This is a genomic window from Mucilaginibacter sp. dw_454, from assembly GCF_018449775.1.
Lineage (GTDB): Bacteria > Bacteroidota > Bacteroidia > Sphingobacteriales > Sphingobacteriaceae > Mucilaginibacter.
The window spans coordinates 1-230,686 of the sequence record NZ_JAAVVB010000001.1 but is presented as its reverse complement, the minus strand read 5'-3'; the positions used below and the strand labels follow the sequence as shown (position 1 = coordinate 230,686).

The 230,686-nt window shown below is 44.8% G+C and carries 215 protein-coding genes and 1 tRNA gene; 139 read left to right on the top strand and 77 right to left on the bottom strand.

Features of this window, described 5'->3' with window-relative positions; translation table 11 throughout:
- Nucleotides 1-52: 52 nt before the first annotated feature.
- Both HB679_RS01090 and HB679_RS01085 read right to left on the bottom strand, forming a co-directional pair.
- Nucleotides 53-1,093 carry a PLP-dependent cysteine synthase family protein gene (locus HB679_RS01090; RefSeq protein WP_255547510.1) on the bottom strand — a complete coding sequence of 347 codons (1,041 nt, stop codon included), beginning with the start codon at nucleotides 1,091-1,093 and terminating at the stop codon, nucleotides 53-55.
- Complete coding sequence (locus tag HB679_RS01085; protein WP_214070093.1) at nucleotides 1,090-2,115, bottom strand: NAD-dependent epimerase/dehydratase family protein; 1,026 nt, start codon at nucleotides 2,113-2,115, stop codon at nucleotides 1,090-1,092. Before HB679_RS01085 ends, HB679_RS01090 begins: the two co-directional genes overlap by 4 nt.
- Nucleotides 2,116-2,284: 169 nt before the next feature.
- On the opposite strand from HB679_RS01085, the gene HB679_RS01080 reads away from it, so the two are divergent.
- Nucleotides 2,285-3,223 carry a D-2-hydroxyacid dehydrogenase family protein gene (locus tag HB679_RS01080; RefSeq protein ID WP_214070092.1) on the top strand — a complete coding sequence of 313 codons (939 nt, stop codon included), beginning with the start codon at nucleotides 2,285-2,287 and terminating at the stop codon, nucleotides 3,221-3,223.
- A 35-nt stretch (nucleotides 3,224-3,258) separates the two neighbouring features.
- On the opposite strand, the gene HB679_RS01075 is transcribed toward HB679_RS01080, so the two are convergent.
- The 6 genes from HB679_RS01075 to HB679_RS01050 all read right to left on the bottom strand — a co-directional run bounded on the left by HB679_RS01075 (nucleotide 3,259) and on the right by HB679_RS01050 (nucleotide 7,192).
- Nucleotides 3,259-5,283 carry a CHASE3 domain-containing protein gene (locus HB679_RS01075; RefSeq protein WP_214070091.1) on the bottom strand — a complete coding sequence of 675 codons (2,025 nt, stop codon included), beginning with the start codon at nucleotides 5,281-5,283 and terminating at the stop codon, nucleotides 3,259-3,261.
- A gap of 64 nt (nucleotides 5,284-5,347) precedes the next feature.
- Nucleotides 5,348-5,758, bottom strand: coding sequence for a DUF1810 domain-containing protein (locus HB679_RS01070; RefSeq protein ID WP_214070090.1), 411 nt, complete (start codon nucleotides 5,756-5,758; stop codon nucleotides 5,348-5,350).
- Nucleotides 5,759-5,763: 5 nt separating this feature from the next.
- Complete coding sequence (locus HB679_RS01065) at nucleotides 5,764-5,967, bottom strand: hypothetical protein (protein ID WP_214070089.1); 204 nt, start codon at nucleotides 5,965-5,967, stop codon at nucleotides 5,764-5,766.
- A 25-nt stretch (nucleotides 5,968-5,992) separates the two neighbouring features.
- Nucleotides 5,993-6,247: a helix-turn-helix transcriptional regulator gene (locus HB679_RS01060; RefSeq protein WP_214070088.1), complete on the bottom strand. Its 255-nt coding sequence runs from the start codon at nucleotides 6,245-6,247 to the stop codon at nucleotides 5,993-5,995.
- Entirely contained in the window at nucleotides 6,248-6,895 is a 648-nt protein-coding gene (locus HB679_RS01055) for an HXXEE domain-containing protein (protein ID WP_214070087.1), read from the bottom strand. It abuts the gene before it with no gap.
- A gap of 87 nt (nucleotides 6,896-6,982) precedes the next feature.
- Entirely contained in the window at nucleotides 6,983-7,192 is a 210-nt protein-coding gene (locus tag HB679_RS01050) for a hypothetical protein (protein ID WP_214070086.1), read from the bottom strand.
- A 95-nt stretch (nucleotides 7,193-7,287) separates the two neighbouring features.
- Here HB679_RS01050 and HB679_RS01045 point away from each other — a divergent pair, with 95 nt between their 5' ends.
- A complete protein-coding gene (locus HB679_RS01045; RefSeq protein WP_214070085.1) occupies nucleotides 7,288-7,815 on the top strand; it encodes a response regulator in 528 nt (175 codons plus the stop codon).
- A gap of 212 nt (nucleotides 7,816-8,027) precedes the next feature.
- Here HB679_RS01045 and HB679_RS01040 read toward each other — a convergent pair whose 3' ends face one another.
- The 10 genes from HB679_RS01040 to HB679_RS00995 all read right to left on the bottom strand — a co-directional run bounded on the left by HB679_RS01040 (nucleotide 8,028) and on the right by HB679_RS00995 (nucleotide 20,995).
- Entirely contained in the window at nucleotides 8,028-8,720 is a 693-nt protein-coding gene (locus HB679_RS01040) for a siderophore-interacting protein (protein WP_214070084.1), read from the bottom strand.
- A gap of 76 nt (nucleotides 8,721-8,796) precedes the next feature.
- Complete coding sequence (locus HB679_RS01035) at nucleotides 8,797-9,648, bottom strand: helix-turn-helix transcriptional regulator (RefSeq protein WP_214070083.1); 852 nt, start codon at nucleotides 9,646-9,648, stop codon at nucleotides 8,797-8,799.
- Nucleotides 9,649-9,656: 8 nt separating this feature from the next.
- Entirely contained in the window at nucleotides 9,657-9,974 is a 318-nt protein-coding gene (locus tag HB679_RS01030; protein ID WP_214070082.1) for a DUF6686 family protein, read from the bottom strand.
- Nucleotides 9,975-10,037: 63 nt separating this feature from the next.
- Nucleotides 10,038-10,202, bottom strand: coding sequence for a hypothetical protein (locus HB679_RS01025; RefSeq protein WP_214070081.1), 165 nt, complete (start codon nucleotides 10,200-10,202; stop codon nucleotides 10,038-10,040).
- The gene (locus tag HB679_RS01020; RefSeq protein WP_214070080.1) at nucleotides 10,199-11,350 is read right to left on the bottom strand and encodes a PepSY-associated TM helix domain-containing protein; all 1,152 of its coding nucleotides are present in this window, start codon (nucleotides 11,348-11,350) and stop codon (nucleotides 10,199-10,201) included. Before HB679_RS01020 ends, HB679_RS01025 begins: the two co-directional genes overlap by 4 nt.
- A complete protein-coding gene (locus HB679_RS01015) occupies nucleotides 11,350-13,698 on the bottom strand; it encodes a TonB-dependent receptor (RefSeq protein ID WP_214070079.1) in 2,349 nt (782 codons plus the stop codon). Before HB679_RS01015 ends, HB679_RS01020 begins: the two co-directional genes overlap by 1 nt.
- Nucleotides 13,699-13,702: 4 nt before the next feature.
- The gene (locus tag HB679_RS01010; protein WP_214070078.1) at nucleotides 13,703-16,165 is read right to left on the bottom strand and encodes a TonB-dependent receptor; all 2,463 of its coding nucleotides are present in this window, start codon (nucleotides 16,163-16,165) and stop codon (nucleotides 13,703-13,705) included.
- Between the two features lie 247 nt (nucleotides 16,166-16,412).
- Nucleotides 16,413-17,333: a DUF6607 family protein gene (locus HB679_RS01005; protein ID WP_214070077.1), complete on the bottom strand. Its 921-nt coding sequence runs from the start codon at nucleotides 17,331-17,333 to the stop codon at nucleotides 16,413-16,415.
- 11 nt (nucleotides 17,334-17,344) lie between these two features.
- A complete protein-coding gene (locus tag HB679_RS01000) occupies nucleotides 17,345-18,718 on the bottom strand; it encodes an HmuY family protein (protein WP_214070076.1) in 1,374 nt (457 codons plus the stop codon).
- Nucleotides 18,719-18,748: 30 nt separating this feature from the next.
- Entirely contained in the window at nucleotides 18,749-20,995 is a 2,247-nt protein-coding gene (locus HB679_RS00995; protein WP_214070075.1) for a TonB-dependent receptor, read from the bottom strand.
- Nucleotides 20,996-21,090: 95 nt separating this feature from the next.
- Between HB679_RS00995 and HB679_RS00990 the strand changes: the two genes are divergently transcribed.
- The gene (locus HB679_RS00990; RefSeq protein ID WP_214070074.1) at nucleotides 21,091-22,056 is read left to right on the top strand and encodes an AraC family transcriptional regulator; all 966 of its coding nucleotides are present in this window, start codon (nucleotides 21,091-21,093) and stop codon (nucleotides 22,054-22,056) included.
- A gap of 31 nt (nucleotides 22,057-22,087) precedes the next feature.
- On the opposite strand, the gene HB679_RS00985 is transcribed toward HB679_RS00990, so the two are convergent.
- A complete protein-coding gene (locus HB679_RS00985; protein ID WP_214070073.1) occupies nucleotides 22,088-22,831 on the bottom strand; it encodes an SDR family oxidoreductase in 744 nt (247 codons plus the stop codon).
- 60 nt (nucleotides 22,832-22,891) lie between these two features.
- On the opposite strand from HB679_RS00985, the gene HB679_RS00980 reads away from it, so the two are divergent.
- Nucleotides 22,892-23,260: a helix-turn-helix domain-containing protein gene (locus HB679_RS00980; RefSeq protein WP_214070072.1), complete on the top strand. Its 369-nt coding sequence runs from the start codon at nucleotides 22,892-22,894 to the stop codon at nucleotides 23,258-23,260.
- On the opposite strand, the gene HB679_RS00975 is transcribed toward HB679_RS00980, so the two are convergent.
- The 6 genes from HB679_RS00975 to HB679_RS00950 all read right to left on the bottom strand — a co-directional run bounded on the left by HB679_RS00975 (nucleotide 23,247) and on the right by HB679_RS00950 (nucleotide 26,650).
- Nucleotides 23,247-24,062, bottom strand: a complete 816-nt coding sequence (locus HB679_RS00975) for an AraC family transcriptional regulator (RefSeq protein WP_214070071.1) — start codon at nucleotides 24,060-24,062, stop codon at nucleotides 23,247-23,249. The genes HB679_RS00980 and HB679_RS00975 overlap by 14 nt on opposite strands.
- A 13-nt stretch (nucleotides 24,063-24,075) precedes the next feature.
- On the bottom strand, nucleotides 24,076-25,041 hold the full coding sequence (locus HB679_RS00970) for an SDR family NAD(P)-dependent oxidoreductase (protein WP_255547509.1): 966 nt from the start codon (nucleotides 25,039-25,041) through the stop codon (nucleotides 24,076-24,078).
- A gap of 168 nt (nucleotides 25,042-25,209) precedes the next feature.
- Nucleotides 25,210-25,452, bottom strand: coding sequence for a hypothetical protein (locus tag HB679_RS00965; protein WP_214070069.1), 243 nt, complete (start codon nucleotides 25,450-25,452; stop codon nucleotides 25,210-25,212).
- Nucleotides 25,453-25,494: 42 nt separating this feature from the next.
- Nucleotides 25,495-25,779 carry a circadian clock KaiB family protein gene (locus HB679_RS00960; protein ID WP_214070068.1) on the bottom strand — a complete coding sequence of 95 codons (285 nt, stop codon included), beginning with the start codon at nucleotides 25,777-25,779 and terminating at the stop codon, nucleotides 25,495-25,497.
- Nucleotides 25,780-25,855: 76 nt separating this feature from the next.
- Nucleotides 25,856-26,146 carry a hypothetical protein gene (locus HB679_RS00955; protein WP_214070067.1) on the bottom strand — a complete coding sequence of 97 codons (291 nt, stop codon included), beginning with the start codon at nucleotides 26,144-26,146 and terminating at the stop codon, nucleotides 25,856-25,858.
- Nucleotides 26,147-26,209: 63 nt separating this feature from the next.
- Complete coding sequence (locus tag HB679_RS00950; protein WP_214071228.1) at nucleotides 26,210-26,650, bottom strand: Hsp20/alpha crystallin family protein; 441 nt, start codon at nucleotides 26,648-26,650, stop codon at nucleotides 26,210-26,212.
- A gap of 351 nt (nucleotides 26,651-27,001) precedes the next feature.
- Here HB679_RS00950 and HB679_RS00945 point away from each other — a divergent pair, with 351 nt between their 5' ends.
- The 3 genes from HB679_RS00945 to HB679_RS00935 all read left to right on the top strand — a co-directional run bounded on the left by HB679_RS00945 (nucleotide 27,002) and on the right by HB679_RS00935 (nucleotide 31,080).
- Complete coding sequence (locus HB679_RS00945) at nucleotides 27,002-28,777, top strand: ABC transporter ATP-binding protein (RefSeq protein ID WP_214070066.1); 1,776 nt, start codon at nucleotides 27,002-27,004, stop codon at nucleotides 28,775-28,777.
- A gap of 103 nt (nucleotides 28,778-28,880) precedes the next feature.
- Nucleotides 28,881-30,146 carry a divalent metal cation transporter gene (locus HB679_RS00940; RefSeq protein WP_214070065.1) on the top strand — a complete coding sequence of 422 codons (1,266 nt, stop codon included), beginning with the start codon at nucleotides 28,881-28,883 and terminating at the stop codon, nucleotides 30,144-30,146.
- A gap of 76 nt (nucleotides 30,147-30,222) precedes the next feature.
- Nucleotides 30,223-31,080, top strand: a complete 858-nt coding sequence (locus tag HB679_RS00935) for a universal stress protein (protein ID WP_214070064.1) — start codon at nucleotides 30,223-30,225, stop codon at nucleotides 31,078-31,080.
- Between the two features lie 55 nt (nucleotides 31,081-31,135).
- Here the strand turns inward: HB679_RS00935 and HB679_RS00930 are convergent, their stop codons facing one another.
- Nucleotides 31,136-31,735, bottom strand: coding sequence for an NAD(P)H-dependent oxidoreductase (locus tag HB679_RS00930; protein ID WP_214070063.1), 600 nt, complete (start codon nucleotides 31,733-31,735; stop codon nucleotides 31,136-31,138).
- Between the two features lie 111 nt (nucleotides 31,736-31,846).
- Between HB679_RS00930 and HB679_RS00925 the strand changes: the two genes are divergently transcribed.
- Nucleotides 31,847-32,233 carry a helix-turn-helix domain-containing protein gene (locus HB679_RS00925; protein WP_214070062.1) on the top strand — a complete coding sequence of 129 codons (387 nt, stop codon included), beginning with the start codon at nucleotides 31,847-31,849 and terminating at the stop codon, nucleotides 32,231-32,233.
- 8 nt (nucleotides 32,234-32,241) lie between these two features.
- Here HB679_RS00925 and HB679_RS00920 read toward each other — a convergent pair whose 3' ends face one another.
- From HB679_RS00920 to HB679_RS00905, 4 genes are read right to left on the bottom strand one after another with little or no spacing between them, the layout of a single operon-like run.
- Nucleotides 32,242-32,580, bottom strand: a complete 339-nt coding sequence (locus HB679_RS00920; protein WP_214070061.1) for a zinc ribbon domain-containing protein YjdM — start codon at nucleotides 32,578-32,580, stop codon at nucleotides 32,242-32,244.
- A gap of 52 nt (nucleotides 32,581-32,632) precedes the next feature.
- A complete protein-coding gene (locus HB679_RS00915; RefSeq protein WP_214070060.1) occupies nucleotides 32,633-33,808 on the bottom strand; it encodes a macrolide family glycosyltransferase in 1,176 nt (391 codons plus the stop codon).
- A 54-nt stretch (nucleotides 33,809-33,862) separates the two neighbouring features.
- On the bottom strand, nucleotides 33,863-34,039 hold the full coding sequence (locus tag HB679_RS00910) for a DUF3606 domain-containing protein (RefSeq protein ID WP_214070059.1): 177 nt from the start codon (nucleotides 34,037-34,039) through the stop codon (nucleotides 33,863-33,865).
- Nucleotides 34,029-34,232: a hypothetical protein gene (locus tag HB679_RS00905; RefSeq protein ID WP_214070058.1), complete on the bottom strand. Its 204-nt coding sequence runs from the start codon at nucleotides 34,230-34,232 to the stop codon at nucleotides 34,029-34,031. The genes HB679_RS00910 and HB679_RS00905 overlap by 11 nt, the downstream gene beginning before the upstream one ends.
- A gap of 502 nt (nucleotides 34,233-34,734) precedes the next feature.
- On the opposite strand from HB679_RS00905, the gene HB679_RS00900 reads away from it, so the two are divergent.
- The 22 genes from HB679_RS00900 (at nucleotide 34,735) to HB679_RS00795 (ending at nucleotide 50,557) form a co-directional block, all read left to right on the top strand.
- On the top strand, nucleotides 34,735-35,694 hold the full coding sequence (locus tag HB679_RS00900; RefSeq protein ID WP_214070057.1) for a toprim domain-containing protein: 960 nt from the start codon (nucleotides 34,735-34,737) through the stop codon (nucleotides 35,692-35,694).
- A 162-nt stretch (nucleotides 35,695-35,856) separates the two neighbouring features.
- The gene (mobC, locus tag HB679_RS00895; RefSeq protein ID WP_214070056.1) at nucleotides 35,857-36,255 is read left to right on the top strand and encodes a plasmid mobilization relaxosome protein MobC; all 399 of its coding nucleotides are present in this window, start codon (nucleotides 35,857-35,859) and stop codon (nucleotides 36,253-36,255) included.
- Between the two features lie 197 nt (nucleotides 36,256-36,452).
- A complete protein-coding gene (locus HB679_RS00890; protein WP_214070055.1) occupies nucleotides 36,453-37,547 on the top strand; it encodes a relaxase/mobilization nuclease domain-containing protein in 1,095 nt (364 codons plus the stop codon).
- A 26-nt stretch (nucleotides 37,548-37,573) separates the two neighbouring features.
- Nucleotides 37,574-38,233 carry a ParA family protein gene (locus HB679_RS00885; RefSeq protein ID WP_214070054.1) on the top strand — a complete coding sequence of 220 codons (660 nt, stop codon included), beginning with the start codon at nucleotides 37,574-37,576 and terminating at the stop codon, nucleotides 38,231-38,233.
- Nucleotides 38,205-38,528: a hypothetical protein gene (locus HB679_RS00880; protein WP_214070053.1), complete on the top strand. Its 324-nt coding sequence runs from the start codon at nucleotides 38,205-38,207 to the stop codon at nucleotides 38,526-38,528. The genes HB679_RS00885 and HB679_RS00880 overlap by 29 nt, the downstream gene beginning before the upstream one ends.
- Nucleotides 38,525-38,815, top strand: a complete 291-nt coding sequence (locus HB679_RS00875) for a hypothetical protein (RefSeq protein WP_214070052.1) — start codon at nucleotides 38,525-38,527, stop codon at nucleotides 38,813-38,815. Before HB679_RS00880 ends, HB679_RS00875 begins: the two co-directional genes overlap by 4 nt.
- Nucleotide 38,816: 1 nt before the next feature.
- Complete coding sequence (locus HB679_RS00870) at nucleotides 38,817-39,083, top strand: DUF4134 family protein (RefSeq protein ID WP_214070051.1); 267 nt, start codon at nucleotides 38,817-38,819, stop codon at nucleotides 39,081-39,083.
- A 91-nt stretch (nucleotides 39,084-39,174) separates the two neighbouring features.
- Entirely contained in the window at nucleotides 39,175-39,735 is a 561-nt protein-coding gene (locus HB679_RS00865) for a Panacea domain-containing protein (protein WP_214070050.1), read from the top strand.
- Nucleotides 39,732-40,190, top strand: coding sequence for a hypothetical protein (locus tag HB679_RS00860; protein WP_214070049.1), 459 nt, complete (start codon nucleotides 39,732-39,734; stop codon nucleotides 40,188-40,190). Before HB679_RS00865 ends, HB679_RS00860 begins: the two co-directional genes overlap by 4 nt.
- Nucleotides 40,191-40,273: 83 nt before the next feature.
- Complete coding sequence (locus HB679_RS00855; protein WP_214070048.1) at nucleotides 40,274-40,582, top strand: DUF4134 domain-containing protein; 309 nt, start codon at nucleotides 40,274-40,276, stop codon at nucleotides 40,580-40,582.
- Between the two features lies 1 nt (nucleotide 40,583).
- On the top strand, nucleotides 40,584-40,889 hold the full coding sequence (locus HB679_RS00850) for a DUF4133 domain-containing protein (protein WP_214070047.1): 306 nt from the start codon (nucleotides 40,584-40,586) through the stop codon (nucleotides 40,887-40,889).
- A complete protein-coding gene (locus tag HB679_RS00845; RefSeq protein ID WP_214070046.1) occupies nucleotides 40,867-43,314 on the top strand; it encodes a TraG family conjugative transposon ATPase in 2,448 nt (815 codons plus the stop codon). Before HB679_RS00850 ends, HB679_RS00845 begins: the two co-directional genes overlap by 23 nt.
- A 5-nt stretch (nucleotides 43,315-43,319) precedes the next feature.
- Nucleotides 43,320-43,985 (top strand): hypothetical protein, encoded by a 666-nt coding sequence (locus tag HB679_RS00840; protein WP_214070045.1) that lies wholly within the window; start codon nucleotides 43,320-43,322, stop codon nucleotides 43,983-43,985.
- Complete coding sequence (locus tag HB679_RS00835) at nucleotides 43,982-44,647, top strand: hypothetical protein (RefSeq protein ID WP_214070044.1); 666 nt, start codon at nucleotides 43,982-43,984, stop codon at nucleotides 44,645-44,647. The genes HB679_RS00840 and HB679_RS00835 overlap by 4 nt, the downstream gene beginning before the upstream one ends.
- Nucleotides 44,644-45,315 (top strand): hypothetical protein, encoded by a 672-nt coding sequence (locus HB679_RS00830; protein ID WP_255547508.1) that lies wholly within the window; start codon nucleotides 44,644-44,646, stop codon nucleotides 45,313-45,315. The genes HB679_RS00835 and HB679_RS00830 overlap by 4 nt, the downstream gene beginning before the upstream one ends.
- Nucleotides 45,312-46,091, top strand: coding sequence for a hypothetical protein (locus tag HB679_RS00825; protein WP_214070043.1), 780 nt, complete (start codon nucleotides 45,312-45,314; stop codon nucleotides 46,089-46,091). Before HB679_RS00830 ends, HB679_RS00825 begins: the two co-directional genes overlap by 4 nt.
- A 1-nt stretch (nucleotide 46,092) precedes the next feature.
- Nucleotides 46,093-47,256: a plasmid transfer protein gene (locus HB679_RS00820; protein WP_214070042.1), complete on the top strand. Its 1,164-nt coding sequence runs from the start codon at nucleotides 46,093-46,095 to the stop codon at nucleotides 47,254-47,256.
- Nucleotides 47,257-47,271: 15 nt separating this feature from the next.
- A complete protein-coding gene (gene traK, locus HB679_RS00815; protein ID WP_214070041.1) occupies nucleotides 47,272-47,886 on the top strand; it encodes a conjugative transposon protein TraK in 615 nt (204 codons plus the stop codon).
- Entirely contained in the window at nucleotides 47,864-48,295 is a 432-nt protein-coding gene (locus tag HB679_RS00810; RefSeq protein WP_214070040.1) for a hypothetical protein, read from the top strand. The genes traK and HB679_RS00810 overlap by 23 nt, the downstream gene beginning before the upstream one ends.
- Before the next feature lie 2 nt (nucleotides 48,296-48,297).
- A complete protein-coding gene (traM, locus tag HB679_RS00805; protein WP_214070039.1) occupies nucleotides 48,298-49,452 on the top strand; it encodes a conjugative transposon protein TraM in 1,155 nt (384 codons plus the stop codon).
- 12 nt (nucleotides 49,453-49,464) lie between these two features.
- Entirely contained in the window at nucleotides 49,465-50,367 is a 903-nt protein-coding gene (traN, locus tag HB679_RS00800; RefSeq protein ID WP_214070038.1) for a conjugative transposon protein TraN, read from the top strand.
- A 118-nt stretch (nucleotides 50,368-50,485) separates the two neighbouring features.
- Nucleotides 50,486-50,557: transfer RNA gene (locus HB679_RS00795), tRNA-Arg, on the top strand.
- Between the two features lie 9 nt (nucleotides 50,558-50,566).
- Here HB679_RS00795 and HB679_RS00790 read toward each other — a convergent pair.
- Complete coding sequence (locus HB679_RS00790) at nucleotides 50,567-51,913, bottom strand: phage integrase SAM-like domain-containing protein (protein ID WP_214070037.1); 1,347 nt, start codon at nucleotides 51,911-51,913, stop codon at nucleotides 50,567-50,569.
- A 570-nt stretch (nucleotides 51,914-52,483) separates the two neighbouring features.
- On the opposite strand from HB679_RS00790, the gene HB679_RS00785 reads away from it, so the two are divergent.
- On the top strand, nucleotides 52,484-53,035 hold the full coding sequence (locus HB679_RS00785) for an ankyrin repeat domain-containing protein (protein WP_214070036.1): 552 nt from the start codon (nucleotides 52,484-52,486) through the stop codon (nucleotides 53,033-53,035).
- A gap of 92 nt (nucleotides 53,036-53,127) precedes the next feature.
- On the opposite strand, the gene HB679_RS00780 is transcribed toward HB679_RS00785, so the two are convergent.
- Genes HB679_RS00780 through HB679_RS00770 form a run of 3 tightly spaced genes read right to left on the bottom strand, consistent with a single transcriptional unit; the run spans nucleotide 53,128 to nucleotide 63,977 of the window.
- Nucleotides 53,128-55,089, bottom strand: a complete 1,962-nt coding sequence (locus tag HB679_RS00780; protein WP_214070035.1) for an OmpA family protein — start codon at nucleotides 55,087-55,089, stop codon at nucleotides 53,128-53,130.
- A gap of 9 nt (nucleotides 55,090-55,098) precedes the next feature.
- The gene (locus HB679_RS00775; RefSeq protein WP_214070034.1) at nucleotides 55,099-56,094 is read right to left on the bottom strand and encodes a PorP/SprF family type IX secretion system membrane protein; all 996 of its coding nucleotides are present in this window, start codon (nucleotides 56,092-56,094) and stop codon (nucleotides 55,099-55,101) included.
- Nucleotides 56,091-63,977: a gliding motility-associated C-terminal domain-containing protein gene (locus HB679_RS00770; RefSeq protein WP_214070033.1), complete on the bottom strand. Its 7,887-nt coding sequence runs from the start codon at nucleotides 63,975-63,977 to the stop codon at nucleotides 56,091-56,093. Before HB679_RS00770 ends, HB679_RS00775 begins: the two co-directional genes overlap by 4 nt.
- A 672-nt stretch (nucleotides 63,978-64,649) precedes the next feature.
- On the opposite strand from HB679_RS00770, the gene HB679_RS00765 reads away from it, so the two are divergent.
- A complete protein-coding gene (locus tag HB679_RS00765; protein ID WP_214070032.1) occupies nucleotides 64,650-67,169 on the top strand; it encodes a hypothetical protein in 2,520 nt (839 codons plus the stop codon).
- On the opposite strand, the gene HB679_RS00760 is transcribed toward HB679_RS00765, so the two are convergent.
- The gene (locus tag HB679_RS00760) at nucleotides 67,166-69,169 is read right to left on the bottom strand and encodes a response regulator (protein WP_214070031.1); all 2,004 of its coding nucleotides are present in this window, start codon (nucleotides 69,167-69,169) and stop codon (nucleotides 67,166-67,168) included. The two genes, HB679_RS00765 and HB679_RS00760, sit on opposite strands and share 4 nt — an antisense overlap.
- A gap of 443 nt (nucleotides 69,170-69,612) precedes the next feature.
- On the opposite strand from HB679_RS00760, the gene HB679_RS00755 reads away from it, so the two are divergent.
- The 7 genes from HB679_RS00755 to HB679_RS00725 all read left to right on the top strand — a co-directional run bounded on the left by HB679_RS00755 (nucleotide 69,613) and on the right by HB679_RS00725 (nucleotide 76,769).
- On the top strand, nucleotides 69,613-71,211 hold the full coding sequence (locus HB679_RS00755) for a hypothetical protein (RefSeq protein WP_214070030.1): 1,599 nt from the start codon (nucleotides 69,613-69,615) through the stop codon (nucleotides 71,209-71,211).
- A 28-nt stretch (nucleotides 71,212-71,239) separates the two neighbouring features.
- The gene (locus tag HB679_RS00750; protein WP_214070029.1) at nucleotides 71,240-71,932 is read left to right on the top strand and encodes a hypothetical protein; all 693 of its coding nucleotides are present in this window, start codon (nucleotides 71,240-71,242) and stop codon (nucleotides 71,930-71,932) included.
- Between the two features lie 37 nt (nucleotides 71,933-71,969).
- On the top strand, nucleotides 71,970-72,938 hold the full coding sequence (locus HB679_RS00745) for a gliding motility-associated C-terminal domain-containing protein (protein WP_214070028.1): 969 nt from the start codon (nucleotides 71,970-71,972) through the stop codon (nucleotides 72,936-72,938).
- A gap of 2 nt (nucleotides 72,939-72,940) precedes the next feature.
- Nucleotides 72,941-73,927 (top strand): type IX secretion system membrane protein PorP/SprF, encoded by a 987-nt coding sequence (locus tag HB679_RS00740; RefSeq protein ID WP_214070027.1) that lies wholly within the window; start codon nucleotides 72,941-72,943, stop codon nucleotides 73,925-73,927.
- Between the two features lie 101 nt (nucleotides 73,928-74,028).
- A complete protein-coding gene (locus HB679_RS00735) occupies nucleotides 74,029-74,193 on the top strand; it encodes a DUF3606 domain-containing protein (RefSeq protein WP_214070026.1) in 165 nt (54 codons plus the stop codon).
- Nucleotides 74,194-74,513: 320 nt separating this feature from the next.
- A complete protein-coding gene (locus tag HB679_RS00730; protein ID WP_214070025.1) occupies nucleotides 74,514-75,923 on the top strand; it encodes an inorganic phosphate transporter in 1,410 nt (469 codons plus the stop codon).
- A gap of 24 nt (nucleotides 75,924-75,947) precedes the next feature.
- On the top strand, nucleotides 75,948-76,769 hold the full coding sequence (locus HB679_RS00725; protein ID WP_214070024.1) for a universal stress protein: 822 nt from the start codon (nucleotides 75,948-75,950) through the stop codon (nucleotides 76,767-76,769).
- A 72-nt stretch (nucleotides 76,770-76,841) separates the two neighbouring features.
- On the opposite strand, the gene HB679_RS00720 is transcribed toward HB679_RS00725, so the two are convergent.
- Nucleotides 76,842-77,228, bottom strand: a complete 387-nt coding sequence (locus tag HB679_RS00720; RefSeq protein WP_214070023.1) for a VOC family protein — start codon at nucleotides 77,226-77,228, stop codon at nucleotides 76,842-76,844.
- A 201-nt stretch (nucleotides 77,229-77,429) separates the two neighbouring features.
- Between HB679_RS00720 and HB679_RS00715 the strand changes: the two genes are divergently transcribed.
- From HB679_RS00715 to HB679_RS00700, 4 genes are all read left to right on the top strand, one after another.
- A complete protein-coding gene (locus HB679_RS00715; protein WP_214070022.1) occupies nucleotides 77,430-78,095 on the top strand; it encodes a hypothetical protein in 666 nt (221 codons plus the stop codon).
- Nucleotides 78,096-79,014: 919 nt separating this feature from the next.
- Complete coding sequence (locus HB679_RS00710) at nucleotides 79,015-80,124, top strand: DUF6515 family protein (RefSeq protein ID WP_214070021.1); 1,110 nt, start codon at nucleotides 79,015-79,017, stop codon at nucleotides 80,122-80,124.
- 207 nt (nucleotides 80,125-80,331) lie between these two features.
- A complete protein-coding gene (locus HB679_RS00705; RefSeq protein ID WP_255547507.1) occupies nucleotides 80,332-81,171 on the top strand; it encodes an oxidoreductase in 840 nt (279 codons plus the stop codon).
- Nucleotides 81,172-81,175: 4 nt separating this feature from the next.
- On the top strand, nucleotides 81,176-81,970 hold the full coding sequence (locus HB679_RS00700) for an SDR family oxidoreductase (protein ID WP_214070019.1): 795 nt from the start codon (nucleotides 81,176-81,178) through the stop codon (nucleotides 81,968-81,970).
- 116 nt (nucleotides 81,971-82,086) lie between these two features.
- On the opposite strand, the gene HB679_RS00695 is transcribed toward HB679_RS00700, so the two are convergent.
- From HB679_RS00695 to HB679_RS00680, 4 genes are read right to left on the bottom strand one after another with little or no spacing between them, the layout of a single operon-like run.
- Nucleotides 82,087-82,353 (bottom strand): UBP-type zinc finger domain-containing protein, encoded by a 267-nt coding sequence (locus tag HB679_RS00695; protein ID WP_214070018.1) that lies wholly within the window; start codon nucleotides 82,351-82,353, stop codon nucleotides 82,087-82,089.
- A gap of 2 nt (nucleotides 82,354-82,355) precedes the next feature.
- Complete coding sequence (locus HB679_RS00690) at nucleotides 82,356-82,742, bottom strand: group III truncated hemoglobin (RefSeq protein ID WP_214070017.1); 387 nt, start codon at nucleotides 82,740-82,742, stop codon at nucleotides 82,356-82,358.
- Between the two features lies 1 nt (nucleotide 82,743).
- On the bottom strand, nucleotides 82,744-84,108 hold the full coding sequence (locus HB679_RS00685; RefSeq protein WP_214070016.1) for a HAMP domain-containing sensor histidine kinase: 1,365 nt from the start codon (nucleotides 84,106-84,108) through the stop codon (nucleotides 82,744-82,746).
- A 58-nt stretch (nucleotides 84,109-84,166) separates the two neighbouring features.
- A complete protein-coding gene (locus tag HB679_RS00680; protein WP_214070015.1) occupies nucleotides 84,167-85,426 on the bottom strand; it encodes a hypothetical protein in 1,260 nt (419 codons plus the stop codon).
- Nucleotides 85,427-85,585: 159 nt separating this feature from the next.
- Between HB679_RS00680 and HB679_RS00675 the strand changes: the two genes are divergently transcribed.
- A complete protein-coding gene (locus HB679_RS00675) occupies nucleotides 85,586-86,305 on the top strand; it encodes a peptidase (protein ID WP_214070014.1) in 720 nt (239 codons plus the stop codon).
- 12 nt (nucleotides 86,306-86,317) lie between these two features.
- The gene (locus HB679_RS00670) at nucleotides 86,318-87,163 is read left to right on the top strand and encodes a transglutaminase family protein (RefSeq protein ID WP_214070013.1); all 846 of its coding nucleotides are present in this window, start codon (nucleotides 86,318-86,320) and stop codon (nucleotides 87,161-87,163) included.
- Nucleotides 87,164-87,354: 191 nt separating this feature from the next.
- Here HB679_RS00670 and HB679_RS00665 read toward each other — a convergent pair whose 3' ends face one another.
- Nucleotides 87,355-91,284: a Pls/PosA family non-ribosomal peptide synthetase gene (locus HB679_RS00665; protein ID WP_214070012.1), complete on the bottom strand. Its 3,930-nt coding sequence runs from the start codon at nucleotides 91,282-91,284 to the stop codon at nucleotides 87,355-87,357.
- A gap of 146 nt (nucleotides 91,285-91,430) precedes the next feature.
- Here HB679_RS00665 and HB679_RS00660 point away from each other — a divergent pair, with 146 nt between their 5' ends.
- Nucleotides 91,431-92,057 (top strand): 4'-phosphopantetheinyl transferase superfamily protein, encoded by a 627-nt coding sequence (locus tag HB679_RS00660; protein ID WP_214070011.1) that lies wholly within the window; start codon nucleotides 91,431-91,433, stop codon nucleotides 92,055-92,057.
- A gap of 39 nt (nucleotides 92,058-92,096) precedes the next feature.
- On the opposite strand, the gene HB679_RS00655 is transcribed toward HB679_RS00660, so the two are convergent.
- Complete coding sequence (locus HB679_RS00655) at nucleotides 92,097-93,056, bottom strand: energy transducer TonB (protein WP_214070010.1); 960 nt, start codon at nucleotides 93,054-93,056, stop codon at nucleotides 92,097-92,099.
- Between the two features lie 67 nt (nucleotides 93,057-93,123).
- Nucleotides 93,124-94,092 (bottom strand): energy transducer TonB, encoded by a 969-nt coding sequence (locus HB679_RS00650; RefSeq protein ID WP_214070009.1) that lies wholly within the window; start codon nucleotides 94,090-94,092, stop codon nucleotides 93,124-93,126.
- A 193-nt stretch (nucleotides 94,093-94,285) separates the two neighbouring features.
- Between HB679_RS00650 and HB679_RS00645 the strand changes: the two genes are divergently transcribed.
- Complete coding sequence (locus HB679_RS00645) at nucleotides 94,286-95,020, top strand: DNA-formamidopyrimidine glycosylase family protein (protein WP_214070008.1); 735 nt, start codon at nucleotides 94,286-94,288, stop codon at nucleotides 95,018-95,020.
- A gap of 229 nt (nucleotides 95,021-95,249) precedes the next feature.
- Here HB679_RS00645 and HB679_RS00640 read toward each other — a convergent pair whose 3' ends face one another.
- Together HB679_RS00640 and HB679_RS00635 are read right to left on the bottom strand one after the other, a co-directional pair.
- Entirely contained in the window at nucleotides 95,250-96,269 is a 1,020-nt protein-coding gene (locus HB679_RS00640) for a TonB family protein (RefSeq protein WP_214070007.1), read from the bottom strand.
- 724 nt (nucleotides 96,270-96,993) lie between these two features.
- The gene (locus tag HB679_RS00635) at nucleotides 96,994-98,862 is read right to left on the bottom strand and encodes a CocE/NonD family hydrolase (RefSeq protein WP_214070006.1); all 1,869 of its coding nucleotides are present in this window, start codon (nucleotides 98,860-98,862) and stop codon (nucleotides 96,994-96,996) included.
- A gap of 404 nt (nucleotides 98,863-99,266) precedes the next feature.
- On the opposite strand from HB679_RS00635, the gene HB679_RS00630 reads away from it, so the two are divergent.
- A complete protein-coding gene (locus tag HB679_RS00630; RefSeq protein ID WP_214070005.1) occupies nucleotides 99,267-99,809 on the top strand; it encodes a hypothetical protein in 543 nt (180 codons plus the stop codon).
- Between the two features lie 226 nt (nucleotides 99,810-100,035).
- Here the strand turns inward: HB679_RS00630 and HB679_RS00625 are convergent, their stop codons facing one another.
- Nucleotides 100,036-100,683, bottom strand: a complete 648-nt coding sequence (locus tag HB679_RS00625) for an ankyrin repeat domain-containing protein (protein WP_214070004.1) — start codon at nucleotides 100,681-100,683, stop codon at nucleotides 100,036-100,038.
- Nucleotides 100,684-100,776: 93 nt separating this feature from the next.
- On the opposite strand from HB679_RS00625, the gene HB679_RS00620 reads away from it, so the two are divergent.
- The 8 genes from HB679_RS00620 to HB679_RS00585 all read left to right on the top strand — a co-directional run bounded on the left by HB679_RS00620 (nucleotide 100,777) and on the right by HB679_RS00585 (nucleotide 108,932).
- Nucleotides 100,777-103,332: a DNA translocase FtsK gene (locus HB679_RS00620; protein ID WP_214070003.1), complete on the top strand. Its 2,556-nt coding sequence runs from the start codon at nucleotides 100,777-100,779 to the stop codon at nucleotides 103,330-103,332.
- Between the two features lie 151 nt (nucleotides 103,333-103,483).
- The gene (locus HB679_RS00615) at nucleotides 103,484-104,161 is read left to right on the top strand and encodes an outer membrane lipoprotein carrier protein LolA (RefSeq protein WP_214070002.1); all 678 of its coding nucleotides are present in this window, start codon (nucleotides 103,484-103,486) and stop codon (nucleotides 104,159-104,161) included.
- Between the two features lie 68 nt (nucleotides 104,162-104,229).
- Nucleotides 104,230-105,201 (top strand): DUF6438 domain-containing protein, encoded by a 972-nt coding sequence (locus HB679_RS00610; RefSeq protein WP_214070001.1) that lies wholly within the window; start codon nucleotides 104,230-104,232, stop codon nucleotides 105,199-105,201.
- Nucleotide 105,202: 1 nt separating this feature from the next.
- On the top strand, nucleotides 105,203-106,195 hold the full coding sequence (locus HB679_RS00605; RefSeq protein ID WP_214070000.1) for a DUF6438 domain-containing protein: 993 nt from the start codon (nucleotides 105,203-105,205) through the stop codon (nucleotides 106,193-106,195).
- A gap of 100 nt (nucleotides 106,196-106,295) precedes the next feature.
- Entirely contained in the window at nucleotides 106,296-107,054 is a 759-nt protein-coding gene (locus HB679_RS00600) for a hypothetical protein (RefSeq protein ID WP_214069999.1), read from the top strand.
- Nucleotides 107,055-107,058: 4 nt separating this feature from the next.
- Nucleotides 107,059-107,835 carry a hypothetical protein gene (locus tag HB679_RS00595; RefSeq protein WP_214069998.1) on the top strand — a complete coding sequence of 259 codons (777 nt, stop codon included), beginning with the start codon at nucleotides 107,059-107,061 and terminating at the stop codon, nucleotides 107,833-107,835.
- Nucleotides 107,836-107,901: 66 nt separating this feature from the next.
- Nucleotides 107,902-108,174 (top strand): hypothetical protein, encoded by a 273-nt coding sequence (locus HB679_RS00590; RefSeq protein ID WP_214069997.1) that lies wholly within the window; start codon nucleotides 107,902-107,904, stop codon nucleotides 108,172-108,174.
- Nucleotides 108,171-108,932: an MBL fold metallo-hydrolase gene (locus HB679_RS00585; RefSeq protein WP_214069996.1), complete on the top strand. Its 762-nt coding sequence runs from the start codon at nucleotides 108,171-108,173 to the stop codon at nucleotides 108,930-108,932. Before HB679_RS00590 ends, HB679_RS00585 begins: the two co-directional genes overlap by 4 nt.
- 28 nt (nucleotides 108,933-108,960) lie before the next feature.
- On the opposite strand, the gene HB679_RS00580 is transcribed toward HB679_RS00585, so the two are convergent.
- Complete coding sequence (locus HB679_RS00580) at nucleotides 108,961-109,377, bottom strand: hypothetical protein (protein ID WP_214069995.1); 417 nt, start codon at nucleotides 109,375-109,377, stop codon at nucleotides 108,961-108,963.
- Between the two features lie 228 nt (nucleotides 109,378-109,605).
- Between HB679_RS00580 and HB679_RS00575 the strand changes: the two genes are divergently transcribed.
- From HB679_RS00575 to HB679_RS00550, 6 genes are all read left to right on the top strand, one after another.
- The gene (locus tag HB679_RS00575; RefSeq protein ID WP_214069994.1) at nucleotides 109,606-110,523 is read left to right on the top strand and encodes a DUF72 domain-containing protein; all 918 of its coding nucleotides are present in this window, start codon (nucleotides 109,606-109,608) and stop codon (nucleotides 110,521-110,523) included.
- 114 nt (nucleotides 110,524-110,637) lie between these two features.
- Nucleotides 110,638-111,705: a M20 family metallo-hydrolase gene (locus tag HB679_RS00570; protein ID WP_214069993.1), complete on the top strand. Its 1,068-nt coding sequence runs from the start codon at nucleotides 110,638-110,640 to the stop codon at nucleotides 111,703-111,705.
- Between the two features lie 272 nt (nucleotides 111,706-111,977).
- Complete coding sequence (locus tag HB679_RS00565; RefSeq protein WP_214069992.1) at nucleotides 111,978-114,107, top strand: hypothetical protein; 2,130 nt, start codon at nucleotides 111,978-111,980, stop codon at nucleotides 114,105-114,107.
- A 57-nt stretch (nucleotides 114,108-114,164) separates the two neighbouring features.
- Nucleotides 114,165-115,499: an argininosuccinate lyase gene (argH, locus tag HB679_RS00560; protein WP_214069991.1), complete on the top strand. Its 1,335-nt coding sequence runs from the start codon at nucleotides 114,165-114,167 to the stop codon at nucleotides 115,497-115,499.
- A 109-nt stretch (nucleotides 115,500-115,608) separates the two neighbouring features.
- Nucleotides 115,609-115,809 carry a YwbE family protein gene (locus HB679_RS00555; protein WP_214069990.1) on the top strand — a complete coding sequence of 67 codons (201 nt, stop codon included), beginning with the start codon at nucleotides 115,609-115,611 and terminating at the stop codon, nucleotides 115,807-115,809.
- Between the two features lie 29 nt (nucleotides 115,810-115,838).
- The gene (locus HB679_RS00550) at nucleotides 115,839-116,534 is read left to right on the top strand and encodes a DUF1345 domain-containing protein (RefSeq protein ID WP_214069989.1); all 696 of its coding nucleotides are present in this window, start codon (nucleotides 115,839-115,841) and stop codon (nucleotides 116,532-116,534) included.
- On the opposite strand, the gene HB679_RS00545 is transcribed toward HB679_RS00550, so the two are convergent.
- Nucleotides 116,509-117,843 carry an MFS transporter gene (locus tag HB679_RS00545; RefSeq protein WP_214069988.1) on the bottom strand — a complete coding sequence of 445 codons (1,335 nt, stop codon included), beginning with the start codon at nucleotides 117,841-117,843 and terminating at the stop codon, nucleotides 116,509-116,511. The two genes, HB679_RS00550 and HB679_RS00545, sit on opposite strands and share 26 nt — an antisense overlap.
- A 199-nt stretch (nucleotides 117,844-118,042) precedes the next feature.
- Here HB679_RS00545 and HB679_RS00540 point away from each other — a divergent pair, with 199 nt between their 5' ends.
- The 8 genes from HB679_RS00540 to HB679_RS00505 all read left to right on the top strand — a co-directional run bounded on the left by HB679_RS00540 (nucleotide 118,043) and on the right by HB679_RS00505 (nucleotide 123,335).
- Nucleotides 118,043-119,332 (top strand): DUF2851 family protein, encoded by a 1,290-nt coding sequence (locus HB679_RS00540; protein WP_214069987.1) that lies wholly within the window; start codon nucleotides 118,043-118,045, stop codon nucleotides 119,330-119,332.
- Between the two features lie 13 nt (nucleotides 119,333-119,345).
- Nucleotides 119,346-119,570, top strand: a complete 225-nt coding sequence (locus HB679_RS00535; protein WP_214069986.1) for a PspC domain-containing protein — start codon at nucleotides 119,346-119,348, stop codon at nucleotides 119,568-119,570.
- 176 nt (nucleotides 119,571-119,746) lie between these two features.
- The gene (locus HB679_RS00530) at nucleotides 119,747-120,664 is read left to right on the top strand and encodes a J domain-containing protein (protein WP_214069985.1); all 918 of its coding nucleotides are present in this window, start codon (nucleotides 119,747-119,749) and stop codon (nucleotides 120,662-120,664) included.
- A gap of 11 nt (nucleotides 120,665-120,675) precedes the next feature.
- Complete coding sequence (locus HB679_RS00525; protein WP_214069984.1) at nucleotides 120,676-120,966, top strand: chaperone modulator CbpM; 291 nt, start codon at nucleotides 120,676-120,678, stop codon at nucleotides 120,964-120,966.
- Nucleotides 120,967-121,143: 177 nt separating this feature from the next.
- Complete coding sequence (locus tag HB679_RS00520) at nucleotides 121,144-121,983, top strand: endonuclease/exonuclease/phosphatase family protein (protein WP_214069983.1); 840 nt, start codon at nucleotides 121,144-121,146, stop codon at nucleotides 121,981-121,983.
- A gap of 221 nt (nucleotides 121,984-122,204) precedes the next feature.
- Nucleotides 122,205-122,390 (top strand): hypothetical protein, encoded by a 186-nt coding sequence (locus tag HB679_RS00515; protein ID WP_214069982.1) that lies wholly within the window; start codon nucleotides 122,205-122,207, stop codon nucleotides 122,388-122,390.
- A gap of 228 nt (nucleotides 122,391-122,618) precedes the next feature.
- Complete coding sequence (locus HB679_RS00510; RefSeq protein WP_214069981.1) at nucleotides 122,619-122,888, top strand: hypothetical protein; 270 nt, start codon at nucleotides 122,619-122,621, stop codon at nucleotides 122,886-122,888.
- 210 nt (nucleotides 122,889-123,098) lie between these two features.
- A complete protein-coding gene (locus HB679_RS00505) occupies nucleotides 123,099-123,335 on the top strand; it encodes a hypothetical protein (RefSeq protein ID WP_214069980.1) in 237 nt (78 codons plus the stop codon).
- Nucleotides 123,336-123,373: 38 nt separating this feature from the next.
- On the opposite strand, the gene HB679_RS00500 is transcribed toward HB679_RS00505, so the two are convergent.
- Nucleotides 123,374-124,147 (bottom strand): enoyl-CoA hydratase/isomerase family protein, encoded by a 774-nt coding sequence (locus HB679_RS00500; RefSeq protein ID WP_214069979.1) that lies wholly within the window; start codon nucleotides 124,145-124,147, stop codon nucleotides 123,374-123,376.
- Nucleotides 124,148-124,264: 117 nt separating this feature from the next.
- Between HB679_RS00500 and HB679_RS00495 the strand changes: the two genes are divergently transcribed.
- From HB679_RS00495 to HB679_RS00470, 6 genes are all read left to right on the top strand, one after another.
- Nucleotides 124,265-124,612 (top strand): MmcQ/YjbR family DNA-binding protein, encoded by a 348-nt coding sequence (locus tag HB679_RS00495; RefSeq protein WP_214069978.1) that lies wholly within the window; start codon nucleotides 124,265-124,267, stop codon nucleotides 124,610-124,612.
- Nucleotides 124,609-125,244: a Pr6Pr family membrane protein gene (locus HB679_RS00490; RefSeq protein ID WP_214069977.1), complete on the top strand. Its 636-nt coding sequence runs from the start codon at nucleotides 124,609-124,611 to the stop codon at nucleotides 125,242-125,244. The genes HB679_RS00495 and HB679_RS00490 overlap by 4 nt, the downstream gene beginning before the upstream one ends.
- Before the next feature lie 54 nt (nucleotides 125,245-125,298).
- Nucleotides 125,299-125,469 (top strand): hypothetical protein, encoded by a 171-nt coding sequence (locus HB679_RS00485; RefSeq protein WP_214069976.1) that lies wholly within the window; start codon nucleotides 125,299-125,301, stop codon nucleotides 125,467-125,469.
- 165 nt (nucleotides 125,470-125,634) lie between these two features.
- Nucleotides 125,635-126,900: a metallophosphoesterase gene (locus tag HB679_RS00480; RefSeq protein WP_214069975.1), complete on the top strand. Its 1,266-nt coding sequence runs from the start codon at nucleotides 125,635-125,637 to the stop codon at nucleotides 126,898-126,900.
- A gap of 351 nt (nucleotides 126,901-127,251) precedes the next feature.
- Nucleotides 127,252-127,461, top strand: coding sequence for a hypothetical protein (locus HB679_RS00475; protein WP_214069974.1), 210 nt, complete (start codon nucleotides 127,252-127,254; stop codon nucleotides 127,459-127,461).
- A gap of 482 nt (nucleotides 127,462-127,943) precedes the next feature.
- A complete protein-coding gene (locus tag HB679_RS00470) occupies nucleotides 127,944-131,006 on the top strand; it encodes a DUF2723 domain-containing protein (protein WP_214069973.1) in 3,063 nt (1,020 codons plus the stop codon).
- Between the two features lie 173 nt (nucleotides 131,007-131,179).
- On the opposite strand, the gene HB679_RS00465 is transcribed toward HB679_RS00470, so the two are convergent.
- Nucleotides 131,180-133,327, bottom strand: coding sequence for a formylglycine-generating enzyme family protein (locus HB679_RS00465; protein ID WP_214069972.1), 2,148 nt, complete (start codon nucleotides 133,325-133,327; stop codon nucleotides 131,180-131,182).
- 424 nt (nucleotides 133,328-133,751) lie between these two features.
- Here HB679_RS00465 and HB679_RS00460 point away from each other — a divergent pair, with 424 nt between their 5' ends.
- The 3 genes from HB679_RS00460 to HB679_RS00450 all read left to right on the top strand — a co-directional run bounded on the left by HB679_RS00460 (nucleotide 133,752) and on the right by HB679_RS00450 (nucleotide 135,225).
- Entirely contained in the window at nucleotides 133,752-134,114 is a 363-nt protein-coding gene (locus HB679_RS00460) for a response regulator (RefSeq protein ID WP_214069971.1), read from the top strand.
- Nucleotides 134,115-134,492: 378 nt separating this feature from the next.
- Nucleotides 134,493-134,789: a thioredoxin gene (trxA, locus tag HB679_RS00455; RefSeq protein WP_214069970.1), complete on the top strand. Its 297-nt coding sequence runs from the start codon at nucleotides 134,493-134,495 to the stop codon at nucleotides 134,787-134,789.
- Nucleotides 134,790-134,973: 184 nt separating this feature from the next.
- On the top strand, nucleotides 134,974-135,225 hold the full coding sequence (locus HB679_RS00450; RefSeq protein ID WP_214069969.1) for a hypothetical protein: 252 nt from the start codon (nucleotides 134,974-134,976) through the stop codon (nucleotides 135,223-135,225).
- Nucleotides 135,226-135,228: 3 nt separating this feature from the next.
- Here HB679_RS00450 and HB679_RS00445 read toward each other — a convergent pair whose 3' ends face one another.
- The 3 genes from HB679_RS00445 to HB679_RS00435 all read right to left on the bottom strand — a co-directional run bounded on the left by HB679_RS00445 (nucleotide 135,229) and on the right by HB679_RS00435 (nucleotide 137,611).
- Nucleotides 135,229-135,717, bottom strand: coding sequence for a hypothetical protein (locus tag HB679_RS00445; RefSeq protein WP_214069968.1), 489 nt, complete (start codon nucleotides 135,715-135,717; stop codon nucleotides 135,229-135,231).
- Nucleotides 135,718-135,772: 55 nt separating this feature from the next.
- On the bottom strand, nucleotides 135,773-136,849 hold the full coding sequence (locus HB679_RS00440; protein WP_214069967.1) for a DUF3810 domain-containing protein: 1,077 nt from the start codon (nucleotides 136,847-136,849) through the stop codon (nucleotides 135,773-135,775).
- Nucleotides 136,850-137,080: 231 nt separating this feature from the next.
- Nucleotides 137,081-137,611, bottom strand: a complete 531-nt coding sequence (locus HB679_RS00435) for a DUF2911 domain-containing protein (protein ID WP_214069966.1) — start codon at nucleotides 137,609-137,611, stop codon at nucleotides 137,081-137,083.
- 270 nt (nucleotides 137,612-137,881) lie between these two features.
- On the opposite strand from HB679_RS00435, the gene HB679_RS00430 reads away from it, so the two are divergent.
- Entirely contained in the window at nucleotides 137,882-139,525 is a 1,644-nt protein-coding gene (locus HB679_RS00430) for a glycosyltransferase family 39 protein (RefSeq protein WP_214069965.1), read from the top strand.
- A 191-nt stretch (nucleotides 139,526-139,716) separates the two neighbouring features.
- On the opposite strand, the gene HB679_RS00425 is transcribed toward HB679_RS00430, so the two are convergent.
- Complete coding sequence (locus tag HB679_RS00425) at nucleotides 139,717-139,911, bottom strand: hypothetical protein (RefSeq protein WP_214069964.1); 195 nt, start codon at nucleotides 139,909-139,911, stop codon at nucleotides 139,717-139,719.
- Between the two features lie 53 nt (nucleotides 139,912-139,964).
- The gene (locus tag HB679_RS00420) at nucleotides 139,965-141,128 is read right to left on the bottom strand and encodes an MFS transporter (RefSeq protein WP_214069963.1); all 1,164 of its coding nucleotides are present in this window, start codon (nucleotides 141,126-141,128) and stop codon (nucleotides 139,965-139,967) included.
- Nucleotides 141,129-141,182: 54 nt separating this feature from the next.
- Here HB679_RS00420 and HB679_RS00415 point away from each other — a divergent pair, with 54 nt between their 5' ends.
- Nucleotides 141,183-141,881, top strand: coding sequence for a type II CAAX endopeptidase family protein (locus tag HB679_RS00415; RefSeq protein ID WP_214069962.1), 699 nt, complete (start codon nucleotides 141,183-141,185; stop codon nucleotides 141,879-141,881).
- A 5-nt stretch (nucleotides 141,882-141,886) separates the two neighbouring features.
- On the opposite strand, the gene HB679_RS00410 is transcribed toward HB679_RS00415, so the two are convergent.
- Nucleotides 141,887-142,300 (bottom strand): EamA family transporter, encoded by a 414-nt coding sequence (locus tag HB679_RS00410; RefSeq protein ID WP_214069961.1) that lies wholly within the window; start codon nucleotides 142,298-142,300, stop codon nucleotides 141,887-141,889.
- A gap of 113 nt (nucleotides 142,301-142,413) precedes the next feature.
- Between HB679_RS00410 and HB679_RS00405 the strand changes: the two genes are divergently transcribed.
- The 14 genes from HB679_RS00405 (at nucleotide 142,414) to HB679_RS00340 (ending at nucleotide 158,306) form a co-directional block, all read left to right on the top strand.
- The gene (locus tag HB679_RS00405) at nucleotides 142,414-143,097 is read left to right on the top strand and encodes a type II CAAX endopeptidase family protein (protein ID WP_214069960.1); all 684 of its coding nucleotides are present in this window, start codon (nucleotides 142,414-142,416) and stop codon (nucleotides 143,095-143,097) included.
- Between the two features lie 290 nt (nucleotides 143,098-143,387).
- Nucleotides 143,388-144,623: a TolC family protein gene (locus HB679_RS00400; RefSeq protein WP_214069959.1), complete on the top strand. Its 1,236-nt coding sequence runs from the start codon at nucleotides 143,388-143,390 to the stop codon at nucleotides 144,621-144,623.
- 3 nt (nucleotides 144,624-144,626) lie between these two features.
- On the top strand, nucleotides 144,627-145,565 hold the full coding sequence (locus HB679_RS00395; protein ID WP_214069958.1) for an efflux RND transporter periplasmic adaptor subunit: 939 nt from the start codon (nucleotides 144,627-144,629) through the stop codon (nucleotides 145,563-145,565).
- Nucleotides 145,565-148,645, top strand: coding sequence for an efflux RND transporter permease subunit (locus tag HB679_RS00390; protein ID WP_214069957.1), 3,081 nt, complete (start codon nucleotides 145,565-145,567; stop codon nucleotides 148,643-148,645). The genes HB679_RS00395 and HB679_RS00390 overlap by 1 nt, the downstream gene beginning before the upstream one ends.
- Before the next feature lie 58 nt (nucleotides 148,646-148,703).
- The gene (locus tag HB679_RS00385) at nucleotides 148,704-149,696 is read left to right on the top strand and encodes a YncE family protein (RefSeq protein WP_214069956.1); all 993 of its coding nucleotides are present in this window, start codon (nucleotides 148,704-148,706) and stop codon (nucleotides 149,694-149,696) included.
- Nucleotides 149,697-149,799: 103 nt separating this feature from the next.
- A complete protein-coding gene (locus tag HB679_RS00380; RefSeq protein ID WP_214069955.1) occupies nucleotides 149,800-150,801 on the top strand; it encodes a fatty acid desaturase in 1,002 nt (333 codons plus the stop codon).
- A gap of 116 nt (nucleotides 150,802-150,917) precedes the next feature.
- The gene (locus HB679_RS00375; protein ID WP_214069954.1) at nucleotides 150,918-151,820 is read left to right on the top strand and encodes a hypothetical protein; all 903 of its coding nucleotides are present in this window, start codon (nucleotides 150,918-150,920) and stop codon (nucleotides 151,818-151,820) included.
- 54 nt (nucleotides 151,821-151,874) lie between these two features.
- Nucleotides 151,875-152,243: a hypothetical protein gene (locus tag HB679_RS00370; RefSeq protein ID WP_214069953.1), complete on the top strand. Its 369-nt coding sequence runs from the start codon at nucleotides 151,875-151,877 to the stop codon at nucleotides 152,241-152,243.
- A gap of 127 nt (nucleotides 152,244-152,370) precedes the next feature.
- Nucleotides 152,371-152,733: a hypothetical protein gene (locus HB679_RS00365; protein WP_214069952.1), complete on the top strand. Its 363-nt coding sequence runs from the start codon at nucleotides 152,371-152,373 to the stop codon at nucleotides 152,731-152,733.
- Nucleotides 152,734-152,869: 136 nt separating this feature from the next.
- On the top strand, nucleotides 152,870-153,241 hold the full coding sequence (locus HB679_RS00360) for a hypothetical protein (RefSeq protein ID WP_214069951.1): 372 nt from the start codon (nucleotides 152,870-152,872) through the stop codon (nucleotides 153,239-153,241).
- Between the two features lie 138 nt (nucleotides 153,242-153,379).
- Nucleotides 153,380-155,698 (top strand): TonB-dependent receptor, encoded by a 2,319-nt coding sequence (locus HB679_RS00355; RefSeq protein WP_214069950.1) that lies wholly within the window; start codon nucleotides 153,380-153,382, stop codon nucleotides 155,696-155,698.
- 1 nt (nucleotide 155,699) lies between these two features.
- Entirely contained in the window at nucleotides 155,700-157,154 is a 1,455-nt protein-coding gene (locus HB679_RS00350; protein ID WP_214069949.1) for a PepSY domain-containing protein, read from the top strand.
- Nucleotides 157,155-157,158: 4 nt separating this feature from the next.
- Nucleotides 157,159-157,353: a heavy metal-binding domain-containing protein gene (locus HB679_RS00345; RefSeq protein ID WP_214069948.1), complete on the top strand. Its 195-nt coding sequence runs from the start codon at nucleotides 157,159-157,161 to the stop codon at nucleotides 157,351-157,353.
- Between the two features lie 251 nt (nucleotides 157,354-157,604).
- Complete coding sequence (locus HB679_RS00340) at nucleotides 157,605-158,306, top strand: DsbA family oxidoreductase (RefSeq protein WP_214069947.1); 702 nt, start codon at nucleotides 157,605-157,607, stop codon at nucleotides 158,304-158,306.
- 127 nt (nucleotides 158,307-158,433) lie between these two features.
- Here HB679_RS00340 and HB679_RS00335 read toward each other — a convergent pair whose 3' ends face one another.
- Entirely contained in the window at nucleotides 158,434-158,703 is a 270-nt protein-coding gene (locus tag HB679_RS00335; RefSeq protein ID WP_214069946.1) for a hypothetical protein, read from the bottom strand.
- A gap of 314 nt (nucleotides 158,704-159,017) precedes the next feature.
- On the opposite strand from HB679_RS00335, the gene HB679_RS00330 reads away from it, so the two are divergent.
- The 8 genes from HB679_RS00330 (at nucleotide 159,018) to HB679_RS00295 (ending at nucleotide 163,984) form a co-directional block, all read left to right on the top strand.
- Entirely contained in the window at nucleotides 159,018-159,824 is an 807-nt protein-coding gene (locus HB679_RS00330) for an ABC transporter permease (RefSeq protein WP_214069945.1), read from the top strand.
- A gap of 8 nt (nucleotides 159,825-159,832) precedes the next feature.
- Complete coding sequence (locus HB679_RS00325; RefSeq protein ID WP_214069944.1) at nucleotides 159,833-160,606, top strand: ATP-binding cassette domain-containing protein; 774 nt, start codon at nucleotides 159,833-159,835, stop codon at nucleotides 160,604-160,606.
- 20 nt (nucleotides 160,607-160,626) lie between these two features.
- Nucleotides 160,627-161,622, top strand: a complete 996-nt coding sequence (locus HB679_RS00320; protein WP_214069943.1) for an MlaD family protein — start codon at nucleotides 160,627-160,629, stop codon at nucleotides 161,620-161,622.
- Nucleotides 161,623-161,817: 195 nt separating this feature from the next.
- A complete protein-coding gene (locus HB679_RS00315) occupies nucleotides 161,818-161,970 on the top strand; it encodes a hypothetical protein (RefSeq protein WP_214069942.1) in 153 nt (50 codons plus the stop codon).
- 79 nt (nucleotides 161,971-162,049) lie between these two features.
- Nucleotides 162,050-162,442, top strand: a complete 393-nt coding sequence (locus HB679_RS00310) for a hypothetical protein (protein ID WP_214069941.1) — start codon at nucleotides 162,050-162,052, stop codon at nucleotides 162,440-162,442.
- Nucleotides 162,443-162,505: 63 nt separating this feature from the next.
- A complete protein-coding gene (locus HB679_RS00305; RefSeq protein WP_214069940.1) occupies nucleotides 162,506-163,036 on the top strand; it encodes a sigma-70 family RNA polymerase sigma factor in 531 nt (176 codons plus the stop codon).
- Complete coding sequence (locus HB679_RS00300; protein ID WP_214069939.1) at nucleotides 163,017-163,289, top strand: hypothetical protein; 273 nt, start codon at nucleotides 163,017-163,019, stop codon at nucleotides 163,287-163,289. Before HB679_RS00305 ends, HB679_RS00300 begins: the two co-directional genes overlap by 20 nt.
- 11 nt (nucleotides 163,290-163,300) lie before the next feature.
- Nucleotides 163,301-163,984 (top strand): ATP-dependent Clp protease proteolytic subunit, encoded by a 684-nt coding sequence (locus HB679_RS00295; protein ID WP_214069938.1) that lies wholly within the window; start codon nucleotides 163,301-163,303, stop codon nucleotides 163,982-163,984.
- Nucleotides 163,985-164,080: 96 nt separating this feature from the next.
- Here HB679_RS00295 and HB679_RS00290 read toward each other — a convergent pair whose 3' ends face one another.
- Nucleotides 164,081-165,328: a multidrug effflux MFS transporter gene (locus HB679_RS00290; protein WP_255547506.1), complete on the bottom strand. Its 1,248-nt coding sequence runs from the start codon at nucleotides 165,326-165,328 to the stop codon at nucleotides 164,081-164,083.
- 168 nt (nucleotides 165,329-165,496) lie between these two features.
- On the opposite strand from HB679_RS00290, the gene HB679_RS00285 reads away from it, so the two are divergent.
- The 4 genes from HB679_RS00285 (at nucleotide 165,497) to HB679_RS00270 (ending at nucleotide 168,354) form a co-directional block, all read left to right on the top strand.
- The gene (locus HB679_RS00285; protein ID WP_214069937.1) at nucleotides 165,497-165,826 is read left to right on the top strand and encodes a hypothetical protein; all 330 of its coding nucleotides are present in this window, start codon (nucleotides 165,497-165,499) and stop codon (nucleotides 165,824-165,826) included.
- An 87-nt stretch (nucleotides 165,827-165,913) separates the two neighbouring features.
- The gene (locus HB679_RS00280) at nucleotides 165,914-167,134 is read left to right on the top strand and encodes a BamA/TamA family outer membrane protein (protein WP_214069936.1); all 1,221 of its coding nucleotides are present in this window, start codon (nucleotides 165,914-165,916) and stop codon (nucleotides 167,132-167,134) included.
- A gap of 212 nt (nucleotides 167,135-167,346) precedes the next feature.
- Nucleotides 167,347-167,706: a response regulator gene (locus tag HB679_RS00275; RefSeq protein ID WP_214069935.1), complete on the top strand. Its 360-nt coding sequence runs from the start codon at nucleotides 167,347-167,349 to the stop codon at nucleotides 167,704-167,706.
- 159 nt (nucleotides 167,707-167,865) lie between these two features.
- Entirely contained in the window at nucleotides 167,866-168,354 is a 489-nt protein-coding gene (locus HB679_RS00270) for an RNA-binding protein (protein WP_214069934.1), read from the top strand.
- Between the two features lie 91 nt (nucleotides 168,355-168,445).
- On the opposite strand, the gene HB679_RS00265 is transcribed toward HB679_RS00270, so the two are convergent.
- Nucleotides 168,446-169,114 (bottom strand): porin family protein, encoded by a 669-nt coding sequence (locus HB679_RS00265; RefSeq protein WP_214069933.1) that lies wholly within the window; start codon nucleotides 169,112-169,114, stop codon nucleotides 168,446-168,448.
- A 231-nt stretch (nucleotides 169,115-169,345) separates the two neighbouring features.
- Here HB679_RS00265 and HB679_RS00260 point away from each other — a divergent pair, with 231 nt between their 5' ends.
- The 10 genes from HB679_RS00260 (at nucleotide 169,346) to HB679_RS00215 (ending at nucleotide 183,285) form a co-directional block, all read left to right on the top strand.
- Nucleotides 169,346-172,279 (top strand): M16 family metallopeptidase, encoded by a 2,934-nt coding sequence (locus tag HB679_RS00260; protein WP_214069932.1) that lies wholly within the window; start codon nucleotides 169,346-169,348, stop codon nucleotides 172,277-172,279.
- Between the two features lie 183 nt (nucleotides 172,280-172,462).
- The gene (locus HB679_RS00255) at nucleotides 172,463-172,828 is read left to right on the top strand and encodes a response regulator (protein WP_214069931.1); all 366 of its coding nucleotides are present in this window, start codon (nucleotides 172,463-172,465) and stop codon (nucleotides 172,826-172,828) included.
- A 221-nt stretch (nucleotides 172,829-173,049) separates the two neighbouring features.
- Nucleotides 173,050-176,169, top strand: a complete 3,120-nt coding sequence (locus tag HB679_RS00250; protein ID WP_214069930.1) for a tetratricopeptide repeat protein — start codon at nucleotides 173,050-173,052, stop codon at nucleotides 176,167-176,169.
- 13 nt (nucleotides 176,170-176,182) lie between these two features.
- Nucleotides 176,183-178,060, top strand: a complete 1,878-nt coding sequence (locus HB679_RS00245; RefSeq protein WP_214069929.1) for a hypothetical protein — start codon at nucleotides 176,183-176,185, stop codon at nucleotides 178,058-178,060.
- 116 nt (nucleotides 178,061-178,176) lie between these two features.
- The gene (locus tag HB679_RS00240) at nucleotides 178,177-179,631 is read left to right on the top strand and encodes an SPOR domain-containing protein (protein ID WP_214069928.1); all 1,455 of its coding nucleotides are present in this window, start codon (nucleotides 178,177-178,179) and stop codon (nucleotides 179,629-179,631) included.
- A gap of 10 nt (nucleotides 179,632-179,641) precedes the next feature.
- On the top strand, nucleotides 179,642-180,346 hold the full coding sequence (locus HB679_RS00235; RefSeq protein WP_214069927.1) for a MotA/TolQ/ExbB proton channel family protein: 705 nt from the start codon (nucleotides 179,642-179,644) through the stop codon (nucleotides 180,344-180,346).
- Entirely contained in the window at nucleotides 180,346-180,747 is a 402-nt protein-coding gene (locus HB679_RS00230) for a biopolymer transporter ExbD (RefSeq protein WP_214069926.1), read from the top strand. Before HB679_RS00235 ends, HB679_RS00230 begins: the two co-directional genes overlap by 1 nt.
- A gap of 113 nt (nucleotides 180,748-180,860) precedes the next feature.
- A complete protein-coding gene (locus HB679_RS00225) occupies nucleotides 180,861-181,676 on the top strand; it encodes an energy transducer TonB (RefSeq protein ID WP_214069925.1) in 816 nt (271 codons plus the stop codon).
- An 11-nt stretch (nucleotides 181,677-181,687) separates the two neighbouring features.
- The gene (locus HB679_RS00220; protein ID WP_214069924.1) at nucleotides 181,688-182,206 is read left to right on the top strand and encodes a hypothetical protein; all 519 of its coding nucleotides are present in this window, start codon (nucleotides 181,688-181,690) and stop codon (nucleotides 182,204-182,206) included.
- A gap of 92 nt (nucleotides 182,207-182,298) precedes the next feature.
- On the top strand, nucleotides 182,299-183,285 hold the full coding sequence (locus HB679_RS00215; RefSeq protein ID WP_214069923.1) for an amidohydrolase family protein: 987 nt from the start codon (nucleotides 182,299-182,301) through the stop codon (nucleotides 183,283-183,285).
- An 11-nt stretch (nucleotides 183,286-183,296) separates the two neighbouring features.
- Here the strand turns inward: HB679_RS00215 and HB679_RS00210 are convergent, their stop codons facing one another.
- Nucleotides 183,297-183,659, bottom strand: coding sequence for a response regulator (locus HB679_RS00210; RefSeq protein ID WP_214069922.1), 363 nt, complete (start codon nucleotides 183,657-183,659; stop codon nucleotides 183,297-183,299).
- A 189-nt stretch (nucleotides 183,660-183,848) separates the two neighbouring features.
- Here HB679_RS00210 and HB679_RS00205 point away from each other — a divergent pair, with 189 nt between their 5' ends.
- Nucleotides 183,849-185,132, top strand: coding sequence for a folylpolyglutamate synthase/dihydrofolate synthase family protein (locus HB679_RS00205; RefSeq protein WP_214069921.1), 1,284 nt, complete (start codon nucleotides 183,849-183,851; stop codon nucleotides 185,130-185,132).
- Between the two features lie 29 nt (nucleotides 185,133-185,161).
- Entirely contained in the window at nucleotides 185,162-186,139 is a 978-nt protein-coding gene (locus HB679_RS00200; RefSeq protein WP_214069920.1) for a Gfo/Idh/MocA family oxidoreductase, read from the top strand.
- A gap of 68 nt (nucleotides 186,140-186,207) precedes the next feature.
- Here the strand turns inward: HB679_RS00200 and HB679_RS00195 are convergent, their stop codons facing one another.
- Entirely contained in the window at nucleotides 186,208-186,381 is a 174-nt protein-coding gene (locus HB679_RS00195; RefSeq protein ID WP_214069919.1) for a DUF6496 domain-containing protein, read from the bottom strand.
- Between the two features lie 60 nt (nucleotides 186,382-186,441).
- On the opposite strand from HB679_RS00195, the gene HB679_RS00190 reads away from it, so the two are divergent.
- The 6 genes from HB679_RS00190 to HB679_RS00165 all read left to right on the top strand — a co-directional run bounded on the left by HB679_RS00190 (nucleotide 186,442) and on the right by HB679_RS00165 (nucleotide 193,648).
- Nucleotides 186,442-187,311, top strand: coding sequence for a nucleoside phosphorylase (locus HB679_RS00190; RefSeq protein WP_214069918.1), 870 nt, complete (start codon nucleotides 186,442-186,444; stop codon nucleotides 187,309-187,311).
- Nucleotides 187,312-187,495: 184 nt separating this feature from the next.
- Nucleotides 187,496-188,590: an AI-2E family transporter gene (locus HB679_RS00185; RefSeq protein WP_214069917.1), complete on the top strand. Its 1,095-nt coding sequence runs from the start codon at nucleotides 187,496-187,498 to the stop codon at nucleotides 188,588-188,590.
- 7 nt (nucleotides 188,591-188,597) lie between these two features.
- Nucleotides 188,598-189,542, top strand: coding sequence for a 3',5'-cyclic-nucleotide phosphodiesterase (locus tag HB679_RS00180; RefSeq protein WP_214069916.1), 945 nt, complete (start codon nucleotides 188,598-188,600; stop codon nucleotides 189,540-189,542).
- Between the two features lie 132 nt (nucleotides 189,543-189,674).
- The gene (lpxK, locus tag HB679_RS00175) at nucleotides 189,675-190,721 is read left to right on the top strand and encodes a tetraacyldisaccharide 4'-kinase (RefSeq protein ID WP_214069915.1); all 1,047 of its coding nucleotides are present in this window, start codon (nucleotides 189,675-189,677) and stop codon (nucleotides 190,719-190,721) included.
- On the top strand, nucleotides 190,702-191,523 hold the full coding sequence (locus HB679_RS00170; protein WP_214069914.1) for a purine-nucleoside phosphorylase: 822 nt from the start codon (nucleotides 190,702-190,704) through the stop codon (nucleotides 191,521-191,523). Before lpxK ends, HB679_RS00170 begins: the two co-directional genes overlap by 20 nt.
- Nucleotides 191,516-193,648 carry a putative porin gene (locus HB679_RS00165; RefSeq protein ID WP_214069913.1) on the top strand — a complete coding sequence of 711 codons (2,133 nt, stop codon included), beginning with the start codon at nucleotides 191,516-191,518 and terminating at the stop codon, nucleotides 193,646-193,648. Before HB679_RS00170 ends, HB679_RS00165 begins: the two co-directional genes overlap by 8 nt.
- Before the next feature lie 123 nt (nucleotides 193,649-193,771).
- Here the strand turns inward: HB679_RS00165 and HB679_RS00160 are convergent, their stop codons facing one another.
- Nucleotides 193,772-195,052 carry an asparagine synthetase B gene (locus HB679_RS00160; protein WP_214069912.1) on the bottom strand — a complete coding sequence of 427 codons (1,281 nt, stop codon included), beginning with the start codon at nucleotides 195,050-195,052 and terminating at the stop codon, nucleotides 193,772-193,774.
- Nucleotides 195,053-195,239: 187 nt separating this feature from the next.
- Entirely contained in the window at nucleotides 195,240-196,505 is a 1,266-nt protein-coding gene (locus HB679_RS00155) for an asparagine synthetase B (RefSeq protein ID WP_255547505.1), read from the bottom strand.
- A gap of 313 nt (nucleotides 196,506-196,818) precedes the next feature.
- Between HB679_RS00155 and HB679_RS00150 the strand changes: the two genes are divergently transcribed.
- Nucleotides 196,819-197,280 (top strand): peptidylprolyl isomerase, encoded by a 462-nt coding sequence (locus HB679_RS00150; protein WP_214069911.1) that lies wholly within the window; start codon nucleotides 196,819-196,821, stop codon nucleotides 197,278-197,280.
- 55 nt (nucleotides 197,281-197,335) lie between these two features.
- Nucleotides 197,336-197,866 (top strand): DUF5606 domain-containing protein, encoded by a 531-nt coding sequence (locus HB679_RS00145; RefSeq protein WP_214069910.1) that lies wholly within the window; start codon nucleotides 197,336-197,338, stop codon nucleotides 197,864-197,866.
- 238 nt (nucleotides 197,867-198,104) lie between these two features.
- Here HB679_RS00145 and HB679_RS00140 read toward each other — a convergent pair whose 3' ends face one another.
- Nucleotides 198,105-199,055 (bottom strand): cation diffusion facilitator family transporter, encoded by a 951-nt coding sequence (locus tag HB679_RS00140; RefSeq protein ID WP_214069909.1) that lies wholly within the window; start codon nucleotides 199,053-199,055, stop codon nucleotides 198,105-198,107.
- Nucleotides 199,056-199,186: 131 nt separating this feature from the next.
- Between HB679_RS00140 and HB679_RS00135 the strand changes: the two genes are divergently transcribed.
- Nucleotides 199,187-199,585 carry an OsmC family protein gene (locus HB679_RS00135; protein WP_214069908.1) on the top strand — a complete coding sequence of 133 codons (399 nt, stop codon included), beginning with the start codon at nucleotides 199,187-199,189 and terminating at the stop codon, nucleotides 199,583-199,585.
- A 196-nt stretch (nucleotides 199,586-199,781) separates the two neighbouring features.
- On the opposite strand, the gene rlmH is transcribed toward HB679_RS00135, so the two are convergent.
- Nucleotides 199,782-200,255, bottom strand: a complete 474-nt coding sequence (rlmH, locus tag HB679_RS00130) for a 23S rRNA (pseudouridine(1915)-N(3))-methyltransferase RlmH (RefSeq protein ID WP_214069907.1) — start codon at nucleotides 200,253-200,255, stop codon at nucleotides 199,782-199,784.
- Between the two features lie 65 nt (nucleotides 200,256-200,320).
- Here rlmH and HB679_RS00125 point away from each other — a divergent pair, with 65 nt between their 5' ends.
- From HB679_RS00125 to HB679_RS00110, 4 genes are all read left to right on the top strand, one after another.
- On the top strand, nucleotides 200,321-202,129 hold the full coding sequence (locus HB679_RS00125; protein ID WP_214069906.1) for a DNA mismatch repair protein MutS: 1,809 nt from the start codon (nucleotides 200,321-200,323) through the stop codon (nucleotides 202,127-202,129).
- A 103-nt stretch (nucleotides 202,130-202,232) separates the two neighbouring features.
- Entirely contained in the window at nucleotides 202,233-202,568 is a 336-nt protein-coding gene (locus tag HB679_RS00120) for a metalloregulator ArsR/SmtB family transcription factor (RefSeq protein WP_214069905.1), read from the top strand.
- Complete coding sequence (locus HB679_RS00115) at nucleotides 202,558-203,010, top strand: SRPBCC family protein (protein WP_214069904.1); 453 nt, start codon at nucleotides 202,558-202,560, stop codon at nucleotides 203,008-203,010. Before HB679_RS00120 ends, HB679_RS00115 begins: the two co-directional genes overlap by 11 nt.
- Before the next feature lie 2 nt (nucleotides 203,011-203,012).
- A complete protein-coding gene (locus HB679_RS00110) occupies nucleotides 203,013-203,795 on the top strand; it encodes an alpha/beta hydrolase (protein ID WP_214069903.1) in 783 nt (260 codons plus the stop codon).
- 172 nt (nucleotides 203,796-203,967) lie between these two features.
- Here the strand turns inward: HB679_RS00110 and HB679_RS00105 are convergent, their stop codons facing one another.
- Together HB679_RS00105 and HB679_RS20545 are read right to left on the bottom strand one after the other, a co-directional pair.
- A complete protein-coding gene (locus tag HB679_RS00105; RefSeq protein ID WP_214069902.1) occupies nucleotides 203,968-206,469 on the bottom strand; it encodes an outer membrane beta-barrel family protein in 2,502 nt (833 codons plus the stop codon).
- Nucleotides 206,470-206,588: 119 nt separating this feature from the next.
- Nucleotides 206,589-210,113, bottom strand: a complete 3,525-nt coding sequence (locus HB679_RS20545) for a DUF559 domain-containing protein (RefSeq protein ID WP_255547504.1) — start codon at nucleotides 210,111-210,113, stop codon at nucleotides 206,589-206,591.
- Nucleotides 210,114-210,412: 299 nt separating this feature from the next.
- On the opposite strand from HB679_RS20545, the gene HB679_RS00085 reads away from it, so the two are divergent.
- The gene (locus HB679_RS00085; RefSeq protein WP_214069901.1) at nucleotides 210,413-211,042 is read left to right on the top strand and encodes a porin family protein; all 630 of its coding nucleotides are present in this window, start codon (nucleotides 210,413-210,415) and stop codon (nucleotides 211,040-211,042) included.
- A gap of 52 nt (nucleotides 211,043-211,094) precedes the next feature.
- On the opposite strand, the gene HB679_RS00080 is transcribed toward HB679_RS00085, so the two are convergent.
- Entirely contained in the window at nucleotides 211,095-211,679 is a 585-nt protein-coding gene (locus HB679_RS00080; RefSeq protein WP_214069900.1) for a hypothetical protein, read from the bottom strand.
- 94 nt (nucleotides 211,680-211,773) lie between these two features.
- Between HB679_RS00080 and HB679_RS00075 the strand changes: the two genes are divergently transcribed.
- Nucleotides 211,774-212,388 carry a porin family protein gene (locus tag HB679_RS00075; protein WP_214069899.1) on the top strand — a complete coding sequence of 205 codons (615 nt, stop codon included), beginning with the start codon at nucleotides 211,774-211,776 and terminating at the stop codon, nucleotides 212,386-212,388.
- Between the two features lie 53 nt (nucleotides 212,389-212,441).
- Here HB679_RS00075 and HB679_RS00070 read toward each other — a convergent pair whose 3' ends face one another.
- Both HB679_RS00070 and HB679_RS00065 read right to left on the bottom strand, forming a co-directional pair.
- Entirely contained in the window at nucleotides 212,442-212,780 is a 339-nt protein-coding gene (locus HB679_RS00070; RefSeq protein WP_214069898.1) for a nucleotidyltransferase domain-containing protein, read from the bottom strand.
- Nucleotides 212,781-213,209 (bottom strand): nucleotidyltransferase substrate binding protein, encoded by a 429-nt coding sequence (locus HB679_RS00065; RefSeq protein ID WP_214069897.1) that lies wholly within the window; start codon nucleotides 213,207-213,209, stop codon nucleotides 212,781-212,783.
- Nucleotides 213,210-213,279: 70 nt separating this feature from the next.
- Here HB679_RS00065 and guaA point away from each other — a divergent pair, with 70 nt between their 5' ends.
- From guaA to HB679_RS00050, 3 genes are read left to right on the top strand one after another with little or no spacing between them, the layout of a single operon-like run.
- Entirely contained in the window at nucleotides 213,280-214,809 is a 1,530-nt protein-coding gene (gene guaA, locus HB679_RS00060; protein ID WP_214069896.1) for a glutamine-hydrolyzing GMP synthase, read from the top strand.
- On the top strand, nucleotides 214,766-216,013 hold the full coding sequence (locus HB679_RS00055; protein ID WP_214069895.1) for a hypothetical protein: 1,248 nt from the start codon (nucleotides 214,766-214,768) through the stop codon (nucleotides 216,011-216,013). The genes guaA and HB679_RS00055 overlap by 44 nt, the downstream gene beginning before the upstream one ends.
- Nucleotides 216,010-217,182, top strand: coding sequence for an RsmB/NOP family class I SAM-dependent RNA methyltransferase (locus tag HB679_RS00050; protein WP_214069894.1), 1,173 nt, complete (start codon nucleotides 216,010-216,012; stop codon nucleotides 217,180-217,182). Before HB679_RS00055 ends, HB679_RS00050 begins: the two co-directional genes overlap by 4 nt.
- Before the next feature lie 141 nt (nucleotides 217,183-217,323).
- Here the strand turns inward: HB679_RS00050 and HB679_RS00045 are convergent, their stop codons facing one another.
- The 4 genes from HB679_RS00045 to HB679_RS00030 form a co-directional block, all read right to left on the bottom strand.
- A complete protein-coding gene (locus tag HB679_RS00045; protein ID WP_214069893.1) occupies nucleotides 217,324-217,902 on the bottom strand; it encodes a MarC family protein in 579 nt (192 codons plus the stop codon).
- Between the two features lie 4 nt (nucleotides 217,903-217,906).
- A complete protein-coding gene (locus HB679_RS00040; protein WP_214069892.1) occupies nucleotides 217,907-219,070 on the bottom strand; it encodes an MFS transporter in 1,164 nt (387 codons plus the stop codon).
- 85 nt (nucleotides 219,071-219,155) lie between these two features.
- Nucleotides 219,156-220,712 carry an amino acid permease gene (locus HB679_RS00035; protein WP_214069891.1) on the bottom strand — a complete coding sequence of 519 codons (1,557 nt, stop codon included), beginning with the start codon at nucleotides 220,710-220,712 and terminating at the stop codon, nucleotides 219,156-219,158.
- A 430-nt stretch (nucleotides 220,713-221,142) separates the two neighbouring features.
- Nucleotides 221,143-223,383, bottom strand: a complete 2,241-nt coding sequence (locus HB679_RS00030) for a sodium-translocating pyrophosphatase (protein ID WP_214069890.1) — start codon at nucleotides 223,381-223,383, stop codon at nucleotides 221,143-221,145.
- A 151-nt stretch (nucleotides 223,384-223,534) separates the two neighbouring features.
- Between HB679_RS00030 and HB679_RS00025 the strand changes: the two genes are divergently transcribed.
- Together HB679_RS00025 and dacB are read left to right on the top strand one after the other, a co-directional pair.
- Nucleotides 223,535-224,974 (top strand): amino acid permease, encoded by a 1,440-nt coding sequence (locus tag HB679_RS00025; RefSeq protein WP_255547502.1) that lies wholly within the window; start codon nucleotides 223,535-223,537, stop codon nucleotides 224,972-224,974.
- A complete protein-coding gene (gene dacB / locus HB679_RS00020) occupies nucleotides 224,946-226,364 on the top strand; it encodes a D-alanyl-D-alanine carboxypeptidase/D-alanyl-D-alanine-endopeptidase (RefSeq protein WP_214069888.1) in 1,419 nt (472 codons plus the stop codon). The genes HB679_RS00025 and dacB overlap by 29 nt, the downstream gene beginning before the upstream one ends.
- A 319-nt stretch (nucleotides 226,365-226,683) precedes the next feature.
- Here dacB and HB679_RS00015 read toward each other — a convergent pair whose 3' ends face one another.
- The 3 genes from HB679_RS00015 to HB679_RS00005 all read right to left on the bottom strand — a co-directional run bounded on the left by HB679_RS00015 (nucleotide 226,684) and on the right by HB679_RS00005 (nucleotide 230,406).
- Nucleotides 226,684-227,784, bottom strand: a complete 1,101-nt coding sequence (locus HB679_RS00015) for an AAA family ATPase (RefSeq protein WP_214069887.1) — start codon at nucleotides 227,782-227,784, stop codon at nucleotides 226,684-226,686.
- Nucleotides 227,785-228,187: 403 nt separating this feature from the next.
- Nucleotides 228,188-228,994, bottom strand: coding sequence for a hypothetical protein (locus tag HB679_RS00010; protein WP_214069886.1), 807 nt, complete (start codon nucleotides 228,992-228,994; stop codon nucleotides 228,188-228,190).
- 134 nt (nucleotides 228,995-229,128) lie between these two features.
- Nucleotides 229,129-230,406 (bottom strand): hypothetical protein, encoded by a 1,278-nt coding sequence (locus HB679_RS00005; RefSeq protein WP_214069885.1) that lies wholly within the window; start codon nucleotides 230,404-230,406, stop codon nucleotides 229,129-229,131.
- Nucleotides 230,407-230,686 lie beyond the last annotated feature (280 nt).

Sequence of the window (230,686 nt, the reverse complement as noted above, 5' to 3'; positions counted from 1 at the left end):
GCAAACGAAAGAACAAAGAGACTCTCTAAAAAAACTATTTACCCGGCTAATCTTATTTTACCCGGTTACCCCTGTCCGTCAGCTGACAGCCGGTCAGCTCGATATCCGGGCTGAGGTAACCGTTTCTGACCGGCTCTTTCCCGAAGAGTCCGGTACTTAAATATCTTTTATCATTGTCGGGGAACACGGTGACCACGACACTGTTAGGCCCCAATTCCTGCTGCAGTTTGATCGCGCCAAGCAGGTTCGCCCCTGAAGAGATCCCCACCGGCAGTTGCAATGCTGAAAAAAGGCGCTGCGCCATCAGGATCGCATCGCCGTCGCTCACCCTGACGACTTGATCCAGCTTGGGGAGGTCAACAATAGCCGGGATAAATTCGTCACTGATCCCTTGTATCCGGTGGCTGCCCACCTGGTAGCCGGTCGATAAGGTCGGGCTTTCCGCAGGCTCTAAAGGGTGGACGGAAATATTCGGGAACAGTATGCGCAGGTATTTTCCGACGCCCATTACCGTCCCGCCCGTGCCGACGCCGGCCACAAACGCGTCGGGCCTGATCTTTTGCAACAGCAAATAATAACCGATCTCCCTCCCGGTCGTCTGTTCGTGCGCATCTACATTATACTGGTTTTCAAACTGCCGGGTCAAAAACACCCGGTCATGAAAACTCATCGCTTCGGCCATTTGGATACTGCCTACAAAACCACCCTGTTCTTTGGAAACCAGCTGGATCTCCGCGCCAAAACCCCTGATCATTTCGCGCCTTTCCAGGCTCATCCAGTCCGGCATCAGGATCCTGACCCGGTGCCCGAGCGCGCGGCCGATAGCCGCCAGCGCGATGCCCGTATTTCCGGAGGTCGCTTCCACGATGATATCACCGGGCCGGAGCTTTCCCTGCGCATGCGCTTTTTCCAGGATATACAAGGCCATCCGGTCCTTGATGCTCCCGGTCATATTGAAATACTCGCATTTAGCCAGGATACTTTGCTCAGGTCCGCCGCGGTACCGGTAGCGTATGCTGGCGACGGGCGTATTGCCGATCAGCCGCCAAAGCTTTTTGGCGGTCGCGCTAAAATCCGGTCTGATCGTGTTCATAGCCATTGTTCCTGTCCTGCCGGCTGCGGTGCGCCAGCCAGCCCGGCGCGGGCCGCTGTTACCCGTTTTTTTAATTGTTCGTCACCCAGGTGCCAAAGCATTTCGGCCGCCATCTCCGCTAAGCCAAACTCGTATTTCCAGTGCCAGTCCTTACTGCTTTGGTGCCCATTGATACTGGCCGGCCAGGAATCGGCGATCCTCTGGCGGAAATCAGGTGTATAGCTGATGTTAAAACCGGGCAGGTACTGTTTGATCTGACCGGCCAGTTCCTTCGGGCTGAAGGTGAGGCCCCAGATATTATAGCTGGTCCGCACGCTCAGGTCAGCGGCCGGGGCATCCATCAGCTCCAGCGCCGCGCGAACAGCGTCCGGCATATACAGCATCGGCAACAAGGTATTATCGGCTAAAAAACATTGGTAATGGCCGGACGCAATGGCCTGGTGAAAAATATCGACCGCATAATCGGTCGTGCCGCCGCCCGCTTTCGCGCTGTGGCTGATCAATCCCGGATAGCGGATGCTCCGCACATCGAGCCCGTACTGGTCATAATAATACTGGCACCAGAGTTCGCCGGCCGCTTTACTGATGCCATAAACGGTGGCGGGCTGGTTGGGAACATGCTGCGCGCAGAATGCCGGGAGGCAATGCTTGCCAAAAACGGCAATACTGCTCGGCCAGAATACCCGGCAGTGCTTTCTTTTGCGCGCGGCCTCCAGCACATGCAGCAAGCTCTGCATATTCAGGTCCCAGGACTGCCGGGGATTTTGTTCGCCATTGGCGGAAAGGACAGCGGCCAAATGATAGATCTGCGTAATCGCGCTATGATTAACCACCCGTTCCAGCATCACCGGGTTCATGACATCTGCCTTCACGTAAAGGCCATCTTTGACCAGGTCCGCGGTCACCAGGTGCCGGTCGGAGGCAATGACATTTTCCGGGCCGTATTTAGCGCGCAGGGCCGGTACCAGTTCGGTACCGATCTGCCCGCAGGCACCCGTAACTAAGATCTTTTCGGTTCTCATAATTGATTCCTTAAAAATCCATTAATCCTCCGGCGTGGCGAACTTTTATTAACCTTTGGTTCATCGGCCTTTATTGACCGGTCAGCTTGGACATTTCGCCTAGGCTATTTTTTTGCCTGAACAGCACAAAAGAGCGGAAGACTATTAATTTTGCAGGCAAATACTTGCTATGGATACTTTAATCAAGATCGCCGTCCTGGATGATTATCAACAGATCGCTTTAAAGCTGGCTGATTGGCGGGCGCTGGAAAGCCGCGCCGAAATCACTGTTTTCACCGATCATTTAAGCGATGAGGCGGAACTGGTGAGCCGGCTGCTGCCTTTCGCCGTGGTTTGCGTCATGCGGGAGCGCACGCCCCTGAACCGGGAGATCTTATCTAAACTGCCCAATTTAAAACTGATTGTATCAACCGGTAAGCGCAATGCCTCCCTGGATATGGATGCCTGCAAAGAGCTGGGGATCGAAGTGGCGATGACGGATTACGTGGACAGCGGTGCGCCGGAACTGACCTGGGCGCTGCTGATGGCGCTGGCCAGGAATATCGTTCAGGAAAGCGGCAATGTACGCTCGGGCGGCTGGCAGACCACCGTCGGCGCGGATCTCCGGGGAAAGACCCTGGGCATTGTCGGGCTGGGCCGGATCGGCAGCCAGATCGCGGCTTATGCCAAGGTATTCGGGATGAAGGTGATCGCCTGGAGCGAGAACCTGACCGAAGAACGGGCGCACCGCGCGGGCGCGGAAATCGTAAGTAAAGAAAGGCTGTTCCGTGATTCGGATTTTATTTCCCTGCACCTGGTGCTGAGCGACCGTTCGCGTGGGATCGTCGGGCAAAAGGAGCTGGAACTGATGAAGCCTTCCGCCTTCCTGGTCAATACCTCCCGCGGGCCGCTCGTTGACGAGGCAGCGCTGCTTACCATCCTGAAGACCCGGAGGATCGCCGGCGCGGCACTGGATGTCTTTGATACGGAGCCTTTACCTGCCGGTCATGAACTGCGGAAGCTGGACAATGTGCTCTGCACACCGCATATCGGTTATGTAACGGAACACACCTACCGGGTATTTTACGGGGATACGGTTAAGGCGATCGAAAACTGGTTAGCCAAATAAAAAACGGACGCTTAGCCAGGACCTGCAAGTTGAGGTTACCGGAGCGGCAAGGTAAAAAAGAAAGTCGAGCCCACCCCTTTTTCACTTTCGGCCCATATCCTGCCGTCGTGCCGCTGAATGATCTCCGCGCTGAGGTAAAGGCCAACACCAAAACCCGATATATGAAGGGTATGCTCCGAACCGGCCCGGTAGTAGCGGTCAAAGATCCGCGGCAGGTCCTGCGGACGAACACCCATCCCCTCGTCCCGGATGCTGACCTGGACCTCATCCCCATTGATGGCGCAGGCAATTTCGACCAGTCTGCCTTTTGGAGAGTATTTAACCGCGTTGGATAAAAGGTTGGAAATAACGGCGCCGATCTTCTCGCGGTCGGCATGGAGTTCGATAGCGGGCTGTTTTTCAAAATGAAAAATATGGCTGCTGACGGTCAGGCTGATCTCCCCGATCTGTTCCGTGATCAGCGCGGTCAGGTCAAAGTACTGCCGGATGATCTCCAGTTTACCCGATTCCAGGCGGGAGACATTCAAAAAGCCGTTGATCAGGCTGCTCATCTTTTTGGTCTGCAGCCGGGCCCTGCCCAGGGCCTGCGGCACGAAAGGGTCACTATGTGTTTTGAGTTTGTGTTCGAGCACCTGCACCAGGGCCGTCAGCGAAGTTAAGGGGGTTTTCAGCTCATGGCTGGCCATGCCGATAAAGTCATTTTTGCGCTGCTCGTCCCGTTTCTGCTCGGTAATATCGCGGGCGATCTTGGAAACACCGATCACCTTGCCTGCTTTATCGCGGATCGGCGATATGGTCAGCGAAACCTGGATCAGCCGGCCGTCCGCGGTGCGGCGGGTCGTTTCGTGATGGTCGAGCTTTTCGCCGTTGCGCAGGCGCGCGAGTATCTGTGGTTCCTCATGCTGCAATTCGTCGGGGATCAGGGTCAGTATCGACCGGCCTACGATATCGGCCTCGGCGTAACCGAAAATCTGCTCCGCACCGCGGTTCCAGCTGGTGACCACCCCGTCCAGGTTCTTGCCAATAATGGCGTCGTCTGAGGATTCGACGATAGCGGCCAGGTTCGCGCTGCGCTCATCGGCTTGCCGGAGTTCCTCGATCAGGCCCATTAAACGCCTTTCACTTTCGGCGAGGTCCTCATTGGTCGCCAGCAATTCTTCGTTAGTGGCGGCCATTTCTTCATTCATGGCGGTGAGCTCTTCATTCAAGGCCTGTGTTTCCTGCTCGCTATCCTGCAGCGCTTTGGTTCGCTCGACTACCTTTTGTTCCAATGATTCATTATGAGCCGCCAGTTCTTCGCGGGCCTCGGTCAGTTCCTGATTGATCGCGGTCATTTCCTCATTAGCCGCCGTGATCTCTTCGTTGGCGGCCGTCAGTTCTTCATTCAGCGCCTGGGTTTCTTCTTCATTGGATTCCAGTTCCCGGCGCAGGCGTTCCTTCTCCCGGTAATCGGCTATTACTTTACGGTAGGAATACATGGTGATCCCTACGGCTAGCAAGGCGGCCAGGATAATAAAGCCCGGCACCAGGGCAATGTAATGGTTCAGTTTGGCGGAGCGCTCCCGCAGCAGCACCTGTTCATCGTTTTCCGCTTTGCCGACTGCCTGGCGGAGATCGTCCATGGCGGCTTTCCCGGCATCCAGCTCCGCCGGCGCAATGGGTTCGGCCCGGTGTTTTTTATCGACCAGTTGCTGCAGGATCGCCAGGCGCTGCGCCAATATCCGGCGGATGTCCTGCATATTGATTTGCTGCCGCTGGTCATCGGAGGTCAGTTTAGTTAGCTGACCGGTCAGCTGCAAAGCTTCCTGGTAAGCGCCGTTATAAGGCTGGAGATAGTCTTTCCGCCCGCTGAGCAGGTAGCCCCGCTGCCCGGTTTCGGCGTCTTTCATCACGGAAAGTACTTTTTCCAGCTTTTGCATGACTTCACTGCTATGTTCGACCGCCCGGTTGCTTTCCAGCAAATTTTGCAGGGTAAGATAACTGACCAGGCTGACCAGCAAAAGGATCACTATAGAAATACCATAACCCAGCCGGAGGCTGCGGTCAAACCGGGTTGCCATAAACAGATTGAATAGACCGTAAATATAAAAAAATCTCAGAAAAATTGGCTAAGCCGGGACTTGTCTAAAGCAACTGCAAAGTCGCCTGGTCTTTTGTCCCGTCAAAGTATTTTTTAAGCACCGCTTCAAAAACCGGGTCCGAACCTGGCACCGAGGCAAACAGGGTCATCGAAGAGCGCAGCTTGAGATCGTCGGGATCGCCCATTACTTGGGTCGCATTAGCGGACGGGAGTGCCAATAAAGCCCTGCTCATTTCAATTAAACGGGAACTTAAAACGGGGTGATCCAAATAGGCAGTCGCTTCAGACAGATCTTTGATGGCAAAACGTTTGGCCATTTCGCTATACCCGAGCCCGTCGATTTGCGGAAAAATATACCACATCCAGTGGCTGCGTTTGCGACCGGCCGTGATCTCCGACAAGGCGGTAGCGTAGTCCCGCTGCTGGGCATCGAGAAATCGTTTTAAATTGCTCATTTAGTTTACCTTTTATTCTTTTCATCAGCGGGTATTTCGTCCGGATGCGCTTCATAATGTAAGTGCGCCTGTTTTAAGCCGGTAGCAATGGCTTCGCCTTCATTGCCGGTAGATTTCAATACTTCGTTCGCGATCTCCACCGCTTTTTCCCGCAAATATGGGGGCTGGTTTTTATAAGATGGCGGGTAATCTCCGTTATACCAGGGCATAGTTTCTCCTTTTAGCAATAAACCCTTATGCTCCGAAGTTGTTTGGATGGAATGCCGCGGGATCGATCAGGATCTGCCGGAAATCGACATTCAGGGTTGCCGCCAGCGCATACACGGTACTGATATAATAATCAAAATTTCCGTCTTCCATTGCTGCAATTATTTCCGCATCCACGCCGGACAATACGGCCAGGGTTTCGACGGAATAGCCTTTTTGCAGTCTTATAGCGCTCAGGTTTTCGCCCGAGCGGCGCAAAGCTTCTTTAGCGTCGGTACTCATTTAGCCGGAGCGTCTTTCCGCTAAGCGGTCAACCGGCCGGAGTTGCCGGTTCTCAAAAACATACGTGGTGTTCCTGTCCGCCATCCAGTCGATCAGTTTGACAATACCCAGGTAATTTAACACGACACCCAAAGGGATACCAATGAGCCAGTCGCTTAGACGGGTGGCCGGGTCTGCGATCAGGGTGGAGTAATACCAAATGGCGACTGGTAAAAATAAGACGATGCCAGTGAGTATCCCCGGATTATAGAAGGTCTTGCCTTTGATATTAAAAAACAGGGTGTGCGCGAAAAAATTACCCAGGGAGATGAGCACCGTGCCAATGCCCAGCCATTTGAACTGGTCGCCGAAAAGCGCTGCCAGCAGGTAAGCAGCCCAGCCCATGACCACATTGACGATCAAAGAGGTTTGCGTATTCAGCGGGTAACGATCCGGCTGGTTGCTCCCGTAAACGGCGGCATTGACCATCCCCGGAAAATAGCCAGGGTAGCGATACTCTTCTAACTGGTGGATAAACAGGGAGATCAGGCTCAGCCATAAAATCTTTTGCTGCGTGGTCATCGTGTTAAAACGGGTTACCAGGTATACAGCAGCAACCAGTGCCAGGAGGCCGCCAAGGTCAAACCAGTGTTTTCGTAACAGGGTCATTAGGTGATCTTTTAAACCGCCAAATTAAAACAAATGGCGCAAATAAAAAAGATCAGGATAGCCGCATGTAACCCGCCATTAATCGTGTTATATTGCCAGGTTGTGGTCGGATTTTAAGCCGACATCTTTCAATTTGGTAATGATCGCCCGTCCACCGTATTTAACCCAGATATTCGACCAGTTTTTTTTATCAAACTTTAAAAACGTAACAAAGGGGTTTTCTTCCTGAAACCCTGCGAAAGCCTTACCGGTATAGAATAATTCGAGGCCTGCTAATAATTCTTTTTTCTTCATCATAGCCGAAAAATTTAATCTATTAGGAATAACGATGCCGCAGGCGAACTGTTTTAAGAAAGAAATACTAACGGTCATGCGCTTCGATAGGATCACCAATGCTTTCGAACAGTTTTTTACGGATGAGTTACCCGGATAATGGTATCCATTGCCCGGGTGCGCATCTTGGGAGACCCGGTGATGATGTTCCGCCGATGGTGGCGTACTATCGCTTTTGCCTGAAATATTTTATCTTTGCAAAAAAACAGGGCGTGGGAAAGAAAGTATTGATCATTGAGAACGACCAGGATATCAGGCATATCGTTGAGTTTATTTTAGGTGAACAAGGGTTTACAACCTTGAGCATGCCTGAACCGGAAAGCTTGGCGGCCATCGTACCTTTCGCCCCTGACGTGATCCTGCTGGATGAATTCATCAATGCCAGGCCGGGCCACCGGCTTTGCCGGAAAATCAAACAAGTGCCGGGATTAGCTGCTGTACCGGTTATCATTCTTTCCACCGCGAATGATATTGAACTCCTTGCTACGGAATGCGATGCCAATGACTATATCCGCAAACCCTTTGATGTGGAAGATATGGTAAGCGTTGTCGTTCGGACGGTGAATCATCAGCCGCTGCTAAGCTGAAATCAATTCCCGCTAAATTTCATCGTTAATCAAATACGCTTTTGCTTGCTTTGAGGATTTTCACCAGATCAATTCCCTCCCTTAAAAACGCCGTAGAACAGGTCGCCGGTTTCTTTGAGCCGGTCAGCTTATTGTGGATTTGAAAGCCGGGATGCATTTTGCCTTTACGATGCTGCTTCCGAGGCTGGATCATCCGGTATTGCTTGCTTTCACTATGACCAGAAGCCCTTCACCTTGAAATTTGAATGGCCCAGGTTTTTCAGTGAGCGGCGCATCACGGCGACCAAACCATTATGGCCCGTCAGGTAAAAGCGGGTATGCGTGGTACAATAACCCTGCGCCGCCAGCCAGCCGGTAAGTTCATCCGGGCTGGAAAGTATGGTAAGCGCAGAGCGGAAATAGTCTTGGAATAAATGGCCCGCGTGAGGGTTGTCCAGCACGACCGCGCCGTCAAAACGGTTTTTGGGCAAAGTCAATTGCTGCAAAGCCAGCAAGTGGGCCAAACTGCTGGCGTCGCCAAGGCCTACGACCAGATCGGTCGGGTGTGGTGACTGCCTGGTATTTTCAATGGCGAGATAGTGTATCGTTTCGCCGGCCTGTAAGTTCCTCGCCCAGCGGCTGCCCGGCCCTTCGTGCGCCGTATCGATCAGCAGGGAACAAGTATGCGTTTCAGCATCCCAGCCAAAGGGAGTATAATCCCGGTAAGTAAAGCTGGCGGCCTTAAATTTGATCGAAGGCACTTCGTGCCAATCGGCCATCGGCGCTTCGGGTAAATGCAGGTCAATTTCCACCATGGCGGCGTTTTCCCAGTGGCGGACATCCAGCACCCGCCCGCTCTTTAGCAAAGGTGCTTCCAATAGCTGAGCCGTCCGGTTTTTTAATTTTTGTATAATGGATGTTTCCATGTCTTTGAATGTTGTTAAGACAAAGGAACGCGCTTATTGAAGTTAAAACAATGCAGGCAGCGGGGCAATGACTGGATTATTCGCGGTATTGGGCGCGAAAGGCCATCGGCGTCAGCCCACTGTGCTGGCGGAACAGGCGAAAGAAATAATTGGGATCATCGTAGCCTAATTCCAGCGCGATCTCTTTTACGCTTAGGCGGGTATAATACAGCATCCGTTTGGCCTCCAGCATCACCTCCTGGCTGATCCAGTAACTGACGGACATCCCCGTCACCTGTTTCAGCGCTTCGTTCAGATAGGCAGAAGACACATGCAGTTTGTCCGCATAAGCCGAAGGGCTTTTCATCGTTTTATAAGTGGCGCTCAATTCCTGTTTAAAAGCCTGCGCCAGTTCCATTTTACGCGAACGGGAGCCTTCAGATTTTTCGGCGCTTTTATATTCCGCCGCGACCATGCCGGTAAAGGCCTGTAAAAGCGAATATAAGACCTGCCGGTAAAAAGGACTGGCCGGATCGCTCCCATACTGCTGCAGCAAAGACTGCAGCACCTGCTGATAGCGCTGGCGGCCGGCCTCATCCAGGCGGACCAACTGCTGCAATACCAGGCGCTGCTCGAAAACCTGCCGTTGTTCGGCGGTCAGCAGCCCCGTATCCACCGCCAGGAACCAGCCGTAGGCCATTTCATTACTGATGCGGTGGTGCACCTGGCCCGGCAGTACGAAATATAAGCTACCCGGCACGAACTCCACCCGCTGAAAATCGATCATCAGGCCCGCCGAACCCGATTCCACCAAAAAGAAAATATAATGATCATCCCGGTGCGCCCCCAGGGTTTCGGCTTCGTCCTTCCGGTCGCCCGGCTGGAAATAGTCGATCTGCAGCCCGATCTCGGACCGGTCGACCAATTGGTGCATGGGGATAACGGGCATAGACAAAATTAACGAATCAGCTCATAAACCGATGACATATATTCCCCTTCTTCCATGGCCGCCTGGAAATTTGCCCATTCCTCCGTGCTAAAGGTCAGGCAGATATCACTGTTCGGGGTACGCAGGACAAAACGTTCTTCACCGCCGGGAAAGGGAAACAAGGCCTCCGCTGCGTCCAAGCCGGCCGTGAAATGCTTAAAACTCCGGAATTGCTGCGCTGAAAAATTCAATAATAAGTTATGCTGCCAGATACTGAGCGTTCTGCACTCCGGGCATTGGCTGATTACGGTCTGGCCCTTTTGGCTAAGGATGGTATGCTGGCACATAAGCGGCGAATTAGCGCCTGCCGCGCCCGCGCCGGTATAACACACGGTACGGGCGGCAGGACTTTAGGTTTTCTGAAAAAATGTCTTGCGGATAATAACAGCTAAAGGCAAGGTCAGGGCTGCCCAGGCCAGCCAATACCAGATGCCGGTGCCCAATAAAGCCGCCAGCAAACCAAACAAGGTGATGCATCCTAATAACAAGGGAATTGGCCATGTTTTTTTGTTCATGCTGTCGCCTCCGCTTCGATCCGTTTAAAATATTCCTCGTAGAACTTCCTGCGCACGATCCAAAGATAAACGCCGGAGATCAGCACCACGATCGCCACCAGGTCAAACAGCGCCCAAAGCAATTTGAGCGGGGTGCCGCCGTAATTGCCAAAGTGCAGCGGCCGCGATAGTTCCAACGCCCGCAGGTAGACCGGCATTTTGACCACGGCCGTCAGTTGGCCGCTTTTGGCATCTACCAGCACGGGACTGAAGAGTTGCGAGGTGAGCGGCGTATTGCCTTTGGCCCATAACAAATAATGAAAAGGGCTGCCAAAAGCATTACCGGGATAAACCAAACTGGTTACGGTCATCCCCGGCAATGCTTGCTGCGCGGTTTTTAAGGCGTTTTGCAGGGAACTCAATTGCTGCTGGTCTTTAACGGGCTGCCCGTGGTATTTATCCAGCATGGCTTTCACATCGGTGATCTGCCAAAGACCGAACAATGGGGTAGACAACTCGTTCATCACTCCGGTTGCACCGACGACCAATAACCAAATGGCGGTGGCGATACCCAGCAGGTTATGCAGGTCCAGCCATTTCAGGCGTTTGGCCCGGTCCGATCGCACCGTACCGAAATCCAGTTTTTTCATAAAAGGCCCATAGAGTACGATCCCCGAAAGAATGGAGATCACGAACAGCACGCCCATCAAACCCAGGAGCAACTCGCCGGGCAGGTCGAGAAAAAGGTCGGCATGCAGCGACAGCATGAACCCGATAAAGGTTTTCGGTTGCTGATCAAACGGCGGATTGTCTTTAAGTAATTTCCCGGTACGCTGATCGAATTGCAACGAATGCAGCAGTTTGTCGTCCGGCTTTAAGGTCGGTGCCATAAAGACCAATACCTGCGGCTCGTCATCGTCCACGAAAACAGAGCTCAGCAACTGCCCGGGATAACGCGCTTTAGCCTGTGCGATCATCAGGTCCAGGTTAGCCGCCGGCGTATCCTTGGGTAATTGCTCGTAATGTGTCGGGTTCAGCCAGCCGTCGATCTCGTCACCGAAGATGAGCGGCAAGCCCGTCAGGCAGAGCATGAGCAGGAAGAGCGTGCAGATCAGGCTCGTCCAACGGTGCCACCAGAACCATTTTTTGATACTTTTTAAGGTGCTCATTATCTAAATTTAAAAGCTACAGTTGCGCTGAACCTGCGCGGCATCATCTGGCTGACGTAGCTGCCAAAATATACTTCGTTGGTCAGGTTATCCATTTTCAGGCTCACCCGGTAAACCGGCTGGTCATAGGTAATTGCCGCGTTCAATACTTTGTATGATGGCAAATAGAATTCACCCTGTGAGCGGGATTGCTGAATATAGGCTTTACCGTTATAGTTACCGCCAATGCCCAGCCCAAAGCCTTTTAACGAGGAACTCAAAAAGTGGTAGCTTAACCAAAGGTTGGCCATATCCGCCGGGCCAGTCCATTGGTGCAGACCATCAGCATCGGGGTCGGTATTGATCGTATAAATATCATTATGGGCATAACCCGCAATCAGGTTAAAACCCGGAAAGGGATTGGCGATCACTTCAGCCTCGAAACCCTTGCTTAGTTGTCCGCCGTCCTGTACCTGGAAACCTGCCTGGCTTGGATCAAAACTGTTGTGGATCACATCACTTACTTTGATGTGGTAATAGCTGATGGTACTGTTCAGTTTGCCATCAAACAAATCCAGTTTGACACCACCTTCCCATTGATTGGCTTCGCTTGGTTTAAAGGAAGTAAAAGTGCCGTCCGGCTGGCGGGTCGGCCCGTTATTACTGAAACCGTTCATGTAGTTGCCAAACAACGAAACCTGTTTGGGAACGATCTGGTAAACCAGGCCCAGCTTAGGCGATAAAGCGGTCTGGTTAAATTTACCGGTGGTGGTATCGTTGTTAATATCATAGGTACCGCCGTTGGCAAAATGATCTATCCGCAGGCTGGCCATGATGTCAAGGTTATCGGTCAGGTTCAATACATCGGAGGCATAAACACTGTAAGTGCTCTGGCTGCTGCGGCTTTTGTCATAGGGCAGCAAGGCCAATGCCGCGTCCAATGCCGGCCTGGTCAGTTTATTGTATTCGGGGTCATTGCCTTTGATCGCTACTTTATCAAAACCGTACACCGTAGCAGATGAGCTATTCGTGACATTGGCAAAATAATCCAGCCCGATCACCACGCGGTTACGCATTTTGCCGATCTTGAAATCGCCGTTAAAATTTTGCTGTAATTCGGTATAGTTGTAATTGTAATGCTCATAACCCGGGTTACGCGAAACGCTGTCGCCTACCACGCTGTTATAGCTCCAGTAGCCTTCTACTTCGGAGTTGGTATGAGAAAATGCGGTGGTCGATTTCCAGTGATCCGATAATTTATAGTTTACCTGGCCATAAACGCTCACTGAAGGATCGGTTTCATACAGGTCATTGCTACTGTAGGATTTCAGCCAGTTGAGACCCAGGGATTGCGGCGTAGTTTGCGTGAATGAGGCCGACGGGAACATACGGTTAAAATCATTTGACTTCTGGTTATAGATCTCCGCGTCGAGTGAAATGGATAAACGGTCGTTCACTTTATACAATAAAGACGGCGCTATAAATAAACGTTTAGTGAAGCCGGCATCCTGGTAGCTGCCCTCGTCATCATAGGCCACATTGGTACGCAGGTACAAACCCTTTTCGGTGTTTAACGGTGTGTTAAAATCAGCGGTTATCCGGCTCAGGCCAAATCCGCCCACCGTGTAGGAAGCTTCACCGCCAAAGGTTTCATAGGGCTGTTTGGTCACCCGGTTCAGCAAACCGCCAAATGAAGTAAGGCTGCTGCCGAATAAAGTGGCTGACGGGCCTTTCAACACCTCGATACGTTCGATATTGGCGACCTCGATACTGTTCTCTTTGGAATCCTGTAAGCCGTTCCGCAGATAACTGCTGGTAAAAAAGCCACGCAGGTTAAAAGAATTGGAACCGTTTACCAAAGCCTGGCTGACGCCGGTAACGTTCTTCAGTACATCATTATAGCTGACAATGACCTGATCCTGCAAAAGCTCTTTCGGTACAACATTATAGACCTGAGGATTCTCCAGGTTCAGGAGCGGCATACGGGCCACGCTTTCGGTTTCCTTTTTGGCGAATTTATTGTAACCGGAAGTAACGCTGACTTCTTTCAGCGCGCGGCTATCTTCGGCCAGGGTCAGTTCCAGCATTGCTGTTTCGCCGGCTTTGACTTCCACCTGCTGATTTTGGGCGACATAGCCAACCAGTTTAGCCGTTAGGGTATAGGTTCCCGGCGTGATCTTATTGATCTGGTAAAAGCCGTTGTCATTTGTGCTGGTGCCTTTTGTCGTCCCGCTCAGGGTAACGCTGACCATCGCGGCGGGCAGGCCATCGGCAGTTTTTATCGTTCCTTTAATAGAACCGGTTTGTGCCAAAACAGCTAATGAAAAGAATAAGGATAAAAAAGTAAGGTAACTATATTTAAGGATCATGATTTTAAAATTTATAGGCGATGCTGGCGGTATAGTTCACTGGTAGCTGCGGGTTAACCGACCAGTAGCCGATATAATACTTTTTGTCCGTCAAATTGTTCCCATTCAGAGTGATCCGCACATGCCCTGAATTATAAAATACGCTGGCGTTGACTACGGCATAGCCCGGCAGGTCGAAATTCCCGGTCACGTAGTTATCAATGACGTGGTACACGCCGGCATAATTACCGCCCAGGCCAAAACCAAAATCTTTCAGGCTGCCATGCTGAAACTTATAGGTCAGCCAGAGATTGGCCAGGTCCTGCGGACCCTGGCCTCCCGGTGCGCGGCCTGGTGTGGTGTAGAAGTCACCTGCCGTGCCTACGATATTGTAAACATGGTTATGGCTGTAACCGGCGATCAGGTTCAGGCCGGTAACCGGGTTAGCGTCCAGGCTCAATTCGAAGCCTTTGCTTCTTACGGCGCCACGCTGATCATAATCGTTGATATTATCAGTCAGCGGCGTAACGCGGTTCGCCAGTTTGATATTGTAATAAGACGCCGTTAACGACAGCTTATCCGAGAACAGATCGGTCTTCACGCCGAACTCATACTGGTCGGCATGCTCCGGTTTAAAGGATTTGATCTTCGGATTGTTGCCGCTCGCATCGGTCACTTCCATGGGCGCTACGTTGGTAAAGGCGTTCATATAGTTCGCGAACAGGGAAAGCTGATCCGGGATCGGCTGGTAAACGATACCGAATTTGGGCGACAGGGCGAACTGGTGAAAATCATCCGAAGGGTCGCCATGCTCGCCTTTAGAATTGAAATAGTCGCCGCGCAGGCTCAGCATCGCCGAAAAGTTAGGAGTAAAGTTGATTACATCCGACACATAGACCGCCGCCGTACTGTAGCTGCTGTTGCTATGGCTGGCACCAGAATGGGCCAGTAAGCTGTCCACCGAGTTCTGCGTGGCATACACCGGGTGTAAAGGATCTACCTGTTCGATCCCGCCCTGCGGGGTCACATAGCGCATGGCCGCGTAGCCGGTACCGTTATCAATGATATTGCTGTTAAAATAATCCAGGCCGACCAATACGCGGTTGCGCACGCTGCCGATTTTAAAGTCACCGTTAAAGTTTTGCTGGATATCAAAAGTATTGGTGGTATAATCTTCCTTATGGATATCCTGCTCGAACAGGTTTTCATCATATGTCAACGGATTACCCGAAGCATCATAGGTCAGTGGCTTGTTCCCGAAGATATAGCCGTAATAGCCTTTAGCTTGCGAACTGCTGCGGGACAGCACGGTCTGCGAGTTCCAGCCGGGAGATATTTTATAGTTCATCTGCGCCTGCATATTAAAGCGCGGGTTTTTGATCGGCAGGTCATTGCTGGTGAAGGACTGGAAATTATCTAAACCTAATGATGCGATACTTTTATAAAACAAGGGCCGGCTGCGGTCCGAATTAAAGAATACCGGGGCTACCGCGCGTTCTTCCTGCATGGCTTCCACCAGCACATCAAAAGAAAGCTTATCATTCACCTGGTAGGTCAGCGCAGGCGCAAAAAAGAAAGTCTTTTTATAACCGGCATCCTGGAAACTGTTCTGGGTGCCATAAGCGGTATTGATGCGCAGGGCGATCTTTTCGGTGGTGCTCAGCGGGGTATTATAGTCGGCTGAAACCCGGTTCATACCAAAGCTGCCCATATTGTAGGTGATCTCGCCGCCGGTGGTAAAGTAGGGCTTCTTGGTCACCACATTGATGATACCGCCGTATTGGTACACCGCGCCGCCGAATAAGGTTCCCGACGGGCCTTTCAGCACATCGATCTGCTCGATATCGGCCGGGTCCAGATCGCCGTTGGTAAAGCTGGGCAGCCCGTTGACCAAAGAAGGCTGCGCTTCAAATCCCCGCAGGGCAAAATAGGCCGTACCATCACCGCTGCGGCCGGTCGATTCCCAGGTGCGGGCGATACCCGGCACATTCTTTAGCGCATCGTCAAAATTCACGATCCCCTGCTGTTTGATCAGGTCGGCGGACACCGAATTATAAACCTGCGGATTCTCCAGGTTCTTCAGTGGCATCTTGGCCACCTGCTGATTCACTTTGTTACTATTGCGGGAGGAAATGACCACTTCATTTAACTGTGCGGCATTTTCTTTCAGGACAAAGTCAATCGCTCTTTTGTCACCTGATCCAAATTCAACATTTTGTTGCTGCTTTTCCAGCCCGATCAGCGAAGCGACCAATACAAAGCTGCCGGGTTTGATATTTCGGAGTTGATAATGGCCGTTTTGGTCGGTGGTGGTGCCTTTTGAGGTACCCTGGATGGCCACGCTTACCGCTTCGGCCGGGCTGCCATCGGATGTTTTGACGGTACCGCTGATACTGCCGTTTTGGGCAGAGGCAACCATCGAGATGGTCATTAACGTAATAAAGGTGATAAAGAGCGTAAATCTTTTACTACATAGTAAAGAATTCATAGTTTTGAAGGAATAATTAATGGGTTGAACAATCTGTTGATTCGCCCGGTGTGAAGTTTGGAGACAGATCACCGGGTTTTTTTGTGGCGTATCGGCTGGTTACATAGGCATCGGCATTTTAATTATTGAGCAAAGTAAATAGTTATTTAGAATAAATCCAAATAAAAACAATGACGATCATGTTGTAAAGAATGAATTGCAAAGCCCCGCCGGGTCAGACAGGGCTTTGTAATTGGTATAATTTATTTTAGGTCAGGTAACTGTCGATCACCTTGCGGACAGCGGCTTTGGTCCGGGCGGCATCCCACTTTTCCTTGACTGCCTGATCGGACTGGGCAAATAAAGTTTCATAGAGTAATTTACCATCGACTTTACTTTTTAAGCTGATGTCGGGGTGTGCAGCATAAGCCTCGTCCCAAACCTGGCGCACGGTGGTCCAGTAGCCGCGCTGTTGCTGCCACCAGCCTTCGGCGAATTTGAATTTGCTTTCATCGGCGCGGGTAAATTCCTCGTAGCCTTTTTCGCGGGCCAAGAGCTGGTCGCCTTTATCAGAGCGGACGATCTTTTGGTTGTCCTGCTCAAACATCCAGCCGTTAGTGGTCAGGTAAATGCGGTTACCGCGACGCAGGATATTATAATCGCTGCGTTTGGTAAATTCGCGGCGCGGCAGCGGCGAATCCGTTTCACTGTGCCATTCATGCCGGCCGTCGACATGCACCCAGGTCCCTATGCTTTCATAGCGCGGACCATCATCCACCTGGAACACCTTTTGTACCCAGCGACCCTTGACTTCGGCTACCGTTAGATTGGTTTTTTTCCAAGTATTGTCCTTTTCGAATGTTAGCAACTGCGGTTCTTCATATACCCAGTCCTCGCGCCAGTGTTTGATGACCGAACTGTCACCGGTCACCAGCAGGTGCTGGATCACGATCTTTTTAGGTGATTCTTCTTCTACCACCGCCCATTCATAGCCCGAGGCATGATAAGCCGGGTGGAATTTATAAGCCGTGTCCGGCGCGAAGGTTTCGGTATAGTCAAAGTTGACTTTATAAAAGCCACCCAGGGCTTTGATCGCCTGGCGGTCTTGTTCCAGTTTGGATTGTGCCGTTGCGGGCAGGGCCAGCACAGCCAGGCCAAGCCATAGGTAAAATTGTTGTTTTCTTTTCATGATTTTTTGAATTAAGCGCCTTTTTTAACTAAAGCGTACTGAATTTTCGGATAGCCGCGGGTACCGCCATCCTGGGTAATAAAGCTGATAAATTTGAGTTTGTAGATATTGCCGGCGGCATCTTTGATGATATAAAAACGATCTGTTTTTACACCGATGGTGCCGGTAGTCGCCCGCCAGTTGGAGCTGATGGTGTTACGGCCGGGCAACAAAGTAATGGCGGTTAAGTTAGCTTCGGCGAAGGCATCATAAGTTACACTGCTGGTCAGCACTTCGGCGGTCTGCACATTGCCCAGGTAGTTGGAAAACACCAGGTCTGAGAATGCGTAAGGTGTCGTGCCGGTGTAGTAAATACTGTAGGTCCACTCGATATCCCAATGGTCCTTGGCGGGTTCCACATTAACCGCGGCGCCTGTATCAAAGGAAATAAAGTTGAAGTTATAGGCCGGGTTCTTGGTGATCGTTACCGTTTTAAACGTAGTTTCATTCAGCCTGGCATATTGCAAGGTGTAGGCGCCGGCAGTGGTGCGCAGAACGCGGATCTTGATCAGATCGGCCGCTGCCGCGGTGGTACCCGAACCACCGGCACGATTGATTACATAAACTTTATTGCTGGCATCCGTTGCTGAAATTTGCGGGATAGCGGTTTTGGTCAGGTCGCCGTTCACATCATCATAGATAGTAAAGGTGCCTTTACCAAAGCCCAGTTCCAGGTCGGCCAGATTGATGTCACTGGCAGAGACGGTATTGATATCGGTTTTATTGACCGCCACGACCGAGGCTGCGGCGGAATTGTTCAGGATCACACGAAAGTCGTCACCGTTATAGAATCCCAGGTCCCAGCTGGAACGCAGCACCGAGGTTTGGCTATTGGCACTCAGGTCGACAAAAACCGAGTTCACCGCGGCGGCACCGCCGTCGCCACCGTTCAGGGTCAGGGACGAGCCGGTAGAGGTGATCGCGGCAAAGCTTAATTTCAGCGCATTGGTCGTACCCAGTACAATAGAGCTGCCAGCCGATTTCAACGTAAGGTTCAGGTATTCATTACCGTTCAGAAATACGCCGGCAGCTTTATTGACCTTAAAAGATGCAGAAGTGCCCCCGGCAGGTATGGTTAAAGTGATCGTGCCGTTGGTTGCTGCCGGATCGGTTGTAAATTCGGTGCCGTAGGTAACGCCGCTGGTGGCCAGGCTAATGCTAACCGGGATGGCGACGTTTGTAGCGCGGCTCAGGTTAAGCGTGACGGTTGCCGAGGTGGATGCGGCATCAAAGCCCTGTGCCGAGGCCGAGAAATTCAGTGTATTATCCGGTAAAGGAGGGTCGCTTTTTTTACAAGCCCCTAAGCTTAGCACAGTTCCCAATACGAGGTAAAGTAGTTTTTTCATTTGATGGATTTTTTTATGATTTGGATTTGATTAATATTTGCGGAATTGAAAGCTCAGGCCCAGGAAATAAGACCGGCCATAACCAAGCGGTACCGGCCCTCCGGTGCTGTGCGCACCTCCGACATTGAGCGAGGTGTTGTTGACATTGGTGACGTTAAAAAGGTTCCTGACGCCGCAGGAAAAGGTCAGCTGGCGGAATTGTTTGTTCAGGCTCAGGTCGGCCAGGCTGTAAGCCGAGCGTTTGGCCAGGTGGATGACACCGGCATTATTCGGGTCCAGCTCATAGACCGGCAAGGTGCCGTTATATTTATAGAACAGGCTCACATCGCCTTTTAACTTTTTGAGATGGTACATTATCGTACTGCTGACCTCGGGATACCAGCTATAACGGACATCCGCTACCGGGGCATCATCCAAGGGACTGTAAAGGCCGGTATAGGCGAAGCCGATACGTGCTTCCAGCTCTTTATAGGTGAAGGTGTTATCCAGGTTCGCGCCGGCAGTTTTGGCTTTATCAATATTGATATAGGTCAGGTTCTGATTCCCGGTGGAGAGATAACCGTTGGTGATGAGGTTATCAAATGCATTAAAGAACCCGCTGAGCGATGACCGCCATTTTACCGGGCCAATGCCGGTTGGTTGAAAACTCAGGGAACTGGTAAAACTGTTGGAATACTCCGCTTTGAGGTTGGGATTGCCGTCAATATTGTGGCTGGCGTCGTGAAAATCAAAATAAAGTTCGCTCAGCGATGGCGCCCGGAAACCACGGGCGTAGCCCAGGCGCAGGTCAACTGTTTTAGTAAGGCTGATCTTTGCATTGAAAGATGGAATGGCCGGCGGCGCGTCATAAACCGAATTTTTATTGAAGCGGACACCAGGCCTCAGGCTCAGAAAAGTGGTTGGTTTCCATTCGCCGGAAATGAAGAAGGCGTAGTCATTGACCGTGGGTGACCCCAGCATCCGGGCACCGCTGCTGCCGGTCAGGTTGACCTCCACACCCGGCTGCAGCAACAGTTGGCCGGCGGCGCGGTATTGCGCCGTTGTCTTAAAAAACTTGGTATCAAAAATCGATTCGTCTTGTTCGCCTGTACCAGTCGTCAGCCGGCGGTCGCCGGTGAGCGTATTGAGCGTTGTTGTCTGTGTCCGGCGGCTGTAATCGGTGTAGGAAGCTGCACTATTGAAACTTAAACGGTCGGATGCCGTCCAGTCTCCCTGCAATTGATGCATCCAGCGATAGGTGATATAATGGGCATCGGTTTCGATAGCGGTATTGGGGTTAGGCGTACCATCGCTGCGCAGGATATCATTTTCCCCATCGAGTCGATACCAAATGTGCAGCTTGTTGGTCCGGTAGCCCAATACCGCATTGCCCAGGTACTGGTCTTTGGGCAGCCAGCCCTGTACTGCACCGTCAAAGAAGTTCCGGGTGAAATTGCCGCCCAGTTGCCAGCTCCCGTGCCCCCAGTTCAGGCCCAGGTTCTCCAGGTGGTTACCGCTGCCTTTAAAGCCCTTGTAATTCTTGCCGGCAGTTTCTTCCAGCACTTTTCCGCTGATGTCCAATCGGTCCCCTGAAGGTTTCTTGGTGATCAGGTTGATCACGCCGCCCAGGGCGTCGCTGCCGTAGCTGACCGACATCGGACCGTCCACGATCTCTATATGGTCAATATTGTTGATATCGATCTGGTTCAGGCTTTCACGCGTTTCCAGCCGGTCCAGCAAGGGAACGCCGTCGATCAGGATCTTCACCCGCTGGCCGGCTACGCCATTCATCACCACATTAGCCGTGCCCAAGGTCATGTCATTACTGAAACGAAAGCCTAATTGCTGCTGCAATACATCCTCCACCTTGGTCGGGTTCTGCAATCGGATTTGCTCATTGGTGATCGTCCGTACCATATAAACTGAATTTTTGAGCGACTGCGCGGCATATTGCCCGGTAACCACTACATCTTTGAGCTGGAAGGAACTGAGTTCAATGATTATATCAGGCAGTTGGATCGTTTTGCCGGCAGTTATGTTAATGCTTTGCTTTTGGGTTAGTATGTCCAGGGCAGTCAGCCGCATTTGGTAAGTCCCGGCTTTAGCTTTTAAAAGAAATGAACCACGCTCATCTGTCGCCGCCCCGTAAGTCGTATTGACTAAAAAGACGCTAACACCAACAGCGGGCTGGCCATCTTTGGTGAGCACTTTACCCTGCAGGGTGCCCATATTTTGTGCCGGGAGCGTCGATACCGTAATTAACAGCAGAAATATAGCCAGCGTAAATTGTTTTATCATTATTTAGACTAATTAAAAATAATGTCGCAAATTTGCGGTAGATTTAAACGTCAGCCTAACGCTGACCGGATTGATTTCAACGCTGAACGGATTTTATGCACATCACCTTTACCTCCCTGCCGGACCATCTATCTTACCTCGATCTCTCCTATCCCAAAGAGTTCGGCAGCGCCGCCGGACTGCAAAAACGGGAATCGACGGTCAATGCCGGGGGTGGCCAGATCCGGCTCAAGGAAGTGTGGTTTGAGGGGGCCTGTCTGCTGAGCACGGATTTTAAAATGAACGGCCCCTGCCAGATGAAACTGCAGTGCGACAGCTTTTGCTGGTTAATGAGCTTTGTACTTTCAGGAGAGATCAGCACTTCCTTCGGGCCGGAGCGGGAAAAGATCCAGATGAAGAAAAAGGAATATCAGATGCTGTACAGCGATGCGCTAGTAGCAGAACTCCTGGTTGCGAAACCTTCGACGGCGTTTACCATCTGCCTGACGCGGCGTTTTGTGCGGAAATTATTAGGCAAGGACCTCCTCCCCGACCGGTTTGAAGGCGGCGGGGAGGAAAACCTGACCCTGCTGACCATGAACGAGCCAACGGGTAGCCGACTGGGTATCCTGGTTAAAGAAATGATGCAGGCCGGGCAGCCGGAGTATATCCGCCGGATCTTCCTGGAAAGTAAAATATTGGAAATGCTGTCGCTGCAATTGGAAAGGATTGAAAACAAACAGGCGGCCGTAACCAGTTTCAGCCAGGCAGATATTGATAAACTCCACGAGGCGCGGGATATCGTTGAAGCCAATATACAGACCCCCTGCTCGCTGATCGAACTGGCCCGGAAAACCGGTCTCAATGATTTCAAACTCAAAAAAGGTTTCAAGTCATTGTTTAATCAGACCGTATTCGGTTACCTCGCTCAGGTGCGGATGGACCGGGCTTACCTATTATTACAACAGGGCAGGACAGTGAATGAGGTTTCGGAAGCCGTGGGTTATAAAAACCCGCATCATTTCTCAGCAGCGTTCAAAAAAAGATTTGACCTGCTCCCCCGCCAGATCGGCCGGGAATAATGGACCTGCTTTTTTCTTTTTTTGATTACATTTAAGCCAGCGACATCCCGCCATCCATGACCACCTCAGCGCCGGTAATAAAACTGGCTGCGTCACCGCAAAAATAAGCGACCATTTTGGCGACATCTTCCGCCGTCCCGATCTTTTTCAAAGGGATACGTTCGATCAACCAATCATCCAGGCCTTTGCGGGCCGCCTCATCGAGCCCAAGTTTATTCAGGATCTCCGTATGGGTGGGTCCCGGGCTTACCGCGTTCACCCGGATACGGCGCTGCGCGAGCTCCACCGCGGCGATGCGCATAACGGAATTGAGCGCGGCTTTCCCGGATGAATAAATGGAGGAATGCGCGCCGTTCATGCTGGCCGTATTGGAGGAAAGGAAGACCACCGAAGCCCCGTCGTTTAATAAAGGGATAAATTTGCTGAGGGTAAAATAAGCGCCCCTGAAATTGATATTAAAAATGTTGTCAAAAAGTACTTCGGTAGCTTCCGCAATGGGCGCGGTACCGACGATGCCGGCATTGATAAACAAAATATCGATCCGGCCGAATTGTGCGCTGACTTTATTCACTAATTCCGTGGTTTGTGAGATACTGGACTGATCGGCTACCAAGCCGGTTACGCCAAGTTCAGCGGCCGCTTTGTCCAGCGCATCCTGACGGCGGCCGGTGATGATGACTATAGCACCACGTGCTTTTAATTCTTTGGCGGTGGCATAGCCTATCCCGCTGTTGCCGCCGGTGATCACGGCGATTTTACCTGTTAAATTTTCCATGCTGCAAAAATACCGGGTAAATGGTATAACTTTGTTACCAGTATCACAGAGTATACCAACATGACCAAACAGGAAAAGGCGGCGGCGATCCTATCGAACCCCCGCAATCAACAGGAAGAAGTACAAGCCTTGCAGGACACGATCTACGTCCTGGGCGGTAAGTGGAAGCTGCCGATCATCAATTCCCTTTGTAACGGCAACAAACGTTTCCGGGATATCGAACGCAGCATTCCCGGCATTACCACGCGAATGCTTTCGCGCGAGCTCAAGGAAATGGAGGCCAATCAATTGCTGAAGCGTACGGTAACGCCCGATACGCCGGTGCTGGTGGAATACACCGTTACCGAATATTGCCGGAGCTTTGGCGATATTATCCTGGAAATGATCAAATGGGGCAAGCAGCACCGCGAAAAGATCAGGGGCATTTAGACAGCAATTGATGGGGTGACAGGCCGTATTTCTTCTTGAAGATAAAGGAGAAATGGGACAGGTCCTCGAAACCTACCTCCAGGTAAACCTCGGTCGGTTTTTTCTTCTTTTCGGTCAAATGATAATAAGCGAGTTCCAGTCTTTTATCCGTCAGCCATTTCTGCGGGGTTGTATGGAACAGTTTTCTGAAATCCCGGTTGAACGTGGACAAACTGCGGCCGGTGAGGTAGCCTAATTTTTCCAGCGGCCTGTTGAACATAAAATTGCGCTGCATAAAACTGACAAGGTCAATTTTACCCGGTGCGTCAAAGTTGGCCAGTACGCTGTCTACGCCCGGATCGATCAGCCGCAAAATACGGATCGCTTCGGTGATCTTTAAATCGGCCAGTTCTTCGGGGAAAGCTCCTTCCACATCGAAATACGGTATGAGCGAAGCCAGGCAACTCGCTAAAAGCGGATGGTTACGGAAGCTGTATATTTTCTGTTCAGGCAGCAGGTGCTTCCCGATGTCGATCTTTTCATAGAATTTCTTCAGCCTTTCGGCCGATAAATGCATGACCACGGTTTTATGCGGCAAACCATCTTTGGGATAATTGATGATCGTCGCCAGTTCATTCCTGGGAATCAGGAAAATATCACCCGTTTTAAAATTGAACGTCGACTCTGCCTGTATGATCCTGGTTTCGCCTGAAATGAACCAAACCAGCATATGATCATCAAACAGCAGGTCGGACTTGAACAGTTTGTCCTCGTAGCTGGAAAGTTTGATGTCCCTGGTTAAGTATTTGGATAGGTGTTCCATTGGGTTAAAGTTATTAAATAACCGGGAAAAGGATACCGGTCATTTCCTCTGTCAAGTCCCAAAGCCTTTTGGCGTTGTTTTCATCCAGGGCATAGGGTCGTACGCCGCTGGTAGCGGAGTCCTGGTCTAATTCAGCGATATCGCCGTCCTCGCAGTAAACGCCTCCGACGTTGTTGAGTAATGGGCTGGCCGCGCACCATACGGTCGTAGCGGCACCCTGCGGGACGGTTTTCAGGCCCGCCAGCACTTCCGGGCGGATGTTACCCTGCTCATCAAAGAAACCCATCTGTTTGAAGAGTTCGATATCTGCGTTCCGGGCCAGTTCGGTACCGGCGATAGAACCCGGGTGCAGGGAGTAAGCCCGGACATTAAAGGCTTTGGCACGGATATCCAGTTCCAGCGCGAACAGGTTGCTGGCTGTTTTTGACTGCCCGTAAGCCTGCAAGGTATTATAATCCCGATGGGTAAAGTTGGTATCCTCAAAATTGAAAGGTGCGAAATGATGCCCCTGCGAAGAAACATTGACCACGCGTGCACCGTTGGCTTCTTTAAGCGCGGGCCACAGCCTGGCCACCAACTGAAACTGTCCCAAATAGTTGGTGACTAATTGTGATTCGAACCCGCGGCTATCCCTTTGCAAGGGCACCCACATGATACCGGCATTGTTGATGAGCAAGTGCAGCGGCCTGCCTGAAGCCAGGAATTTTTCGGCAAAGGCATCGATCGTGTCCGGCTGAAAGAGATCCATGGCCTCCATTTCTACGTTTGGGATACCTTCCAGGTTTTTCCTTGCTTTTTCCAGATCCCTGGCCGGAACGATCACTGTTGCGCCTGCCGCGGCCAGCACTTTGGTGGTCTCCAGACCGATACCGGCGTTCCCACCGGTAACGATCGCGATCTTCCCGGCCAGGTCAATACCTTTAATAACTTCGCTTGCGGTCGAGGCCGCGTTAAAACCGGAGCCCAGGGGATGTTGCAACGCGCCTTGATAATTGTTCTTTTCCATTTTGATTTTTGTTAAATGTTATAGGACAAAAGTAGGCGGATGCGGGTGCGGGGATTTTGTTGAGCCTGTCAATTTACTTTGCTGAGCGTGTCAAGCATAACCTAAACGCAGGTTAGATTAAGCCGGCCCGGTCATTCAGGATCAATGCAAATTAAACCGGATATGTGCCAGGTAAGGCACCAGCTGGCTGGTCGTATCAAATGCTTTTAACCGGAGTATCTTATTGGTATGGGCATCATAAAATACCTCGCCATAGAAGGTTCCCAAACTATACAAGCGCACGACCAGGCCATTCTCTTCCCGGTCGGCCAGGAAAGTTCCGTTCCAGATGGCTTCCGCCTGGTCATGTTCATTAAGTGCATTAAATTTCTCCAGCGACAGCATAACCAAATTTAAAAAATATAGCCCACAATTACGGTGTGTATTTTATTCAGCGGGTACAATGTTCAGGCCCACCAGCACCCTGGCCTTATCCGAAAGGTCGCCGACCAGCACGCGCAGCGGCGCCGGTAGTTTTTTGATGAGGGTCGGCACCGCGATGATCTGTTCGCCTTCCGCCAGGTGCGGATGCTCCAGCAGATCGACGATCTCGACTGTGTACTCGTCAGCCAATTCTTCTTCACAGATCTTTTTCAGGTTGGTCATCGCCCTTTCGGCTTTTTGCGTTTTACCGGCGATATAAAGGCATAGTTTGTATTTCTCTTTCTTCATGCTCATGGATTAAAAGTCAAACAAAGTACAAGCCAATACCGGCACAAAAATTATTCCACAACAGCGTCCGCTGCTTTTACATTTCCTCCAGGTTTTTTAAGCGGAAAATCTCCCGCGCGATCAATTTACAATTAGCGCCCAGCTCTTCGAGCGTGCAGCAAAGGCTATTGATCTTCACCGGCAGTTCATTTACCGTTTCCACCAGGTCGATATGCAATGGGCAACCCTCATGTATTTGTTTATCCCCCTTTAATTGCCGGAATAATTCATAAGCGGCGTCCCGGTCATCACCAAAGAAATACTGCCCGTAATCGACGAAGCCTCCCGGCGTTTTCAGACTCAGCAAAATATAAAACTGTGTTTCCATAGCGATTAAATTAAAGAGCCCCTGCAAGCAGGGGCCCTTTGGAATTAAAATACGATTCAACACTTATTTGATCTCGATCTGCCTGCGCGCCGCTTTGGCTTCTTCGCGTTTGGCGATGTCAATGCGCAATACGCCATCGGTATAAGTCGCATCGATCTGGCTGTCATCGGCGCTTTCAGGCAAAGTGAATGAGCGCACAAAAGAACTATAGCTGTATTCGCGTTTGCTGTAGCTCTTTTGATTATCCTCGTGTTCGGAGGATCGCTCTACCGAAATGGTCAGGTTGTTGCGTTCCAGGCTGAGTTTGAAATCCTCCTTCTTCAAACCGGGCGCTGCCAGCTCCACCTGGTAATTATGCTCCGTCTCGCTGATGTTCACGGCGGGCACACGGGCCACCATGCGGTCGTTAAAAAAAGTGTCGTTAAAAACAGCGTCGAAAACGTCACTAAAGCCTGGCAATAAGGAGCTGTTTCTTTTTTCCGGATTAAATTTAACCAATGTCATCATTTTTTCTTTTAAAGGATAAAACCATTAATTCATTAAACTTAAAGAACGATTGTTCGCAGCAAATACTACAAGGGACATGCCAACGCGGATATGCTGGTTTTAACTGCAAAATTTTCAGCGGGCCACTGCAATTTTTACATCGTGGCTGTCAGATTTTCAGCACTCTGTTACGATTAAGGTGTTCGTGGAAAAAAATGTAGGAAGATGGAAACCATAAAACCTTTTTTACGCGCAAAGGTTGTATCATCATTCCAACCGATTGTTCGTCAAACTTTCGATAAATAGCCGGTCCGCCCATACGGCCGGCTATTTTTATGAACAATCCGCCCTGAAAATTGCTTAAATAACATGAAGTTACTTTGGCAATATCTAAAACCGTACCGCGGGCTGATCGGCTTAGCCTTGTTCCTGGCAGCGGCGGCGCAGCTGCTGGCGCTGATCGACCCGGTGATCTTCGGGCATATCATTGACCAGTATGCGACCAACAAGCAGCATTTGGGGCAACCCGCGCTGATCAGCGGTATTTTGTACTGGCTGCTGATCGCCCTTGGCCTGGCGCTGTTTTCTAAATTATTTAAATCGGCACAGGACTATGTGACGCGGAAGACCGTGGCGAAATTTGGTATGCAGGTCTTTAACGACGGCCTGAAACAAACCCTCCGGCTGTCGTTCCAGGAGTACGAGGAAAACCGCAGCGGTACGACGCTTTCGGTATTGCAAAAGGTAAAGACGGATGCGGAGCGGTTCATCAATGCTTTTGTCACCGTCCTGTTCTCCTCGCTGGTGGGCGTCGCTTTCCTGCTGTATTACAGCCTGAGCAAGAACTGGCTGCTGGTACCGGTATTCTTTGTAGGTATCATTATACTGGGTTCGCTGACCGGCCTGCTGTCCAAACGCATCAAAACGATCCAGCGTTCCATCAACCGGCAGACCGATGCCCAGGCAGGTATCATCACCGAAAGCCTGCGCAATATCGAACTGGTCAAAAGCCTGGGCCTGACCTTTGCCGAGATCCGGCGGCTGAACGCGCAGACCAAAACCATCTTCGACCTGGAGCTGTATAAAGCGCGTAAAGTGGCTTTCCTATCTTTCCTGCAGGGCAATATGCTTAACCTGCTGAAACAATCCATCCTGTTTATTTTGTTGTGGCTGATCTTCCGCAAGGTGCTGAGCACCGGCGAACTGATCGCCATGCAGTTCATTTCGACCGCTATTTTTACGCCTTTGCAGGACCTGGGCAATCTCATTTTGCTCTACCGCGAAGCGGATGCCTCGTTCAAGAGCTTTGATGTGCTGATGCACAAACCCATCGAGCGCCGGCCGGAGGAGCCGGTGGAGATCGGTGAGCTGGAAGAACTGCGTTTTGAAAACGTCATCTTCCGGCACCGGACCGCCAATTATAATGCCATCGATGATATTTCTTTTGATATCCGCCTGGGACGCACCATCGCCTTTGTCGGTCCTTCCGGTTCGGGTAAATCCACGCTGGTCAAGCTGCTGGTCGGCCTGTATATTCCTGTTACCGGGAATATCTGTTTTAACGGCGTTAGCTCAGCTGCTATCCGTTATAACCCGCTGCGCCGGCAGATCGGTTTTGTAACCCAGGACACGCAGCTGTATGCCGGCACTATCCGTGACAATTTATTACTGGTGCAGCCAACGGCTACGGATGAAGAACTGATGGAAGCGCTGCGCAAAGCCTCAGCAGTTAAGCTCATCGCCAAAGCAGGCAATGGATTAAACACCATGCTGGGCGAGAACGGTATGAAGCTTTCCGGCGGCGAGAAGCAGCGCATCTCGATCGCCCGGGCCTTACTGCGGCGGCCCCGGCTGCTGATCTTTGACGAGGCCACCTCGGCGCTCGACTCGCTGACCGAAGAAGAGATCACGCAGACCATACGCGATGTATCATTCAGCCGCGACCAGATGACGATCCTGATCGCGCACCGGCTGTCGACGATCATGCATGCCGATACGATTTATGTGCTGGAAAAAGGCCGGATAGCCGAATCAGGAAGCCATGAGGAACTCCTTTCCAATAAAGGTTTGTACTATGCCTTATGGCGCCAGCAGATTGGCGAGCGGCGTCCCGAACCGCAGGTAACGGCGAGTAAAGGAGAGTGATACATTTGCAGGCTATTTTATCGCAGCATTTAATGCAAATTAAAATATACATTTACGGAGCAGGATAAGGATAAATACTCCTTTATCCGATTAATCAGCGGATATGAAAAGCAAAGGGCCATTTAAAAAAGTATTGTCAGCGTTAAAAGTGCTGGGGCCAGGCCTGGTCACCGGCTCCAGCGATGACGATCCTTCAGGAATCGCCACCTACTCGCAGGTCGGCGCGCAGTTCGGTCTGACTACCCTTTGGACCGCACTCCTTACCTTTCCGCTGATGGCGGCCATCCAGGAAATGTGCGCGCGTATCGGCCTGGTCACCAGCAAGGGCCTGACCACCACCCTGAAAGACCACTATCCTAAATGGATCCTTTGGGTCATGATCCTTTTTTCTTTTCCGGCGGTGATCCTGAATATCGGCGCCGATATTGCCGGTATGGGGGCGGCGGCTAACCTGATCATTCCGGTTGTACCCGCTTTTGCTTTTAGTATCGTGTTCACCATCATGATCCTGCTGGCCATTATCTTTTATTCTTACCAGAAGCTGGCCGGGATCCTGAAATGGTTCTGCATTACGCTGCTGATCTACCTCATCGTTCCTTTTTTTACCACGGTAAACTGGCTGCAGGTACTCCGATCGACCTTTATCCCGCATATTCAGTTCAATAAAGATTATATCAGCGCCCTGGTGGCCATCCTGGGCACGACCATTTCCCCTTATCTTTTTTTCTGGCAGGCGACCATGGAAGCCGAAGACGTGAGTAAAGGCGGGGCTACGATCATGGTCGATAAGCGTATGCTGAGCACCATGCGCAAGGATGTCGATGTGGGCATGCTGTTCTCCAACCTGGTCATGTTTTTTATCATCCTGACCTGCGGCAGCGTGCTTTACCCGCACGGGATCCGCAAGATCGATACCGTTGAACAGGCGGCGACGGCCTTGAAGCCGATCGCGGGCAACCTGGCTTATGCCTTATTTGCGATCGGCATCATCGGCACCGGCTTTTTAGCCATTCCGGTATTAAGCGGCTCGCTGTCCTATATGGCGGCGGAAAGCTTTAACTGGAAAGCTGGGCTGGATCAGAAGTTCTACCAGGCCAAGCCCTTTTACGGGGTGATCATTGTTTCGCTGGTCGTGGGCGTGCTGCTCAATTTTATTGGTATCACCCCGATACAGGGACTGATCTATTCGGCGATCCTGTACGGGCTGACGGCACCGGTGATCATCCTGGTCGTGCTGCATATCAGCAACAATAAAGAGATCATGGGCAGGAACGTGAACGGCCGCTGGTCCAATATCTTCGGGTGGCTGACCTTTGTGCTGATGACCGCCGCGGCATTCGCCATGCTTTATTTTCAATTCAAGGGCTGATATGTATGGCTCAGGTGACGAAGATCATTTAACGCGGCTTAGGAAAGCGATATCTTTACAAAACAACATACCCCACATGAAAAACTTACTGATCGCTACCGATTTTTCCCCTAATGCCACCCATGCGGCGAAATATGGTTATCACCTGGCCCGGCAAATGCATACCGGCGTATTCCTCTGCCATGCCATGACCATTCCGGCGGAGATGCCCCAGGCGGGTTTTGTAAGCTTGACCGATACCGAACTCGACGGACTGATGCAGGACAGCCGGGCAGCCTTGCTGGAATTACAGCAGGAACTGGCGCACCAGGGCGGGGGCGCAGGCTTTCAGCCGAAAGTCACGCAGGTGATGAGCGCCGGCACGGTCACCGCAGTGATCCAGGCCCAGCTCCTGAAGCATCCGGCGGAGCTGGTCATTTTGGGTACCCATGCGGACAGTGCCCTGGGTACTTTTTTGCTGGGTGACCATGGTCTTCAACTGCGGGAGTGCCTGGACCAGCCCATCCTGCTGGTGCCGCCATCGGCAAAAACGGCCGCGGTAAAACGGATCGCTTTTGCGAGTGACTTCAGCGCGCCCGACCAGGATATCAAGGCGATCAGCAGCCTGATCGTCATCGCCGAAAAAACGGGCGCAGCGCTGCTGCTGACGCATATCTATAACGATCAAAACCATTCGGCTGATTTCCTGCAATGGACCAAACACTTATTGCTGGAGCTGATCGAACGCAGTGATTACGACCAGATCGATTATATGGTGGTCGAGGACCGCGAGGTCGAACGCGGGCTGGAAGTGCTGATCAGGCGCGAAAAGATCGACCTGCTGGCCATGGTGCATCATGAGCATGCTTTCATTTACGAACTGCTGCATAAAAGCCACAGCCAGGAAATGTCCGGACAGACTCCGGTTCCCTTGCTGATCTTCAAAGCCGGTTAATGGGTACAGCTGTCCGGTACCAAGGCGGATCGTGTTGAACGACCCGCCTTGCCTTTTATAAAGAAATGCTCTCGATCCCTTTTTGTAAAGCTGCTTCCGCCTGGCCCGGATAGGCCGAGCCCTCCACCCGGAAAACGGTCAGGTCCGTGATCCCCAGGAAATTTAACAGGGTTTTTAAATACGTGGAGACGAAGTCGTAGGACTGGTAGGGCCCGCTGGAAAAAACGGCACCGGAGGCCATGGCGATATAAGCCACCTTGTTTTTGATCAGTCCCTCGGCACCGGCCTCGCTGTATTTGAAGGTAACGCCAGCGCGCGCGATATGGTCTACCCAGGCTTTCAATACCGAGGGTATCCCGAAGTTCCAGGTCGGCGCACCGATAACGATCACGTCTGCCGCCTGGATGGCCGCAATTGCGGCGTCTGAATTTTTCAGCGCCTGCTTATTTTCGGGGCTTTGATCTTCCGCAGGTGTATAAAAGGCCGCCAGTGTAGCCTCTTCCAAATGCGGGAAAGGATGTTCGGTCAGGTCATTGACGACCACGGTACTGCCGGGGTTCGCTGCCTGGATCCTGGCTACGATGGCGTTGCCCAGCTTAATACTGAAAGAGTTTTCGCCCTTGGGGCTGGAGATGATATGCAATATCTTTTTCATGGTGTAACGTTTAATTGTACACCGGCAAACCTAAACACCCTGACTTTCAAAAAGATATTACTATCCCAAAGGATACCGGTATCCTTTGGGATACTCTTTACCTTTGCGCTTATGGAAACAGCTATCAAAGAAATTTCGGAAAATCACCCCTGCGCTGAAAACGCCTGTGCCGCGGGCGTAGCCGGGATACGGGACGCCTTGTATGTACTGAACGGTAAATGGAAGCTGCCGCTGATCTTCGCGCTGACCGAAGGGCCAAAACGTTTTAAGGATATCCAGCGCTCGCTGGGGGAGATCACGCCTAAGATCCTATCTAAGGAATTGAAGGAACTGGAGCTCAATGAATTCGTGGTACGCACCGTTTATTCCACCACACCGGTTACGGTCATTTATGAATTAACGCCCTACAGCAAGTCATTAAAGCCGGTCTTAAACGAACTTAAAGATTGGGGTATCCAGCACCGCCAGCGTATCGTCGCCAGCAGAAAAAGTATTTGATCCCGCTATCAGGCTTTTTTTACGAATTCTGATTTGAGCGCCATCGCGCCGAAGCCATCGATCTTGCAGTCGATATTGTGATCGCTGTCCACCAAACGGATATTTTTGACCTTGGTGCCGGCTTTGATCGTTTGAGAGCTGCCTTTTACGGGAAGATTTTTGATCGTGATGACCGTATCGCCATTCTGTAGGATATTGCCATTGCTATCTTTTACGACAAAGCCTTCCTCACTTGCGGATTCTTCTGCCAGCTTCCATTCATGCCCGCATTCCGGGCAAACCAATAAGCTTTCCAATGCATAGGTATAGGGGGATTGGCAGATGGGACAAGGTGCAAGTTCAGTCATGGTTATTCAATTGATGGAAAGCGCAAAGATAACAATTGTTTGTCTTCCGGGCTTAGGCTATATCATGCTCCGTTTTGAAGCTAAAGATCTCGTCCACAGCCTTTGGATAGCCCCCGGCCGATTTGAAGGAATCATTGATCTTCCGGATAGCGGCCCGGTAAGCGGGATCACGGAGCACCTGCTGCACAGCATTGTTCAGGCTTCCGGGCGTTAGTTGTTTCCAGTCCAGGCTGATCGTTGCACCCAATTCCGCGGCGCGGGCTGCCAATAAGGGCTGATCGGCTCCAAGCGGCAAACTCACAAAAGGGATTTCCTTACTGATGAGGTCGCTCATACTGTTCATGCCTGCATGCGTGACCGCCACATCCGTATAGTTCAGCAGGGCATTCTGCGGCACATAATCCCGCACGATAAAATTCTTCGGGAACTGCTTGCCGCTAAGATTGACCCCATGCGCGGCCATGACGACGATACCGTCCCAGTCCGCAAATGCCTCCGCAAACAGGTCATACAGTTTCGTATCAAAAACACCGAAAACCGTCCCCAGCGAGATATACAGCACCCGCTTATTTTCCAGCCGCTCAAAAGGAAAGTCTAAATCCTCTTGCCGTTCAAAGACCGGCGGCCCGACGAAGCGGCAGGTCTCGTCCAGGTAGGCCGAGGGCGGGGCAAAATAGCGCGAGGTATAGACCAGTTTTAACACACTGGGATAGAGCATCATTTCCATGGGGGTGGCCGGCATGGTAATCCCATAAGTCGTCTTTAACTGATTGGCCACCAGCTCATAATTTACTTTGACCTCATCCGGCAGTTTAAAACCGGCCATGTCCTTAAAGCGGTCCAGCCCGGCGAAAACGGCCAGTGAAGACACCGATGGGATGCCTAAGAGCTGGACCATCGCGCCGGTAAAAGGAAAGGCGGCGGAATGGATGAGGTAATCGAATTTCATCCCGGCGGTTTGCGCCAGGATATCCGCGATCACCGAGGGTGCTTTAGCCGTTACGCTCAGCAATCCGCCACCTTGTCCGGGTTTGCCGCCGGCTTTAAAAATATCCAGGTCTTCGCTGTAAGCGAAAAACACGGCACCAGCCGCTTCGATCTTTGCCCGGAAAGTTTCCCCGGCAAAATAACTCACTTGCTCACCGCGCCGTGTCAGTTCGTCCACCAACCCTAAAGTTGGATTTACATGCCCATGCGAGGGCATCCCTAAAAATAATACATTCGACATAGGAGTATAGACGAATGAGCGCGGAAAATACTTTAAACTAGTTAAAAAAAACCATCAGGCTTTCTTCAATTGCCTTTTGACCGCTTCAAAAGCATCGCCTGCTTCGACGACCGCAGCGAGCAGTTTGGTTTTGGTGGTTTTCAATTCCTGTACCCAATAGTCTACGGCATATTCATCGCTGATGTCTATCGTGCGGGTATCGGCCGCTACACTTTTTCTTTTAGTTTCCATTAAATCTTATGCGGATCGCCTGAAGGGTTTCGGCTTGTTTGAATAAGGCTGCTTCGCTTTCAGACAGGATGTTCGTTGCTATTTTGCCGGGCACCGGCGTATTCGTACCGTCATTCGGCGGCACCTTGACCAAGCGTTTTCTTTTAGGTTTCTTTTCCATATCAACAGGCGAATGTTTTTTTGCTGTTTTCAAAGGTAAGCGTTCGTTGGTAGAAGCAAATAAGCGAAGTATTGTTTCACCTATTGCTATCTAAAACTTCCGATTGGCCGAAGTGCTGCCGGTCATTCCCGGTACATTTTTATACCAGTAGCCCTATCGCCTGTTTAATAGCGATTATCCGACTACCTATATTGATGTACTTGACCAACTGGCCTAATTTCATGAACTTGATATCTAAGCATTTAAACATAAATCGCCCCTGCTCCTGTAGTGCCTTTGGGAATAAAGATTTCGCGTCTCCCAACCTTTGTGTCATTAACAACGAACGTTATTTGACATCGGGGGACGAGGCATTATCCAATTAGCACCTGGAAATTTTGCGAAGCAGGAATGAATTCTTGTGAAAGCGCATTGGCAGACGAGGGTCCGTATCGTAGGATACGACGCAGGTAGTCCCGAAACAAAAGATATTAAGGGGGAGTCCGTTTCGGGCTCCCTTTTTTTGTGTCCTGACTAATAGTAAACACTATTTGTTATGACCACGATCAATCCGACAATCATCAAAGAACAGGTGACCGTCGCCGGCCTGCTGGCACGGCTCGGTTACCAGCCCGCCAAAGGAGGCGGACAGGAAAAGGTTTACCACAGCATGTTAAGGGAGGGCGATAGAACGCCGTCATTCTCGGTCAATGACGCACTTGGCGTATGGTATGACCATGGTACCGGCAAGGGCGGCAATGTCATCGACTTTGGGCTGGCCTACTGGCCCGACCTGACTTTTAAGGACGTCATGCAGAAGATTTGGGAGGTGGCGCAGCAGGCTGTGCCGGACACCCCTTTTTCTTTTCAGCCAGCCGGGCGCCGGCGCAGGGCGCTGAAGCTGCCGCATTACCAGGTGGAAGAAATAAAGCCGAATTGCAACAATCCGCAAATCAAACATTACCTGGAGAACCGGGGTGTGCTGCATTTGGCCAAAGGCCGTTTGCAAGAAGTTTATTATTGCGTCGAGGATGAAAAGCACCAGCGTAAGCATTTCTTTGCGGCAGGCCACCAGAATGAACTCGGCGGTTGGGAAGTCCGCAATAAGTATTTCAAGGGCTGCCTTGGTAAAAAGGCGCTCACCATCATCGAGGGCGATACCAGGCATGTGATTTTGTTCGAGGGTTATTTTGATTACCTGAGCTGGCTGCATGAGCACCCGGACGATAAAACAAGTATCATCGTTTTGAACAGCCTGAGTTTACTGGAAGCAGCCATAAAAGTAGCGATGCGCTACCCACAGATCGATTGTTTTTTTGATCATGATAAACCGGGCCGGCAGGCCACGCGTTCTTTGCTGAAGGCTCTCCCCTATGCCAGTGACCGATCGATGATTTATACTGATTATCATGATTACAATGACAAACGCAAAAGCCAGTCGCGCGAGGAACGGCTTGCCGCCAATCCGCCGCGTAAAGACCTGTTTGCCCGTGTCAACGTGCCCTTCGAGCGGTAAAGCGTACTCTTATTAATAAATAAAGGGCGTTCCGTTTTTTTATAGGCAAGATGTCTTTTTGTCCGACAAAAATTGGCTTCGCATCAATTTCCGCCGTTCTAAAAAGCCACTTGCCCATCCGGGGGTTTTTCGGCTAACCGAAAATTCGCAACGTATTTCCTGATGAGAAAATTAAGTGGCAGACCGCCTTTGACCGAGGGAAAACGTATCAAAAAGATTGATGCGCGTTTTACGGAAGCAGAATATCTGGAGATCGAGAAGATGGAACTCGCATTAGGTCTGAAGAAAACCGATTTGGTTCGTTTGCGGCTGTTGGGTACTTCAGCCGCGATTTTGGTAAATTCAAAGGAGCTGATCAAGATTTTGGATGCAGCGGGTACTGAACTTGGGCGGGCAGGGAACAATATTAACCAACTGGCGCGTTATGCAAATATTTTGTTGCTCAAGGGTATTCTTGACCCATCGGTGGTTTTGCAATTTAACTTCCTCATGGAAAAATATAATAGTAACCAGAAAGCATTGGAAACTGCGATGCGGAAAATTATGAAAAAAGGCAGGTAAGTGATACACTGCTCTACCACTACAATGTTATACGGCTATACGGTTACATTGTTATATCGCTACTTGGTTATATAGTTACGTAGATAGATTGATATGCCGCTATCTTGATATTCAGATAGTAAGTTATGTTGATATAAAGCCATATCGTTAGGTCGGTATAGCGATATATAGATCGGCTGTTACCTTGTTATATTGATATGGTCATTAAAATCTTGGAATCAGTCAAAGGTTTTGGGGGTGTGGCCTACAGCCTGCGTAAGATTGACCGGGGCAAGGCCGAAATGATGACGGCCGCCAATTTTGGTATGCTGGGCGGATTCAGTGTGGCACGGGCGCAGGACTACGAAGATTATTTTGAGCAATTGGCGAGTCTTAACAAAAAAACCATATATCCACAGCTCCATGCGGTGGTTTCCTGTGCCGGCAGAACATCGACAAATAAAGAGTTGACCGTGGTGGCAGAGAAATGGCTGAAGGAAATGGGCTATGGCGATCAGCCTTATTTGATTTTTTTTCATACGGACACCGATCATAATCATGTGCACATCGTGAGTTGCCGTATCGACAGGAATGGGAAGAAAATCGACAGCAGCTACGAACATGACCGTTCTCAGAAAGTGCTAAACAAGATAACCGGCCGGGACGAAAACCTGGAAACAAAGAAAGATTTGGAAGATGCTTTGAATTATAAGTTCAGTACAAAGGCGCAGTTCGCGATGATTCTCGAATCAAAGGGGTATGTCGTCAGGGGTGGGAATTTGATCAAATACGGCAGGAAATTATTACCTATACCGGAAAAAAAGATAAAGTATCATGCGGCCGATAAACAGCGTACCAACCAGTTGAAAGCGATTTTTGAAAAGTACCGGCACCGGTATTCGGCAGCATTGTCGCCTGCAACGGTCACCTTGCCCAGTGGGTATGAGAAGCCGCTTCATAAATTCAGGTCCGACCTGGCCGATTTTTTAAAGGTCAAGTTTGGTCTTGAACTGGTTTTTCACGCGTCCGAAGACAAGCCAGCCTACGGTTATACAGTCATTGACCATGCGCAGAAGCGTGTTTTTAAGGGCAGCGAGATTATGGTTATGGCGGCGCTTTTGGAACCGGTCGAACTTAACTTAAAACGGGAAGAGCCAGCAGGCGAAGAAACGACTTTTGAGCCAGCTGCCGCTGAAACCTCGCCGGCCTATGAGGTACCAATCCGCATTTCCATCGCCGAGGATGTCGACGATCAGCAGATCCACGGGATGCGGCGCCGGCGGCAGAAGAAGGCGCGCACCAATACGCGCTGAGTTTTTTAATCTTTTAATTTTCTTTTATGATCATTCTTATCGGCAACCAGAAGGGCGGCTGCGGGAAAAGTACGCTCACGCTTTTGCTGGCGAATTACCTGACGCAGGCCAAAAAAATCAAGGTCCATGTCATCGATATGGACTACCAGCAAAGTATCGCGCAGAAATATGAGAAGGCCAAAGTACTGGAGAACGAGGCCGCTTACGAGGTCATCCCGGCTGGGCTGGAACATTTCCCGGTGATCAAGGAATTGCTGAGGGATACGCAAAATGAAGTGGTGCTGATCGATCTGCCGGGCAAGTTGGATGACGATGGCTTGATACCGGTGTTTAATGCGGCCGATTTGGTGATCTGTCCTTTTGCCTATGACGAGTTCAGCTTTACGTCGACCATTTTATTCTCGGTCGTGCTCAAGAAAATCAATGAGCGAGTCGGGATCGTGTATGTGCCCAACCGGATGAAAGCTAATGTCAGGTATGAAACCCAATTGGAGGTGAATGACCAGTTGTTGAAAATAGGGAGCTTAATGGTTCCTATTCCTGACCGGATCGATTTTCAAAGGGTCAATACGTTTATGACGCCGCTAACCGTGGTGCCGCTCATTATTCCTGTCTTTGAACCGGTCTATGAAAAAATACAAGAAATTATTAAAGCTTATGGCCAAGATCACGTCACTGGCGGATGAGATCCGCAATAAGATCGCTTCTGAGAAAACCGCGCCTAAGAAAACCGTGGCGGCGCGGAAAATTAATACTGACGTTGCCATCATAGCAGCTATTGAGGCTTATGACAATTCGGGGCATAAAAGCATGGTGCATGTGCGCTTTGACGAGCAGACCGTCAAGACCTTGAACCATTTTAAGATGGCGACGGGTATAGATACGACCAAGCTCGTCGCTTTTTCGGTGCAGCAACTCTTCGCGGAGCACCCGGAACTCAAATCTATTATCAAACAATTTATTCAAAACGTTTCCTTATGACCTGGATCAAATTTATCTGCTGGTTATCCGGCCTGTATGCCTTTTACTATATGGGCAATATCTTGTGGGACCTTTCCCGCAGCCGCAAAGCAAGCGGCGAAATAATACCTGAACTGGTGTTTGAAGAACAAGCGCCGCAGAAGGTCGCTATCGAAGCAAAGGCGGCACCGAAGATGCCCGAGAAGGCGAAGCCGCCGGTGACCGATTCGGGTGGTGTGCGGCTCAAGCAGCTTTTCCAGCTGGCCAAGGCCGAGTCCATTGTTTATACCGGGGCGGTCAGTTACTGATATGAAAGCTCCACTCCTATTATTGCTTTTTCAACCGGGTATCGATGAGATGCAGCAGGCGAAGCAGGATTTATCACAATCTTTTTTTTCGGCGCGGGATGCTTCACTGATTTTAGCTGCCATTTTGGGTATCATCGGCGCGGTGCGCATCTATCATAACTGGCAGATGGGTAAAGAGCGCATCACGGGTGATGTGGCGGCCTGGTTTTTTTCGGCCTTGTTTATGGTTTTACTGGGCGCGTTCTGCCATGCGTTGTTCGGGATATAATTGATAATTAAGCGTTTACTAACCATAGTTTGACTAAAACTTTTAGCATCGCTTGCTTATTATTAAAAAAATGCTATATTTGCGTATCCCAATGTTAAATTTCATCACCGATAAAGACAAGGCTATCCACGCCGCACTGTATGTTTTACAGCGGACTGGGCCGGCTGATTTTCATAAGGTTTTTAAGACGCTGTATTTCGCTGAGCAATATCATCTCAAGAATTTTGGACGTCCGCTAACCGGAGATTCTTATCATGCTATGAAGTATGGCCCGGTACCATCGTTTTTATATGATGTATTTAAGGCGGCAGAAAAGCAAGAATCCCCATTCCAGGAAGCATTATCAAGAAGTGTCGTTTTCAACGTCGTTCGCGATGGCAATAAACCAATCGTTACAGGTTTGCTTGCACCGGACATGGATGAGTTATCCGAATCGGACATTGAGGTGCTAAACCTTTCGATTGAAGAAAACAGTGCACTTGATTTCGTCGCTTTAGTAGACAAATCACATGATTCTGCCTGGAATAAAGCAGAAAACAAAGAAGATGGTGAAATGTCTTATTTTGATATCGCAGAAGCCGCGGGTACGTCTAAAGATATGCTTTCCTACATTTGCCTTCAGGCAGAAAACTCCTCTTCAAGAATGATATGAGTTCGTTGGCTGATGCGTTTCCGGAAGAAGAGCGGCAGCGTTTTGCCGCCGAAAACCTGGTCATTGGAACTGTCATTAAAACCTTTGTTGCCGATACTAATCCTCCTAAAGAAAAACGGCTGGTCATTATGGGCGAATCATTTGATCATATTTCGCTGGCAACCATTTATATCAATACCGATTTAAATCTTAAAGTATTTCCTACCCAGGAATTACAAGACTTGAACCCTGAGTTTTTAGCTGCCGGTCGCGATTATTTGGAGCACGACTCCCATGTAGATTGTACCGCTTTGCATATCATGCCTAAACAGCAATTAAATAACATTATCGGTACCGATCCTGGCAGGGTATTGGGTAATTTATCTGCAGATGATCTAAAACAACTGCGTGACCTGATCAAGTCCGCCAAAACCATCAAGCCAAGCTTGAAAAAAACCTACGGGTTGTTCCTTTAAGCGTGAATCGCTTGTTATTTCTTTCTATGTCAGCCGCAGGATCTCTTTAAGACGGCTTCAATAATTTCCTTGCTGTATGTTTTATGTTAAAAAATGCCAAAAAGAAATTGGCCTGGCTCTTCATTGCTTTGATCAGCCCCTCTTTATTATTTGCCCAAAGCGGCGTTAACGGTTTGAATGCCGCGACGACTAATTTAAAAACCTATATCGATCCGGTAACGGATATCACGCTGGTGATCGGCGGGATTGTGGGCATTGTCGGCGGTATCCGGGTGTATTCCAAGTGGAACTCGGGGGATCAAGATATCAATAAGGAATTGATGGGCTGGGGTGGCAGTTGTTTGTTCCTGGTTCTGTCTTCGCTGATTATCAAAGCCTTTTTCGGGTTATAAGATGGCGGCCAGGTATGCAGTTTATAAGGGGCTCCAAAGGCCCCTTACTTTTAAGGGCTTCAAGGGCAAGTATATCTACTGGGGCCTGGGTTCGGTGCTGGCCGGCCTGGTATTGGGTTCGGTCACGATGGCGATGGTCAATATGTGGTTGGGCGCTATCGTGCTGGTCGGCTTTATTGTGGGCGGGCTGGTCTTTATCGCTTCCAAACAGAAGGGCGGGCTGCATGCCAAGGCCCGGCATACGGGGATTTATGTTTACCCGTCGAATCTTAAAAACTTGAGGTATGGCCGCCAAAAAAGTATTTGAATTGCCTTATATCGGGGTTGACCGGCTGCGGGACTTTGATATCCTGTACGGCAACGGCGGGGAGTTTTCGGTCATTATTGAATTGCTAAACCCGGTGGTGCAGTTTTCGGCCTCGCCGGAGGCTTACGAGGAATTTCATGGTTTGCTGACGGGTGTCATCAAGATTTTGGGGGATGGGTATATTTTGCAGAAGCAGGATATCTTGTATCGTTCGCCTTATCCGGAGAAGGAGGCGGGTGAGTATTTGCAGCGGCAGTATAACGCCCATTTCGCCGGCAGGGATGCTTTAAAAATAAAAAGCTTTTTAACGCTTACGCGGCAGGTGAAGCGCGGGCGGTTTTATGTGTATGACCCCAAGCATTTGCGGGATTTCAGCACGGCGGTGCATAAGGTGATGGATGTGTTGCGAACCGGTAAATGTGAACCTAAACTGTTGATGGAGCATCAGATCAATAGGCTGCTGCGGCAGGTGCTGAACATGAATTTTTCTGGTGAGAAGCTGTCGCTGAATAATATGATGCCTTCCGATACAGGTATCGGCATGGGAGATATTTCGGTGCGTTGTATTCCACTGGTCGATACGGATAAGGTGGATTTGCCTTTGGAGATCGGGCCTTATACCGAATTGAATGATAACGGGAATTTGCGGGGTTTCCCGGTGGACCTGTTTTCGTTCTTGTATAAAGTGCCGGATTTTGAAACGATTTTGTTTAACCAGGTGATCGAGATTCCATCGCAGCAGGGAACGCTGACGAAACTGGAGGTCAAAAAGAAGCGGCATTCGGGTATTCCTGATCCGGCCAATACGCTATGTGTTGAGGATATCGAGGTATTGCTGAAGGATGTGGCACGGAATAACCAATTATTGGTCAATGCACATTTCAATATTGTATTGGCGGCCAAAAAGGAAAGTTTGCAGAAGGCTGTCAATTACATAGAAAGCTCATTGTTTGGATTGGGTATTATTCCGAATCAGAACGCCTACAATCAATTGGAACTGTTCCGAACGGCTTTGCCGGGCAATGGTGTGGAGCTGCAGGTGTACGATTGGTTCCTGACCACTTCGGATGCGGCACTCTGCTTTTTTTTTAAAGAGGCCCTGCCGGTGGATGAGCCTTCGGATTTCCTGATCCGCTTTACCGACCGGCAGGGCATTCCCATCGCTATCGATCCCTGCGACCTGCCGATGCGCACCAACCGGATTTCCAATCGGAATAAGTTTGTCTGCGGCAGTTCGGGTACCGGCAAGTCTTTTTTAGTGAACGCCATCGTGGAGCAGTATTTACTGTACAATATGGATGTGGTGATCGTGGATGTGGGTCACTCCTATTCGGGGCTTTGCGATTACTACGGCGGAAAGTATATTACTTATTCGGAGCAGAGGCCGATCACGATGAACCCTTTCGCTATTTCTGAGGAAGAGTACAATCTGGAGAAGAAAGAGAATTTGGTGACCTTGATCGCTTTGTTGTGGAAGGGTGCCAATGGTTGGATTTCGACGGTAGAACGGGACGTGATTACGCAGCTGATCAGTGGTTATTATGGGGCGTTTTTCCAGGGGGAGCTGGACGCCAACTTATCATTTAATTCTTTTTATGATTTCGCAGTGGCCAAGATTCCGATTATCAAAACGGAGGAACGGGTTCCCTTCGATTTAGATGAGTTCCGGTACGTGTTGAAGAAGTTTTACAAAGGCGGAGAATACGGAACGATTTTGAATGAACCGGCGGATGCTTCGTTGTTCAACGAGAAGTTTATTGTCTACGAAATTGACAATGTACAGGACAACAAGACTCTGTTTCCTATCGTGACTTTAATCATTATGGATGTTTTCCTGCAGAAGATGCGGCACAGGCAGGGCCAGCGCAAGGCACTCATTTTAGAGGAGGCCTGGAAGGCTTTGACCTCACCGATGATGGCAGGTTTTATGCTCTATTTGAACAAGACGGTTCGAAAGTTCTGGGGGGAGATCATGGAGGTGACGCAATCGCTGGAGGATGTCTTGGGTAACCCTATTTTAAAGGATGCGATCATCAGCGAGTCGGATACGATTATTTTGCTGGACCAGCGGAAATTCCGGGATAATTATGAGGGGATCGCCAAGTTGTTGTCGCTGAATGAGACGGAGCAGCGGAAGATCTTTACGATCAATCAACTGGATAATAAGGATGGGCGGTCGCGTTTTAAGGAGTTTTATATGCGGCGGGGCGCGGTTGGTGAGGTGTATGGACTAGAGACTTCGCTGGCGCAGTACCTGACGTATACGACGGAGAAGCCGGAGAAACGGGCGATACAAACGTATGTAAAAGCTTATGGCTCCTATCCTGCCGGCATTGATGCCTTCATCCAAACTTTACACACCACTAAGCTCTCTATGAGCGAACTCGTTTCACGAGTAAACGAAGTGGGAAACATTCTAAATTAAATTTTATGAGAAAGCTATTGCTATTTTTTTGGCTGCTTGCCTTGAGGGGCAGCTTGTTCGCCCAGGAGCTGGTGGTGGATCCGACAACTTCGGGTGCGATGCTGGCCAGTAGCGCCGTGATCAACGGTCAGCTCAATACCACCAATAATAATCTGAGCGCCATTAACCGCGGGCAATTGGCGGTGAGTAGCCAATTGGTAATCGTGAATGATTTGCAGAACAAGATCTATACGGGTTTGAGCCAGGTGGCATCCGTTATTAATAACTTGTATAGCATTAAGGAAATCGCGGAGACCGGGACGGATATTGTCAGGGATGTCGAGAAGTCGGTGACGATTGCGAAGAGCGATCCGGTGTTGTTATTGTTTGCGGAGCAGGGTGCGCGTGATTTTGAGCAGCGGGCCGCTACATTGGCGGCGGACGTCGGGACCTATGTTTTGAAGGGTGGGAACGACAATTTGATGGATGCGGGGGAACGGGGGAAGTTGCTGAATCATATCGCGGGTGAACTAAGGATTTTAAGGGGTATTGCTTACGGGATGCAGCGGGCGATGTATTGGGCGCAAATGCGTGGGATTTGGAAGTCTTTGAATCCCTGGCAGAATTGGGAGAACCAGGATGTGCGGATCGCTAATTCGGTGATTTCGGAGGCTAAATATTTAAAGAGATGAGAGCTTTATTTTTTATGGTGGTCTTTGGCCTGATGGCGTCGGCCTGTGTGGCACAGACGAAGGCTTTAGATATTCCTGGTTTGTTGCAGTTGGTGAGTTATTCCAAATCGGAAAACAGTTTGCAGAATACGGCGCGGAATGACCAGGCGGTGGTTACGGCGAATGAAACGGCGAACAGGACGTTGCTGGTGAAGATGAAAACAATGTACCGGACGTTGCAGAACCGGTACTCTTTATTGGGGACGGCGATCAGTGCGGCGCAGGTGGGCTTGCAGGCGGAGCCGATGGTGAGCAGTATCATCAGTAGCCAGTCGCAGCTTTATGGTTTGGCGCAGCGGAATCCGGCGATTGTGCCGTTGGCTTTGCAGACGGAGATCGAATTTGCGGAGCATTCGGAACTGCTCATTAACTATATGACGGGGTTGATTTTGTCGATTGGCGATGTCAATCAAATGAAATCGTCGGACCGAAAGCTTTTGTTTGATTATGTCCTATCGGAACTGAGCAATATCCAGGATATGTCCAACAATTTAGTACGGTCGGTGCAATACGCGAACCTGTCTGCCTTACTTAAATCGCTCAACCCATTCCAGAGCTTCGTTAGTCAGGACACGCACCTCGTCAATGATATTATTACTAACGCGAAATATTTACGAAAATGAGACTTTTTGTTTTTGTTTTTGCCTTTGGCCTGATGGCGTCGGCTGGGGGTGCGTATGCGCAAATGATCGCGTTTGATCCCTGGCATTTTACTTCGGTAGTAGAGAATGAAGCCGCCCGTAGCGCTGCGGAAAGTACGCATAACCAGTATTTAGGCAAGATTGATAACAATATCGAGCAGGTCAATACCAATGTGGGGTCCGTCATTTTGGCGCAGGCGATGATCTATAATGCGCTGTCCAATGTCAATTCGGCTTTGAAGGACGGGCTGGCCGTGAAAAACATCGGTTTGATCACAAGCGATATCATTTACTATTTGGGACAAGCCATGGAACTGGCCAAGGACGACCCCGCATTGTTGTTAACGACTTCCAAACTGCAGAACGAGATGGGCCCGAAAGCGGTGACGTTGGTCAGTGATGTGTCCGGTTATGTATTGAAAGAAGGCAACAATGTGTTGGCGGATTATAACGGGCGCGACCAGTTATTGCGCAAAGTGATCCAGCAATTGCAGATCCTCGACAGTATGGCTTACGGGACCTGGAAGACGATGTACTGGGCAAAAGAGCGCGGCCTTTTAAAGACGCTCAATCCATGGCAGAATTTTGTCAACCAGGACAAAATATTTGCGGCACAAATTATTCAGCAAGCTAAATATTTAAACAAATGAAGATTTTGATATTAATGGTTTTAGGACCGTTGTTGATTTGCCGGGCTTTTGCACAGCAAATTATTAATGATGAGGCGGTACGTTATCAGGAAGAACGCATGGTGTTCAAGCAATGGGATCAAGACAAGTTTTTACCCAAAAAAGGGTTTTTGAGTTTGAATCCCTATTACTGGCTGACCTGGGGTTTGTTTGAGCCGAACTACCATAAGACGGACCTGCGGCCGCTTTCGGCAACGGGTCCCCAAACGCAGCGGCTGGCTTTGGTAGGCACCATGAACTCGGTGGACAATGATTATAAGCTGCATTCGGATACGGTGCGGAATACGGCTTTGACTTCCATGGCGGAACAGAGTGGTTTGGTGGCGGGTGCCGATCCTTTGTGGTTATTGTATTACAGTAAGGTGCTGGCTCCGGTAACCAATTTTAATGACGCGACAACCCTTGCATCATTGCCGAACAATGTGCGCTCAGCGGTGGTCAGCGAAGGTATCTATGATTGGTACCGTCAGGAGATGGCGATGTTGAAAGAGCGGGTCAATGGGGCAAGGACGGCGGATATGGACCGGGGGTCAAGGATCATGGCTTATTACCGGTATTTGAAGGAGTACAGGACGCTTTTGGCGACTTGGGCGAACCGGGTGGCGACTGCGTCGAAGAATTTGGCGATGGTGAAGCGGCAGCAGCAGGGTAAGAATAATCCGGCGGGTGGTTTGGTTTGGACACCGCAGACGGATGTGCAGATCGCACAGAAAGTTTTAACAGACAGAAAGTATTGATATGAAGCGATTTTTTTGTTGGTTGATTCTTTTTTTGGGGTGCGCTGCTGAGGCGCTGGCGCAGACTGGTAGTGCGGCCAATCCACAATACGAGAAATCCCTGGAGTTTTTGCAGGGGGACGGCGTTTACGAGACGGGGGTCATGACTTTTCTGGCGGGGCTCAAAGACTCGATCTGGTCGAATTTTGATCTGTTTATTACCGATGCCAAAGCTTTGTCTGCCATTTTTATGATCATCTTTTTCGCGATCAAGAGTTATGAGATGATGGCCGGTGATAAGCGGATGGAGATCATGCCGCTGCTACGACCCTTCGGTTTGGCAATGGTGATTTTATGGTGGGGCACTTTTGTGAAAGTGGTGGCCTTCCCTACTGACCAGGTGGCGGTCAAGACCGAGGAGATGTTCGAGAGCGAGCAGAATAATGTCAATGACTTACGTTTCCAGCGGGCGGATTTGATGAAGCAAGTGGCCGATACCTTGTATAACTTCCAGGCGCAAATCGAGGTGGCGGCAAAAGAGTCAGATACCTGGTATGGTCAGGCCTGGGATGCGGTGACGAGTACGGTCAAGGAGGGTATTAGTACTGTTGTGGCGCCTTTATTGGAACTGAAGGCGCGACTGACGATCAGTATCCAGTTATTGATGACGCAGTTGCTGGAGCTGGCGGGAATCTGGATTTTGCGGATCGCGGTTTACATCATCTTTATGATCCAGATCATTTATTCGAGTATCCTGGTCATTTTGGGGCCGTTCGCGGTTGCGGCGAGTATCCTGCCGGCGTTCCGGGATAGTTTTTCGACGTGGGTCGCGCGCTTCGTGTCGGTTAACCTGTATTCGGGTATCGCTTATTTGGTGATGTATCTCTGCGCTTTGATGCAGAAGTATGCTTTGTCTTCAGAGATCAGTAAGTACCAGGAGTTGTTAAGGGTGGATGATGCTAACGCGACGATGGCCAAGATGGCGGTGTTCGCGGGTAACGGGGTGCTGTCTTTCGGGACGGTGATCATCGTGTTCTTTATCGGGGCGATCTGTATGTTTACGGTGCCCAGTATTTCGACCTGGATCATTTCGACTTCAGGGATCAGTTCGGCTTCGTCGAGCTTTGGCCGTGGTGCTTCCACTATGGCTGCGGTTGCCCGCCGCGCTTCGGGCAGCATTTTATAGCAATCCATTTTTTTCATGCTCATTAAAAATATTGAGGCCAAAGTCCGGCTGGCAACTTTCGTTGCGCTTGGGAGTTTGTTTATTGCCTTGCTGATGGATGTAGTTGGCTGGGCCTACGCGTACAAATTAGTGTCGGGCTCGCAGCGAAGTATCTATATTCTGGACAATAACGTACCCATCCTTGCCCGGCAGACAGATATGCAGCTAAACCGGCCTGCGGAGTACCGGGCGCACGTCGATTTGTTCCATTCGATCTTTTTTTCGCTGACGCCGGATGATAAGTATATCGAGTACCAGATGAAAAAGGCGATGTACCTGATTGATGAATCGGGGGTGCAACAATACAACGATTTGAAGGAGAAGGGCTTTTTTACCTCGATCCTGAGTTCCAGTTCGGTGCTGACCTTGCAGACGGATTCTATCCAGGTGGATATGCCGAAGCATTATTTCCGGTTCTATGGGAAGCTGAAGATCGACCGGCGTTCCTCGACGGTGATCCGTTCGCTGGTCACGGAGGGGAACTTGCAGGATATTCCGCGAAGTGATAATAATCCGCATGGGGTGCTGATCACGAACTGGAAGACTTTGGAGAATAAAGATTTGCAAAATGTTCAGAAAAATACATTCTAACCGCGACCCGAAAGCCACGCTTTATTCGGAATTAAAACGGGAGTTCTCTCCTTATTTTGAATCAGCAGGCGCCAAAACTCAATTGGCTTTGCAAAAAAATCCTAAGCCCTTTTTCTGGGGCATGCTCGCGCTTTTACTGCTTTCCGCCGTGTTGAGTTTCACGATTTTTAGAAAGCCTGCAACTCCGCAGCGTAAAGTTGGGGTGGTAAAGCCAGTTAGCAGAAAGAAGGTTCTTGATGATGGGTTTGAGCGCATTTTGGCTACTGGCGCGGCCCTGAAACGGACCTTGCAAATAAAATCCGAAGTAACCGGGCTTTTGGCAAAGGGCAAATTGAATCATGCGGATAGTTTAGCGCTGGAAGGGGCATTAGACTCTTTGGGGCAAATACAACATCAAATTAATCATTAATTATGGCTATAAATTTTAAGCAGCCGCGTTACATCCTGCCGCTGATACTCCTCCCCTTTCTTTGTTTGTTCTTTTATGTTTTTCATGCCAAAGCAGAAAAGCAGACGGGGAACGTAGCGAAAAAGGGCGGGATCCAGGATAATGTGGGCGAGGTCTCGTCCGATGTCCGCAAGAAGTCCTTGACGGATAAGCTGGACGCTTTCCGGAATACCTATAAAGAAACCGATGGCAATACAGCGGTTTCGCCGATCACCGATGATAATTCCAAAGGGCCGGTGTTTACGAGCCGGTATTCGGCACTGGAGAAGGCTCGTTTGGATTCGATCGATAACGCGATGAAAGCCAAATTTAATGTAAGGACCGCCGCGCCGAAAGATCAGGCATTTGCACAGGCATTAAACAATTGGAAAGCTAAAAATTCTTCGGCCCCAGTCAGGGAAAAGGCCGTGGAAAAAAGCGCTGATCCGATGCAATTATTTAAAACGCAGATGGCCTATATGGATAGTATGTCCAAAGTGGCTGATCCGGAATATAAGGCTGAACAAGCTAAAAAGAAAGAGGTTTCAAGGATTGCCGATCTCAAAGCTAAGGAAGTCAGTTTGCCCGTCAGCAAATCGGATGTGGCAACCGAAGATTTCAACACGGTCATGCCTCGAAACGAGAGCAGTTTTATTTCGGCAATGATCGACGAGAATGTCACCGGCTATGCAGGATCAAGGATTAGGCTGCGTTTACTGGAAGAGATCAAGGCGGGGAAGTTTGTGGTGCCAAAGGGTACTTACTTATATGCGGAGATCAACGGATTCAGCGGACAGCGGGTGACGCTGCTGGTGAGATCGATCTTACTGGCTAACCAGATCCTGCCGGTAAAGCTGGAGGTGTACGATATGGATGGGTTGCCCGGCTTGTTCGTTCCTAACTCGGCGTTCCGGGATTTTACCAAGGATTTGGGCGGGAATTCGATGCAGGGGGTCAATATTACGAATGGCTCCGAGACGGGGAGCCAACTCTTGATGAGTTCGGTGGATAAGGTTTTCCAATCGACTTCATCGGCGATTGCTTCGGCGATCCGGAAGAATAAGGCGAAGATCAAGTATAATTCTTATATCTATCTGATCGACCCACAGGCGCTGCAAAATTCACAGAAATCTTATTAGAACACATTTTTTATGAAGAAAGCATTTTTATTGTTCGGCCTCCTGATGTTGGCCTTGGGTTCGTATGCCCAATCAAATTTAGCTTCGGGTGTACATATGGCCGATCTTCCGATTGTCTATTTGCCGGCGAATAGTACGATACATTTTATTTCACCGGAAAATATCCAGTATGTAGACATCTCCGCTAAAAACCTTGTCGGCGATCTGCCTGTCAAGAATATCGTCCGGCTGAAATATAAAACGGATACACTGCAAAGTTCCAGTGATGCGGTGGTTACGATCGCGGGCGAAAAGTTCCTGGCGCAGTACCGGGTAGTTTATTCGCCGCCAAACGGCGGCGCAATTGAGAGTAATATTGAGATTGTACCCGCAGATATGCGGCTGTTGGATTTCCCCGGAATTAGCTTATCGCAAAAAGAATTGAGAGGCTACGCGGTCGATGTTTTTGCTCAAAAGCCAGAGCGCCATCTGGAACAAAGCAAAGCCTATGGGATCAAAGCGCAGCTTTATCACATCTACACCTTGGGTGACTATGTGTTTTTGGATTTGGGTTATGAGAATGGGTCGAAGCTGGCCTATGATATTGATGAGTTGCGGTTCAAGGTAGACGATAAGAAGATAACGAAGGCCTCGACGGTGCAGTCGCTGGAGATCAAGCCTGAATTGGCCTTATTTGATGTTGCGGGTTTTAAAAAGCGTTACCGGAATGTGTTTGTGTTTAAAAAGTTCACCTTTCCCGGCAATAAGTTATTGCATATCGAGCTCAGCGAAAAGCAGTTGTCGGGACGTATTATAACCCTGTCTATCCCTTATAAAGATGTACTGGATGCGGATGTGATTGAACCAACATCAACCATTAATCGGTTATGCCATTGGCGTAGGTTCATGGGCATGGTTCTTTTGGTGCTGGCATAAACGGCAAAATCGCCGCCGCCGCTTTTAGATGTAGAATTTTCACAGCGAAAATAGTGTTATAAACGCACTGCTAAATTTTCAAAGACTGGGAAATAAACTATATTTGCGGCAACAAGGAGTTCCCGTAGTTCAATGGATAGAATTGCTGATTCCGGTTCAGCTGATATGAGTTCGAATCTCGTCGGGAACACGAAAGCCTTTAGCAGATTGCTAAAGGCTTTTCTTTTTCCCGGCTTAGCGGCATCAAATTGATACTACTCATGAAACTAACCGCTGGATTTAGTCGCTCCTGTTTATCTTTTTTCTTGAGGTGACGAATGATTAAAGTCACCGCTTCCTGAACTTCATCAATTATCGACCAGTCTTTCTCGATATAAATATCCGTGGTCTTCCTGCCTTCGTCAACATGGTTCAGCATCATCGCGATATCGTCTTTGCTTTTGCGGCACTTATTCCTGGCCCAAGTAGCTACAATACTTCGCGCCCAATAAAAAGTCACCTTTGGTAACCCCTCATCCTCCCTTATTTTTCTCATCCCATTACTTAATGCGGTAGATAAGCCAACGCTTGTGGCAAATCGATGTTGCAATTTTCCAATATACTTCTCTACCAGAGGCTTGGCTTCGTCTATAATCTTAATACTTATAAATGCCCGGTCAATTCGCTTACCTTCAGTCTTTGAACGCATATATTCGAGCCTGCCGTTTCTGATATTAGTCTCGTCCATCTGGTAAAAATCGACCGAATTAGTGCCGCAGGTGTAAAAAGAAAGCATAAAAAGTTCACTCGCAAGCTCTTTCATCGAGCCTGGTGCACACTCATGATCCCGGATGGTTAAAACCTGATCGACATCCAAATTCTTTTTTGGCGTCTCAGGACGTTTGACGATTTTATACTTTTTAAATGGATAATGAACGATCCTGATGATTCCCAAATCTTCATCATTGAAAGTATCTCTGGCGACATTGAAAAGACTTCGCAAATCTCGCATATGATTATGTAAGCCGCTTGATGATAAGCCGGGGCTAATCTTTATGGACAGCTTCTCTCCCCTGCTTTGTCGCACCAGTTTACGCGGCTTCAGCAAATATTGCTCATACTGGCGGAGCATATTGGTGGTGATTTCTGAAATGTAAATCCTTTCCCTGCCAAAATAGTCAACCAGGCTATTAATCACCGCCCTGAAATTTGATGTCCCTTTGTTCTTTTCTAGTTTCAAGCGATTAACGTGTGCACGGCTGAACTCAATAAAATCAATCTCCTTTTTATTGTTCTTTACAAAATCGACAATTTGATCGCATGTCATCTGATCAATCCTCCCGTCAAGTTCGCCAATGCTCCTGCGATGTTTGTTGACAGTTTTGTCGACCTGTAAAATGATGATATTATCCTTGATCGCATTTTTCTTATTTAGCTGTTTTTGCGATACAAAATGATCCGTGTCCAAGTACCTTGATACCCGTTTATGAGTTATACGAATCTTGACGTTAAAAGTACCGTCAGATTTTTCATTATGTTTTAAAACCAACGCCTTTACTGTTGCCATTGCCTCTCCCCTTTTAGTAAAACATTTGTAAAACATTTTCGTAAAATTCGACAATTTTGCCTGTCGAATTTTACGTTTTTTAAACCGTCTTACAATACAAAAATATGCGTTTTTTGGCTAAAAACGCACTTTTTTAGAAAATTTTATATTTTTTTAGAGTCGGATAAAAATCCTGTGTTACGTGGTTTCCGGTACCATCGATATGAGTTCGAATCTCGTCGGGAGCACTTTTAATAATCCATCAACCTCCTCAAGGCTAAAATAAGGGTCTGACATTATCTTACTTTGTCATTTTAATGTCATAAACATCAATTTACCAAGTAGAAATCCGTGGTTTTTCATTTCCTCCATAGCGTATTTTATCGATCAATTTTTTATGACTTTTTCATTAAGAATAGCTATTCGTTGTTAAAATATCTTCCTTTTTTATTTTGTAGAATTTAATTTGGATACCAAAATATTCAGCACTTTAATTTTTCATACTCCTTTTGGTTGTGGTTTTATTCGCAACACGGAAATCACTTTTTCCGTAATTGCAGGAAATAATTAACCCCCTAACTCAAATTAAAAATGAAAAAAATCATTCTTTCAAGCGCATTGGCAGTCACGTGCCTCTCCCTCAAAGCGCAAAACGTGTTTACAGCAATCGATTCGCATGACGCGTTGGCTGTAAAATTCTTACTAAAAAACAGTAATGTTGATGTTAACCTCAAAGATGCAAATGGTAGCACTCCTTTAATCAATGCTGTAAAAACCGGACAGGACAGAATTGTTAAGCTACTATTGGAAAAAGATGCCAATATCGACATTAAAGACAAAAGCGGCCAGACTGCATTAATGTATGCATGCAGCAGCAAAAACACCGAAGAACTTTATTACATCGTTAGTCATTACCCAAATTTTGACGTTCAAAACAACGAAGGCCAAACAGCCCTGATCACAGCTGCCGCTATCGGCGATGCTACTGCGGTTAAAGTATTATTGGCTTACGGTGCTAAAGCAAATTTTAAAGATAATCAAGACAAATCAGCTTTAGATTACGCTAGACAAACCCAAAATGCCGATGCTATTAATTTGTTAGATGGTACTGTACCTGCAAATCAGAAAGAAACTGGTAAATAATACCGGGTTTTAAAATAAGTAAAGCGGATAGTACTAGCCTACCCGCTCACATGAACAAAAAAAACTCTAACCTCCTCTTTGTTCAATACTTATTATTCCAACTTTAACACCGTAAACTCTGTACGACGGTTTAGTTGTCTACCATCCGGATTATCTTTTCCGTTAGGTAATGAATTTGGCGCTATCGGTTTTGTTTTTCCGTAACCTTTGGCAAAAATCCTATCTGTTATTATCCCATTTTGAGTGATATAATCAACACACGCCTGTGCCCTATCTTGCGATAGTTTGTTATTATAGGCATCGCTACCAATAGAGTCTGTATGCGCTGCCAGCTCAATCTTGATCTTGGGGTTATCTTTCAATATTTTAATGATATCGTTCAATACTGTTTTTGATTCGTCGCGTAGATTAGCACTATTAAAATCATACAATATATTTTTGATGACCATAGGCTTATTAACCTTGAATGGCTGCAGGCAAACGTCGGCATTAACCAGTGTGTCGGCCACCATTCTTCCCGATGACGGGATGGACAGCACTTTGGTAAAATAGCCTTTATGCTCTAATTTTATATTATAAGGCCTGGTTGTTTTAACGCTGAATGAGTATTTGCCGTCGGCACTTACTATCTCCTCTTTCAACACTTTTTGCGTTAAAGAGTCGATAAAGCTAACTCTTGCGCTATCCAGAGGTTTATTGGTTTCACAGTCAATAACAATGCCTCCAAGTTCATGACGCTTATCGTGCATTTCGAACAAATCAAGGCAGCAGTCAGATTCGCGATCGGAGCTGACGTAAAATTTCTTCGCATCGTTTTTATCAGGATAATAATAGATATCATCTTTAGCCGAGTTCATGGGATAGCCCATATTTTTAGCTTCAGACCAACTGGTTATATTATCGGTACTTTCAAAAAAGTCAAATCCACCTAAACCGGTAAACCCTTTCGAACTATAAATTAACCGCTTTGTCGATTGTTCAAAGTATGGCGCTTCTTCGTCATAAGGCGTATTAATTGTACGCCCTAAATTGCTCGAATTGGTAGGCATACCATTGTCGTCTAAATTGCTCACCCAGATATCATCGCCACCCTGGCCGCCCGGTTTATTAGATACAAAGAACATGCGCTTACCATCGGCTGTAATAAATGGCTGGATAGATTTAAACCCATCAACATTGATATTACTATTTAACTTAACGGGCGTTCCCCACTCGCCGTTTTTAAGCTCACTCAAATATATTCCGTAAATAGTTTTTGCCCCGTCTTTGTACCAACGGCTCAAATACATCCGTTTTCCTGTAGGGTCCATAGCCGAGGTACCGTACTCCAGCTCATTCTTTTTCTCATCTTTTTTAAAGGTTACCATTTCTGGTATAACCTGGTTGTCGCCACTTATTTTATAGATTCTGTTAAGATGCCTTTTATCATCCTTAATCATTCTTGAAGAGGTAAAAACGTAACTACCATCTCTTTTAGTAAGCGCATAGTTAGATCCATCAGCATTCCAGACACCTTTCATTTTAACCGGCTCAATCAACGCAGGATACTCGTATTCTGCTTTTGCAAACTCGCAAGTATGGATCTCTTTTTTTGCCAGGCTAATGTATTGAGCATCGCCATTATAACCGTCTAAAAACTGCTTTAATTGTTTGATTGATTCATCAAAATGCTGATCGGCCCTTAAGCACACGCCATACCACAAACGAGCAAGTGGATATTTGGATTCGAGTTTTTCTGTTACAACCTTGTAGTACCACGGCTCTGCGTCCAGGTAATTATCGTACATGCGGTACGACTCGGCCAGCATAAAATACAGTTCGGTAGTATTAACATCTTTTGGTTTTACCTTGTCTCTTAGTTGCGACCGGTAAGGCAGCGCTTTTTCGGGCGCAGCATGTATATTGTCTGCGGCCTTTTTGTAAAAATAAGCAGCTGCATAGTAGTCCTTCTTTTTAAAGGAGTTATCGCCCAATATTTTATTTGAAACGTCCAGTTGCGCGTATGCAGTGATAACAAGGAAAGATATTAGAGTTGTTAGTAGGAGCTTTTTCATAGATGTGAATTAAAGTCTTGGACAGATAGGATCTGGTTGATTAACACGTTTGCGGAACACGTAGCTGATAGATAGCTCAGCGCCCCCAAGTGAGTTGGTTGCTCTGTTAAGCGACGAGGTATTAAAATCATAACTCGCGCCGATAATAAAATTCTTGACATCATAACCAACGTTAGCAATTGCGGCATCCTGGAAACGGTACATTGCGCCTATAATTAATCCGTTATTATTAGGCAACTTAATTTCAGAGTAAGCGCCTAATGCTTTCTCCTGCGCATTTTGCTGCCTGATATAAATGGCGTGCGGTGTGATGTCAAACATATCGCTTGCTTTGATGCGTAAACCGGCCTGGAAAGTATAGCGTATTGGTATCCGGCTGTCTGTTCCTTGCGCAGCAAACGGGTCCTTGGGTCTGGAAAGGTGGCCAACGCTTAGGCCACCAAACAAGTTTGCGGTAGTTGTAGGATCGCCATCATAATAAAAAACACCCGCGCCCGCGTCAAAAACAGTCGCCGCGTTGCTAGAAAATGTTTCGCCAGATGCCATACCAGGGTTAAAACCTGTTATAGGGTCGTATTGGTTGCCTAACTGCAATTTACTTTGATCAAAGCTGCGGTTAATTATACCGGCCTGTAAACCAAAACTTACCCGCTGGTTTTCATCATTTGATACTGCTACACTGTAGGCAAAGTTGGCGTAGGCCGTAAAATAATTAAAGCCTACGTCGCCCGCCGCCTGATTAAGTATGTTTAATCCTAAACCTACACCTCTGTCAGTACGCATATCGGCAGATACAGCGGTGGTTTTATAAGCGTTATTGATATCTGCATATTGATTCTTATAATTCGCAGTTACCCTTGCATCTCCATTTATTACCCCTGTAAGAGCAGGGTTTAGCCACATGGGATAGGCGTAGTACTGTGAAAAATGCGGATCTATCTGCGCTTTTAGCGAACCGGCTATAACTACCTGTAGTATGGCCGCTATTAATATTATTCTTCTCATCGTATTAGTGTAACTGTTCCTTTTTTAGTGATTAATTGACCATCATTCATGGTGGCTTCGACGTAGTAAACGTAGACGCCTACCGGCTGGGCTGTGCCTTTATAGGTACCATCCCATCCGCTGCCTTGTGTGGCCGACTTAAATTGTAACTCGCCCCATTGATCGTAGATCCAAAGGCTTACACTCTTAATGTTAGTACCATATACATATAGAATATCATTCTTACCATCGCCATTTGGTGTAAAGGCATTCGGCACAAAAATTCCATCGCCAAACGGATTGCTTGATTTGCCTGTAACCGCCTGCGAGTTAACACCAGGCTGGCATAGGCTTACCGCCCGCACTATAATGGTCACGCTTTGGTTTGGCTGAAGGCCCGATGCTGTGTAGCTTGATGCCGTGCCGACGCTTGTAAACGTGGCTCCTTTATCAAGGCTTACCTGGTATTCAACTGCATCTGTAATGGCGTTCCATTGGAAGGTTACGCTCGATGCCGTAGTTGTACCCACAGTTACTATCGGCGCCACAAGTGGCTGTGTTATGGTTACGGTTGCCGTAGTTACTGCTGATATACAACCGGTGCTATTTGTTGCCTGTGCATAATAAGTAGCATCGGCATTTAAGGCTGGAGTTGTAAAACTGTTGCCTGCAACTAACAAGTTTGTAGCAGCCGCATCACTATACCATTTAATGCTGATGTTAGGATCATTATTAGTTACCGATAAGGTAGCGGCAGTACCCGGACATACGCTGACATTATTTGCAGCCAACTGTGGTGCGCCCGGCGGAGGTACAACTGTAACACTTACTGATGCACGTGTTGAATTGCTACAGCCGGTTGCGTTAACAGCCTCGGCATAGTAAATAATACTTGAGTTGACGTTATTAACCGTGAAGCTGTTACCTGTACCCAAAGCAGTACCACCAGCCGATACACTGTACCAGTTATAGGTATAACCAGGTTGCGGGTTACCAATAGTCAATGTTACAGTTGAACCTGTACAAGTTGACACCGAAGCGCCATTGGCGATAATTGGCGTTTGCGGCAGATCCTCCGTAGTTACCTGTATTTGCACCAGGTTGCCACTTGTACAGCCTGCTGTATTTGCAGACGCTACATAGTAATTAGTAGTTGTTGTGATAGGATCTGTTACATAAGTTGTACCAACAAATAACAGGTTTGCACGTGCCGGCGAGTCGTACCAGTTATAAACAACGCCAGCTACAGGCGAAGTTATACTTAATGTTGCTGCCTTGCCATAGCAAACAACAGGGTTGTTACTGTTTACAGTTGGATCAGCCGGTATAGCGTTGATAGTAACGGTTACCTCGGCCAGTGTTGATGAACTACACATACCTGCGTCAGAAGCCTGAACATAATACTTAGTAGTTGTTGTTAAAGCTGGAGTAACAAACTGTGTACCCACGTATAATAATGTTCCGTTAACGGGCGCGTCAAACCATCTGTAAACCTGGTCTGCCTGAGGGTTGCTTATTGTTAGCGTAGCAGCGCTGCCTTCGCAAACACTTAAACCGCCCGAAGGGCTAGATACAGTTGGCGGCGGCGGAACAGGATTGACAGTGATGTCCGTTCTGGTACGGGTATCGCTTACGCAACCGGTACTGTTTACTGCTTCTACATAGTAAGAAACATTAGCGGTTATGTTAAGGATGTTATAAGTGGTGCCGATAAATACTGGCGCTCCGCCAGTGGCATCTGCGTACCATTTGTATTGCAAACCGGCTATCGGGTTTACAACACTTATAGCCACATTACCACCACTACAAACTGCTGTTTGCGTAGCATCTAATGTTGGCGCATTAACCTGGTTAGATATAGTAACATTTACCGCGGTACGGCCCCCGTTGTTAACACACAAAGTTGTTGTATTAACAGCTTCAACAAAGTAAGTTGTATTTTGGCTGATGTTGCCTGTGGTAACGGTAGCACCAGTGAAAGCCAGATTACCGCCTACTGCTGCATCATACCAATTATAGGTTACACCGTTTTCTGCATTAGCAACCTGTAAGGTAGCAGGGCTGCCTGCACAAGTTTGTACATTGGTAGATTGAGTCCCTGGTTTTGATGGTCGCTGATTTACCTGTACGGTTGCATGCGTACGCGCAGAACTTGTACAAGTACCGTTAGTAAACTCAACATAGTAATCTGCATTTGCAATTGGTGATACCTGGTAGTTATTACCTGTGAATAATAAGGTACCACCTGTTGGTGCATCATACCAGTTAATGGTCGCTCCTGCGCCATTTGTTACCGATAGGATAACGTTATCGCCAGAACATATTTGTAAATTATTTTGTGTTAACGTTGGATTTTGTGGGGCAGGGGTTACGTTAACTGTTGCTGCTACCCTATTTGGGTTAACGCAACCGGTTGCAGTGCGGCTACTTTCAACAAAAAAAGTAGTAGTAGCGGTTAACGGACCGGTGGTATAATCGGTACCGGTATGCACTACATTACCGCCAACAGCTGCATCGTACCAGGTGTAGGTTACATTTGCATGCGTATTAGTTAACGTAAAGGTTGCTACGTTGTTAGCGCAAATATTTACCGTACTATTTGGCAGTTGTGGTGGTGCCACTTGTTTGCTGGCATAGTAAATATTAACCGTGTTAAATAAAGATGCCAAAGTCGAACTGAATTTCAGCTCTACCCTATCAAACGTAGCCCCCGGAGCAAACTTAACCAGTGCGCTTTGACCGCCTGGCAATATTTGCAAACGTATCAGACTGCTACTTAAAGCAATTTGGTCTGCATTTGCTGTTGCACCGTTATAAGATTGAATTTGCAGCTGATCTAAAACACCAACTGATAAAAGACTTACCGGCAATTCAAGTTTTACTGTAACAGTATCGCCAACTATGCCCTGGTCTGCAAATATTAATTGCTGGGATACATTTGCGCCTAACACACTGATAGGTACGCTTAATTGACTAAAGTTAGATACATCGTTATCAATTGCATTATTAGGGTTATTTATAGTACAACCGATACATAATCCGCTAACGTTATTTAATTGAGACGAAGCAAAATCGCACGAAGTGGAGAATACAGGGTTTACTATTACAGTAATTTGAGTACGTGTAGGGCTGGTACAACCTGTTGCTGTAAGCGCGCTCTCTACATAGTAAGTTGTATTTGAAGTTAAAATTGGTGTAGTATAATTAGGCCCTACAAAGAAAGACGAACCGCCGGTTGCCGATGTGTACCAGTTAAACACCACTCCAGGCGTAGTTGAAGTTGCAGTAAGATGAGCCACCTGGCCTGAAGTTATTTGTCCGCCTGCATCGGTAACTGTAACTAGCGGGGCAACCGGTGCCGGGTTAACAACAACATCTATCTCAGCTCTTGTTGGGCTGGTACAGGTACCAGAAGCAGCCTCTACAAAGTAAGAAATATTAGCCGTTAATGTTGGTGTTGTAAACTGTGGACCTACAAATATTGGCGTGCCGCCTGTTGAGGCGGTATACCAGTTAAAGGTAACTCCTGGTTGTGGCGATGTAGCTGTTAAAACAGTTACCGAGTTTGCACACACCTGTACAGGGCCGGCTGGCACCACCGGAACGACCGGAGTAGTAGTAACGGTAGCCGTTACCTGTGTACGGGTTGAACTTCCGCATGAGCCGGTACCGCTTGCTTCGACATAATAAGAAGTTGTTGCATTTAGCGGAGCAGTTGTATAGGTAGGGCCGGTAAATATTGGTGTGCCGCCTACTGCCGCTGTATACCAGTTAAAAGTTACACCATTTACCGGTTGTGGTGTAAAGCTGGCAACCTGACTAGAACATACGGTTACGTTAGGCACGGCTACTATTGGCGCATCAGGTATTGGAGTAACGGTAACTGTTGCCGGGGTGCGTACACCCTGTACGCATCCATCAGCTGTTCTGCTGGCTTCGGCGTAATAGGTTATAGTGGTTGATAAAACTGGGGTAGTGAACGACGTTCCGGCGAATACAGGCGTTCCACCTGTGGCAGAAGTATACCATTTTACAGTTACGTAGCTTGGTACCGTAGCTGCAAGCGTTACCTGTGTTCCGGCACATGCAGTTACGGCTGGAACAGCTATAACCGGTGCAGCAACTTCCTGATAAGCGTCATATACGTTGACAGCGCTTAAAACATTTGCTACTACCGCGTTTAATCTAATTTCAACACGATCAAAATCGGCACCGGCTTTAAACACTACTCTGAAACGATTGGTTCCGTTTAATAAGTTAATTGTCAATAATGCTCCGTTTACATTGAAACGGTCGTTATTATAAGTGGCACCATTATAGGTAGCCAGGCTTATTTGTGAAAGTACTCCTGCACTTAATAGTGAGCCAGGTATACCTAGCTCAACTACAACACTGTCGCCTGCGCGGCCTGTGCCTGCAAAACGCAAAGTTTGTTCGGCATAATTACCTAACAAGCTTACCGGAACACTAATTTGTGAGAAAGTATTACGATCTGCGTCGACCGCCGCCGCGGCATTATTAACTGCGCAGCCTAAACAAAGCAGACCGGTAGTTGCCGAAGTTTGATCAATAGCAGCGTCGCAATGTACCGGATCTACCAGTGGATTGTTTACCGTAACAATCCCACTTGCGCGGGTTGCTGATATGGCGCCGGTAGCTATAACCTGAGCTTCGGCATAATAAGTTGTATTAGCAAAAAGGTTTGGCGAGTTAAAGGTTGCACCTGTAAATACGCTGGTACCTCCTGTTGGTTGGGTATACCAATTAAATTTAACGCTAGGTGTTGTTGACGATGCTGTTAAACTGGCCGAAATGCCCTGATTAATTGATTGGGTTGGCGGCGTAACTGTAACATCAGGAATTACTACTGGTGTTACCGTTACATCAACCTTAGTTCTGTCTGGCGACGGACATGTACCGGTAACCGCTTCTGCATAGTAGCTTGTGTTAGCGCTTAAAGCCGGCGTTGTAAACGTTGTGCCGGTGTGCACCAAATTGCCGCCGGTAGCTGCATCATACCAGTTTATAACTGCGTTGTTAACCGATGTGGCGGTAAACGTTGCCGTTTGGCCAGCGAATATGGCAGTAGTAGTTGGAGCCACCGCAGGCTTTACCGGCGGATCATTAACCAATACTTGTATTGGGTAACGTGTTGGGCTGACACAAGTGCCACGGCTATATTCAACATAGTAAGTTGTATTTGCATTTAAAGGGCCGGTTGTATAACTGGTGGTGCTTGATAATAATGTGCCGTTTACAGGTTGATCATACCATTTGAAAGATCCATTTGCAGGACCTGTAATGCTTAATGTTGCCGGGCTGCCTTTACAAATTTCTGGATTGGCATTAGCAAAAATCACTTTAGGATATTGCTGAACAGCATAATAGATCTGCAAAGCATTCAACAACGTAGCCACTCCCGAATTAAGCCTGATGGCCACCCTATCATAAGCCCCTGTAGCAGGAATGAATACGGCATATTTATTACCAGACCCTAATAATCGCAGGGTTAAAAGAGAATTATCAAGCGTATAAGTGGTTAGTGGTGTTGCACCGTTATATAGTGTAACAGAAATGCTGCCTAACAAACCAACATCGGCCAAATTAACCGGACTCTGAAATACCAATTTAACGGTATCGCCGGCGAAGCCTGCTTGTTGAAATTGAAGTTGCTGTTCAACATATCCACCCAATAAACCTATAGGCACATGTAAAGTTGATGCTGTTGTTGTATCGGCGTCTGTAGCCAAAGCAGGATTTTCAACACTACATCCGATACATAGGATACCGCTGGTTGTATTGGTTTGCGCGTTGGCAAATGTACAAGGCGAGTTATTATTGATATTTACGTTAATAGTTATTGCTGTACGGTTTGCCGATTGACAGCCGGTTGAATTGGTAGCACTTACATAATATGTTGTAGTAGCATACAGTGCCGGAGTTGCATAAGTTACTCCAGCAAACACAGGAGTTGCCGCTGTAGCAGATGTATACCAATTATAAACGATACCGGTTTGAGAGTTTGTTACTGATATAGTAGCACTCTGGCCCGCTGTTATGGTTAAGCTGTTGGCAGCAAGTACCGGATCGGCTGGTTTAGGCTGTACAGTCACCGTCGCTTGTGCACGTGTGGTACTATTACAACCGGTGGCATTAACTGCCTCAACAAAATAATTAGTGTTAGCATGTAAAACAGGAGTAGTAAAGTTTACACCTGTAAATATTGGCGTTCCGCCGGTTGCAGCAGTATACCAGTTATAAGTAACCCCACTTACACCGGTAACTGATAATACCGCTACGTCGCCATCGCAAATTGTAGTAGTTGGCGAGGTTAATGTAGGCACGTCTGGCAGTGCGCTTACAGTAGCCGTTACCGCCGTGCGGGTTGGGCTTACGCAAGTTCCGCCGGCAACAGCCTCGGCATAATAAGTTGCGTTAGCTGTTAATGCACCGGTTGTAAAATTATTACCTGTAAAAATTGGTGTTCCGCCAGTGGCAGCTGCATACCAATTAACAGTGACACCGGTAACAGGAGTAGCAGCAAAAGTGGCCGGTTGCCCCGGGCACACCGTTACCGCACTATTAATAACCGCAGGTGCTGCCGGTATTTGATTCACCGTTATAGTAACAGGCGTTCTGGCTGATTCTTCTGAACAACCCGCCCGGCTTGCAGATACATAATAAGTTGTGGTTGCATTTAAAGCCGGTGTTGTATAACTACCGCCTACAAAAAATGCGGTGCCGCCGGTAGCAGCGGTATACCAGTTAAATGTGGTATTTGGTACAGCAGTAGCTGTCAAGGTAGCTGCACTGCCGGCGCATAACTGTACATTACTGGTGGCTACGTTATTGTATTTAATAACAGGTTTGGGTATTATCCGCTCTATTTCATAAACATTTAATGAGGACAATACATTGGCAATCCCCCCGCCCAGCGCTACCTGTATCCGGTCGAATATTTTTGTCGGCGCATAGGTTATTGAAAACCGCTGCACATTGTTTGTGAGGTCAAGCAGTTGTAAATTAAGTAGGCCCGAACTAACCGTCTGAGCATCATTATTACTAACGTTTCCATTAAAACTTGTAACCGATACATTAGATAAAACACTCGCGGCAAGCAATGCCGATGGTACGCCCATAATTACCTTTACCGAATCGCCTATTACTGAAAGCGACTGATATATTAAGGTTTGTTGTGTAGAAGCACCTACTACACCCACTCCCGCGTTTAATGTCGCGAATGTAGTAACGTTTCCATCAAATGATTGTAGCGGATTAACTACGCCACCAATATTGACACCTAAACCTAATATCGCAGATGATGACCCATGGATCTCATCTATAGCTGTATTACATGGTACAGCGGTAGGACCAAAATAAAAGGCTTCATATAAATATATACTACTTAATGCACCTAACAGGCCGCCATTAAGTGTTACCCGCACCCTGTCGTATGCTCCTGATGGTGCAAACTTTATTTCAACCTCATTATTGTTACTGGCCACATTTACTAAGGTCGAAGCAGTTAGGGCAGCCCCAACAGCGTTACTTCCATTATATGCCTGAACCGTTATGCCGCCAAGGGCCGTCAGACTAAGTAAATGATCGCCGCTGCCAAGCTTTATTGACACCGGCGTGTTTGCTGCAACTGCACTACCTGGAAAAATAAGTTCCTGGTAAGTTGTTGCAGCTATACCTACACTTACATTTAATGTTGAAAAACTTTGGAGATTGCCGTCTGCAGCTGCCGCTGCATTACTAACTGTGCAGTTAAGACATAATAGCCCTGTTGCGCCTGTATGCTGTGTTGTAGCATAAATCTGTTGTGCACGACTAATGAACGGAGATGCACAGAAGATAAATAACAGTAAGCAGTAACGGTAAAAAGTAGAGGTTATTTTCATGTAGTAATGGTTTAAATGCGATTTAAAATTACTAACACCCTACCAAGTGCGTCTGCTACAGTTTGTTCATTTCAATTCAGTAAAATCTTTAAAATGCCATTTTAAAAAAAATGTTCACTTCCGTTCATCATCTAGTATATTCGATCAAATAAAACCCGTTCAGTAACCACTACTTTCCATTTGTAATAAAAATGATACAACTAAAGGTTGTGTAGACATGAGCAATACCGCTTATTTGCTGCTCTATAATAAAATTAGATTTTTTCATTCCTAATAGGAGTACATCTAGGTTATTAAATATCTCTATTTTATATGCGTAAAAGACTGTAAATGAGCTAATTTTAAATTAAAACGAAATTATTTTTTTATATAAATAATTTTTTTATTTTTATATAAAGTCAATTATAAACACCCTACTAAAATTTGGTATTATTGAAAACCATTCATTTAACCCCCGCATTCGAAATCAAAATGGCAGACCAATCCCCAATTAAGTGTCGTTCACTTTTGCTATAGATCGTTCATTACTGTTCAGTGGGGTTTTTTGCACCCATATAGGCTTATTTTAGATTGATGAGGAATTTCTATAATCATTGATTAATGGAAACAAATCACCAATCAATACCGCGCATTATTTATACCTAACATTGCACAACTACTTACTTAATTTTTATGCTGCCCCATCATTTTAATCTGTTGAAGAAACGTGTACTTGATACGGCGAAACTTACCAATTTTACATCGTCTGACTGCAAAACGTTAAGTGCATTAATATTTATTAAAACAAAGAAAAGGCTAAGTGAAACCACTTTGAAACGTGTTTATGGGTTTGCACACAGTAAATTCCAGTCTTCACAGTTCACTATTGACACATTAGCAGACTATTGCGGCTACAAAAACTGGATGGCATTTTTAAATGAACATACCTCTCAACCGCAATCGGGCAAAACTGCCGATTGGATTAATTTAAGCAATGATGCATCCAGAATTACCAGTCTTACTTTGCGCGCATTACAAAAACGTTCAGGAGTACCTTATAAGAAAACCATAAAGAGGAAATTTATTGATGAACATTTAGAGAGCTTTTTATCTTCAGAATATATCGCTACGGCGTTAATTGCCCCCTCTGGGCATGGCAAAAGCATAGCCCTGCTACACTGGATAGAAGAAAGACTGCTTTTAAACGCTTATAATAATATTAACGATATCATATTATTCTTTAGTACATCATCATTAATGTCGGTATTATCCAGTGGGCAGGATATACATACCTGGCTGTTGTCTTTACTGGGATATAATCGTACCGAAATATTAAACATGCTTTTGCATGGTAAGGAAAAAAGTACCGGCAAGTTTTTTCTGATCATAGACGGGTTTGATGAACACCTGTTCAACACTGATCAGTTTCAGTTGGTGCTTACTCAAGTAATGGATATATTTTCATTGTATGAAAAAAGCGACGCATTCAGAATTATATTTACGATGCGCTCAGACACATGGATAAATAATCAACATGCTTTAAATAATGATGAAAAACGTTGGTTTACTGGCTATAACACCAATTATGATACTTTTAGCAACGTACCCCTGTTTACCCATGACGAGTTGTATGATCTTTGTTATGGCCTGAACCCATTGGTACATATTAATATCGATGCAGAAACCATAAACGTATTAGCTAATCCGCTATATTTTCAGATCTACTATAAATTAAACAGAGATCATTTCTCGTTAAACAACATAGGGCAGTTATACCGGTACGAAATAGTATCATCTTTTATATTGGATAAAATTTACCTGGATAAACACTCCTCAGAAAAGATATTGTTCTTGTATGAATTGGTTGATATGATGTGTCTTAAAAAAGGTATATATCATGTCGACAAAATTAAAGCGGATGCGCTTTTCGAAAGACATAACTATGTTTATCACGAGCTGCTTGGCCTTGAATTTTTAACAGAGTTTAACAAAAGCGTCGATTTTCAGCACAACACTTACATTGAGTTTGGTAATAAAGACTTTTTAGAATATATCATTGCTCAAAAGTTACTGGCCGACAATGACAACCAATTTAATTTAAAACTGATACAAGACGCAAATCTGCTTTTAAATAACGATTTGAAACTCGATGTTATTAAATGGGTTATTGTGTACGCTATTAAAACCGATCCTAATTACAACTTAAATCACTTAGTAAGTGCAGAGCTACCACTAAATAAAAAGGCCGAACTTATTAACTTTATAGGAGAGATTTTTAACGCTCCGGCATCAGCTGCACCGGGCAGGCATCTGTTCAGATCAAACTTTGATAATGAGTTATTTAACTTCTTTTTTGGATTAGAATATATATCTGTCGAGTATGAAAAAACCTTACAGACCTTACTGAGATTTGATCTTTCAAACGAAAAACAAATATTGGTTAGGTGCTGCCTGGCTATGATATCTATAGTAAAAATGGATTTAAAGGCAATAGATGCCCAGATTATAAATCTTAAAAAGATACCTCAGATTGACTTTTTTAAATATCCTATAGATCCGTTAAGCTGTTTAGATGCTATATACCATTATCTAAAATATGGTATCATTAAAAAAGACGCACTGATAGATATTACGAAATTTTATTTTAACCCTTTAACACAGATAAATGGCTTAACTAATACTATTGCTAATGATATTATATACATTTTGGCGGCGCGTACGCTACAAATATCAGCAAGGCCACAGAAGGTGATACGCTTTATACAAGTGCTTAACAAGCACTATAAGGATTTCTCAAACTTTGCAACAGAGTATACCTTCTTTTTAAAAAATATATTAGCCGACGCTTATTTTGTGCTTAATGATAAAAAGAATTTGTTAGACACCTATAAATCTATCTTAAAGCTGGGCAATTACTACGACGATTCTTACACACCTTATATCAGTATATTTTACCATTCGTTAAATATTAAGGTAGCTCTTATTAAGCATGAATACGAATCTATAAGTGCAGAATACAAATGCTTTGCCCACATTGCCGATAAGCACGAGTTGAAATTGGAAAAATTTTACCTGATATCGTTAATGTTAAAGAAAGGGCCATTAACCGCCGAGTTGGAGTTATCACAGTTTTATAAACAATTATATTACGAACGTTCTAAATTAACTGTACAATTGGGTATAACAGAGCTCTTAGAACGACAGGAAATTTAAATTTGCGGGTTAATAACCCTTTCATTCAAAAGTTTCAGGATATTTTCATAGAGTTCATCCGGGCTAAACGGCTTGGCAATAAAGCCGTCCATGCCGTTTCTAAAGCATTTGTCACGTTCTTCTGTGCTGACATGGGCGGTCACCGCTATAATCGGGGTATTTCTTTTATCGTTTTTCCAATCTCTGATGGCTGTTGTGGTTTCGTAACCATCTAGTTCGGGCATGTCCAGGTCCATCAATATTATATCGTATTTAGCCAGTTTTAATCTTTCCAATACGCCATAGCCATCGGTTACCATATCAACATAAAAGCCACGTTGTTCCAAAATTCTACTCATCAGTAATCGGTTTAATTCATTATCATCGGCAACTAATACTCGTGTGCCGATTTTGTTATCATCAATAAGGGCAGATTTCAAGGTGTCAGGCCTGTTATTGACGCCTCCGCTTACGGTTGGTTTTTTATTAAATGGCAGCAATACCGTAAAGTCAGACCCACCTGGCGAACTGGATCTTAACCCTATCCTACCTCCTTGCAATTCGGTAAGCCGCTTAGCAATACTCAGCCCCAGGCCTATGCCGCCAAAACTTTTATTTTTATTAACCTGCTCAAAACTTTCAAATATTGTCCTTTGCTTTTCGGCCGGTACGCCTATTCCAGTGTCTTGTACGCTAAACTCTACCCATATATGCTCATCGGTTTCATCCATGTATAGCACTTCAACAAAAACAAAGCCTATAAAAGTATACTTAATGGCATTTGATACCAGGTTTATTAATATTTGATACAGACGCATTTCATCGCCATAAACCACTTTAGGTATCTTTTCGTCTACCACAAAGTTTATTATCAAAGATTTTTTGGCAGCATCAATTCTTGACATGGATATAGCGGTATGTACAGCTTCATATAAACTAATGCTTTTATGTTCCAAAAAAACTTTCCCGGCTTCTAGCCTTGAAAAATCAAGTATGTTATTTAATAAAATCTGCAAGAATTCGCTCGATTTTAAGATAGCGTCAATATATTCAGTTTGCTCATTATTCAGGTTAGAATGTTCCAGCAAGTAGGCAAAACCAATAATAGCACTCATTGGTGTGCGTATTTCATGGCTCATGTTGGTGATAAATAATTGCTTTATTTTTTCAGATTCTTCGGCCCGTTCTTTTTGCCTTATCGTACGTACCTCAGATTCTTTTAACTCGGCAATAGTTTGCTCCAGCCTATCTGTCATTTTATTAAAAGCCACGGCCAAAATACCTATCTCATCGCGCGAATAGACTTTAACACGAGTGTTAAATAATTCGTTGGATACCATTTCTGCACCTTTAATAATTTCTTTCAACCCTTTTTCTATCCCTCTGCTTATAGATATCGCAATCAATATCCCTGTTATTTCAACGGTTAGCGCCAAACCTATTAATATCCTCAAAATAAGTTGCTCGAACCAGCGAGAGCCTTCTCCCAGCGTGTAAGAAAAATTATCCTCAAGTGGCGTCAATTGCGCATTTATTTTTTCGATATAACTGAGAACCTGATTAGTTTCCGAACGTGATATATTGCCGGAAACTATATCCTTATGCAGTTGCTCACTTACCGGTATTAACCGCAGCATTGCGGCTTCGGCTTTCTCCCAATAAAAAATGGTATGTGCTATATACTTATTTTGGTTAAAACGCAGCATCAATTTAATCATGCCATCAATATCGTCCGGATGAATGCGCCCTTCTATAAAACCTTGCCTGGCCATTTCCAGGTCGGGATCTTTTTTTTCAAGCGCCTTCCTGGCTTTGCCGTCCCCTAAAGGCACTTTTAAAAACTGCTGAAAGGCTATATAATCTTTCTCATTGCGCGAATATGCATATAAACGTAAGCTTGCTACAGCATCTTTTTGAGCCTTTGACCAAAGTCCCTCGCCACCAACAAATGAACGCACGGATGATAGGGTCTGAATTGCGAAGCCAAGCGTGAACAACTCCATCACTATTAAAAATGCCATGATTCCTATGGTGAAATAGAGTTTTTTTGATATGGGAATGTTCTTAAACCATTTTTCGAGAAAGAAAGATCGCATATATTTTTTGTGCTTTTTTTGAATTTAGATTCCTAAAATAACTAAAAACCACACCGCTGTTTTGTTCATAATATGCAATGTTAATGGTTGCGGTTCACAACTAATCACTCATTAAATATTTGTTCATTATCGGTCGCTTGGAGGGTAATTAAACTGAACGTGAATGGCCTAAAATCCGGTTTAGCTATGTGATATTTTTGGGTAAAGTCAATGATTATACGTTGGCTTTTAACCTTACCCACAATTATTAACTGTTGCTAACCGTGTTCGTAGTCAGAAGAAAAAAAGCAGAATTATTGTGTCTGCTTATCATTTCGCTTTTGTTATTTATACAATCGCGGGCGCTGGGACAATGTGCAACACCCCAGATGAGGTACTACGCCTCAACGCAACAGATCAATACAGATATACTTACCTCTGTCGATAATCCTACTAACGCCGCAGACGGCGACCCAACCACTTTTTCAACCCTAAACAGGCTGGTGGGGGTAGGCAACCTGATTGACGTTACCCAATTTTTAAAGTTTACTAACCCGGTTACTCCGGGTAATTTACTGGCTGCCGGTACTAAAGTTACCGTGAAATTAAGCGTGCCGCCAGGGCTTCTTTCGTTGTTAGGCGGAGTTGAGATACAACCTTTTAAAAACCTGCATGACGGGGGTTTACTGGGTGGCGGCTGGCAGGCCGATGCTGTAGGGTCGCCAATATCGGGCGCTACTTTGCTGAGCCTGTTAAGCAGTGTCGGTGATCAGGAGATCACTATAGCGCCAACAGGTGACTTTGACGGGGTTTGGGTTCGTTTAGCGGGTGTTGCCGTGGGTCAAAGCGTAAATTTATATGATGCTTATATTATGCAGCCCGCCACCACAAATGTTGGTTGTAATACGCCTGTAGATGTATTATCGGGTGTTAAGCCGCTTACTGGCCTTGCCAATATAGGCTCGGTATTAGGCACAGTTCAAAACCCCGGAAATGCCATTGATACCGATCCTGGCTCTTACGCCGAGATTGATGCAGTGGCGAATGTACTTAATTCGGTATATCATACTACCGTTTTTAACTCTCCAACGCACCAGGGTGACATTGTTAAAATGATCATTCAAAATTCAGGAGCCGGTTTGCTGGACCTTAATCTTGGATCGGGTTTTTCTGTACAATTATATAACGGCGCAACAGCGGTAGGTTCTCCCATTATTTATAATACCACCAGTCTGGATTTGAAGCTTTTTCCGCTTGCATCCAACAAATACGAACTGGATATATCGCCACAGTCGACCGCCGTTTACGACCGCGTAGAGGTTAGCGTCGGCGGTGTAGCAACATTGGGCCTCACACAAGGATTGCGGATATATGATGTTACACGGGTTATAGCTACCCCCGTTATCAACAGCAGCCCAACCCCTACTACAGCAACTATTTGCCAGGGCGGCACCACAACCCTTACAGTTAGCAATGCCCAGGATTGTACTACCTATAAATGGTACGATGCAGCTACGGGGGGCAATTTGTTATTTACAGGTTCCAGCTATCCTCTTCCAAGCACATTAAGCACCGGTACCCACACTTATTATGTAGAAGCCTCGCGGGATGGTTGCACGGAAACTACGGCACGTGTAATGACTACGGTAAATGTTAACCCATTGCCAACGGTTACTCCCGGTACTGCCAACACTTGTGCGGGGAAAACAGCCACACCACTAAACTATACTAACGGCACTAACACGCCAACAAAATACAGCATAGTTTGGGACACATCAGCCACCAATTTCGTTAATGTGACGGATGCGGCATTGCCATCATCAACAGCAGGTACAATAACCCTTGCCTTACCTGCCGGTACCGCCGCGGGCACCTACACAGGCAACCTTACTGTAAAAAATGCTAATCAATGCAGTAGCAATAACATACCTATAAGCATACAGGTAAATGCATTGCCAACACCACCAGTAATAACCATAACCAATTAATAAACAGAAACACTTTAAACTATAGCATATGAAAACTAAGAAAGTATTACTCAGCGCATTATTAAGCTTTATTGGCTTGTTCATGATTAGCTCGGTGCAAGCGCAAACGCTGCCCGCCGGTGCAAACGCCATTTTTTGTAAGGGCGCCCCAGTCAGTATAACAGCTGCTGCCGACCCAAACGCAACAGCTTATATCTGGAAAAGATATGACGGAAAAGATCTGACAGGTACATCTACAACTCTAACAGGTACCGGTGCTACCTTATCAGATACGGCACCCACAACACCTGGTTTTTATACATATGTATCAACAGCTGTAAATGCCGGCGGTTGCGAGTCTGCACCATCTGATCCTAAAACCATTTATGTGCTTCCGGGCATTACCGCTGCTGTAACCTCTACTTATGCCAATAACAACGTTATCTGCGCCGGACAGGCAAATGCAGGTGCTTTAACGGCAGTTGCGGGTAACGTTGAAAGCGGTGCCGAAACTTTCGCTAGTACCGATTATAGCTATCAGTGGAATAAAGATGGCTCGCCTATAGCCGGTGCTACAGCGTCCACCTATACATTAAGTACAACCGATATGGCTACACCAGGCACGTTTAACTATACTGTCACCATCACCTACAAAGATAAGGGATGTACCCCTGCTACTTCGTCTAATTTAACAGTTAAAGTGGCAGCATTGGCAGGCAAACCGGTAATTACCATTAACTAACACTAACGCTTTTAACCGATTATAAGTTTAAAGTGGAATGGGTAGTATAAAAGTCATACTTATTGCTTCTGCAATTTTGTTTCTGTCTCATTTACGGGATATTGCACAAGGCAATACCCCGTCGGGTGCAGCAGGGCAAAGTGTGACCATTGTAGAGGGCCATACGGTAACTATGCATGCCGATGCTACTGATGCGGCTTCTTTTCAATGGCTAAAGGACGGTAATGCAATAAGCGGTGCAACTCAAAACAGCTATGTAGCCAGTACCAGCGGCAAATACCAGGTTTTGAGTGTCAATCTTGGCAATTGCGGTTCGATGGTATCAGACCCGGTGACGGTTAACGTGATACCAGCGTCTGCAAGTGATGACATGATGATCAGCTTAACAGCGCCCGCTACTACCATTAATTCGTCTGATCCGTTTACTTATACCATTACCATAAAAAACAATGGGGCTATTACGGCAACGGGCGTTAATGTGGCCGATATTCTTCCGGCAGGAGTTCAGTTCTTGCAATTATCAACCCCGTCAACAGGCAGCGCCAATTACAACAACACTACCAAAAATATATCATGGACAGTGGGCCAATTGGCACCCGGCGAAGAAGCTACAATAACTGTTACAGTTAAACCTACTTCACCCGGAACGATTACAAATACTGCCACGGTAAGCGCAGACCAAACCGACCCTAATCCGGCAAATAACACTGCAACAGCTATAAATACAGCAACAGGTTTAACTATACCCAATGTATTTACGCCAAATGGCGACAATGTTAATGATGCTTTTGTAATACTGGGATTAGAACTCTACCCTGAAAATGAGCTCACAATTATAAACAGATGGGGCGCCATAGTTTACCAAAAGAAAGGATATCAAAACAACTGGGATGGCAGCGGCCTGAATGAGGGCACTTACTTCTATTTTTTGAAGGTGCATACCACTGCTCAAAAATGGGAAACCTATCACGGTTACATCACATTATTGCGTACAAAAGTTAAATAGCCATGAAAAAAACAAGCCTATTTTATATCATGATATTGTTTGCAATGAAGGCTTTGGCGCAACAGGATACCCAGATGAGCCAGCATATTTTCAATGGCATTTTTATTAATCCAGCCTACACGGGATATAAAGATGATATTTATGTACAATCGTACTTCCGATCGCAATGGGTAGGCGTAGCGGGTGCACCAGAAAGTTTTTCTATAGCAGCAGACGGTGCTATACCGGATACGCATGTTGGCTTAGGCGCTATGGTAACCAGCGATCGTATAGGTGCGCAAAGTTCTTTATCGGGTTATGTTAACTATTCTTACATGATACCTGTGGGTTATGACGAAACTTCTCACCTCTCGTTTGGCCTGGCTGCCGGCATTGAGCAATTGGGTATTGATGGCACAAAACTGAACGCCATACAAACCGGCGACTCGTCTATTCCAACAACGTCACAAAGCACTACGCTTCCAGATGCCAACGTGGGCATATTTTATTCAACATCAACCAACTTTGTGGGTCTTTCGGCAACTAATTTGGTGGCCCGGTTTATTAAAAACACCAATAGCAGTAACATGCTGGTGCCGGTACCACAGCCCCATATCTACCTTACAGCTGGCACGCTGCTTGATCTGAATGAAGACACTAAGATTAAACCTGTATTTTTGATCAAAGACGATTTTAAAGGGCCCACTACCCTTGACCTGGATGCATCTATCATTTTTAGCAGCGGTCTATCGTTCGGCGGATTTTACCGTAGCTCTATTAAGCTTTATCCGAAAAAGAATCTGCAGAGCGATTATCCCCTTCAAAACGCATTTGGAGCCATCGTTGAGTTTTTTGTTACACCGTCTATGCGCATAGGTTACTCTTACGACCATGATCTTAACGCCCTCGGCACCTACAACTATGGCAGTCATGAACTATCCATAGGATTTTATCTTAACAATAACTCGTCAAGATCAAACAGGCCAGAGTTGCGGTGTTATAAGTTTTAGTTGAGCTAGATCTATTATCACAGCAAAGCCCCATCAAAAACTTAACATTTTATTAACACACAAGTAACACCTAGTTTATCCACGAGAGGTAAATTTACCCCATGGAAAATTTAACGCAACAACCTGCTCAGACCCCAGACGAAGTGGCTTATTGGTCGAATGAATTCGGAATTAGCCAGGACGAACTTAACGAGGCGTTTAAAGCCGGCGAAAGCTATGCTGAAGCGGTAGAAAAATACGTTCGTAAACTCGAACTGACGGCTTAAATAAAGCCCTATCAATCCAACATCCGGCTCAATAAAATGATGGTCTTTCTGAGATTGCGATCAAGAGTCGGATAGCTAATACTGCGCTTGCCCCTTGCAAGCGTTGCCTTGTTGGTTATTTAGTTAGCCACACGTCCCCACATAGGCGCTCTTAATGAATAGGCAACTAAATAGTGATTCATTTAAGAGTACAATTTCTTCTCATATAATCCTGGCAGTAACGTTCACAATTTGATAATCTTAAATTGTCAAAAAGTAAATGCCATACGCTTTTCTTTGGTTACAGTAAGTTTTCACAATTTATTCTTATCCAAAGCATTATGCTATTCGTATTCAATTTTATTACGCTACCTTTTTTAGGCGAAGTAACCCTGAGTGGTTCCATTTTGATCGTTTTCTTTCTTTGTTTACTAGCCGTTGTTGGCTTTGAATTTGTAAACGGGTTTCATGACACGGCAAATGCGGTTGCTACCGTTATTTACACCAAAGCATTAAAACCGGTTTACGCTATTCCGTGGTCTGGATTTTTTAATTTCATGGGTGTATTTTTAGGTGGTGTGGCTGTAGCCATGAGCATTTTAAAACTGTTGCCTATTGATAATATGATGGCGTTGCCCGTTGGCGTGGGCGCATGCTTTGTGCTTGCCGTATTGCTGTCGTCCATTATATGGAACTTGGGTACCTGGTACCTGGGTATCCCTTGTTCAAGTTCGCATACGTTATATGGCGCTTTAATAGGGGCCAGTTTAGCGTTTACCTGGTTCTATGGTGGTGTAGGTGTAAATTGGGACAAGGCAAAAGAGATCGGCTTATCGTTAATCTTGTCGCCATTATTTGGCTTTGGCGCCGCGGCTTTGTTAATGTGGCTTTTAAAAGATGTTATTAAAGCAAAGGCTTTGCTGCATATCCCAACCGGCGAAAATGATAAACCGCCGTTTTTAGTGCGTTGTTTACTAATACTTACCTGCACGCTGGTAAGCTTTTTTCACGGTAGTAATGATGGTCAAAAAGGCGTTGGCTTGCTAATGCTGATATTGATTGCCTTTTTGCCGGCAAAGTTTGCTGTTAACCACGCAATCTCTAACGACAAAATATTGTTGTCATTAAACCAGACAGAACAGGTAATGAGCCGGGTTAAATCTGATCAAAAAATTGGTCAGGCCGAGATTTTCACACTCGACTCTGCAATAACTAAAACCAAGTTACAGGTAGCCGCCCCGGAAAAAACTTATAAATTCCGTAAGCAGATAAAAACTGATATCAAAGACATCACCACTGTATTGGGCGATAAACAAATAAAACTAGCTGACGCTGACAGAGCAACCCTTACAACCGCCTCTAAAGGCTTGAACGGGCTTACTGATTTTGCACCTATCTGGGTAATAGCAACTATATCTATCTCCCTGGGTTTGGGTACAATGATTGGTTGGAAAAGAATTGTAGTAACTATTGGCGAGAAAATTGGCAACCAGCATTTAAATTATGCACAGGGCGCATCGTCAGAGATCATCGCAGCATCAACCATAGGTATCAGTACCGCATTTGGCCTGCCGGTGAGTACCACGCACGTATTGTCGAGCGGTATCGCCGGTTCGATGGTTGCTTCGGGTGGTTCGGGCAATTTAAATAGTGGCACCCTAAAAAGCATTGCCATGGCCTGGATATTAACCTTACCTGTCGCTATGATATTCGGTGTTATATTTTTTACGCTTTTCCACCTGTTTATTTAATTGTAATTTTAATCTCCGAAAGAAATGAAACAAATACTTGTTGCCACCGATTTTTCAGCCAGTGCAGGTAATGCTCTGGCCTATGCTATGGAGTTGGCTAAAATGTTAAATATGGAAGTATGCGTGCTGCATGCTATAGGCACTACAGAAGGTGTTAACAATAGCACTTACAACGCCATATTTATTGATGACTATTACAATACCAAAAGAGAAGCTTTAAAAGCATGGGTAAGTAATTACACAAGCGATGAAAAATATCAGGATATTGAAGTAAATACTATCTGTAGTGTTGGTTCTTTAAAAAACGTAATAACCCGTTATATTGACGAAAACCATGTAGAAATCCTGGTTATGGGTATTACCGGTTCTACAGGCATTGCAGGTATTGTGGGCAGCAACGCCAGTATGATGGTTTCAGCTGTGAAAATCCCTACGTTGATTGTACCGTTAGAAAGCAAACTTTCTGCTACCCCGGTAATCACTTTGGCTACTGATTATGAAACCAGGCTTTCTGCCGGAGATGTTAACGCCCTCAACGAAATGGTAGAAGCCTTTGGGTCTGAAAAAATGAACGTATTGTATGTTGCAGAAAAAACCACGACCAAACAAGTTGAAACCGGTGAAAGCAAACTACGCGCCCTGATAAAAAACACCGAGCTTGATTTTAATTATATCAATGAGAGCCGCCCTTTAAACGGCATCATGGAATTTGTGGAGAACAATGAAACCGATATCCTTTGTTTAGTAAAGCATCACCATAACATTGTTTATCGCTTGTTTAACCGCAGCACTGTTAATCAGGTTATGAACAAATCGGTAAAAGCCATATTGGTTTTACACGAATAACCAGGAATAATCTTATTTAAAACAAAAAATCCCGGGCGTTAATGCCCGGGATTTTTTGTTTGCAAACAGTACTTAATTTTGTGAGTGCAGCCCAACCTTGTTGCCTTCAGAATCAATGATGAACGCCATATAGCCAATTTCAGGACTAATCTCTGTGCGAGGCATCAATATTTCGCCGCCTAACTCTTCTACGCGATCAAGGATAACTTGCATATCAGGATTTGCGTTCAGATAAATAATCGCTCCTTCTTCAGAAGGTATGTGGTTATCACTCTCTACCAGCGCGCCTGATACTTTGCCGCTAGCCATATCAATGGGGAAACCCACCATAATCATGCCCGGCATTTCTTGCAGCGGTGCCATATCCATGTCGAATATGCCTTCATAAAAATCTTGTGCGCGTTCAATTTCTTCAACCGGTATTTCAAACCAGTTTAGTGCATTTGCTGTTGGTTCCATAACGTTTTTTATTATTTTAAGTGTTACCTAAAATTAAGATCCGTCTAATCACTTAATATTATGGGCCGGTTAAATTATCAGTTAAAAACGCCACCATGGTGTTATTCAAAGTTTACAAATCAAACTATTACGCCGCCAACAAATGCTAGTTATGAGTGTATATGGTGCAAAACCCTTATCTTAGAGTAAGTAAATCTGAACATGCGACTAAACCTAACCAAGCTTATCCTTCTTGTCTTTATTACTTTAAGCACCAGGGTCACGCTGGCGCAAAGCCATGAGAATGACCGCCCTAATCAAATTTTCATTACGCCGTTAAGGGCCATAGACCCTATAAATCCAGGGTTCGAACTGGGTTACCAGCGCGCTTACGGTAAAAACCTTGCCACTTCATTTGCTGTAGCGCGAATGACAAGTGTAATAGACCCTGAAATAGATTTTTCTAATTACAAGGGTTGGCGCCTTGACATAGAACAGAAGTACTTTTTGCCAACCAGGCGAAGAAATTTCCGCATGTATGTAGCAGCTAACGCGATGTACCTAAAAGTAAATTATAAAGCTGATGAAGCGTTTGCGGCAGATAGCGGCAGTAATACACCATCGTATCTTGACAATGTCGATATCCATAAACTGATCATTGCCGGAAATCTTAAATACGGCGTGCAATTACTTTGGAAACACATAGTATTTGATTTTTATGGCGGCTTTGGCGGCGAATTGCGAAGGGTAACACAATCAGGTATGATTGATCCGCATGCCTACCGAGTTCCTCCGCGCGAACTGAATCTCAGCTATGGGGTAAATGAGCCTTACGATGGACTCGCCCTGAGCCTGACTTTGAATGCCAGGATAGCCTATGAGTTTTAATCGCGCTAAACCTTTCGTCGGAGATTTAAGGAAGTGATCCACGCGAGAATGTGGATCAGTTGGATCACCTGAAAATTACAACCATTTAAAAATCAATTAATTACATTAAAACTATTTTAATAGTTGGATCAGTTTGGATCACTTTTTATGACTTATAAGTCTTTTTTGGATCAGTGTGTGGATGATTTTGGCGTTACCTTCGGTCCGGGCTTTCCGCTCATACGTCACAGGGCCTTAGGCGCCTGGCCGGTATCCGCTGCAATCCCTAACGCGGCGACTCACCCGGTCATCGCTTGGCTCGACCACCCTCTCTTCCGCAAGCGATAAAGAGGGTGAGACAACGACGCTGTCCGAAGTTGCAAACTTCGGACAGCACTATTAGAGAAAATTTACCACAAACAGGACGCTTGCGGCAGCCTTATACCGCGTTAGCGATAGCAGCGGATACCGGCCTTGCGGCTAAGGCCTTGAGCAGTATGAGCGGATAGCGCGGGCCGCAGGCAACGCCATAATTGGTGAACAGAAACTGGGTGGTTAGAGATTAGTTGTATGCTTCAAAGGCTTCCATAGTTTCCCTTAATCCACTCAAGCAATTATTAACACCACCACTCAATCACAAACAATTATTAAATCAATCATTTTTAAACATTTATACCACCGAAATAAAAATCAGATACGCACCATACCAATCAAATTCCTCCATCAACACATTCAAGTAAAATGTACCCACACCTGTCCCCACCGGGATACAAAAAAAAACACTCATGCACTCAAGAACCTGACAAATTAGTAGGTATTGTCAACTAATAGTAATCTTGGACTACTTTTTGAATATAAATTATAGTGCCATTAAACCTGTGGCATTTTTTTAGTCTATATCAATAACAGCCCCAGAAAAGCTGCTATAATTAAACAAATTATGAAAAGGATATCAAAATATTTAACACTAACAGGCTTAACCGGATTATTATGCTTGTTTTTAGCCATCCCTGCCGACGCTCAACGTGGCGGCGGTCATTCTGGTGGCGGTGGCGGTTCTCATGGCGGCGGCGGTGGTGGTTTCCACGGCGGCGGCGGTGGCGGCAGTCATTTTAGCGGTGGCGGTTCTCGTAGCGGCGGTAGCTTTAGCCGTCCTTCAGGTTCTTTTAGCCGTCCATCTGGAGGTGGCTTCTCAAGAGGTGCCACAACCAACAGTTTCAACAGATCACAATCTACCAGGGCTTTTGCTCCCGGCGCATCAGGTGTGCGTGGTGGCGCTCATGTAGGTGGTGCAACTGCCTATAGAGGAGGAATTTCAGGTTACCGTGGCGGTTATAGCCGTGGCGGGCGTTATTACCCGGGTGGTTACGGCCGTAGTTTTGGCTACCGTTATAGCCCATGGTATGCTCACAGAGGCTTTTATTATAATCGTGGTTTCTATGCCAGCTTGTATTATCCTCGTTTAGGTTTTAGCCTTGGTGTATTGCCTTATGGTTATTACCCATTCTGGTGGGGCGACTCACAATTTTACTACAGCGGTGGTTATTTTTATCAATATGATAACGACCAATATACTGTAGTTGAGCCACCTATAGGTGCAGCAATCAATACGCTGCCAGGCAATGCGAAGTCTATTACTATAAACGGTCAGCAATATTACGAAGCTAATGGTGTTTACTATACCCCGGTTACTAAAGACGACGGTAGCGTTGTTTACCAGGTTGCCGGTAAAGACGGCCAATTAAATACTGATGACCAGGGACAAGATCAAGGTCAGGACCAGGGCGGATACGCTCCTCAGGGACAGGATCAAGGCGGTTACCAGGATCAACCTGCGCCGGCTCCCCGTCAGCAAGGTAATCAGCCTGCCGTAGCTATGCCAGAAATTGGCGACATTTTTTACAGCTTACCATCTGATAGCCGTAAAATTAGAATCAACGGTCAGTTATACTATGTGTCTCCTGATGATTTTTACTACCAGCAAATCCAGGACGCCGAAGGTAAAAAAGCCTATAAGGTTACCGGCACACCAGATAACAGCCCAGACTAAGCAATAATTAATAATTTCAAATACCCAAGAAGGCGGACACTGTTAAAGTGCCCGCCTTTTTTGTTGTCGCCAAGGCAAAACTTACGAAGTTTCTAAAACTTCGTAAGTTTAATCCACTCTTTGTAAGTTTCCATTAAAAACAAACGCATGACAAACATTTACACCCTATACTGTTATTTTGATTAACATTTAAATCTTTTGAAAAACATGAGTAAAGTTTGGTTAATAACAGGCTGTTCAACCGGTTTCGGCAGGGAACTGGCTAAAGAAGTACTAAAGGCGGGTTACCGCGCAGGTGTAGCCTCGCGAAAGGTTGAAGACGTGCAGGATATTGTGGATGAATACCCTGACACCGCTATTGCAGTTAAATTGGATGTAACGGATCAGACCGAGATCAAATCGGCCGTAGCGCAGGTTAATGAAAAGTTTGGGCAGATAGACGTACTGGTAAACAACGCGGGTATAGGCTATTTTGGGGCGATTGAAGAGAGCGAGGAAGATGAGGTGCGCCGCATGTTTGAAATTAACTTCTGGGGACTGACACACACCACTACCGAAGTGCTGCCGCTGATGCGCGCTAAACACAGCGGACATATTGTAAATATAGCCTCTATAGGCGGTTTGGTTGGCTTTCCGGGTGTTGGCTTCTACAACGCAACAAAGTTTGCTGTTGACGGCTATAGCGAGGCTCTGGCTAAAGAAACTGCGCCCCTGGGTATCAAGGTAACTGTGATTAACCCAAGTGGTTTCCGTACCGACTGGGCGGGCAGATCGGCAAATAACAGTAAGATCGTTATTGATGATTATAAAGAAACGGCCGAGGCTAACAAACAAGCCATCCGCGGTTATAGCGGCAGCCAACCCGGCGACCCGGTACGTGCGGCTAAAGCCATTGTTAAGGCTGTTGAAGCCGAGCACCCGCCTTTGCACCTGTTACTGGGTGTTGCTGCCCTAAAAGGCGCCCGCAATAAGCTGGATGTGTTGAAGAAAGATTACGATGCCTGGGAAGACACTACGACAGGTGCAGATTTCCCAGTAAACGAATAATAAAATGGACTTACAACTCAAAGATAAAATAGCCCTGGTTACCGGATCGACCGCTGGCATAGGCTATGCCATAGCCAAGCATTTGGCCCAGGAAGGCGCAAAAGTTATTGTTAACGGACGCACCCAACAACGTGTGGATGATGCTGTAAAAAGCATTATTGAAGCCACGGGCAATAAAGACGTAACCGGGGTGATCGCCGATTTTGCTGACAAGGGCCAGATAGCCGCATTGATTGCAAAGGTGCCCGAGGTAGATATACTGATCAATAACGTAGCGATATTTGAGCCTAAAGCATTTGCTGATATCAGCGATGAGGATTGGTTTAGGTTTTATGAGATCAATGTATTGAGCGGTATCAGGTTGTCGCGCGTTTATTTTGATAAAATGCTGAAAAAGAATTGGGGCCGGATTATCTTTATTTCCAGCGAATCTGCCGTGCAGATCCCGGAAGAGATGATTCATTACGGCATGACCAAGACCGCACAAATAGCCATTGCTCGTGGTTTAGCAGAGCTGACTAAAGGCACTAATGTAACGGTAAACTCGGTACTACCGGGTCCTACCCTTTCTGAAGGCGTCGGTAGTTTCATAGAAAACCTGGCGAAGGATCAGAACAAAACCGTTGAGCAGATTGAGGTTGATTTCTTTAAAACCATGCGCCCAACGTCTATCATTCAACGCTTTTTAACTACGGATGAGGTGGCTAATATGGTTACGTATTTATCTAGTCCGCTTGCGGCGGCTACCAATGGTGCTGCTATCCGTGCAGAGGGTGGTTTATTGAAGGGGGCATTTTAGCAACTTACTTTCCGCCACGTCATCGTGAACGAGGAACGAGTGTGACGATCTCCGGTTAAGCGATTTATCCGGAGATTGCCACGCTACGCTCGCAATGACGCGGCGTTTAGAATTTCTTAATATCCCGCAAACACCTCATCCTTAAAGCACCAGATCCATTGCTCGCCGGGTTCGGCAGATATGATCACCGGGTGATCTGTGGCATGGAAATGCTTGGTCATATGCGTATTGGGTGAGCTGTCGCAGCATAGCGTTACGCCGCAGGTTTGGCAGGTACGCAGATGCACCCACTGCCCGCCATGTTTTATGCATTCTTCGCAAACATATTCCTTTGCTTGTTTAAGCTCGGTTAGTTTATCTATGTGCTTACAGGTGTCTGCCATATTTATAAAATATTAAGTGGATTATTACGGACATGGGCGATCTTGGCTTCAAACATTTGGGCCATTTTTGCGGCGCGCCATTTGGCTTCTTCGGCTTTGAGGCCGGTAAAAAGTTCGTCGACGGTTTGGTTAAATAACGCCAGCCAGGTTTCAAAATGCTTGTGTTCTACCGGCAGTTTCGCATGTGGCGGAAAAGGACTGCCCAGGTAAGTATATTCGTCCAGCAAAACAGTTTGCCAAAACCGATACATCTTTTCCAGATGCTGCGGCCAGTTGTTTTCTATGCGTTGGTTAAATATTGGGGCCAACAGATCATTATTTTGAATGCGGCCGTAAAAGGTATCCACCAACAATTTAATATCGTCTAATGTCAGTATTTCTGCCGGCATATCAGAGTGATGTTTCGGTACTGTTATTGTGCCGGACGGCAGTCATATGTATAGTAAAGGTAGTGCCTTCTTTCTCGGTACTTACAACTTCAATACTACCTCCATGTTTCTCAACAATTTGTTTAACAATGCTCAGGCCCAATCCTACCGACTCTTCACCACGAACGCCCTGGCGGCTGGCCCTCGAGAATCGGTCAAATATATAAGGGAGTAATCTTTCAGGGATACCCATCCCAAAGTCCTTAATATCGATAAATATATGTCCCTCATCATTCACCCGCAGCCTTATTTCCACATGGTCGCTATCGCCAGAGAACTTTACCGCGTTGCTGATCAGGTTATCCATTACGCGCTGCATCTTCTCTAAGTTAATATGCGTGTAGATGGGCTTGCTGGTACCGTAATATAGAATATTGGTATGGCCGGTTTTGTTCTTGGCCCACTCGTCGACAATGCGTAGCAGGTACTGATTAAGCTCAACCTCTTCAATATCGAACGAGCTATTTTTATCATTATGAGCGGTCTCGATCAGGTCATTAATTATCGCAGTGGCCTTATCGCATGACGCTTTGATCATTTGCACATTTTCCTGATTATCAGCGTTGATAGAACGGTCGTCCTCCATCATACTGGCCAGCACCCGGATGGCAGTTAAAGGGTTGCGCAGGTCATGCGCCACTATACCCAGTATTTCATTTTTTAGCCGGCTGGCGGTTTCTATCTCCTGGTTTTTTTCTTCGATGGCTTTTAATTTGAGATAATTATCGGCCCGGTAAGAGAAAGAGAATCTGGAAATGCAATAAAATACAACCAGTACTATTAATGAGCCAAGGTTATTCATCAAAATTTCGCCGGTACCCACCTGGTAATAAGGCAATAGACAATTAAAACAAATAGCTGCCGCTATAGTCAGTAAAATAGTTTCATAAAACTCGAAGGTGAAGAAAAAACCGGCCGTAACTACTCCTATTAAATACATTAACAGGGTGTTACGCGGGTTGTGCATAGCAAAAAAAGTAGCCCGCATACCCGAGAAAATGACAAACAAGGCAAACAGCAAAACAAACATCTGACTTAACACCAATTTGCTTTTACCACGTTCATACTGCTGTATCAATAAACTGCTTAACACACAAAATATTGGGTTAACAATAGACGCCACGATGTTGGCATTATTAAACTCGTCGTAATGTTTAATATTTTGTATAGGAACGTCATAAGCCATGACAATAAGCCGTAAAGAAATATTCAACAAGAGACAAATCAGACTAATGATCCTAACTGTTTTTAGGTTCTGCAGGGTACTGTAATTGCTAAAAACAGTGCGATAATCGGAGTTGATCCTGGTGAAAAAATGAACTCTCATTTTAATTATTTGGCCTAGCTAATATAGTCATTAATGTATATACATGTTCAATCATGTATTAAAATGCTTCGCCCACATCAATAAACAAACCTCTTGATCCCTGGGTGCCAAAACCATAGTCTACCGTAATGTTGGTTTTTGACACTTTATTGAGCTTTATGCGTAAACCCGGGCCAAAACCCGGTTGTATGGCCTGCAGCTTAGTACCCTGCGCTGCCGAAAAAGATTCGGCATTGGCAAACATTACCCCGCCTATCAACCCGTTGCCGGTTATCCTGAACCGATATTCGGCCTCGCCGTAAAACATCTGCGCGCCGCGAAAGCGGCCTTGGATATATCCCCTGCCGGTGGCCGAGTTCGAATCCCAGGAAACACTGGGCAAATCCAGATAACCCGGCGACCCGTTTAAGATCACCCAGTCAAAGTTCCATAACGCTAAAACGTTATCAGAATTTGCCGGAAATTTAAAGTATTTACGTACATCAACCATTAAAGATCGCCAGTTACTGCTACTACCCAGCGCCCTGGCCGCATCGCGATATTGTAGCGACGCAAAAGCACCACGCGAGGCATTGATGGCATTATCTCTCGAATCAAATAAAGTACTGAAGTTAAATCCCGACGCTATGGATCGTGATGATTTGCCATACGTCGAATAGTCGGAAACCGTATTGTTTAAATTCCCCTTGTCGGTAATGTCAAAATGATCATCGAACATGTAGCCTATTCCCGCGTAAAAATCGCCGGTGATGCGTCGGTAAGCGGTTTCATAAAACCGTATAAACTTATAGTCCATCGGGTCCTCGTTAGCCATGTTGGAGCTACTGCCCAGTCCGAACGTGCTTTGGGGGTATTTGTAAAACCTAAAATCGCCGATAAAATTGTATCTATTATCGCGGCTCCAGATGCTGGTTTGCATCGGTATGCTAAACTGTTTATTTTGTGTGTACGATGTACTTGCTACGATGGTGGATACCCGTGAATCAGACCCGGTACGGAAAGCTATATTACCTGAAAGCACGAGCGCAAGTTTCGACACCAACGTATACCCTATTGCCGGAACGACAGATACAACAGGCTTTGAAGTAACCGTATCGTCTGCGGGTTTGGCATTTTTATCAAGCAGTTTGCTTATTACGCCATAAAGATCTGTTTGGGGTTTACCCTTTTTTGAAAGTATGGTTGTATCTAGCCTGGGCTTTTTTGCTGCAGTATCGGCATGTATTTTGGCGATGGGAATTTCGCGGCCACGCTGTGCAAACACCTGTCCACTAGTTAGTAGCAACCATAAAATACAGAAGGTGGTTAATAGCCTCATTTAATTAGCGCCATCTTTAGGGCAGATGGCGTGTGTGCGGCTAAATTAAATTATTTTAGCCATACTCTACCAAAATAATAGCATAACATTTTCAGATATATTATAATGCAAACCCATTAATTTATTTACTTTGCCGATCTTAAATTATTACGATCTGAAATGACTTATTGCCTCGGAATAAAGGTTAAAGAGGGCCTGCTGGCTATTGCCGATACACGTATCACCTCAGGAACTGATACTACTGTAAAAAAGAAAATCTCTATAGAACAAAAAGACGGGTTTTCGCTTTTTATCATGACCAGCGGTTTACGCTCAACGCGCGATAAGGCTATTGTATATTTTAACGAATTACTGGAGACAACCGAATACAACAAATTGTATAAAGCCGTGAATGCCTTTGGCGAGCAGGTTAAGAGAGTAGTTGCCGAGGATAAAGCTTCTTTAGAGAAGGCAGGTTTTAACTTTGATTTACACTCCATTATTGGCGGGCAGTTAAAAGATGATGACGAACATAAGCTGTTCTTACTCTATCCCGAAGGCAACTGGGTTGAATTGGGACAGGGTGCGCCGTTCATTATCATTGGTAACTCAGGCCATGGCAAGCCTATACTGAACCGTACGCTTACCGAAGATTCGAGCCTGAGGCTGGCATTAAAGGTTGGCTTTTTATCGTTCGACTCGACGCGGGTGAGCTCAAACAATGTGGATTTCCCTATTGATGTGGCGATCTACAAAAAAGACAGTTTTAATATTGTACAACAGCGATACGAAAAGAAAGATTTAGAGAGTATATCGACCCAGTGGGCCGAAGAATTGAAAGCAGCATTAGAACACGTATCTGAAGATTGGATGGACGTGGCATTTGATAAACTAAAATAAAATATCACCCCTATGAAATTCAATGTATTCACCGAAATGGAATATCAAGTGAGGTCGGCGAGTACGTTGATTTTGAATATTAATGCTTTGCGCACACAGCACCAAACCGTGTTGAGCGAAGAATTTATTATTGATCCCTATGTAAAAACCGAAGAACTGCCGTCAATCGCGGGCGATAACCGCCTGATCAGGTTTGAGGTGCCCGACTTCAGAAAAATAAAAGTGACGTACAAAGCCACGGTTGACAATTGCTATAAGCTGGTTAACTATGAAGGCGAGTACGAAACCCCGGTAGCGCAATTTGACCATACTATTATCCCCTACTTGTACCCAAGCCGGTATTGTCAGTCGGACAAATTGTACAGACTGGCGCACAACATGTTTGGGCATATTGTAAATCCGTTTACCAAAGTGATTGCTCTTACCGACTGGATCTACCGTAATGTTGAATATTTAAGCGGATCGACCAATTCTGAAACTTCTGCTTTTGACACCGTTACAGAACAACAAGGCGTATGCCGCGATTTTGCGCATTTGGGCATCGCGTTATGCCGGGCACTGACTATTCCTGCGCGATATTTTACCGGTTATGCCTATCAACTAACTCCGCCAGATTTTCATGCCTGTTTTGAGGCCTATTTAAACGGCGAATGGATTTTGTTTGATGCCACTAAACTGATGCCCCTAAACGGCATGGTTAAAATAGCTACCGGCCGCGACGCCGCCGATACCGCCATCGCCAACATTTTCGGCGAGGCTGATTTTACCTCGATGGTTGTAAGCTGCGAATTGGCCGATGAGGGTTTTGAACCACTGTTGTATGGGCATTTGGATTATACAGGGATATCGTACCTCTGATGTGCAGATATGCAGATGCGTGGATGTGCAGATGCTGATTTTTAATTGATTGTCATTTCGAACGAGGAACGAGGGAGAAATCTATACACGTGCTTATTACCTAACTTGTGTATAGATTTCTCCCTTTGGTCGAAATGACAAATTTATTTTAATCATTTGCATATTTGCACATCCGCACATTTGCACATCTACTATGCCGGTTTCACCGGGCTGCCAATCCAATCCGTCCCTGGCGATAGCCGTTCACCCTTCATCACTAGCGATAATGATTCAACTTTTGTATCATCGCCAAGCTCACTATCATACAAAATGATAGTACCGGCACCAATGGTGCTGCGTGCGCCAATTTTTACGGTGCCTACTTTCATTACTCTATCTTCAAATAAATGGGTCTGCGGGCCGCAATCCAGGTTCAGGGCAGCATCGTCGCAAATGGTCACCATATCAAATTCGGTAATATCGGTGGTGTTCATCCATACGCGTTTGCCAATTTTAACACCCATTAAGCGTAAAACACCAGGCAACCATGGGGTGCCTTGTAATTGATCTAACAAAAACGGAATGGCCAATGCTTCATAGGTTGATGTAATAGCCTCGCTTCTCCACACGGCCCAGCTCCACATGGGTTTTTGCTGCGCTTTGTATCGGCCCACAAGCACCCACTTTAATACCAGTGGCACTAAAAATGAAGGTATCCCCATAAAAAATAGATAATAGAACGGGAACAGCAGAATGATCTTCCACAGCGGGTCATCAACCAACAGGTCATGCGCGTAGGCGATGAAAAAGATCGAGAAACAAATAATGGCGCTTTCGGGCAAAATAATGCGGATAAACTCTACAAAGCCGCGTGCCGTTCTACGGTAGATATTTGGGGTGATGGTCAGCTCATCGCCAAAAGGTGTGCTCTCCTGTCTGCGTGGCAACGGTATAGCCGGCGAACCGAACCAGTCTCGCGCGGTTGTTTCCTGTTGTTGTTTTTCGTCGGGCGGGGTTGATAGTACGCCAATTAGCATATCGCTGTTAAGATGATAGCCCTGCGGTATCAAGGCACTATTACCCACAAAGCTTTTATTGCCGATAGTGGTCATGCTCAATATCAATTGCTGTGCGCGGATATCAGATTCGCCTAATGTCACCGCATCGGCCACGAAAGCACCATCGCCTATTTCTAACAGCGGATGCGTAACACTGCTTGCTGTCGAGATCTCCGTGTTCTTACCAATCTTAGCGCCCAGCATCCTGAAATAACCGGCTACATAAACGGTAGCATAAATAGGATGCATTACAATCAGGCTTAATGACATGAGCTGATCTGAGAACCACTTGCGCACATAAAACATACTGTATACCGAATATTTGCCCGGTTTAATATCATACTGCAACAATCGCGTTAGCAATACGGTTTCCAGCATAAACAATGCTAAATACAGAATAGCCAGCATTGGCACGTGGATCATGTAATTAAAGTTGTAGTCGGGCGCATTGTTGTCCATCCGGTTAATGGTGATGATGGTTGGCAACAGCGGCGCCAGGATGATGAACGGAAAAATCATCATACACAAAATAAATATCAGCTTGTATTTGCGGCGGGTAAAGGTTGATACCGGTTCTGGGTGCGGAAGATCTGCAATCTGTTTCGTCTCCTTTAAAACTGCCGGACTTCCTTGCCATACCTCGCCCTCCTGGATAATTTTACCGGCTGATAATGAACTAAGATCCTGCAATTCGCCCCAGGCCCGGACATGTGCGTCGCCGGATATATTAGCACTGCTTCCGATGTAAGCATGATCGCCAATATGAATGCGGCGCAGTTTAAGCATCCCATTTTCTACAATAGCGTTATTCAGGTTAGTTTGCGAACTTACACTTACGTCGCTGCCTATGGTTATCAAATCTTCGGCACCAAACCTAAAATCGCTCATCTGTGCATCGGGCGCTATTTTCATACCCAGCCAACGCAGGTACAGCGGATATAAAGGCGTACCATTTAAAAACTGGGCTGGCAACAAGCGCTGCATGGCCTTGACAAACCACCATCTGAAATAATAGCTCCCCCAAAGCGGGTAATCGCCTTCTTTCATTTTGCCTATAACCAACCATTTGGCGCCGATAGATAAAAGCGTAAATATCGGTGGAATGAAAGAGAATAAAACCAATGAAGTGATGATAGAATAAGCCACATTATCCCACCGCTGGTCTACATAGTAGTAACCCAAATAAGGAATAAAAATCTGGAAGGCAAACAACCCGTAAATGAACAATAAAGCCACTGTTTGTGCCGACCAGCATGCCATATATCTTAATAACGGCGGTTTATTATAAGCCTTTTTAGGTTTAGCTTTAACCTCTGGCTGCGCTTCCCACACAGAAATTAGTTTGCTTAACGGGCGATTTAAATAAATATCTTTCAAAGAAGCGCCCGGTAAATTAGCATCCCTGCGTAATTGGGACACAAAGCCCGCTGCGAGTAAAGAATGCCCACCCAGGTCATCGAAAAAGTCCATATCCGGTGTAATATCCTTATTAGGGAAAACACCGCGCAGAACGGCCAAAATACGCTCAGAGGCCGGCGCATTTAAATCTATAGCGCTAGCGGAGCTAATGGCAGAAAACGATTCCGGCACAGGCAACGCTTTACGGTTTATCTTTCCGCTGGGCATGCGCGGCATCTCGTCAACCTTTACAATGGTGCCGGGCACCATGTAAGAGGGCAGCGTTTTAGCCAGTTCTAGCCTGAACAGGTTCTCTTCTATCTCTTTACCATCGGTAACTACGTAGCCCACCAGTTGATCTTGCCCGCTCCCATCTTTTTTCACAGCTACCACAGCAGATACAACGCCGGTTATAGCATTCAGCCGAACTTCGATCTCGCCCAATTCAATGCGAAAACCGCGCAGTTTGATCTGGTCGTCAAAGCGGCCACGCAGATCTACCGTGCCATCGGCATTAATTACTGCGGCATCACCGGTTCTATAAACCATTTTACCCGGCAAAGCATTTAGCGAAGCCGGCTTGGGTACAAATTTTTGCTGAGTCAACAATGGCAGCTTTACATAGCCAGAAGCTACGCCGGGGCCTGTGATAACCAGTTCGCCTTCTTCGCCAACAGGTACTAAATTCAAATTGTCATCAACCACAGCCAGGTTATAATTAGGTAGCGGATCGCCAATGGCAATTTTATCGCCGCTTTTTAATGCAGCGATGGTTGCGGTAACCGTTGTTTCTGTAGGACCATAGCTATTATAAAAATCAATGCCCGGTCGCGACCATTTAGCCAGTACCTGCGGTGTGCAGGCCTCGCCACCGGCATTGACCAATCGTAATGATTCCTGGCTATCCTCCATCACAGCTAATAAGCTTGGCACGGCATGCAATATGGTTATCTTTTCATGGCGGATAACGTCGCCCAGCTCATCAATAGCTTTAGACGTGGTATTGTCTGACACCCAAATTGTCGCGCCTGCGAAGTAGCTGATCCAGGTTTCCTCGCACCACATGTCAAACGACACCGAGAAGCCCTGGTATACTTTATCGCTCTCGCGGATTTTAAAGATAGATTGTTCCGACCGTACCAAATGGCAGATCTGTTTCTGGCTGATGGGGATACCCTTTGGCTTCCCTGTACTGCCCGAAGTATATAATACGTAGGCAACATCATCAGGCAGCGGGCCTTTTGATAGTTTGATGTGCTGACCCTCTGGCGGCATTGGCGGCACCAATAATCGCGGGCAGGGCGAGTTTAATTTTTGAAGGCTGAAAATCCCGTTAGCGCCAACCTCATCCAAAATCAGTTCGACACGTTCGGCAGGGATCTCCCGGTCTACCGGTACATAGGTAGCGCCGCTTTTTACGATACCCAAAATAGCTACATGCAATTCTAATCCGCGCTGCCACCAAACCCCTACTTTGCTGCCGCGCGCTATGCCTTTTTTGTTCAGATATTCGGCAACGGCATTGCTCCAGCGGTCCAATTCGGCGTAGGTAAGCGATTGGTCGTGGAATATAACGGCGGTTTTATCCGTATAGTCAACCGCCGACTGTGAAAACAGATTGGCCAAAGTTTCTTCGCGAATAAGGTCCGGTCGGTCGGCTCCGAGTATAATACTCAGTGAATTCATATAAAATATATAGTTACTTTAGAGGGGTCTGTTTATAATTTTGGTTACGCGTAATAACAGTTGTTATTGCAGGCATTGTTTGGTGAATGTGATAAAATAATTGGGCTATGGTTTAGTCTATTGTAAATGAAACAATAATATTACAAATGATAGTTTGCTACCATACGCAAATAACCAAAAACTGGACTGATGATGATCTGCATCATAAACTGGCGCTATTGCCACAGACATTGCAAGATAAGATCATAAGTAAGCGACAGCCGTTGGATGTACAATTATCGGTAACAGGTATTTTGTTATTGTTAAGGCTGATTGATCATTTTAAACTTGATTTAAAATTGGATGGTTTGCAATATGATGAATACCAGCGCCCCTATTTTAATGGCGACTTTGATTTTAATATCTCGCACTCCGGCAACAGGGTGATTTGCTGTGGCGCCACTACGGGTAAGGTTGGTATCGATATAGAACAAATAAGCACGATCAACATCAATTACGATGACTATTTCACTATTGCCGAACAACAAAACATCCGCGCAGCGAAAAATACAAATAACGAGGTTTTTAAATATTGGACACGTAAGGAAGCTGTACTAAAAGCTGCCGGCACCGGTATTTTTACACCTTTATTAGATATTGATGTATCTGTCCATAAAGTAGTTTTTCAAGATCGGGTTTATCATCTCTTGCCTATTGATATCGATGCGGATTTTGCCGGATGTATAGCTTGTTCTGTATTGCAGGAAGTTGTTTTGAAAGAGCTGGACGTTTAAACATGAAAGTTCGGCATCACCGGGCTTTCATGTTATCTTTTACATGGTAAAATTAATTGGTACCGTGTAAGATATCCTTGCTGCTTTGCCGAAAGCGTAGCCTGGCACCCACTTTGGAGATGCATTAAGCACCCGCACAGCTTCTTTAGACATCAAAACATCCGGGCTATCGGCAATCGTAATTTCCGACAAAGTACCGTCAGGCAAGATCACAAACCTGGCTATTAATCTGCCCCGCGTTCCCGTAAAACTTGATACACCCGGATAACGGATATTTGTGCCCAGGTATTTACCAAATTCGCCCAGTCCGCCGGGATATTGTGGTTGGATATTGCGCTCAGTATAGGTGTAAGTCTTATCTTCATAAAGGTGCAGCGCCTTGCCTGATTCCAGTTTGCCATTTTCGTAAACCTCTGTGAAAGTGATATGGTGATCTTTATCACCGTTGTCGCCTTTCCACTCGCCTTCTTTTAGTCCATTTTTAATACTTCCCTCGTCGTATACGTGCGAGAACTTATCCGAATAAGCGATGTAATGGCCCTCGCCGTTGGTAGCCAACATTGCGCCGGTGCTATCGCGGCAGTCTAACATCAGTTCGCTAATGCCGTTTACTCTCTCATCATCGGCCAGGTACTTTTTGTGTACATACAATTTACCATTGGGATAGTACTCATAAGAGTCGCCCAACTTGCGCGCGTTTTTATAATTAGACATTTCCTGTTTTTTACCCGACGGATAAAAGCTCTGCACCTGCCCGTCAAATTGCATTTTATCGGCCGCCCAACTTTTACCAACCAACTTTCGGGTTTTGTCTTTATAATATTCGGTGATATTAAATAGTTTAGAGCCGGAGTCGGGTGGCAGCACCACACGAACAAAGTCGGCGCTGTCAAGGCGGTTAACCTGTCGGCCGTTGTTTTTAAAGAAAAAGGTCTGATTAGCGGTTTGGGCAAACGATTGGCTCGTAATTACCAAAAAAAAACAGAACTGTAATTCCAATAGGTTTCATTAGTGATAAGGTATATAAGGCTATGTTTTTAATTGTTTAATTGAATGACATCAACTATCACAAACGGAAATTAACCGCAACTTCATTTGTTACTTTCATTGGTTTGCCGAAAGCATAACCCGGTTTCCATTTAGGCGAAGATTTTAAAACTTTTGTCGCTGCTTCAGAAAACAAATAATGCGGGCTATGAATGATGTTAAAATCTGACAGGGAGCCATCAGGCAATACTGAAAACTGAACGATCAATTGAGCCTGGGTTCTGTTTGCCCTCATTACAGCCGGGTAAACCACATTATTATCAATATACCTGTTAAATGCTGTCTCACCCCCCGGGTATTCGGCCTCCTGATAACGTGAAGTATAGTCGTAGGTTTTGCCCTCGGCAGCATATACAGCTTTGCCAGATTTTAAAACGCCATTATTGTATTGTTCGGTAAAGGTTAGATTATTTGTTTTGTCTCCATTAGTGCCTTTCCATTCGCCCTCTTTAAGCCCGGCTTTAACAGGGCCTTCTTCAAACACAAATGCAAAGTTGTTAGCATAAACCCTGTAGATACCTTCGCCGCCCGTTGCAAGAACGGTCCCCGTACTGTCACGACAATCCCAAAGTAATACGTTGTCACCGGTTCCGTTTTTCTTGTCGGCAAGATATTTTTTGTGTGCGTATAATTTACCGTTGGGATAATATTCGTAGTCGTCGCCTACTTTTTCGCCATTGACATAGGTAAGCAACTCATGTTTTTTGCCAGACGGATAAAATGTTTGCACCTGGCCCTCGTAGGCTATATCTGTTCGGTCCTTGCTTTTAGCAATCAGTTTGCGGGTTTTGTCTTTATAATATTGCTGGACATTGAATAAGTTTGAGCCTTCATCTGGAGCCGATACTACTTGTATATAGTCGGCGCTATCCATATCAAAAACCTCGCGGCCGTTAGATCTGTACAGTGTAGTTGCAGAATACTTTTGTGCGAATGAGTTAGTTGCAGCCACGCAAAGTAGCATTGCAATAAAGGTAATAGGTTTCATAATAAAGGTGGTTTATTGTGCTAATATAATAACAAAATAATATAGAATGAAATAAGGATACTGACTTATATGTCATAAAAGCATAGTATGCCATAAAGGGTTGTGACAGTATCTTCTAGCTGTAGGGTAAACAATTTGGCCTGAACGTTAAATGGCGCAGTCTTTGTATTATTGAAGAATAATAACTATTAATATGCCCGAAGGCCCTTCCATAATCATACTTAAAGACAAACTGAAGCCTTTTATAGGCAAGCGGGTAATTAATGCAAACGGCTATGCCAAAGGGTTTGACGCCGACCAACTCATTGGCAAAACGCTAAAGGATATCAGAACATGGGGCAAGCATACGCTCCTGGTATTCCCAAAGTTTACGGTGCGGATACACATGATGTTGTTTGGATCGTACAAGATCAATGAGCCGGTGAAGAAGAATGCTTCACTACACCTGGAGTTTAGCAATGGTTATGTTAACTTCTCCATTAGTGCGGTTAAACTGATTGTGCAGCCGTTGGATGAAGTTTACGATTGGTCGGCGGATATTATGAGTAAGGAGTGGGATACCGCTAAAGCTATCAAACGGCTCAAAGCTAAGCCAAAGACTATGATCTGTGATGCACTGTTAGACCAAAAGATTTTCTCAGGCTCGGGCAATATCATCAAGAATGAGTCGCTTTTTAGGGCGCGATTGCACCCTGAAAGCGTTATTGGCGAGATATCGGACAAGAAGCTGGAAGAACTCATTGTCGAAGTTATCAACTTCACCAAAGACTTCCTCAAATGGCGTAAAGCCGGCATACTCACTAAGCATCTGAACGCTTACGAGAAAGACATTTGCCCGCGTAACCATATCCCCTTTCACCGGGCCGATACCGGCAAAACTAAGCGGCACTCCTACTATTGCGAGAAATGCCAGGAACTGTTTGATTAATGGTGTTTTGTTTCAAGTAGGTGTACAACAGATGAAACAAGTGAAACAGAATTTTCGATTAAATTGTTGATTTTTAGAGTTTTATTAATTTTTAGTGAAACAGAATGAAACAGTATTCATGACTTTTAAGTCATTTTTTGTTTCACGTCTGCAACAAACCGATTATTTCTTAAAAACTTTTAAAAGGCTGTTAAAACAGTTATTTCCGTTTTATTACTATTTCATTACGCTATCTGGACATAAAAGATGGATTGTCCTGGTTTATGGTTATATATGCCTCATGTCTTTCTGAAAAACCGAAGATGACAGGCGAATATTTAACAACTTTTATGGGCCTGCCGAAAGCATAAGCAGGTGTCCATTTTTGCGCTGTTTGTAAAAGCCTTACAGCCTCATTAGAAAACGAAATATCAGGGCTGTCAGTAACCTTACATTCTGAAAGTGTACCATCGGTTAATATTGAAAACTGAACCATCAAACTGCCCGAGATATCGTTAATTCTTGAACTCGCAGGGTATCTGCCATGCTCATTAACGTACTTATCCAAAGCGTGCATGCCGCCCGGGTATTGCGCATCAACATAGCGCGCGGTATACGTGTAAGTTTTATTATCATCAGCATAAACAGAATTTCCGGACTTCAATACACCATCGCTATATTGCTCGGTGAAGCTTATGTTATGCACCTTGTCGCCATTATCGCCCTTCCATTCGCCCTCTCTTAAAGCATTTTTAACGGTGCCTTCCTCAAAAACAAACGAAAAATTATTGCCATAAACCCGCCATTTACCTTCACCAGCCGCGGCTAATACCTCGCCGGTGCTATCGCGGCAATCTAAAAGCTGCTCGCTGTTGCCTTTTTCGTCGGCTATATTTTTTTTGTGGGTATAGATTTTGCCGTTGGGATAATACTCATAACTATCCCCAACTTTAGCACCATCCATGTAAGTAATTAATTCGTGCTTCTTACCTGAGCAATAGAAGGTTCGCACCAGTCCCTCATACATAATTTCTTTGCGGCTTTTACTCTTGCCTTCCAGCTTTGGCGTTTTGTCTTTATAAAACTCTTTGACGTTGAATAGTTTTGAATCCGGATCAGGTTCATAAATAACGCTGATGAAATCGGCACTGTCTAAAGTAAATACTTCCCGGCCGTTGGCTTTTCGTAGCGTAGTGGTATAATATTTTTGCGCTATAGCATTACTAAAAAACAAGCAAAACAGCGCTGCTGTAAGGAGGGAGGGTTTCATCGAATCAATCTAAATTGTGTAAGGGTTATTAATTGCTAATATAGTATAGCGTCGATTAATTGACAACAGATGTTACATAAAAGATGTATGCGGCTAAGTGAAGCATTGTCTGCCGATTGCTGAATTGATTCGTTAGCTTGTCAATCTTTTAGCTTATCGCTTGGTATCGCTCATTCGCCGCTAGGGCTATTACTTTGTCTTGATACAAAGTAATCAAAACTAAGCGTAGCGACCTCATTCACACCTATTAAAAACAAACAATTGTGAATAAACCATAGAAATCAAAAACCTTCCACCCACAGGCCATTGCGCGCCTTTTTTGATCATACCAAATTTGCAGATTCTTCACTAGAAGCAAAACGTCAGACGCAGAGCTTCAGGTGAAAGCGGGTAAAACAATGGTGGCCCTGTGCGGCTGCAGGGGCATAATAGTTTTGCCTGAAGCGACGGCTTGCGCGACAAAAGGGGGCAAAAGTATCCGGCCCCAGGTTTTACTCGCTTTGCAGGGCGAAGGCCTTGAGCGCAAAGAAGCCTTGCGTACGACTTGATTTTTTGGTACTTTTTCATCAAGGAAAAAGGACTAGGCCCTAGCGGCCATGAGCGCTAGACGAGCGATAAGCTAACTGCTCAACAGTGTAGAGATTGCTTCGTTCCTCGCAATGACGTGATGGTGATGAGATCGTCACGCTCGTACCTCGCTCACGATGACGTATTGGGGATATAACTACTCCACCATCCTAACCTTCAAAAAGCTCGAATGCTCTTTAGAGGTATAAATCCTTTCTGTCGCTACTTTAAAATCAGCCTCATTAGCCTTCATAATATTCACAAAAGTTTGCGGGTTACGGTCTATGAGCGGAAACCAGGTGCTTTGTACCTGCACCATAATTTTGTGACCCTTTTTGAAGGTGTGCAGAATATCCTGCAGCTCGAAGTTTACCGGCGTAACTTTGCCTGGCACAAAAGGCTCGGGGTGCTCAAAGCTGTTACGGTATTTGCCGCGGATAGGCTCGCTGCGCACCATTTGCTCATAACCGCCCATCTTTACTCCCGGGCCAGTGAATTTATTGTTCGATGCAGTGTCCGGGTAAACATCCAGTACCTTCACTACAAAGTCGGCATCGGTACCGGTGGTTGATACTTTAAGGTTTGCCCAGATATTGCCTGCTAGAGTTACGTCATCGGTCAGAACGTCGGTCTGGTAACTGATCACGTCCTTTCTATCGGCAAGGAAACGCTGATCGGCAGTCATGTATTCGCGCTGCATGTCCATGGTTTTGCTGCGGTCGGCTATAAAAGGTACCGGGTTGTTGGGGTCAGACACATATTCATCATAACTGTCTTTAGCCGTCGAAGGTGCATCAAAAGACAATTTCCCACCCGGCAAGAAATATAGCTGCTTATCTACCGTATTTTTTGGCGGCCAGGTGGCCGATGTTTTCCATTTGTTATCGCCGGTCTCGAAAGTGTTAACCGGTGCAATGTTTAGCGGCGTACCTTTTAAATAATGACTGAAGAAGTTAAATTCAATATCCTCGCGATAATGCGGACCCTGCGCACCACCAAAGTCCACATCGCCTAAATGGTCGCCCGGTCCGCGCGACCAGCCGCCATGAACCCAGGGGCCCATCGCAAAATAAACAGGAGTCTGTGGGTTTTTAGCTACCAACGTTTTGTAGGTATTGATGGCTCCATATAAATCCTCGGCATCATACCAACCGCCGGTAACCAGCGTAGCAGTTTTAATATCATGCAGATGAGTGAGTACATTACGATCTTTCCAATGCTGATCATAATCCGGGTGGTTGATCATCTCGCTCCAAAGGCGGATAGTATCTTTATAGTACTTGTCGTTCGTATTCTTCATCGGCCCCATCTTCATAAAAAAGTCGTAGCCGTCGTTAGTTTTTGGGTCGAATTGTTTGCCGGGGCGCTGCGTTGGTTTGTCGTCCTGCCTGTTGGTAAAGCCGGGATAAAAACCAAAGTTAGCTACCAAAAAAAACGCGCCATTGTGCCAGCCGTCATCGCGCCATAAATCGGCAATGGGTGCCTGCGGCGATGCAGCAACCAGCGCCGGATGGCGGCTCAGTAAAGCAGTAGTTGTATAAAAGCCGGGATAAGAGATGCCCCATACGCCTACTTTACCATTATTATTGGCAATGTTCTTTAACAGCCAGTCTATAGTATCATAAGTATCGGTACCCTCATCAACGTCCTTATTAGTTTTGTGTACTTCCAGCTCGGGTGTCATCTCCTCATAAATGCCTTCACTCATCCAGCGGCCGCGTACATCCTGGTAAACAAAAATATAACCATCGTGCGTAAAATGGCCTGATGGACCCAAAGCTGCCTTGTAGCCATCGCCATACGGCGCTACGCTATAACAGGTACGATCCATCATAAATGGATAGGCTTTGGATTGGTCATTCGGGATGTAAACCGAAGTAAAGAGCTTTTTACCGTCGCGCATAGGTATCTGGTACTCGTGCTTGGTGTAATTAGCTTTGATATAAGCCGCGTCATTGGCGGGTGCTTGCGCGCAGGCGGTTTGTATGGTGATGATAGAGATGGCTAAAAGAAGGAGTTTTTTCATGTAAAATATAAAGGCCTGAAAATAACTAATTAATAGAAGAAAGTTTATCGGTATAGCTAAAAACCTCGAAATAACTCTCACCACCACGTCATTGCGAGGAACGAAGCAATCTCTACACATGCTAATCAATGGGCAAAATCTGAGTTCAAAAACGAATGGTCAATTATTATTAGGATCTATTTTACTTCTTATTGCTGTTGGCTACCGCCAAAATAAGTCTGCGCTTTTGACTGTTTGTTGTAGAGATTGCTTCGTTCCTCGCAATGACGCGGTGGAGGAGATACAGCTAAAAAATCTTAATGTCAACAAATCATTATCCCAACAAAAAATATTTTTACAAATTGTAACAACTTTGTTATAATTTATTTTTAGCTTTAGATACCAATTAGTAAGGAGGTTAAATTATGAAGAAAGCACTCATGTTATGCTTGGTGGCTTTGGGAATAAGCGTGGCTGTAAAGGCCCAATGCCCCATCAACGAAATTTTAACTACCAAAGACCCGCAGATCATTACCAACCTTATTGAGGCCAATACCGACTGCATCAGACAAGCTATAGCACAAGGCTCTGAATATCAAAACTTCAGGGTGTATGTAGATTATCTTTACAACACTTCGGCACCGTGGATATACCACACCAATTTGCCAAAAGAAAAGCTATTTGAAGATTTTTACAAAACCTGGGGCCACGCTTATCCAACCATGAGTTCAGAGATCCCCAGCGACCCTAGATTTTACGAAGCCCTAAAAAATATGGTAGCTACAGATCCGGCTTATTTTACCCAAAGAAAAGTGACTAAAATACCTGTTAAATATCAGCAATGGTTGTATGTAAAGAACCTTGTTGCCAAATACGGCGATCATGATGTTGTGGCTTTAGCCAATGCAACTGCCAAAATAGCTAACCTGGCTATGCCCGACGATTACAACGTATTTGTATCTAATTAACCCCTACGCCTATTCCAGTCACGCGGAGTAGGTGTTTTTAAATGTGTGATGAGTTCGTTAATTAGCGATGGGGGTAGTGTCCCATCGCTTTTTTTGTGCACCAGTCAGCCCCCTCTAAATCTCCCCCGGAAGGGGAGACTTTTGAATTTCCGATTGAAATAAAACGCTATAAATATTTTTGAGGCTTTTTATTAAAGCCCTCCCCCTCGGGAGGGTTGGGTGGGGTCTACCCTAATATCTCCGCTATTTCATTAAACCCTTTTTCGCGGGCCAAATCTGCGGGCAGCTTGCCACCTTCCATACGGGCGTTCACTTCGGCGCCATTTTCAAGCAGTAATATCAGCAATTCCAGGTTTCCGGTTTGCGCTGCCGAATGCAGTGGAGTAGCACCAGCCTGTTGCTTGATATTTACCTGCGCACCGTTTTCAATTAGCATACGGGCTATGTTATTATAACTCCCTGCCGCAGCCGAGTGCAGGGGGAAAACATTAAATCCGTTATTTGATGGCTGGTTAACATCGGCACCTTTTAATACTAAATATCGCGCTACTTCAAACTGCCCGAAATAACAAGCCAGGCCCAATGGTGTAAAACCATCGTCGGCATATAAATTTACCGCATCGGGGTGGCTAAAAATCACATGGGCTACAACGTCAAACTTGCCTACCGCTGCAGCCTCGAACAGGCTGATCTCGTCAACATATTTGAGCAATAAAGCGGTAACCTCCGGCTTTTTGTAATAACAGGATAACATCAACGGCGACACATTATGACTGGTCATGGCGGTAGCCAAAGCAGGCTGCTGGGCAAGCAGGCTATTTAGTTGCGGCAAATTGCCTTCGGTGATGTATTGTTCAAGCAGGTCTACACTCATGTTATGTCAATATTACCAAAAAAATTAAAAAAATCGGCACCTCATTGTTTAATCTATTAACTTTATATTTGCACATAGTCTGTATAATTAGGAATGCCGGTAAAAGGAAATCAGTTTAAATCAAATAGTTTTAAAGAGGAAAATCTACCTCGACAATCATCAGAAAAAGGATCAAAAGAGCGCGTTGCTAAGCCAAAGGTTGAGCGTATGCCTACATTTGATCTGCAAGACGGGCGCCTGATCAAAATTGTCGGCTTGTTCTGCCTGTTGCTGTCGCTTTTCTTCGCGATAGCTTTTGTATCGTACCTGTTTACCTGGCAGCAAGACCAAAGCTATGTGTCGGCAGCCAATGGTGGCTGGCATAATTTGTTTACCAGCCAGGCCGAGTTAAAGCTAAAAGGTATAGACCCGGTAGAGAACTGGCTTGGCAAATTTGGCGCGTTATTATCTAACCAGTTTATTTTTGAGTGGTTTGGTGTGGCGTCGTTCCTGTTTGTGTTTGTGTGTTTTGTTATAGGCTACCGCATGTTATTCAAAGTGCGCCTGTTCTCGGCAATCCGCACCTTAGGCTATTCATTCTTTGGGCTGATATTTGTTTCGGTAACACTGGGCTTTATCCATGCTTTTATTGACGATACACCGCATTATTTAGAAGGCGGATTTGGTTACTGGACCAACCGTTTGCTCGACATACAGATAGGCCAATCGGGCACCGGCGCTTTATTAGCGTTTGCAGCGCTTACCACATTAATTATTGCTTATAACATTGATTTTAAGCTACCCAAACGTAAAAATAAAGAAGGTATGATTTCTGAGTTTGAGCCGACCATCGGGTTTAACCACGAGCCTGTCGAACTGGTAGACGAGGAAATTTCGCACCCGGTAGAATGGCCGAAAGGCAATAACGCTATCAAACCTGAAGCATTTACAAACCAGCCACTGCCGCCTGTCAGCGCACCCATACAGCCCGAGCCTATTTTTCATGAACCTGTAGTTTTAACGCCCGACAATGAAAGCGCAGACCCTGATCTGGGCGAAGATATCCCGCTGACTTTAGAGACTGAGCGTCCTAGCCCGGTGCTGAACGTCGAAAAAACCGACGATGCCAAAGCGCAGGAACTGGTTGACCAGTTTGGCACCTACGATCATAAGCTTGACCTGGCATCGTACAAATATCCAACACTTAATTTATTAGAGGAGTACGGTACCGGCAAAATCGCCGTAAATTCAGAAGAGCTGGAAGCTAACAAGAACAAAATTGTTGAGACGCTGAACCATTATAATATTGAGATCGACAAGATCAAAGCCACCATTGGGCCAACAGTTACTTTGTACGAGATCATCCCGGCGCCGGGTGTGCGGATCTCCAAGATTAAAAATCTGGAAGATGATATCGCGCTGAGCTTAGCGGCTTTGGGCATCCGGATCATTGCCCCTATGCCGGGTAAGGGTACCATAGGTATAGAGGTGCCAAACCAAAACCCCGAGATGGTATCTATGCGCTCTATCCTGGCTACCGAAAAGTTCCAGAACACAACAATGGATCTGCCTATTGCCTTAGGTAAAACCATATCCAACGAAGTATTTATTGCCGATTTGGCCAAGATGCCTCACTTGCTGGTTGCGGGTGCTACGGGTCAGGGTAAGTCGGTTGGTATTAATGCTATCCTGGTATCGCTATTGTATAAAAAGCACCCTTCGGAGTTGAAGTTTGTGTTGGTGGACCCTAAAAAGGTGGAGTTGACGCTGTTTCGCAAAATTGAGCGCCATTTCCTGGCTAAGCTACCTGACGAGGCCGATGCTATCATCACCGATACTAAGAAGGTGGTAAATACGCTCAACTCGCTTTGTATTGAGATGGACCAGCGTTATGACCTGCTGAAAGACGCGCAGGTACGTAACCTGAAAGAATATAACGCCAAGTTTGTTAACCGCAAGATCAGTAATCCGGAGAAACACCGTTACCTGCCATTTATTGTTTTGGTGATAGACGAGTTTGCCGATTTGATGATGACAGCCGGTAAAGAGGTAGAGCAACCTATAGCCCGTATAGCGCAGCTGGCCCGTGCGGTGGGTATCCATTTGGTTATTGCTACACAGCGCCCGTCGGTAAATATTATTACGGGTACTATCAAGGCCAACTTCCCGTCGCGATTGGCGTTTAGGGTGTTATCTAAGATCGACTCACGGACCATCCTCGATGCAGGTGGCGCAGACCAATTGATTGGTCGCGGTGATATGTTGTTTAGTACGGGTAGCGATTTGATTCGTTTACAGTGCGCGTTTGTAGATACGCCTGAGGTTGAAAGGATCTCTGACTTTATAGGTAACCAGCGAGGCTACCCTACTGCCATGCTGCTACCAGAATATGTTGGCGAGGGCGAACAAAGCAGCTCTAAAGAATTTGATCCAAGCGACCGCGACCCCATGTTTGAGGAAGCAGCCCGCCTGATTGTGATGCATCAGCAAGGTTCCACCTCATTAATACAACGCAAGCTTAAACTGGGTTATAACCGCGCAGGCCGCATTATTGACCAACTGGAAGCCTCTGGCATTGTCGGCCCGTTTGAAGGCAGCAAGGCCCGCGAGGTGCTGTATCCGGATGAGTATTCTTTGATGCAGTATTTGGAGACTTTGGATAAGGAATAAAACACAGCTTGTCATTGCGAGGAGGAACGACGAAGCAATCGCACGCGTTTAAGCTTTTCTCCTTGCGATTGCCACGCTACGCTCGCAATGACAGAAATCACAAACCAAACGCTGCGCTAAACGTTTCTCACAAAAACAAGTCATACCGTTAATGAAAAAGCTACTATTCTATACCCTACTTATATTAACTACCGCTCCGGCCGTTGCTCAAAAAGACGTACAGGCTAAAGCCATTTTAAACCAGGTGAGCCAAAAATACCGTTCCTACAATATTATTAAAAGCGACTTTACGTTTACCGTTGATAACCCGGCGGCAGGCGTTAAAGAAACGCGCAACGGTACGCTAACCACACAATCAAAAGCAAATAAGTTTAAGGTTGACGTATACGCTGCGGGCAGCAGCACTGATCTGGAACAAGAGATCATCAGCGATGGTAAAAGCCAGTGGACCTACCTGAAAAAAGATAAGGAAGTGCAGCTAACCAACGCCGACAACAGCGGCGACCAAAGCTTTAACCCGGCCAAGCTATTCAGTATGTATGAGCATGGTTACAAATACGTTTACAACGGCGATCAGAAAATTGGCGGTAAAGTTTACCAGTCGATAGACCTGTCGCCGGAGAATGACGAGAAAACTCAGTTTTTTAAAGTTAGATTGCTGATTGATAAAGTAAAAAAACAGATCTACAGTGCGCTCATCTTCGATAAAAGCGGCGCTAAATATAACTACATTCTGCGTAGTTTTGTTACTACGGCCGCTGCACCGGCCAGCACTTTTACATTCGATACTAAAGCGCATCCGGGTGTTGAGGTGGTTGATTTGAAGTAAGCGTTATTATTTTGACAAGCGGTTTTTTGTAGCGAGATTAGTAATACCAATTCTAAACCGATATTGCTATGAAGAAACTGCCGCTTTTATTTTGCTTACTATTAACAGCAGCCACTTCTTTCGCCAATAAAATAGATGAGCTAAAGACAGATAGTGATGTGGTGCGATTTCTTTTACCCTTAGACAAACATTTCACAACGGGCAAATACACGCCCAAGCTAATCATCGAGCCGGTTGATACCATTTTTAAAAACGATGCATGCTTTGCATGCGATACCCTTTGCAAAACCTGGGGTGTAAAAAGCTGGCAAAAAGTGGACCTGAATAATGATGGACGTACAGACCTGGTGGCAATATGCCACTGGTATCAGTACGAAAATTTCATTGTGATGGATAACGGCGACGGCACTTTCAAACTGATGTATTTAGTTTATGATTCCTGGTTTTGCGAACTGGTGAATATTATTAGGCGAAATGATCAAAACCTGATTGTATTTCACACAATTGATAGCGATATGCTTGATCGGTTCGAGCAGCCGCGAACTGATACGTTGATTTATAAATACGACCATTTTGTTGAATTGAATGAGCATCCGCCAAAATATGCTATTGATTCATTGATCTTTTACGATGGAAGCGTTTATGGTAACCATTGCGGCAGCTGCCCCAAATTTCGGATGAAAGTTAACCGTAAAGGCAAAACCCGGTATGAAAGGTATGTATACGGCGGAACCTCTGTAAAAACTGCCGGAGGCTATTCCGTAAAAGATTTTAAAATATCAACTGAATTAAAAGCCCAGGGCAAGGTTTTATCGAGTCAGCAAAAAGAGATCCTTAATATGATTAATTATATCAATTTTAAAAAGCTAAAAGATAAATACGAGGTGCCGTGGACCGATGCATCGACCACTACCATACAGGTAAAGTTTAAGGATGGCTCATCAAAAACTATAGTAGACTATGGCGAGTATGGCACCTTTGGTTTGCGGGCGCTGTTTTCAAAATTATACGCTGTAGCTAAACCTTATAAAGCTTTTTGATATGAGAAAACTACTGCTTGCATGTTGCTTAATGCTTTCAACATTCCATCTATTTGCTAATAGAATAGACGAGCTCAAAACAGATAGTGATGTGGTACGGTTTCTTATTCCGCTTTCCACCAGTTTCACCAGTAAATATGCGCCCCAACCTATTATTCAACCAATAGACACCATCCTTAAATATCTAAAAAAAAATGATTGCTTTTCGCTCGCCAACACATGGGGAGCAAAAAGCTGGCAGAAAGTTGATCTGAACAACGATGGACTAACAGATCTGATTGTTATTTGCACGCGGTACAGCTATAGTAATTTTGTTGTGCTTGATAATGGTAATAACACATTTAAGCTGATACAATTGCAATACAGTTCTTTTTCGGATGAATTGATAAATGCTATTCAGTATAAAGGAAAAAATCTGCTCGTTTTTCATAGTATAGAAGAAGAACGGATAGATAAAAGGCCTAATTTTTATCGTATGCAGTATCCGCGAACTGATACCTTAGTTTATAAATTTGATCATTTTATTGAGTTAAATGAACATCCGGTAAAATATGATATCGACTCTGTAATTTTCCATGCCGGCGTTTGCTACGGTCCTTGCCCGATATTTTACACCAAACTAAACAGTAAAGGCAAAATACGATTTGAAAAAGACAAACCCGTTAACGTTAAATTGTATTTTGTTAAAGACCCCTGGGGCAAACCGCCTAAAACTGCTAAAGCAATAATACCGAAAACCTACGTGGTAGCTAAAGCGAAATTAACAACCGGCGAAACCAACGAAATATTTGACTTGATAAATTATATCGATTTCAAGCATCTGAAAAACAAATATGCCGTATCCTGGACCGATGACGTACATGGCTGGATCAGGGTAAAATACAAAGACGGTTCATTTAAAGAAATTGAAGATTATGGAGAAAGAGGCACATTTGGTTTGAGCACTTTATTCTCAAAGTTTTATGCTATAGCTGCGGCAAATAAGGTTAATTGATATGAAAAAAATACTAATTATAATCTGCCTGGTTTTACCAATTATAGCAAGTGCGCAAAATTTTCTAGCGCTAAAGCGCCAAGGCGACTCCCTTAGATATATGAATAACCCTAAAGATGCCTTAATTGCTTACGAGCACTGCATTGACCTGGTGCTTGCCAACAAAGAAAAAGTTTACGATAGTGATTGGTCGGCTTTGCTGCGTTCGGCAATGGATGTTAACAAATCCTATCCCTGGAAATACTCAAACCTGTTGTATGGAACACGTGCCGAAAAAATGTCGGATAAAATAGCGACTTTGAAGCAAATGGGCATCAACTATCTATTCTCATTTTATGCCAGGCAGGGTTGGACTACTACTACTCTCGGCGGATCGCCGTATGGTTGTTTAATTGGCGAGGGTAATACCTATATATTGGCATGGGCCATAAATGACGATGTTTTTATGCAGGCATTTAACGCCTGCGACACATACAAGCCTGTTAAGATGAATGACAAAAAGTTATATGACCTGATGAAAAACCATATGGAGAATATAACTAAAGAAAAGATAGGCGCCATGATCATGAAATACCGCGACATCATACCTGTTTATCACTTTGAGTTTTACTTAAAAAGTGAACCTGTACAGCAAGACCCGGTAGATATTTGGGATTTTAGAACCATGCAGCAAAACATTTCTACCGATGAATTTAAATTTGTCAAACAAATTACTGTCGACAAAGGAAATAAAATATATCAGGCAAACATCAAAACCCATTTTGCGCAGCTATTTCTGCGGGTTCGCGATGATGAAAAAAAATACTACGATACCATAAATTCAGGGACCGAACGGGCAAGGGTTGGTAAATTTGACTAGTATTATGAAGAAGCCGTTGGTATTTATTTGTTTGTTTTTGCTAACAATGGCAGCCATTGCCCAAAACGTCAAAACCCTAAAGTATCAGGCTGATTCTCTTCGAAAAAAAACCGAATACCAAAAAGCAGAACCTTTATATAACGAAGCAATAAACCAGGTACTCACCTACCAGGAAAAGCTAACCAACCAACAATGGGTTGAGCTTTCTTTGGCAGCCCAGCAAAACCACATTAAGGCCTATAATTATACTGATGATAAAACAGCAACTTATGCCAATTGGGAATATAGCCCAACCGGGCCTAAGTTGAAGGAAAAAATCAATGACCTCATCAGGCAAACAAGCAGCCTGGTTTTTACTTACGGAGCTTACGGCGGTGGCACCGTCAATACTTATATAGTCAATGATTCCATCTCGCATACTCAAACAGGATATACTCCTTCTTACCGGCAAATTTTGGTTTGGGTTACAGATGATGCTGTATTTATGCAGGCTTTTAGTGATGCCAATATTTACGAACCTATAAAAATAGGCAATAAGGCATTAATCAAGTTTTTGAGGTTACATCAAGATGAGTTACCTATACAAGCCATCGAGCGCGTCCACTCAAAAAGTTCTGAAAGTAGTTTCTACGTGTTTGAGTTTTATACCATTGACAACGTCTGGACAAAAAGAATCTATAATGCTTACGACACCACAGATTCTAAGATTAACAGCAATACGGCGCTCTATCAATTATTGCCGCTAATTCAGGAACAGGTAAAAATGTACGACGACAGATAAATTAAATAGGTGAGCTAATTTAACCTTTCCGCTTTTTCCTAACTGCTTTATGCTTATTTTTGAAAAATGCTCACGCTTACAACGCATACGCTCGAGAAGTTGGAACTGCTGTTAAAATCGGCAGGATACAAAGTGCGTTATGAAAAAGGGAACTTTAAAACCGGGGCATGTTTGTTGTTAAACAGCAAAATAATAGTGGTAAATCGTTTCTCAAACCTGGAAAGCAAGATCCTGGCCCTGGTCGAACTGTTGCGTGAACTGGAGGTTGACCATAATTTGCTTGACGATAAACAGATCGCCTTTTTACAACAACTAAAACAAACCAAACTGCAGCTGTGAAAGTAACTTTTTTAGGCACCGGCACCTCGCAGGGTGTACCTGTAATTGCTTGCGGCTGCGAAGTTTGCACATCGGCCGACACGCGGGATAAAAGACTGCGCTCATCCATATTAATTGAAGCTGAAGACAAAATCGTAGTAATTGATTCGGGACCTGATTTTAGGTATCAGATGCTGCGGGCCAATGTGCAGCGACTGGACGCCGTTGTTTATACCCATGAGCATAAAGATCATGTTGCGGGCATGGACGATATCCGCGCTTTTAATTTTAAGCAGCAGGAACCCATGAACATTTATGCCGATGCACGTGTGCAAGCGGCGTTAATGCGCGAGTTTCCGTATGTATTTGCCGAGTTTAAATATCCTGGCATCCCGCAGGTAAACATCCATCCTATTGGCTTAGATCCGTTTGATATCGGTAGCATCCATTTTATACCTATCGAGGTTTTGCATTATAAATTACCGGTGCTGGGTTTCCGCATCAATGATTTCACGTACATCACCGATGCCAAAACAGTATCGCCCGAAGAAAAAGAAAAAATCAAAGGCACCAAAATATTAGTGATTAACGCGTTGCAAATGCAGAGCCATATCTCGCATTTTACCTTGGACGAGGCTGTAGCTTTTGCACAGGAAATTGGCGCAGAAACTACTTATTTTACCCATATCAGTCATCGCCTTGGCAAACATGCCGATGTCGAACTTACCTTGCCCCCCGGAATCAAATTAGCTGTCGATGGATTGCAAATCAATATTTGACAGCGCCGGATAAATAATAAGGGGGGCCTTAAAGCTCTATAAAGCTTACGTGGTCAATACAGCCTTTATATTGCTTTTGATAGCCACGGTTGTGCAGATCAAGCCTACCCCTTATCCTGATTTTTTTATTATTGATGTGGGTATAGCCCCCATCATCATATTGAAAAAAACCAGTGTGGGTACCGGTTAGGTATAGCGGGCAGTCCTGACTAAAATTAACCCAAAGCGCTGTGTTTGGCTTTGCCATATAAAGGCTGTCGCTAAATAAAGCCGACTCTTCTTTACCTTCCTGGTACTTGCCCACAATTTCAACATATTTATTGTTGTAATAACTAAGACTATCCATGAGGTGGGTATAGGTAACCTGCTTAAAAACCATATTGGCATCGCAAGTGCTTATATATACCTTTTTGCCGCTACCACATGACATTAACAGGCCAGCCATCAGCAGTATAAAAAAACCGGAATGCTTTAAGCTCAATGCCGCCATTTACTCGATATTGGGGCTCGCCAGTGTTAGCGCGCTATTTACAGACAGTTAAACTATGTAAAAGTTTAACCTTCAAACTTTGTTAGCTAAATATAATCATTAGCTCCGTGGTTCAACGTTTATTATTTTAAATTTGTTACAATGATGCACCAGTCATCGTTAAAACCATAAAACATTTACACCATGGAATTTGGCCGAGTTACCCCCGAAGAATTAGTAAATATTGACTTTACGCTACCACCCGATACGCCACTAACTATTGCTACACTTACCGCTGCAAAGAGCAATCAGCCTATGCAAGTACATGTGGGCTGTGCCAAATGGGGCCGTAAAGAGTGGGTAGGCCAGATCTATCCGTCTAAAACCAAGGATGCCAATTTTTTGGATGAGTATGTTAAACATTTCGACAGTATAGAACTCAATGCCACGTTTTATAACGTATACCCCCCTGCCACTATAGCCAAATGGAAAGAAAAGGCTGAGAGCAACCCCGACTTTAAATTTTGCCCCAAGTTTTCGCAAAGCATTAGCCATATCAAACGCTTAAAAAACGCCGAAGAAATTACCACGACTTTTTATGAAGGCATCACCGCCTTTGGTGATAAGTTAGGCCCGCTGTTTTTGCAGTTAGGCGATAATTTCACCCCGAAAAGTTTCCCTGAGTTAAAGGCCTACCTTGAACATTTACCAACAGATGTGCCGGTTTATGTCGAAGTGCGCCATAAAGAATGGTTTGCCAATATCGAGGCGCGGAATGCACTTTTTAATTTGCTGCGCGATTTAAACCTAGGCGCGGTAATTACCGATGCATCCGGCCGTCGCGATTGTCTGCACATGGAACTACCTACGCCACATGCCTTTATACGCTATGTAGGCAACGGCCTTACACCCGGCGATTACGCCCGTGTAGACGAGTGGGTGGAGCGCATTAAGCAATGGCGCGATGCGGGCCTGCAAAGCGTTTGGTTTTTTATGCACCAGCATGATGAGCAATACTCGCCTGTACTAGCCGATTATGTGGTAAAACAATTGAACGAACATTTGGGTCTGAGCCTGCGCAGGCCTTTTTTTATCGAACAGGATAAGGGTTTATTTAGCTAATCTGTATTAACGCCGTTACAATTAAACTTCGGATACAGAAAAACGTCTTTTTGTGTATCCTACATAGCCTGATCGGTTCTACAAAAAAATTATAATTTTGCCTATCTATTTATCATGAACGACACTAACACATTATACCAGCAGGCTGTGCAGCTTTTGCAACAGCTTATCTCTATTCCATCTTTCAGTAAAGAGGAGGACCGTACCGCCGACCTGATCGCCAATTTCCTGCAGATGCACGGCATAACCCCCAATCGTAAACTGAATAATCTTTGGGCCTGGAACAAGCATTTTGACGCGGCGAAACCGACAATCCTGCTCAACTCGCACCATGATACGGTTAAACCAAACTCCGGCTACACCCGCGACCCGTTTGATGGTATGGTTGAAGACGGCAAATTATATGGCTTAGGCAGTAATGATGCTGGCGGTTGCCTGGTATCATTGATAGCTGTGTTTTTGTATTTTTATGATAAAACCGACCTTAAATATAACTTCTGCCTGGCAACCACCGCCGAGGAAGAAATATCAGGCGTTAACGGTTTGGAGCTAATTATACCAGACTTGGGTGAACTTAACTTCGGCATTGTTGGCGAACCTACTTTGATGCAGCTTGCTGTAGCCGAACGCGGACTGATGGTACTAGACTGCGTAGCACACGGTAAAGCCGGCCACGCTGCCCGCGAAGAAGGCGACAACGCCATTTATAAAGCCATGAAGGATATTGAGTGGTTCCGCAACTTTAAGTTCCCTAAAGAAAGTGACGTTTTTGGGCCTATCAAAATGTCGGTAACTATCATCAACGCCGGCTCGCAACATAACGTAGTGCCCGCTACCTGTAATTTTGTGGTTGATGTTAGGGTAACCGACGCTTACCGTAATGAGGAAGTATTAGAGATCATCCGACAGCATGTAAGCTGCGATGTGAATCCGCGTTCCATTCGCCTTAAGCCATCATCTATAGACCGCGACCATCCGATTGTACAAGCTGGTATTGCGCTGGGTAGAACAACCTATGGCTCGCCTACAACTTCAGACCAATCATTATTAGATATCCAATCTATCAAAGTAGGTCCCGGTGATTCTGCCCGTTCACACTCGGCTGATGAGTTTGTGTATGTGGACGAGATCCGTGAAGGTATTGAGTTGTATGTGAAGATGTTGGAGCAGATAGTTAATTAGTCAATAATTACCCCATACTAACCGCCACGTCATCGTGAGCGAGGTACGAGCGTGACGATCTCTGACCATGCGATTATAAATCAGCGCGCCGGAGATCGCCACGCTACGCTCGCGATGACGGGTTGGGGTTTGGGTTTCCCCTCATCCTACAGACAGTACAGGACAGCTACCTTTCATTTTATTTTTAGGTTAGCATTTGTAACCTATTATTCCAAATAGATCCAATTCCTGTAAATTTAATGAAGGCCGTGTGGTCTTTTATAATGATGTCTATGCTAATCAAACACCAAATAACATCACTTGCAAAAATAGCAGCCATATTTTTACTGGCGACGTGCTCTGTATCAATTGCAAACGCTCAATCCACAGGTAAAATAAACCGCAAGGCTTTAGTAACTCGTCACAACCTAATTATTACCGACCGTAATTTAGGCGGACCAACACAAGTAGGTAACGGCCATTTTGCTTTTGGTTTTGACATAACCGGCCTACAAACATTTGGGAAAGATAATGCCAATACCATGTCAGACTGGGGATGGCATAAATTTGCCGAACCCGACGGCCAAACACCTGCCGATTTTAAAGGCCAGCAATGGGATACGCAGGGCCATTTGGTGCGATACGATATCCAAAACCCGGAGCAGCCGGCTTTAACCGATTGGATGATCTCTAATCCGCAAAGGATAAACCTGGGTCGTTTGGGTTTGATCTTGAAGAAAAAAGATGGTTCTGTAGTTGCTTTAAATGATCTGCAAAACCCGGTGCAAAAGCTGGACATGTGGACAGGCATTGCCACCAGCACTTTTGAGGTTGATGGCAAACCCGTAAAGGTAACCACCATCGGTAACCCCAACCAGGATGGCATTGCTGTGCATATAGAAGCACCTGATTTAAACGATGGGCAAGTGGGTGTGTTTTTAGAGTTCCCTTACGCCTCGCACGGCCAGTTTGATAATGGTGCCGATTTTAATAGTCCGGATAAGCACCAAACGCAAGCGGTTATCAACGGTAACAATGCTGTTTTTCATCGCACTTTAGATGATACTAAATTTGACGTCGGCCTGAAATGGGCCAATGCTACCATAAAAAACACCAAACCGCATCGCTATGAATTAATGCCCGGCGGTAAAAACGTGGTAGATGTCGTATTAACATTTTCAAAAGATCCAATCAAAACACCGTTGCCAACTTACGCACAAGTAAAACTGGCTAGCCAAACACATTGGTCAAGTTTTTGGCAAAGCGGCGGTGCAATCGATCTCTCGGCCAGTAAAGATCCCCGTTGGATGGAGTTGGAAAGACGTATCGTGCTATCGCAGTACATTATGGCTGTTAACGAGGCTGGCTCTACCCCACCGCAAGAAAGCGGATTGGTAAATAATGGCTGGTTTGGTAAATACCATTTTGAGATGATCTGGTGGCATGACGCGCATTATGCGCTTTGGGGTCGCCTGCCGTTGATGGACAGAGCGATGCGGGTTTATGCATCCAACTTAAAAACATCAGAAGAAAGAGCTAAACGGCAAGGCTACGAAGGCGCACGCTGGCCAAAAACCGTTGGCGATAATGAGCATTGGGAATGGCCGAATGAAATTAACCCCTTACTAATCTGGCAGCAACCGCACCCGATATTTTTTGCGGAGCTGGCCTATCGTACCAATCCTACCAAAGCTACATTGGCAGAGTGGGGCAATGTGGTAGTTCAGACGGCAGATTTCATGGCATCGTACCCATATTATAATAAAGAGCAGGATCGTTATATATTAGGCTATCCGCTGCAGGTAGTATCTGAAAATGCCAACCCACGCACCTGCTATAATCCAACTTTTGAGTTGAGTTACTGGCGTACCGGCTTGAAACTTGCCCAAAAATGGAGGAAGCGTTTAAACATGCCTGCTAATCCGAAATACGCAGAGGTATTGAGTAAACTTTCAAAACTTCCGGTTAAAGATGGCATGTATGAATCATGGGAAAACATTACCGATATGTGGACCAAATTTAACTTTGAGCACCCTGCCCTAACCGGCGCTTACGGTTTATTACCGGGCGATGGTGTAGACGTACCAACCATGGAAAGAACCTTCAACAAAGTTGGCGAAACCTGGCGCTTCGACCGCACCTGGGGTTGGGACTTCCCGATGCTGGCTATGTGTGCCGCAAGGTTGGGCCATGGCGATAAAGCGATAGATTACTTATTGAACTATAAAAGTTTCGACCTGGAACAACATGGGTTAGTTGGTGGTGGCGGTCCGTTTCCCTATTTCCCGGGCAATGGCGGTTTGCTGTATGCAGTAGCCCTGATGACTGCCGGTTGGGATGGCGCACCTGCAGGCAATGCCCCGGGCTTCCCGAAAGATGGGCAATGGGTAGTAAAATGGGAAGGCTTGAAACGGGCTTTGTAACAAAGCTTCTATTCAATATCGCGGCAGCATCCTAAAAATATTTCTCATATTTGCAGCATGAGCAAACTATGGCAAAAAACCACTAATGTTAATGAGCTGGTAGAAAGTTTTACTGTTGGCCGCGATACCGAATTCGACGCGCAAATGGCTGCATTTGATGTACTGGGATCGCTGGCACATACACGCATGTTGGAGAGTATTGGTCTGATGAGCGCCGATGACTTACAACTGGTACAACACGAGCTCAAAAGCATTTATGCCGATGTTCAAGCTGGGAAATTTACCATAGAGCCTGGCGTTGAAGACGTACACTCACAAGTTGAAATGCTGCTCACTCAACGCATTGGCGATGCCGGTAAAAAAATCCATAGTGGCCGCTCACGTAACGACCAGGTTTTGGTCGATCTGAAACTTTTTTTCAGGAGCGAACTGCAACAGGTTGTTGAAGAAACGCAAGCCTTGTTTAATCAGCTTATTACCTTAAGCGAAAAATATAAAGACGTTTTACTGCCGGGATATACCCACTTGCAGGTAGCTATGCCATCGTCCTTCGGTTTATGGTTTGGCGCTTATGCCGAGAGTTTGGTGGACGACCTGGAACTGCTTTTGGCAGCTTACAAGATCACCAATAAAAACCCATTGGGTTCTGCTGCGGGTTATGGTTCATCGTTTCCATTAAACCGCACCATGACTACCCAATTATTGGGTTTTGAAAGCCTGAACTACAACGTAGTTTACGCGCAAATGGGCCGTGGTAAAACCGAGCGGATCATAGCGCAGGCTTTATCATCTATAGCAGCCACGTTAGCTAAAATGGCTATGGACCAAGCGTTATATTTAAGTCAGAATTTTGCTTTTGTAAGCTATCCGGATACGCTAACCACCGGCAGCAGTATCATGCCACATAAAAAGAACCCGGACGTTTGGGAGATCATGCGTGGTAAGTGTAATCGTTTACAAGCCCTGCCAACCGATGTTGCCATGGTAACTACCAACTTGCCATCAGGCTATCACCGCGAATTGCAGCTGTTAAAAGAGCTGTTGTTCCCGGCGTTTACAGAGTTAAAGAGCTGCCTGCATATGGCTACTTTCATGCTGCAAAACGTAAGCGTAAATACAGACATCCTGAAAGATCCTAAATATGCTTACCTGTTCAGCGTTGAGGTGGTTAACCAGATGGTGTTGGATGGAATACCATTTCGCGATGCTTACAAGCAAGTAGGACTGGCTATAGAAAAAGGCGAATTTAACCCGGCTAAAACCGTTAACCATACCCATGAGGGCAGCATTGGTAATTTGGGTAATGCGCAAATTACGGACGCTATGAATAAAGTGGTAGGGCAGTTTAAGTTTGATGCGGTAGAAAAGGCAGTGGCGGAGTTAATAAAATAACAAGCATTGTCATTGCGAGCGAAGCGTGGCAACCGCGAACTATGCTTAAACACATTGCATCCTTGCGATTGCTTCGTCGTTCCTCCTCGCAATGACAAAAAAATATTCTATGAACGGACAAAACAGAAAAGACATATACCCCGGCCTTGAGGTCGACATCATCTTAAAAAAAGATCAGCGCACGGGCACACTGACGCGCGGTATAGTGGATAAGTTGTTAACCAGCGCGGCCTACCATTCGCGTGGCATTAAAGTGCGTTTGGACGATGGCCAAATCGGTCGCGTAGCCTTTATTGTTGACGAGGAATAATTGTATATTGCCAATGCATTTAATACCCTATGGCAAAGAAAACACTCAAACAAATAACCAAATTACCCAATAACGCTTTTTTTAAGTTCGACGCGCATTTTAGACTGCTGATATCATTAGCCGTGGCAGTAATTGCTCTTTTAGTAACCCACGACCATTTTAAATGGCCGGCCGTTGTGTTAATTACCTGGGTTGCCAGCGCCATGGCCATCATTATCATGGATTGGGTTATTATCCTCAATGCCCATCCCCGCGAAATTCGTAAGATAGCCAAGCTGCAAGACGCTAGCAGAGCGTTCATATTTTTGTTTGTCATCGTCGCTTCCTTCGTTAGCTTAGGTTCTATCTTATTTCTTTTAAAATCAACCAAAGGTGGATCGGAAGCCGATGTAACCGGGCATATTTTACTGGGCATGGCTTCGGTTATGGTATCGTGGTGGCTGGTGCATACACTGTTTGCGATGCGATACGCGCATCTATATTACAGCCCCGATGAAAACAATGATAAGTTGGAGGGGCTTGAATTCCCCGGCGGTGAAAAGGATCCGGACTATCTGGACTTTGTGTATTTCGCTTTTGTGGTAGGTATGACTTTCCAGGTGTCAGACGTTGAGATCTCGTCACGCCAGATTCGCAGGCTTACTTTACTGCATGGACTAATCTCGTTTGCGTTTAATACTGCTATTGTGGCTTTGAGTATTAACGTGGTGTCGAGTTTGGTGTAGCAGGCTCCTCTTCTATCCGCGAGTGCCGCTTGGTATCTTTCATCGCCACATAAACAACCAGCGACAGGAAAATACAAAGCGTGACGTACCAATAAAACCATTCCTGGTGATTATTATTTTTAAAAACCAGCGCCAATGGCTCGGCAGTGCCACCGAATATAGATACCGCTAATCCGTAAGGGAACCCTACGCCCAAAGCCCGCACATGCGAGGGAAACAGCTCGGCCTTTACTACGGCGTTGATAGACGTGTATCCACTGGTAATAACCAACGCAGCCATGATAAGCGTAAATGCTACCCAAAAGTCTTTAGTATGCCCCAGGGCTATCAAAATAGGCACTGTAGCAATCGTCCCGCATATTCCAAAAGCAATCAACATCGGTTTGCGGCCAATTTTATCAGACAACATACCGAATAAAGGTTGCAAAAGCATAAACAAAACAAGCGTCAAGGCTGATATCAGCGTAGCGGCGCTTTTGCTAAAACCTGATGTAATGACCAGGAACTTTTGCATGTAGGTGGTGAAGGTATAAAAAGCAACCGTTCCGCCTAAAGTAAGGCCAACTACCGTAAAAACCGCTTTCGGGTGTTTGGCCAACTCCCTGATGGTACCCCGGGTTGAGATGGGCTGATGATGATCGGACAATACTACCGACTCCTGCAAACTCCTGCGCAGATACATTACAGATATAGCCAATACTGCCCCCACAGCAAATGGAATGCGCCAGCCCCAAGCGTGTAATTGTTTGTCGGTCAGGAAAACTTGTTGTAATAGCACCAGCACGCCTAACGCCGTTAACTGCCCTGCAATCAAAGTTACATACTGAAAACTCGAGTAAAATCCACGACGCTTACGGCCGGCCATTTCACTCAGGTACGTAGCACTGGTGCCGTATTCACCACCTACGCTTAAGCCCTGCACCATGCGGGCTAGTGTTAGCATTATAGGCGCCGCAATGCCTATTTGTTTGTATCCGGGGATAATGGCGATAATAAATGAACCAATGCTCATCATCATTACTGATAAAGTAAGCGCCGCCTTACGGCCATGTTTATCGGCATAAGTACCCATTACCCACCCGCCTATTGGTCTCATTAAAAAGCCTACCGCAAATATGCCGGTGGTATTCAATAATTGTACCCTGGGATTCTCGGCCGGGAAGAAAGCGCCGGCAAAGTAAAGTGTAAACGCGGAGTAAACATACCAATCATACCATTCTACCAAATTACCTAATGAGCCGCCTATAATGGAGCGGATACGGTGCGAGGTGGTTTGGGCTTTGATGGATGTGGTGGACGTAGGCTGCATAATTGTTATTGGGTGAATTTATAAAAATATTCGCAATTCGCCGATACGTCATTGCGAACGAGGTACGAGTGTGGCAATCTCTATATAAGCGACGGTCCTGAGATCGTTACGCTCGTACCTCGCTCACGAAGACGTGGTGAGAATGGTTGGTTTAGATTTATTGCTTGCTACTTTATTTGTTTATTTCTTACATTAGTTAATGCTTTTCACCGAAGACCTGTTGCATTATGTTTGGAAGTTTCGCCTGTTTGACCGGACGGATCTAAAAACCACTTCTGGTGAAGTTATTGATATCCAATCTGTCGGTATACACAACACCGATTCAGGTCCTGATTTTAGCAATGCGCGTATCAGGATTGGAGATACTACCTGGGCCGGGAATGTGGAACTGCACCTCTCATCGTCCGATTGGAAAAAGCATAATCATACCACCGACAACGCTTATGATAATGTAATTCTTCATGTGGTTTATCGTGACGATGAACCGGTGAGCGATACCAAAGGCCGCGTTATTCCTACTATTGAATTAAAGGATCGTATCCCCGAAGAACTTTACGGGCGATATCATAACCTGGTATTCGGCAATCAAACCATTATTCCGTGCGAAAGCAGCATAGGTAAGTTAGACGAATTCACTTTAAAAACCTGGTTTACCCGAATTTTGATAGAACGCCTGGAAAAGAAATCAGAAGCGGTAATTAAAGCGCTTGAGCTAAATCGTGGTGATTGGGAAGAGACTTTTTACCAGTTTATAGCGGCCAATTTCGGCTTTAAAACTAATGCCTTACCGTTTGAGCTGTTGGCTAAATCTCTGCCGCAAACCATCCTCGGCAAACATAAAAACAGTACACTGCAAATTGAGGCTTTGATCTTCGGTCAAGCGGGATTTCTGACTGATGATCTGCAGGATGAATATCCGCGCAAGCTAAAAACAGAATATGATTTTTTAAGGAAGAAATTTAGCCTCGCGCCTATCGATAATCATCTCTGGAAATTTATGCGCATGCGGCCCCTGAACTTTCCGACCGTAAGGCTGGCCCAATTTGCGGCGTTGGTGGTTAACTCTAATCACCTGTTCTCAAAAGTATTGGATATTAAGGATGTGAAGATCTTGCAGAAACTTTTTACAGAAATTAAGGTTAACGAGTACTGGGACGACCATTACCAGTTTGACAAGCCATCAAAACCGGTTTCGAAAAACATGGGGCAATCGTCGGCTAATTTATTGTTGTTAAATACTTTATCCTTATTTTTGTTTAGTTACGGCAGATATAACCAGCAGCAGTATTTTATTGACAGAAGTTTAAAGCTACTGGAAAGCCTGCCCGGCGAGCAGAATAATATCATTGCCGACTTTAATAGTTTGGGTGTAAAGGCGGGCTCGGCGTTTGAGTCGCAAGCTTTACTGGAATTAAAAAACTATTATTGTAATTATAAGAAATGCCTGCAATGCAGCGTTGGTAATAAGATACTAAAGCTACAGGCTTGATTTAAATTTAGATATGTTACAGCGAATATTGACCTTTTTTGAACGTTATTCTTTTGGTGTTTGCACCTACCTGGGCGAACGCTTTAATATTTCCATTTCTAAATTAAGATTGTTTTTTATCTACACCTCTTTCTTATCGGTAGGTTTCCCAATTATCGTTTATTTCTTCGCGGGAATAGTGCTTGATTTCAGGAATTATATCAAACGCAAGCATACCAGGACCACTGATTTTTTGTAGGCAGCTATTTTTAAATTAATTTGTCATTTCGACCAGCGGGAGAAATCTATACATAGATATTCACGATGATCCCTTGCGTGTATATAGATTTCTCGCCATGCTCGAAATGACAAGAGGGATTAAAAACCATTCCGATAATTAGCCGTTTATTTAAATATATTTCCATTTAACCTGCCATGGCATTTATTGATTATTACGAAGTTTTAGGCATCAGCAAAACAGCTACCGAAAAGGATATTAAGGCCGCTTACCGCAAACTAGCGCGCAAATACCACCCCGACCTAAACCCAAACGACGAACAGGCACACAAGAAATTTCAGCAGCTTAACGAAGCCAATGAGGTTTTGAGCGACCCGGACAAACGCAAGAAATACGACCAATACGGCGAAAACTGGCAGCATGGCGAAGCTTATGAACACGCTCAACGTCAGCAACAAAGTCAACAGCGCAATTATGGCGGTGGTGGCGGACAGGCTTTTGATTTTGACGGATTTAGTGGCGGTGGTGAAGATTTTTCTGATTTTTTCCAGTCGATGTTCGGTGGTGCTGCCGGCGGCGGTGGAGGGCGCAGACAAGCTAAATATCGCGGACAGGACTATAATGCTGAACTGCATTTAGACCTAAAAGAGGCCAGTGAAACGCATAAGCAAACGCTAACCGTTAACGGTAAAAATATTCGCATTACCATACCTGCCGGTGTGGAGAACGGACAAACCATCAAAATTGCCGGGCATGGCGGGCCGGGGGCTAATGGGGGTCCTGGCGGCGACTTGTATATCAAATTTTTAGTGGCCGATGATCCTAGATTTAAACGTAAAGGGGCTGATTTATATGTAAACACCAAACTGGATATCTATACGGCTATCCTGGGTGGAGAAATTACTGCCGAAACACTTACCGGTAAAGTAAAAGTGAAAGTAAAGCCAGAAACTCAAAACGGCACCAAGGTGAAGTTGAAAGGCAAAGGATTACCTGTGTATAAAAAGGAAGGCGAGTTTGGCGATCTGATTATTAGTTACGAGATCGAATTACCAACCAATCTTACCGACAAGCAAAAACAATTATTTGAAGAACTGGCTAAATCATCAGCATAAATTATAGAGTTATGAGCACGAAGCATTTAATAACTACGACAGATTTTTGTGTATATCACCATTTGGAACACTCTTTCATTGCCGACCTGCAGGATGCCGGCCTGGTTGAAATAAAGATAGTCAACAACACCACCTACATCCCCGAAAGCGAACTGCAAAAATTGGAACGTATGATCCGCCTGCATACTGATCTGGATATTAACGTAGCGGGCATTGAGGCTATATCGCACTTGCTGCAGCGTATCGAGGATATCCAGGAGGAGATGCGGTTATTGCAGAATAGTTTGAGGGCTTATGAGTGATTCTAATTTGTCACTGCGAGCGTAGCGTGGCAATCGCGAACCATTCTAATTTACTTTTCTCCTTGCGATTGCCACGCTGCGCTCGCAATGACAGTTTTGTTAAATCTTCATTAAGCTTGTGCCTTCTCCAAGCTAGTATTTAGCTTTTTTATATCTTTAACGCACCAGTTAAAAATTATGAAAAAACTCAGCTACACTACTATTGCCCTACTGTTCTTTACCGTAGCGGCCTACAGTCAGCAGTTAAACATTGCCACCTATAACTTGCGTTACGAAAACAAAGACGATTCATTAAATGGCAACGGCTGGGGCTACCGTTATCCGGTAATCTGCAAAATTATACAGTTTAATGATCTGGACATTTTTGGAACACAGGAAGGCAAACAGCATATGCTTGAAAACATGGTAGACAGCCTGCCCGGCTATAAATTTATTGGCGTTGGCCGCGATGATGGCAAAACAGCCGGTGAGCATTCTGCCATATTTTATAAGACAACACGCTTTAAAATTTTAAAACAGGGCAACTTCTGGCTGTCGACAATTACCGACAGACCTAACAAAGGTTGGGATGCCGTATTGCCACGTATATGTACCTGGGCGCAGTTTGAGGATATTAAAACCGGTTTTAAGTTTTACTTCTTCAACCTGCATATGGACCATATAGGCGTAGTGGCCCGTAAAGAAAGCGCGCACCTGGTACTGCAAAAAATTAAAGAAATGGCAGGCAACAGCGCCACCATTTTCACCGGCGATTTTAACGTGGACCAATATAATGAAAGCTACAAAGAGGTATTAAGTACAGGTGTATTGCAAGACTGCTATAACCTGGCGCCTATCAAGCTGGCTACTAATGGATCTTTCAATGATTTTAATTTGAACACCAAAACCGATAGCCGGATTGATCACATTTTTGTAACCAAACAATTTAATGTAAAACGCTACGCAATCTTGACCAACTCCTACAATGGCCGTGTACCGTCAGATCATTACCCGGTAGTAGCCATAATGAACTATTAAGCATACAGTCTTTAGATAAAGAAGGAGGGTTGATTTAGAAAATCAACCCTCCTTCTTTATCTATCATATTCGTTACAATGCATAATTAGCTGTGTATTTGATTATTATCGACAATAATCGATCAACATATATCGTACAGAAGGAAACGATTAAACCTCATGGCATAGCTATTGTCATAAGTACATGAACCACAACATTAAAAACGTTCATATTTTAATACTATGAAAACTTTAAAATTAGCTATAGCAGCATTATTATTAGCCTTTACATTCCAGGCAGCAAACGCACAAGTAAGAGTTGGTGTACATTTGGGCGGTCGCCCTGCTCCACGTAGAGTGGTAGTGGTAAATCATCACAGACATCATTACTATCACAGACATCATGTTGTAGTAAGAAGACATTACTAACATACAAAAAGCCTCGCAAATGCGGGGCTTTTTTGTGCTCATTTGTATAGTTAACTGTGCACAATCAGTTTTATCTGCCAAATTGTTTAGCGCCCGAAAAGGGCGTTTTTTATTGCTGTTTATCAACATTTTAGGTTCAGAATTGATTTATAAGCTAAACCCTGTGGCACGGCTGTTGTCTTAACTATAACAACAGCGATACTACGGTATCGCACAACAATTAAGATCATGAAAACTTTAAAATTAGCAATAGTTACCGCCATCTTAGCCTTAGGTTTTAATGTGGCCAATGCGCAGGTAAGGGTTGGATTTAGCATTGGTACATATGCACCACGCCCTGTTTATGTAGAAAGACCATATTACCACCCGGTTTATTACCGGCACCCCGTGGTGGTTGACGAGGGTTACCCTGTTTATTATCACCGTTATGGTTATGCTTACAGAAGGCCTTATTATCGTCATGCATATTATCGCCACGCATATTACCGTCACTGGTAGCGAAAAAGCCCCGCAAACGCGGGGCTTTTTTGTTGATTGTGTATAGTTAACTGGTCACTTCACCGCTGTAGGTGCACAGAACACATTGTTTGCTTACATATTAACAACTGTATATCAATAACTTAGGTTAATATCCAATAAAATAAATGTCACGGCATGCGTATTGCCTTAACAGCAACAGCAGAGATGCTTATTACACAACAATTAATTATGAAAACTTTAAAATTAGCAATAGTAACTGCCATATTAGCTTTAGGCTTTAACGTGGCAAATGCACAAGTAAGAGTAGGCCTTCATATAGGCACCCCGCCACCGCGCCGCGTTGTAGTGGTTGAACACCCCGCACACTATCACCGTGAAGTGATTGTAGAGCGTGGTTATCCAAGATATCATCATGGCTATGGTTACAGAAGACATTATTATCGCCACGGCTATCGTCGTTGGTAACAAAAAGAAAAGCCCTGCAATTGCGGGGCTTTTCTTTTTTACTTCTTATCCATAAAATCATGTAAGGCTTGCTGCGTAAATTCTGACAGCACCAACTCGCCGCTAATAGCCGCCCGCTCCGCGAGTAGATCGTCCCAGTTTTCCGTGCCTTCCCACAGTATTTGTTTCAAGCCCGACAGGGCATCCGGATGATACGACGCTAATTTTTCCGCAAGTACGTCCAACGCCACATCCAGTTCCATAATATCCGCATAAACCTCGTTATACAATCCTTTTTCCCTGGCCCATTGTGCCGATTGGAAATCTGTAGCTCTAATCGTCAGTTGTGAAAAAGCAGGCAAGCCAATTTTCCTTGTCACAGCAGGCGAAATCACGAAGGGGCCGATACCTATAGCTAACTCACTCAGTTTAATGGCAGCGGCTTCTGTAGCCAGGCAATAGTCGGCAGCGGCGGCCAGGCCTACTCCCCCACCCACAGCTTTACCCTGCACTCTGCCAATTACAATTTTAGGCGATTTACGGATAGCATTGATGACCCTGGCAAAGCCCGAGAAGAATGCAGCACCCGCCCCTTTATCTTTAATTTGCAGCAACTCATCAAAACTGGCTCCGGCACAAAAGGTGCGGTCGCCCCCACTTTTTAGGATGATGACACGGGTTTGCGCGTTTGTGCCGGCTTGATCGATCTTGTCAGCAAGCGCCTCCAGCAAAGCTGATGGTAATGAGTTTTGCGCCGGATGGTAAAAACTAATGGTGGTGATACCACTATCGCCATAAAGTAGTGTAATCTCGCCGTTTGGGTTATCGGTCATGTTTATTTTTATTTGGGTAGATATCGCTCATCGCAATAAATAAAGGTATAGCTTTTAAAATCCAACATCATCGATTTTTAGCATAAATTTAATAATTTAGCTAGTAATCAAATATAAATGGTAACCGTCGAACAAGCCCGTCAATTTACTTTATCGTTACCAGGCGTTGAAGAATACGACCATGTTGGCCGCCCCGCCTTTCGTGCTAATGGGCGTACATTTGCTACTATGTGGGTAACGGACCGGCGTATGAACGTGATATTGACGCAAATCGATCAATCGGTATTTTGCGCTTTTGACCCAAAGATAGTTTACCCTGTGCCCAATAAATGGGGATCGCACCATGGCGCTACCCTTTTTGAGCTGGACCATGTGCGCGAAGATATGCTGCAAGATGCCATTACCACCGGCTGGCAAACCGTAATGGATAAGAAACCAAACCGTAAATCTCCCAAGAAATCATGAAACAAAAAATCAGACCCGTATACATGGCTGCATCAGCCATTTTGATTTGGATAGCGTTGGTTATTCAGTTTGATATTTCTATCGTTAAATACTTATCAGAAGGGCGCACATTAGGCGGCGCCATAGTACAATTATGGAGCTATTTTACTATTCAAAACAACTTTCTGATTGCGCTGGCAATCACGTTGCTTTGGCTTGCACCGACATCCCAATGGGGGCGTTTCTTTTCAAAACCATCTGTGCTTGGTGCGCTGTCGTTATATATCATCATAACATTTTTAGTATATCAATTTGTACTGCGCGGGCAACACGTTATGCTTGGCTGGTTTAAATTTTGCGACGAGGTTTTCCATACCGTTGCCCCTGTTTTGTTTGTGGTATTCTGGCTGGTATTTACCGCTAAAGCTATGATTCCGTGGAGCAAAGCTTTTAATTGGCTCATCTATCCAATGATTTATTTTATATACATCATTGTCCGCGGAGCGCTAACACAACTGTATCCTTACAGCTTTCTTGACCATAACAAACTCACGTATGGGCAAATAGCTGTAAACTTTGTTTTCTTGCTCCTTGCCTTCTTAATTGTGGGTTTTGGGGTTATCGGGATATCACGCTTGCGTACAAAGCGTTAAACCTTTTCGAACTGGCACGGTCTTTATACTATACACCGTATAAAACTTACAACTATGAAAAAGTTAATTATAAAAGTGGTTACCCTGTTGTTGTTTACATCAGTAGTCGCTTCAAGCTGTTCCTTAGAATATCGCCAACACAGAGCACACAGAAATGATCCAAATTGGCATGATGGCGATCACCACGACGATCATCATGATGACCATCATTACGACAATCACTAATAAACAAAACCCTGTTTCGAAACAAACAGGGTTTTGTTTTAGACCTCGCCCCACCCTCTCCAAAGGAGAGGGCTTTATTAACTTATTCACCAAAACGTAAAAGTCCTCTTCTTTGGAGAGGATATTGGAGAGGTTTTTTAAATTGCAGGCTTATCTCAACACTCCATGCACAAAGGTGGCTTTCTTAAAATATTTCTGATACTGGCTGTAGTCAGTTTTTTGTTTGATTGGTATGTTTTTAAAGGGCTAAAGACTTTTACCAATAACTGGCAGTCGCAAGTGGCACGGGCAATAGTTACGTGGGGTTTCCTGGTAGTATCAGTGGGTGTTACCATTGTGTTTTTGATAGGCTTTGGCAGCTTTACTACTGCTAAAGGCATGTTGCCTTTTCATGAGTGGATGCTGAGCTTATTTCTTACGTTTTTTATAACCAAGCTGATATTTGTATTGGTGCTGTTTTTAGGCGACATAGGTCGCGGCGTTGCCGGCATTGTTAATGTAGCTAACAAGCACAAAGATTCCGTCAGCAATGGCTACATCCCTGCACGGCGCAAGTTTATCAGTGAGCTGGCGATACTGCTGGCGGCTTTTCCGTTCTTCGGCTTTTTCTATGCCATGTTTCGTGGCAAGTATGATTACCGGGTGCATCGCCAAACTTTATATTACGAGGATTTGCCCGAAGCTTTCGACGGCTTTACCATCACCCAAATTTCTGATATACACTCCGGCAGTTTTGATAACATAAATGCAGTGCAGAAAGGTATAGACCTGGCCAACGCCCAAAAAAGCGACCTGTTCGTTTTCACCGGCGATCTGGTTAACAACGCCGCCTTTGAGATAGAACCCTACATGGCTAATTTCAGCCAATTACGTGCTCCCTACGGTCAGTTCTCTATATTAGGCAATCATGACTATGGCGATTACATTCAATGGGACAGCGAGGCCGAGAAAGCCGCAAACCTGGACAAGCTGAAAGCGCATCATAAAGCCTTAGGTTACCGCTTGTTATTGGACGAAAACCTGGAGCTGGAGAAGAACGGCCAAAAGATTTCGCTCATTGGTGTACAGAACTGGGGACGCGGATTTATACAAATAGGCAACCTTGACAAAGCGTTGCAAGGCGTCGACCCTAAAGCATTTAAGATCCTGCTATCGCATGATCCTACCCATTGGGAAGAACAGGTACGCTACAATCCGGCTAACATCCACCTTACGCTGGCGGGCCACACCCATGGCGCACAGTTTGGGGTAGAAACGGCAGGCTTTAGATGGAGTCCGGTGCAATACCGCTACCTCGACTGGGCAGGCCTGGCGCATGAACAGGACCGTTACCTGTATGTAAACCGCGGCTTTGGCTTCCTGGCTTTCTCGGGACGATTGGGCATCTGGCCGGAGATTACGGTTATTACTTTGAAGAAGAAAGTGGCATAGGTGATCTGATTGAAAATGTGGACCAGTTTGGACTACCTAAATCAAGACGCAAAATATTGCGTCTCTACATCTAAACGATAAAGGTTAATCCTGCTGCGATTTGGCAAGTGCTCTTTTTGACCACCAGCTTGTACCCAAATACACCAAAATAGAATACATAGCATATATCCCCAGATATATCCAAAAACTGTGTTCTTTACCTATTATTAAAACGGTGATTGTAGTTAGCAGAGCTGTGATACCCGCGCTAATTGCGCTTTTCATCATCATATAAAGCTAACTTATTGTGTCCATAAGTGCAAATCGCAATAATGGCCCGATTATGGCTTAGGTTAACCTAAATAACAGATCATGGCAAACCAACCTGCAAAATATAATCGCGATAACCGGGGTACTTACCTCAACAAACATAACTGGGAAGTAATGAAGCCTTTTGTACATTTTGGCTTTAAAGCTCTGGTGTTAATTGGCAGTGCGGTTATTGGCATCATCAAGTTAGTGCCGGCGTTGTTACGTCCCAACGATCAACCGAAAAAAGATACCCGGATCATAAAAATCTAAATACCGCACACTCGCTGTATTATAATAAACGGATGCTTTTCTAATAAGGCATCCGTTTTTTGTTGGCTTAATAACTAACCCTCTTTCCGCCAAAGGCGAAGAGAGGGTGGTCGAGCGAAGCAAAGACCGGCTGAGTCCTCCGCGTTAAGGATTGAAGTGGATACCGGCCTGTGATTAAGGCCTGAAGGAGCGGATAGTCTGGTCCGCCTAAAGGCGGAAACGCCATTAGCCCTGTTCGCCGGGTACTCACCCCGACTACTCCGCCTTAAGGCGGATGGTCGGCCCTCTCTTCTGCAAGCGGGAAAGAGGGTTATTACTTAAAATTGATTTTCTCACAAACCTTCAACCCGGTTATAACTCTTAAAGTAATTTTATCATCTTTGCGCAAATGTGTTAAAAGATGTTAATCACCTGGCGTGATCTAATTTTTAACATCTAAAATATAGATATTTACCAAATTGAATAAAACTATACTATAATCCATGCAGTACAAAAAAATCAATAACCTGTTAGGGTGGCTTTGCTTTGTAATAGCAGCAACAACCTATATTTTAACATTAGAGCCTTCTGTAAGTTTCTGGGATTGCGGCGAGTTTATCTCCTGCGCGTTCCGTTTACAGGTTGCGCACCAACCGGGTTATCCGGTATTTGCCATGTTGGGCAAGTTTTTCTCGCTGTTGTCTTTCGGCAATAATGCCAAGGTGCCGTTTTTCACCAACATGGGTTCGGCATTGGCTAGTGGCGGTACTATTATGTTCTTATTTTGGACGATCACTGCTTTCGCTAAAAAATTAATTCCGGCTAAAGCCGATGCTACCGACGACGAAGATACCACCCGCACTATACTAATTATGGGTGCAGGCCTGGTAGGCGCTTTAGCCTTTGCTTATACCGATACTTTCTGGTTCTCGGCAGTTGAAACCATTGTATTTGCGTGGTCATCGCTTTGTACCGCTTTGGTATTTTGGGCGATGTTGAAATGGGATGCCCATGCCGACGAGCCCGGTGCCGACAAATGGATTGTTTTCATTGCGTACGTTATCGGTTTATCTATCGGTATCCACTTATTGAACTTATTAACTATACCTGCGCTAGCACTGGTTTATTACTTTAAACGCAGCAGCAAAATCACAGTTAAAAGTGCCTGGATTGCATTTTTTATCAGTATTGTAATATTAGGTTTGGTGCAATTTGGTATCCGTAACTGGACTATCCAACTATCAGCCTACTTCGATTTGTTCTTTGTAAACACGCTGGGCCTTGGTTTTGGTACGGGTTCATTCTTCTTCTTCCTGTTGTTAATAGCAGTATTAGTTGCCGGTATTATTTACAGTATCCGCAAAAATAAACCAACCATGAACCTGGCATTTTTATGCGTTGCCTTTGTTTATTTTGGTTACAGCTCATTTATATACATCCCTATTCGCGCTACCGCAAATACTAATTTGGATAACTCGCACCCGGACAATGCATTTACCTTAAATGGTTACTTAAACCGTATCCAATACGGCGAAACACCATTGCTGAGCGGCCCTTATTTTGATGCGCAGATTATTGATCAAACCGACGGTGCCAACATGTACCGCAAAGGCGACACCAAATACGAGATCTCTGGCAAGGCACAAAACTTTGTTTATGATCATACCACCTTCTTCCCGCGTATGTACAGTACCGAGGGGCAAGATCCGGCTTTCTATCGTGAGTGGCTGCAAATGGGTCAGCAGGATAAACCTACCTTTGTAGACAACCTGAAGTTTTTTGTAAGCTGGCAAAGCTACATGATGTATTTTAGATACTTCATGTGGAATTTTGCAGGCCGTGTTAATGATGGCGACGGACAGATGCAAATGGGTGGCTTTAAAGGCTATGTAGATGGCGACTGGACCACCGGTATCATAGACAGCTTTAAACATTTGCCAAAAGCGGTTACAGAAAGCCGCACCCATACCCCATTGTTTGCCTTACCATTGATATTGGGCTTATTCGGCCTTTGGTATCACTTTAAAAATAAAAAACGCGACGCGCTGATTGTTGCTTTATTATTTTTCTTTACCGGTATGGCTATTGTTATTTATGTTAACCAGCCATCGGTACAACCACGCGAGCGGGATTACTCTTACGTGGGCTCATTCTACGCCTTTGCCATATGGATTGGCCTTGGGGTTGTTGCAGTTGCCGATGTATTAAGAAGAGCTTTGGCTAACCGTAATGCTGCCTTTGCTGCCATACTGGTGTGCCTGCTTGCCGTACCAACTGTACTGGCAGCCGAAGAATGGAAAGCGCATGACCGCTCTACTAAAATGATTGCGCATGATATGGCTTATAACTACCTCATGTCGTGCCCTAAAAACGCCATTTTGTTTACTTATGGCGATAATGACACTTACTCTTTATGGTATGACCAGGAAGTAGAAAACATACGCCCGGACGTACGTTTGGTTAACTTAAGCTTATTTACCGGCGACTGGTACATACGCCAGATGCAGCGTAAAATGAATGAGGCTGATGCATTGCCTATTACCATGCCTTTTGATAAATACAAAGACGGCGTGCGCGATGTATTATACTTCCGCGATGCTAAACTGCCCGGCTATACCGAAGTAAAAGATGTGTTTGATTTTATTTCGTCAGACGATCCGCGCGTAATGGCAACTTATCAAAGCGGCGAAACGGCTAACTACCTGCCAACCAAAAACTTTAAAATTACCATTAACAAAGATGATGTACTTAAAAACAACGTGGTACCTGCCGAGCTGCAGAGCTTAATTGCCGATACCATGAAGTTTAAATATACTTCAAACTATGTGCGCAAAGATAACCTGGCTATGCTGGATATATTGGCGCACAACAACTGGAAAAGACCTATCTGCTTTGCTATTACCGTAGGTAGCGAAAACCTGATTGGTTTGCAGCCCTATTTGTATAAAGAAGGTTTTGTTTTCCACCTGATGCCGTTAAAAGCTGATACTGCAGCAAATGACCAGTCAAGGGTAAACACCATGACCATGTACAACAACTTAATGAACAAGTTTAAATTTGGCCGATTTAAAACAGCTAAATACCTGGATCATGAGTCGACCACCATGTTCTACCCGGTAATGAATACTACCTTTATGGACATGATTCAAAACCTGATTGCCAAGGGCCAAAATGATTTAGCGCTTAAAGCATTACACAAATACGATGAGAATATGCCTGATCTGAAAGTAGATATGCGCATTACCGGTGCAAGGTTCTATATAGCACAATCGGCTTATAAATTAGGTGATGTTAACCTGGCCAACCGCTATGTAAACAGCATTAATGATTATGTGGTTGACCAACTGGAGTATGCAAACCGCCAGATGCAGGACAACACGGGCATGTTTAGTGGCCGCGATGTGCAAATGGGTGTTCAGCTGCTTTATGAAATGGCCGACGCTGCCAAGCAAAATCACCAAACCCAACTGGCCGGCAAACTGGACGCCGAGGGTAAAAAATACGAAACCGTATTTGGCGCCCTGTTTAGCCAACAGCAACAACAAGGCGGACCAGCAGGACAATAAAAATATCAGCATATAGGAGAAAGGCGACCCGGGAATGGGTCGCCTTTTTTGTTTGTTACCGCCGGGGGACTCACCCGGTCTTCACTTCGTTCGACCACCCTCATCGCCTGCGGCGGAAAGAGGGTCGACCAGCGTAGCGTAGTCGGGGTGAGTCCTACGCTGATAGACTGGTTCTACTCCGCATCCACAACACATCTAAAACCAATAGTGCCTGCCCTGTCAATACTTGGTGCCATGAGCAGGTATTTGCCATATTTATTAACCTCTAATGCCGGCGGAAAATACCAGCCCGATGTTTGGGCATGAAAGTAGCTGCTGCCTTTAATAATAGCAGTACGGCTATGCAGATCGTGGTATTCGTCCGTCCATTGCCAAACGTTGCCTACCATGTCTATTACACCAAACGGGCTGGCGCCTGATGGATAAGCATCCACAGCGGTTGGTTTACGCATGCTGCGCGTGGTATCTGCGGGCGGATAATTGGTCTTGATATCATCATTACCCCAGGGATATTTACGGCCATCGGTACCTTGCGCGGCATATTGCCACTCCCACTCGTGCGGCAGCCGTTTACCCGCCCATTTAGCATAGGCACGGGCATCATCTAACGACACCCAGGTTACCGGTTGGTTTGCGGCACCTTCGGCATAGTCGCCTTTTACCCAGTCTTTCAAAAAGTTATGACCATCGGCAGGATGATATTGGGTAGCTTTTAAAAACTGCTTAAACTGTTTATTGGTAACGGGGTACTTGTCTATGTAAAACGACGGCACACTCATTTCATGTTTTTGCGATCTCGACGGATGCGATTGCCAGCTATGCTGCACGCCCACAGCATCGGGCAGTTCATTACCCTCAATAATCACCCCTGCCGATTCAAATTGGTAGTTGTTGGTGCCGGGTATCTTTACCATACCGTCAGGCTGTTTGGCGGGGATTTTGGTCTTAGCTATCGCGATCATTTGTTGCGGGATAGGTCTCCAGTCGGTAGCATAAGTTTTCAGCTTGCGCTTACTCATGATGGACATATTATTAAGAAAGGCGTGCTCTGCTGGCTTCAAGGCGCCATCAGCAATCAATATAGCTCCGTAGCCAAATCCTTCAATATCAAAGCTTAAAACAGCCTTATCCCCTGCTAGCTCAGGCTTTAGCATCTTTCCGTTCCAAAGATCATAATAGGTTTGTCCTTTGTGATAAGGCAGGCTGATTTGTTTACCTTTAATTTCTACGCTATCGCGATTAATAAACGTATAAACTGTGCGCCCCGCTGACGGGAATTTAGATGCATAAATATTTTTTTGAAGTACGGGAATATAGGGCTCCCAATCTTTACTGCTCCAGCTATCCGGGTAAGCGTGGTAAACAGCACTGATACGGCGGATTGCTTCTGCATACCGCTCAGGGATCTGGTTCCAAACGGCCCAAACGTTCTCCCACGCGTTATAGCCAACGCCGTTAAAAAAAGCCCATTGCAGGTCGAAGGTTTTATCAATGGCCCAGCGGTTGGTTATGTTTACCTGGTGCTGTGGCTCGAGCCATTTGTAAATGGATACGCCGGGCGTTTGCTCATAATTAAAGAAATACCCCCAACTCAAGCGGTTCCATTCTAACATCTTAAGATTGCTTACAGACAACTCAGGCTGAAAAGCCAGCGGATAATTTTCGCTTTTGGTGTATTGATAAAAATCCTCAGACACGCCCAACATGGTATCGCCGTTCATGCCATCGGCTCCTAGGGCTTTCATCTCTTTAACCAAAGCTTCAGACATAGGCAATTGTATCTTTCGGGTACCATGATCCCAGATCATGATCGGGAAAAACACATGCACGCCCTGCGCTTTAAAATCTTTGATCATTTGCTTTACAGCTGCGGGTCCGCCGGGTAAATCTGCGGTCAGGTCAAATTGGTTGCGGTTATCTACGCCTATGTTTGGATAGGTGGGCCATATCAGCACTGCATCAATACCGCCATAGCGCTTCTTTAAATCGGCCAGGTAACGTGCAACGGTATATTTACGGGCAACAGGATCATAAAAAAAACGATCGTGCGCCATCATTTGCACATAAATGAAAGTATGGTTAACCCACTTCAGTTTGGGGTTAGCATATAAAGAGTTATCGTAATGCAGATCGGCCTTTTGTTTATTGCGCCAGTCCTTTAAACCGGCCAGCCATTGGTCGCGCTGTTCGTCGCTTACCGGTCCTTTAAATAATTCTCTCAAAGCACCAGCAAAAGCAGGCTGCTGCGCGCGTGCAGCAGCGCAAACAAACAGCAATAATAGAAGGCAAAATTTGCGACGAAGCTGGAATTGTATTGACATTTGATTGTAGATAAAATGCCAAGTTAGCAGAACCGAACATTACCGCCGCATTGTGCAAGAAATTTTATAACCATTTAATTAGAAACTAATTGTACAACCGCAAAGAGTAGCGCAAATACCCTCAAAGTATTTATTAGATATCATGGGCTTTATTTAACCCATAAATTAAATAAGTATCCTATAAGTATAATTTACAAACAATCGATTGCTGTACCTAATTTGTCCACCTTTAAAGCTTATTAAAATGCCGTTTTTAATAAAACAAAAGCGTGCTCCGGGGTTTATTGTTTTATATAGATATACAGTTTTATCAAAAATAAACGCCTTTTCTGATTTGCATTTTACGCAAAATAAGAATATTTTCAGGACGTTGATTGAGGAGTTGCATACGTAGCTTTTTAATGTTTCAAACATCTTATACAAAATGACACATCTCCCTAAAAAGATCATGATAGCTGATGACGATCCAGGTATTGTAGATGCTATTGAAATGTTGCTTGAATTTGAAGGATACCAGGTAACAACTACCGGCGACGGTGCCGATGTGCTTGACCTCAAAGACGAACTACCAGACTTATTGTTATTAGACATATGGATGTCAGGAGAAGATGGCAGGGATATCTGTAAAAAGCTTAAACAACTGGAAACCACCAAAAATATTCCTGTTATTATGATTTCTGCCAGCCGGGACATTAAAGAATCGGCCATGGCTGCCGGCGCTGATGATTTTTTAGCTAAACCATTTGAAATGAATGAATTGCTGGATAAAATCAAAAATCTTACTTAAATAAGTATCTATCGTTAATAGAAATTTTTTTATTTTTGCAACTCCCCTATTGAATATACCGTATATAGATGTTTACATACAGCTACCTTATTTCAATAGGAAATTGACAGACTTCAAGCCGCTTCCGGATCCAAAATATCAATATTGTCCAAGATGTGGCACGCCACACCATTACCAGTTACACAGAGGCTGGCTATTGAGGACACTTTTATTCTTTATACCTGTACGTAAATACTTTTGTGCCAGGTGTAAAAAGTCGTTTTTTGCCAAAAGGCTTTCCAGAGCTTAGGTGATATGGGGTATAGTGAAGCCAGAGATATAAAATCACAAACACATTTGGCTTAAAATGGTTATACTATAAATACCATTTGTAGTACCATGGCAAATTTTCAGGAAATCATAGCTTCAGAGAAACCCGTATTGGTTGATTTTTCGGCCGAGTGGTGCGGCCCCTGTAAAATGATGGCGCCTATTTTACAACAGGTTAAAAGCGCCATGGGCGACAAAGTAACCATCATTAAAATTGATGTCGACAAAAACCCGGCGGCCGCCAGTGCCTACAACGTTCAGGGAGTACCTACCCTCATGATTTTTAAACAGGGTCAAACCAAATGGCGCCAAAGCGGCGTGATACAAGCTAACCAGTTACAGCAAATTATAACGCAATATTTATAACCATTATTTAACAGCAATTTAGTTAGCAGTTCATACTGACCAGCTAAGTTTGAAATATAACAAACGATTGACACAAAAAGTAAATTTAGCACATACTATTTGTTGCTTCCTGCTGTTATAACCATATACTATCTGCCAACGTATAAACAGTAAGAGAAAGGCTTTTTAAACCGGGAGGTGCATCATGTCACAGCAAACAGGATTTATGCCGCAGCGCCAGTTCCACGTATTGGTAAACGACGCTAATGAAGAACTAAACATTACCGTTATGCCCAGCAACGAAGGCAACTTCAGGGTAATTAAACACGGCGAGGTTTTGGGTGAGGTTACGTACACACCCCAAAACAAAATTGTTTGCTACAAGGGCCGTTTAAAGAAAGCGGTGATGGATCAACTGGAAAAGCACATTAGCCACTACCGATCTTACGCCTTTTAAAGCCTACTCAACAAAGATTTGTTTCTGGGTGATATCAATAACGCCTTTATCATTATTAAGGCTTATACGCACCACCATGTGGTACAGTATGCTTTCGTAGATATAAATATTGTAATCTTTATCAGATCCGCGGAAGTTCTGGATGAGCAGACTTGCTTTGGCCTGCCCTGCCAAATTTATCACGTCCTGCGGGTTAGGGCTAACGTAACTGATGGTGTGTAATATGCCGCCATTTGCAGTTTTGTACCCTTGCCCTAAAATAATGGTTTCCTTTTTGTTTTGCACCACGCCGGTAGTTTGATAGTGTTCAACCACCATACCGTTCTGATCTTCGCCATATTGCAGCGCCCAGGCTTTGTTAGCAGTTAGATTGTTGCCAGCTTGCTCATTATTCAGGCTGGTCATGTTAATGAGGTTAAGCAAACTTGTGCTTTGGCCAAACGCATGCGCGCAGCTTAAATAAATTGCAATAGTTAACAGGCACTTTTTCATTTAATTAATACAGGGTATATCTGCCTTAAAAGTAAAGATTTTTTGCAATAATTATTTAATGTTTTGAATACCAGGCCACCAGTAACAAAACCATTTGGTTGTAGGTATCCATGCCATGCGGTTGATTGTTAGCCTTCAGGTAATCATCATAAAATATACCGCTAATGAGGCTAATTTGCCCGCGGTAGTGCTGCCAGTAGGCCCGCTCTGCCCGAAAATCGGCGCGTACAGCTTTGGAGATGTGTGTTTTCAGTTCGTTATTAGCAACGGTATCGCGGCGGCGCAGGGCGCGCATGCATTCGTCCAGCGCACTTTGGTAAGCAGAATAGCGCATCAACCTGTCTTTAGATTTTATGCCGATTAAAAAGCCCGAAAAGCTGGCTTCGTCCTCAAAACCATAACCTAGCTGGTGCGACATTTCATGGCAGGCCACAAAGGACCGTTCAAAATAAGGTTGATTAAAGTTCATCTGCGCCTCGCTGGTGAACGGATTGTAATAGCCCGAGGTGCTCAGGTAATTCATGAGCGGGGTAAGCAGCGATGGTTTGATATGCGGATGATAAGCGCGAAAGTTGACCGAATCTGCCGACATTTGATTAACAGCTTTTACAGCGGTTGCGTAGATAGCCTGATTATCCTGTGTAGTGTCAGCGGCTGTAAGGCGTGCGCGGGCAATGTTAGTACTGTCAATAATCATGCAGGTAATGTCCTGCAGGCGTGCGGTGGTGTAACTGGTATCGCGCAGGCCCAATCGACGGCCCATCGACGGCCGGTAGTAGTTCAGTCCCCAAAACAAATAAAATATCAGCATGCCGGTTTGCACACCGATGATAACGCCCAGCAACAGGTTGCCAGCTTGTTTAAACTGCTTTTTAAAAAGCAGCATGATCAGCCTTATAAAAAGATAGATCAGGTAAATAACAACCGCTATGTAAATAACATCGCCAACACTAAAAGGGATGATGTTAAATAGGGGATGAAATATTTTGCAGATGAGTACGTAAACACCCTCTGAGTAATACTTTTCGACCGCGTGGGGGTGGTCTTCAAACAAGCCCAGCATAAACAACATTATCGCCAATATCGCGATAGCTAATAGTCGTTTTTGTAGTTGATTGAGGCGTTTTGGCATCTATACAAATATAGTCGCGTTAAGCAAAAAAAATAGCGATGGGGTTAAAAGCTTGATAAAAAACGTCATTGCGAGGTACGAAGCAATCGCTACACGATAGGTAAGTAATATTATCCGCCTGGCGCGCAGAAATTGCTTCGTACCTCGCAATGATAAGTTGGAAAATAGCGGCAAAAAAATAGCGATGGGCTTAAAACCCATCGCTATTTAAACGTTTTAAATCGCTTTAGCTTATTTAACTGTTACCGATACAGCAGTAGTTTCCCAAACTAAGTCAAAACCTGTTTTGGTAACCGTGTATTTCATACGCTCGGTCATAGGTACACTTTTAGGCGTAACAGTAGCAACTACAACATCTTTAGCCGGGTCGTCATTGGCATCGCCATTATTTTTTATACCCCACTCGCCCAATTGAGAATTGAAAATGATTTTCCATTCTTTTTGGCCAGGCGTAGCAAATACGCTGTATTTACCGGCAGGTAAAGTTTTGCCGCCAATGGTTACGTTTTTGTCTGTTGTAAAGGTGGTAGCCTCGTTTGCACCTGCTCTCCAGGTTTTATCGAAAGGAACCAGTCCGCCATAGATTTTACGGTTACGTACAGAAGGTGCGCCATAGTTGATGCTGATATGAGCACCATGAACCACACCCGATGTGCTGTCGCGCGGACTAAGCGGCGCTTTCTTTTGCGCGAATGAAACGGTAGAGATTAAAAGTGCAACTGCAAACCCTGCAATGGCTTTTAATAAAAATGCTTTTTTCATGTTTTTTGGTATTGATTTACGGTAAAGATAGGTCGATTTTTGATGGAAACAACCTTTTTAAAAAATTCGTCAAACCGCTCAAACTATGTTCAATATAAGATGTTATAACAACAGAATTCACTTTGCAGTTAGGAATTGACTGAGGGTTTCATAGCCCAAGGTTAAACAATTGTTGTGAGTTGGCCCTTGTCTCTTTGAGGCAAGGGTTTTTTTGTGACCTATTTTTAGCATCACGCTTAAAAGCCTTATTATTACACTTTATTTGCAGGGATGAAGAATAAAGACAAACCCGTTTACTTATTGCTGTTTGTTTTGGCGTTTGCGGTTAACGTGGCCGGCATTAACGTAAATTTCTTCACCGACGACCCCGGACTGTACGCGGCCATAGCCAAAACCATGCTACATAAGCATGATCTGCTGCAACTCTACACTTACGGACAGGATTGGCTGGACAAACCGCATTTCCCCTTCTGGATGATTGTGCTGAGCTTTAAGCTCTTTGGCGTAAGCGTTTGGGCCTATCGGCTGCCTGCTCTTTTATTCTTTTTGTTAGCTGCGCGATATACATACCTATTCGCCCGTAAATATTATGATTGGGAGGCTGCTGCGGTTGCCGTACTGATCTTGATGACCTCGCAATACATCATCATGTCAAACACGGATGTGCGTGCCGAGCCTTATTTGATGGCGCTGGTTATTGCATCCATATATCATATAAGTAACCTGAACGACGAGTTTACATTTAAGGACCTGCTGCTGGCCGCCCTGTTTACCGCCTGCGCCATCATGACCAAAGGCATCTTTGTGATTGTAGCGATATACGGCAGTTTGCTGGGCCAGGCGATATTTACGCGCAGGTTTAGCAGTATTTTTAAACCCCGGTTCTGGTTGCTTTATTTACTAACGCTGATCTTCACACTGCCCGAGTTTTATGCGCTGTATATCCAGTTTGATCTGCATCCTGAGAAATTGGTTTTCGGCAAGCATGGTGTATCCGGCATCTGGTGGTTTTTGTGGGATAGCCAGTTTGGCCGCTTTGTAAACAACGGACCGATAAGCCGCACTAAGGGCAGCGATATTTTCTTTTATGTGCATACCCTGTTGTGGGCCTTCGCGCCCTGGTGCTTGCTGTTTTATTACGCAGTTTATAAATCTATCCGTAAAATATATTTCAAAACAGGTTTGGCAGAATATTACACCTTGAGCGGCGGGTTGTTACTACTAGTACTATTCTCGCTTTCAAAATTCCAGCTGCCGTTTTATGCCAATACGGTTTTCCCGCTGTTTGCTATAGTTACGGCACCTTATTGCTACAGGCAGCTATCTGTAAGAGCCAATAAATTCAGACTGGCCAACCAGGGCATCTATATCATTTTGTTTACGATTGTGGTGTTTGTGATCAATATCTTTTTAAAACCGGCCAGCCAGTTGTTTTTTGTGGTGGATTGCGTTTTATTTTTCCTGCTGATATCGCTTATCGGCAAACAAGTGAAAGATCTGCATCGCAAAGCATTTTTTATCAATTGTTCGGCCGTGCTCTTTGCCAATTTTTACCTCGCGATGGTGCTATATCCTGTACTAACCAGTTACAACGGGCAGATCCCGGCGGCGCAATACGTCAACCAACATAATTATACCAATATTTATTCGGGGCGGATGGAGAGCAATGTATTCCAGTTTGAGTGCAATAACCCGGTTACCTTTTTACCGGTGGAGAAATTTAAAGACATGAATGCGCCGGGATCGGTGATGTATGTAACGCAGTACCTGCTCAATTACCTCAACAATAACCACATCCCCTACCACCTCCTAAAAAGTTTCACGCATTACCCTCAAGAAAGAATATTACCGGCTTTTGTTAATACCGATACGAGGGAGAAAGTGTTGGAGAAAGTTTATCTGATCAGCCGGTAAATTTGCGCCTCAACTCATTAACACCATAGGTGTTTAACGTCGGTAGCACAGAAAAACAACCCAAAAATTCGTGCCGTTAGGTACGAAACTTGCGAAGTTGCATACCTGACGGCATGCCATGATTTTATATTATTAATATCTACCGACCTTAAACACCTACAGTGTTTTTTGACTTGATTTATAGGTAATAACTATTCGGTTTCTTTATCTTCTTCCCAGTAAATAGTATCCAGGAATATGCTGTTTTTGGTGGCCACGTCAGCCTTTACCTTTTCTAAGGCGGCTTTTACATCCGCTTCGTTAAGGTCTTCAGTAAGAGTAAAATGATGTATAACGTACCCGGTTTTACTGTTAATAAACTTATAATGTTTTTTCTCGGCTTTCATGTACGCTGGTATTACTATAACCTGAACGTAGTTTAAGCGGTATTGTTTGCAATTTAACTATCAGTATCCTTAATGTTGTATACCAACACTACAATTAATGCACCTAACAAGGCAATTAGCCCGAAAGATAGCTGCAAACCCGCCGCTTGCGCTATGAAACCAATAAACGGCGGCACAATTAAAAAACCAAGGTAACCGATTGACGAAATGGAAGCCAGTGCAGCCCCGCTGCTCATGATTGTTGACTTTCCGGCCATTTGGAATACCATAGGTACAATGCACGATACCCCCAGCCCTACCAGTACAAAGCCGACCATAGCCGGGATGGTATAAGGCAAGAAAACGGCCATTAATAATCCGCAGAAAATAAAGATGCCGCTCAACCTGAGTACGCTTTTTATACCAAAACGATTTACTCCGGCATCGCCCAAAAAGCGGCCCGAAGTCATGGCAATCATATACACCACAAAGCTACCTGTAGCGGTAGAGCGCGGCACGTGGACCACTTTATTAAAATAGATACTGCTCCAATCGTACATGGTATTCTCGCAAGCCATACTGGCGAAGCAGATGAGCGAGAATATCAGCAGCGATTTATCGGGCAGCGTAAACAGCTTCTTCTGCGGCTGCGGTACCGGCGCCTGGTAAATAGTCCCTTTGATAAATAGTAGCGTTAAGACAATCAGGATCAGGCTGGCGCCCAGCAAATGATATTCGGTTGCTATGTTGTAATACACCATGAAATAGCCCGCTGCCGCTCCTGCAAACCCGGCCAGGCTCCAGATGCCGTGAAAGTTGGCCATAATAGATCTGTCGTACATAGCCTGCACCGCTACCGCCTGGGCGTTGGTAGATATATTGAATAAATTACGTGCTACCCCAAAGCAAAACAACACTGCCACCAATTGCCAAACGGTAGTGGCAAAACCTATCAGGGCCAGCATTACCGCAAAAAACAAACTGCCGAAGAACATAATGCGCCGACTGCTATGTTTGCTTAAAAGCTTACCGGTTACCGGCAGCGTAAGCAGCAAACCTACCGGCATGGCAAATAAAATGCCGCCCAACTGCGCCTCGTCTAAATGGAGTTGATGCTTAATAGCCGGTATGCGCGATGCCCACGATGCATACCCAAACCCCGACAGGAAAAAGAAAACCGCGTTGGCTAAACGCAGCTGCCGGGGCGTTCTTATTTTGGGTGATAGCTGATTAATCATGGCGCTGCAAATTTAAGAATTGCCATCGTCATAATCTTTAAGTATTATTACAGTATGGATAATATAACCGAACCCCAAGCTGTACCGGCACCTGGCATACCAAAGGCAAAAATCATTACCGGTATAATTTTGGCGTTTCTGTTTCCTTTAATATTATCGGCTTTGATTGCCGGATCGTCTTTAACTTATGAGCATAAAGTTTACTATTCGCGCTTTATTTTTTGGACCGAGGTTGGCTTGCTCTGGCTCTATGCCCGCTTTGTAGAAAAGCAAAATTTATTGATCTGGACCGAGAAAGAATCGGGCTTTAAATTTCTTTTAAAATCAATATTAATTTTGTACGCGGTGGGCTTTTTGGCACAGATTGTTTCGGCCATTCCCACCCTCCTGGGCTTTAAAGAAAGCAACGCGGTAATGAAGCAAATAGCTGCTACAGTAAAGGGGCACCCTATCCTAATTGTGTTTATCAGCTTTACGGCGGGTTTTTGCGAGGAGATGATCTTTAGGGCATATGTATTTACCAGGCTTTCTCTGCTGATTAAAAACAAGTATATCCCCATTATCATTTCGGCAGGGATGTTTGCCCTGCTACATTATAAGTACAACAGCCCGCGCGAGTATATTTTTTCTTTTTTGATAGGCGTTATCATGGCGGTTCATTACCAGCGTTATGGCAACATCAAACCGCTGATTATTGTACACTTTTTAATCGACGTAGTCGGCCTTGTCCTGGCAGCGCAATATTTAAAATAGTCGCCTTAAAAAATCAGCACCAGCGTACCGCTAATGATCAGCCCTGCAGCAATGCCTGTTTTAAGAGAGATAGACTCGCCCAGGAAAACCGCGGCTAAAACAATGGACAGCGCTACGCTCAATTTATCCACCGGTGCTACCTGCGAAACTTTGCCTAGTTGCAAAGCTTTAAAATAACAGATCCAGGACAGCCCCGTCGCGCAGCCCGATAAAATCAAAAAGATCCAATTTTGCCTGGTCAGGTTAGCAATACCACCGTTGGCACCTTTAACAAAAACAATGGCCCAGGCTATGATAATGATCACTACCGTGCGTATGGCAGTGGCCAGATCGGTATCAACTCCTTTTATGCCCACCTTAGCAAAAATGGCCGTAAGCGCCGCAAACAGCGCAGATAATAAAGCATAGATCCACCACATCGAATTTTTATTTTAATTGTGTTATACAGATAAAGATCGGCAACAAATCTGTATAAAACTTGTTGCCGACTAATTTATTGATAGCTTTACTATACTAACCAAAATCTAAGTATTTGCAAAAATCGGCAGCATCAGCCCAACCATCTATAATTACACTACTCATAGGCGTAATTATAGCTGCGGCCTGGCCAATTGTATTTTATAACCTTATAGTTGGTGCCCATTTGCCAGCTGTCACTTCCATTATTTGCAGCCAATTAGGTTATTGGGTAGAACTTGCATTTTTATGGTGGTATGCAGACCAATTTGAAAATCAGCCGCTGCTTATCTGGCAAGAAAGACAATCAGGGTTTAAGTTTATCTTAAAATGGGCCATTATTCTTTTTGTATTGACGGTAGCCATTAACTTACTGTCGTCTGTTATGTCTTTACTGGGGTTTCCTCAAAATAAAGAACTAGCCCGTCAAATTGCCCGGTTCATGAACGGACGCTGGTTATTAATTACTACAATAGCAACTACCGCCGGCGTAACCGAAGAGATTATTTTCAGGGGGTATATTTTAACACGGCTGTCGGTGGTGTTAAAACATAAATATCTTCCTATCGTAATTTCGGCCGTGCTATTTTCGTCAATGCACTATTCCTATCATAGTGCCCACGAATTTCTTTTCACCTTTTTGTTTGCTGTGATAATGGCTGTCCATTATCAAAAATATCGCAACATCAAACCACTTATTGCGGCTCATTTGCTATTCGACTGGCTGGGTTTTACGTTCTTACACTATTTTGTTAAGTAACAATTTGTAGCAGGCTACTATTACTCCAATTTTTATACAGATTATATCTTTATTTTAGCTGGATAAAGAGCATTGTCGTACGGCGATGACTCACCCCGACATCGCTCCGCTCGTCGACCCTCTCTTCGCCTTCGGCGGAAAGAGGGTTGTTCAATGCGACTTAGACTTATGAAGTTTTAAAAACTTCGTAAGTCTGCCTACCCTCTTTCCCGCTTGCGGAAGAGAGGGTGATCCAGCGAAGCGTAGATCGGGTGAGTCCAGTAAGCGACACAGAAATACAACAACCATACATGAAAAGGCTTCTAAGCGTCATTTTTTCAATCTTCCTCACCACTACAACGCTGGCGCAAAGCCTTTCATTAGATCATTACCTGGAGGTTGCCCGTGGTAATAGCCCGTTACTTAAAGATCTGAATAACCAGATAGCCTCTAACCAACTGGATAGTCTGCGCCTGCGTGCCGGCCTTCGCCCGCAAGTGGCGGTAAATAGCGGCGGTTTGTATGCACCGGTAATCAATGGCTATGGTTACGCCCCGGCTATTACTAACGAGCATGTTTTGGACGGGTTATTGGGCGTAAATAAAGCAATCGTAGGCAGTAAAAATATTAATGAGCAGGTGCAGACGATTACGTTATCAACACAGTCGGTGGCCAACTCGGTCAGAATTTCGGAACAGGATTTGAGAAAATCTGTCACCGCGCAATACATTACTGCTTATGGTAGTTTGCAACTGTTTGATTTTAATAAAGAGGTGGTATCGCTACTTGAAAAAGAAGACGAGGTGCTCAAAAAACTCACCCGCGCCAACGTCTACCGCCAAAGCGATTATCTGACCTTTTTGGTGACACTTAAGCAGGCACAGCTTCAGCTTTCCCTATCGCGGGCGCAATACAAGAATGATTACGCAACCTTAAACTATTTAGCCGGGGCTAACGATACTACACTGGTAATACTGAGTAAACCTGATATCAGCAGAGCTATAATTACCGACCCGGCCAATAGCATCTACTTTAAGCAATTTCAAACCGACAGTTTAAAGTTGATCAACAGCCGTCGCCTATTGGACTTTACTTATAAACCCAAATTGAACGCCTTAGCTGATGCCGGTTTTAATACCGACTTTACCGGGCAGGAGTATAAAAACTTTGGTTTTAGCGCAGGTTTTACCTTATCTATCCCCATCTACGATGGTGGCCAACGTAAATTAGCTATCAAAAAACTGGATTTGAATGAAGATACCCGCCAAAACTATAAGGCGTTTTTCGACAGGCAGTATCGCCAGCAATTGGCGCAGCTAAATCAACAATTGGCCGAGAACGAGGCCCTGCTGGCCCAGGTGACCGACCAAATGAAATATGTAGAAAGCCTGATTAAGGTAGATACCCAGCTTATGCAAACCGGCGACCTTAAAATTGCCGACTTAATTTTGGCTATTAACAACTACCTAACGGTAAAGAACCTGTTTACGCAAACCACCATTACCGGGCTGCAACTGGTAAACCAAATTAACTACTGGAACAAATAACCCATGAAGATATTCAATACCCATACCCCACTTTACTTAACACTAAGCCTGCTGGTTTTACTGGCCGCCTGCAAAGGTAAATCTGCCGGAGGCGATGAAGGCGACGACGCGAAAGTTGAAGCTATTACGCCGGTCACTGTCACGACTATTAACGATAGCACTTTGGTTGATTATACCAGCCTGAATGCCACTTCAACCTTTCAGCAAAAAAATATTGTGAAGGCCAACGCCAACGGCTATGTACAAGGCAACCTAAAACCGGGGCAGTATGTAAACCAGGGGCAGGTAATGTTCACCATTAAAACTAAAGAGGCTCAAACTATAGGTAACACCATCAATGTATTGGATACCACCTTTAAGTTTTCGGGGCTTAGCAAAATCAAAGCGCCCGCGCATGGTTACCTCACCCAACTCAATCACCAAAGCGGCGACTATGTGGCGGATGGCGAACAACTGGCCATAATAAGCGACCGCGCCAGTTTTGCCTTTGTGATGCAATTGCCCTATGAGATGCGATCAACAGTTAAACTCAACCAGGATGTACAGCTAACTTTGCCCGATAGTCGCAAAATAACCGGTAAGGTAAGTTCCTTCATGCCTTCTGTAGATACTACCGCGCAGACACAAGGCGTAGTAATTAAGATTAGTGCCGGCAATGACATTCCCGAAAACCTGATTGCTAAAGCACAGATCATCCGTTCATCAAAATCACACACACAATCATTGCCTAAAACAGCAGTGCTTACCAACGAAACCCAGACAGATTTTTGGGTGATGAAACTCATCAATAATAACACTGCTGTAAAAGTGCCGGTTACTAAAGGCATTGATGTGGGCGACCGTGTAGAGATACTGACGCCAAAGTTTGGGCCTACCGATAAGATTGTGGTTACCGGTAATTATGGTTTGGCCGACACCGCTAAAGTTAACATCGTGAAGTAATGACGGCGAAAAAAGACTTTTTCATATCGCACCGTAAGCCATTGGCATTGGTACTGGCACTCATTATTGCCGGCGGCGTTTTTGCGTACACCAAACTGCAAACCTCACTTTTCCCAGAAATCACCTTTCCTAAAATAAAGATCATTGCCGACGAAGGCTTGCAGCCTGTAGACAAAATGATGGTCACCGTTACTAAACCGCTGGAAAATGTGGTTAAACAGGTACCCGATCTGCAAATTGTGCGCAGCACCACCAGTCGCGGTAGTTGTGAGATCTCGGCCTTTATGAGCTGGAATGCTGATATGGACCTGAGCCAGCAGCGCATCCAGTCGGCTATTGATCAAATCAAAAATGATTTACCTGCCGACGTGAATATAACGGTAGAGAAAATGAACCCTTCTATTCTGCCTGTTAGCGGCTACACGCTGGAGAGTCATAGCCGCTCGCCAATAGAGCTGCGGCAGTTGGCTACTTATACGGTAAAGCCGTTCCTTTCGCAGGTAGATGGCGTGTCAGAGATCAGGGTTATTGGCGGTAAAGTTAAAGAGTATTGGCTGATCTTAAATCGCCAGAAAATGAGCAGCCTGGGCGTAACGCCTGATATTATTACCAATGCTTTAGCGCAAACCAACTTTGTAAAATCGGGCGGTTATCTGTCAGATTATAAAATGCTTTACCTGGCCGTTACCGATGCTACCATAGCTACCAGGCAAGAACTGGAAGACATGATTGTGAGTAATGACCACAAACGGATCATTCAACTTAAAGACATTGCCGAAGTACAGATCAATGAAGGCATTGAATACACCCGTATTAATGCCAACGGACATGATGGTGTGCTCATTGCGGTAATTAAACAACCAAATGCCAACCTGGTGTCACTGTCGGATGCTATGGCCGGCAAGGTGCAGGAGTTGCAAAAGCTTTTGCCAGCCGATGTGACCATTAAACCTTACTACATACAGGCCGATTTTGTTAATGCTTCTATAAAAAGCGTCAGCGATAGTCTTTGGATTGGTTTATTACTGGCAATTATCGTAGCGATAATTTTCCTGCGTTCAGTCAAAGCCAGCGCAACTATTTTAATTACCATCCCGGTTACGCTTGGCTTGACGCTGATTGTGCTGTACTGGGTTGGCTACACCTTCAACATCATGACGCTGGGCGCCATCGCCGCGGCTATAGGTTTAATTATTGATGATGCCATTGTCGTTGTCGAGCAGATCCATCGCACCCAGGAGGAGCACCCTAACGAATTGACCCGGATCTCGATCCAAAAAACATTGACTTATCTGTTCCCGGCTATGGTTGGATCGTCCATCAGCACCATCGTTATTTTTGTACCCTTTTTGTTGATGACAGGTGTGGCGGGCGCTTATTTCCAGGTATTGACAAATACCATGATCATTACATTGGTATGCTCGTTTTTGGTTACCTGGATAGGTTTACCGGTAATTTATCTGCTGCTTACCCCTAAACCCAAATTAAGCTCGGCACTTAAAGAGCATAAAGAAAAAGCGCATCGTGTTCATAAACAGCGCTGGGTACGCTGGTTCATTTTGCGGCCCTGGTTAAGCGCCGTAATTGTAATTGGATTGATCCTGGTAATTGTCATCATCCCTAATACTTTAAAAACAGGTTTCCTGCCGGACATTGATGAAGGCAGTATCGTGCTTGATTATTCATCGCCTCCGGGCACATCGCTGGAAGAAACTGACCGCATGCTGCGCGAGGCCGAAAAGATCATCATTAAACAACCCGAGGTTGAAGCTTATTCGCGCCGTACCGGTACGCAGATGGGTTTCTTTATCACAGAACCTAATCGCGGCGATTATCTGATCCAGCTGAAAAAAAATCGCACCAAAACTACAGATGAGGTAATTAGCGATTTGCGTAAAAAAATAGCTTCTACACAGCCGGCTCTGGTTATTGATTTTGGGCAGGTTATTGGCGATATGCTGGGCGACCTGACTACTACTGCTGAACCTATCGAAGTTAAAGTATATGGAAACGATCAGCATACTTTGCAGAGTTTATCGAAACAAATAGCGGCTGCCCTAAACTCGGTAAAAGGTACCGCCGATGTTTTTGATGGTATTGTGATTGCCGGTCCATCCTTAAGTATTGTGCCTAATTATGATATGCTGGCCCAATACAACGTTACCGCTGCCGAACTGCAAACCCAAACGCAAACGGCTCTGGAAGGTAGCCTTGTTGGTAATTTGTTTGATAAGCAGCAGTTGGCCCCTATCCGTATGGTTTACCCCGGTAACCGCTCGTTGAGTATCTCTAATGTTAAAGATTTAAATATTTTCCTGCCAAAAGGCAATATGATTCCGATTAGCCGCCTGGCTACAGTAGAGCTAAAATCCGGCGAAGCCGAAATAAACCGCGAAAACCTGCAGTCAATTGGTGTAGTCAGCGCACGATTGGAAGGCGCCGACCTGGGTACAGTAATGCCTGCAATTAAAAACGCGGTAGCTAAAATTAACCTGCCGCAAGGTTACCATGTTGAGTATGGAGGAGCCGATGCCGAGCAACAGCAATCATTTAAAGAGTTATTGACGATACTGATCGTAGCCTGCCTGTTGGTATTTGGGGTAATACTGTTTTTATTTAAGCAATTCAGAATAGCGGTTTTGATTTTATGCATATCTGTATTGGGCATAGCAGGCAGTTTGCTTGCCTTGTTTGTTACCAGCACGCCGTTAAACGTAGGCAGCTATACCGGCCTGATCATGATTGTGGGTATTATTGGCGAAAATGCCATTTTCACCTTCCTGCAATTTAAACAAAGCGTATTGGCAGGCAGCAAAGCTGATGAAGCGATTATCTATTCCATATCCACCCGCTTGCGCCCCAAATTAATGACGGCTTTAGGCGCTATCATTGCCTTAATGCCTTTGGCTTTGGGCATAGGTGCCGGAGCACAGTTGCATCAGCCTTTGGCTATCGCAGTTATTGGCGGTTTCCTTGCAGCGCTGCCTTTGCTGCTGATTGTGCTGCCAAGCATGCTGCAAATCCTTTATCGTAAGGGTGATGTAAATCCGCATAAACATTTAGACGAACACGTTGGGTAAATACAAGGTGTCTACAGAATTTAAGCAGATATTTATGTCGTACAGAAAAAATTAGACCATGAAAAAAATCATCCTTACATCTGCAGCGCTTTTGCTGGCGGGCCTAACCTATGCCCAGACTTATGTGTTAGATAAAACCATACCCTTAACCGGTGATGCGGGTTATGATTACCTGTCTATAGATAAAGTAAACAACCGCCTATATGTGTCGCACGGTACGATGGTAAACGTGGTCGATCTGGCAACAGAGCAGCAAATTGGTGTTATTGACGGCATGAAAGGCGTACACGGCATCGCAATAGATAATAAAGCCAATAAAGGTTTTATCAGTGATGGCAGAGCTAACGCAGTTGTAGCATTCGATTTGAAAACATTAAAAACTATAGCAACCATAGCATTAACCGAAGCTAACGGACCAGATGCTATTATTTATGATTCTTATTCAGACCGTGTATATAGTTTTAACGGCGAAAGCAATAATTCATCAGTTGTTGATCCTAATACCCTTAAGCAAGTTGGCACCATCGCATTGGGCGGCGGCCCCGAGTTTGCGGCCAGCGATGGCAAAGGCAAGATCTATAATAACCTTGAAGATAAAAACAGCCTGAACGTGATAGATGTAAAAGCCATGAAGGTAATTAAAAACTATCCCCTGGCACCCGGCGGCGGCCCTACCGGCATCGCTTTCGACCCGAAAACAGAGCGTACTTTTTCGGTTTGCCGCGCAAATAAAGGTCTGGAAGTTGTTAACGTTAACACAGGCAAAGTGGTAGCTACTGTTCCAATAGGTGCAGGTGTGGACGCCGTTGCATTTGACCCTGAAACCAAACTGGCATTCTCGTCGAACGGTGAAGGAACTGTAACCATCATTAAACAAGAAAGCGCTGATGACTACCGTGTTGTGCAAACTTTAGTTACGCAAACCAAGGCCAGAACAATGGCTTTAGACACTAAAACGCATAAAATTTACCTGAGCGTAGCAGAGTTTGAGCCGGGCACACGCAAAGCACTGCCAAATACTTTTAAGCTGTTGATCTATAAACAGAAATAGATTTTTATAACTAATATTTAAAATTTTATAATTATTATTGGGGAATTGAGTTATTAATATAATACCCCTAAACCAGCTTAAATTAATGGTTTTATAAAATTTTATGACTAAAAAAACAGATTTTGTTTACTCGCAGGTATCAGAACCTCACCGCGTCCGGACCAAACAAATTTTAAAACAATTTCCGGGCATGCGCAGCCTGATCGGCAAAAATCCAAATACCATCTGGGCCATTATTGGCCTGGTTGCCATTCAACTGGTATTAGCCTACTTCTTGCGCGATCAGTCATGGTGGTTGGTTTTCGGCGCTGCCTACTTGTTAGGTGCTTTTGCAGATCATGCGTTGTTTGTAATGATTCATGAATGCGCACATCAATTACTATTTAAAAACCGCTCGGCTAACCGTTGGGCAGGTATTTTGGCTAACATGCCACAAATTTTCCCAAGTTCAATTTCTTTCGAAAGATATCATATCAAACACCACTCTTTCCAGGGCGTGCATGAGCTGGATGCAGACCTTCCAAACCGTTGGGAAGCAAAGCTGATTAATAATTCTTTTTTAGGTAAAGCGCTTTGGTTGTTGTTTTACCCACTGTTCCAGATCTTTCGTCTTTCAAGATTGCGCGAGATCCAGACATTTGATATATGGATTGTAGCTAATTTGGCCGTACAAATTGTGTTTACCGGAGCTATTTATTATTTCCTGGGATGGCACGCTTTAGCTTACTTGTTGTTAAGCTTCTCTTTTTCGGTTGGCTTGCATCCGCTTGGTGCCCGTTGGATCCAGGAGCATTATTTAACCCATAGCGTTGAGCAAGAAACTTACAGCTACTATGGCGGCTTAAACACCGTTGCTTTTAATGTAGGCTTCCACAATGAGCATCATGATTTCCCTTCTATACCGTGGAACAAATTGCCGGAGATTAAAAAGACTGCGCCTGAGTACTATGACACGCTTTATAGTCACAAATCATGGACCAAGCTATTCTTCCGCTTTTTGTTTGACAAAGAGATCTCTTTGTTTAACCGTATCCTGCGTAAAGAAAGAGGTAAAGTTGCTTTGACAGACATTTCAAAACCCGATGCCGAAATGGCAACAAACTAATATAAAACAAGGCTCCTGCAAAGGAGCCTTTGTTGTTTATAGCATATTCGTAATAATCACTCTAATAAACCCGTTAAATTATTTTAAATACCTTTGCAAAAAAAACTCAGCCCCCCATGAGCAGAGCAAAAAAGTTAAATATCCTCATCCCCACCATATTCCTTTTGTTTTTAGGGGCCTTTGCGCGGCATAGGTATTTAGCGCACGAGATAGTGCAGACAGGCACCTTGCAGGATAAAGCAATGGACGAAACATCCGGCATTGCAGCATCATCAGTCAATAAAGACATTTACTACGTGCATAATGATAGCGGCGACACCAGTCGTTTTTTTGCGATAACACCCGAAGGTAAACTCATAACGACTTTATATTACAAAGGCGATCCGACCGAACGACTAGGCGTTAAAGATTGTGAGGACATTGCTGTTGGCCCCGGCCCCGATAAGAATAAAAGCTATGTCTATGTGGGCGACATTGGCGATAATTCGGCTGTGCGCAAATACCTGACGGTTTACCGCGTTCCGGAGCAAAGCAGCTGGACCAAGGGCGGTAATATCAACGTAGCTGCTACACCCATTCATCTAAAATATCCAGACGGGCCGAAAGACGCTGAAACGTTGATGATTGACCCTATTCAAAAATTGATCTATATCGTTTCCAAAAGGCATGATACAGTGAGTGTTTACACCAGTCCACTTAACTACAAAGCCGGTGATACAGTAATGCTAACACATCGTGCCAAGCTGTTTTTTAAGGGCTACAAACCTTTTAAATGGATCACTGCGGGCGATGTATCCAAAGACGGTAAACAAGTGCTGTTAAGAAGTTACGAGAAAGTTTATTATTGGAAACGTGAGGCTAATGAGCCTATGTGGCAAACTTTGCAGCGAACACCAGCAGAACCTGAATATAAGCAGGAAAAACAAGGCGAAGCTATTGGCTTTACACCCGATGGTCGTGGTTATTATACTACCAGCGAGGGGGTATATGCACCCATCTATTTCTACAAAACTCCCTAAGCTCTTTCTTTTACTGAAAGAATATCATAATTTTAACGTTATAACACTAAAATTATGAAAAGAAAACTCTTAACTATTGCATTGTTATTCAGCACTGTGCTGGCCTGCTTTGCAGCCATTACAGATCTAACCGGTAAATGGAAAGGCGATATTGTAACCAGTAGTGGCGATCAGGTAGCGCTTACTTATATTTTTAAGGTAGATGGCGACAAACTAACCGGCGTAGTACAAACCCCGCAAGACGATTTGAAAATTTACGATGGCAAAATAACCAACGATAAAGATTTCACCTTTAAAGTTGATTTTAATGGCGATGTAGTACAAAGTACAGGCAAATACTATGGCGATTCGGTTATTGTGATAGCCAATTTAGCCGGCGATAAATTGCGTTCTAAATTGACCAGGGCGTCTGCTGCTAAGTAAGATAGCATTTACACAACGTAAACTTAATACTAACAGATAAGTTAAACTTAACTTGTTGTTTACTTAATCGAAGGGTAATTTTTTATTTACAAGGGCAATCTACCTTTAAATAAAACTACTCAAGATTATGAAAACAAGAATCGTAACAACCACACTGTTAGTATTTTGTAGTTTCATTGCATGCTTTGCTGCAATCACCGGATTAAACGGAAAATGGACCGGCTCCGTAAAAATCACCCAGGAAGACGAACTGTCTTTAGTTTACAATTTTAAAGTTGATGGCAATAAGCTATCAGGTACTGTAGAGTCGCCTGATGGTAATGAATTGCCTATTGCCGACGGCGTTTTATCGGGCAGTGAATTTGCCTTTACCGTGAAAGCCGGCAAAATAGTGGTTAACCACACCGGCAAATATTACGGCGACTCGGTAGTAGTATCTGCCGATATAGATGGCAAGACTTTTAAGTCGACTTTGAAACGGGATAAATAAGAGCCCCACCCAACCCTCCCCGGTAGGGAGGGCTTTAATAATATTGACAATAAATTAAAAGTCTCCCCTACCGGGGGAGATTTAGAGGGGGCTGGTTCTTGTTTTTCTGCCTCCCCGCACATACCTTTGCGGCAGCATGCTCAGAAAGGTTACCGCTATAGTATTATTGGTTGCACTGGTTTCAGTAAACCTGTCGCGGTACTTCGTTTATGCGGGGTTTGAGCTTAACAAAAAATATATAGCCTCTACCCTTTGCGAAAACCGCGATAAGCCCTGGCTGCATTGTAATGGGCATTGCTACTTCATGAAAAAGATCAAAGCCGCGCAGGATGCCGAGAAAACCGATTCGCGCGAGTCACAGAAAAACCTTTTCCAGGAAGTATTTTTTTCGGCTACGCTGGATGTAATATTCCATACCAAATTATTGGACACAATCTCCACCCCTTACCATAGTCCGCAGGGCATTGCCGGCAGCTGTACTATCTTCCAACCTCCTCAACTGGGTTAATCTTTTCTTTTACAGTGTTATTGTTTGATGATGACGCTATGCCATTGGTGTATCGTGTCATTAGCTCATATCACTGTTTAATTCATCCATTCCACCATTTTTCTTCATCCGGGAGGCAACTCCCTACTATATATCTACATGAAAGTATATTTATTATATTTTTTACTGAGCCTGTTTACGATCACGGCATTTGGCCAAACTATAACCGGCACCGTAACCGATGCCATAACGCACGAGCCATTAGCCGGCGCCACTATTAGCGGTGAAAATGGCATCGCGTTAAAAACGAATGTTAAAGGACAATTTACCATCGCGACAAGCACCATTAAAATAAGCATGGTTGGCTATGCCACGAGGACCGTGACCATTAGTGCCGATCATAACATTATTGAGTTAACACCTTCAACCGTCGATTTGCAACCGGTAATTGTATCCGCCAGTCGCGAGGGAGAAGCCAGGCAGGAAGCGCCTATTGCCATCAGCAAAATCACTTCAACCCAAATTCAGGATACCAAAGCCGCTGCGCTATATCAGCTGTTAAACAAAACCGCGGGTGTTTATATGGTCGATCTGGGTAATGAGCAGCATACCATGGCCATTCGTCAGCCTATCACGTACAATGCCTTGTATTTGTATATGGAGGACGGTTTGCCTATTCGCCCTACCGGGATCTTTAATCATAACTCGTTGTATGAGATCAATATGAGCGGTGTGAAAGATATAGAGGTAATTAAAGGACCCGCTTCGTCGCTTTATGGCAGTAACGCTATTGGCGGTGCCATAAACTTTATTACGCAAAATCCGCCGGCGGTACCGTCGGGGAATATCAGCTTGCAAGGCGATAATCATAATTACATCAGACTGGATGCCAATGCCGGATTCACCTCGGGCAAATTTGGTTTGTACGTGGGCGGTTATACTTCGCATCAGCAAGACAGTTGGCAGGATTATTCTGATTTTGATAAGCATTCCATCAATTTTAAATCAACCTACGCAGTTAGTGATCGCACCAAAATAACCGCATCGGCGGCTTACAATTACTTGAATACCCAGACACCGGGTAGCCTGGATAGCGCGCATTTTTACAGCCGCAGTTATGGCGCTAACCAGCGTTTTACTTACCGCAAAGTAGAAGCTTTCAGAGCCAGCGCCAAACTGGAGCATGCCTGGAACGACAAGAATAACACCTCGGTGACTGCTTTTTATCGCGATAACTCAACCGCCCAGCTACCCAGCTATTACATTGCCGACGTACGCGACGGCTCCGGAAACTACCTGAGCAGTAACGGACAAGTGAACGATCAGCGTTTTCACAGCTTTGGTTTATTGGCGCAGCACCGAAGCAATTTTGATTTTTTGAACTCGCGCTTGATTGCGGGTTTGTATGTGGATGACAGTCCGAGTTCTTACTACGCGCAGTATTTGAACATCACTAAAGATATCGCAAATAACTACTATACCGGCTTTGTGAACACCGGGACCTACATTGATAACTACACCATAAAACTATTTAATACAGCAGCTTACACACAGTATGAGATCAATCCTATTGAACCCTTGCGTATTGTAGCTGGCTTGCGTTATGACCGCGTGCATTACAACTTTCAAAACGGATTAACCACCGGGACAAAATACAAACAACAGGAAACCAATGATTTCAACATCGTAGCGCCTAAACTGGGGCTGACTTATGATTTGGGCAACAACAAAGGCTTTTACGCCAACTACAGCGTCGGCTTCCAACCTCCTGAAACCGGCGACCTATACAGTGCGCGCCAGTTAACGCCATTGAAACAAGCTACTTTCAACAACTACGAAGTTGGTGGCTGGATGTCCGCCCTGAATAAGAAAATGTACATCGAGGTAAGTTTGTATGATTTGGAGGGGCATAATGAGATCATCAGCCAGTTACTGCCTGACAACACCACCCAAAATCAAAACGCCGGTGCTACACGGCACCAGGGTATTGAGTATTCGGTAACCTATGCTCCGGTGAGCGATCTGAGTTTCCGCTTTAGCGGCACCAACGCTAAGCATACTTATGTGCAGTATAGCGAGGTGGCAACAAATTATGCCACCAACACCAATTACACGATAAATTACGATGGCAAACGCATGAACAATGCGCCTGCCTGGATTGCTAATTCAGAATTAACCTATAAACCTTATTACCTGCCCGGTTTCAGAATTGCCGGCGAGTGGCAGCATATTGATAAATACTATACCGATCCGGCTAATACCAAGACCTACTCGGGCTATGATGTCTTTAACCTGCGCCTGGGTTACGATTTGAAAGGCGAACGTTTAAAAGGCGCTACCATTTGGGTTAATGCGCTTAACCTGGCCAATAAATTATATGCCACTACGGTAACCGGCAGCCAATACGGCGATACTTACAACGCCGCTCCTCCGCGCACTATCGCTGTAGGCATTAACTATTCATTTGCAAAACATTGATATGAAAGAAAAGTTAGCACCGGCCAATTCGGCCGCCAAACGCAGGTTTTATAAATGGCACCGCATTATTGGCTTAACCGCGCTGGTACCGGTAATTTTCTGGACGCTTAGCGGCTTGTCGCACCCGTTCATGTCTAATTGGTTCAGGCCATATATTCCGGTCGAGGTTTATGAACAGCCCGCTCAAAGCGAGCTGAAGCCTATGTTGAGCATCCAACAAGTGCTTGACCAAAACCACATCGCGCAGCTTAGAAATTTTTCTTTGGTTCGATTTAATACAACGGCTTACTACCAGGTTATTGGTGCCGATAGCTCGTATAATTATTATTCTGCTATCAGCGGTCGGATTTTGCCCGGCGGCGATCAACAATATGCTATTTACCTCGCCCGCTATTTTACACAGGACAGTACGTCGGCCATTAAAAGCATTAAAAAGCAAACATCGTTCGATGGGCAATATCAGCCCATCAATCACTTGCTGCCTGTTTGGAAAGTATCCTTAAATCGCCCGGATGGCATGGATATTTATGTGGAAACCAGCCAAAGCCGCATGGGTACGTTTAACAATAACACCCGCAAAGCTTTCCTGTGGATCTTTGAGCAGTTTCATACCTGGCAGTTTTTGGTTGATATTGGCGGCAATACCTTCCGCCTGGCGGTGATGCTGGTGCTGGTAAGCTTTATGTTTTTGGCTTTGCTAAGTGGACTGACGATTTATGCATTCTTTTGGAAAAACTTTAAATCGGTTACCGAGAAACATCGTCAGAAAGGCACAGATGATCGCAGGTTTATTCATCGCTACCACAGGCAGGTTGGGCTTTGCATCTCGCTGATCATGTTTATGTTTTTGATAAGCGGGGCATTTCACATCGTTACGCAGTTGGTAGACAACGGGCCTGCAAAAGCAGACTTTGCGCAACTGATCGATCATAAAGATTTAACCATATCCAATCTGCAATTGCCTTTGGCAGACAGCAATATCAGGCGCATCGGTTTGGCAAAATTTGATAGCCGTACCTACTATCAGATCACTAATAAAAAGAAACAAATTGTATACCTCGATGCTGCTAGCGGCGCCGAGTTAGCCAACGGCGATGAGCAATTTGCCCATTTTTTAAGTGCCTATTATGGCGATGGTAAAACTGTTGGTCGACCGTTAATTAAGCGTATCGGACAGTTTAACGAGGAATACGGATTTATCAATAAACGTTTGCCCGTGCAGTGCATTAGCTATCCAAATGCCGAGAACTGGTATATCGAAACTACGTCGGCCAAACTGGCTACCAAGGTGGCAGGCATTGACCGGGTAGATGGATTCAGTTTTATCTTCCTCCATAAATTTTTCTGGATGACCTGGGCCGGTAAAGATATTCGCGACATTGTAAGTATACTAGCGGCACTTACTGTACTGGTTACCTCGTTATTGGGGTTGACGGCATTTATCAAAAATAAATAAGCAGATGAGATCGGTATTAATAGCTTTAGCATTTTTGGGTATGGGTTTGACTAGCTGCAGTAATGCGACAAAAGATAAATCGACCACAAAAAAACATTACAAATATTACTGTATTATGCACCCTGATCTGGGCAGCGATAAACCCGGCGTATGCCCAAAATGCGGTATGCAGCTAGTGGAGCGGGATACCGATAAGTAATTATGCTTTATCATCCTGAATTGTCTCATTCTCTATAATTAAAAGGCATAATAACATCATTTACACCACGTCATCGTGAGCGCTAGCGTGACGATCTCTGACCGACTTGCTTAACCTGTTTATCCGGAGATCGTCACGCTCGTTCCTCGCTCACGATGACGTGACGGTTGGGTAGTTGAGAACAAATACCCAACCCCTTTATTTTACTTTACGGTTACCGTGCCTTAAAACCGGCATGGTAACTTTGTATTATGAAAATACAAATTTGGAGCGACGTAATGTGTCCTTTCTGCTACATCGGCAAACGCCGTTTTGAGCAGGCCCTAGGGCAGTTTGAACATAAAGACGAAATTGAGGTTGAATGGAAAAGCTTTCAGCTTAACCCAAACCTGGTAACAGATCCAACTATCAACATTAACCAATATTTGGCTGACATCAAAGGCATTACTATTGATCATGCCAAACAATTGAATGATCATGTTACCCAAATGGCTGCCGAAGTAGGTTTGACCTATGATTTTGACAAAGCCATAGTGGCTAATAGTTTCGACGCCCACCGTTTTGCGCACCTGGCCAAACAAAATAGCTTGGGCGACGAAGCCGAAGAAGCCTTGTTTAATGCCTATTTCACCGAAGGTAAAAACATAGCCGACCATGAAACTTTAGCCGAGTTAGGCGAGCAGATAGGTTTAGATAAAGATGAAGTAGCGCATACGTTGAAAGGCAACAAATACGCTATCAACGTAAATCAGGATATAGCACAGGCACAGCAATTAGGTGTGCGCGGGGTTCCGTTTTTTGTGCTGGATATGAAATACGGTATCTCCGGAGCGCAACCGGTAGAGGCCTTTACTGAAACTTTAGAGAAAGCATATACCGAGTGGACAGCTACCAAACCTGTCGCTCTAAATGTAATTGAAGGCGATAGCTGCGAGGTTGGCGGGGATTGCTAAAAGATAATAGTTCCTAAAATAGCGATGTCATTTCGAACGGAGTGAGAAATCTATACAATGCTTAGAATTGCGTGTGTATAGATTTCTCCCGCTGGTCGAAATGACATTTTCTTTGTAATTCAGAATTTCATTCCTCATTCAAATCCTTATCATTCGGATTTAAAATGTAGTCAAAGCTTTCATAACCGTTATGGAAATAAAACTTAAGCCTTGATTTCGGGACGTCAATGTCTAATGATAATGCCGCCAGTGTTTCTGGTAAAATATCCCGTATTAATTTCAGGTCGGTTACGTGCGGCATTTCAACATAAATCCCTTCACTAACCGCCTTTACATCCCATCCCGGCAGGTTTGCCCCTTGCAAAATATCCAGCCATTTTTGTTGATATGCGCTCATAACCTTGTTATTATCTAAGGATGCGAAAGCAATAAGCAGGCCAATAAATTTCGATTTTATCGGCAAAATACAATCGTTTGCAATCGCGGGCATTTATTAGCTTAACGCGATGAAAATCAAGCGTAAAGAACTATTTAAAAGCCTTGAAATAAAATAAGCACAACATTTTTTTGACTTTGCAGTAACATTAACTAGTGTACATTTGTCTTATTAATCAAATGATTAATTTTTTGAGTTGATTAAAACAAACTTATTAACTTTTTGTATTAAATAGTCAGGAAATATCTCCCATATTAATACCTTTGTCGCAATTGATGGATACCGCAAACAGTACAACTCTTCAGACAGAAAAAAAGGCCAAAAAACCGGGCTGGCTAAGTAAATTTTTAGTTAGCCTTTACAATATAAATAAGTTTATTATCCGGTTTTTTAAAGAAGCCTTTGTACCGCCGTTTGAATTTAAGGAAATTGTAAGGCAATGTTATGAAACCGGGGTGCGTTCTTTTACCCTGATATCATTAACGGGCTTTATTGTGGGTTTGATCTTTACCAAGCAGTCACGTCCTTCATTAGGTCAGTTTGGTGCTACCTCCTGGTTGCCGTCGTTGGTGTCAATTGCTATTATGCGTGCCCTGGCGCCGCTGGTAACGGCGTTGATTGCCGCCGGTAAAGTAGGCTCAAGTATAGGCGCCGAGCTGGGTTCTATGCGTGTAACCGAGCAAATTGATGCTATGGAAGTATCGGGCACCAAGCCTTTTAAATTTTTGGTGTGTACCCGTGTATTAGCTACTACATTGACCATCCCTATTTTAGCAACATACACCGGCTTGGTGGCTATGCTGGGTGGTTATATTAACGTAGCGGTTAATGAGGGTACCAGCTTCAACACTTTTGTGCAGGAGTTTTTTGACCCGCTTACTTTTACAGATTTTGTTTCATCGCTTATCAAATCCATCGTATTTGGTTTTACCATAGGCATTGTTGGCGCTTACCAGGGATATTTTTCGACCAAAGGTACTGAGGGTGTGGGTAAGGCAGCTAATGGCGCAGTAGTAACGGCCATGTTTTTAATATTTATTGAAGAAATAACTATAGTGCAGATAACCAGTTGGTTCCGCTAGCATAACATATGAATAAGCCAAAGGCACCCATAGATCACAATAACACGGTTATAACCATCAAAGGATTACGCAAATCTTTTGAGGATTATCACGTATTGCGCGGTATTGATCTTGACCTTTACCAGGGCGAGAACCTGGTAGTGCTTGGCCGTTCGGGTACCGGTAAATCGGTATTGATCAAAATTATCTCAGGCTTGTTAACTGCCGACCATGGATCAATAAATGTATTGGGTCAGGATATCAATCATATTACCGATAGGGAGTTGCAGGAACTGCGCATCCGCATTGGTTTCTCGTTCCAGAACAGTGCGTTGTATGATAGTATGACCGTGCGTAAAAATCTGGAATTTCCGTTGGTGCGTAACCGTAAAGGCATCAGTAAAAAAGAAATAGATGAAAAGGTTGATGAAGTACTGGACGCAGTTGGTTTAATAAAAACCATTAACCAGATGCCCTCAGAATTATCAGGCGGGCAACGCAAGCGTATAGGAATTGCGCGCACACTGATACTAAACCCGGAGATCATGCTGTATGACGAACCTACCGCCGGTTTGGACCCTATCACCTGTATTGAAATTAATGAACTGATCAATGAGGTTCAGGAAAAATATAAAACGTCGTCTATCATCATTACGCACGATTTAACCTGTGCCAAACAAACAGGCGACAGGATTGCTATGCTGCTGGATGGGCAGTTTCAGCGTCAGGGTACTTTTGATGAAGTATTTGACACTAACGATGAGCGGGTTAAGCCGTTTTTTGATTACAATTTTATAAAGTAGATTATTACAACATTACCATAATGGAAAAAGCAGAAAATAAACGCGCGATTACTGTAGGGCTATTCTTGGGGATAGGCTTATTGGTATTTATCGTCGGTGTTTTTACCCTGGGCAGCCAGTCTAAAACTTTCTCAAAAAGCATACATATCAGCGCCGTATTTGATGACGTAGCAGGTTTAAAAACCGGAAATGTAGTTTGGTTCTCGGGCGTTAAAGTGGGCAGTATCAGCAAGATTCGCTTTGTTGGGCCGGGTCAGGTTGATGTACGCATGAGTATTGACGAAGGCAGCCAGCAATACGTGCACCGTAATGCGGGTGTACATATTGGGTCTGACGGTTTAATTGGTAATAAGATCATTGTTATTGATGGTGGCAGCCCGCAGGCGCCGGTTGTTCAGGATGGCGATGTGTTGCAAACTGAAAAAATGACCTCAACTGATGATATGTTGAAGGTATTGCAACAAAACAATCAAAACTTATTATCCATAACCGGCGATTTTAAGATGCTGAGCCGTAAAATATTACAAGGTAAAGGTACCGTAGGTACCTTAATGGCCGATAGCACCGTAGGCAACCAGTTCAAAGATGCGATGAGCAATTTCGAAAAAACCAGCGCCAGTGCTGCCAGGTTAGCTAGTCAGCTAGAAAAGTTCACCAACAAAATGAATACCAAAGGCGGTTTAGCCGATAAGTTATTGACCGATACCGCGACTTTCGCCACTATTAAAGCGGCTACCAGTCAGCTAAAAGCTGCGGCGGATAACGCCAATGTTCTTACCGAAAATCTGAAAAAAGCATCAGATAAATTAGATCGTAGCGACAACGCCATCGGCGTGTTGTTGAATGACCCTAAATCGGCGGCTAAATTGCAAAACACGTTCGATAACCTGCAACAAGGATCAGTTAAATTGAACGAGGACCTGGAAGCTGCTCAACATAACTTTTTGCTGCGCGGATTCTTTAAGGATAAAGCAAAAGCTAAAGCCGATAGTATTAAGAAAGCTAATAAGAATTAGGTTTAGCTTAGATAAAAAGTTTGTCATTCTGAGCGGAGCGAAGAATCTTATTTAAGCGATGAGTAAATCGTATAAGATCCTTCGCTACGCTCAGGATGACAATGATGTTAACAGAAATCCTCAAAAACACTTTCCGTTTTCAAAAGTTTAATAAATAAGCAGGGATACTTACTACCTGCACATTAAATCATAACCATGAAGACGCCGAAAGTAACACCAACCGATCCTGCATCTGTAAAAAGGGGTTCCAAATCGCCAAAAATTGAGACTGATTTCCCGCTGAGCGAAAAGGACGAGGTTAAAAAGGCTGAGCAAAAATTACAGAAAGAGCAGAAAAAACACAGCTAATTTGCGTGGATCATCTGCATTCATGTGCGAGTTTGTAACTTAGCCCATAACATCCTCTAAAATCAAGGGATGATTTATTATGAAAACCCTATTTATCTTTTTGGCAATTACTTTATGTTTCGCCGCTTGTAAACCATCTGCATCGCCCGAAAAACTTTACGGCAAATGGACATACATCAGGGTGCGCAACCCGCTTGCAGACCCGCCGGATAGCGTCGGCAGAGAAACGTTGGCCTTGCAAAAACCTTATATCGAGTTCACTGACAAAGATAGCCTGATCATTAACTGGGACGGCAAAACGTTGTCGCATGGTACCTTTAAAATTGACGGCCAGAACATTAAATACAAAGAAATATTGACCGATGGAACAACGCGGGAGTTTCCGTTTTATATCGAGAATTTTAATGATAAGCAGATCATTTTCTCTACCAAAGGCAAGGATGGATCTGAAGTTACGGCGGTAAAAGAATAATTTTTTTTAATAAAAGGTGATACTTCCCTCCTTTTCGACACATCGATATAAAGAGACACCAATATGCAAAGCATCAGCAACAAACAGACGCAGCGGCAGGAGCTTTTTATCCACTTATACAAAAGCGCTTTCCCGGCGGTAGCAAAATACATTGCCCGCATGGGCGGTAGTTTTGATGAGGCTAAAGATGTTTTTCAGGATGCATTGGTTATTTATTATGAAAAGGCCGTTGCGCAGCCGTCAGTTTTAAATAATGATACGGCTTACCTGGTAGGCATTGCTAAAAATTTATGGCTGAAAAGATACCGTCAAACCCGTTCAAACTTGCCATTAACAGACCTGGATGTAGCTTTTGATGAACAAGAAGAAAACCCATCCAACAACAAACTGATGCGTTTTTTAAGTACTGCCGGACAAAAGTGTATGGAGCTGCTCAAAAGCTTTTATTACGACGAGTTACCGCTAGGCGAAATTGCCGAAGAGTTTGGCTACTCGGGTGTACGCAGCGCTACCGTGCAAAAATACAAGTGCCTTGAAAAAGTAAGAGAAACCATTAAAGAAAAAGCCTTGGCGTATGACGACTTCATGGAATGAAACCCAACAAATTGAAGCCATTATTTTGAAAACGGCTACACCGGGTGAAGCTTTATTATTTGAGGCCAAATTGATGCTGAACAATGAACTAGCCGATAAGGTAATCTGGCAGCAAAAAACCTATGGCATAATTAAACAATACGCGCGCAAACAATTAAAAGCCGAGATTGAGACCCTGCACCAACAACTTTTTACACAGCCTCAGTACCGAAGCTTCAGCCAAAAAATAAGGCAGCTTTTTAGTAAACAATAAATCAAAATTTTATGAAAATTGATAAAAACGAGTTCCGCAAATTTGCGGTGGGGCACTGCTATGTCCCGTCTGCCGGGGTTGACCAATATATTTCGGCGGTTGAAAAGAGCGCCCTACCCCAAGCAATGACCCCCTATATTACCGAGGAACGCGAGCTGCGGGTATCGCAAATGGATGTATTCTCCAGGTTGATGATGGACCGTATTATTTTTATGGGTGCAGCTGTTGAGGCTAATATTGCTAATATCATACAAGCACAGTTACTGTTCCTGCAATCGACAGATGCAAAGAAGGACATCAATATGTACATTAATTCGCCGGGCGGCGAGGTTTATGCCGGGTTTGGTATATATGATACTATGCAATTGGTTAGCCCCGATGTGGCGACGATTTGTACTGGCATGGCGCTTTCTTTTGGAGCTATATTACTTTGTGGCGGTGCCAAAGGTAAACGCAGCGCCCTCGCCCACTCTCGCGTGATGCTGCATCAACCGCTGGGTGGTGTGCAGGGTCAGGCGTCAGACATTGAGATTACCGCCAACCAGGTACTCAAAGTTAAAAAAGAACTGTACGATATCATTGCCAAACATAGCGGCCAGGACTACCAGCGCGTCCACGATGTTTGCGACCGCGACCATTGGATGGTAGCCAGTGAGGCTAAAGAATTTGGGGTAATAGATGAGGTGTTGGTATGATTTTTTTGTCATTGCGAGGAGGAACGACGAAGCAATCGTACGCGTTAAGCTTTTCTGCTTGCGATTGCCGCGCTACGCTCGCAATGACAAATTATACTAATGCGCCATTCCAACCGCTCCACCCTCACTCACATCAACCTTGTTAACAATCCGTTTACGGCCAAAGAACAAGATTAAGAAACCAATCACAGAAGTAGTTATCATAATGCCCGCCATAGGAACAGAAGAATTACTTTTAAAAATCCCGATGCCCAAAGTCATCATCGCGCCTAGACCTAGTTGCATCGCTCCAAGCAAGGAAGATGCGGTACCGGCGTTATGCTCAAACGGGGCAAGCGACAAGGCTGATGCATTAGGATTTAGTGTTCCTACACAGCATAACATCACGAAAGTAATAGCAATAGTGCCCGCAATACCATACCAACCGTAATAACTGCCAATCAGAAATACCAACGCGGTTATAACCTGAACCGTTAGCGCTACCCAGATGATTTGCTCGCTTTTATATTTTTTTAACAGCAGGTTATTCACCTGGCTGGCACCAATAAAGCCGACAGAGAGACCGGCAAAGATCCAGCCGTAGGTTTTGGCGCTTACTTTAAATATTTCCATAAATACAATCGGTGAAGCCGATACATACACAAAAAGGCTGGCAAAAGAGAAAGCGCCGGCAAAAGCGTAAGTATAAAACTGCGGATTTTTGATCACCCCTAAAAAGCTATTGATTATTGGACCAGGCTTTAATGAATGATTTGGGTTGGGCTTGTAACTCTCCGGCAAAAAGAAGATTACCGTAAGAAGAATACACAGTGCCATAGCCCCCAACACTACAAATATTAAATGCCACCCCCAATAAGCGGTTATATAACCGCCCACTGTAGGCGCTATCATGGGCGATGCACCCAGGATCAATATCAGCAAGGCAAAGATCTTAGCATTCTGATCAAGCGGAAAAATATCGCGCACCATGGTCATGGAGGCTACGCCCGCTGCACATGCGCCAATAGCCTGGATAAAACGAAGCACAATCATGCTGTTAATATCGCCGCAAAAATAACAGCCCACCGAAGTGATAAGGTAAACCACCAAGCCTATGTACAAAGGCTTTTTACGCCCAAACCTATCCAGCAAAGGGCCATACAGTAACTGCCCGGCGGCAAGCCCAATAAAGAAACTTGACAACGATAGCGAAACCTGCGCGGTAGTAGTATGAAGTGATTTGGCAATAGCGGGAAAGCCCGGCAAATACATATCTATAGAAAACGGACCTAACGCCGTGAGCGACCCTAATATCAGTACCGTAAAGAAATAACGCTTTTTTGTCATGGCAGCTGCTGCAGTCATTTATTCGAATTTTGGGCAAAGATGAGATTTTAGCTATTAATTTCTGCTATCATATCGAATTATGACTATTAAAATATACAAACCAAAATTGCCACTGCGTTCTGTTTATCTCATTTAATTTTTGGCGTGTTATTTGATTTAGATATTATAACTAAATATTATTTTATCATGAAAAAGTTAATATTATATACAGGCATCATTGCTTCATTTATTTTGACATCAGCCAATTTTGCACAAGCACAACATAAAATCAGCTCGCAAGGCAAAGGCGCTATTATTGGCGGTGCCGGCGGCGCTGTAGTAGGCGGTATTATTGGCCATGGTGTTGGCGGTGCCTTAATAGGTGGCGCTGTAGGCGCCGGCGGTGGTTACATCATTGGCAATGAGCACCGTAAAGCCGTTGAAAAAAGAAGAAGAGCAGCATATCGCTCGGCGTATTATCGTAGACATGGGCATTACCCTAACGCTTACGTTTACAGAGCGCCGTCAAGACGATAACTTGATTAAACCCTGAGCCCGCAATGTTTTTGCGGGCTCTTCTTTTTTTAGCTATATTAAAGCCTCTTAAACTACGTTTTATTTTGCATGGGTAAAGCTTTACTTACAGTTGCGTTATGTTTATTGCCCTTTTTGTTGATGGCGCAAAATGATAACAGCTCTGCAAAGTATCGCCCGATAGACACCGTTGAGAAAAAAGATCTGATTGACCTGGTTAGATCATTTGTCAATATTCAGCCGCGCAAAATATCCCCGCAGGAAAAAAAGAAATTATATTTCTCCATATTACCCGTATCAGAATCGGGGATCAATGATCACCGGATGCTCATCACTTCTACCACCGCAGGTTATTACCTGGGCGATCCGTCAGACACCTATCTTTCGACAGTTACCTTTGCGCCTTATCTTAATTTTAAAGGCAGGTATGGTTTACCCATTCACTCCAATATCTGGCTAAACGCTAATAGCTATAATATACAAGGAGACACGCGTTTATTAAAATATCCGCAGTATACCTGGGGATTGGGTGGTGGCCAGCCCTCAAGCGATAAATTTTTGGTGGATTATGTTTATTTGCGCTTTTACCAAAGCGTACTTAAACGCATCACCCCTTACTTCTTCGCCGGTATAGGTTACAACCTGGACTATTATATGGATATTGAAAGCGATAACGGAAATCCCAAATCGCTGGCCCAATTTACCAATTACAAATTTGGTACCTCGTCAGAAGAAAACTCGTTTTCCTCAGGTCCGAGTTTGAATTTGCTGTATGATACACGCAACAATCTGCTCAATCCAATACCAGGTTGGTACGGTAACTTAATCTATCGCTATAGTCCATCTTTTTTGGGTAGCGATAATAACTGGCAATCATTGTATGTCGATGTTCGCAAATACTTGTCGCTATCAAATTCCGGCCCCAAAAACATGCTCGCCTTTTGGAGTTTTTACTGGACATCTTTATCATCTGGCACCCCTTATCTAAGCTTACCCTCTATCGGTATGGACCCTTACCAACGTTCAGGTCGCGGTATTGCGCAGAACCGCTATCGTGGCGAAAGTTTGATTTATTTTGAAACCGAATATCGCCGTGATATAACCGATGATGGGCTATTGGGCTTTGTTGCATTTACCAATATCAACTCGGCCAGCCAGATTAACAGCCGGCAATTTAAGTATTGGAATCCGGCTGGCGGCGCGGGCTTGCGGGTTAAATTCAACAAAAAATCGGGCACCAATATTGGTATAGATTATGGTCGCAGCCGCGACTACTCGGCTATCATTCTTAATCTGGGCGAGGCTTTTTAAAATAAAACATCATTTAAACATCGTAAAGCCACATTTTGGCCTGTAACCAAAAAATAACGGATTTTATTACTAATTAACTTATTATATTATAAAATAATCCGCTATCTTTGAATTACAACAATTCGAATAAAATTTCAGCGCACAGTCGTTACCTTTCCGAAGCACTATTTATTTAAACGATTTATTTTTTTTCCGAAACCTTTAACTCCATCATGTCAAAACGGATTTTAATTTTAGATGATAACCAGGACATTCTGGACATCGTTCACGAAACGCTCTCTTATGAGAATTTCGACGTGAAAAGCATTTCTGTTGGCGATGAGGTAATGCCCATGATGTTGGAATTTGCACCTGCTTTAGTTATACTTGACTATCGTGTGGCCGGTGTTAACGGCGGCGAATTGTGTAAGCAGATCAAATGTCACCCCGACTATAAAGATATCCCCGTAATTATTTTCTCAGCTTATATTAACCATGACGATGAGTTATTTGGTTATGGTTGCGATGCGATAATTAACAAACCATTTGACCTTACTGAACTGGTTGAGAAGGTTAATGGCTTGATTTCTTAATTAAATATTTCTCACTTTTTGTTTTAAAAAAATGCAAACAAAGTATATAGGGCTTTGTTAACATTTAAAATACGTATTGATAAAGAAGGCTTTATGCCTTTTTATATGGATTCTTATATTAGCTTTACAAACTAAAACACACTTTTAACTTTTTTTTAAATGAAGATTTTTATCGCCAAGCTGCCTTATCAATATCAGTCAGCTGACGTTTCTGAATTATTTGCGCCATACGGCGATGTAAGTTCGGCTAACGTTATCATGGATCGTGAAACCGGCCGCAGCAAATGTTATGCTTTTGTTGAAATGCCCGACGACACCGAAGCGCAAAACGCAATTACCAACCTGGATGGCAAATCCATCCTTGACAAAGAAATTTCTGTAAGCCAGGCCAAAGAAAAAGAACGTACCGAGCGCCCGGGTGGCGGTGGTGGTTACCGTGGTGCTAGTGGTGGCGGTGGCGGTTATCGCGGCGGCAACAGCGGTGGCGGTGGCTACAATCGCGACAAAAGCAGCGGTGGTGGTTATGGCGGCGGCGGTGGCAGCTATGGTAAGGACCGCGAAAAAGGCGGTGGTGGCGGTTACAACAAAGATCGCGAACGCAGCAGTGGTTATGATAACTACGGCAAAGATCGTCGTAACGATAGTTAATTAAACAATTTATCGGCTGCTTAGCTGACCATAAATAGAAAAAGCCGCTCCGGATATCCCGAGCGGCTTTTTTAATGCTGATATAAATTTATTAGTTTAATCTGAAGCCTATGCCAATTTGCCAAACCTGATTACGGTAGTCGGGCACATAAGTATTGCCGTACGAGTCTGTTTTATCCAAATCTACGGTGTAGCGAGCGTGCAGATCAACCCAACGGTTTAGGTCAAAGCTTACGCCTAATACACCGTCTAAATAAGATTTATGTCCGCTTCTATTTTCGTAATTTTCTTCCTGTGTTACATCAAAACCATTATCATAGGTATTGGTGGTTGATAACAAGTAAGATAATTGAGGGCCTATAAGGAAATTAAACGCCGGACCTACTTTAAATTTAGCCAATAAGGGTATATCAATAAAATTGGTGCGTTGGGTAAAATTACCGTCTGCAGTACGGGCTTGATAACCTTTTTGCGAATACAAAACCTCTGGTGCGAAAGAGAACGGATAAACAATAGGCAAATCAAAAGTTAAACCTGCGTTGATACCGCCTACTGTACCAGAACTGTAGTTGTCGTAATTTGAGCTGATCTGGTTAGCTATGTTACCGCCAATTTCTAAACCAATTTTTGGTTGATAAAAATCATCGTCATTGGAGTTATTAGCATAACTGCCACCGCGCGGCGAATGATAATATCGGCGTTGTGCATTTACTGAGCCCGCAACCAGCAGGCATATAGCAAAAAAGAGAATTTTTTTCATTTCGGTATATTTTTATAATTATTTAATAATGCTTTTTAGAGCAGTATGTTTCGCAAAGGTTTATTTCTGAATTATTTTTTTCTTAATATTTTATTTACGTGACATTGTAACAACATTTGAAAAATGACGTCAAACGGCTTATTTGGCGTATGCCAAACAAATCTTTTTAAGTTCAGTCGCGCTTTTATTTAACTGATTTTTTGATATATATTTATTGTTCAAACACGTAACATGAAACAAAGATTATTTCTGGTTGCTTTTGCATTGGCAGCCATTACCTCAAACCTTAAAGCACAAACTATTATAGCGTGGAAACAAGCCACATCCGGCGGCTTTAGTTACAAGTACGTAACTGGCGACCCTACACATTCACGCTTCTACAAATTAAAAAACGGGCTTACTGTTATTTTAAGCCCAACCAATAAACAGCCGCGTATTCAAGCCTTTATTGTGACTAAGGCCGGCAGTAATACCGACCCGGCAGATCACACCGGTTTAGCGCACTATTTAGAGCATTTGATGTTTAAGGGTACTGACAAGTTTGGCACTACCGACTACGCTAAAGAAAAACCATTCCTTGACAAGATCGACGCATTATACGAGCAATATAATAGCACCAAGGACCCCGAAAAACGCAAAGAGATCTATAAAGAAATTGACAAAACATCCGGCGAAGCCGCAAAGATCTCTATCGCCAATGAATATGATAAGATGATGGCCTCAATGGGCGGACAGAACAGTAACGCCAGCACATCTTTTGAGCGTACTGCTTATACCGAGGATATCCCAAGCTCATCAATTGATAAATTTTTAACTTTGCAGGCAGAGCGCTTCCGCAACCCTATCCTGCGGATCTTCCATACTGAGCTAGAGGCGGTTTATGAAGAAAAAAACCGTGGACTTGATGATGATAACCGTAAGGTGTTTGAATCGATGTTTGCTGCATTGTTCCCTAATAACAATTATGGTAAACAAACTACTATTGGCACCATTGAGCACCTGAAGAATCCTTCGTTAAGAGCTATCCGTAACTACTACTATACTTACTATGTGCCTAACAACATGGCCATTGTATTGTCTGGTGATTTTAACCCGGATGTGATCATTAAAAAGGTAGATACCCACTTTAGCTACATGAAGGCTAAGCCTATCCCCCCTTATACTTTTGATCCTGAAAAACCGATTACCGCTCCGGTAAAACGTGAAGTTTACGGACCAAACCCTGAAGGTCTGACCATTGCGTTCCGTTTCCCCGGCGCAGCTACCCGCGACGCACGTTTGCTGGATTTGATGGGGTCTATATTAACTAATGGCAAGGCGGGTTTATTTGACCTTGATTTGGTTAAAAAACAAAAAATGCTGAGTGCCAGTGCAGCTGATTATGCGTTGAAAGATTACAGTGTTTTGTTGCTGCGTGGTACCCCGATCAAAGGGCAATCATTAGACGAAGTGCGTGATTTGATGCTAAGCGAAATCAGCAAGTTAAGAAAAGGTGACTTTTCGGAAGATCTGATCACCTCGATTGTAAACAATACCAAGAAAGATAAAATTGTTGACGACGAAAGTTATGTAAATCGCGCCAGCAACCTGATGAACGATTTTGTAACCAATGTAGATTGGCGCTACGATGTTGCTACGGTTAATGAGCTTTCAAAAATCACCAAAGCGCAAATTGTTGAGTTTGCCAATAAGTACCTGAACGAAAACAACTACGTGATTGTTTACAAACACCAGGGCGAGGATAAAAATATCCTGAAAGTTGAAAAACCGCCAATTACCCCGGTTGAGGTAAATGCAGGTAAACAATCAGATTTCTTGAAACAGGTAAATGCTATGCCACAAAGCGCAGTAAAACCTGTGTTTTTGGATTACCAAAAAGACATTCAGCGCGCTAAATCTGGCAATACCGAATTACTGGCGGTGCAAAATAAAGACAATAGTATATTCCGTTTATACTATCGTTATGATATGGGTAGCTGGAACAGCAAATTATTACCAATAGCTGCACAGTATATCCAGTTTTTAGGTACCAAAACAAAATCGGCAGAAGATTTTAGTAAAGCGTTTTATAAACTGGCATCGTCATATAGCATCTCGGCAGGTACCGAAATTTCGACGGTTACCTTTAGTGGTCTGCAGGAAAATCAAGCTGCTACCATCAAATTATATGAGGACCTGTTAGCCAATTGCCAGCCTGACGACCAAGCACTGGAAGGCTTAAAGGCCCGCATGAAAAAAGCCAGAGAAAATGCTAAACTGAACAAAAGTGCGCTTGCGCAGGCATTAGTAAGCTATGCCCAATACGGCCCATCTAATCCATTTAACAATGTATTAAGCGACGATGAACTGGACAACCTGAAAGCTCAGGACCTGGTTGATATCCTGCATAAATTAAACAGCTACAAACACATCGAATTATATTATGGCCCGCAGACGGCACAGCAGGAAGCATTAGTTTTAAGCAAATTGCATAAAACGCCCGCTAGCTTTATACCTTACCCTGAGAAACACAATTTTGTTAAAATTGATGCAGACCAGAACCGGGTACTGTTTGCTAACTATGATATGGTACAGGCCGAAATTTACTGGATCCGCAACGAGGGTGCTTACAGTGCGCAAGAAGCTCCCGAAGTTGATTTGTTTAACAACTATTTTGGTGGAGGCATGAGCACGGTGGTTTTCCAGCAAATCCGCGAGTCGAAAGCTTTGGCCTATAGTACTTATGCTTATTATTTGACACCTGCTAAAAAGGATGATCGTAATTATTTCCTGGGCTACATAGGTACACAGGCAGATAAGCTGAATGAATCTATAAAAAGCATGAACGAGTTATTGACAGACATGCCTGAGTCAGAAAAAGGTTTGATTGATGCTAAAGAGAACATGCGCAAATCAATCGAGACCGACCGTATTACCCAGGATGACATTTTGTTTAACTACCTGGACGCAAAACGTCTTGGCTTAAACTACGATGCACGCAAAACAACTTTCGATGCGCTGGACAAAATGAATTTTGCGACTATTAAAGATTTCCATGATCAACAGCTAAAAGGTAAATCATATAGCTATTGCATTGTTGCTTCTGATAAACGCGTTAACGACGACGATTTGAAAAAATATGGTGAGCTGATAAAACCAGCCATAAAACAACTATTTGGCTATTAAACCATAATAACGTATTGTAAAGCAAGCATTAATTTAACTGCCTGTGTAACAATATAATTTTATTTCGAAAAGCGTATAGCGAATTTCGTATTATTTAACTTATTAAATAATAAATGGTATAGGGTTTGTTAATATCTAACAAATTCCTATACCATTTTTGTTTAGGATATAATACATAATACGATGCAAAGGATACTAGCCGTTGATGACGATAAAGACATTTTAGAAATTTTACAGCTGATACTAGAAGACAGTGGTTACGAGGTTGAAACTTTAGCAGACGGGCACGGCCTGTTTGAAAAGATCAACCAATGCCGCCCTAACCTAATTCTGCTGGATGTTATGTTGGGTAATATGGATGGCCGCGAGCTTTGCCACGAGGTTAAGGCTAAAAAAACAACCCGCGATATCCCGGTGATTATGTTATCGGCAAGCCACTATGTCAACCGCAATAATTTGCATACCAACGGCTACCCGGATGATTTCATTTCTAAACCCTTCGATATAGAGGTGCTACTCAGTAGTATACAGCGGCAATTAGCTGCATAATGATCTTTAGTCCGGGGCTTTGCCCCGGACTTTTTATTTCCTTTCATTCTAAAAGTTATGAACATCGCCTTACGGCTCAGTTCAAACCTGTAATTTTTTCTCCACACTTATACGTCATCTTTTCTGACTGCGTTAAATGTGTGTTTTCCACACTTTGTTAATTACTAATGTGAATTGCTTTTTTGGGTTTGACTAATTTAGCGCCACTATTTTTACGCACTATGATAAAAATCAGCTACCGAATATTCCTCCTATCTATATTTTTTGCACTTAATGTACAAGCTCAGCAAGACCAATCTTTCCAGGTTCACCGCGCATATCACGCCGCTGGCGATCTGCTTGAAAAAGGCATGTATGTAGCAGCATCGCAACAATATCATTTAGTGATGGACTCGCGGTTAAAAACCAGCGTTCAGCCTCAGTTTGAAAGTGAGCTGTCTTTATTACAAGAGAATTCGCAGTACTATGTGGCCCTGTGCGCATTAGAGTTGCAAAATGACGATGCAGAAAGCCTGTTCCTGAAATTTATACATGACCATCCTGAAAATCCGCTGGCTAAACTGGCGGTTTATCAGATAGGCCGCTCTTACTCCAAAAAAGGCGACTATAAAACCGCCTTACTTTGGTTTGACAAGATCACCGCCGGCCAGTTAAGTGGCAGCGAATACACCGAATATAAATTCCGGAAGGGCTACGCCTATTTCTCAATAGGCGATTTCACCAATGCACAACTGCAATTTAGCGAGGTGAAAAACAGCCGCTCGCCATTTACTGATGATGCAACTTACTACTTTGCGTATATCGCCTATTTAAATAAAGACTATCACTTAGCACTGGTAAACTTCGAGAAATTGAAGAAATCAAAGAAATACGAGAGCAGCTACCCCTACTATATTACCGCAGTTTACTTCCTTGATAAACGCTATGATGATGTTTTAAACTATGCGGTGCCTATCGTCAACAATACCAAACAGCAAAACGAGACCGAGATGCTGCGCATTATTGCCGCGTCATACTTTGCCAAGGTTGATTATGATAATGCCGTAAAATATTATGACCGCTTTGAGGCGCGGGACCATGGCAAAACCCAAAACACGCAGGATAGTTACCAAATGGGTTACGCTTATTACAAAGTAGGCAACTACGCTAAATCGGCTTCTGAATTGGAGAAATTGATTGAACAGGACGATAACTATAGCCAAAGTGGTAACTATACTTTGGGCGAGGTTTTCCTGAAGATGAATAATAAGCAAAGCGCGCGTAATGCATTCTTTGCTGCCTCAAGGTTAAGTTTTGACAAGCAGTTGCAAGAGGATGCTTTGTATGAGTACGCTAAACTATCGTACGAGCTTGACTTCAATACCCAGGGCCTGGAAGCTACCCGTGCCTATTTAAAAAACTATCCATCATCGACCCGTATTACCGAGATGAAAGTTTTATTGGGCGAGGAGTTATTAAACTCGCACGCTTATAAAGAGGCGGTTGATATTTTGGAGCCGATACCTAATAAAACCCCGAGCGCTAAGATCGCTTACCAAAAAGTTACTTATTACCGTGGTTTAGAGTTTTACAATGAGCGTGCTTTTGAAAATGCTATTGGTATTTTCCTGCGCTCGCTTAAAGTTAAGATGGACCCTAAAGTTACGGCGCTTACCACCTACTGGATGGCTGAATCGATGTATGAGGTGCGTAAGTATACCGAGTCCGTATCAACCTTCCAGGACTTTTTAGACCTGCCGGAGGCTAAAGAAACCAATGTTTACAACTATGCTAACTACGCGCTGGCATATGCTGCTTTTTATGGTGAGAAATATCGCACTGCCGCCACTTATTTCCAGAAATTTATTGATGGCGAGGAAAAAGATCAAAATACGGTTAATGACGCTATTACCCGTATAGGCGATAGTTTCTTTGTATTAAAAAGCTATGAAAAAGCCTTAGAGTACTACAACCGTATAATTGACGGACATATCAAAGGCGAAGATTACGCGCTCTTTCAACGGGGTATGATCCAGGGTTTGCAAGGCGCGCCTGATACCAAGATCAACACATTGAAAGAACTATTGGCCACCTACCCTAACTCTGATTATGCAGATGATGCTGATTTTGAGATAGCCTACACCTACTTTGTTAAAAACGATGGCCCTACAGCTAAAACTTTGCTGCAAACCATGATCCAGAAGTATCCAAACAGCAGCTACATCCCGCGTGCCTTGGTTACTATTGGTTTGATTGACTACAATGCCGGTAATGATGATTTGGCGGTTGAGTCGTTTAAGCAAGTAATTAAAGACTATGCATCAACCGATGAAGCTAAACAAGCTTTAAAACAGATCGAAAAGATCTATACCGATAAAGGTGATGCGGCTACTTTCATTGCTTACGCCGGCACTACGCCTATTGGTAATTATACCGCTGCAGAGCAGGAAAGCATTATGTACACTGCTGCTAATAACCTTTATTTAAAAGGCGACTGGCAAGGTGTAGTATCTGCCGTAGGCGCTTACTTCGATAAGTTTCAAAACAAGCCTATCTATGAGAAACAATCCAGGTTTATCAGGGCACAGGCGTTGGTTAATTTGAAACGTGATGACGAAGCGGTGGTTGATTATAACGTAATCCTGAATGACTGGACCAGCACTTCCACCGAGCAATCATTAATCGCTATGGCTAAGCTGTATATCGGCAAAAAGAAATATAATGATGCAGTAGTGTTCCTGAAAAAGTTAGAAATAAACTCGGAGTACAAAGCCGATTATACCTTCGCTATTAATAACCTGCTATTGTGCTATGCACAAATGCATGATGCAGACGATGCTTTGAACTATGTGAAGCTGATCAGACAAAACGAAAAATCAGCACAGGAAGATAAATTCCGAACAGGTTTGTATGCGGGTTTAGCTTATTTGCAAAAAGGCGATACCACCGCGGCAGTGAACGAATTTGATTATACCATCAGTAACACCAAAACCGTCGCTGCTGCCGAGGCTAAATACAACGTAGCCTATGTTCAGTACCAGAAACGTCAATACAAAGCATCGCAAAAAACCTGTTTTGAATTGGCTAAAGACATGCCGAATTATGATTATTGGGTAGCCAAGACGTTTATTTTATTGGCTGATGATTATATAGCATTAAAAGATGCTTTCCAGGCTAAAGCTACATTGCAATCTGTATTGGATAATTATAAGGGTAACGACGAGATATTGCCAACCGCACAAGCCGCACTGGATAAAATCTCGCCACCTAAAAAACCGAGGGAGAACAACATAGCCCAGCCGGATTCGACGCAAAACAGCAAACCAGATACAACGCAAAATAAACCGGTTAATAAAGGATAAAGAGAACAAGCACATGAAATTAAAATACACCTACACGCTGTTTACTTTGATCATGGTATTATACTTTGTTCCGGTTAACGCGCAAAAAAGTACGAAGACAAAAAAGTCGACCACAAAAACTACCGCTAAAAAGGCTGAAAAACCTGCTGCCAAGCCTGCCGCAAAATCGCCGGTAAAAAAATCGGCCGACGCTAAATCAGTTGGCGACCAGGCAGCTAAATCAGCCGCAGTTGATACGGCAAAAGGTGGTGGCGCAAATGGAGCTAACGCAGCCAATGGCGGCAGTCTTTCAGAGGAGATCGTAATTACATCGGCCTACAAACCTTTGTTGGCCGACGCGGTTAAGATCCGCCGCAACCCCGACCTGGAAGATAAAATACCATACAAGGCTCCATTAAGCTACGCACCGTTGGACAAACGCCTGGAGCAAAACTCAGAGATCAAACAACTGGATGCTATGAAAATGCCTTCGGTAATTGATACCATTCCTTACAATAACATTGTACGCGGCGGCATAGGTAACTTAAAAACTACGTTCCTGGAAGGTTACTTTGGTAACGGACCGGATCAGGCTATGCAAGTTGGCGGTTATGTAAGGCTCTTTGCCCAAAGCAGCAGCTCGTACGAAAATCAAAAGAGCAATCATGAAGAGGTTGGCGTTTACGGAAAGAACATAGGCGAAACCAACACGCTATCCGGTCGGATTGATTTTGAGAACAAAGGCAATTACTTCTTTGGCTACGATAAAGACAATCCGCCGAAGACTTTAGATATCGCTCATCAATATTTCAATACGTTGAGTGCTGAAGGCGAACTAGCGAAAAACTACAAAGATGTAGAGAATGACTTTACTTACGCTTTAAAGTTAAAAGGCTATACTTTTGGTGATCGATTTACTGCACGTGAGAACAACGTGGTATTATCTGGTTTCCTGAACCAAACCATTAACCAGTTTTATACAGGTTTGGGCGCATCGTTAGATCTTAGCTCGCAGAAAGATTCTTTGTACTCTTACAACAACAGCATTGTACGTTTAAACCCTTATATCAAATTTCAGGGTGATGCCTATAAAATTGATGCCGGTATAAACATTGTGGATGAATTCGGCTTCGCCGGACGTTTTTCACTTTTCCCTGCTGCTAAGTTAGAGTATCAGGTGATTCCTAAATACGTACGCTTATTTGTTGAAGCTAAGGGCGACGTTAATAAATCATCACTGAGAGATTTTTATGGTAACAACCCTTATTTAGGGCGCGATCTGCAAATCAAAAACTCGGTGGATAAGCTTGATCTGAGCGCAGGTTTAAAAGGAACTATAGCACCCGGCCTGGGTTTTAAAGCAGACATTTTCCACAACAGCGTTAAAGACATGCCTTTGATGGTAGACAATTTCAATTTTACTGCCGGCCAGAACCGCTTTGCAGTGATTTATGATAATGGTACAGCTACCGTAAACGGCTTTAATGGCGAGTTAGATTATAAGGTATCTGGCGATGTAAATATTTTTGGCCGCGTTGAGTATAAAGACTATAAACTAGCGACGGAAGCGCAGCCATGGAACCTCCCAAAATTCAAAATGACAGCAGGCACAGCCGTAAACATTAATGACAAAGTTAAAATTACAGGCACTTTACTGGTAAGAGGTACTGCGTTTGACAAACCAAATGCGGCTGTTTATCAGCAAACTTTTGGCACAGCTTTGCCGGCAACAACCGTTGCTACCCAACTTGATCAGTTTATTGACCTGAGCGGCAGCGTTGAATATAGAGTAACTAAGCAGATATCGATTTTTGGCAGGGTAAACAACATTTTAAATTCGACAAATCAAACCTGGATATATTATCCCGACTACGGATTTAATATATTTGGCGGTGCTAGTGTAAGCTTCTAAAGCGTGGAGTTGTAAGTTGTAAGGTTTAAAATTAGCTTTTTAGGCAATTTAAGATTTTGCACTACGGACTTTAGACTTATATTTGAAGTTCACTAATTAACCGTTACTTTTAAGAAATGGATGTAGGCTTTTATTTAGGCGAATTGCTAATGCAGCAGGGCGAAGTGAGTGTACCCGGATTGGGTTACTTTGTCCAGGCGCGTGTAAGTGGTTATTACGACGAAAATGAACGCAAGTTTTATCCGCCCTATCACCAGGCTCAATTTGACCCACAGTCGATCGACGATGAGGCGCTGTCTGAATATATCGCCGCGAAAAAGAATATATCTGTAGCATCGGCACGATATTTTGCCGAAAAATACATTACCAACTTAAAACAGCAGGCTTTAATAACCGAGGTACCTCTTGGCAACTTGGGTTGGTTTTATACCGAACTGGCTCAATTAAGCTTTAGGCCCGCAGCTAAAATTATTGACGATAGCATTTTTTATGGCCTTGAGCCAGTAAAAGTCAATAAGGCAAATGATGTTAGGCGATTTGAAGAACAGGTACCTAAGGTTGAGCTTAACTTCCCGGGCAAAAACATACCACCAAAACCTTCTGTAATAGAAGAAGTTCAGGATTCATTTGTGCAGTTACCCCCGGTAACCGAAGCACCCGTTAACGTGCAGCCCGCGGCCATTTATGAGAACGAACCTCAAAACCAGGTCTCGCCAGAGTTCTTCGATCCCGGAGAGGAAGAAGAAACGTCATCAGGCGCGTTGCGTATTGTTCTGTTTGCTTTAATAGGTATAATGGTGATTGGGCTGGGTGTTTTTGCGTTATATCGTTATCAGCCGGATACTTTTGCCAAAATTACCTTCTGGAAACATAAACAGGTAATCACAGAAACTGCAAAAACAAAACCCGCCCTTGCCGCTAAAGTAGTAGACACGTTAGATAAAGATACATTAAGAGCGGATACGCCGGCAGCCTCAAAACCGGATACTATGGGGCAAGCGCCAACACTGGCTAAATCTAAAGTAATTTCGACAGCGCCGGCAGAGCAAACTGTTACTACAACCACCAAAACCAGCGGTAAGATCATATCGGCTACTCCGGTTGACGAGCCTGCTGTCTCTAAGAAAAAAACAGTCATTATTTCGCAAACGCCGGTAAGTGCAAATGTGGCTACCAATACTAAAAAGGCAGAAACTGTCGTTACAAAAGCACCAACTGCGGTTACCGGCCTGCCAACGGTTATTAAACCAAAGGCTAAACCGACTGTAGAAGCGCCGTTTAGAAATGATGCTTTGATAGCTAACCCATCAGATGCTGTAGGTACCCGCCGTTTTGAAGTTTACGCGGTTGATGCCAACAGTATCCGGGAGGCAAATACGGCTATCAGAAAAATGAGAAAATACGGCCTAGATCCGCGTATCGTTACTGATGGTACAGGCCCGCAGATACATATCTCGATCGGGCATTTCGCTACCAAAGAGGAAGCGAGAGATCTGGCCTTTAAAGAAATTGAAGCAGGTCATGTTCCGGGTGGCGCAGCCTATGGAATAGAGATCATCCCACAAAAATAAACTATAATTAATGCAAGCAGCAGTAACAGACACCATTAGCAAACTAGCAGACACCGCTAACCACACCGCACAACAGCTAGCGGCCATTCCACAACAAGAGTTACGTTTTGGGGATCTCATACTTAAAGGCGGCTGGGTAATGCTCCCCATCGGTGTTTTAGCCATACTGGGTTTAGTTATATTTTTTGAGCGATATTTCACTATCCGCAAAGCATCGAAAGACGAAAATAACCTGATGCAGCAAATCCGCAGTAGTATACTGACAGGTAACCTGGAGTCGGCCATCGCTATCTGTCGTAACAGCAACTCACCTTTGGGCCGTATGTTACAAAAAGGTTTATTGCGCATTGGGCGCCCTATAAAAGATATTGAAGGCGCTATTGAAAACATTGGTAAGCTGGAAGTAGCTAAGCTGGAAAAAAACATAGGTATTTTAGGTATTGTTGCAGGTATAGCGCCCATGTTTGGTTTCCTGGGTACTATTGCGGGTGTAATTAAGATTTTTTACGATATATCTAAAACTGATAACATTAGCATGGGGGTAATCTCAGGCGGTTTATACGTAAAGATGGTAACCTCGGCAGCGGGTCTGTTTGTGGGTATCGTAGCTTATGTATGCTACCACATTTTAAATATGATGGTTGATAAGGTCATCCTGAAACTGGAGACCGACGCCATTGAATTTATTGACCTGTTAGAAGAGCCAAGCAAATAATGAATTTAAGAAAGAGAAAAAGGGGAGCTTCTGCCGAGGTACATACTTCGGCCATGAATGATATCATGTTCTTCCTGCTTTTGTTTTTCCTGATCGCGTCGACGGTAACCAACCCCAACGTCATCAAGCTGATGCTGCCAAAATCATCAAGCGGGCAATCGGTATCTAAGAAAACAATTACGGTATCTATCACCAAGGACCTGAAGTATTACGTCGACAAGAAAGAAATCCCTGTAGCAGACTTAAATACTACTTTACTGGGCTATAAATCATTAGCCACCGAGCTAACCATTGTACTGTACGTAGACAAAACCGTAGCCATCCAGGACGTAGTACAGGTAATGGACATAGCGCAAAAGCTAAACATAAAACTAGTATTGGCAACGGAACCGAAGGGGTAGATTAGTCATTGGTCAATGGTCATTAGTTATTTGATTTAATGACCAATGACGCGCAAAGCGCAAATGACCAATGACAGCGAAGTGAATGACGCGCGTAGCGCAAATGAATAAGAATGAATTACCAACAAGAAGAAAATAATTATCCAAAAGCTTTTGCATGTACAGGCATTATACTGGCCTGTGTGATGGCTTTGTGTTATTTTATTGTCTTCACTAACCCGCCTAAAGAACAGGACGGCACGGGCGGCATTCTGGTAAACTACGGTACTACAGACGAAGGCATGGGCAGCGATTACATGAGTACCGAACAGCCGTCGCAAGCTGAAAAAGCAAATCATAGCAAACCCGACAAAGTTACCCCCGCCCCACCAACCGAAGAAAAGCAAAAGGTTGAGGCCAGCGATAAAAACGTGGTAACTCAAAATACCGAAGACGCGCCCGAAGTTGCAGCCAACACCAAAAAGCCAAGCACTACGGTAGCTACCACACCTACCAAAGCCCCTGCCAAGCCAACCGTTAATCAGAATGCTTTGTACAAAGGCAAAACCAACACCGGCACCGGCGAAGGTGACGGCACCACCAACACACCAGGTAACCAGGGCAAACCAACCGGGAGCACGCTAACCAATAACTACAACGGTACCGGCTCTGGTAACGGCGGTAGCCTGATGATGGCGCAACGCAACTTTACCAGCAAACCAGCCATAAGCGATGACGGCCGCCATACCGGTAAGATTATGGTTGATATCCGCGTAGATAAAAACGGCAATGTGGTTTATGCCCGTGCGGGCGCCCGCGGCACCACCATAACCGACTCGAACCTACTCCAAAAATGCGAGGATGCGGTTAAAAATTCCAAACTAAATCCGCTTGACTCAGCACCCGACCCGCAGATTGGTACGGTAGTGTTTGTGTTTAAGGTGAATTAGATTTACCCGCGATGATTTTCCCGTTTTCTGTAAGATTCAATAATCAGTTAAAAGCCATTATCACTTCTAAGAACCAACAGCAAATATTAGAATATATAAGTCTAAATATTATCGAAAAGAAAGCGGATAATGTAATTATTGGTGATTATCGTGTAACCTATAAGGGATCAACATCGAAAGGACGAGGTTCTTTATTTGGGGGTGTTGACGATGGCAGCTTCGATTTGTCTTACAAAAATGCTAAATGGTATTTGATTTATCAGATCAATATGCGCAAACTATTTATAAATACTTTAATGTTATCAGTAATAGCTGAGACTTTTGTATTGTTTAATAGGGGGCCTTGGTGGATCGGTTTGGTGGCGTTTCTATGGTTGTGTGGCGGCAATTGGATCATCTATTTAATTAGGCATGGCCTTGTAGTTGGAAACCTGACCATCCAAATTGACGAATTGATATGTGGTAAAATGGAACAACCCGAGAAACCAGAACTGGAAAAAATTCCGGGTAAACTTAAAAGCTGGTTTTAACTCCCACAAATAATCCTATCAATACCACTCATCCTGCATTGTGGTCTAAATTTTGAATACGTTACTTCGCATTATAATAACTACAAACTACCATGCGAATAATAACACTTGAAGAACATATTTCCTTTCCTGAAATGACGGCGAAAATAACCGATAGTGCTAAAGGCAGCTTCGGGCAATCGGAAGTCATGAAAAAACTGACGCCCAAACTGGCAGATGTAACCGGCGAGCGTTTAAAATCAATGGATGATAATGGTATCTCGGTACAGGTGCTTTCTGTGGATAGCTCAGGCGCCAATCTGGTAGCTGCCGAAGATGCGCCGGCTTTCGCCACACAGTATAATAATTTGATTGCCGAAAAGATTAAAGGGTATGAAGACCGCTTCGCGGCGTTTGCTTTACTACCGATGACCGCACCTGCTACCGCAGCCGATGAATTAGAACGTACCGTGAAGGATTATAATTTCCGTGGTGCCATGATCCGCGGGCTAACGGAGGACCAGTTTTTAGATCACCCAATATTTGCCCCAATATTTGAACGTGCCGAAAAACTGGATGTGCCCATTTACTTACATCCCGGTTTACCACCAAAAAGCGTAGCTGACATTTATTACAGCGGGCTTCCCAATTATTCGGGTATGTCTGAAGCCTTAGCCTGTTATGGCTGGGGCTGGCACCAGGAAACCGCGCTCCATGTTTTACGCCTACTATTCGCAGGGGTTTTTGATCAGTATCCAAAACTAAACCTGGTTATAGGCCATATGGGCGAAATGCTGCCCATGATGATGGCACGCTCAGAACGGGCATTTAAACCCGGCAACGGCGGCGCTAATCAGCGCACATTAACCGATACATTCCATCAGCAACTTCACATTACCACCAGTGGTTTCTTTACGCAACCGCCACTAAAGATTGCTCTCGATACCTTTGGCATCGATAACATCATGTTCTCTGTCGATTATCCATTTAGCACCAACGAAATGGGTATTGAATTTTTGAATGCAATTGATTTGCCCGAGGACCAAATAGCAAAATTAGCGCATGGCAATGCAGATAAGTTGTTGAAATTGAAGGTGTAATAAAGTTCAATCTATTCCAGACAATGCAGCTTAATTTTGTCCATGAAGTAATTCAGATCAAAAGGTTTTGCGATATGGTCATTGGCGCCGCAGTCTTTGCTGATGATCTCCAGATCGCTGTTGGCTGACACCAGGATCACCGGCAGATGTTTCAAATGCTCGTCGTTTTTAATATAGGTACACATGGTTTGGCCGTTCTCGCCTTTTAAAGCCAAATCAAGCAATACCAGGCCAACTTCTTTTTCAAGCAAGCGCCTTTTGGCAGACTGGGTGTCTGCCAGACTAATCACTTTGTAGCCTCCCATCTCCAATAAAATACTCATCATTTCACCTATAACAGGCTCGTCCTCAACTATCAGTACCTTTCTTTTCATAGTAATTGCTAATACGTATCGCGTAATGCAATAGTTATACCAGTATTTAGAATCAAGAGTCGAGAATCAAGATGTAAGACTTTTTTATCTTCATATCTTGATTCTTGTTGCTAAATATTTGTTTTTGACGAGCGACTCTTGGCTCTTGATTCTTGGCTCTTGATTCTGTTTATTAACTTTGCCCCCGTAATGACCTACCAGGAAACCCTTGATTACCTTTACGCGCAGCTGCCCATGTTTACCCGGGTGGGCATCTCGGCATTTAAAGCCAATCTGGATAACACTATTGAGCTTTGCGCGCGACTGGATAATCCGCAGTATAAATTTAAAAGCATCCATATAGCCGGCACTAACGGTAAAGGTTCTAGCTCGCACATGCTAGCCGCGGTGTTGCATACTGCGGGTTATAAAACCGGTCTATATACCTCGCCACATTTAAAGGATTTTAGGGAGCGCGTGCGTATTAACGGGCAAATGATCAGCAAGCAAGAGGTTATTGATTTTGTGGCCGACCATCAGCAGGATTTTGAGCAGATCCAACCTTCTTTCTTTGAGATGACGGTAGGCCTGGCATTTGATTACTTTGCCAGGGAACAGGTGGATATTGCGGTGATTGAAACTGGCTTGGGTGGCCGACTGGATTCGACTAATATCGTCAATCCATTGGTATCTGTAATCACCAACATAGGTTGGGATCATATGAATATCCTGGGCGACACCTTGAAACTGATAGCCGGCGAGAAAGCAGGGATTATTAAACCAAATATCCCCGTAATAATTGGCGAGAGACAGCATGAGGTGGCCGATGTTTTCATCAACAAAGCCAAAGAACAAAACGCGCCGCTAATTTTTGCATCTGACTTATATACTGCCGAAGCAAAAAACAAAAGCAATGAATTGCTGGAGGTTGCAATAACCGCGGCAAATCAGCCTGCGTTGAGCATACAGTTGGATTTGACCGGCAGTTATCAGCTAAAAAATATTAAAACGGTACTGGCAACTGTAAATGAATTAAGATCGCAAGGGTTTAATATTACTGATGATCATATCAAAACTGCGCTGCACCAGGTTAAAAACTTAACCGGTTTGCATGGTCGCTGGGAAACGTTAAGTGCCAACCCACTCACCATTTGCGACACGGGCCATAACCCCGACGGGATACAGGAAGTACTGAAAAACATAGCCAACGTTGACTATAAGCAACTGCATTTTGTGATAGGAATGGTGAATGATAAGGATGTGTCCAAAGTGCTTGCTATGCTGCCCAAAGACGCCATTTACTATTTCTGCAAGCCTGATATGCCACGCGGATTGGAAGCCGAAGTAGTGCAGCAAAAGGCCCTGGAATTTGATTTGCATGGTGATGCTCATTCATCAGTAAAAAAAGCATTAGCAGCAGCCCAAAGCGCTGCAAAGCTTAATGATCTGGTTTTTGTTGGCGGCAGCACGTTTGTGGTAGCAGAAATTGTCTGAATTCATATCTTCACATTTTAAATACACGTATGAGCCAAATTAGCTGGGGCATTATTGGTTGCGGCAACGTCACCGAAAAAAAAAGCGGCCCTGCATTTAATAAAGTTCCGGATAGCAAACTGGTTGCCGTAATGCGCCGCAATGCAGAAAAAGCCGCCGATTACGCCGGCCGGCATAACGTACCCAAATGGTATGCTAACGGACAAGAACTTATTGATGACGCCGAGATCAATTCTGTTTATGTAGCTACTCCACCCGCTTCACATATTGACTATGCTCTGGCTGCGTTAAAGGCTGGCAAAAATGTTTATATCGAAAAGCCAATAACCCTCAATGCTGCCGAAGCTATTACCATTGCAGACGCCGTTAAACAAAGTAAGGGTAAAGTATCCGTAGCGCACTATCGCCGCGGCCAACCCATGTTTTTATATGTCAAGGATTTACTGAATAGCGGTGCCATTGGCGAAGTGCGCACCGTACAGATAAAAATGTGGCAAAGCTTAAGGCCGCAGCTGATTACTCAAACCGAAGATAACTGGCGCATTAACCCTGCCTTATCCGGCGGCGGTTATTTTCATGACCTGGCACCACACCAGTTAGATTTGATGCTTTTCTTTTTTGGAGAGCCTGAATATTATAATGGCCGTGCGCTAAATCAATCGGGATATTATGAGTGCGACGACAATGTAAGCGGGCAGATCATCTTTAAAAACAAGGTAGTCGTTAATGGTTCCTGGAACTTTAATGTGTCTGTAGACGAAAAAATAGACCAATGCCTCATTGTTGGCAGCACGGGCAGCATCAGCTTCCCCGTATTTGGCCATGATGTTACCGTTAGGGTTGGTGCCGATGAAAAAACAGTACATTTTGCACCATTGGAGCATGTACAACAACCAATGATTGAAAAGGTAGTTAACTATTTTAAGGGCGAGGGTGAGAATCCCTGTTCGATTGAGGAGGCTGTTTTGTTGATGAAGATTATTGACGCGTTTAGTCGCCCCCTCTAAGTCCCCCCCTTGGGGGAGATTTTTAAATAACAAGAACTCCTCCCCTTTGGGGAGGCCGAGAGGAGTGCCTACTTCTTCTTAGGCACCTTAGCTCCTTCCTTCCGAGCCTCTGACAGCCCTATCGCTATTGCTTGTTTTTTACTGGTTACTTTTTTGCCGCTGCCGCTTTTTAATGTGCCTTCATGCATCTCATGCATGGTTTTCTCTACTTTCTCGCCAGCTTTTTCTGAATACTTAGCCATGATGTTAATTTTTAAGTAAATGTTAATAACCGATGCAAAATATTTGCCAATTTTACCCTGATGAACCACATTTCTGAAACTGATCTGATTTTGAACGCCGATGGCAGCATTTACCATCTAAATCTGCATTCCGGCGATATTGCCGATACCGTTATTACCGTTGGCGACCCCGATCGCGTTGGCGAAGTGAGCAAATACTTTGACAACATTGAATTCAAAAAAGGAAAACGCGAATTCATTACCCATACCGGCGCTATCGGTAAAAAACGGATAACGGTGCTTTCAACCGGCATCGGCACAGATAATATTGATATAGTTTTCAACGAGCTGGACGCTTTGGTGAACATTGATTTTAACACACGTGCCGTTAATTCGACATTGCGTAGTTTAGATATTATCCGCATCGGTACATCGGGTGCGGTGCAGGCGGATATTGAAGTGGATAGCCTGCTATTGTCTTCGGCAGCAATTGGTATGGACCCGTTGATGCACTATTACCAGCAAACTTTAACTAATGATGAACAAGAATTGCTGAATGCTTTTAAATCGGCTTTGTCAAAATCTAATCTATTGCCTTATATCGCATCCGCCGGGAAGCAATTATTAGCCCTTTTAGGCAAGGACCAGCAGCAAGGCATAACAATTACCGCACCCGGGTTTTACTCGCCACAGGGGCGCCAGGTAAGGGCCATAGCGGCTGTACCGGCACTCATGGAAGTGATTCAACAATTCAGTTTTAACGGGCAGCGTATTACCAATCTCGAAATGGAAACCGCCGGCATTTACGGATTGGCTGCTGCCCTGGGCCATCAGGCGGTATCATGTAATGTCATACTGGCTAACCGGGCCACAAAAGCACTCAGCAAACAGCCGGGCAAGATTATGGATCATTACATTCAGCATTTGCTTGAGAAAATAAGCGCCGTTTAAGTTGTATGTATTACGTTAGATGTTTTACGTAAAAACTATCGCTGTTATCAGCCCATAAAATAAACTAAAAACGTACAACGTAACACGTCTAACGTAAAACCTATTCGTACAACCTAAAAACAATGCTTATCTTCAAAACATATAAAGGGTGCTAATGTTACCCTGTTAAATTTATACCCACGGCATGATTACAAAAAAACAACTCGCTCCTTTTTACGAAAGATTATCACTGGTGCTCATTGGCATCCTGGCGCTGGGTTTCCTGGTGATTCAAGGTAAAGACGTGCTTGATCCGTTGATGTTTGGCTTTTTGTTTGCCATTTTGCTGTTGCCGGTATCCAGTTTTTTCGAGCGCAAATTAAAACTACCGCGTAGCATTTCATCATTCCTATCCATCATTCTGCTGGTAAGTTTCATTGGCGGGGTGCTTTACCTGGTAGGTTCGCAAATATCAAAACTCATGGACGATTGGCCTATGCTGCAAAAGCAGATAGCCGAATCTATCAATAACTTATACGATTGGGTGGAAAGCACTTTTCACTATGACGTAAGCAAGCAAAAGATATTCCTGGCCAATACCGAGCATAAGTTGCTGGCGCGTGGTGGCGAGGTAGTAGGTACTACGTTTGGCGCGGTGTCTTCGCTCCTGCTGTTTTACGTGTTTATCATGATCTTTACGTTTTTTATCCTGTTTTACCGCAAGCTACTGTTTAGCTTTGTATTACAGGCCTTTGGTAAAGACAACGAGCCCGTTGTACACGATATTGTTGAAAATATCCAAGGCATTTTAAGGCAATATATCCTGGGCTTGTTGCTCGAAATGGTGATTGTGGCTACCGTAGCCTGCACCATATTTTTGCTAATCGGCATCAAATATGCAGCTCTGCTGGGCATCATTGTCGGCTTGTTTAATATCATTCCCTACCTGGGTATTTTTACTGCGTTATTATTAAGTGTGCTGATAACTTTTGCTACCGGCCCGGTAAGTAATGCTTTGTGGGTAGCCGGTAGTGTATTGGGTATTCACGCAGTCGATTCGAACGTATTACTGCCAACAGTGGTAGGCTCAAAAGTACGATTAAATGCCTTGATCACTTTCCTGGGCATTGTCCTCGGCGAAATGATGTGGGGATTATCCGGCATGTTTTTATCAATACCTGTGATGGCGATCATGAAAATTATTTTCGACCGGATAGAGAGCTTGAAACCATGGGGTTACCTGCTGGGCGGCGACTACGAGTTTAAGAAATCGGCCGAGAAAAAAATGAAAACCCAGTAAATTTTGTATGCCTCTAAAATATTTTGTCCTATCCCTGTTCTTGTCGGCAACGGCATGTGCTCAGTCTTTAAAGTCGTTTAAAGTAGTACCGTTAGGCGTTTTGGGCGGTATTGATGAAAGCAATATGTCGGCCTATATGATTGCGCCTGTGGGTAGCAATAATTTTATTTGTATGGATGCAGGCACATTGCACTACGGTATTGAACAAGCCATCAAAAACAAGGTATTTAATATTCCTGCCGACCAGGTACTGAAGAAATACATTAAAGATTACTTCATTTCGCACTCGCATCTGGATCATGTGTCGGGGCTTATTATTAATGCGCCCGACGACAGCGCTAAAAACATTTACGCATTCGCGGATTGCATTAATACGCTCAAAACCCATTACTTTACCTGGACCAGCTGGGCCAACTTCGCCAACGAAGGTGAAGCGCCTGCCCTGAAAAAATACACCTACCAGGTGATGACACCGGGGGTCGAAGTAAACGCCGCCAATACCGAAATGCAGGTTACGGCTTATCCATTAAGCCACTCTAACCTAACCAGTACCGCTTTTTTGGTTAAAAGCCAGGAGAGCTACATACTTTATTTGGGCGATGTAGGCCCTGACGCGGTTGAAAAAAGCCATAACATGCAAAAGCTTTGGGAAGTTATTGCGCCTTTGATCAAGACGCATCGGTTAAAGGCCATTATGATTGAAACGTCTTTCCCCAATGAGCAGCCCGACAAAACCTTGTTCGGTCACTTCACCCCAAAATGGTTAATGAACGAATTTGACGAGCTGAGCCAACTTACCGGTACTATTCCTTTAAAACATTTAAATGTGGTTATTGTGCATTTAAAACCGCCTTACAGCAAAATTGCGCAGATTAAACAGCAGTTAAAAGCAGCTAACAATTTAGGGCTGAATATTATTTACCCGGAGCAAGGGAAGTTGTTGGAGTTTTAAAAAAATCCTTTTGTCATTGCGAGAAGGAACGACGAAGCAATCGCACGCGTTCAAACCGCCCTACTTGCGATTGCCACGCTACGCTCGCAACGACATCAGTGGAGTATTATATTTCCTATCTTTACGGCCTGTATGAAAATGCTGCGCCTGCTTTTATTTCCTTTCTCATTGATCTACGGATTAATTGTGCTAATACGCAATTGGTGCTATGACGCAGGGCTGTTCGACAGTCGCAAATTTAACCTGCCGGTGATTGCGGTGGGTAATTTAACCATAGGCGGTGCGGGCAAAAGCCCGATGACCGAATATTTGATTCGCCTGCTAAAAAAAGATAATAACATAGCTACGCTAAGCCGCGGTTATGGCCGTAGTACCAAAGGTTTTTTATTAGCCGGTGCAAATCCAACCGCCGGTCAAATCGGCGATGAACCGGCGCAATTCAAGTATAAATATCCGGATGTAACTGTTGCCGTTTGCGAAAGACGTGTGGATGGTATTGAGCAATTACAGCAAAATCATGACTTGATCATTCTGGACGATGCCTACCAGCATCGCGCGGTAAAGCCGGGCCTCAGTATTTTGTTGTTTGATTATAACGGATTGAATAATCCACATATGGTTTTGCCTGCCGGCGATTATCGAGAGCCATTTAGCGGCCGCTGGCGTGCCGATGTGATCGTTATCAGTAAATGCCTGGTTGATCTGCCGGTTGTTGAGCAGGGACGAATTATTACTGCTATGGCGCCACTACCCTATCAGCAGGTATTTTTTAGCTCGATAAATTACATGGGGCTACAGGATTTGAAGGGTAATAATGTGGCTGAGACGATCGATCAGAACACCACCGTTTTCCTGCTGACGGGTATTGCCAACTTTAATCCGCTGGTTAACTATATCAAAAAGCAAACTTTACGCGTTATACAGCATAATTATCCGGATCACCATCGCTTTAGCTTAAAAAATATCAGTAAACTTGCCGATGATTTTGCCGCCTGCACTGCACAAAAAAAACTGATCATAACAACAGAAAAAGATGCGCAGCGTTTAGGTGAACAACAACTATCATCGCTTGTTAACCGACTGCCCATTTTGGTGCTGCCGATAAGCGTTAATTTTTTAAATGATCAGCAGGGAGCTTTTGATCAACTTGTAACAGAATATGTCAGGAAATATAGATAGCACAACCCAATATATTAAAAGCCGAATTGGCGATTTTGTGCCCGAGGTGGGCATTATCCTGGGCACCGGTTTGGGTGGACTGGTTAGCGAAATTGAGGTTGAAAAGCAGTTAATGTACAGTAACATCCCCGATTTCCCGATCTCTACTTTAGAGTTCCATTCGGGTAAATTGATATTTGGTACGCTGGGTGGCGTAAAGGTGGTTGCCATGCAGGGGCGTTTGCATTATTACGAAGGTTATAGCATGCAACAGATCACGTTCCCGGTGAGGGTAATGAAAATGCTGGGTATTAAAACCTTATTTGTGTCAAACGCCAGCGGCGCTTTAAATCCCGACTTCAGGAAAGGGGATTTGATGGTGATTGAAGATCACATCAGCCTGCAGCCTAACAACCCATTGATAGGCCGTAATGACGACGAAATGGGTCCGCGTTTTCCGGACATGAGCGAGCCGTACAAGCAAACACTGATTACCAAGGCGCTTGACATCGCCAAAAAAAATAATATTACCTGTCATAAAGGTGTGTATGTAGCCGTTACCGGCCCTAACCTTGAAACCCGCGCCGAGTACCGTTACCTGCGTATTATTGGTGGCGATGCGGTGGGCATGAGCACTGTGCCTGAAGTTATTGTGGCTAACCACATGAGCTTGCCCGTATTTGCCATTTCGGTGTTAACTGATGAAGGTTTCCCGGAAACATTGAAACCGGTATCTATCGACGAGATCATAGCTGTAGCAGCATCTGCCGAGCCTAAACTGACCTTAATACTTAAAGAATTGATTGCCGGTTTAAATGGGTAATAAGTTAAAATACATCCTTCTTTTATTGATCTGTATAACGGCTCAACTGGCTGTTGCGCAGCAATATCCGCAGCGTAACCCTAATAATCCGTATAATCCTAACAATCCGTATAACCCCAATAATCCTAACGGTTATCCAAATCGGAACGATACGGCCCGTACACGAAAAGAGTTAACTGCCGACCAGGAGATTGACACCCTGCGTAAGCGCCAGGAAAATGCCCGCGACTCGGTGATATTTACCAGCAAATTTATTAAGGTTACCAACGAGTTTGCCCTGCGCGACAGTACGCAGCTTTTCCCGATAGATACTACGCTTACTAACTTTGAAAACTACAGCAAACTTTACCAGCCGCGTTCGCCTAAAATAAGTTTAGGCGGTACAGAAGGTTTGGCCACCAGGAGTTTATTATTTGAGCCTACCAAAACCATAGGCTTTGACGTGGGCCTGCACGCGCTTGATCAGTATATGATTAAGCCCGAGGATATACAATACTACCAGGCCCGCGTGCCGTTTACCGTATTGAAAATGGTTACTGCCGGTTCGCCTGAGCAAGATTTCAAACTGGTGCATACCCAAAACATTAAGCCCAACTGGAACATGGGTTTTAACTTTAATTTTCTCGGTTCGCGCGGGTTTTACAGCAATAACCGGGTGCTTGGCCAAAACGTTAGTGGTTTAAGTGGCGATTTGTTTAGTTGGTACGAATCTAAAAACAAGCGTTACAATATGCTGGCCAACATTATCATCAACAATCTAAAATCGCCGGAAACGGGGTCTATTTTGTTTGATTCGATTTACACAGCTAAGCAAGGATCATTTGATAAAACTACCGAGGCGGTGCGCCTGCCTAATAACTACGAAAGCTGGAAAACAGCCGGCCTATATATCAAGCAAACTTATTATATAGGCCGTATTGATACTACCATACAAACAAACTCGGCCAATATATTACCTACCCAAAAGGTAAATTATACCTTTCATTACGAGGTAAGTAAGTACGAGTTCCTGCAGAATGACGAGGATACTTACCGCGTGTTCCCCGATTATTACTTCAGCTCCAACCGATCGCGCGACTCGCTCACGGTGCATCATATGCAGAACGATTTTGGTTATAGTTTTTACCTGAGGGGTAAGAAATCGACGGTTGTTAAAAACGAGCTAAAGCTTGATTTGGGCCTTACCCACGACTTGTACAGCTACACGCAGTTTGTGAGTGACACTACTATTGATCAGTTTGGCATTAAATCGCGCAAGCCCGATAAAAAGCAGGATCAGGTATTTCAAAATATCACTTTGCATGGTAAACTAAGCTACCGCTTTAGCGACAGGATCAATCTGGAAGGAAACGTGCAGCAAATTGCCGTGGGCCACAATTTTGGCGACTTTTTGTACGATGCTAAATTGTTGCTGGCCGGTGGCAAAAGGGCCGGCCGGATAATTTTTGACGGCTATGTGCAAAGCAGTTCGCCGCCATTAGAAGCTACCGATTGGATTTCTAACCATTATATTTTTCATAACAGCTTTGCCAATACAAAAACATCAAGCGTATCATTTAATTACATTAACGACGCGCTGCAACTTGACCTGAAAGCCGAGTACTTTTTAATAGCCGATTACCTGTATTACCAGGCACAACCCGGTGGCACAGACGCGCACCCGGTACAGTTAGGCAGCCCCATTAACTTATTAAAAGTAAGCCTGGGCAAAAACCTGAACTGGGGCGATTGGCACTTTGACAATTTCCTGGTGTACGAAAAGACAGATTACCAGGCAACACTGCGTGTACCCGAAGTTTATACTTATAGTAATTTGTATTATAATACCTATTTATTTGATGCCCTGCACATTACCGGTGGTTTAGACGTAAGGTTTAATTCGCCTTATGTTGCGCCGTCGTACGCGGTTGGTTTGGGGCAGTTTTATAACGGGCCAAACGTTACTTTCTCATCATACCCGGTGGGCAAAGTTTACATTAAAGGTACCATCAAACAAACTAACCTGTTTGTAGCTTATGATTATGCCAACCAGGGCTTGTTTAGCAAAGGCTATTACACCGTGAACAGGTATCCGCAACAGGATGCAGCGCTAAAATTTGGTGTGAGTTGGTTCTTCTTTAATTAGGCTCATTTCCGACACGTCATTGCGAGGAACGAAGCAATCTCTGCGCGATAGGCGGATAATACTGCTTACCTGGCGTGTAGAGATTGCTTCGTACCTCGCAATGACGCGTGTTTAATTGAAATCCTAGGTCTTCAACTTCTTTCGCTTTGCAGCGGGAAACAACACGTTATTCAATATCAAACGATAGCCCGGCGAATTAGGATGCAGGCTCAAATCTGTAGGTGGCTCGCTGGTGCCGTAGCGATAGTTCTCCGGGTCGTGGCCGCCGTAAAAGGTCCATTGCCCCTTGCCGTACTCGCCATGAATGTAGCGGGCCTCATTGGCGCCTTTTAACTCGCCCATAATAGTAACTGTCGATTTGATTTTTGATTTATCAAATGCTGTTGCCAAACCCATAAATCCTTTAATCACCCGTTCATGATCCTGGGTGAGCATACTGGGCACCACGTCCCATTTGGCAGAGAAATCAAATAATGTAAAAAAATCATCCGCCTGCCTGATGTGGCGCGTGTTGCTGACATCTATATTACTGAACTTGCCAATTTCCCTGCCGGAAGCGTAAGGATCTGTTACCACCGTAAAGTTTTGGAAAGCCAGTGTCTGGCTAAAATCCAGTTTCGACTGCGCCATCGGGTCGGGCGGGTCGCCATCATAAACGGCATCAACAATATCTGTTTTATACGCGGCAAGCGCGATATCAAAACTATCGGCGCCAGAGCACATCGCCAGTAAAAAGCCGCCGCCGGCACAAAAATCGCGAATACTTTGGGCAACCGCCAGTTTCATTTTAGATACCTTATTATACCCAAACTTTTTGGCTGTGGCCTCCTGTATAGCTTTGGTTTGTAAGAATTTTTGGATATTACGGCCGCGATTAATTTCTTTGCTATACTGCCCGGTAAAATCCTCGTGATGCAGATGCAGCCAGTCATATTTATTCAAATCGCCGCGAAGCACTTCTTCGTCATACACAATATCAAAAGGAATTTCGGCATATTTTAACACTAATATAACCGCATCGTCTGCCGGCTTGACCCCTACCTTTGGCGAGTAGACCGCCATGCGCGGAGCTTTTTCCAGCTTAACAATATCCATGTTTACTGATGGATCATTGATCTGTGCAGTGATCTCGGCAACTTGATCGTCGGCAATTACTTCGTAGCTAACACCGCGGATCTTACACTCATTCTCGGTCTTGCTATCATATTTGGTGAGGAAGCTGCCGCCGCGGTAATTAAGCAGCCAGTCAACCTCTTGCTCATTCTTGAGTACCCAAAATGCAATACCGTATGATTTAAGATGATCTTTCTGCGCTTCGTCCATCGGGATTAATATGGATGCAGCCCTGAGTCCGGCGGACCAAAGCAGTATGGCGGAGGTTAGAAGATATCTTAGGTACTTCATTATGCAATATTTAAACTCCTATAATATACACCACGTCATTGCGAGGAACGAAGCAATCTCTAGAACAGACAGTCAATAAGATAAATCTCATTTGGCGACAGCCAGCACGATCACTCCACACATTGATAAGCGAGTGCAGAGATTGCTTCGTTCCTCGCAATGACGCGCATTTTATAACGTGTTGAGCTTAGGTTTTCTGTTTCTTCTTCTTAGCAGCCGGAAACAACACGTTATTTAAAATCAGCCTGTAACCCGGCGAGTTTGGGTGCAGGTCCAGGTCCGTCGGTGGGTCGTTTACTGCATGCTGATAATCTTCGGGGTCGTGGCCACCGTAAAACGTCCATTGGCCTTTACCGTATTCGCCGTGAATATAACGTACCTCGTTAGCAGTCTTAGTCTCGCCCATAATGGTAACGCCGGGCTTGATGGTGTTTTTGTTAAACGCTGTGGTTAAGCCCATAAACCCCTTGATCACTTTATCGTGATTTTGGGTGAGCATGCTGGGCACGACATCCCATTTGGCCGAAAAATCAAACAACGTAAAAAAGTCTTCGGTACGATTAACAAGCCGGGTATTGGTAACATCAATATCACTAAACCGGTGTGTAAACGGGTTCATATCCAGGTTAAAATTCTGGAAGGCAAATGTTTGGGTATAGTCCAGCTTACTTTGCGCATTTGGGTCTGCGCCATCGCCGTCAAACATAGCTTCACAGATATCGGTATTGGCCGCGGCTAATGCGATATCAAAGGTTTCGGTACCAGAGCACATGGCGAACAGAAAACCACCACCAGCCGTAAAATCGCGAATGTGCTGCACTACAGCCAGCTTCATTTTGGATACTTTTTTAAAGCCCAGTTTAGCGGCCAGGTCCTCTTGTGATTTCTTATCATCAATATACCATTGTGCATTGGCAAAGCCTGCATAAAACTTGCTGTACTGCCCGGTGAAGTCTTCATGGTGCATGTGCAACCAATCGTACTTGGGCAAATCGCCGCGAATTACCTCTTCATCATACACCAAATCAAAAGGGATCTCGGCATATTTAAGCACCAGGGTGACTGCGTCGTCCCAGGGTAACTTATCCTTGGGCGAATAAACCGCAATCCGCGGGGCTTTTTGCAGCTTTACCAGGTCCATATTTACGGATGGATCATTCACCTGGGTCAATATTTCGGTTACCTGGGCATCGGCAACAACCTCGTAGCTTACACCACGAATCTTGCACTCATCTTCCAGTTTTTTATCGTAAACGGTCATGAAACTGCCACCGCGATAGTTAAGCAGCCAATCAACCTCGCCCCCGTTTTTTAAAACCCAAAAGGCAATACCATAAGCTTTAAGATGATTCTTTTGCACCTCGTCCATCGGCATTAAAATAGACGCCGCGCGGGTTATCAAATTTAAAAGGCAAAAGGCAAAAATCAAAAGGTATTTAGTACGGTGGATCATATTCAAATTTAACGAATAAATATGGAAGGTGTTGTTTGGGGGATAAATATTGAGATTGTTCAAGATTGTCAACAGGAGGCACCTACGGAGCCTTTCTTAACGTCCTTTTATACTACAAACACGCGACTCCTACGGAGTCACAAAAGTGGATATAGTCCCATAGGGACTTCCTGTTTATAGCTATAGAAAATAGATCAGTGGCTCCGTAGGCACCTCCTTTTTCAAAGGCGATTCTAATACTATCACTAATCTCCATTCTCTAATCTCTAATCACCAAAAATTGTTACCTTTGCCAACTATCAAAAAATTGAAAATGAGTAAAGCAATTATAAAAACTGAAAAAGGCGATATGACCGTAGAGTTTTACGATCAGGATGCCCCTAATGCAGTTGCTAATTTCAAAAAATTGGCAAAAGAAGGATTTTACAACGGAATTTCTTTTCACCGCGTTATCCCAAACTTTATGGTACAGGGTGGCTGCCCTTTCTCTAAGGACCCGGCTACCGCATATAAAGCAGGCAGCGGCGGCCCAGGCTATAACATTGATTGCGAATTAACCGGCGAGTTACAATACCACGATCGTGGCGTATTGTCTATGGCTCATGCCGGCCGTAACACAGGCGGTTCACAATTTTTTATCTGCCATAGCCGTGCTAACACCGCTCATCTTGACCGCAACCATACTTGCTTCGGTAAAGTTATCGAGAACGTTGACGTGGTTGACGATATCCGCCAGGGCGATAAAATTTTATCAATAGAAGTAACAGAAGATTAATTTACGTTTTAGGTTGTACGTCATACGTATAACTTAAATTCACAACATTAACTATATGAATTTAACCGCAATTGTATCGGTATCAGGTAAACCAGGTTTGTGGAAAGCATTGGTTCAAAACAAAACAGGTTTTGTTTTAGAGAGCCTTGATGCACAAAAAACCAAATTGGTAGTAAACTTGTCGACCGCAAAATTAGCTGCGTTAGACGAGATCACCATTTTTGGCGACGACGAGGACATCAAACTAACCGAAGTTTTAGCGCGCATAAAAACTGCTGCCAACGTTCCTGATGCTAAGGCAGACGGCACTACGCTGCGTAAGTTTTTCAGAGAAATAGCGCCAGGTCATGATGAAGAAAAAGTTTATGCTTCTGATATGAAGAAGGTAATTAACTGGTTCAACATTTTGAAAGAACTGCCTTTGTTTAACGAAGAAGCGCCAAGCGCACCAACCGAAGAAGGTGCTGAAGCGCCGGTAAAAATTACCGAAAAACCAAAGGAGAAACCTGTAGCTAAAAAACCAGCAGCACCAAAAGCACAAGCCGCTAAAGCAGCAGCTACCAGAAATCCGTCTAAAAAAGGATAATGGTTTGATGTGCAAATATGCGGATGTGCAAATGTGCAGATGCTTTATAATGTGCAGATACGCGGATGTGCAGATGAAATAAAGTTGATGTACAGATGAAATGATACTAAAAAGGCTCACATTTAAATGTGAGCCTTTTTTATTAATTAAGAATTATGTTCCCTATTTGCTAATCATTTAAAATCATCTGCACATCCGCACATTTGCATATCTGCACATCAATCTATCTGCACATCCACTAGCAATCCGGTTCGTCGCATTTCTCTGTCGAGAACTCGGGTTCGAAAGTGCTGTGGCTAATATCCAGGTGTAGCAGGCGGTGGCGCAGATCAGCTTTAATACCGTCGAACAGGTGTAAATCATCCGGTGCAACAACCAGGTGGGCCGTCAGTGCGTTTTCTGTGGTGCTGAGCGCCCAAACGTGCATGTGGTGAATATCCACTACCCCCTTTGCTTTCATGAGTTCCTCTTTGATCTTAGTGAGGTTCATTTCTTTAGGTACGCCGTCCATTTCTAAACGCAGACTATCTTTCAATAAACTCCAGGTGCCGCGCAGAATAACCACACCGATAATTAAACTCACCACGCTGTCAATCCAATATAGTTTGGTAAAATATATGATCACACCGGCTATAACTACACCTAAAGACACCACGGCATCCATAGCCATATGTATATAAGCACCTTTAACGTTAAGGTCTTTGTCTTTGTCCTTCACAAACAGATAAGCAGTAAATGCATTGATACCGATACCGATCAATGATACCCAGGCAACAGTATCGCCCTGAATAGCGTGCGGATGCATGAAACGAATAACTGCTTCGTAAACAATCACACCAATAGATGCCACTAAGATCACCGCGTTGAAGAAAGAAACCAATATGGTAGAACGCTTGTAACCGTAAGTATAATTAGCGTTTGAGCCTACTTTAGTGAGCTTAAAAGCCAGCAAAGCCAACGCAAGGCTCACTACATCGCTCAGGTTATGACCAGCGTCTGTAAGCAGCGATAACGAGCCGGTAAATAAACCTGCTATTACTTCTATAATCACAAAAGCCGAGTTCAGGATAATGCCCCAGATAAAAGCGGCATTTAAATGATCGAGCTTGGGTTGTTCATGATGGTGGTGACCAAAACCATGCGAATGATCGTGATCGTGATGAGCGTGAGAATGGCTATGACCTGACATGGCGCAAAGGTAGGCTTTAGAATGATGAAACCGAAATAAGGGGCAATGTATCAGCCTGAAATAAATGATTTTAATACCTGATTTCCTGTTATTATTTTTGAACCCATTAAAAACCAACCACCACCATTACAATGAAAGTTTCCGCAAGCATTAACAGCCAGTTCAACCAGCATCAAATTGTGGTGCAAACTAATGATAATTCTAAAGAACTCCATATTGATCCGAAAGCCTCTGGTTATGGCTCGTCTGTTAACGGCGCAGAATTTCTGCTGCTTGCGCTGGCCACCTGTTTCTGCAATGATATTTATCGCGAAGCGGAAAAGAAAAACATTAAAGTATCGTTAGTAGAAGTCGACTTTACCGGCGAGTTTGGAAAAGATGGCGAACCGGGTACAAACTTCAAATATAAAGCACACGTGGCGGCCGATGCTTCTGCGGAAGTGATCAATGAATTAATTGAGCATACCGACAGGATAGCCGAAATTCATAATACTTTACGCAAAGGGTTGGAGGTTACTTTGAGTAAGTAAACCTTGCGGCGGGGACTCACCCGATCTGCTCCGCCTAAAGGCGGATGGATCATCCTCTCTTCCGCAAGCGGGAAAGAGGGTTGTTAAAAGATATGTCATTGCGAGCGTAGCGTGGCAATCACAAGGAGAAAGGCATACACGCGTGCGATTGCTTCGTCATTCCTCCTCGCAATGACAAAACTAAAGTTAATCCGCCCTACTCATGATGATAAGGCTCACCTTTCAAAATAGTAAAGGCCCTATACAACTGCTCGGTAAAAAACAGCCTGATCATCTGGTGCGAAAACGTCATCCGCGACAACGAAATTTTATCGTTAGCCCGCTCATAAACCGATTCATCAAATCCGTATGGGCCACCTACCACAAATACCAAACTTGAGGTTGAGCCTATTGCCTTTTTATCCAGGTAAGCAGCAAACTGTTTGGAGGTTAGCTCCATACCTTTTTCATCCAGCAAAATCACATGATCCAACGGTGTAATCTTTTTGAGGATCAGTTCGGCTTCTTTAGTTTTTTGTTGCTGCTCGGTTAGCGCTTTGGTGTTTTTGAGTTCGGGCAGGTCAACCATTTCCAGTTTAGTGTAATGCTTTAAACGCTTTACATATTTGTCAATGCCGTCTTTTAAATAGGCATCCTCTGTTTTGCCGACTGTCAGGAAAGTTATTTTCATACCTTACCCCAAATAAACGGTTATTTAAAATATAAGTACTTATTTTGACTAACTTTTTTGAGAACATGCAATCTACCGTTATAGACACCTACCAACAAAACTCGCAGCAAGCCGCACAACAAGCCGATAATTTTAAAAGCCTTGCAAACACTTACGCCCTGATGCGCCTTGGCGTGTTTGCGGCCGCGGGGATAGCCATTTACATTGGCGCTGTTAACGATAGCTTTAACGTTATCGCTATTACCATCCCAATTCTGCTTTTTGCATTTGCCTGGCTGGTACAACGCCAAAGCGGCTATGAGCGCCAAACCAAATATTATACAAACCTAAAACAGATCAACGATAACGAAATAGCCAGCCTGCAAACCCGCAGCAACCTGTATGATAATGGTGCAAGCTACGGTAACGAGAAACATTTTTATACATCTGATCTGGACGTCTTTGGCAATATGTCGTTATTTCAGTTGATGAACCGGGCGGCCACCAACCCGGGTGTTGCTAAACTGGCACATTGGTTAAGCGGACCGTCAAAAAAGCCTATCATCCTGGAACGTCAAACGGCAGCACAGGAAATAGCCAATAAAAACCAATGGCGACTGGAATTTCAAACCCAGTTACTATTCGCCAACAAGATAGAGGGCAACCCGCTTAAAGGCCTGTTTAGTTTTTTGCATGCACCCTTAAATATTCCGGGCGAGGCTGCTTTAACCAAATACATCAGGCTGGCCCCTTACCTGTTGCTTATCGCTATTGTAGGTTCGTTTTTTTCGCCGATAGCCAAGCTGGTAGCCATATTGCTGGGTGCAGCTAACCTGATCATTGTATCGTCTAAAGGCTCGTACATCAGCAAGTCGTCGGCTATTGCCGATAAGATCAGCAAGATATTGAGCGGCTATGCGGTAGTTTTCGACAAGATAGAAAGCGAGGATTGGCAATCGAACTATAACAGTAATCTCGCCCAAAAAATAAAACAAAATAAAACCTCCAAAAACATTGCAGCGCTGGCTAAATTGATTGATAAGATGAGTTATAACCTCATCATGATTGTAAACTTTGTGCTGAACGTTTTCTTTCTGTGGGCGCTTAAACAAACCATAGCCATAGAACAATGGAAACGCAATAATCACGAAAGTTTGGAAGATGCATTCGAAGTTATTGCCGAGTTTGAAGCTATAGCCAGCATTGGTGCATTGTATTTTAATTATCCGCAATGGAGCGTTCCGGAAATCGAAGATGGCCAGACTTATACCCTTGTTGGTAAAAATCTCGCTCACCCGCTCATCAATAGCACTAACCGGGTTACCAATGATTATGAGCTGACGGATACTTTCAAGATCGATATCATTACCGGCTCTAACATGGCGGGCAAGAGTACTTTCCTGCGCACCATTGGCATTAACACCGTGCTTGCGCTGTGCGGCGCGCCGGTTTGCGCGGATAACATGCGGGTGTCTGTCATGACCATGGTGAGCTATATGCGTATCAAAGATTCTTTGAATGAAAGCACATCAACCTTTAAAGCCGAGCTTGACCGCCTGCAAATGCTACTGGCTGCGGTTGACCAGGAATACAAGGTTTTCTTTTTGATTGACGAGATGCTGCGTGGCACTAATTCGGTCGACAAATACCTGGGATCAAAAGCGGTGATAGAACAACTGATTGCCAAACGCGGCGTGGGCATGGTAGCCACGCACGATTTGCAGATAGCGCAACTGGAACAACAATACCCTGATTATGTACGTAATTTCTATTTCGATATACAAGTTAAAGACGGCGAAATGCTGTTCGATTATAAAATGAAGCATGGCGAATGCAAAACATTTAACGCTACGTTGTTATTGAGGCAGATAGGGATTAATATCCCGTCACTTTAATCCCAAATAGAAAGCCTCTGAAAAACACAGAGGCTTTTTTATTTTTCAAAATATTTGCGCAAGCAAATACTTGCGTATATATTTGCAAGCATATACTTGCATAATGATTCAGAGAAGAGACGTATTCCAAGCCATTGCCGACCCTACCCGCCGGCAAATTATCAATATGGTGGCTGATAGACCCTTAAATGTAAATACCATTGCCGACAGTTTTGATATAAGCCGCCAGGCCATATCACTACATATCAAAATATTAATTGAGTGCGAGTTGCTAAAGATTAGGAAAGAAGGGCGAGAACGTTATTGCGAGGCGCAACTGGATCAACTTAGTGAGGTATCAGTTTGGGTAGATGGCTTTAAGCAACATTTTGAAAGCAAATTAGACAACTTAGAAACTTATTTGGATAAACTTAAAAAGGAAAGAAAACATGGAAAGTAACACTAAAGACCGCGAACTGTTATTAACCCGAACCCTTAATGCGCCGGTAGACCTGGTCTGGGAAGTATGGACCAACCCAGAGCATATAGCTAACTGGTGGGGGCCAAACGGCTTCACCAATACCATAAATAAAATGGACCTAGAACCGGGTGGCGAGTGGAACCTGGTTATGCACAGCCCCGATGGTGTCGACTTTAAAAACAGGAGTATTTTTAAGGAAGTGATTATCAATAAAAAAATAGTTTATGAACACGACTCGTCGCCTAAGTTTATTGCAACTATTACCTTCGAGGAACAGGGTGACAAAACTTTGCTTACCTGGCACATGCTGTTTGAAAGTCGCGAACAATTCATACAAGTTGTTAAAACTTTTGGCGCAGACGAAGGATTGAAACAAAACGTAGCCAAATTGGAAGTTTACTTACAAAACCAACAATCATAAATATGAGCGCGCTAAAAAAATCGGGGTATGCGCCGGTAAACGGCATCAGTATGTATTTTGAGCTTCATGGCGAGGGAGATATACCCCTGGTGCTCATTCATGGTGGTGGGTCGACGCTTGATTCAACCTTTGGCAGGCTGTTGCCTATACTGGCAAAAAATCATCAGGTAATTGCTGTAGAACTACAGGCCCACGGCCGCACCAGCGACCGCGATGCACCTGAGAGTTTTGAGCAGGATGCAGATGATGTAGCGGCACTGCTGGGCTATTTAAACATCAATAAAGCCAATATCCTGGGTTTTAGCAATGGCGGGTCGACCACCTTACAAATTGCCATCAGGCATCCGCAGCTGGTTAATAAAATCGTTGTAATAACCGGGGCTTACAAACGCGATGGCTTTATGGAGGGCTTTTTTGACTTTATGCCGCATGCAACGCCAGGCAACATGCCAGCATTACTCCATGAGGCTTTCCTAAAGGTAAACCCGGACAGCAACAAACTGCAAACCATGTTTGAGAAAGACAAAGCCCGTATGGTTTCCTTTACCGATTTTAATGAAGACGATATGAAAGCCATTAAAGCTGCCGCCCTTTTTATGGTTTCATCGCAAGATGTTGTTACCCTAGCACATACAGCGCATATGGCTCATCTAGTAGATAATGCCGAACTGATAGTGTTACCGGGCGTTCACGGTGGGTTTATTGGCGCAGCCGAGGCCGAGCTTAAACCGGGCAGCAAAATGCCGGAGATCACTGCGGCGTTGATCAACGAATTTTTAGGATAGATAAATATCTACGCGGCTGGGGTGTCACCCTTCGAGTGCCCCCCCTTCTCTCGCCGCGTCATTGCGCGGCTTGTGGGCTATTTGCACAATTCTTTGTCACGTCATTTCCCATAAAACAAAAAAGCGATGAGGTAAACTCATCGCTTTTTGTTTTTCATAGATATATTAATGCTTATCGGCCACCGCCACCGGCAGCACCGCCGCCCATGCCGTTGTCGTCTTGTTTTAAGTCGTCGTTGTTAACGCCTTTCTTTTTAGCCGTTGGGTCTGGTGCTTTAAAGCTTAGCTTACCAAAGTTGTAGCTAAACGTTAAGCCAAATGAACGGAACGGATACTGGAACTTGCTTGTTTGCACTAAGCCCGGGCTATTAATGTTTGTATTGAAATCTTTGTAGTTGCTAAACGGCTGGATAGCGTTTACACCCAAAGAGTATTTCTTGTTATCAAACTGTTTTTTAAAGCCTACACCGAAAATGCTGAACGCCGGATTAGTACCCTGGATGGTACGGCGCGCCGAGTTACCAAAGGCAAACGATTCTGCAACAAAGTCTTTAGGTAACGTTAAGGTAGCTCTCATGAAACCGCCATATTGTATGTAGGTGCCATTTTGCGATTGTGCCAGGTTAAATATGCCTGCCGGATCTGGCTTATAAGTATAAGCGTTAATACTACCCATAATGGTTAAGATCTTGAACGGTGTAACCGATCCGAAGAAACTGCCGCCGAATGAGTTATTGTTACCTATGTTTTGGTAAGTAGTTAAAGTACCACCTTGTATTTCACCATCAACAGTTACCGGGATAGGTGTAGCAATACCTTCAATTAAACCGCTGGTATGTTTGTAATAAGCAGAAAGGTTAACTATAGAACTACCGATGTAAGTATTGTAACCTAACTCGATAGTTTGCGAGATCTCCGGATTCAATTTAGGATTACCTGTTCTTTGCGCCTGTACGTTGGTACTATCCACAAACGGATTCAGGAACTGTAAGCTTGGGCGTGTAATACGTTTGCTATAACCTATTTTGATAGTTTGGGTAGCGGTTATTTTCTTCTGCAAGGTTAAACTTGGTACCAGCGTATTATAGTTTTGTGTAAAAGGCAGGTTGGTTTGCAACAAACTATGCGGGTTACCATCAATGGTGGTGTACTCGTCGCGTAAGCCGGCCAAAATGCTGTAGTTTTTAGGCAGGTTAATCGTCAATACGGTGTAAGCCGCACTTACATTTTGATTGTAACCATAAGTACTTGATGCCAGATCATTAAAGCTAAAATCATTGCCAACAGGGCTATAAATATCATTAACCGTATTTATTCTGCGGATGATATATTTAGCGCCAGATTCCAGTTTAAACGTCGTATTGATCGGCAATACATAATCGCCTTGCAAAGTGTATTCGTTGTTGGTACCATCAATCGTATTTTTTTGATTGCTGAAAACATCCGTGTAAATATTGGTAAACTCGCTTTTACCTATGGTATGGCTCCACTGGGTTGAAAAATCCAGTTCTTCACCTTCGGTTTTAAATTTGTGCACGTAGTCTATGTTCCAGTCAAAACCACTGGCTGGTATAGCATGCGCTACAGAATGCAGGTCGTATGGGTTTGTGCCGGTAATTACGCTATTTGCATCGGTATTAAAAGCTATTTGGTTACCACGGATACTGGTGTTCAAGCTATTGTAAGCATTAAACTCGTAACCGGCAGAAACTGATCCAACTATAGCGTGACGGGTTACTTTGCTGGTACCCAGGCTTTGCGATACAGTATGAATAGTGTCCCTGTCAATCTTTGTATAAAGCGAAGTTTTTGAGGTTTGCGGCCAGCCGGCGTTACCACCAATGTTAACCGTTAAGTTAAACCTGTTTTTATTATAGTTAAGATTAAAGTTACCGTTGTTTTGGCGCGAACCAATACCACCGCTAATACCGCCGCTAATACCCGATATATTTTTTTGTTTGGTGATGATGTTGATGATACCGGCCGAACCTTCTGCATCATATTTAGCAGACGGTGAGGTAATAACCTCGACAGTCTTGATCTGATCTGCCGGGATACCTTTCAATACATCGGCTAAACTGGCCGAGGTAGCACCAGACGGGCGACCGTTGATCAATACACGCACGTTTGCATCGCCGCGTAAAGACACGTTACCGTTAATATCCACGTTTACCAATGGCACTTTTTGCAGAATGTCTGTTGCGCTGCCGCCACCGGCGGTAACGTCTTTTTCGGCATTGTAAACAATTTTGTCTATGCGGTTTTCAATTAAAGGCGCGCTGCTGACAATATTCACCTCGTTCAGCGCTTTTGTACTGGCCGCAATGCCGAAGGTGCCTAAGTTTTTATCGGGTTTTGAAAGCGTAGTTTCAACACCTTTAACTACTTTGGTTGGATAACCCACAAAGGTAATTTCAAGGCGGTAAACACCGGGATGGATGCCATCTAATTTAAAATTTCCTTTATCATCGGTTAATACACCGGTTATAGGCGATTTACCGGTAGCTCTGAATAAGCTGATGGTACCATAATCTAATGGCTTTTTGGTAACGGAGTCAACAACCGTCCCCGATATCTTGCCCACTATACTCGAGCCGCCACCGCCGACACCAAATTGTGCCTTGGCCGTAACAACTGAGAAAATTATTGAAATAAGTAGAAGTATGCGTTTCATTTTAACATTTTTTGTAATTAGGCGCGAAAATACCCTAAATGTTACAACGAAACGCCGTTTTTGTTAAATGTATAGTAGTTTGTTACGCATTGTTACGCGATATTGACAATAAGTAGCTGTTACACAACCATATTAACAATTCGCCCTTTTACAACGATTACTTTCTTGGGTTGCTTGCCATCCAGGTATCGCTGCACATCGGCGTTAGCCAAAACATAAGCTTCAATGTCCTTTGGCTCCAGGCTTAATGATATGTTCAGGTTCATTTTTGTTTTACCATTGATAGAGATTGGGTAAGCAAATTCATCCTCGACCAAAAAGGCAGGGTTAAATTTAGGATAAGGTGCGTAAGAAAGCGTACCTGCCTCGTTACCTAATAAGGTCCAAAGTTCCTCGCAGATATGCGGCGCGTACGATGATAATACAATTACCAGATCTTGTAAGATCTGACGGTTATTGCACTTCAAATCAGTTAACTCATTAATGGCGATCATGAAGCTGGATACCGAGGTATTAAACGAAAAACGCTCCACATCTTCTTCAACCTTACGGATGATCTTGTGTAATGATTTTAACTCGGCTTTGGTTGGTTCAGCATCCGACACTTTAAACTCCCAGGCATCATTATGGAACAAGCGCCAAAATTTACGCAGGAATTTAAACACGCCCTCGATGCCATTGGTATTCCAGGGCTTGCTCTGCTCTAGCGGACCCAGAAACATTTCATACATCCGCAAAGTATCGGCACCATAACGCGCAATCAGGTCATCCGGGTTAACCACGTTGAACTTAGATTTCGACATCTTTTCAACTTCGACACCGCAGATGTAAGCCCCCTCCCGGCCTCCCCCGGTTGGGGAGGAGATAGAGCCATCTTCTAAGATAAGAATGGCGTTCTGATAGTCCTTTCTTGAACTTCTAAGTTTTTTTATGTCTAAGATGTCATTCTCAACAATATTTACATCAACATGCGTCGGAAGAACCTTTAAAATATTCTCATCAATAAAAGCGCCATCGTACATTGAGGAATTCGAAGATTTTAGTTGAATATTCTTTGATAATTCTTCTTTTAAAAAATTATATAAAAATTCTTTATAGCCTTCGTTATTTAAATACTCGTTGTACCACTTTTTAGATATTAAAATTTGCGGACCGATCTTATCCAACTCATTATATCTCTTTTCGCTTATGATCTCATCTTCGACATCATTGCCATATACCGGAGGATAAGAAATTGCATACCCTATTTTGTAAACAAAATTTGATCTTCCCTGGATCATCCCCTGGTTAATCAGTTTTTTAAACGGCTCTTCCTCAACTACCAAATTCAAATCTTTCATGAATTTGTTCCAGAAACGACTGTACAATAAGTGCCCGGTAGCGTGCTCGCTGCCACCTATATACAAATCAACATCTTTCCAGTATTCAATAGCTTCTTTAGACGCAAATTCTTTGTCGTTATTAGCATCCATATAGCGGTACCAGTACCAGCTACTTCCCGCCCAGCCGGGCATGGTGCTTAGTTCGTAAGCATAACCAGCCCCCTCTAAATCTCCCCCGGTAGGGGAGACTTTTTGATCTCCGGTGAAATGAGTTTTATCTCTTTCCGGCAAAGCGTCAAGCTTTTCTTTTATCGTTTCAAATACGCCTTGCGGACTTTGTAGTACTTCATCATTAGTAAATCTTATAACCTCAAAACCAAAATGATTTAATGTTTCTGTTCTGGCATCATCCGCTTCTTTATTTAATTTATGATGATGTCCGTCTAATTCAATTATCAGACCTTTTTCTAATGACACAAAGTCTGCTATATATTGATCGATAGCATGTTGTCTTCTGATTTTATAACCCGTCTGCTCTTTTCTTAGCAATTGCCACAAAATATCTTCAGTTTGAGTTGGTTGATTACGATTATCTCGACTAAAATCTTTCAATTGCTCGTAATAAACCGGATCAGCAGTTTCTCGATAACTACCGGCCTCGTGCGATAGCGAAGTCTCCCCTACCGGGGGAGATTTAGAGGGGGCTCCTTGGTATACCCAGCCTTCCGCTCTACCCAATGGTGGTTCACCGCTTTCGGTCGGCAGATATTTATCAATTTCGGGCAATAACAAAGGCAAATGATCTTCGCTGATCAAATGTGGCAAGCCGTCTTTAAAATAAACAGGAACCGGCTCTCCCCAATAACGCTGGCGACCAAAAATAGCATCACGCATCCGGAAGTTGATTTTGGCTTTGCCCAATTTCAATTCCTCTAACTTAGCTACAATAGCAGCGGTAGCTTCCTTATAATCTAAGCCGTTTACAAAAGCCGAATTGATGTATTTACCTTCCTTGGTCGAGTCGGCTTCATCAACAATATTTTGAGTGTCCAGTATCGGGACTATCGGTAGATTAAAATGTTTGGCAAACAAAAAGTCGCGCTGGTCGCCGCTTGGAACAGCCATTACCGCACCGGTGCCGTAGCCTGCCAACACATAATCGGCTATGTAAATAGGTACGCGCTCGTTGTTTAGCGGGTTAATAACATAGCTACCCGTAAAAGCGCCCGATACTGTTTTAGCATCGGCCATACGGTCAAGTTCTGATTTCTTTTTGGTTTGGACGATATAAGCATCGATCTCAGTTTTCTGCGCAGGCGTAGTCAGTTCTGCAACCAATTCATGTTCTGGCGCTATCACTAAAAATGTCACACCAAAAATGGTATCAACACGGGTAGTAAATACCTCGATATAATCTTGACTCTTGACTTTTGATTCTTGACTCTCAATCGGGAATTTCACAGACGCACCGGTACTTTTACCAATCCAGTTACGCTGCATTTCTTTTAGCGGTTCCGGCCAGTCAATCTTGTCCAGACCTTGCAACAGCCGCTCGGCATAGGCGGTAATGCGCATGCTCCACTGCATCATTTTCTTTTGCTCAACCGGGTAGCCGCCGCGCTCGCTAAAACCATCTTTTACCTCGTCGTTAGCTAATACGGTACCTAAGGCAGGGCACCAGTTTACGGTACTTTCGCGCAGGTAGGTTAAGCGATATTTTAATAATTCGTTTTGTTGCACGATGTTGCTTTTAGCTTTCCATTCATCGGCAGAAAAAGTTAATACTTCCTCATCGCTCACAGCATTGATCCCTGCCGAGCCATGTTGCTCGAAATGTTTAACCAGGGTGTCAATAGACTCAGCCTTATCCGCAGCTTTATTATACCAGCTGTTAAACAACTGCATAAAGATCCATTGGGTCCATTTATAATAATCGGGCGAACTGGTGCGCACCTCGCGGCTCCAGTCGAACGAAAAACCAATCTGATCCAACTGGCGGCGGTAGGTAGCAATGTTAGCCTCGGTAGTTAAAGCCGGGTGCTGACCTGTTTGTATAGCGTATTGCTCGGCCGGTAAACCAAACGAGTCATACCCCATAGGGTGCAATACATTAAACCCTTTAAGGCGTTTGTAGCGGGCAAAAATATCAGACGCAATATAACCCAGCGGATGCCCAACGTGTAAGCCCGCACCCGATGGGTAAGGAAACATGTCGAGTACGTAATACTTAGGCTTGCTGCTTTTATCCTGAGCTTTGAAGGTTTGGTTTTGTGCCCAAAACTGCTGCCACTTTTGCTCTATGTCTTTAAATTGATAATCCATTTGTTAAACGCTACTATATTGATGTGCGAAAATAAAAAAATCCCTATGAAATGACTAGATAATTGTCAGTATGATGCGCCGGCTTTATAATTTATCAAAATTCAGATCAATAATAATAGGGCAAACAATATCGCATCACACATAAAACAAGACGAATAAGTCATTATTAAAATATTTTTAAGGTCGATAATTAAAACTTCATTTATCTTCGTTTAACCTTATTAACAATTATGATTTGAAACAGGCACATCTTTACTGCCTGTAGCTGATCACAACACCAAACCAATTAAACAAGAACAATGAAAAAACTTTTTACTACACTATTTATCGTAGCGGGTATTTATACAGCTTCGACCGCTCAAACTAAAGGACAAACTGCATTTGGCGTGGGCTTTGGTGTAAACGACTCTTATGCAAGTGTAAGCGCAGATTATTCAAGCGGTACCAGCTCACGTCTGGACTATAACGCATCGTTACAGGCAGAATATTATGTGTCTGACAACTTTAGTTTAAAACTAAAAGCTATATACGACAAAAAAGGATTTGAAGGCATTTATAACGACGTAGCAAACGCCAAAACTGTAGCTAACGCTGATTTTACTTTCAATTATGTAACTATTCCACTTTTGGTAACTTACCATCCGGGTACCGAAAAGCTTTGGTACTTTAACGCAGGCCCGTACGTAGGCTTTTTATTGAGTGAAAGTAACTCATACAATCATCAGAGCCAAAAGGGTTCAGGCTACACCAGTACCGATTACGGTGCCGATCTGGGCCTGGGCATACAGTTTCCGTTATCGTACAAAAACCAGCGGACAAAGTTTTTTGTTGAATACGGCTGGCAAGTTGGCTTCGCAAATTTATTAGCCAATTCAGATAATAGCGCAAACATGGTAAGACAAGCTTTAGGTTTGGGTATCAGGTTCTAATAGCATTAGAACATACATGAAAGGGCCGTGGTTTTCCATGGCCCTTTTTGTTTTAATCCGTTAAAATATCCAGGCATTTTTTGGCCATAGCGGCTAACCTGTTATTGAGCGATTGCAGGCCCACATCGTCGTGAATATTAGTATAAAGCTTTTTAATTAACGCTAAAGTTTCGTCGCTTGGGTCGCAGGCCTGTGCCTTTTCCAGGTGTGGCAGCGCCTTTAAAGCAGCCGCTTTATAAAGCGAGGCTGTCTCCGTATCGCCTGGATTTAATTGCAGTTTGACATACAAATCATCCGCAGGTTTTAGATATAAGTAACCCAGGGCGCGGTGCGCCACATAATAATTGGGTTGCGCCGCAACCACTTTTTCATAAAGCGGTATAGCTTCTACCGATTGCTCGTCATCCTCATACAACTTAGCCATACCATTATAAAAGCTGATCCTGCTTTTTTCGGGTAGTTTATCCGCGTTTGGTAATATGTCCTCGCCTATTTTGATTGCCTCGCCGGCTTTATCATCCAGTCGTTTAAAATTAAAAATAAGGTATTTATCATATACAGCGTCGGTCTTGGTTTGGGCCATTGCCACACCGGCAAATGCCAGCAGTATGATGAACAAGAATGTTTTTCCAGGCATATATCAAAGATAACGCGGATATGCCACTTAGTTGTATTTAATGCTATTTCATCAACAGAAAACTTTATTTTTGTACAAACTTAATATCACAATTATGAAAAAAATCTTTTTGGCTGTTATAGCCATGCTATCATTTTGCGGCTATGCAAATGCACAGCAAGACTCTGGTACAGAAGTTTCAATTGGCGTTGGCTACAGCGGCTCGTACGTTGTTGATTTTAATAATGGCGACGCCCAACAGATTGGCGGTTTTAATGCAGGCATATCGGCCGACCATTACTTTAATGATCAATGGAGCCTTAAAGTAAATGCCAGTTATCAACAAAAAGGCTGGGCCGACGGCTATTATACCGACAATGCAGGTAATGAAGTGGATGGTGTTAACTTTAAACTTAATTATATTACCGTACCCGTTATGGCTAACTGGCATTTCGGCCGTGACAGAAACTGGTACCTAGATTGCGGACCCTACATTGGCTTTTTGCTAAGCGCATCAGAAAGCTCACATTTATTAACTAATACAAAAAGCCTGTTCAACAGCACAGATGCTGGCATTGCGCTGGGCATTGGCTTAAAAATACCGATTAACGACCAAATGCATTTTTTTATTGAGTATAGCGGACAGGCCGCTGTAACCAATCTAAATGCAAGCTCTAGCGACAGACTCCAAAACGCCACCGGAAGCTTGAATATTGGTTTAGGATTTTAACCTTAATATTTAGAAAATATGATGAGCCTTGCTGTGAAAATGGTGAGGCTTTTTTAATTTATTGGAGTGTAATTGTTGGTTGAGCCCCTATTTACGTCCCACAATACTTTACCCACTCGATCTATATGGTCCAACAATCCGGTATTTGATATGTGATTATAAATAGAAAGATCAAATTTATAGGGTAGCAAAAGGTCATCAAGTTTGACTATAATGCCGCTCAATATTTTAAGATCAATTTGCTTCCCTTTTAAAGTAATGTCGATATCAGAGTAAGTTTTAAAATTGCCTTTTGCCCTTGACCCATATACCACAGCTTTCTCCACTTCGGCATATTGCTCAAGCACGTTGTTTATTTTCAAGACTGTATTTTCAGATAATCCGAATTGCATTTAGATCAATTTAGTTTGGTTTCCTGATCGCAAGCTTTCAAATTTAAATTCAAATGTTTTAAACAATTTAAAATAAGTGTTTAAAACCGCGTTAGCAATCTCATCGGCTGTTTCTTGATTATAAGAATGCGAGGTTAGATTTCTGCTTACCAGCATATTCATCCATTCATCACCATCGCCAATCAAATTTAAACTTAAAGCTTCGCGGATGGCATCTCTTGAACCGGTTATATTTAAAATCCCCTGGTACGTCAAATAGTCTTTCAACGTGTTCCAAGCCAATTCATAAGTATATTCAAAAGCTTTTATCAGACCTTGTTCTTCTAGTTCTGACAAATCGCCCTTAGCTATAAATTTCTCTAATTGACTTAAAGCTTTGCGATAATTGGCAAACCGTTGCTCCCAGCGAATATCTTCTTTTGATACCATACTTAAACAAAGATAACATATTTAGCCATTCTCATTTCTCACATCTCAAATCAAAAAACTATCTTTGCCCATGCAAGAAAAAATCCTCATTCTTGACTTCGGCTCACAGTTTACCCAATTGATAGCACGCCGGGTTAGAGAACTCAACATTTACTGCGAGATCCATCCGTTTAATAAAATCCCTGAAATTGACGAAACTGTAAAAGGCGTGATCCTTTCCGGCAGCCCGTATTCGGTGCGCCAGGAAGATGCCCTGCATGTTGATTTTATGCGTTTCCATGGCAAACTGCCATTGTTAGGCGTGTGCTACGGCGCACAATACCTGGCCCATTTTAACGGCGGCGAAGTACTGCCATCAAGCACCCGCGAATATGGCCGCGCTAACCTGAATTTTATTAAAGAAGGAAACCCGCTGTTTAGAGGTGTCTCTTTAAACTCACAGGTTTGGATGTCACATGGCGATACTATTGCAACGTTGGCCAGCGATTTTGAAGTGATAGCCAGTACAGACAGCGTGCGCGTTGCTGCTTACCAGGTTACCGGCACTCAAACTTATGGCATACAATTTCACCCGGAAGTAACCCATAGTTTAGACGGCAAGCAATTGCTGGAAAACTTTTTGGTTGATATATGCGGCTGCTCACAAAACTGGACCGCCGACTCGTTCGTTGAAACGACCATCGCAGCGCTAAAAGAAAAAATTGGCGATGATAAGGTGGTATTAGGCCTTTCAGGCGGTGTAGATTCATCGGTTGCGGCGGTGTTATTGCACCATGCCATCGGCAAAAACCTGTATTGCATTTTTGTTGATAACGGCTTACTGCGTAAAGACGAATATAAATCTGTTTTAGATTCTTACGAACATATGGGCCTTAACGTTCGCGGCATTGATGCCAAGCAACGTTTTTATGACGCGCTGAAAGGCTTATCAGAACCAGAGGCAAAACGTAAAGCTATTGGCCGCGTGTTTATCGAAGTATTTGACGATGCCGCGCACGAAGTGCAGGACGTTAAATGGCTGGGACAGGGCACCATTTACCCCGATGTGATTGAATCAGTATCGGTTAAAGGGCCGTCGGCTACCATTAAATCTCACCATAACGTTGGCGGTTTGCCAGACTTTATGAAACTGAAGGTAGTAGAGCCATTAAACACTTTATTTAAAGACGAAGTACGCCGCGTAGGTAAAGCGCTGCATATCTCTGATAATATTCTGGGCCGTCACCCTTTCCCCGGTCCTGGCCTGGCTATCAGGATCTTAGGCGAGGTTACGCCGGAGAAAGTTGCCATATTACAAGAGGCCGATGCTATTTACATCAACAATTTGCGTAGTGCAGGTGTTTATGATAAAGTATGGCAGGCAGGTACCATATTTTTACCGGTTCAGTCGGTAGGTGTTATGGGTGACGAGCGTACTTACGAACACGTAGTTGCGCTGCGCGCAGTTGAGTCGGTTGACGGCATGACTGCAGATTGGTGCCATTTACCTTATGACCTGCTAGCCAAAATCTCTAACGAGATCATCAATAATGTAAAAGGGATAAACCGGGTAGTATATGACATCAGTTCGAAACCGCCTGCCACCATTGAGTGGGAATAAGCGGTTAATATTTTTAGGGATAGCCTTGCTGGCAGCCGCTTGTTCACCCAAATTGCGGCCGGTAGTGGTAACCCCTAAAACTCAAACTGAGCCTGTAGCAAAACCAGAGCCGCCAAAACCCAAGCCGGTAGTGGCAAGGCAGAACAGTATAGCGCTGTTATTGCCTTTTGGACTGGACCATCTAAACCCGGGCGCTACTTACACCGATGTAAGCTTTAAACAGGCCACTATTGCGCTGGATTTTTACCAGGGCTTTAAACTGGCGCTCGACTCGCTTACTTCGCTAGGTTACAACTATAAGCTGCGCGTTTTTGATACCCAGGGATTAAATAGTCAATCGCGCGCGCTGGCCTTTAATCCTAATATCTGGGGCAGCGATTTAATTGTAGGGCCGATTTTTCCGGACGATATGAAGGCTTTCGGGCAGGCTTTAACCGGTCCGCGTAAACCTATCGTTTCTCCACTGGCGCCGGCCGCGCCGTCCGCCATCGGCAATCAAAATTTGGTTACGGTTGCACCACCGTTATCAGAGCATGCCGCCACAGCCGCCCGCTACATTCAGAACCGGTTAAATCCAGCGAAAGTATTTGTGCTAAGATCGGGCTACTCCGAAGAAAACGATTACATAGTGCCCTTTAAAAGCACATTGGATAGTATAAGCAAGGGCCGGACTAAATTGATTCAGACTACGGTAATAAGAGGTCGGTTAGATCTGATTATTCCACAATTATCTGCTACTACGCCAAATGTAATTGTCATCCCATCAACCAACCAGGCTTTTATAACGGTTACCATGCACTCGCTCGACTCATTAGCCAGGCACTACCCCATTGTGCTGTTTGGCCACCCAAGCTGGGAGAAATTCGCCTTTTTGCATAGCGATATTTTGCAAAGGTTACGAACACACATTACCTCAGCCGAACAGGTAGATTATAAAGCCCCGGCCACTATTGCCTTCATGATGCAGTATCGTAAAACATTTCATGCCGATGCCAGCGAATATGCCATAAAAGGCTTTGACGAAGGCTTGTATTTTGGTAAATTACTTGGGGCAAATAACGGCGATGTTAAAAACATGACGAAGGAAGATTTTACCGGCATGCACAACCAGTTTCATTTTGTGAAAAAACCCGGTGTTGGCTATGTGAATACGCATGTTAACGTTATGGATTACCGTTATTACGAACTAAGAAAGGTAGAATGAAAGCCATCAATCAGCTTAAAACATTTCAGCGCATTTTGGGTGAATACCCGGCCGAAACACCTTTAGGCAAATTTTTACCCGGCTTTTATCGCCAAAACAAACAAATGGGCTCGAGCGACCGCAGGGTGGCCAACCGTTTGATGTATAATTATTTCAGACTGGGCAAAGCATTGTTTAATACTCCTACTGACGAACGCTTACTAGTCGCTGAGTTTCTGTGCAATACGCAGGTTAACTCCTTTCTACAGCATTTCAAACCCGATTGGGCGGCATGTGTAGCATTTACCATTGAAGAAAAGATAGACCTCATCCAAAAAACCTATCCCGACTTTAAGCTGGAAGATGTTTTCCCGTGGACCGACCGGATCTCGCCCGATATTGATAAGCAGGCTTTCCTGAAATCATTCTTCGTTCAGCCAGATCTGTTTATCCATGTACATAACGGCTATGACCATTTGGTTAAAGCCGAGTTAACTAAAGCACAAATAACATTCAAAGACGAAGGCAACGGCTGTTTTTCGCTGCCCAATGGTACACGACTGGAAACCATCTTCCCTACCCAACATTGGTTCGAGGTGCAGGACTATTCATCGCAAAAAACAGCTAATTACTTCAAGCCCCAGAAATGGGATGCCTGGTGGGATGCCTGCGCCGCAAGCGGTGGTAAATCATTGCTACTGCATGAAGAGGAACCGGATATTAAACTCGTAGTGTCCGACATCCGCGAATCTATACTGGCTAACCTGGACGAACGTTTCCGCTCCGCGGGATTAAAGAAATACCAGCGCAAACAACTTGATCTTACCCAAAATGTGGACCAGGAGCTACATGATTACGCCTTCGACGGCATCATCCTCGACGCGCCCTGCAGTGGCTCGGGCACCTGGGGCCGTACCCCCGAAATGATCTCGCAGTTTGAGGCCCCAACCATCGACTTTTTTCAGCGCCTGCAAAAAACTATTGCTGCCAACGTCATCAAATTCCTGAAACCCGGCAAACCGCTCATTTACATTACCTGCTCTGTTTTTAAAGCAGAGAATGAAGAAGTAGTAAATTATTTGGTTAAAGAATGTGGTTTGACATTGGAAAGTGTGGAAGTGTTAAAGGGTTATGGGCGTAAAGCGGATAGTATGTTTGTGGCGCGGTTAAGCCCGAAGGGTCAAGTTTAAAAGTCAAGAATCAAGAGCCAGGAATCAAGAGTATTACTGTCATTGCGAGCGGAGCGTGGCAATCGCACGCGTTCCGGCTTTTCTACTTGCGATTGCTTCGTCGTTCCTCCTCGCAATGACAAGACAGTACAGTTCTTGACTCTACAAATGCGTATTACTCCTAAACAACTTAATAGCAATAGCTAATAGGATAATCCCAAACGCTTTACGCAGTATCTCAATCCCAACTTTACCAAACAACTTCTCCAGCCATTGTACATTCTTAAGCACCAGGTAAACAAACAGGGTATTGATAACAATGCCTACCAGGATGTCCTGCGTTTGATATTGGGATTTTAGCGACAACAGCGTCGTCATAGTACCGGCACCAGCTATGAGCGGGAATGCCAGCGGCACTATGGATACGGTGTTAGATAACTCGGCTTCGTTGCCTTTAAACAGGTGGATACCCAGGATCATTTCCATAGCGATAAAGAAGATCACCAGCGAACCGGCAATGGCGAACGAGGCAACATCTAACCCGATAACATCCAGGATCTTATCGCCCACAAACAGAAACACTACCATCAGGATCAGCACCACCACACTCGCCTTTTCCGATTCGATATGGCCGGCGCGCTGACGCAATTGAATAATCACCGGTATGGCGCCCAGGATATCAATGATCGCAAAAAGGATCATGGTAACCGATACTATTTCTTTGAGGATGAAAGGATGCATAGGCTTATTCTTTAGCTCGTAATCTAAAACTAAACAAAAGTGCGATTAAAATATAGAAAGATGCTAACCAAAATACAGAATGAACCGAAATTGCGGTAACTAAGCCTGCCGAGATAGGCCCCAACGTCTGCCCTATGGAGATATAAGCCTGGTTGACACCCATGACCTCGCCCTGGCGCGATGCATCGTTATGGTCGGCTATAATAGCGTTGAGCATGGGGTTACGCAATCCATTGAATAGGCCGTAAATAAACACGCAGGTGGCAAACAGTACAAACGTAGCTGTAAAGCCGGATAAGATCATGGTCGCCAAACAGAACACGGTCGAGATCATCAATATAACAGACTTTGCACTTATGAGCTTAGAGATGTAGGGCACCAGCAATTGCATGATGATTCCCGATATACCGAAGCCCGCATAAAACAAGCCGATGTTAGTCGGCGACAGCTTCAAGGTATCGACACTAAAAGTCTGAAAGCCTATCAGCATGGTAAACTGAGCGGTTGTCAGTAAAAAACCAATGAAGATGGATGTACCAATGGCCGGCATTTTCAATATCGTTATGAGCGATTTAAAGCTGAATTTATGGTTTGTCTTATTGGCTTTCCTTTTGTCAGGCGGATTGGTTTCTTTGAGCAGGAAGATGGTCAGGAGCGCACCAACTAGCGCAATGCCGGCGGCAAAGAAGAAAGGCACCTGTGCGCCAAACTTGTTCAACAAGCCACCAATGGCAGGGCCAATCACAAACCCAAACCCAAATGCCGAACCTAAGATCCCAAACCGCTTTGCGCGGTTGGCGGGTGTCGAGGTATCTGACACCATAGCTTGTGCTACGGAGATGTTACCGCCGGTTAAACCGTCCAGTATCCGCGCAGCGAAAAGTATTAGGAGGCTGCGCGCCCCGGCGAACATTAAAAAGGATATACAGGTGCCGATAAGGCTGATGGCCAGTAAAGGTTTACGGCCAAATCTGTCAGACAACGAACCAAATATCGGCGTAGCAACAAATTGCGCTATAGAAAAAGTAGCGGTAAGTAAGCCGATGGTTTGTGGTGTAGCCCCATATTGCTTACTGAATGAATAAAGCAGCGGAATAATGATCCCGAACCCAACGGAATTAATGATGCATACCAGAACTAATATCCAGAGGTTCTTATCCTTTTTCACACGGTTAATTTACCCAACTAAAAGCATTTAAAACAAAAAGGTTCTGAGAAAACCCAGAACCTTTCAATGCCGTCAATAAATAATATTACTCAACAAATTTAGGGTTTGGCGGATCGAAGGTATCAGTAGGTTTGCCATGTCGCACATGCGAATGCTTGATACTATAACCAAAGTAAACACAGATACCGATACCCATCCAGATGAATAAACGTGCGAAGTTTTCAAGACCTTCGCTAGCCATCATAGCCAGGCAGATGGCAGCACCCAGCGGGCAAACAATGTAGTAAAGCGGTGTCTTGAACGGACGGGTAATTCCCGGATCTGTTCTTCTTAAAATGAAGATCCCCAAACACACCAAAACGAATGCGAACAACGTACCGATACTCACCATATCACCTACAATGCTATCCGGGATAAAACCGGCAAATATAGATACCATCACAAAGAAGAACCATTGAGATTTGTAGGGTGTACGGAATTTAGGGTGCAGTTTTGAAAAAATAGGCCAGATCAAACCATCAGTACTCATGGTATAGAACACGCGGGTTTGGCCCAGCAACATTACCAGGATAACAGAAGAGAAACCGGCTAATATAGCGATGGTAACCAGTTTACCCAACCAGCCATAACCGTGCATTGCTGTATGGATAGCATAGGTTACAGAAGCTTCTTTACCTTGAACCAGGAAATCTTTGTAAGATACAAGGCCTGTTAATACGTGCGAGAACAGGATGTATAAAATGGTACAGAACACCAAAGAGATCAGGATACCTTTTGGCATGTCTTTCTGCGGATTCTTAGCCTCTTGTGCAGCTGTTGATACTGCGTCAAAACCGATGAATGCGAAGAACACCACGCTGGCGCCGCGCAATACACCCCACCAACCATGGTTAAAGGTATCGGCGTAATTTACGGTACCGGTATTGGTTTTAACAATACCTGCGTCGGCAGGGATTAAATATGGGTGGTGAAAAACGGGATTAATAAAGCCCCAGCCTAAGCCAATGATCATTAACACAATAGCTACCTTAATGATAACAATAACGTTGTTAACAGCTGCCGATTCGGCTGTACCTTTGATCAATAACAAAGTCAGCATTAGCAAAATAAAGATTGCCGGCAGGTTGATTAAACCGCGGGTTCCTAATTCTGAAGCATACATGCCTGTTGTGGTGGTTGACACCTCAAACGGCGAATGCGACAGGGCAAAAGGAATATGTACATTAAAAAAAGTCTCGAGGAAAGTATTAAAATATTGCGACCAGCCGATGGCTACGGTAGCGGCACCTAGTGCGTATTCCAACACCAAATCCCAGCCGATGATCCAGGCGATGAACTCGCCCATGGTGGCATAAGAGTAAGTGTAAGCAGATCCGGCAATCGGGATCATACTGGCAAACTCGGCATAGCATAAACCAGCCAGTGCGCAGCCAGCTGCTGCAATTAAAAATGAAATGGTAACGGCCGGACCGGCATGCTCGCCTGCGGCTGCAGCTGTACGCACAAAAATACCCGCGCCAATAATGGCACCGATACCCAGGGCTATAAGCGAGCCAACACCGAGTGTGCGCTTTAATGTCTTTTCCCCTTCTTTCGAAGCGGCCATTAATTGCGCCAAAGGTTTTCTAATAAATAGCTTCATGTTTGTTTAAAAAGTCAGTTAATCTTTAATCCCAAACATAATTAATTTTTCTGAAAAAATGAGGGTGTTGAAAGATTGGATAGCGCGCTGTAAGCAATTAGTAATTAATACATTACAAGGATCATATAAAAGCGTTGATGTCACGGCGCTGTCTAACAACATCAATACGAATGGGCAATGTTTCTGGAAATAAAAAACACGCCATGCTGCGACAAATTGAAAAAGCAATAAGAAGGTTTAATAATTTCGTCATCGCTAACGAAGTACGAGTGTGGCGATTTCCGGCAAAGCGACCACCTGTCGTGTAGAGATTGCCACGCTACGCTCGCAATGACGTGGTGGTTGATGGACTTCCGTCACCCACAGTGACGACTCCAACAAAAAAAAGGGAGGCCAAATGGCGTCCCTTTTTCTTCGACATCAGATAGAACTATGCTTTTTTATCAACCTTGATCACATGTGTGTTCATAGATTGTAATTTGATCTGCTTTTGCAGGCGCTGACTGTTATCAACCGCGTGGTTTAAGTGCGGTGCGATAACTAAGGATACAATCGACATCAGCTTGATCAAAATATTCATTGACGGGCCGGAGGTATCTTTAAACGGATCGCCCACGGTATCGCCAGTTACTGATGCTTTATGTGGTTCTGATTTTTTGTAATGCATTTCGCCATTGATCTCTACGCCTTTCTCGAACGATTTCTTAGCATTATCCCAGGCGCCACCGGCGTTGCTCTGGAAAATACCCATCAACACGCCCGATACGGTAACACCGGCCAACAAACCACCCAATACTTCAGGGCCGAAGATAAAGCCAACAACTATCGGGGTGATCAGCGCGATCAAACCCGGCGCAACCATCTCGCGGATAGATGCTTTGGTTGAGATGGCCACGCATTTTTCGTACTCGGGTTTTGCTTTGTACTCCATAATGCCCGGAATTTCGCGGAACTGGCGACGAACCTCCTCAACCATCGCCATAGCAGCACGGCCCACAGCCGAGATACACAAAGCCGAGAAGATAAAAGGAATCATACCACCCACAAACAGGCCAGCCAAAACGTTGGCTTTATAAATGTCGATATGCTCAATGCCTGCCACGCCCACAAACGCTGCGAACAACGCCAATGAAGTTAATGCAGCCGATGCAATAGCAAAACCTTTACCGGTTGCAGCAGTGGTGTTACCCACAGCATCCAGGTTATCTGTACGATGACGAACTTCGGGAGGTAATTGGCTCATTTCGGCAATACCACCTGCGTTGTCAGCAATAGGGCCAAAAGCGTCGATAGCTAATTGCATAGCCGTAGTAGCCATCATACCGGCAGCAGCAATTGCCACACCGTATAAACCTGCAAAAAAGAATGAACCATAAATACCGGCAGCTAATACCAGAATTGGCAATACTGTCGACTCCATACCGATAGCCAAACCACCAATGATGTTGGTAGCGTGGCCTGTTGACGATTGCTTAATAATACTCATCACCGGCCGTTTACCCATGGCAGTGTAGTATTCAGTGATGATTGACATTAAAGTACCTACTACCAAACCAACCAATATTGAACCGAACACACCGTCTTTAGTAAACACTAACGAACCTTCTTTAAGTACGCCGTTAGCGTCCAGGTCGCGTTTTAAATTCATGGTGCCGGCAGGCAACATCCATTGTACTAAAAAGTAAGTGGCTATGGCAGTCAATATAATTGATGACCAGTTACCTATGTTCAAAGCGGTTTGTACGCTTGAGTTTTCGTCTTTAATTCTAACCAGGGCAGCGCCTACTATTGAGAAGATCAGCCCTAAACCTGCAATTACCATCGGCAATAATACCGGGGCAATGCCGCCCATATTATCGTGCGATACGATCTCGCGGCCCAGCACCATGGTAGCCAGCATGGTAGCCACGTACGATCCGAATAAATCGGCACCCATACCTGCTACGTCACCCACGTTGTCACCTACGTTATCGGCAATGGTAGCCGGGTTACGCACGTCATCCTCAGGGATACCTGCTTCAACTTTACCTACCAGGTCTGCGCCTACGTCGGCAGCTTTAGTGTAGATACCACCGCCAACACGGGCAAATAAGGCTATCGACTCGGCACCTAAAGAGAAACCGGCCAATACATCTAACGCTTTAGCCATTGCGGGTCCGTTAATATCGGCGCCAACAACATTTTTTACATAAATGGTATAGAATACTATAAACAAAGAACCCAAACCAATAATTGCCAAACCGGCAACACCCAGGCCCATAACGGTACCACCCGTGAACGAAACTTTTAGCGCTTGTGCCAAACTGGTTTTAGCAGCTTGCGTAGTACGTACGTTTGATTTGGTTGCAATGCGCATCCCCAAATATCCGGCGAAAGCCGAAAGGAAAGCACCAATGATAAATGAACCGGCAATAACGGGGCTTGAAGTTTCGACCGTTGTGCCTGACCAGGCAAGCAAAATAGCGGCAACCGCCACGAAGTAGCCTAGCACCTTCCACTCGGCACGTAAAAAGGCCATAGCGCCGTCGGCTATATAGCCGGCAAGCTCGGTCATAGACTCATCGCCGGCTGGCTGTTTGGTTACCCAGGCCGATTTGATAATCATAAATAAGATCCCGATCAACCCAAATACCGGGATCAGGTAAATTAAGTAAGTATTCAAAAAATCCATATAAGTTTAGTATAGTTTATATTTAGTTGCTTAGTAATTATGCGTGAGCAATATAATTGGTTTTGCAAGGTAAACAAATTAATTTCTTTACAATAGCCTGTCAATTATAAAGTTTTTTAAATAGCTTAGAAGCTTAAAACCCATGTCTCTGATGAGTGAACAGACCGAACCCACCAAATTAAAAGCGTCCCTTGGCCTGCTGGACGGCACTATGATAGTTGCCGGATCCATGATAGGCTCAGGTATCTTTATTGTTAGTGCCGATATCATCCGCAACGTGGGCTCATCGGGCTGGTTAATAGCTGTTTGGGTCATTACCGGTTTTATGACGCTTACCGCCGCCGTTAGTTATGGCGAGCTGAGCGCCATGTTCCCGAAAGCGGGTGGTCAGTATGTTTACTTAAAAGAGGCTTATAATAAATTGATTGCCTTTTTATACGGCTGGAGCTTCTTCGCGGTTATACAAACGGGTACTATTGCTGCTGTGGGCGTGGCATTTTCTAAATTTACCGCTTATCTGATACCCGCGGTTAGCGAGGACCATATTTTGTTTTCGACGATGGTAGGTTCTTATAACTTTAAGATCAGCGCTGCGCAGTGTGTTTCTATTGCTTTAATTATCCTGTTAACTTATATTAATACCCGTGGTGTTAAAAGCGGAAAGATCATCCAAAACTTATTCACCATCACCAAACTGGCCAGTTTATTCGGGCTGATCATTTTTGGTTTGATTATGATCAAAGGCGACGTATGGCATGCCAACTGGACCAACGCCTGGGATATACATAAACTGGGCAGTACCACTTCTTACACCATGGCGGCAACTTTGGGCGCTATCGCGGCTTCAATGGTAGGATCTATTTTTAGCAGCGACGCCTGGAACAACGTAACCTTTATAGCCGGCGAGATGAAAAATCCGCAGCGTAACATTGGCTTGAGCTTGTTTTTGGGGACGCTGATCGTTACCATCATTTACGTCAGCATCAACTTTGTGTATACCGGCGTATTGCCGTTGCATGATATCGCGACAGCAGAAAAAGATCGCGTAGCGGTAGCAGCCTCGCAGGCAATATTTGGCTCATTGGGAACTGTAATTATCGCCTTGATGATTATGATCTCTACCTTCGGCTGTAATAACGGACTAATCATGGCGGGTGCCCGTGTATATTACACTATGGCTAAAGACGGCCTGTTTTTTAAACGTACAGGCACGCTAAACAAAAATGCAGTACCAAGCTTCGGTTTATGGATACAGTGTATCGTAGCTAGTATATTATGCCTTAGTGGCAAGTATGGCGACTTGCTGGACATGATCTCCTTCGTAGTGGTTATATTTTATGTGTTGACGATATTTGGCATCTACATTCTGCGTGTACAACGCCCGGATATGCCGCGCCCCTATAAAGCTTTCGGTTACCCGGTGTTGCCGGCCATTTATATGCTGATGGGTGTAGCGTTTTGTATCCTGTTGATTATTTACAAACCGCAGTTTACCTGGCCGGGCCTGATTATTGTGCTGATAGGCATACCTATTTATTATATATCAAAGAATAACACCAAGGATGAAGAGCAGATTGAGAGTCCTGTTTAGTTTATTATTACTCACCGCAACCCAAACATGGGCGCAAAATACTTTACAACAAAAATTAACTACCGCATTTAACCGCTTACAAACCGACGAGCAATGCCGCTACGGCACGGTATCATTAACCGTGCTCGACGCTAAAACCGGCGAGCAGGTATTTGCCGGCAACCCTAACGTGGGCCTAGCTCCAGGCTCTACACTAAAAACGGTGACCACCATCACCGCTTTTAATGTTTTGAGTAAAGATTTTAAATACCAAACCCCATTCGGCTATAACGGCACCATTAGCGATGGCGTTTTAAACGGCGATATCATCATCCGCGGCAATGGCGACCCTACCCTAGGCAGCTGGCGCTGGGAAAACACTACGCAGAGCTATGTATTGAATGCTTTTGTAGCAGCACTCAAAAAAGCCGGCATCAAAAAAATAAATGGCCGCATTATTGGCGACGACAGCCAGTACGGCACCCAATCCATCCCCGACGGCTGGATCTGGCAGGACCTGGGCACTTATTACGGCGCCGGGGCCACGGCGTTATGCTGGCACGAGAACCAATTCGATATCAACTTAAAAACCGGTCCGGTAGGTTCTGCTATTAAGGTGGCGGGTACTACGCCCACTGTACCTTACCTAACTTTTAAAAGCGAGTTGGTCAACGCCACAGCCGGTACCGGCGATAATGCTTACCCCTACTTGCCAACCGGATTAACCAATATCATGTACCTGCGAGGCACCTACGCGGTAGATCAAACCAAGAAATTGGTGTCTGCCGCTTATCCCGATCCGGCTTATGATATCGCTTTTAGATTATTAGATACGCTGAGACGCTTGGGCATCATGGTAACCGGCACGTCTGAGTCAAGCTTAAGCCTAGCCAATAAAGGACTGCAAACCCCGCCAATCACCACCACACTAACCACGCTCCTATCGCCCAGCCTGAGCCAGATGATCTACTGGACCAATCGAAAAAGCTTAAACCTTTACGCCGAAGAACTGCTAAAAGCCATAGCTGCCAAAAGCGGCGCAGCCGTAACCACACCGAACGGCATCACCGCCATACAAAACTTCTGGAAGGCCCGCGGCATTGACATAAACTCCATAGACATGATAGATGGCTGCGGCCTCTCGCCCGAAGACCGGATCACCACCCTAACGGTAGCCACCATCATGCAATCGGCCAAAAAAGAAGCCTGGTTCCCCGATTTTTTTGAGAGCCTGCCCATTTACAACGATATACACATGAAAAGCGGCAGTATCCACAACGTGCAATGCTATACCGGCTATCAAACCCACCAGGGCCGCGAGCTGGTGTTCAGCATTATGGTAAACAATTATAATGGCCCGGGTAAGGCTATCAGAGAAAAGATATTTAGGGTTTTGGATGAGTTGAAGTAGGTTGCTGTCGCTGTCATTGAGTCATTTGCTGCGCGGCATTGGGTCGTTGCTGCGCATCATTCGTTCATTGTCCCGCCACACACTCCCCAACCCGTCATTGCGAGGAACGAAGCAATCTCTACAACAGACGGTCAAAAGCACAAACATCTTTGGCGCTTAACGCCAAAAGAGGTAATCCATCGAAAAAAAACTCTTCGGAAGCTTCCGTGATAATTAGGTTGTTCATACATCAAATATATTGAATTCTACTTTGATGATTAACTAAATATCTTCTCAACGTTTAAGCCTTTAGCTCTGATATTGAATGAATCAAACAGAATTACCCCTCCCGCTCCAACCTTTTCACCATTCTACAAACACTCCCAAAAGACAAACCCGTTTCGCTACAAATAGCGCGGATGCTATGCCCCTGGCTGTTTAGCTCGGCTACGCGGTCCTCGGTTACCCGGCGATGCTGCTCGGTGTAGTGCAGCAGATGGCGGGCCTCGGGTTCGCGGCCGATGAAGTCGAAATGGAGGAAGTTAAAGGGCTTGACGATGCGACACAGGCGCACATTGTCCGCGCCGTGAACCTGGGTGCCACTGCGCTGCTTCATTTGCTTAAGGTAGCGCAGGCCTTTATCGGTTTGGCTTTCGCCAATGGCAAAGGCGCTGTCGGCAAAGTTGATGAGCATTTTGCTGCCTTGCAGGTCGTTTTTGCTGATGGGTTTTGCAGGGTTACGCTTGGGTGTATGCGCCAGCACGAGTATAGACAGACCGTATTGATGTTTGATGGCTTGCAGTTTGCTCATGAGGGCTACCGCACCGGCGGCTGCTTCGGTACCGCTGCGCAGGCAGGTAATATTATCGATAATAAGTATGCGCGCACCACTGGAGATAATAACGTTTTCAAGCGCGTTGTTGAGATACTCGGCATAGGTTTTAAACTTATGGATGGTTCTTGCATCGGGATTAAAAACAAGTCGCGCAAAATTGGGGCTGAATTGATAATCGCCATATGCCCCCTCGTGATAACGCTTTTTAAATTGGGCAGCGCTTAGTTCGAAATCAAAATAGAGTACCTTTTCTGCTTTATGTGCATGCTCCAGGCCTTCAATGGCCCTGCCGCTACTCAGGCTATCGCCTATCTGCACGGCCAGGATAGATTTGCCCACGTTGGTATCGGCAAACATAATGCATAACTCGCCGCGATACCAGAAATCGCCGAATAGCATATCGCCGGCTTCGGGGGCATCATCAACAGTGTGCAGCCACTCGGCGGCAGGCTTAAGGATGAAAGCGTCGCAGATGTCGGCGGCATTTTGGTAATAATTGTCGAGTACTTTATTTTCTTTTTGGGTTAATGGCCGGCGCGACATAGTGCGGATCAGTTCGATCTCGATGGGCCGTTCGAAAATTGGATGTTCTTTGTAATGACTCATTGTTTAGAAAGGTTTATGCAAGATAAGCAGGATAAACCAATGAGATGGTGACACTAGTTTGTCAGTAACTTGTTCAAACAGGGTGATCCAAAAAAATACTTAAAAGTCATAAAAAGTGATCCAAAGTGATCCAACTATTAAACTAGTTTAATAGCAACTTGCTTATTATAAAGCAATTGCATTTTTCAGGTGATCCAAGTGATCCACATTCGCGCGTGGATCAGTACGCGGGTTGCGTTAGGGATGGCAATGGATACCGGCCTGTGACTAAGGCCTTGCAGGCGTATGAATGTACAGCCCGACCGCCTTTAGGCGGAAACGCCCTAAAACAAAAAAAGCCCCGGTTGCCCGGAGCCTTTTTTAATGCAACATCGCGAATATGGCAACACGCGCGCTTTGAAGATTATTTAGGTATCACGGTAGTAGGAAAAGTTACGCCCGAAGTATATGGCCAGTTAATGGTAATATTCAATGCTGATATGACGATAGTACCGGTATAGTTAACACTGCCTACTGTTATGACAAGCGGATAGGTACCAAAGCCAAGCAGTTTGTTTTTGAACACATTATTCTGTGATGTAGTGCCTTCTGTTACTATGGGGCAGCTTGTTGACTCCCTGATATTAACCAGGTCTAGATTAAAGTGGTTGTCGGTGGTGATAGCCGATTTGAATTGTATAATGCCGCTAGAACAATATTTGTTGGCGATGTAGGTGTAAGGGTTAAAATTTACCATAACGCTATCGCCGGCCGGGTTACGATAGTAGCTTATCGGCATAATGATATCACTGGTAATAGGCACCAATTTAAGGGTGTCTGAAGTACTGGTAGTTATGTTATTAACGGTAGTGCCGGTATCTGATTTAGCAACAGAAGTACTGCTTGCTACGGTGATGGTGACGCTGGCTGGCAATCCGCCCGCCTTTTGGGCAGTAATAACATACGTGCCGGCGGCACCAAAACTAATTAAAGCGGTATTGCCTCTTGCAAGCAGGTTTGCGTTGGCGCTGGGGTTAATGGTCCAGGTGAGCGAGTCGGTGGCGCCGGCGCCGGTAAAAAACAGGGTATCTGTTTGCCAAACAACAAGTTGGGTTTTAGCTGCCTTTAACTTTGTGCCGGTAGTGATGTCCTGCATTTGTGTTTTATCGCAGCCCTGGATTACCAAAATTCCAAGTAAGGCGACAAGTACAATAAGTGATAGATTTTTCATGGTTAAATTGATTTGATGATCTTTATTACATCATCGTATCAATTTTAGAAACGTTGGGTAGCCCCTTGCTTTTTACAACAAAAAGGGCTCCGGTTTCCCGGAGCCCATATCAGATCAGTTAATAGTAGGCGTATTTAGTGTGCTCTGTACCGCATGGACCATTCCGAAATCTGGAACAGCGACTGGCTTGAGCTGCCGGTACCCACCTGCAGTATGACCAGGCGGTAACCTGTGTAAGCGGTGTTATTGACAAAGTCAAACTCCTGCTGTTGGTAGTTGGTTGTCCATTCTATATCCTGGCGAACGTCCAGTTGTACCCAAACGGCGTTAGGGTTTGGTACTTTTATGTTACCGTTAGGCCCGGCCGCTGTAGTCCAGGGGTTAGGGTCAAGCGTAGCCTCAACTTTAAACTCGCGCGGGTCGCGGTCGCGGTTGGTTTTTGAGTCGTTTGCGGTGGTCATGGTATAGCTATTCGAGATCTGCGGTGTAGCGGGAACCCAGTATAAGGTAGGGTACCAGTTTTGACTGGCGTTAACATAGCTGATAAACTTGGTCAGCACAGAATTATCAAACAGCTTTTTATATACCTCGCCTGCTGATACCTGGCCATCGTAGTATTGAGAAGCAGGTGGCCAGTATGGAAACAGCACGTCTGTTGCCGGATTAATTAAATTTGGTGGCGGCGGTATAAAGTTCATTCTAGACACATACTCGTCAAAGCCAAATACATGGTCGGGGTTTAACAAATGCACTATACCATTTTTTGTATGGAAGTTAACCGATGTGGTTTGCGTTTTTGACCAGAAAGAAACAAACAGGCTTCGTTTTGTACTGGCAAACTCTATTGCTTCAACCCCGCCGTTTTGATAGCCCTCGGCATTAGCAAAAATACGCTGGCCGTGCATAGGGTAGCCGCCCCGCACGCTGTATACGGTTTGCCCGTCGCCGACAGCAAAATCATTAGCCACAAATAGCTTACGGATAATGTATTTAGAAACCATAGTGTCCAGGTTAGCGCTGTCGCGTTTAGCCTTAGCAATTGCCTCTGCACCTGTTACACCTGCCGAACCGTTAACTATCTGGCTTAAATAAATCGGACCCTGTCCGGCGGCATTGCGCAGCGCGTTAAGGTTTTGAACAGCCAACTGGAAGCTTGCATTCGACGGAGCAAACAAAGTAACGGTGCTATCAGTCAAAATTGTCTTCATGCCCGGAAACTTATCAACCAGCATCAATAGTGAATCGTAAACTCCGGTCTTACTTTTTAAATAATCGTAAGTGGTGAGATTACTGGTACTTATCACCTTCACAGAATCGTGATTTCCCGACTCTGGCTTACACCCCGTTTGAAATGCGACGGCAGCAAAAGCAATGCCCACCAGATACTTCTTGAGTAAAATTGATCTTTTCATGTCTCTATAATTTTAATTTAGGTTATAATGCAAACAGGGTTTAGCGCTGTTTATTGGTTTAATTGGTACTAATGATCAAAATCTTAGAGGGGAGTATTTTGAAAGGATATTTTGAGAGGGGTATGTTCTCTATAACATCGTCATGACAACTTTGTTATTTAAAGTTAAAATTAATTATCTAAAAACGTCGATAATTAATTTTTATTTGAAGCATTTTGGGTTACGCTGCTTAGTATCTCATAGCCCAAAAAAGGCCCCGATTTCTCGGGACCTTAACAAA

Coding starts and splice junctions, on each gene's coding strand:
- HB679_RS01090 (WP_255547510.1), bottom strand. CDS start 1,093: ATGAACACGATCAGACCGGATTTTAGCGCGACCGCCAAAAAGCTTTGG.
- HB679_RS01085 (WP_214070093.1), bottom strand. CDS start 2,115: ATGAGAACCGAAAAGATCTTAGTTACGGGTGCCTGCGGGCAGATCGGT.
- HB679_RS01080 (WP_214070092.1), top strand. CDS start 2,285: ATGGATACTTTAATCAAGATCGCCGTCCTGGATGATTATCAACAGATC.
- HB679_RS01075 (WP_214070091.1), bottom strand. CDS start 5,283: ATGGCAACCCGGTTTGACCGCAGCCTCCGGCTGGGTTATGGTATTTCT.
- HB679_RS01070 (WP_214070090.1), bottom strand. CDS start 5,758: ATGAGCAATTTAAAACGATTTCTCGATGCCCAGCAGCGGGACTACGCT.
- HB679_RS01065 (WP_214070089.1), bottom strand. CDS start 5,967: ATGCCCTGGTATAACGGAGATTACCCGCCATCTTATAAAAACCAGCCC.
- HB679_RS01060 (WP_214070088.1), bottom strand. CDS start 6,247: ATGAGTACCGACGCTAAAGAAGCTTTGCGCCGCTCGGGCGAAAACCTG.
- HB679_RS01055 (WP_214070087.1), bottom strand. CDS start 6,895: ATGACCCTGTTACGAAAACACTGGTTTGACCTTGGCGGCCTCCTGGCA.
- HB679_RS01050 (WP_214070086.1), bottom strand. CDS start 7,192: ATGATGAAGAAAAAAGAATTATTAGCAGGCCTCGAATTATTCTATACC.
- HB679_RS01045 (WP_214070085.1), top strand. CDS start 7,288: ATGCTTTCGAACAGTTTTTTACGGATGAGTTACCCGGATAATGGTATC.
- HB679_RS01040 (WP_214070084.1), bottom strand. CDS start 8,720: ATGGAAACATCCATTATACAAAAATTAAAAAACCGGACGGCTCAGCTA.
- HB679_RS01035 (WP_214070083.1), bottom strand. CDS start 9,648: ATGCCCGTTATCCCCATGCACCAATTGGTCGACCGGTCCGAGATCGGG.
- HB679_RS01030 (WP_214070082.1), bottom strand. CDS start 9,974: ATGTGCCAGCATACCATCCTTAGCCAAAAGGGCCAGACCGTAATCAGC.
- HB679_RS01025 (WP_214070081.1), bottom strand. CDS start 10,202: ATGAACAAAAAAACATGGCCAATTCCCTTGTTATTAGGATGCATCACC.
- HB679_RS01020 (WP_214070080.1), bottom strand. CDS start 11,350: ATGAGCACCTTAAAAAGTATCAAAAAATGGTTCTGGTGGCACCGTTGG.
- HB679_RS01015 (WP_214070079.1), bottom strand. CDS start 13,698: ATGATCCTTAAATATAGTTACCTTACTTTTTTATCCTTATTCTTTTCA.
- HB679_RS01010 (WP_214070078.1), bottom strand. CDS start 16,165: ATGAATTCTTTACTATGTAGTAAAAGATTTACGCTCTTTATCACCTTT.
- HB679_RS01005 (WP_214070077.1), bottom strand. CDS start 17,333: ATGAAAAGAAAACAACAATTTTACCTATGGCTTGGCCTGGCTGTGCTG.
- HB679_RS01000 (WP_214070076.1), bottom strand. CDS start 18,718: ATGAAAAAACTACTTTACCTCGTATTGGGAACTGTGCTAAGCTTAGGG.
- HB679_RS00995 (WP_214070075.1), bottom strand. CDS start 20,995: ATGATAAAACAATTTACGCTGGCTATATTTCTGCTGTTAATTACGGTA.
- HB679_RS00990 (WP_214070074.1), top strand. CDS start 21,091: ATGCACATCACCTTTACCTCCCTGCCGGACCATCTATCTTACCTCGAT.
- HB679_RS00985 (WP_214070073.1), bottom strand. CDS start 22,831: ATGGAAAATTTAACAGGTAAAATCGCCGTGATCACCGGCGGCAACAGC.
- HB679_RS00980 (WP_214070072.1), top strand. CDS start 22,892: ATGACCAAACAGGAAAAGGCGGCGGCGATCCTATCGAACCCCCGCAAT.
- HB679_RS00975 (WP_214070071.1), bottom strand. CDS start 24,062: ATGGAACACCTATCCAAATACTTAACCAGGGACATCAAACTTTCCAGC.
- HB679_RS00965 (WP_214070069.1), bottom strand. CDS start 25,452: ATGCTGTCGCTGGAGAAATTTAATGCACTTAATGAACATGACCAGGCG.
- HB679_RS00960 (WP_214070068.1), bottom strand. CDS start 25,779: ATGAAGAAAGAGAAATACAAACTATGCCTTTATATCGCCGGTAAAACG.
- HB679_RS00955 (WP_214070067.1), bottom strand. CDS start 26,146: ATGGAAACACAGTTTTATATTTTGCTGAGTCTGAAAACGCCGGGAGGC.
- HB679_RS00950 (WP_214071228.1), bottom strand. CDS start 26,650: ATGACATTGGTTAAATTTAATCCGGAAAAAAGAAACAGCTCCTTATTG.
- HB679_RS00945 (WP_214070066.1), top strand. CDS start 27,002: ATGAAGTTACTTTGGCAATATCTAAAACCGTACCGCGGGCTGATCGGC.
- HB679_RS00940 (WP_214070065.1), top strand. CDS start 28,881: ATGAAAAGCAAAGGGCCATTTAAAAAAGTATTGTCAGCGTTAAAAGTG.
- HB679_RS00935 (WP_214070064.1), top strand. CDS start 30,223: ATGAAAAACTTACTGATCGCTACCGATTTTTCCCCTAATGCCACCCAT.
- HB679_RS00930 (WP_214070063.1), bottom strand. CDS start 31,735: ATGAAAAAGATATTGCATATCATCTCCAGCCCCAAGGGCGAAAACTCT.
- HB679_RS00925 (WP_214070062.1), top strand. CDS start 31,847: ATGGAAACAGCTATCAAAGAAATTTCGGAAAATCACCCCTGCGCTGAA.
- HB679_RS00920 (WP_214070061.1), bottom strand. CDS start 32,580: ATGACTGAACTTGCACCTTGTCCCATCTGCCAATCCCCCTATACCTAT.
- HB679_RS00915 (WP_214070060.1), bottom strand. CDS start 33,808: ATGTCGAATGTATTATTTTTAGGGATGCCCTCGCATGGGCATGTAAAT.
- HB679_RS00910 (WP_214070059.1), bottom strand. CDS start 34,039: ATGGAAACTAAAAGAAAAAGTGTAGCGGCCGATACCCGCACGATAGAC.
- HB679_RS00900 (WP_214070057.1), top strand. CDS start 34,735: ATGACCACGATCAATCCGACAATCATCAAAGAACAGGTGACCGTCGCC.
- mobC (WP_214070056.1), top strand. CDS start 35,857: ATGAGAAAATTAAGTGGCAGACCGCCTTTGACCGAGGGAAAACGTATC.
- HB679_RS00890 (WP_214070055.1), top strand. CDS start 36,453: ATGGTCATTAAAATCTTGGAATCAGTCAAAGGTTTTGGGGGTGTGGCC.
- HB679_RS00885 (WP_214070054.1), top strand. CDS start 37,574: ATGATCATTCTTATCGGCAACCAGAAGGGCGGCTGCGGGAAAAGTACG.
- HB679_RS00880 (WP_214070053.1), top strand. CDS start 38,205: ATGGCCAAGATCACGTCACTGGCGGATGAGATCCGCAATAAGATCGCT.
- HB679_RS00875 (WP_214070052.1), top strand. CDS start 38,525: ATGACCTGGATCAAATTTATCTGCTGGTTATCCGGCCTGTATGCCTTT.
- HB679_RS00870 (WP_214070051.1), top strand. CDS start 38,817: ATGAAAGCTCCACTCCTATTATTGCTTTTTCAACCGGGTATCGATGAG.
- HB679_RS00865 (WP_214070050.1), top strand. CDS start 39,175: ATGTTAAATTTCATCACCGATAAAGACAAGGCTATCCACGCCGCACTG.
- HB679_RS00860 (WP_214070049.1), top strand. CDS start 39,732: ATGAGTTCGTTGGCTGATGCGTTTCCGGAAGAAGAGCGGCAGCGTTTT.
- HB679_RS00855 (WP_214070048.1), top strand. CDS start 40,274: ATGTTAAAAAATGCCAAAAAGAAATTGGCCTGGCTCTTCATTGCTTTG.
- HB679_RS00850 (WP_214070047.1), top strand. CDS start 40,584: ATGGCGGCCAGGTATGCAGTTTATAAGGGGCTCCAAAGGCCCCTTACT.
- HB679_RS00845 (WP_214070046.1), top strand. CDS start 40,867: ATGGCCGCCAAAAAAGTATTTGAATTGCCTTATATCGGGGTTGACCGG.
- HB679_RS00840 (WP_214070045.1), top strand. CDS start 43,320: ATGAGAAAGCTATTGCTATTTTTTTGGCTGCTTGCCTTGAGGGGCAGC.
- HB679_RS00835 (WP_214070044.1), top strand. CDS start 43,982: ATGAGAGCTTTATTTTTTATGGTGGTCTTTGGCCTGATGGCGTCGGCC.
- HB679_RS00830 (WP_255547508.1), top strand. CDS start 44,644: ATGAGACTTTTTGTTTTTGTTTTTGCCTTTGGCCTGATGGCGTCGGCT.
- HB679_RS00825 (WP_214070043.1), top strand. CDS start 45,312: ATGAAGATTTTGATATTAATGGTTTTAGGACCGTTGTTGATTTGCCGG.
- HB679_RS00820 (WP_214070042.1), top strand. CDS start 46,093: ATGAAGCGATTTTTTTGTTGGTTGATTCTTTTTTTGGGGTGCGCTGCT.
- traK (WP_214070041.1), top strand. CDS start 47,272: ATGCTCATTAAAAATATTGAGGCCAAAGTCCGGCTGGCAACTTTCGTT.
- HB679_RS00810 (WP_214070040.1), top strand. CDS start 47,864: ATGTTCAGAAAAATACATTCTAACCGCGACCCGAAAGCCACGCTTTAT.
- traM (WP_214070039.1), top strand. CDS start 48,298: ATGGCTATAAATTTTAAGCAGCCGCGTTACATCCTGCCGCTGATACTC.
- traN (WP_214070038.1), top strand. CDS start 49,465: ATGAAGAAAGCATTTTTATTGTTCGGCCTCCTGATGTTGGCCTTGGGT.
- HB679_RS00790 (WP_214070037.1), bottom strand. CDS start 51,913: ATGGCAACAGTAAAGGCGTTGGTTTTAAAACATAATGAAAAATCTGAC.
- HB679_RS00785 (WP_214070036.1), top strand. CDS start 52,484: ATGAAAAAAATCATTCTTTCAAGCGCATTGGCAGTCACGTGCCTCTCC.
- HB679_RS00780 (WP_214070035.1), bottom strand. CDS start 55,089: ATGAAAAAGCTCCTACTAACAACTCTAATATCTTTCCTTGTTATCACT.
- HB679_RS00775 (WP_214070034.1), bottom strand. CDS start 56,094: ATGAGAAGAATAATATTAATAGCGGCCATACTACAGGTAGTTATAGCC.
- HB679_RS00770 (WP_214070033.1), bottom strand. CDS start 63,977: ATGAAAATAACCTCTACTTTTTACCGTTACTGCTTACTGTTATTTATC.
- HB679_RS00765 (WP_214070032.1), top strand. CDS start 64,650: ATGCTGCCCCATCATTTTAATCTGTTGAAGAAACGTGTACTTGATACG.
- HB679_RS00760 (WP_214070031.1), bottom strand. CDS start 69,169: ATGGCATTTTTAATAGTGATGGAGTTGTTCACGCTTGGCTTCGCAATT.
- HB679_RS00755 (WP_214070030.1), top strand. CDS start 69,613: ATGAGGTACTACGCCTCAACGCAACAGATCAATACAGATATACTTACC.
- HB679_RS00750 (WP_214070029.1), top strand. CDS start 71,240: ATGAAAACTAAGAAAGTATTACTCAGCGCATTATTAAGCTTTATTGGC.
- HB679_RS00745 (WP_214070028.1), top strand. CDS start 71,970: ATGGGTAGTATAAAAGTCATACTTATTGCTTCTGCAATTTTGTTTCTG.
- HB679_RS00740 (WP_214070027.1), top strand. CDS start 72,941: ATGAAAAAAACAAGCCTATTTTATATCATGATATTGTTTGCAATGAAG.
- HB679_RS00735 (WP_214070026.1), top strand. CDS start 74,029: ATGGAAAATTTAACGCAACAACCTGCTCAGACCCCAGACGAAGTGGCT.
- HB679_RS00730 (WP_214070025.1), top strand. CDS start 74,514: ATGCTATTCGTATTCAATTTTATTACGCTACCTTTTTTAGGCGAAGTA.
- HB679_RS00725 (WP_214070024.1), top strand. CDS start 75,948: ATGAAACAAATACTTGTTGCCACCGATTTTTCAGCCAGTGCAGGTAAT.
- HB679_RS00720 (WP_214070023.1), bottom strand. CDS start 77,228: ATGGAACCAACAGCAAATGCACTAAACTGGTTTGAAATACCGGTTGAA.
- HB679_RS00715 (WP_214070022.1), top strand. CDS start 77,430: ATGCGACTAAACCTAACCAAGCTTATCCTTCTTGTCTTTATTACTTTA.
- HB679_RS00710 (WP_214070021.1), top strand. CDS start 79,015: ATGAAAAGGATATCAAAATATTTAACACTAACAGGCTTAACCGGATTA.
- HB679_RS00705 (WP_255547507.1), top strand. CDS start 80,332: ATGAGTAAAGTTTGGTTAATAACAGGCTGTTCAACCGGTTTCGGCAGG.
- HB679_RS00700 (WP_214070019.1), top strand. CDS start 81,176: ATGGACTTACAACTCAAAGATAAAATAGCCCTGGTTACCGGATCGACC.
- HB679_RS00695 (WP_214070018.1), bottom strand. CDS start 82,353: ATGGCAGACACCTGTAAGCACATAGATAAACTAACCGAGCTTAAACAA.
- HB679_RS00690 (WP_214070017.1), bottom strand. CDS start 82,742: ATGCCGGCAGAAATACTGACATTAGACGATATTAAATTGTTGGTGGAT.
- HB679_RS00685 (WP_214070016.1), bottom strand. CDS start 84,108: ATGAGAGTTCATTTTTTCACCAGGATCAACTCCGATTATCGCACTGTT.
- HB679_RS00680 (WP_214070015.1), bottom strand. CDS start 85,426: ATGAGGCTATTAACCACCTTCTGTATTTTATGGTTGCTACTAACTAGT.
- HB679_RS00675 (WP_214070014.1), top strand. CDS start 85,586: ATGACTTATTGCCTCGGAATAAAGGTTAAAGAGGGCCTGCTGGCTATT.
- HB679_RS00670 (WP_214070013.1), top strand. CDS start 86,318: ATGAAATTCAATGTATTCACCGAAATGGAATATCAAGTGAGGTCGGCG.
- HB679_RS00665 (WP_214070012.1), bottom strand. CDS start 91,284: ATGAATTCACTGAGTATTATACTCGGAGCCGACCGACCGGACCTTATT.
- HB679_RS00660 (WP_214070011.1), top strand. CDS start 91,431: ATGATAGTTTGCTACCATACGCAAATAACCAAAAACTGGACTGATGAT.
- HB679_RS00650 (WP_214070009.1), bottom strand. CDS start 94,092: ATGAAACCTATTACCTTTATTGCAATGCTACTTTGCGTGGCTGCAACT.
- HB679_RS00645 (WP_214070008.1), top strand. CDS start 94,286: ATGCCCGAAGGCCCTTCCATAATCATACTTAAAGACAAACTGAAGCCT.
- HB679_RS00640 (WP_214070007.1), bottom strand. CDS start 96,269: ATGAAACCCTCCCTCCTTACAGCAGCGCTGTTTTGCTTGTTTTTTAGT.
- HB679_RS00635 (WP_214070006.1), bottom strand. CDS start 98,862: ATGAAAAAACTCCTTCTTTTAGCCATCTCTATCATCACCATACAAACC.
- HB679_RS00630 (WP_214070005.1), top strand. CDS start 99,267: ATGAAGAAAGCACTCATGTTATGCTTGGTGGCTTTGGGAATAAGCGTG.
- HB679_RS00625 (WP_214070004.1), bottom strand. CDS start 100,683: ATGAGTGTAGACCTGCTTGAACAATACATCACCGAAGGCAATTTGCCG.
- HB679_RS00620 (WP_214070003.1), top strand. CDS start 100,777: ATGCCGGTAAAAGGAAATCAGTTTAAATCAAATAGTTTTAAAGAGGAA.
- HB679_RS00615 (WP_214070002.1), top strand. CDS start 103,484: ATGAAAAAGCTACTATTCTATACCCTACTTATATTAACTACCGCTCCG.
- HB679_RS00610 (WP_214070001.1), top strand. CDS start 104,230: ATGAAGAAACTGCCGCTTTTATTTTGCTTACTATTAACAGCAGCCACT.
- HB679_RS00605 (WP_214070000.1), top strand. CDS start 105,203: ATGAGAAAACTACTGCTTGCATGTTGCTTAATGCTTTCAACATTCCAT.
- HB679_RS00600 (WP_214069999.1), top strand. CDS start 106,296: ATGAATAACCCTAAAGATGCCTTAATTGCTTACGAGCACTGCATTGAC.
- HB679_RS00595 (WP_214069998.1), top strand. CDS start 107,059: ATGAAGAAGCCGTTGGTATTTATTTGTTTGTTTTTGCTAACAATGGCA.
- HB679_RS00590 (WP_214069997.1), top strand. CDS start 107,902: ATGCTCACGCTTACAACGCATACGCTCGAGAAGTTGGAACTGCTGTTA.
- HB679_RS00580 (WP_214069995.1), bottom strand. CDS start 109,377: ATGGCTGGCCTGTTAATGTCATGTGGTAGCGGCAAAAAGGTATATATA.
- HB679_RS00575 (WP_214069994.1), top strand. CDS start 109,606: ATGGAATTTGGCCGAGTTACCCCCGAAGAATTAGTAAATATTGACTTT.
- HB679_RS00570 (WP_214069993.1), top strand. CDS start 110,638: ATGAACGACACTAACACATTATACCAGCAGGCTGTGCAGCTTTTGCAA.
- HB679_RS00565 (WP_214069992.1), top strand. CDS start 111,978: ATGCTAATCAAACACCAAATAACATCACTTGCAAAAATAGCAGCCATA.
- argH (WP_214069991.1), top strand. CDS start 114,165: ATGAGCAAACTATGGCAAAAAACCACTAATGTTAATGAGCTGGTAGAA.
- HB679_RS00555 (WP_214069990.1), top strand. CDS start 115,609: ATGAACGGACAAAACAGAAAAGACATATACCCCGGCCTTGAGGTCGAC.
- HB679_RS00550 (WP_214069989.1), top strand. CDS start 115,839: ATGGCAAAGAAAACACTCAAACAAATAACCAAATTACCCAATAACGCT.
- HB679_RS00545 (WP_214069988.1), bottom strand. CDS start 117,843: ATGCAGCCTACGTCCACCACATCCATCAAAGCCCAAACCACCTCGCAC.
- HB679_RS00540 (WP_214069987.1), top strand. CDS start 118,043: ATGCTTTTCACCGAAGACCTGTTGCATTATGTTTGGAAGTTTCGCCTG.
- HB679_RS00535 (WP_214069986.1), top strand. CDS start 119,346: ATGTTACAGCGAATATTGACCTTTTTTGAACGTTATTCTTTTGGTGTT.
- HB679_RS00530 (WP_214069985.1), top strand. CDS start 119,747: ATGGCATTTATTGATTATTACGAAGTTTTAGGCATCAGCAAAACAGCT.
- HB679_RS00525 (WP_214069984.1), top strand. CDS start 120,676: ATGAGCACGAAGCATTTAATAACTACGACAGATTTTTGTGTATATCAC.
- HB679_RS00520 (WP_214069983.1), top strand. CDS start 121,144: ATGAAAAAACTCAGCTACACTACTATTGCCCTACTGTTCTTTACCGTA.
- HB679_RS00515 (WP_214069982.1), top strand. CDS start 122,205: ATGAAAACTTTAAAATTAGCTATAGCAGCATTATTATTAGCCTTTACA.
- HB679_RS00510 (WP_214069981.1), top strand. CDS start 122,619: ATGAAAACTTTAAAATTAGCAATAGTTACCGCCATCTTAGCCTTAGGT.
- HB679_RS00505 (WP_214069980.1), top strand. CDS start 123,099: ATGAAAACTTTAAAATTAGCAATAGTAACTGCCATATTAGCTTTAGGC.
- HB679_RS00500 (WP_214069979.1), bottom strand. CDS start 124,147: ATGACCGATAACCCAAACGGCGAGATTACACTACTTTATGGCGATAGT.
- HB679_RS00495 (WP_214069978.1), top strand. CDS start 124,265: ATGGTAACCGTCGAACAAGCCCGTCAATTTACTTTATCGTTACCAGGC.
- HB679_RS00490 (WP_214069977.1), top strand. CDS start 124,609: ATGAAACAAAAAATCAGACCCGTATACATGGCTGCATCAGCCATTTTG.
- HB679_RS00485 (WP_214069976.1), top strand. CDS start 125,299: ATGAAAAAGTTAATTATAAAAGTGGTTACCCTGTTGTTGTTTACATCA.
- HB679_RS00480 (WP_214069975.1), top strand. CDS start 125,635: ATGCACAAAGGTGGCTTTCTTAAAATATTTCTGATACTGGCTGTAGTC.
- HB679_RS00475 (WP_214069974.1), top strand. CDS start 127,252: ATGGCAAACCAACCTGCAAAATATAATCGCGATAACCGGGGTACTTAC.
- HB679_RS00470 (WP_214069973.1), top strand. CDS start 127,944: ATGCAGTACAAAAAAATCAATAACCTGTTAGGGTGGCTTTGCTTTGTA.
- HB679_RS00465 (WP_214069972.1), bottom strand. CDS start 133,327: ATGTCAATACAATTCCAGCTTCGTCGCAAATTTTGCCTTCTATTATTG.
- HB679_RS00460 (WP_214069971.1), top strand. CDS start 133,752: ATGACACATCTCCCTAAAAAGATCATGATAGCTGATGACGATCCAGGT.
- trxA (WP_214069970.1), top strand. CDS start 134,493: ATGGCAAATTTTCAGGAAATCATAGCTTCAGAGAAACCCGTATTGGTT.
- HB679_RS00450 (WP_214069969.1), top strand. CDS start 134,974: ATGTCACAGCAAACAGGATTTATGCCGCAGCGCCAGTTCCACGTATTG.
- HB679_RS00445 (WP_214069968.1), bottom strand. CDS start 135,717: ATGAAAAAGTGCCTGTTAACTATTGCAATTTATTTAAGCTGCGCGCAT.
- HB679_RS00440 (WP_214069967.1), bottom strand. CDS start 136,849: ATGCCAAAACGCCTCAATCAACTACAAAAACGACTATTAGCTATCGCG.
- HB679_RS00435 (WP_214069966.1), bottom strand. CDS start 137,611: ATGAAAAAAGCATTTTTATTAAAAGCCATTGCAGGGTTTGCAGTTGCA.
- HB679_RS00430 (WP_214069965.1), top strand. CDS start 137,882: ATGAAGAATAAAGACAAACCCGTTTACTTATTGCTGTTTGTTTTGGCG.
- HB679_RS00425 (WP_214069964.1), bottom strand. CDS start 139,911: ATGAAAGCCGAGAAAAAACATTATAAGTTTATTAACAGTAAAACCGGG.
- HB679_RS00420 (WP_214069963.1), bottom strand. CDS start 141,128: ATGATTAATCAGCTATCACCCAAAATAAGAACGCCCCGGCAGCTGCGT.
- HB679_RS00415 (WP_214069962.1), top strand. CDS start 141,183: ATGGATAATATAACCGAACCCCAAGCTGTACCGGCACCTGGCATACCA.
- HB679_RS00410 (WP_214069961.1), bottom strand. CDS start 142,300: ATGTGGTGGATCTATGCTTTATTATCTGCGCTGTTTGCGGCGCTTACG.
- HB679_RS00400 (WP_214069959.1), top strand. CDS start 143,388: ATGAAAAGGCTTCTAAGCGTCATTTTTTCAATCTTCCTCACCACTACA.
- HB679_RS00395 (WP_214069958.1), top strand. CDS start 144,627: ATGAAGATATTCAATACCCATACCCCACTTTACTTAACACTAAGCCTG.
- HB679_RS00390 (WP_214069957.1), top strand. CDS start 145,565: ATGACGGCGAAAAAAGACTTTTTCATATCGCACCGTAAGCCATTGGCA.
- HB679_RS00385 (WP_214069956.1), top strand. CDS start 148,704: ATGAAAAAAATCATCCTTACATCTGCAGCGCTTTTGCTGGCGGGCCTA.
- HB679_RS00380 (WP_214069955.1), top strand. CDS start 149,800: ATGACTAAAAAAACAGATTTTGTTTACTCGCAGGTATCAGAACCTCAC.
- HB679_RS00375 (WP_214069954.1), top strand. CDS start 150,918: ATGAGCAGAGCAAAAAAGTTAAATATCCTCATCCCCACCATATTCCTT.
- HB679_RS00370 (WP_214069953.1), top strand. CDS start 151,875: ATGAAAAGAAAACTCTTAACTATTGCATTGTTATTCAGCACTGTGCTG.
- HB679_RS00365 (WP_214069952.1), top strand. CDS start 152,371: ATGAAAACAAGAATCGTAACAACCACACTGTTAGTATTTTGTAGTTTC.
- HB679_RS00360 (WP_214069951.1), top strand. CDS start 152,870: ATGCTCAGAAAGGTTACCGCTATAGTATTATTGGTTGCACTGGTTTCA.
- HB679_RS00355 (WP_214069950.1), top strand. CDS start 153,380: ATGAAAGTATATTTATTATATTTTTTACTGAGCCTGTTTACGATCACG.
- HB679_RS00350 (WP_214069949.1), top strand. CDS start 155,700: ATGAAAGAAAAGTTAGCACCGGCCAATTCGGCCGCCAAACGCAGGTTT.
- HB679_RS00345 (WP_214069948.1), top strand. CDS start 157,159: ATGAGATCGGTATTAATAGCTTTAGCATTTTTGGGTATGGGTTTGACT.
- HB679_RS00340 (WP_214069947.1), top strand. CDS start 157,605: ATGAAAATACAAATTTGGAGCGACGTAATGTGTCCTTTCTGCTACATC.
- HB679_RS00335 (WP_214069946.1), bottom strand. CDS start 158,703: ATGAGCGCATATCAACAAAAATGGCTGGATATTTTGCAAGGGGCAAAC.
- HB679_RS00330 (WP_214069945.1), top strand. CDS start 159,018: ATGGATACCGCAAACAGTACAACTCTTCAGACAGAAAAAAAGGCCAAA.
- HB679_RS00325 (WP_214069944.1), top strand. CDS start 159,833: ATGAATAAGCCAAAGGCACCCATAGATCACAATAACACGGTTATAACC.
- HB679_RS00320 (WP_214069943.1), top strand. CDS start 160,627: ATGGAAAAAGCAGAAAATAAACGCGCGATTACTGTAGGGCTATTCTTG.
- HB679_RS00315 (WP_214069942.1), top strand. CDS start 161,818: ATGAAGACGCCGAAAGTAACACCAACCGATCCTGCATCTGTAAAAAGG.
- HB679_RS00310 (WP_214069941.1), top strand. CDS start 162,050: ATGAAAACCCTATTTATCTTTTTGGCAATTACTTTATGTTTCGCCGCT.
- HB679_RS00305 (WP_214069940.1), top strand. CDS start 162,506: ATGCAAAGCATCAGCAACAAACAGACGCAGCGGCAGGAGCTTTTTATC.
- HB679_RS00300 (WP_214069939.1), top strand. CDS start 163,017: ATGACGACTTCATGGAATGAAACCCAACAAATTGAAGCCATTATTTTG.
- HB679_RS00295 (WP_214069938.1), top strand. CDS start 163,301: ATGAAAATTGATAAAAACGAGTTCCGCAAATTTGCGGTGGGGCACTGC.
- HB679_RS00290 (WP_255547506.1), bottom strand. CDS start 165,328: ATGACTGCAGCAGCTGCCATGACAAAAAAGCGTTATTTCTTTACGGTA.
- HB679_RS00285 (WP_214069937.1), top strand. CDS start 165,497: ATGAAAAAGTTAATATTATATACAGGCATCATTGCTTCATTTATTTTG.
- HB679_RS00280 (WP_214069936.1), top strand. CDS start 165,914: ATGGGTAAAGCTTTACTTACAGTTGCGTTATGTTTATTGCCCTTTTTG.
- HB679_RS00275 (WP_214069935.1), top strand. CDS start 167,347: ATGTCAAAACGGATTTTAATTTTAGATGATAACCAGGACATTCTGGAC.
- HB679_RS00270 (WP_214069934.1), top strand. CDS start 167,866: ATGAAGATTTTTATCGCCAAGCTGCCTTATCAATATCAGTCAGCTGAC.
- HB679_RS00265 (WP_214069933.1), bottom strand. CDS start 169,114: ATGAAAAAAATTCTCTTTTTTGCTATATGCCTGCTGGTTGCGGGCTCA.
- HB679_RS00260 (WP_214069932.1), top strand. CDS start 169,346: ATGAAACAAAGATTATTTCTGGTTGCTTTTGCATTGGCAGCCATTACC.
- HB679_RS00255 (WP_214069931.1), top strand. CDS start 172,463: ATGCAAAGGATACTAGCCGTTGATGACGATAAAGACATTTTAGAAATT.
- HB679_RS00250 (WP_214069930.1), top strand. CDS start 173,050: ATGATAAAAATCAGCTACCGAATATTCCTCCTATCTATATTTTTTGCA.
- HB679_RS00245 (WP_214069929.1), top strand. CDS start 176,183: ATGAAATTAAAATACACCTACACGCTGTTTACTTTGATCATGGTATTA.
- HB679_RS00240 (WP_214069928.1), top strand. CDS start 178,177: ATGGATGTAGGCTTTTATTTAGGCGAATTGCTAATGCAGCAGGGCGAA.
- HB679_RS00235 (WP_214069927.1), top strand. CDS start 179,642: ATGCAAGCAGCAGTAACAGACACCATTAGCAAACTAGCAGACACCGCT.
- HB679_RS00230 (WP_214069926.1), top strand. CDS start 180,346: ATGAATTTAAGAAAGAGAAAAAGGGGAGCTTCTGCCGAGGTACATACT.
- HB679_RS00225 (WP_214069925.1), top strand. CDS start 180,861: ATGAATTACCAACAAGAAGAAAATAATTATCCAAAAGCTTTTGCATGT.
- HB679_RS00220 (WP_214069924.1), top strand. CDS start 181,688: ATGATTTTCCCGTTTTCTGTAAGATTCAATAATCAGTTAAAAGCCATT.
- HB679_RS00215 (WP_214069923.1), top strand. CDS start 182,299: ATGCGAATAATAACACTTGAAGAACATATTTCCTTTCCTGAAATGACG.
- HB679_RS00210 (WP_214069922.1), bottom strand. CDS start 183,659: ATGAAAAGAAAGGTACTGATAGTTGAGGACGAGCCTGTTATAGGTGAA.
- HB679_RS00205 (WP_214069921.1), top strand. CDS start 183,849: ATGACCTACCAGGAAACCCTTGATTACCTTTACGCGCAGCTGCCCATG.
- HB679_RS00200 (WP_214069920.1), top strand. CDS start 185,162: ATGAGCCAAATTAGCTGGGGCATTATTGGTTGCGGCAACGTCACCGAA.
- HB679_RS00195 (WP_214069919.1), bottom strand. CDS start 186,381: ATGGCTAAGTATTCAGAAAAAGCTGGCGAGAAAGTAGAGAAAACCATG.
- HB679_RS00190 (WP_214069918.1), top strand. CDS start 186,442: ATGAACCACATTTCTGAAACTGATCTGATTTTGAACGCCGATGGCAGC.
- HB679_RS00185 (WP_214069917.1), top strand. CDS start 187,496: ATGATTACAAAAAAACAACTCGCTCCTTTTTACGAAAGATTATCACTG.
- HB679_RS00180 (WP_214069916.1), top strand. CDS start 188,598: ATGCCTCTAAAATATTTTGTCCTATCCCTGTTCTTGTCGGCAACGGCA.
- lpxK (WP_214069915.1), top strand. CDS start 189,675: ATGAAAATGCTGCGCCTGCTTTTATTTCCTTTCTCATTGATCTACGGA.
- HB679_RS00170 (WP_214069914.1), top strand. CDS start 190,702: ATGTCAGGAAATATAGATAGCACAACCCAATATATTAAAAGCCGAATT.
- HB679_RS00165 (WP_214069913.1), top strand. CDS start 191,516: ATGGGTAATAAGTTAAAATACATCCTTCTTTTATTGATCTGTATAACG.
- HB679_RS00160 (WP_214069912.1), bottom strand. CDS start 195,052: ATGAAGTACCTAAGATATCTTCTAACCTCCGCCATACTGCTTTGGTCC.
- HB679_RS00155 (WP_255547505.1), bottom strand. CDS start 196,505: ATGATCCACCGTACTAAATACCTTTTGATTTTTGCCTTTTGCCTTTTA.
- HB679_RS00150 (WP_214069911.1), top strand. CDS start 196,819: ATGAGTAAAGCAATTATAAAAACTGAAAAAGGCGATATGACCGTAGAG.
- HB679_RS00145 (WP_214069910.1), top strand. CDS start 197,336: ATGAATTTAACCGCAATTGTATCGGTATCAGGTAAACCAGGTTTGTGG.
- HB679_RS00140 (WP_214069909.1), bottom strand. CDS start 199,055: ATGTCAGGTCATAGCCATTCTCACGCTCATCACGATCACGATCATTCG.
- HB679_RS00135 (WP_214069908.1), top strand. CDS start 199,187: ATGAAAGTTTCCGCAAGCATTAACAGCCAGTTCAACCAGCATCAAATT.
- rlmH (WP_214069907.1), bottom strand. CDS start 200,255: ATGAAAATAACTTTCCTGACAGTCGGCAAAACAGAGGATGCCTATTTA.
- HB679_RS00125 (WP_214069906.1), top strand. CDS start 200,321: ATGCAATCTACCGTTATAGACACCTACCAACAAAACTCGCAGCAAGCC.
- HB679_RS00120 (WP_214069905.1), top strand. CDS start 202,233: ATGATTCAGAGAAGAGACGTATTCCAAGCCATTGCCGACCCTACCCGC.
- HB679_RS00115 (WP_214069904.1), top strand. CDS start 202,558: ATGGAAAGTAACACTAAAGACCGCGAACTGTTATTAACCCGAACCCTT.
- HB679_RS00110 (WP_214069903.1), top strand. CDS start 203,013: ATGAGCGCGCTAAAAAAATCGGGGTATGCGCCGGTAAACGGCATCAGT.
- HB679_RS00105 (WP_214069902.1), bottom strand. CDS start 206,469: ATGAAACGCATACTTCTACTTATTTCAATAATTTTCTCAGTTGTTACG.
- HB679_RS20545 (WP_255547504.1), bottom strand. CDS start 210,113: ATGGATTATCAATTTAAAGACATAGAGCAAAAGTGGCAGCAGTTTTGG.
- HB679_RS00085 (WP_214069901.1), top strand. CDS start 210,413: ATGAAAAAACTTTTTACTACACTATTTATCGTAGCGGGTATTTATACA.
- HB679_RS00080 (WP_214069900.1), bottom strand. CDS start 211,679: ATGCCTGGAAAAACATTCTTGTTCATCATACTGCTGGCATTTGCCGGT.
- HB679_RS00075 (WP_214069899.1), top strand. CDS start 211,774: ATGAAAAAAATCTTTTTGGCTGTTATAGCCATGCTATCATTTTGCGGC.
- HB679_RS00070 (WP_214069898.1), bottom strand. CDS start 212,780: ATGCAATTCGGATTATCTGAAAATACAGTCTTGAAAATAAACAACGTG.
- HB679_RS00065 (WP_214069897.1), bottom strand. CDS start 213,209: ATGGTATCAAAAGAAGATATTCGCTGGGAGCAACGGTTTGCCAATTAT.
- guaA (WP_214069896.1), top strand. CDS start 213,280: ATGCAAGAAAAAATCCTCATTCTTGACTTCGGCTCACAGTTTACCCAA.
- HB679_RS00055 (WP_214069895.1), top strand. CDS start 214,766: ATGACATCAGTTCGAAACCGCCTGCCACCATTGAGTGGGAATAAGCGG.
- HB679_RS00050 (WP_214069894.1), top strand. CDS start 216,010: ATGAAAGCCATCAATCAGCTTAAAACATTTCAGCGCATTTTGGGTGAA.
- HB679_RS00045 (WP_214069893.1), bottom strand. CDS start 217,902: ATGCATCCTTTCATCCTCAAAGAAATAGTATCGGTTACCATGATCCTT.
- HB679_RS00035 (WP_214069891.1), bottom strand. CDS start 220,712: ATGAAGCTATTTATTAGAAAACCTTTGGCGCAATTAATGGCCGCTTCG.
- HB679_RS00030 (WP_214069890.1), bottom strand. CDS start 223,383: ATGGATTTTTTGAATACTTACTTAATTTACCTGATCCCGGTATTTGGG.
- HB679_RS00025 (WP_255547502.1), top strand. CDS start 223,535: ATGAGTGAACAGACCGAACCCACCAAATTAAAAGCGTCCCTTGGCCTG.
- dacB (WP_214069888.1), top strand. CDS start 224,946: ATGAAGAGCAGATTGAGAGTCCTGTTTAGTTTATTATTACTCACCGCA.
- HB679_RS00015 (WP_214069887.1), bottom strand. CDS start 227,784: ATGAGTCATTACAAAGAACATCCAATTTTCGAACGGCCCATCGAGATC.
- HB679_RS00010 (WP_214069886.1), bottom strand. CDS start 228,994: ATGAAAAATCTATCACTTATTGTACTTGTCGCCTTACTTGGAATTTTG.
- HB679_RS00005 (WP_214069885.1), bottom strand. CDS start 230,406: ATGAAAAGATCAATTTTACTCAAGAAGTATCTGGTGGGCATTGCTTTT.